This is a genomic window from Actinomadura chokoriensis (genome assembly GCF_041463665.1).
Taxonomy (GTDB): Bacteria; Actinomycetota; Actinomycetes; order Streptosporangiales; family Streptosporangiaceae; genus Spirillospora; species Spirillospora chokoriensis_A.
The window spans coordinates 113,424-338,584 of sequence record NZ_JAXCEJ010000001.1; the positions used below are offsets into that span (position 1 = coordinate 113,424).

The following is a 225,161-nucleotide window of genomic DNA, read 5'->3' on the forward strand; positions in this document are numbered from 1 at the left end:
CGTTCCGGACGGCCCGTGCTCCCCTCGCGGAGCACGGGCCGCGACGCGCCGGACGCGCAGCGCCGACACGCGCGGCAGGGGCCAGTAGCGGGCGACGACCCGGCCGAGGACGAGCGCGTCCGGCACGGCGCCGAAGTCCCAGCTGTCGCTGCGCCCGGGAGCCCGCTGGTTGTCGCTCTCCAGCCACCAGCCGTCCTGCGCTCGGTGGCCGACCCGTTTGACGACGAGGAGCCCCGGCCGGTCCGGATGCTCGGCGACGACGAGCGCGCCGGGCCTCGGCCGCGCCCCGCGCAGCACGACCAGCCAGTCGCCGGGCCGCAGCGCGGGCAGCATCGAGTCTCCGGTGACCTCCACCGTCCGCGGCCGTCCCGCCCCGGCCAGCGCGAGCGCCGCCGCGCCGGCGAGCCCCCACAGCGCCGGGTGGCGGGGCCTCCGGATCCGCATGCTCCTCCTCGCAGGTCCGCATACATCGGCGGACCGTGGTCACAACACTGCTTGGAAGGGTTTCCGGGCCGTGCTCGGCCCGGGTCTTAGGCCGAAATACCGAGCGCCCTGGCCGGACGCGCCCAGGGCCACAAGGGTAATGTCGGTGACCTGAGCATGATCCGCAACGAGGGAAGGGATTTGCAGGTGTTGCTCAAGCTTCTGCGCCCGAAGACCATGGTGTCCGCGCACTGCGACCTGCCGTGCGGCGTCTACGACCCGGCGCAGGCCCGGATCGAAGCCGAGTCGGTCAAGGCGATCTGCGACAAGTACGCCGCCAACGAGGACCCGGAGTTCCGCGCCCGGGCGATCCTGATCAAGGAGCAGCGCTCCGAGCTGGTCAAGCACCACCTGTGGGTGCTGTGGACCGACTACTTCAAGCCGCCGCACTTCGAGAAGTACCCGCAGCTCCACCAGCTGTTCAACGAGGCGACCAAGCTCGCCGGTGCGGCCGGCACGAAGGGCAGCATGGACCCCAAGGTCGCCGACGACCTGCTCGGCAAGATCGCCGAGATCGACAAGATCTTCTGGGAGACCAAGCAGGCCTGACCGCACACCGGTCATCGCGGGGGCCGTCCGGTTCCGGACGGCCCCCGCGGCGTGTCAGGAGCGGGCGGCCTTGGTGAGGGCGTCGCCGGTGAGGCGGTAGACCATCCATTCGTCCTGCGGGCGGGCGCCCAGGGACTCGTAGAAGCCGATGGCGGGCTTGTTCCAGGTCAGGACGGCCCATTCGACGCGCTCGTAGCCCCGGTCGTCGGCGATGCGGGTCAGTTCGGTGAGGAGCGCCTTGCCGTAGCCGTGGCCCCGGACGTCCGGCTCGACGAACAGGTCCTCCAGGTAGATGCCGTGCGTGCCGTTCCACGTCGAGAACGTGAGGAACCACATAGCGAACCCGACGACCCGGCCATCGTGCTCGACGACATGGGCGAAGACCTTGGGGTCGTCGCCGAACAGCCGCTCGCGCAGCTGCTCCTCGGTGGCCTTCACCTCGTGGAGGGCGCGCTCGTAGCTCGCCAGCTCGCGAATCAGCCGCAGTATGGACGGGACGTCGTCGGGGGTCGCGTAACGAATCACAGGTGGCAGGTTAATCGAGCGGCGCCGGCGGGAGGCCGCGAGCGCCCGCACAGCCCGGTGAACCGCGCCCGGCGGCGTCCTCCCGCCGCCCGCGCGCCGGGCCGGTCCGACGTTTCGTAGGAAAGCCACGCGCGCCGGATTCTCCGAGTGGGGCTCGCAGGCGGTAGTTTCGAAGCAGCGGGACCATCCTGCGAGGGAGTGACGTGACCGAGGAAACCGCTGCAATGCCGGCCAGTACGAAGTTGTCCGTCCGCGATGTGGTGACGGTGAAGCTGCCGGCCGCGAGCGCCTACCTGTCCGTGCTGCGGACGGCGACCGCCGGACTCGCGGCCAGGCTTGACTTCACCCTGGACGAAATAGAGGACCTGCGCATCGCCGTGGACGAGGCGTGCGCGATGCTGCTCGCCCAGGCCCTGCCCGGGACCGACCTGACGTGCGAGTTCGAGCTGACCGGGGACGCCATGCGCATCTCCGTGTCGGTGCTCACCGTGGACGGCGAGGAGCCCAGCCGCGACACCTTCGCCTGGACGGTCCTGTCGTCCCTGGCGGGCGAGGTGGACGCCGAGGTGGGCTCCGACGACCGGGTCACCGTGACGCTGCAGAAGCGGCGCGGTGCGGCGGGGGCCCCGTGACGGAGAAGACGACGACGGAGGAGACGACGAAGGTCGCCACGACCAGCGAGCGGTCGGAGTCCGGCGTGCCCGACCGGGCGCGGGCGCGCGCGCTGTTCGAGCGCCTCGCCGACCTTCCGGAGGGCGATCCGGAGCGCCAGCGCATCCGCGACCAGCTCGTGGAGCTGCACCTGCCGCTGGTGGAGTACCTCGCCCGCCGTTTCCGCAACCGCGGCGAGTGGCTGGACGACCTGATCCAGGTCGCCACCATCGGCCTGATCAAGTCGATCGACCGGTTCGATCTGGAGCGCGGCGTGGAGTTCTCCACCTACGCGACGCCCACGATCGTCGGCGAGATCAAGCGCCACTTCCGGGACAAGGGCTGGGCCGTGCGCGTCCCGCGCCGGCTGCAGGAGCTGAAGCTCTCGCTGACCAAGGCGATCAGCGACCTCGCGCAGCGCGAGGGCCGCGCGCCCACGGTGAGCGAGCTCGCCGCGCACCTGCAGATGAGCGAGGAGGAGGTGCTGGAGGGCCTGGAGTCGGCGAACGCCTACTCCACCGTGTCCCTGGACGCCCCCGACTCCGGCGACGAGGACGCCCCCGCGGTGGCCGACTCGCTCGGCATGGTCGACGAGTCGCTGGAGGGCGTGGAGTACCGCGAGTCCCTCAAGCCGCTGCTGGAGAAGCTGCCCGCGCGCGAGAAGAAGATCCTGCTGCTGCGGTTCTTCGGCAACATGACGCAGTCGCAGATCGCCGCCGAGCTCGGCATCTCCCAGATGCACGTGTCCCGGCTGCTCGCCCGCACCCTGGCCCAGCTCCGCGAGGGCCTCACCGCCGACGAATAGCGCCGGCGACGGAGAGCGCGCACCGGAGACCGCACGCCGGAGATCGTTCAAATGCCGAGGGGCCCCGGGTTCGTTCCCGGGGCCCCTCGGCTTTCGGTCGCTTCTTCGCCTTCGGTCAGTTCTTCGTGGGCTGTTCCTTGAGGCGGTCCATGAGGCGCTGCCCCAGGGAGCGCGGCTCCGCCGACGCCGCCCGCACGGGCTCGGCGGCCTCGCGCGGCTCCTCGTCGTCCTCGTCGTGGTCCTCGACCAGCCAGGCGGTGCTCGGCGGGCTGAGGACGCTGACCAGCGCGAGTGCGGCGACCAGGCCCAGCGGGATCGCGAGGGCGGGCTGGTCGCTCTGCCACAGCGACCAGGCGATCGGCAGCGCGAACAGCTGGGTGAGCACCGTGGGGGCGCGGCTCCACTGGTCGGCGCGCAGCAGGCCCCGGGCGCAGGCGAGCATGCCGAGGCCGCCGGCGAGGGCGAGGACGGTGACCCCGATCGCGCTGGCGGGGTCGACGGCGGCGCCGATGGCGGTCTCCACACCGGTGTAGCCGCCGAACCCGACGGCGGCGAGTCCCTCCGCGGCCTCCAGGGCGGCGGCGACCTGCACGGTGAAGGGGCGCTTGCTCACACGTGAACCCTACTCGTCCGTTCACCCTGCGCGTCCCATACCCTGGCGCACGTGCGCGCCATGCTCATCGCCAACCCCAAGGCGACCTCGACCTCCCGGCGGGCCCGCGACATCCTCGTGCGGGCCTTCACCGGCGACCTCGACCTCGTGCTCGCCGAGACGGGCCACCGCGGCCACGCGACCGAGCTGGCCCGGCAGGCCGCCGTGGAGGGCTACGACGCCGTGATCGCGCTCGGCGGGGACGGCACGGTGAACGAGGCCGTCAACGGCCTGCTCGCGGACGGCCCGTCCGCCGAGCTCCCGGCGCTGGCGGTGCTGCCGTGCGGGAGCGCGAACGTCTTCGCCCGCGCGCTCGGCCTCCCGGACGACCCGATCGGCGCGACGACGGCGGTGCTGGAGGCGCTGCGGGCGGGCCGGCAGCGGTCCGTCGGCCTCGGGACGGCCTCCCTGCCGGACGGAACGGAGCGGTACTTCACGTTCTGCGCGGGCGTCGGGCTGGACGCCGAGGTGATCCGCGAGGTGGAGCGGCGGCGCGCGGCGGGAATCCGCGCGGACCCGTCGCTGTACGTGCGGACCGCCGTCCGGCATTTCTTCTCCGGCACGGATCGGCGCCGTCCCGCGCTCACTTTGGAACAGCCGGGCCGCCCGCCGAAATCGGGGTTGTTCCTGGCGTTCGTCTCGAATACATCGCCGTGGACTTTCATGGGCCGGGTGCCGGTGAATCCGAGTCCGAAGGCGCACTTCGGGCGCGGCCTGGACGTGTTCGGGATGCGTTCGCTGGAGCTCGGCCCGACGGTGGGGGTGCTCGCCCAGATGCTGACCACCCGCACCCGTCCGCTGCAGGGACGCCACGTGGTGAACGTCCACGATGCGGCGGAGGTCACCTTGCGCGCGGACCATCCGGTGGCCTTTCAGCTGGACGGCGACTACCTCGGCGAGCAGCGGAGCGTCACCTTCCGGTCGGTTCCGAAGGCGATACGCATCGTCATTTGACGGCGCGGAGTCATTCCGTGCGCATGGAGCGCCAGGTGAGAGCCAAGTAACATGCCCGACCCACGGGTGTGACACATGCGACACCCATACTTTGAGAATCCTTTCTCAAAGGTCTTGCGTCTCCCCGCGCAGCCCTGACACGCTCAAAGTGCGCCCGCAGGACGGGGACCCCAACGCCGCCGGTCCCCAGCTCACGGCGCCGTCGAACATTCACCCCTGGACCTGGCCCCAGCCTCCTGGGCGTTCGCGACATGTGAAACCGTTCACAAAAGTGGAGCATCTCCACCACCTGACGAAGGAGTGGACCGCATGGACTGGCGCCACCGCGCAGCCTGCCGTGACGTGGACCCCGAGCTGTTCTTCCCGATCGGCAACACCGGGCCCGCGATCCTGCAGATCGAAGAGGCCAAGCAGGTATGCCGGCGTTGCGACGTGACCGAGGCCTGCCTGCGCTGGGCGCTGGAGTCCGGCCAGGAGTCGGGCGTCTGGGGCGGCATGGGCGAGGATGAGCGCCGCGCCCTCAAGCGCCGCGCCTCCCGCGCCCGCACCCGCGCGAACGCCGCCCTCTGACCCTCCCCTCCGCAAGCCCTCGCGGCGCCACCGCCTCCGAGCCCCTGGCAGGAGAGCAGGTGGCGCCGCGGTCAGAACCTCGGGTGATGGTGCTCCAGCGGGACGTCGACCACGACCTCGGTGCCCCCGCCCGGACGGGCACGGAAGTCCAGCCGGCCGCCCAGCTCGCCCACGATCAGCGTGCGGACGATCTGCAGCCCGAGGCTGGTCGTGCTCTCCACGTCGAAGTCCGCGGGAAGGCCGACGCCGTCGTCCGCGACGATCGTCACGAGCCGGGGCCCTGACGGGCTCTCCCCCGCCCCCTCCTCATCCGGGCCGCCGGGCTCGTCCGGGGTTCGGGGCTCGCTCGGGACGCGGGGCTCGTTCGGGACGCGGCGCTCGTTCGGGACGCGGGGCTCGTGCGCTCCCGGCGCCGGCCATTCGCCCCAGACCGGCACGCCGTCCGGCTCGCGCCGCTCCTCCCCCTCGCCGTAGCGGTGCGCGATGACCTCCAGCGTCCCGAAGCGGTTGGCGAGCCCGTGCTCCAGGGCGTTCTGCAGCAGCTCGGTGAGCGCCATCGCCACCGGCGTCGCGACCTCGGCGGGCAGGACCCCGAAGCTGCCGGTCCGCTTCGGGACCACCCTGGTCTCCGGCGTCGACACCTCCCCCGCCATCGTGATCACGCGGTCGGCGATGTCGTCGAAGTCGATCAGCTCGTCCGGGGTGTGCGACAGCGTCTCGTGCACGATCGCGATGGACCCGACGCGCCGGACGGCCTCGTCCAGCGCGGCCCGCCCCTCCGGGATCCGCAGCCGCCGTGCCTGCAGCCGCAGCAGCGCCGCGACCGTCTGCAGGTTGTTCTTCACCCGGTGGTGGATCTCCCGGATGGTGGCGTCCTTGGTCATCAGCTCCCGGTCCCGCCAGCGCAGCTCGGTGACGTCCCGGCACAGCACGATCGCGCCGATCCGCGTCCCGCCGACGACCAGCGGGATCGTCCGCAGCTGCATGATCGACCCGCGGGACTCGACCTCGACCTCGCGGGGCGCCCGGCCCGACAGCACGACGCTCAGCGCCTCCTCCATCGGCTCGCCGGTGTCGCACAGGTCCGCGGTGATCTGGCCGAGCGCCTCGCCGACGAGGTCCGCCGGGAAACCGAGCCGCCGGTAGGCCGACTGCGCGTTCGGGCTGGCGTAGGTGACCTTGCCGGAGCGGTCGAGCCGCATCAGCCCGTCGCCGACGCGCGGCGACCGCACCATGTTCGGCTCCTCGCCCGGCACCGGGAACCGGCCCTCGGCGATCATCGTGGCGAGGTCGCTGGCGCTCTGCAGGTAGGTCAGCTCCAGCCGGGACGGGGTGCGCGCCGAGCTGAGGTTCGTGCTGCGCTGGATCACCCCGAGGATCTTGGCGCCGCGCCGCACCGGGATGGACTCCTCCCGGACCGGGATGCCGCTGCCCCACTCGGGGTCGCCCTCCCGGACGATCCGGCGCTCCCGCCACGCCACGTCGATCAGCCCGCGCCGTCCCGTCCGGACGACCTTGCCGACGAGGTCCTCGGGGTAGGCGGTCGGACCGGTCGTCGGCCGCATCTGCGCGATCGCCACCCAGCCGGGGACGGTGGCGCCGGTGTCCAGGGCGCCCCGCTGCGCACGGCCTCCGCGCGGGGCCGCCTCGGCGGGCAGCGTGTCCGCCGACCGCAGCGGCACCCACAGCAGCAGGTCCGCGAACGACAGGTCGGCGAGCAGTTGCCAGTCCGACACCAGCGCGTGCAGCCATTCCAGGTCGGTCTCGGTGAGATCGGTGTGATCACGGACCAGATCGGTCAAGGTAGGCACGCGACCATCATCGCCCATGGGTTCCGGTGCCCGGACGGGTCCCCCGGCCCGCCGCGGCCTGGCAGGATTCCCGGCATGACCGCAGGAAGAGACCCCCTCGCGAGGCTCCGGGACGCGGCGGCTCGCCGCGCCGAGGCCGGGCTGCGCCGGACGCTGCGTCCCCGCCCCCCGGCCCGCCCCGGGGCGCTCGCCGACCTGGCGTCCAACGACTACCTCGGGCTCGCCGGGGACCCGCGGCTGGTCGAGGGGGCCGTCGCCGCCGCCCGCGAATGGGGCACCGGATCCACCGGCTCGCGGCTGGTCACCGGGACGACCGGGCTGCACGCCGAGCTGGACCGGCGGCTCGCCGAGCTCACCGGCAGCGCCGCCGGCCTGGTGTTCTCCTCCGGTTTCCTCGCCAACCTCGGCGCCGTCACCGCCCTCGCCGGGCCGGGCACGCTGGTCGTGTCCGACCAGGTCAACCACGCCTCGATCGTGGACGCGTGCCGGCTGTCGCGGTCCCGCGTGGCGATCGCCCCGCACCGGGACGTCGCCGCCGTCGAGCAGGCCCTCGCCGGCCGCGAGGAGGAGCACGCCCTCGTGGTGACCGACGCGGTGTTCTCCGTGGACGGCGACCTCGCGCCGCTGACCGCCCTGCACGCGGCCGTCCGGGCGCACGGCGCGCTGCTCGTGATCGACGAGGCGCACGCGCTCGGCGTCGTCGGCGACCGCGGCCGGGGCGCCGCGCACGCGGCCGGGCTCGCGGGCGAACCCGACGTGGTCCTCACGCTCACCCTGTCCAAGTCGCTCGCGTCCCAGGGCGGCGCGGTCCTCGGCGCCCCCGAGGTGATCGAGACGCTGATCGACACCGGACGCTCGTTCATCTTCGACACCGGCCTGAACCCGCCCGCCGCGGGCGCCGCGCTCGCCGCCCTCGACGTGCTGGAATCCGACCCCGGGCTGCCCGCCCGCGCGCGTGACCGCGCGCGGCGGATCTCAAACCTCGCGGCCGGTTCCGGCCTGGAGACCGCCGTCCCGGCCGCCGCCGTCGTCCCCGTCTTCCTCGGTGAGCCGCACGCCGCGCTCCGGGCCGCCGAGATCTGCGCTGAGCACGGGCTCCGCGTCGGCTGCTTCCGCCCGCCGTCCGTCCCCAAGGGCCGCGCCTGCCTGCGCCTCACCGCCCGCGCCACACTGGACGAGTCGGACCTCACACGCCTCCGGGCCGCCCTGGCGGAGGTGGCGTCCTCTACCGGCCGTAGTCTGCACGCATAACATCGGGGAGAACCGATGATGAACGTGAGGAGATGCCGTGACGGAGGTCAGGGGCGGGCCCCGGCACGGGGGCGGTTACGAGCACGGCTTCGACCGTGCCGCGCTCGCCGGCCTCGGCAAGCGGCACCCGAACCACGCGCCCCGCATCCCCAAGTACTACAAGCTCAAAGAGCTGCTGGTGGAGCTGATCCAGTCGCTCCCGGCCGGCAGCCCGCTGCCCCCCGAGCGGACCCTGGCCGAGAAGTACGAGACGTCCCGCACCACCGTCCGGCAGGCCCTCGCCGAACTCGTCGTCGAAGGGCGCCTCCAGCGCATCCAGGGCAAGGGCACCTTCGTCGCCAAGCCGAAGGTCGCGCAAGAGCTCCAGCTCGTCAGCTACACCGAGGACATGCGGCACCACGGGCTGCTCCCGGAGACCCGCATCCTGGAGGCCGGCTACGTCAGCGCCGACGAGAGCCTCGCGTCCCTGCTCTGCATCCGGCCCGGCGGCCGGGTCCTGCGCGTCCACCGCCTCCGCCTGGCAGACGGCGAGCCCATGTCGATCGACACCTCGCACCTGCCGGCCCGCCGCTTCCCCGGCCTGCGCCGCGAGCTGTCGCGCCACCACTCCCTCTACGAGACGCTCGCGACCGCCTACGACGTCCACCTGACCGAGGCCGAGGAGACGATCGAAACCGTCCTCGCGACCCCCCATGACGCGCAGCTCCTCGGCGTGGACGTGGGCCTCCCGATGCTCCTCCTCTCCCGCCACGCCTTCGACACGACGGGCCAGCCGGTCGAGTGGGCCCAGTCCCTGTACCGGGGCGACCGCTACAAGTTCATCACCCGCCTGAGCCGCTAGGGCCGCGCCGCCGTCCGTCACAGGGTCCGGCTGAGGGCCTTGATGGGCATGTGCAGATCGATCAGCAGGTCCAGGTCCTTCTGCGCGGGACGGCCCAGGGTGGTCAGGTAGTTGCCGACGATGATGGCGTTGATGCCGCCGAGCATGCCGTCGCGGGTGCCGAGGTCGCCGAGGGTGAGTTCGCGTCCGCCGCCGTAGCGGAGGACGGTGCGGGGCAGGGCCAGGCGGAACGCGGCGATCGTCTTCAGCGCTTCGGCGCCCTCGACCAGCGGGAGGTCCGAGAACGGGGTGCCGGGGCGGGGGGTGAGGAAGTTCAGCGGGACCTCGTCGGGTTCGAGGTCGGCGAGCTGCGCGGCGAACTCGGCGCGCTGCTCGACGCTCTCGCCCATGCCGACGATGCCGCCGCAGCACACCTCCATGCCGGCGTGCTTCACCATGCGGAGGGTGTCCCACCGCTCCTCCCACGAGTGGGTGGTGACCACGTTCGGGAAGTGGGAGCGGGCCGTCTCCAGGTTGTGGTTGTAGCGGTGGACGCCCATCGCGGCGAGCTCGTCCACCTGCTCCTGGGTGAGCATGCCGAGCGAGCACGCGATGTTGATCTCCACGGCGTCGTTGATGGCCTTGACGCCCTCGCGGACCTGCGACATCAGCCGCTCGTCGGGACCGCGGACGGCGGCGACGATGCAGAACTCGGTGGCGCCGGTCTTCGCGGTCTCCTTCGCGGCCTCCACCAGCTCGGGAATGTTCAGCCACACCGACCGGACGGGCGACTCGAACTTGCCGGACTGGGAGCAGAAGTGGCAGTCCTCGGGGCAGCCGCCGGTCTTCAGCGACACGATCCCCTCGACCTCGACCTCCGGCCCGCACCAGCGCATCCGGACCTCGTGGGCGAGCGCGAGCAGCGCCTCCAGCCGGTCGCCCGGCAGGTTCAGCACCTCCAGCACCTGCTCTTGCGACAGGCCGCCGCCCTCGTCCAGAACCTGCCGGCGGGCGATGTCAAGGATGTCCGTCACGTGTTCTCCTTGTCGAGGCCGAAGCTGTCGCGGAAGGCGGCGGCGTCGAAGCCGCCGCCGAACGAGGGGGCCAGGCCGCGGTGCGCGGCCAGGAGGAACTCCGCCGGGTCCAGGGCGCCGGCCCCTGCGGGCAGTACACCGGACAGCGGTCGAGCCGCGATGGTCTCCAGGTCGCGGATGTTGCTGCGCATGGCGAGGTCGGGGTCGTCCGGCCACGCGCCGATCACGACGCCGGCGAGCTGGACGCCGCGGTGCGCCATCGCCTCCAGGGTGAGCGCGGTGTGGTTCAGCGTGCCGAGGTCGGCGCGGGCCACGACGACGACGGCGGCGCCGAGCCAGCGCGCCAGGTCGGCGATCGTGGTTCCCTCGTCGTCGTAGCGGACGAGGAGACCGCCCGCGCCCTCGACGAGCACCAGCCGGCGGCTGCCGGCCAGGCCCCGGACGCGTTCGGAGACGTCCGGCAGCCGGACGGGCGGCAGCCCCGCGGTGCGGGCGGCGGCGGCCGGGGACAGCGGGTCGGGGAAGCGCGCGTACTCGTGCACGTCGTCGAGGCCGGCGAGCCGGCGCACCTCGTCGAGGTCACCGGGCTCGCCGCGGCCGGCCCCGGTCTGGGCGGGCTTGACGGCGGCGACCGACGCGCCGCGGGCGGCGGCGACCGCGGCCAGCGCCGCGGTGACGACCGTCTTGCCCACGCCCGTACAGGTTCCGGTGACAACGAGCACGCTCACAAGGCGGCACACTAGCGCGGGCCCCTGACGCGGACGCCCGCCGGATCCCACAGTCTTCGGCGGGCGTTTTTGTAACGGCGGAACCCGAGGGCCGGGCGGGGCGTCGAAGCTCCATGGCCGGTCCGTACACACGCTCCCGCTGGGCGCCGGCTCTCGCCTGCGCGGCGCTGACCGCCTGCGCGGCCGCCGCCTGCGGCGACGGCTCCGTCGAGGCCGGGCCCTCCACGCGCCCCCCGCAGTCCGCACCGACGTCGCCCACCGAGGACACCCCCGCCAAGGAGAAGCTCGTTCTGCGCTGGCGGAAGACCGGAGGCATCGCCGGCATCGGCGGCCCCGGAAGCGTGCCCGAGTTCTCCCTCTACTCCACCGGACGGGCGGTGGCCGCGTCCCAGGGCCGGCTGACCGAGTACCGCCTGAAACCGGACGCGTCGCGGCGCCTCCTGGACGAGGCGCGCACGGCGGGCCTCGACCGTTCGCACACGGTCGGCGCCGGCACGATCGCCGACGCGATCACCACCGTGGTCACCATGGGCGGGGCGACGACCCGGATCGTCCAGGCGGAGTCGCAGGCCGGCCCTGAGGCCGGCTTCCTGAAGAGGCTGGAGCCCGCCGGCTGGCCCGCGTCCGACCAGTCGGCGAAGCCCGGACCGTACACGCCCGCGAAGACCGCGGTCCTCGCCGGAGAGGCGGCCGGGAGCGGCGCCGTCCGGAAGTGGCCGCTGGAGCCGCTCGGCGACGGGGAACGGGCGGCCGGAGGCATCTGCACCCTGGCGCCGTCCAGGAAGGTGCCCGACACCGAACCGGGCACCGCCTGGCGCAGCCGGGGGAAGACCTACTCCGTCCGCCTCCGGCCCCTGCTCCCCGGCGAGACGTCCTGCCGGGACCTGGGCTAGCGGGCGTCCAGTTCCTCGGCGACCTGCCGGGCGGTCGCGGCCAGCTCCGGGTCCATCTTGTCCAGGCGCGCGTCCAGGTCGTCGGCGAAGCGGAGACGTTCGACGTCCGGCGCCGGAACCGCCTCCGGCATCCACGCGGAGTGGATCAGGAACGGCACCGTCGTCCCGTTCGGCGGCGCGAGGACGGCGACGGGCCCCCGTCCGACGTCGGCGGCGTCGAAGAGTTCGACGCGGAACCGGTCGTCGTTGTGGACGGCCACGACCAGGTAGCCCTCATGCCCGCCCGGTTCGGCGCCCGCGTAGCGGCTCGTGCCGTGCCCGCGCGGGACGAAGGACGGCGAGGTCGGGTAGTCGTCCAGGGCGAACGTCCACTCCGACAGGGCCTTGAGGTCCTCGCGGTCGTGGCTCACCAGGACGGCCGGGGTCTCCTCCGCCGGGAACAGGGACGGGTCGATCCGGCCCTCGTAGTTGCGCATCGCCCGCTGGTTGATCGCCTCCGGGTGGAATCCGAGGTAGATGAGGTGGTGCCGGGTCGGGGCGGTCTGCCCTTCGAAGCTCCAGTCGATGGCGGACAGCTCGGCCTGCCACCACCGTTCGGGGTCGCGGGCACGGGCGAGTTCCAGGATCCGGCCGGTCTCCGGGTCGAACTGCATGACGGTCGTGAGCGCGGGCGTCATGCCGTGGCTGTACATGCCGCGCAGGGCCGGGTCGACCGGGCGGCCGTGCGCGTCGATGTCGTCCTCGCGCAGGTACATCCCGATGTCTACGCCTTCGCTGTGCTCCATGACGACCTGGATGCCGGCGGAGTCGTCGTAGCCCGCGTAGAAGTGGTTGACCTCGGGCGCGAGGCGGAACTCGGTGCACGTGACGGTGCCCCGCCCGGGGACCAGGTCGTCCTTGCGGATCAGCAGGACGGGACCGTCCGGGTTGTTGGGGGCGGTCCGGTCCCCGCCGAAGATCTCGTCGACCTCGATCTTGTAGGCGGTGTCGGCCAGGACCAGCCAGTCTCGGGTCTGCGTGATGGTGTGCGTGGCCTGCGGCAGCGCGGCGTTCTCGACGTCCCAGCGCTGGACGCGGGTACCGCTCCCGTCGTAGCGGACGACCGAGACGGCGCCGGACAGCACGTCGCGGCTGACGCTCCACAGGCAGCCGCGCTCGGGGTCGATCACGGGGTGCGCGGTGGTGGAGACGAGCGGCAGGACGGCGTGGTCCATGGCGGGCTTCCAGCCGTCGCGGTGCCCGACCTCGGCGACGAACTCCAGCGTGACCGGGTCGACCTCGACGGGGCGCCCGGCGTCCCAGGTGGCGAAGAGGCGGTCGCCCCACGGCAGCGGCGCGGTGTTGGCGGCGTTGACGAACCCCCAGGGCGAGTCGGTGCCGACCGCCCCGGCGTTGAACAGGTCGGGCCGCTTGCCGCGCAGCCGGACCGACGGGGTGTCGATCACGCGGGCGCGCCACGGGAAGCGCCCGTCCGGGCCGGGGCGGAGCGGCATCCGCGCGATGATCCCGTCGCCGAAGAACGCGTGCCGGGGGCGGGTCCGCTGGTCGGAGGTGCTGACGACGTAGTGGCCGCGGACGTCGTCCGGCCAGGCTCCGGCGACGACCTCCAGGTCCATGTCGGTGATGTCCTGCTTGCCGAGGATGGAGCGAGGAACCGGCATCAGCCCTCCAGGGTTATTGACTTGACGTCAATAAACAGGGCGGCGCACGGCACCGTCAAGGCCCCGCGGGCCCCGTCGGGTATCTTGGTCCGGCGCGGCCGCTGGTCGTGGCGACGACGGGCTGGAGAAGTACCCGATGCGCATGGTGGACGGACCGCCGGTGTCCGGCAGGGTGGTCGTGCGGACGGCGCGGCCCGAGGAGTACGAGCTGGTCGGAGACCTGACCGTCGAGGTGTACGTGCACGGCGGGCTGGTCTCGCCGGAGTCGTCGTACGTGGCGACGCTGCGGAACGCCGCCGACCGCGCGGCCAAGGCGGTGCTGCTCGTGGCCGAGGTCGCGGGCGAGGTCGCCGGGGCCGTCGCGTACTGCCCGCCCGGCAGCCCGTACGCGGAGCTGGCCGGGCCGGACGAGGCCGAGTTCCGGATGCTCGCCGTCCGGGAGAAGGCACGGGGAGAGGGCGTGGGCCGCGCCATGGTGCGGGCCTGCGCCGAGCGTGCGCGGGCCGCCGGGCTCCGTGGCCTGCGGCTCTCGACGCAGCGCAACATGGGCGCCGCCCACCGGCTGTACGAGCGGATGGGGTTCGTCCGCACCCCCGAGCGGGACTGGGCGCCCGTCCCGGGCGTGGACCTGCTGACCTACGCGCTCGCGTTCTGAAAGGCCACGCGCTCGCGTTCTAGGAGGCGGCCGGGCCGGAGGCGGCGTCCAGGGCGCCGTGCTCGGCGCAGCGGGCCGTCCAGCCGAGCGGGGTCACCTGGACGATCATGCGGCGGCGGCAGTGCGCGCAGTAGCGCGGCGGTTCCAGCTCGCGGGCGGCGCGGCAGGCGGCGTGGTCGCCCTGGGCGGCGGGCTCGCCGCAGCGGTCGCAGTACACGGCCCCACCCTATGACGCCCGTCAGCGGGGGGCGCGCATGCGGGCGATGATCCCGGTGTCGTAGGTTCCGTCGGCGAACTCGGGGCGGTCGAGCAGTTCGCGCAGGAAGGGCAGGTTCGTCGGCGGCCCCTCGATGTGGAACGCGTCGACGGCCGCGCGGGCTCGGGCGAGCGCGTGGGCGCGGTCGTCGCCGTGGACGCACAGCTTGGCGAGCAGCGGATCGTAGTGGAGGGTGACGGTGTTGCCCTCGGCGTAGCCGGCGTCGATGCGGATGCCGTCGCCGACGGGCTCCTCCCACACCTCGATCTCGCCGGAGCCCGGGAGGAACCGCCACGGGTCCTCGGCGTGGACGCGGAACTCGATGGCGTGGCCGCGCGGCGCCGCGGCCGTGAACCACACGGGCTCGCCGGCGGCGATGCGGAACTGCTGCTCGACGAGGTCGATGCCGGTGGCCATCTCGGTGACGGCCTGCTCGGCGGGCAGGCAGGTGCTCATCTCCAGGAAGGAGAAGTCCTGCGCGGCGGGGTCGACGAGGAACTCGACGGTGCCTGCGCCCCGGTGCCCGACCGTCTCGCCCGCCCGGACGGCGGCGGCCAGCAGGCGGTCGCGGAGGGCCCCGGTGACGCCGGGCGACGGAGTCTCCGCGACGAGCTTCTGGTGGCGGCGCTGGACGGAGCAGTCCCGCTCGCCGAGCGGGATGATCGCGCCGTCGGCGAGCCCGAGGATCTGCACCTCGACGTGCCGGGCGCCCTCCACGTACCGTTCGAGGAGGACGTCGGCCCGCCCGGTGAAGCGTTCGGCGGCGGCGCGGGCCGTCTCGTAGGCCCTGCGGACGGAAGGCTCGTCGTACGCGGGGCCAAGGCCGATGCCGCCACGGCCCCCGGCGGGCTTCACCATCACGGGATACCCGACGCGCTCGGCCTCCTCGACCGCCGTGTCCGCGTCCGGGACGGGCTCCCACACGCCGGGCGCGACCGGGACGCCCGCCTCCTTCATCAGGTTCCGGGCATTGACCTTGTCGCTCATCCGGGCCATGGCGAGCGGCGGCGGGCCGATCCAGATCAGCTCGCTTCCCGCGACCCGCCGGGCGAACGTGGCGCTCTCCGCGAGGAGGCCGCGGCCGGGGTGGACGGCCCGCGCGTTGGTGCGGTGCGCGGCCTCCAGGATCGCGGCGGCGTCGCGGTAGCTGCGGGCCGGGTCGGCGGGGCCGATGAGGACGGCCTCGTCCGCCTCGGCGACGAACGGCAGGTCGGCGTCGGCCTCGGAGTACACGGCGATGGCCTTGACGCCCATCGCGCGGGCGGTGTGCAGGATCCGGCCGGCGGTCTCCCCGCGGTCCGCCACGAGCACGGACTCGAACACTGCGGACTCCCCTTCGCGGACGGTCGGGACCGGGCGTCCCGTCCCGGCAGAGACTAGTGCCGATTGGCATCCGCTCGTTCTCAATCGCGGCAGTGGTGGTGCGCGTCCGGGTGGTTCTCGGCCCGCGGTCGAGCTGACCGGGGCCGCACGGTCGCGTGCGGCCCCGGCCCCGGCCCCGGGTTCAGCCCTCCGCGATGATCTTCTTCGCCACGGCGGCCGGCACCTCGGCGTGCTCGGCGAACCGCATCGTGAAGACGCCCCGGCCGGACGTCATGCCGCGCAGATCTCCGACGTAGCCGAACATCTCCGCCAGCGGGACGAGGGCCTGGACGACCCACGCGCCGGTGCGCTCACCCGTCCCCTCGACCCGGCCCCGGCGGCCGTTGAGGTCGCCGATGACCGCGCCCAGGTACTCCTCGGGGGTGGTGACCTCGACGGTCATCACCGGTTCGAGCAGCACCGGGGACGCGCGCCGGACCGCCTCCTTGAACGCCATCGAACCGGCGATCTTGAAGGCGAGCTCGGACGAGTCGACGGGGTGGAAGTCGCCGTCGGCGAGGACGACCCGCACGCCCGTCATCTCGAAGCCCGCGAGGACGCCGGCCTGCATCGCCTCCTGGCAGCCCGCGTCCACGGACGGGATGAACTCCTTCGGGATCCGCCCGCCGGTGACCCGGTTGACGAACTCGTACCCGGCCCCGATGGGTTCGAGGGAGATCCGCACCTTCGCGTACTGGCCCTTGCCTCCCGTCTGCTTCCGGTGCGTCAGGTCGACCCGCTCGACCGCCCGCCGGACGGTCTCTCGGTAGGCGACGCGGGGACGGCCCACGTTGGCCTCGACATGGAACCTCTCCTTCAGGCGGTCGACGAGGATCTCCAGGTGGAGCTCGCCCATGCCGCCGATGACGGTCTGCCCGTTCTCCTGACGGACGTGGAGGGACGGGTCCTCCTCCGACATGCGGTGGACGGCCGCGCCCAGCTTCTCCACGTCGCCCCTGGACCTCGGCTCGATCGCGACCTCGATGACCGGGGCCGGGAAGTCCATGGACTCGAGGACCACCGGATGCGCGGGGTCGCACAGCGTCTCGCCGGTGGTGGTCTGCTTCAGGCCCATGACGGCGACGATGTCGCCCGCGCCCGCCGACTCGATCTCCACCCGCTTGTCCGCGTGGACGCGGTAGATCTTGCCGATCCGCTCCTTCCGCTCCTTCACGCTGTTCAGCACCGCGGCGCCCGACACCAGGCGTCCGGAGTAGATCCGGACGAAGGTGAACCGGGCCAGGTGGCGGTCGGCCATGACCTTGAACGCGAGCGCCGACAGCGGCTCCTCGTCCGACACGTCCTGGACGTCCAGGGGTGACGGCAGGTACCGCACGACCGCGTCCAGGAGGGGCTGGACGCCCTTGTTCTTGAACGCGCTGCCGCACAGCACCGGGGTGGCGGCCGACGTGACCGTCAGCCGGCGGATCGCCGCGTGCAGCTCCTCCTCGGACGGCTGCCCGCCGTCCGGGTCCGCGCTGCTCAGGTCCGCGCTGCTCAGGTCCGCGCTGCTCAGGTACCGGGTCATGCTGTCCTCGTCATGCTCGGCGACCGTCTCGACGAGCGTGCGCCGCCATCGCCGGGCTTCCTCGGCGAGGCCGGGCGGGACGTCCACCACCGAGTGGCGCCCGTCCGTCCAGACGTGCGCCCGCATGGAGACGAGGTCGACGACGCCTTCGAACCCGGCCTCGGATCCGATCGGCAGCTGCACGACCAGCGGGACGGCCCCGAGCCGCTCGCGGATCATGTCCACGCACCGGTGGTAGTCGGCGCCGGCGCGATCGAGCTTGTTGACGAAGCAGACGCGCGGCACGCCGTACCGGTCGGCCTGCCGCCACACCGTCTCCGACTGCGGCTCGACGCCCGCGACGCCGTCGAACACGGCCACGGCCCCGTCGAGCACGCGCAGGCATCGCTCGACCTCGATGGTGAAGTCGACGTGGCCCGGCGTGTCGATGAGGTTGATCGTGTGGCCGGCCCAGCGGCACGTCGTCGCGGCGGACGTGATCGTGATGCCCCGCTCGCGCTCCTGTTTCAGGAAGTCGAGCGCGGTGTCGCCGTCGTGGACGTCGCCGATCCGGTGGGAGACGCCGGTGAAGAACAGGATCCGCTCGGCTGTCGTCGTCTTGCCGGCGTCGATGTGCGCCATGATCCCGATGTTGCGGACCTTGGCGAGGGCGAGGGTCGTGGCTGTCATCGGGATCCTCCTTCTCGCTCGATGACGACCGCCGCGGGACAAGATCGTCGGTTTGCGGCAACCGCGACGGTAACCCCCGGAAAGGGGCGAGCGCGAAGGGTTTTCCGGGCTGGATCTTCCGGGTCAGGGGGTGAGGCGGCGGTCGACCTCCGGGAGGGTGTCGATGACGCTGCGCAGGTGCGCCCGCGCCGCCCGCTCGGCGGCGTCCGCGTCGCCGGCGACGATCGCGTCGATGATGTCGAGGTGCTGCGGCAGGGACGTCTGCGGCCGGCCCGGGTGCATGGCCAGCCGGAACTGGTGGCGGACGTTCTGCGCGCGGAGCCGTTCGAGGACGTCCGATGCCGTCTTCTGGCCGCTGATCTCGCGGATGCGGCGGTGCAGGCGCTCGTTCAGCCGCGAGTAGCCGAGCACGTCGCCGGAGGCGACCGCGGCGCGCATGTCGGCGCCGATCTCCCGCAGTTCGGCGGTGTCGGCGCCGGTCGCGCGGGCGGCGGCCTTCGCCGCGCACAGGCCCTCGATCACCATCCGGACCTCGGAGATCTCGACCGCCTCGGTGAGGGAGACGGCGCGGACGCGGGCGCCGCGGTTCTGCACGCGCTCGATGAGCCCCTCGTTGGCCAGTTCGGCGAGGGCCGCGCGGACGCTGGCGCGGCTCGCGGCGAACTGCTCGGACAGGTCCGCCTCGATCAGCCGCTGGTTCGGGACGAACTCGCCGCTCAGGATCGCCTCGCGGATCCCGTCCACCACGTCGCTCACGGGCACTCCCGGATTGTCGCCATTTTTGTCGCTGATCTAGGGTAGCCGGAGCAGGACGTCTCGTCAGGGAGGAGAGCGGCATGCCGGCCATCGCGGTGCTGGGACTGGGTGAGGCGGGCGGTGCGATCGCGGCCGACCTCGTCGCGGCGGGCGCCGCCGTGCGCGGCTACGACCCCGCCGTGCCCGTGCCGGACGGGATGACCGCCTGCGCGAGCGAGGCCGACGCCGTGACCGGGGCCGATCTCGTGCTGAGCGTCAACAGCGCGCATGACGCCGTCGCGGCGCTCGAGGCCGGCGCCGAGGCGGTCGGCGACGGCGTCGTCTGGGCCGACCTGAACACCGGCTCCCCCGGCCTGAAGCGCGAACTCGACGCCATCGCGAGGCGGAGCGGCGTCCGGTTCGCCGATGTGGCGATCATGGCCCCGGTGCCGGGACGCGGGCTCCGCACACCGCTGCTGGTCAGCGGGGACGGCGCCCGCGACGTCGCCGCCGTCCTCGGCCCGCTCGGCGCCGGCGTCCAGGTGATGGACGGGGCGGCCGGCCTCGCCGCGGAGCGCAAGCTGCTCCGCAGCGTGTTCTTCAAGGGCCTCGCCGGGTCGGTCGTCGAGGCCCTCGAAGCCGCGCGGGCGGCCGGCTGCGAGGACTGGCTCCGCGCGAACATCGTCGAGGAGCTCGTCGCGGCCGGCGAGCACACCGTGGACCGGCTCGTCAGCGGCACCTACAAGCACGCCGTCCGGCGCGCCGCCGAGATGGAGGCCGCGGCCACCATGCTGGACGAGCTGGACGTCCCGCCCGCGATGGCGGCCGCGAGCCGCGACCTGCTGCGGCGCCTGTCCGGCTGAGCGGCCCCGGCTACCCGACCGGCGGGGTGCCATGGGTGTGGAACGACTCGATCGTCTTCAGGCCCCACGCCTGGCCCTTCGCGCGCTCCGCCTCCGTCCAGGTGATCGTCTTCCAGTCGGGCGCCAGGATGAGGCGGGCCACCGGGTTGCACAGCTCGATCCGGTTGCCGCCCGGCTCGTAGACGTAGAGGAAGAACGTCTGCTGGATGGCGTGCTTGTGCGGACCCGTCTCGATGAAGACGTCGTTGTCGAGGAAGATGTCGGCGGCGCGGAGGATGTCCTCGCGGGTGTCGGTCGCGAACGCGATGTGGTGCAGGCGGCCGTTGCTGCCCGTCCAGTCCCGCGTGTAGACGAGGTCGTAGGACTTGTTGGTGAAGGTCAGCCACCGTGCGCCGATGGCGCCGTCGTCCAGCTGGATCTGCTCGGTGGCGTGCGCGCCGAGGACGTTCCGGACGAAGTCGCTGCTCGGCTCGACGTCGGCGGCCAGGAAGTTGACGTGGTCGAGGCGGCGGACGCACACGCCGAGCGCCGGGTACGCCTGCGCCTGGTTCTTCAGCGACGGCGCCAGCTCCGGCGGCGCCTCGTACCACTCCGACTCCCAGTAGATCTCCAGCTCGTGGCCGTCGGGGTCGCGGAACACGTAGGTCGGGCCGATCCCGGGGTCGCCGTCCCGCCAGCCGACGCCGAGCCCCGCGTCCTCGATCGCCCGGACGCGCCGGTCGAGGGCCTCCTGCGAGGACGCGCGCAGCCCGGTCCGCCGGATGCCGGACGTGCCGTGCGCGGTGAGCTTGAGGGTGTGGCGCTCGTAGTCGTCCCACGTCCGCAGGTACACCGAGTCTCCCTCGGCGCCGACCTCGGTGAGGCCCATGATCCGGGTGAAGAACCACAGGCTCTTGTCCGGCTCGGGCGTCAGCAGCTCGACGTTGGCGACGTGCGCGATCTCGTGCTTGATGGTCATGGCCTGCTCCGTGGGAAGACGGTTCCGTCGAAGAGTTTGCGCGCCGTCCGGACGATGCTGGACCGCCGGACGGTCGTGCCGTCGAGCTCGACCACCACGTCCAGGCGGCCGGTCGGGTGCTCGATGCTCATGGGGGTTCCCGGCGGCGGGATCTCGGCGAGGTCGTGTCCCACGGCCCCGTCGATCAGCAGCGCGGTGGCGACGCTGACGGCGCCGAGGACGCCGATCGAGGTGTGCATGCGCAGCGGGATGAACGTGCGGGTGCAGATCATCCCGCCGTCGCGGGGCGGCGCGACGAGGGTGGTCTTCGGCACCGAGGCGGCCGAGACGTCGCCGAGCCCCATCAGCTCCCCCGCCCGCAGCCGCAGCGACTGGACGCGGTCCCGCAGCGCGGACAGGTCGGTCTCGTAGCCGGTGACGCCGAAGTCGGACGCGGCGGCGACCACGACCGGCATGCCGTTGTCGACGCAGGTGACCTCGATGCCGTCGATCACGTCGCGGAGCCGGCCGGTCGGCAGCAGCGCCCCGCAGGTCGAGCCTTCCGTGCCCGCGAAGTCCAGGTCGATCCGCGCCGCCGTGCCCGGCACGCCGGAGACGGCGGTCTCGCCGTCGTAGTCGAGGCCGCCGCCCGGCGTCGGGAACGTCGCGGTGGCGACGCTGCCGGTGTTCAGCATCCTGATGCGGACGCTCGTCCCGCCCGGGCCCGCCGGCACGAGACCCCGCTCGACGGCGAACGGCCCGACGCCGGCGAGCAGGTTCCCGCAGTTCTGCCGGTCGGAGACGGTCGGCTCCTCCACGCCGAGTTGCAGGAACAGGTAGTCGACGTCGGCCGAGTCGTCGGCGGACGGCGACACGATCGCGACCTTGCTGGTCAGCGGGTGCGCGCCGCCGATCCCGTCGATCTGCCGCGGGTCGGGGGCGCCCATGATCCGCAGCAGCAGGTCGTCGCGCTCGGCCGGATCGGACGGCAGGTCCTCGGCGAGGAAGTACGCGCCCTTGGACGTGCCGCCCCGCATCAGCATGCAGCGGACACCGGTCATGAGCCCTCGTACTCCGCGTAGTCGACGTACTCGATGCCCATCTCGGCGAGCCGGGGCCGCAGACCGTACCGGTCGAGGCCGAGCTCGCCCTGCTGGAACGCGGCGCGGGTCGCGGCCTCCTTCTCCTCGCGGGCCCGCGCGGCCTGCACCGCCGTGGCCGCCGCCTCGCGCTCGACGCGGACGACCCCGTCATCGTCGGCGAGGATCACGTCTCCCGGCCGGATGAGCTGCCCGCCGATCGTCACCGGCACGTTCACCGCGCCCGGAGTGGCCTTCACCGTGCCCTGCGCGCTGACGGCCGCCGACCAGGCCGGGAAGCCCATCGCGTGCAGTTCCGCGACGTCCCGCACGCCCGCGTCGATGACGAGCCCGCGCACGCCGCGGTACTGGAGCGCGGTCGCGAACAGCTCGCCGAACATGCCGTCGGTGGACGGGGACGTGGTGGTGACCACCAGCACGTCCCCGGGACGGCACTGCTCGACCGCGACATGGATCATCAGGTTGTCGCCCGGCCACGACAGGACGGTCACCGCCGTCCCGGCGACGGACGCGCCCAGGTGCACCGGCCGGATGGACGGGCCGAGGTACCCGGTGCGCCCCATGGCCTCGTGGACGGTGGCGACGCCGTATCCGGCGAGGGCGTCCACCGCGGCGGCGTCGGCGCGCGGCGGGTTCGTGACGACGACCGTCCTCATGACAGCTCCGCGGTGGTCTGCGGGTACAGCCGGACGAACGCCTCGGCGCGGGTGTCGTGCTGCAGGCCGAGGTTCGGGCCCGCGTTGCGCTTCAGCTGCACGCCCCGCCGCTTGGCCAGGTCGGTGTAGTAGTCCCACATGTGGACCTGCGCGGGCAGGCACTCCATCGCCGCGCGCTTCTTGTCGAACACCGAGGTGATGTCGAGCAGCACGTCCGGCTTGAACTCGCACTGTTCCGGCTGGTGCGGCTCGAAGAAGAACACCGGCGGCGCACCGAGCGGCTCGCCGGGCGCGTCGTAGCCGATGGCCTGCGCGAGGACCCGCGCCTGCAGCGCCATCCGCGCCGCCGCGGGGTGGTCGCCGTTGTAGGGGTCGGCGAGGGTGTGCGTCAGGACGACGGCCGGCTCGACGTCCCGGTAGATCCGGACGAGCCGGTCGACCAGCTCGTGCGACTCCACCAGCGGGTAGTCGCCGGCGTCCAGGAACTCGATCTCGGCGCCCAGCGCGGCCGCGGCGGCCTCGGCCTCGCCCCGCCGCAGCTTCTTGATCTCGTCCAGCTGCTTGCCCTCGCGCCAGGCGCGGGCGGACTCGCCGCGCTCTCCGTAGCTCAGGCACACCACCTTGGCGCGGTCGCCGCGCGAGGTGGCCAGGGCTATCGCGCCGGCGGCGCGCCAGACGAAGTCGCCGGCGTGGGCGCTGACGACGAGCAGGGGGTTGGGGGAGGCAGAAGTACTCATGGTCCCGTACTCTCCGCCTTGTAACCCAAATTGTCAACAATTCTGCGGACAACATCAGCCGCCCGGCGCGGCGCAGGAGGTTCCACGTCGCCGCCCGGCGGGCCCGGAGCCCACCGCGGGCCCCGCCGGACACGGGGTGCGACGCAACGCCCGGATGCGGGAAAATGCCCGTCCGGACCGGCGGGAGGAGCGAGGTGACGGGCAGGCGCGCGAGACCGACCGGCAGGTACGGGGGCAGATCCGCGGCCGAACGGCACGCCGAACGCCGCCGCAGGTTCCTGGACGCCGGGCTGGAGATGTTCGGCCGCGGCCCCGGCTACCGGGCCACCACGGTCGCCGCGCTCAGCGAGGCCGCGGGGCTGTCCACCCGCCAGTTCTACGAGGAGTTCCGCACCCTGGAGGACCTCCTCGCCGAACTGCACCTCGAAGTCAACGACGCGGCCGAGCGCGAGCTCGCCACCGCGCTCCCGTCCGCCGACGGCCTCGACCTCGCCGAGCGCACGGCCCGCCTCTTCCGCGCCTACGCCGCCGGCATCACCGCCGACCCGGCCCGCGTCCGGGTCGCGTTCGTCGAGATCGTCGGGGTCAGCGCGCGGATGGACCGGCAGCGCCTCACCCGCCGCGCCCGCTGGGTCGACTTCCTCTGCGCCGAGGCGGCCGCCGCCGCCGAGCGCGGCGAGATCGCCGACCGCGACTACCGGATCGCCGCGACCGCCTTCATCGGCGGCGTCAACGGCCTCCTGCACGACTGGAGCGCCGGCTGGGTGGAGGCCACCCTCGACGAGGTCATCGACGAACTGGTCCTGATGCTCCTCGGCCGGCTGCACGCCCCCGACCGCTGGCCCCCCGCAGGCTGACGGCGGTCCGGGCGAAACCAGCCCCGGAAGGGACCGCATTTCGTGGAAGACGCTGGCGATCCGGGCACCGGATTAAGGCGTGACATCTGGGTTGACGCGCCTGAGAAGTCCAGTTAAAAGCGGGCATGGACGCCTTTTCAAACACACGGTTCCAGGACGGAGGACGGCCTTGACCAGAGTCGTGTCCGCACCGGACGGCCGAGAAATCGCGGTGGAGGAATGGGGCGTACCGCACGGGTTTCCGGTCTTTCTCCTTCATGGCACTCCCGGCAGCAGACTCGGGCCCGTTCCGCGGCCGATGGTGCTGTATCAGCACGGAATCCGGCTCATCACCTTCGACCGGCCGGGTTACGGACGTTCCGACCGGATGACCGGCCGCGTCGTCGCCGACGTCGCCGCCGATGTGCGGCTGCTGGCCGACCTCCTGAACCTGGAAGACTTCTCCGTCCTCGGCCGCTCCGGCGGCGGCCCGCACGCGCTCGCCTGCGCGGCGCTGCTGCCGGGCCGCGCCACCCGCGTCGCCGCCCTGGTCGGGCTCGCGCCCGCGGAGGCCGAGGGCCTGGACTGGTTCGAGGGGATGGCGCCGTCCAACACCCGGGAGTACCTGGCCGTCCGCGGGCAGGGGCGGCTCGCGTCGGCGCGGCTGCACTCGATCGCCGACCGGATCCGCGCGAACCCGGCCCAGTACGTCGCGAGCCTCTACACAGAACTGACGCAGTCGGACCGCTGCGTCGTCCTCCAGGCGGGCATGCGCAGGATGCTGCTGGAAACGTTCCGCGAGGCGTTCCGGACGTCCGCCGACGGCTGGATCGACGATCTGCTCGCATTATGCGCACCCTGGGGTTTCGAGCTGGGCGACATCGTCGCCCCGACCATGCTGTGGCACGGCGCGAACGACACGTTCTCCCCCGCCGGGCACTCCCGCTGGCTGGCCGGCCGCATTCCGAACTCGACCATCGTCGTCCAGTCCGGGTCGGCGCACTTCGGCGCCTACACCGTGCTCCCGGACGTGCTGGCATGGCTCAGCCGGCCCGCCGCGCGGCCCTCAGAGCGGCTGTAGCTCCAGGTCGCGGTCGATGCGCAGGCCGTCCCGCACCTCCTGGACGAGCGGATGCGGATGCTGCTCGGCGAGGACGAGCAGCCCGGTCGCGGCCCGGTCGCGCAGCTCCTGGGCCTCCGACACCCGTCCCATGGCGGCCAGTGTGACCGCCAGCCCGGCCCGGGCGACGAGCGTGTCCGCGTGCTCTTCCCCCAGGATCCGCGCCAGCCGCTTCAGCGCGTCCCGTCCGAGTTCCTCGGCCTCCGTGAAGGACTCGGCGTCGCCGAGGGCGTTGGCGTGGTTGACTGCGGCGAGCAGCGCGAACGGGTGGGCACGGCCGAGCATCGGGGCGAGGCGGGAGGCTGCCTCCGCGGTGAGCGCGCACGCCTCGTCCAGCTCCCCGGTGCGGCGCAGCTGACAACCCAGATTGTTCGCGATCATCACGGTGTAGGGATGGTCGTCGCCCATCTCCCCGCGGTGCTTGGCGAGCGCCGCGCGGGTGCGGTCGCGGGCCCCGACCAGATCGCCCATCTCCCCCATGCAGGCTGCGACCTCCAGGTCGGCGGGCAGTGTGTCCGGCGATTCGGGGAAGTGCCGCTGATACCGCGCGTGGACGTCCTCGGCGAGCGCGAGCGCTTCCTCCCGGAGCCCGGCACGGCGCAGCGAGACCGCGAGACTCTTGCCGGTCCGCAGCGTGTCGAGGATCTGGTCGCCGAGGACCTCCAGGTACCGCCGGTAGACGTCGCGGAGGACGGCGACGGACTCGTCGAAACGCCCCGCCTCGCGCAGATCGCGGGCCAGGTTCGCCTCTGAGAACAGCGTGTAGGGGTGGTCGTCCCCGAGCTGGACGCGGCGCTGGTCCAGCGTCTCCTTGTCGTAGCGGTACGCGCTCTCCCAGTCGCCCGTAAGCCGGTAGTCGATCGCCAGGTTGTGCGCGATCATCAACGTCCGCGGATGGTCCTCCCCCCACGGGATGGCCGACTGCTCGTAGGTGTGCAGGTCCAGCGCCAGGGCCTCCCGGTACTCCCCCATCGCTCGCATGTCCGCCGCCAGGTTGCCCGCCGTGATGAGCGTGTGCGGGTGCGTCGGCCCGATCGACGGCGAACCACGTTGCAGCCCCAGCACCTCCCGGTCCAGGTCGTAGGCCTCCTGATAGTCGCCCATCGACCGCAGCACATTGGCGATCTGCGACTGCAGGAACAGCCACTGCCAGTGGTCGCGGCCGAGCTTGCCGCTCCACTCGGCGGTCAGCTCCCGCCCCGCCGCCATCGCGCTGTCGAACACGCCGCGCTTCCACTGGTACCGGACGAGGTCGGTGAGCATCTGCCGGACGTTCTCGTCGTCGCACTGCGCCGCGGCGGACGGCCGCACATGCGGAAGGATCTCCTCCAGGCTCGGCCAGTTCTCCGGGTCGTCGGTGTCGCCGTGCTTCGGCCGCGCGCCGAGAAGGATCTTGTGGACGTCGTGCCGCGTCCGCTCCACCAGCTCCGGGTCCAGCCAGTGCCGGATGACGGCCTGGACCAGCGGATGCACCTGGATGGAGTTGTTGCCCTGGTCGACCTTCGCCAGCGCGAACCGGCTGATCTCCCGGACGTGCTGCCCGATCACCAGCTTGTCGCGCAGCGTCTCGTCGTAGGCGGCGAGGAGCCCGGCCATCTCGTCGCTGTAGACCAGGTCGAGCGAGATCGGCTCGGAGGAGAAGAAGGCGAGCAGTTCCAGCAGCCGTGCCGCGGCCGGGGACGCCTCGCGCAACTGCCGGAAGGTGACGCTCCACGTCATGGCCACCGACTGCGGAAAGCTCTCCGCGCTCCGCTCGAGCGTGGAGGCGGTCTCGCTCTCCAGCGCCTCCAGGTACTCGCCCGCCGGCATGAACGTGGAGGCGAGCCAGGCCGCGGCCTGCTCGATCGCGAGCGGCAGGTAACCGAGCGCCGTCCCGATCTTGCGCGCGTTCTCCTCGGAGATCTCCGGCACCCGGCGGACCAGGTGCGCGGCGGCCTCCTCCTCGGTGAACACGTCCACGGCGAGCGGGTTGGCCAGCTGCGTCCATGCCGGATCCCGGGACGTGATGATCACGTGTCCGTCGCCTCCCGGCAGGTAGGGCGCGAGCTGGCTCGGATTGTCGGCGTTGTCGTAGACCAGCAGCCAGCGGGACATCGGCTCACCGCGGCGCAGCGCCTCCAGCGCCGCGTTGGCGGCGTCCGCGGTGTTGTCGCCGACCCGCAGCCCGATCTGCTCGGCCAGGTTGGCCAGCGCCACCCGGATCGAGTCGGCGGACTGGGCGCTGATCCACCACACGAGGTCGTAGTCGGCCTTGAAGCGGTGCACGTACTCCAGCGCGACCTGCGTCTTGCCGACGCCACCGAGACCGTGCAGCGCCTGCGGGGTGACGATCCCCTGGCTGGTGCCGAGCAGTTCGTCGCGTAGTTCCTCCAGGAGCCCGCCCCTGCCGGTGAACACGGCGTTGCGCCGATCGGCGTTCCAGATCTCCGGAGCCGTCCGCGCGGAGCCGGGATAGCGCGGCCCGAGCCGCGAATGCTCGGTCGGATGGTCGAAGGTGTAGCCGGGGCGCCCGAGGGCCCGGACGAGCGCCTCGGCGCCGGCGCGCTCCCCGAGCCCCGTGAGATCGAGCGGCAGCGGCCCGTTGAAGGCCGTCCGCAGCGAGGCGTCCTGCACCCGGACGGTGGTGAGCCGGCGGTGCGGGGACGCGGTGCGGCTGGCGAGCGACTCCCACGCCCGCAGCGCCTGCGCCGAGTTCACCGAGTCGGGCGAGAGCAGCACGATCGCGTGCCCGCCGGGCTCACCGGTGTCCTCGCCGGCCAACTCGGACGGGCCCGAGTCGACGCTGCGGGCGACGACGCGGAATCCCGCGCGGCCCAGCACGAGCGCCATCCAGTCGACCCATGGCCGGTCCGCGGAAACGTAGCCGATGAAGACGTCGGAGATCTCCGTGGGGCCGCGCCGGGTGAACCGTTCGAGGGTGGCGAGGCGCAGTTCCTCGTCGATGGGGACGTACTCGGCGACCCGGCCGCCGGTGATCACTTTCGTGAGCCGTTCGAAGGCCGCGAGCATCGAGTTGGGGGAGCCCGGCGCATCCCCGAACGTGGCGAGGGTCTCCTCGAAGGCGTAGTAGGGCCGGTACGGGATCTCGATGGACAGCCAGTAACTGTTCGCCTCCTGCCGGGACATGCCGCGAGGGAAGCGGTCGAAGCGCGCCCTGGCGTAGGCCCTGCCCGCCTCGACCTTCGCGTTCTCGCCGAAGTCGATGCGCATCGGGACCGGGAGGATCCGGATGGGCCGCACATGTTCGCGCTCGTCGATGTTCATCGCGATGTCGGCGGCGCCGTCGATGCTCTGGTCGCTGAGCGTGAAACAGTCGACCAGGACGTCCGGAAAGTGCAGGGTGCAGATGTCGGCGATGTCGCTGTAACCGGTGCGGCTGTCGATGAGGACGTAGTCGTAGTGCCGCCGCATGTCGTCGCGGAGCGCGTCGAAGAACTGCCCGCCGCCGAGCCTGCCGTAGAAGTTGTCCCAATCCAGGGTGCGGGTGAGCGAGGAGTAGTTCCGGTTCTGCCGTCCCGCCGAAATGAAGTCGAGCGTCCCCTCGCCAGGAAACTCCCACTCCAGTGTCACCGCGTGCCGCAGGACCCTCGCGTACTCGCGGTGCCATTCCCGTTCGTCGCCGTCGTGCTTGCTCGTCGTCGCCCACGAGTACTCGTCGAGCATGTCGATCACGCCGGGCGTGGAGGCCACGATGTTCTGGTCCAGAAACGGATGGAAGAACTTGTGCAGCCCCGGCGACTCCAGGTCCCAGTCGATGACCAGCACCTTCTGCCCGGCCATGGCCATGATCCAGGCGACGTTGGCGAGCGCTGTCGTCCGCCCGGTGCCGCCCTTGTAGGAGTAGAAGGTGACGATCGTTCCGGTGTTCGTCATGGGAGTTCTCCTCGCCTCAGGACTCCGGATCGCGGAGTGTAGGTCGGGGCATCGACGGCGGAGTCTGCGGCGGATGCACGTCGGTGGTCTTCAGGTACCGCGTGAGCGCCTCGGCCACGACTTTCGGGAGCGCCTCGCGGAAGGCGCCGGGCGAGGAGACGTAAGCGGCCGAACCCTTCAGCGCGGTCCCGTTGGGCAGCACCTCCGCGAGGTCGTCGCTCAGCCTCTCGACGGCAGCGGCCGTCTGCGGGTCGCCGGAGTTGAACGGGGCCAGGACGTGCATGGGCTCCCGGTCGATCTGGCGGAGCCGTTTGCCGATGACTCGGTCCTTGACCGTCCACGGGTCGACGACCAGGACACCGGGCGCGTCCACCGGTTCCTGCGGCGGCTCGTCCGCGATCTCGACGATGGACTGGTGGCCGAGTTCGCTGAGCATGTGCTCGGCGAACGCACCGATCGGGAGCGTGTGGTCCTCGCTGCGGAAGGGCGTCCACTCGCGGGGCGTCCGGCCGTAATAGTAGGTGTCCCGTCCGGGCGGCAGCTGGTCGATGGACTGCGCGGCCAGGGTGAGCCGGATTGCGGGCCGCTTGGATCCGGGCGTCCGGCCGACGAACGGGCTCCGCAGGGTCTGCAGGGTCGGCACGGGGCTGGAGCCGAGGGCGCACTCGGCCGCCCGGTCCTTGACGACCGTGGCCAGCCGCAGCACCGTCTCCTTGTACTGCTCGCGGTAGCGGCCGAGCTTCATGATCCCGTACAGGCCCTCGGTGGCGTAGGCGGGCGGGAACTCCGGCGGGACGTTCTGCAGCGTGTGCAGCGACTCGGGGATCTCTTTGATGTCCAGCGGGGTCCACAGCGCCGGAATGATCGCGGACGGGCGGTTCAGTCCGGCGGTCTGCGCGTGGTAGCGCTTCAGGAACGCCGCCCATTCCCGTCCGCAGTAGTCACTGGCGAAGTAGCCCGGGGAGAACAGCGCGACGAAGACCCGGCAGTTGGCGAGCGCGTCGGCCAGCTGATCGGGCCACTCGCTGCCGACCGGAATCTGCCTGTCCATAAAACCCGGATTCAGCGTGCCCGTAGCCTGGCCTATGTCGTGGCAGAGATCGTTGAAGAACTTGGCGACCCAGCGGTCGGAGTCCTCCGGCCGGTAGCGTGACCTGGCATAACTCAGGAAGAAGTGCGGGCGCCTCTCCTCCGCTTGAATTCTTCCCGGCATGCGGCTCCCCTCGGATCCCATCATGTATAGCGGGGCGACCGGCGGGCGAACAGCCCTGTCAAATGTGTAGTTTTACCGACTCGGCGCCCCGCCGAGGGGCGCTGACCGCACCTTCCGGCGATCATCGCGGTACGCTGATCAGCGGCCTGAATGATCAGCCTCCAGCGCATGCGCCGGACGCTGGTCATCCTCGATGCTTGCCGCGGAAGGCCACCTCGAGATCATTCGCTCGTGCATTACTATGTCCGATATAGCGGTCGAGCGGAGTCTGGAGGTCATGTGAAAGGGCTCCGTCGGACGGCCCGCACGGTCTCCGCCGCCGCCGGAACGGTGGCCGCTGGGGTGGCGGTGAATCAAATCCTCAACGGCGGTGTCTGGAGCATCTCATGGCTGATCGCCTCATTGGCGATCGTGGTCGGCGCCGAAAGCGCGAACCTTTGGCTCCATCGGCTGGACAGCCTTACGGATCAACCCGCCGACGAGATTCCCCCGGTTCGCCGCAACACCCGAGGCGCATCCCCTCTTCCCGAGACTGCGCGCAATTCTCGAGAAATCTCGGTACCGCGCCAATTGCCGCGCCCGGTCAAGCACTTCACCGACCGAACGACGGAACTCTCCGTTCTGGACCGCCTGCACCGGGAAGGTGCCGACCTTGTCACCGTCTCCGGACTCGGCGGGGTGGGAAAGACGGCCTTCGCCGTGCACTGGGCACACCTGAACTCAGCCTTCTTTCCAGATGGGCAACTCTATGTCAATCTGCACGGGTATGGTCCGACCACTTGCATCACTGCCGAGGATGTGCTCGGAAATTTTCTGCGTGCGCTGAACGTCGCCACCGACCGGATACCCAATGGTCTCGACGCCATGGCCGCAGTGTTCCGTTCAGAGGTCAGCACACGGCGAACGCTGATCATCCTGGACAATGTCGAGTCCGTGCCCCAGGTCCGGCCACTTCTGCCGTCGAACGCGCAGTGCATGGTCCTGGTCACTGGCCGCAGCGGGCTCAAGTCCCTGAGCGCCCAGGACGGCGCGGAAGCGATCGTGTTGCGTCCACTGGCGGAGTCCGATGCGCTTGATCTTCTACGATCCGTCTCGGCCGTCGAGAGCCAACGTACTTCCACGTCGATGACCAGCCTGGTGCGGCATTGCGGTTTTCTGCCGTTGACGATCAGGATTGCCGCGGAGTACATCAGAGGGCATGACGCGGACTTCACCGACGATCTGATCGGCCGACTGGGAGATCAGAGACGTCGGCTGACCTTCTTTACCGATCACCGAGAAGGCGGTATGGCAGAGAACGTGTTTTCCTGGTCATACGAGTCGCTGCCCCCAGAAGCCGCTCGGATGTTCCGGCTGTCCGGACTGCATGCGGGAATTGACTTCTCCCTCCTCGCCGCAGCGGCGGCGTCCGGCACGAGCTTGTTCGAGGCACGTCGGGTTCTCTCGCTCCTCACCGAGGCTAGTCTGCTGGAGAAGAGCGGCGAGGATCGGTACGAGTTCCATGACCTTGTCAAGGCCTATGCCAGGGAACGGCTCGACGTCGACGAGACCGCGGATGACCGCCACAGCGCGGCGCACCGGCTCATCGGATTTTATTTGCGCACCGCCGACAATGCCGACAGGATCATCGCGCCCCGGCGCCGGCATGTCGAGGCCGACCCTTCTCCCTGGGCCCTGACTTTCGAAAACCCTCACGATGCCCTGGGATGGTGTGCGGCAGAAAGGCTCAACCTCATCGCGGTGATCGATCAGGCCGTGCTGCTGGGCTTCGACGAATACGCATGGAAGTTGCCAATTGCACTGATTTACTTCTTTATCTTGCACTCCCACCCGACCAACCGGTACAACGTGGCTCTCATCGCAGTCGCGGCGGCGCGCCGCGTTGTTGATCGTTATGCGATGGCATGGGCCGAGACGTGTGTGGGCGGCGCGGCACTCACGCTGGGGCGACCGTCCCAGGCGCTCGAACGGTTTCAGACCGCACTGGGGCTCTGCGAGGAGATCGACGACGTCCCGGGAAGTGCGAACAACCTGGGAAATATCGCGGCGGCGCTCGTTCACCTCGAAAGGTATGACGAGGCTCTCGAACACGCCATGTGCTCCCTGCAGCTGTGCGGCGACCTCGACGACGCACGCGGCGCCGCCATCCAGTTGAGGTCGATCGCATCGATCCATCGCCGGCTGGGCGATGTCGAGGAGGCGTATCGGCACTATGAGGCCGCGATCAGCACCGCAGACGGTGTCGACCTCCAAGCCAAAGGCGACGCGCTTCAGGAACTGGGCGAGCTCAGTGACGAGCAGGAGAATCATGCGGCCGCGGTCGCTTGGTTCCGGAGATCACTCGAAATCAGGCGGGACATTGACGACAGGACCGGCATCGCGGCGACTCTGCTGAGCCTCGCTTCGCCCCTCGTCGCGGTGGGGGAGATCGGCTCGGCACTGGCCGGTCTCCGGGAGTCGCTCGCGATCTACGAGGCGGTGGGACATTCCCGGGCGGACGAGGTCCGCGCACTGATCGAAACCCTCAGCCGCCGGTGACCATCGCGGCCAGGGTGCGGCGCATCGTCGCGACGAACTGTTCGCCGAGGCCCGTCAGGGAACCGCACTCCTCCAGCGTCCGGGTCGCTTCGACGGTCTTCGGATACCACTCGCGGAACTGCCGTCCGGCCTCGCGGGCGACGCCGGGCGCGTCCGCCCGCATCCGCCGGAACCAGAAGTCGACGACGGCGACGTGAGCATACGTGCCCTGCAGCAAGCCTTCAAGGGGACGGGGGTCTGCGCGCCAGGGCGCGTGGTACAGGCGGTCGTCGCCCGGGTCGTACAGGTCGACGAAGTCGAGTAGGGCGCCGAGCTTCACATGTTGGAACTCGTGCATGATCAGCAGGCACAGCAGCGCCGGGCTCTCCGGCAGTGCGATCCCGACCGACCCGTAGGCGTCCCGCGCCGCCGAGCTGACGCTGGCGCCCGAGTCCGGCGGCTCCAGAGGGACGATGGTCGTGAGCGCCTCGGCGACCGCGGGGGCGTACTCCGCGTAGTCTTTCTCCAGCAGCGTCCACGCCTCCTGGAAGGAGACCTGCCACTCCTGGAACCGCAGTTCCGGAAGCCGCCCGGCGGCCGGGTGGTCGTGGCAGTCGCGATGCGGGTCGAGGTCGTCGAGCGCGACGGTGAGCGTACCGGCCTGTAGATGCCGGACGGCCTGGAACGCGTCGGCCCCCTCCACGGTCAGCTCCCCCGCGCTGACGCGGACCGTGGCCGTCGGCCGGCCCGGCACGTCATAGCGCCCGATGCCCGGGAAGTAGATCGCCCCGTCCCGTACCGGCACGGTCAGGGCGACATCCAGCCAGGCCCGCGCGGCGGCCGTGCAGGCAACGGTGGCGAGCAGCCCGTCGTCCTCGACCGGGCCCGGGCCGAACTTCAGCGCGTGGAAGCGTTCGTCAGCCCACGCCCGCACGTACGGATGGGACAGCGCCCAGTCGAAGGCGACGGGGTCCACGGACAGGGCATGCTTGAGGAGGTCCCACGCCGGAGTCGGGGCGGTCGCCTTGCCGACCACGGCGAGCAGCGCCCGGCGACCGCTCGCCTGGGCGGTTCCGAGCCGCGCGATCGCGGCGGGGTCGCCGTGCCCTGTGGCCAGGGACCGCACCACCTCCGACGGCAGCACGTGGGAACGCCGGGAAGTCCGTCCTTCCACGTGCTCGATAAGCGCGGAGAGGTCGGCGCAGTAGACGCTGGGGTTCGCGAAACCGGAGCCGTCCGCGCGGTACCGGTGGGCGTAGAGCCCTCCGCCGCAGGAGGCGACGACCGGGCAGGCCCGGCACGTGGTGCACAGTGCCGCGAGCCCGCCCCGCCGCGCGCGGATCCCGGGATGCGCCGCGACCTCGTCGATCGCGTGCCGGAAGACGTCCATACCGGTCTCGGGCGCGCCGTCGAAGGCGGTCTTCAGCGAGTCCGCCTGCTCGTAGCCGCCGCCGGTCTCCACCACGAGGAGATCGGTGTCCTCCAGCCCCAGTGCCTCGGTGAGGCCCGGCCCGCCGCGCAACGTGCTGAGGATCGAGTCGAACACGCGCACCGGCATCGGCCGGCCGTCGGCCAGCCAGCGATCCGCGATCGCTCCCAGCCAGTCGGCGTGGGGGGTGGCGCCGGAGGACGCCCCCGGCGGGGGGTCGTCCCAGGTGCGGTGCGGCCACAGCAGGTCGATCGCGGGCGGCTCGTGCGCCCGGAGCGCACTGTAGACGGCGATCGGATCGTTGGCGACGTCGATGGTGCACAGCAGCCCGGCGTACAGGTCCGGGTAGTCCCCGCGCAGCAGGTCGATGGCCCGGACGACCTTGCCGTAGCTGCTCTGGCCGTTGCGGTAGCGGCGGTGCCTGTCGTTGGCCGCCCGGTCGCCGTCCAACGAGATGCCGATCTTGACTCCATGCTCGCGGAACAGCTCGCAGAAGCGCCGGTCGAGAAGGACGCCGTTGGTGTGCATCCGGAGGTCGATGTCGCATGCCCCGGCCAGTGGGGCGCGCAGCGCGCCGATGAGGCCGGCGAGACGGTCCGGCCCGGCGAGCAGGGGTTCGCCGCCGTGCAGGACGAGAGAGACTTCCCGTACACCATGGGTTCTCACATGATCGGCGATGCGCTCCGCGGTGCGTCGCATGACGCCCGTGCTCATCACCGTCGGCTGCCCGCGCCAGCTCTGGTCGGCGTGCTCGTACATATAGCAGTGGTCACATGCGAGGTCGCACCTGCTGTGCACCTTGAGGACGAACTGTCGGAAAGGAGTTGACTGGGGCATCAGGGTGTAATGTGATGTCAAATGTAAGCGTTGAATGCCGCGACGCGAACCGCTTGCGGTCCGGCTTCGCCCAGGTCGCCCACCCGGGTCAGTCGAGCCACGAGTCGGACGGCCTCGTCCTCGACGGCCAGCTCGTCAAGAGTCAACTGACACAGATCGGTCATTTCTGGCGCGCCTGCTTCGTCGAGAACGGTCATGTTCGGCCCATCCTGGCTGTCGTTACGGCAAGTTATAAAGCTATTACCCTGCGTCGAGAAGTACTATCCTGCAGGCTCGCATTAGAGCTGCTCTCGCCCGCGAAATGATCGATTCTTGACGCGAGCGAGAGGACGCCCATCCGAGCAGTGAAGCACTTCACACCTGCCACGGGTCGCGGGTTCCGGCATCCGTTATGAATTCGATTCCGGTCTCGCATGCGGTGACCGACGGTTCGACGGCACTTCGGCGAGGCGGGTTTCGCGCCCCCGCTGACCGAAACCGGACAAGGATAAGAAGTGTGCATTCCTGCACACATGCTTGACGTACACTTCGCGCCGAGATTCCACTCTAGGTGTGGAGGCTCTTGCCGAGTCGCACTATCCGGCCCTGTTCCAGGCCGCCGACACGAGTGCGATCAGCGGACAGCGGCGGCTGCTGGTGGCGACCGCGTTGCGGCTGGTCGCGCTGCTCACCGCGGCGGTGTTCGGCACCGTCACCCTGAAGGCGGGCCAAGTCGACGCGGCCGCGCTGGTCGCGGCCACCGGGCTCGGGATCGGGCTGGTCGTCGAGGTGTGGCTGCTGACCGAGCGCCCCGACCGGCAGTGGTACGAGTCGCGGGCGGCGGCGGAGTCGGCGAAGACGCTGGCATGGCGGTTCGCGGTGGCCGGGCAGCCGTTCGGCGCGGACGACGTGGACGAGCGCGCGGCCGAGGCGCTGCTGCTGCACCGGTTCTCGGTCATCCGCGGCAACCTGCACTCGCTCGTCGTCGCCGGAGACAGCGGCGACCTGCAGGTGACCGACCAGATGCGGGAGCTTCGGGCGAGCGCCTTGGAGGCGCGCCGGGACGCCTACCGGATCGGCCGGATCGAGGACCAGCGCCGGTGGTACGCCCGGCGTTCGGCGCAGCGCGGGCGCAGCGTCACGCGGTGGTCGGTGCTGCTGGCCTCGCTGGAGGCGCTCGGGCTGGTCGCGGCCGTGCTGAACGCGGTGGGGCTGATCGGCCTCGACCTGCCGGGGATCGCGGGGGCCGTCGCGGCGGGCGGGCTCGCCTGGGTGCAGACCCGGCAGCACCAGCAGCTCGCGACCGCGTACGCCATCGCGGCGCAGGAGCTCGCGGAGATCGCCTGCCGGGTCGACTGGCCGGAGACGGAGGCCGACTGGGCGCACTTCGTCGACGAGGTCGAGGAGGCCATCTCGCGGGAACACACACTGTGGTGGGCGTCGCATGCGTGACGGCCGCGGATGAAGCGGAGGAAGCCGATGCGGGTCGCCGTCACGGGGCACCAGGACCTGGACGAGGCGACGGCCGCGCGGGTCGACGCCGAGATCCGCGCGATCCTCGCCCGCGGCGGGCGGGACGTCGTCGGCGTGTCGTGCCTGGCCGCCGGCACCGACCAGATCTTCGCGCGGGCCGTCCTCGCGCGCGGCGGCCGACTGGAGGTCATCGTCCCCGCGGAGGGGTACGCCGCCGCGCTCGGCTCCCGGGCGCGGCGCGGCTTCGAGGAGCTGAGGGCCCGCGCCTCCCGGGTGCGCTCGCTGGCCCATCCCGTTCCCGGGCCGGGCGCCTACCTGGACGCGGGGCTGGAGATGCTGGCCCGCGCCGACCACCTCATCGCCGTGTGGGACGGCAGACCGGCGCGGGGCCGCGGCGGCACCGCGGAGATCGTCGAGCACGCCCGCAGGCTCGGCCGGATCGTGCACGTCGTCTGGCCGGACGGCGCACGGCGCACCGGCGGGTAGCCGGCCTCAGAGGGGGGCCCGGGTGGCGGCGCCGCCGGTCGCCGCCGCGGAGAAGACCCCCAGCCGGGCACCGGTCGGGTCGGTGACGATGGCGAAGCGGCCCCGCTTGATGTCCTTCGGAGAGACGGTGACCCGACCGCCGAGGTCCACGGCCTTCGCGGCCGCGGCGTCGCAGTCGACCACCCCGAAGTAGGGGACCCAGTGGGCCGGGTAGCCGGGCGGCCAGTGCTCGTCCATGGACACCATGCTCGCCACGGAGGTGTCGCCGACCTTCCAGTTGGTGTAGGTGGAGGAGGTGTAGTACTCGCGCTCCTCGGCCTTCCAGCCGAAGACCCGTCCGTAGAAGGCGCGGGCGGCCTGGGCCTCCTGGCAGGCCAGCTCCATCCAGTACAGGGCGCCCGGCTCGTTCCGGGCGCCGGCGCCCTGCAGGTCGTAGGGGTACCAGAAGGCGAACTCGGCGCTCTCCAGGTCGGAGCACAGCGCCATCCGCCCCAGGTTGGCGACCTCGATGTCCTCCACCAGGACATGGCCGCCCGCGGCGCGCACGGCCTCCACCGAGGCCGCGACGTCGGCGGTGCGGAAGTAGCACATCCAGTACGAGGGCAGGGAGTCGTCCACGAGGGTCTGCATCCCGGCGACCTCCGGCGCCTGGACGCCACCCAGGGTGAAGATCTCGTACTCGTCCATCTCGGTGGTCAGGGTGTAGGAGGACCAGCCCAGCAGCTCGCCGTAGAAGCGCCTGGACAGCGCCGGATCCGGGCTCGCCAGCTCGGCCCAGGTGGGGAAGCCCGGTGCGTAGGAGGTCACCTCGGGCATCGCCGGTCCCTGACTGCTCGCATGCCCCCACGCTAGGGAGACGCGCGCAATCTGCGCTGTCCGGAATCTTCAAGATCGCTCAAAGCGGTCTCATCGGCTCTCATCGGTGTCCGGAGGAGCGCCCACATGAAAACGCTCGAAGCGGTCAGGTGCTCACCACCGTCTGGAGGAGCCCCCACACGAAGTGGGCGACGTACGTGCCGCCGTCCGCCGTGGTGATGGTCGCGTGCCAGCGGCTCGGCGCGTCGCCGTCCTGGTGGGCCACCGTGCCGAACCGGGCGTCGACGTCGCCCACCACGCACGACCACGGAACGAGGTCGTCGACGCCCGCCAGGTCCGGCACGGGGACGCCGCCGTCCCGGACGAGCCACTCCTGCACGACCGAGCCGTCCGGCGCCATCATGATCTCGAAGCGGAGGCCGGGCCACAGCGGCAGCGGCGGCCACCACGCGGTCTCGCAGGCGACGTCGCCGATCCGCCGTTCCGCGGCGCCGGCGGGCGGGCCGAGGACGGCCTCGTAGCGGCGGCGCCCGCGCGGGAACGTCCGAGACCGCAGGACGCGCTGCCAGCGGGCGTTGACCTCCCGCATCTCGGTGCGGGACGCGCCGAGCGCGCGCATCGCGTCCTCGACGAGGCCCGGCTGGTAGTCGGCCATGCGGCGCAGGAGCACGAGCTGGAACTCCCGCCGCGCGAATCCCTTCATACGGGTTCGTCGAGGTCCTGCTCGGAGGGGCGGGGCGGCTCGGGGCCGTCGGGGCCGCGGCGCACGACGTAGTCGACGCGGGTCACCCGGAACCGGCGGCCGAGGAGGCTCATCTCGGCGCGGCGGCTGCCGTCGCGCAGCAGGTCGGCGCCGGCCCGGCAGGCGGCGAGGACGCGGGGGGAGGCTCCCTGCAGCAGCGGCACGACCAGGTCGAAGTAGGCGGCCATGTGTTCGCGGACGGCAGCGGGGCTGTGCAGGAACGGGCCGTGCGCCGGCCACCGCCCGCCGTCCTCCTCGGCGACGGCGAACCGGGTCGGCAGCCGGGCGATCCCGGGATGGGTGGCGAGGGCCCGGCGGGCGTCGCGGGTCGCCTCCGGCGGGACCGCCGGCCCCGCGGGGACGTGCTCCCAGCGTTCGCCGAGGAGGGCCGCGGACCCCGGGACCTCGGCGTCCGGGAGCAGGCCGTGGTCGAACCGGTGGGCGTCCCGCCGGGTGCGGGGCTCGGGAAGCGCGTCGGGGTCTGCGGGACGGGGCGGCTCCGGGCCGTCCGGGCCGAACCGGCGGAACCGGTCGGCGCGCACCACGCGGAACACCCGTCCCGCGACGGTCAGCTCGTCCGGCCGGTCGCGGTCCAGCAGGGCCGCGCCGCGCCGGTACTCCGCGCGGGCCGTTTCGGGAACGTCGCCGTCGCGGGCCATGCCCCGGAACCACCAGCCGAGCGAGTCGCGGGCGTCCTGCGGGGTGGTCCGCTCCATCCCGGACATCATCCAACCGCCGGCGACGCGTTCCATCACCCCGTAGGTCGCGCCGCACCAGCGCACCGCGGGATGCGTCAGCAGGGCGCGCGCCTCACCGAGCCGCGCCGGTCCGCGCCCCGGCGGCCAGAGCGGGAGATCGCCGTCGAGGGCCGCGCCATCACTGCCCCTCATGCCTCCATCGTCACAGGGGAGCCGCATGCAGCGCTCGCGTTTCGGCGATTCCGCTGGTCAGGACTTGCGGGCGCCGATGGCGGCCGCGATCGCCGGCCAGCTCTTGGCCAGCTCGCGCCTCCAGTACTTCCAGTTGTGCATCCCGGGCCCGTAGAGGTTGGACGTGACCGAGACGCCCGACTTCTTCGCCGCTGCGACGAAGTTCTCGTTCATCGTCCCGGCGAGCTGCTCGCCGATGCGTCCGGCGTGCATCGGCGCGGTGTCCGGGTTGTCGTAAGGGCCGGGCCTGCCGTCCCCGGACGAGACGTAGACGCCGATGCCCTTCAGCTTGGCGGCGTTGACGGTGGCGTCGTGCGCCTGCCAGTTCGCCCGCGCGGTGATCGGGTCGCCCCAGATGGCGGTGCCCGCGTCCCGGTTCATGGACGTGAGGATGACCGGCATGCCCGGCGCGGTGATGTTGAGGGCGCCGCTGTAGGACGCGGCGTACTTGAACAGCCCGCGGTGGCGCTCGGCATAGGTGATGGCGCCCTGCCCGCCGGACGACAGGCCGATCGCGGCGCGCACCCCGCCCGCGTGGAAGTTGCGCTCCATCAGCGGGATGACCTCGTTGATGTGGAACGTCTCCCACTCGGGGATGCCGCCCTTGCCGCCGTTCCACCAGTTGGTGTACGAGCCGTTCCAGCCGCCCTCGGGCATCACGACCATCGCGTTGTACGGGCCGACGATCTGCTCGATGTTGGAGTCCTTGGTCCAGGACGTGTAGTTGTTGTTGCCGCCGTGGTAGGCGTACACGACCGGCCACGTCTTGGTGGTGGCGGACTTCCAGCCCGCGGGGACCATCACGCGGGCCTTCACCGCGGCGCCGAGCGCCGGCGAGGCGATCGTGACGTCGAACTGCCGCGAGTTGACCTTCTTCACCCCGGTGATCGCGGCGCCGTCCGGGGCCTTGGCGTACTTGCCGGACGCGGCGCCGGGCGGCATGTGCGGCTTCTGGCCGTGGGCGCCGCGGTTGGTGTCGGGGTCGGTGGTGCTCGGCGAGCCGCCGCCCGTCTTGAACGGGTTGCTGTTCAGCGGGACGCTCGGCAGCTTCGACGTCTTCGCCGACCCGGACGGGGACGGTGAGGCCGCGGGCGCCGACGGCTGCGTCGCGGGCTCGAACGAGGGGATCGGCCGGGAGTCGCCCGACGCCTTCGACTTGCCGGTCGGGACGCCGATGCCGGCCTGCGCGAGGCCGACCATGACGGTGGGCAGGAGTACGGCCGCCGCCGCGGTACCCGCGATGGCGATCTTCCTGTCGGTACGCTTCTTCATGGACTCCCCAGCCGCGCGGGCCACCCCGGACCCGACGCTCTGCTCGTCCGGAGAAACTACTGTCCCGGATGTCACAGCCGCAAGTATTGGCAAAAAATGCAATAAAGGTGTGACAAGACGTGCTGCCGTACCTCGTCGCCCTCCGGCGCGGACCTCCGCGTGATCCCGGTCACTCCCCCGTTCCCGGCCGGGCGTCCCGATGCCCGATGTGGCAGCCGTCCGTGGTCTCGCCGTCCGTCGAGCAGAACCTCCGGCGACTCTCTCTTCCAGCTTCTCTTCCACGACGGCCGCGCCGCAGCCGAGCGCCGTGACCCCGGCGGTACCGCCGGGGTCACGGTTGGAAGGGTGGGGCCGGTTGACGTCAGGGCCGGGCTCCGCTCCCGCCGGGGTTTACGGCTGGGTGTACTTGTAGGTGGCGGTGACCTTGACCGTGGCGGGGCAGAGGATGCCGCCGCTCAACTTGGTGGCGGGCTGGTTGGTGAAGGTGACGGTGAGCGGGAAGTTCGCGGTCGTGGGGGTGTAGCTGCCGGTCAGGTTCCCGGTGTAGGTGCAGCCGATCGCGCTCATCTTGAAGCCGTTGATCTTGACGACGCCGCCGCTGATGCTGCCGCTCCAGGGCAGGGCAGGAGTCACGGTGGCACCGCAGCCGCCGGCGGTGGCGGAGGTGTACTTCGTGGTGGTCCCGTCCGCGGCGACGGTGCCCTTCAGCACGGAGCTGGTGCAGGTGACCGAGACTCCGGCGTTGATCACCATGTTGCCCTGGAGGGTGGCGGTGAACGTCCCGGGCGTCACGGCCAGGGCGGGGGCGGCCGTCAGGCCGACGACGGCGGTGGCCGCGGCTGCGCCGGAGGCCGCAACTGCGGCGATCTTCGTGGTGCGGGACAAGGGGGGTCCTCATTTCGAACGTCGGGCGTCGCGCCTGCACCCGAAGGGGTGGGGTGGGAGGTCCGCTGACCCATGCGCGACTCCGACCATGGCCAGTGGGAGAAGTCGCCGTGATTCAGGGACCGGGACCGGGGAACCGCCCTGTCCCCTTCGACATGGGGTTCCTACCGGAGTAGAACGCGTTCCAACTAAGAACATAGACAAGGGCCATAGAGCGGTCAATACCCGAACATGACTCTCTAATTATCTTAGGATGACACGGGCCATAAAATACCGTTTCGAACGTCCGTAAACTACTCTCTATGCAGGGGCACGGACACAATTGCCGTCGGGACGCTCATCCAGCCCCATCAGCCCCGCTTTCTTCAGCAACAGCGGCGAGTGTCTGGGAAATGCCAGTGAGAACCGGTTACACAACGCTGGAGACGTGCGAGGTCACAAAGGGTGTTCGATCGGCTGTGAAATTTCACATCCACTTTGATCGGCACTGAAAATCCGCTTCGGACCCGGACGGCCCGCTATCTCTCATCTAAAGATCCTCCGCGGGACGGATTTGCGGGGCCATCGGGCCGTCCCGCCATCGGCCATTGTCAGGCGGGCGGTCCCGGTCCATCGCAGGTCGGCGCGCTCGGTGGTGGTGAAGGGGAACATCCCCTCCGGAAGCCCGCGGCGGCCCCATCCCCCGCGTCCCTCCCGCCATGCAGGCCGGAGAGGTCAAGCGGCTGAAGGACGCCCCGGACTTCACCCTCAACATCGCCGTAGGAGACTCCCTCATCCACGGCCGAGGCGGCCCCGACCTCGACCAGGGCCGCTGGGAGTTCGACGAGAACGGCGAACTCGCCGAGCCCGAACCGGTATTCACGTATGCGACCGAGGACGTCAGCGACTTCGCCAAGACGGTGGACCTGCTGGGTGTCGGCAGCTACCACGTTCTAGTCGGCAACCCACCGTACATAAAAGTCAAAGACGAAACAGAGAATAGCAACTACCGATACTACAAGAGCTGCATGGGAACATATGCACTTTCCATTCCCTTTACCGAAAGATTTTTCCAGCTCGCCATCCGGGCACAAGAAAATCGTCAAGGAGCTGGTTATGTAGGGCAAATCACAGCCAACTCCTTCATAAAAAGAGAGTTCGGCAAGAGGTTAATTGAAGAGTTTCTTCCCACCATTCGCCTTACTTATGTGATCGATTCCTCTGGAGTCCATATACCCGATCACCCCACTCCTACGGTTATTTTGATTGGACGACGCACCTTCCCTCACAATGAACCAATTCGCGCCATCCTAAGCATTCAAGCCGAACCAACAATACCCACAGATTCAGCTCGGGGTTACGTCTGGCAAAGCATCATTGAAAACATCCATAAGCCTGACACTATTACAAACTGGATAAATGTTACCGATATTCCCAGGGAGCACCTTTCAAGCCATCCTTGGACACTTGCAGGCGGCGGAGTCGGAAAGATCATCAGCATCATAGAGGCTAATTTAACATGCCGACTCAGGGATGTGATATCACCTCCCGTGGGAAGAAGTATTCGCGTAGGCGCAGACGAAGCTTTTATGCGTCCCTCCAAATACAAAGAACGAAAAAATCTTGATTCGCAAACGCTAAAAACTCTCGCAATCGGCGAGACGATCCGCGACTGGTCTGCCAATCACGTGGGCAACATACTTTATCCATATGCCTCTAACGTGAGCGCCAAAGAGATCGAGCGAGAACTGTGGCCATGGCGTGAACTGCTTGCACAGCGTCGAACCTTCCAAAGCAACATGGCCGATGCAAATCTCCAGTGGTATGACTACATGCAGCATACTGCATCTGCCTACAAGACTCCCCTCTCAATCGGATTTGCGTTCATGGCAACCCATAATCATCTGGCACTAGATCGCGGGGGAAGTGCTTTCAATAGATCGGCCCCAGTAATTAAGCTCCCTAGAGGCGCATCCGAAGACGACCATCTAGAAATTATGGCCACGTTGAATAGTTCAACAGCCTGCTTCTGGCTCAAGCAGGTCAGCCAGCCCAGGGGGCAGCGGGATCGGGCGAGGAGTCCAAGACGAGCCATGGGAAGACCGCTATGAATTCACCGGAAAGAAACTTGAGGATTTTCCCTTCACCAAAGGCTTCCTGGCAAATAGTGCCCGTACTTTGGGTGAACATTCCGAAGAAATAAAGCGGCGCACCATCATTCGACAATAAAGCCATTCTCACTAAAATAGGGCTTGCGAAGCAGCAATGGGTCGCGAGCCGGCAGATGATGATCGCGATTCAAGAAGAGTTGGATTGGGAAGTCTACCGACTTTATGGGCTTCTGGCTGACGACGAGGTAATCGAGCTTGTCACAAAGATGGGGTCGGCGCCCGAGGTCAAGCTAGGCGAGCGAGCTTTTGAGATCGTGCTGGCTCGGAAAATGGCGGCAGGCGAGATCGAGACGAGTGGTTCGCGCGGCATGGGTCTACGCCGATCTCGGAAGTTCCGGAGCACTGGCCGGAGGAGTATCGGGAGGTCGTGGAGAAGCGGATCGAGATGATCGAGAAGCGACCGCAGACCATCGGGCTCATCGAACGGCCAGAATACAAGCGGCGCTGGGCCTCCGAGCCTTGGGCGAAGAAGGAGAAGGACGCTCTTCGGAACTGGCTGCTCGATCGGTGCGAGTCGCGGGAGTTGTGGTTCGCGGCTGATGAGGTCGGCCAGGAGCGGCCGAGGATGATGACCGTCGGACGGCTGTCCGATCGGCTCCAGGACGATGCTGATTTCGTGTCGGTGGCTCGGCTGTACGCGGGCGAGGATGTCGAGTTGTTCGACGTGCTCAAGGACATCCTGGACGCTGAGCATGTGCCGTTCATTCCGGCATGGCGCTACAACGACTCCGGCCTGCGCAAGAGGGCGCAGTGGGAGGAGACCTGGCGGTTGCAGCGTCAGGAGGACGAGACCGGCGAGCGGCTCAACATCAAGGTGCCGCCGAAGTACACGAGCGCGGACTTTCTCAAGAACTCCTACTGGCGGAACCGCGGGAAGCTGGACGTTCCCAAGGAGAGGTTCATCTCGTATCCCGATGCGAGTCCAGATGGGGATGACACTCTCCTCATTGGGTGGGCTGGATGGGATCACGCCGAGCAGGCTCACGCGCTTGTCAATCTCATCGAGGAGCGGACGACTCGCGACGGGTGGGAGCTGGAGCGGCTCATGCCCCTGCTGGCCGGGCTGGATGAAGTGCTGCCCTGGGTTAAGCAGTGGTATAGCGAGGTGGACCCGGAGACCGGGTTGAGCCCGGCCGTCGCCTACGAGGGCTACCTCCAGCAGCAGGTGGAGAAGTACCCAGGGCTGTCTCGGGAGGAACTGGCCAGGTGGCGGCCTCAGAAGAAGGCCCGGGGACGCGGTCCTCGCAAGAAGGCGGCCGAGTAGGCGGCCGGGCCGGTTCAACGGTTCACTATCTCCCGGAGCCTCTGACGGAGGATGTGGCCGTCAGTAGCTCGGATGAAGAGATCGTTGCCGCGAACTGCCATCCAGATGGGGCGCTCTGGGTCTGCGATGATCCCGAACGTCGGAAATTCGCGCCTCAACGCCGCAAGGTAGGCGGCAGTGTCGTCCCGCCGGGACCTGTCGTCGGCGGCCCTCATCCCGGCACTCCCAGGTAACCCTTGATCATCACCAGGGCGTCGGTGATGCGCTCGGCCTCGGCGATGGACTGCTGCCAGGACGTGTAGTACCAATAGCGGCCCCCGTCCTCCTCACGCGGCCGGCAGGTGATCGTGTCGCTGGGCACTTCTCCGGCCCCGTAGCGGCTTCGCGCGGTGGGCGTCATGTTGCGGACGACGAGCCCGCCCGCCACGTGGTGGATCGTGAACCTGTGCGCCCTGAGGTGCATCCCCAGGACTTGCAGCCGCACATACGACTCGACTGCCGGGGACTCGTGCTCTGGGAAGCTCACTGCCGCCCCCTCACAAACTCCGCGAGCGTGATTCGCTCCAACAGGCGCGTTTGGGCGTTGCAGAGCAACCACAGTTCGTCCCAGTCCCTCGCTTGGACCTCCCCCAGGCATCCGTTGAGGAGCTGATAGGGGCTCAGCTTGGCAAGTCGCCTCGCGACGAACCCGTCCTGCGAAAATTCGCCGAACCAATCAGACATTAGGGGTATTTGCCCTGCCGCAAAGCCTTTTGATTCTGGCGATGTGGACATCTCGAAACCTCCCCGCTCGATTGCCTGTCGAAAACACTTGCGACCAGACTCACAGGGCAGGTAAAAGTGCGGTAGTGACCTCACCGCACCGGCGGTCAAGTCCAACCGAGATCAACTCAACCACGCCCCCAGTGGTTAACCCCCCGGGAGGTTTCTCATGAGCGAAAATCGCGCACGCATCTTCTTCGGCAATGAACTCCGCCGCATGCGCGGCCAAGCCGGTATCACGGGCAAGGAACTCGCGGATGCGCTTGGATGCACACCGCAATGGGTCAGCACTATGGAAAGCGGCCGGAAGATCTCCGAGCAGAGCGCCTGCGACCTTGACACCTACTTCAAAACGGACGGCCACTACTGTCGCCTATGGAAGCTCGCTAAGGACATCGAGGTACAATTTATTCTCCCGCCCGGATTCGCTGAGTACCTGGAATACGAGAAGCAGGCGACATCCTACCGAATCTACAGCGCACTGCTCATCAATGGCCTGTTCCAGACCGAAGATTACTCACGCACCATACTCACAACCGCAACCGAAGAAAACGTCTCGGAACTGACAGCCAGACGTATGGAACGGCAAGCAGCGATCACTCGTAAAAGTTTGCCTCACGTTTGGCTGGTGCTGGACGAAACTGTGCTTCACCGCATGGTCGGAGGTCCTGATGTCATGCGAGAACAACTCAATTTTCTTCTCGAAGCTTCCGAGCGGATCAACACGATGCTCCAGGTCGTTCCGCAAACAACTGGCTACCATGTCGGACTCGGAGGCGACTTCACTGTCCTGACCTTCGACGATTGGCCGGACCTGGCCTACACTGAGTCAGCAGGCGAAGGGCTCTTGATCGAACGGCCTGCCAGAGTTAGACACAAAGTCGTACGCTGGGACTTGCTCCGTGGCCCCGCGCTCCCCATTACGGAGTCACGGGCCTTGATAAGGAAGGTGATGGAGGGTCTATGAATGACATGCGCCGCATTCAGTGGCGTAAGAGCAGCCACAGTGATCATGATGGCGGCAACTGCGTTGAGGTGGCGGATCTCTCGCCCGTGGTCGGGGTGCGGGACTCCAAGGACCCGGAGGGGCCGAAGCTGACCTTCAGTGTGGCCGCCTGGTCCGCCTTCACCCGCTCGGTCAAGAGCAGCGCGCACGACCTTGCCTGACTCCCCCGCTCAACCCCCGCGAGCCCTCGCCTTCCCCCAGGCCGAGGGCTCGTCTCGTACCCGGCCAACCCGAGCACCGCCGGTGAAATCCGGGCCCGCGACCCGAGGGCCAGGACACACGTCCGCAATCGGCCAGGATTGTCATGGATCGGCCGGCCACCGCCGGTATCGATCACGTGCCCTCGGGCGGCGGCGGAGATCGGTCTGTGTGCTGAACGGCGCGGAGGGCCATCTGCCGCGGTCACGACTCCGCTGGGACATCGCCGTGTTCCTTTCGTGCGGCGAGCGCTGCGGCGAACAGTTCGTCATCGATCCGCGGCACCGCACCGTAGCGGCCCGCGAGGTAACGCCGTTCGCGGTTCTCCTCGCCACGCGGCTTGAAATCTGAAATGGCGAAGAGTTCGGTGGCTCCGCACTCGTTCTTCTCCGTGAACCAGATGTTGTCACCGAGCAGGACCTGCTCACCCTGTATGCGACCCAGCAATGACACGTCGTGGCCGGTGAAAATCAACTGCGCTCCGCGCGTGTTGATATCCGGATCTCTGAAAAGGTTTATCAGCTTGGCCGCCAGGTAGGGGTGCAGGCTTGAATCCAGCTCGTCCACCACGAGCAGGGAACCCAGATCAAGCGATCTGAAGGCCAGGCGACCCAGCCGATACAGATGTTGGGTGCCCATCGACTGATCCGACAGGGCGAGAGTCGCGCTCCCGTCCACGCCTTGGTGCCGAAAATGAAGACGCTTCTGACGTGTCGGCGGCTTTCCCTTTCCGCTCCACATCCTGCTGATGCGGGCAGCGTATTCGGCGTCGCTTTCGTCGACCATCTCCGTCCCGACGATTCCGGTGTCTGCCGCGCGGAGCAGGTCCGCGAGACGGGCACAATCATCGAGAACGGCGGGCAAGGACAGTGCTCCGTAATCCCCATTCGAAGTCCGCCAGGCAATACGCCGGAACCAGTCGTAAACCCGCTGGAAGTCCTCCTGCCGCGAGCGAGCCGCCAAGGAGAGGAAGAGCACGTTCGGTTCCGCGAGCTTCGCGACCTGCCGCAGCCCCCTGGGCGGAACTTCTACACCGGACGCCTGCTGCCCTACCTGCTGGACAAGCACGGGCTGACGCCGGAGCAGGCGGCCGACCTGCCGTCCCGGCACGCGTTCCGGGCGGACGACCTCGTGGTCAAGACGCTGCTGCTCGCGGCGCTGGTGCCGAACGTGCCCGCGCTGCGCGCCCTGACGGCGGGACGGCTCGCCGCGCTCAACCACGGTTCGATCGTCACGATGCTGCCCGGCCAGGACCGGGTCATGGTCGCCAAGACGCTGCGCGACCTCGCCGGGGAGTTCGGCGAGTTCCAGGTCTCCGGCGGCGACGACCCGATGGTCGAGGTGTCGCTGATCCGGGTGGACACCGCCGGCATCCTGCGGAGCGTCTCCAACGTCGACGACGCCGCCGCGAAGCGGCGGCTGGTCAAGGCGATGCTCTGGAAGGAGTTCGAGGCACAGGACAAGGGCGAGTTCGTCACCACCCGGCCGATCATCTGGAAGGGCACCGAGCGGATCGTCGAACTCGTCTTCGGGAACGTCCGGGACCGGGAGCGCCTCCCCGACGCGTCCTGCGCGCCCGCGGCGTGACGACCTTCCTTTCGCACGCGTCCCTGTCCAAGGACGAGCGGCGGCGCGCCGAGCAGGCCTTCGCCGAGTCCCGCGACTGCGTCATCGTGTCGACGAGCACCCTGGAGCTCGGCATCGACGTCGGCGACCTCGACCGGGTCGTCCAGATCAACGCGCCCCGCTCCGTCGCCTCGTTCCTCCAGCGGTTCGGCCGGGCGGGACGGCGCGCCGGGACGGCACGGAACTGCCTCTTCCTCGCCCTCGACGAACCCGGGTTCCTCCAGGCCGCCGCCCTGCTCCTGCTGTGGAGCCACGGTTGGGTGGAACCGGTCGTTCCGCCGCCCGAACCCCGGCACATCCTCGCCCAGCAGATCCTCGCACTCTGCCTGCAGGAGCACCAGGTCGGCTCCCACCTGTGGGCCGAGTGGCTGGGCCCGTTCGGAGCGGGCGCCGACCGGGTCGTGCGCCACCTGGTGGAGCGAGGTTTCCTCGACTCCGACGGCGGCATGCACTTCATCGGCCCGGAGGCCGAGAAGGCGTTCGGGTACCGCCACTTCATGGCACTGACCAGCGCGTTCACAGCCATGCCGGAGTTCACCGTCCTCAGCGGCCGGGACGAGATCGGCCGCACGGACCCGGCGCTGCTCACCGAGCAGACCGACGGCCCCCGGATCCTTCTGCTGGCGGGCCGCAGCTGGCGCGTCACGTGGATCGACTGGAAGCGCCGCCGCTGCTTCGTCGAACCCGCGGACGGCGGCGGCAAGGCGCGCTGGACCGCGCCCTCTCTGGACCGCGTCTCATTCGCGTTGGCGCGCGCCGTCCGGGACGTGCTCCTCGGCGCCACTCCGCCGGTCCGGCTCACCCGGCGCGCCGAAACCCTCCTCGCCGCCGTTCGGGAGTCGGCGGTCGACACGGTCCATCCGGGGGGCACCGTCATCACGCGGTCGGGCGACGACATGCGGTGGTGGACCTGGGCGGGACACCGGACGAACGCGACGCTGAAAGCGACGCTGAGCGAGGTCACCGACCCGGGGCAGCGTGTCGAGGACTTCTACGTCCGCCTGCGCGCGGATCTCACCCCGGCCCTGTGGCAGACCGCACGAGACGAGAGCCGCGCGTACCCGTGTCTCCCGTCCCCGGACCCCAAGGCCCTGCGCGGCCTGAAGTTCAACGAGGCGCTCCCCCGCAGCCTCGCCGAGGCCACGCTCTCGGCCCGGCTGGCCGACCTGCGGGGCGCCGAGATCGTCCTGAGAGAGCCCTGCCGCTTCCATCTCTGACTCCGGGACGAGCTGGACCCTGTCAGCGGCCCAGATCCGCGCTGAGAGCCTTCGCGGGCGATCGCCGTGACCTCGGCGGTATCGCCGGGGTCACGGTTGGAGGGGTGGGGGCGGTTGACGTCAGGGCCGGGCTCCGCCCCGCCGGGGGTTACGGCTGGGTGTACTTGTACGTGGCGGTGACCGTGGCCGAGGAGGAGCAGAGGCTGCCGCCCGACTTGGGCACGACCTGGTTGGAGAAGGTGACGGTGAGCGGGAAGTTCACGGTCGTGGGGGGGTAGGTTCCGGTCAGGGTCCCGCCGTAGAGGCAGTCCAGCACCCTCATCTTGAAGCCGTTGATCTTGACGAGGCCGCCGCTGATGCTGCCGCTCCAGGGCAGGCCGCCGGGGGTCACGGTGACACCGCAGCCGCCGATGGTGGCGGAGGTGTAGGTCGTGGTGGCCCCGTTCGCGGCGACGGCGCCCTTCAGCACGGAGCTGGTGCAGGTGATGACCGAGACTCCGGCGTTGATCACCATGTTGCCCTGGAGGGTGGCGGTGAACGTCCCGGGCGTCACGGCCAGGGCGGGGGCGGCCGTCAGGCCGACGACGGCGGTGGCAGCGGCTGCGGCCGAAGCCGCGACCGCGGCGAACTTCGTGGTGCGAGACAAGGAGGGTTCCTCATTTCGAACGTCGGGCGTCGCGCCTGCACCCGAAGGGGTGGGTGGGAGGTCCGCTGACCCATGCGCGGAATCGTCCTGAGAGCCCTGCCGCTTCCATCTCTGACTTCCAGGGACGATCTGATCCCTGTCAGCGGCCCAGATCCGCGCTGAGCCTGTGCGGGCGAGCGCCGTGACCCCGGCGGTACCGCCGGGGTCACGGTTGGAGGGGTGGGGCCCGGTTGACGTCAGGGCCGGGCTCCGCGCCCGCCAGGGTTTACGGCTGGGTGTACTTGTACGTGGCGGTGACCGTGGCCGAGGAGGGGCAGAGGAGGCCGCTCGTCTTGGTGACGGTCTGGTTGGTGAAGGTGACGGTGAGCGGGAAGTTCGCGGTCGTGGGGGTGTAGCTGCCGGTCAGGTTCCCGCCGTAGGTGCAGCCGATCGCGCTCATCTTGAAGCCGTTGATCTTGACGACGCCGGCGTTGATGCTGCCGCTCCAGGGCAGGCCGCTGGGAGTCACGGTGACACCGCAGCCGCCGGCGGTGGCAGAGGTGTACTTCGTGGTGGTCCCGTCCGCGGCGACGCTGCCCTTCAGCACGGAGCTGGTGCAGTTGGCGGTGACTCCCGCGTTGATCACCATGTTGCCCTGGAGGGTGGCGGTGAACGCCCCGGGCGTCACGCCCGCCAGGGCGGGGGCGGCCGACAGGCCGACGACGGCGGTGGCCGCGGCTGCGGCGGAGGCCGCGGCTGCGGCGAACTTCGTGGTGCGAGACAAGGGGGGTTCCTCATTTCGAACGGTGGGCGTCGCGCCTGCACCCGAAGGGGTGGGGTGGGAGGTCCGCTGACCCATGCGCGACTCCGACCATGGCCAGTGGGAGAAGTCGCCGTGATTCAGGGACCGGGACCGGGGAACCGCCCTGTCTCCCTCGACATGGGTTCCAACCGGAGTAGAACGCGTTCTAACTCAGACCATAGACAAAGGTGATAGAGCGGTCAATACCCGAACACGACTCTACCGTTATCTGGGAATGACACCGATCATAAAATGTCGTTTCGAGCGTCCGTAAGTAGCTCTCCATGCAGGGTACAGACATAACCGCCGTCGGGACACTCATCCAGCCACATCAGCCCCGCCCTGTTCAGCAACAGCGGCGAGCGCCCAGGCAATGCTAGTGAGAACCGGTTACACAACGCTGGAGACGTGCGAGGTTACGAGGAGTGTTCGATCGGTTGTGAAATTTCACATCCACTCTGATCGGCACTGAAAATCCGCTTCGGACTGGAGCGGGCCGGTATCTCTGATCTGGAGATTCTCCGCGAGTCCGCATTTCCGGGGCCATCGGGCCGTCTTGCCATCGACCATTGTCAGGCGGACGGTTCCGGTTCATCGTGACGGGACCGCGAGCGTCCGGACGCGTCCGCAGGAGACCCCGCCGCGCGACCGTCGGGCGCGTAGAGCCGAACGGCAGGTACCCCCTCATGAGAAGCCCCCGCCGATTGCGTTCCCTGCTCGCCGTCCCGTCGGCGCTGGCACTGGCACTGGCCGGGCTCGTGGCGCCGTCCGCCGCGGCGGCGCCCGGTCCCGAGACCGCCGGGCAGTACGTCGTGACCGGTCCCCGGACCGGCCAGCAGCGCAGCCAGGTGGCCCGGACCGGGGCGGCGATCGACGCCGTCCGTGCCGGCGGCCTGGAGGTCAGCGCCATCCCGTCGGAGGTCCGGGCGATCCGGCGGCTCGGCTTCGCCGTGCGGCCCGCTCCCGCTCAGCCCGCGAACCCGAGCGCGGCCCCGAGCATCGCGGCGACGTCGTACCACACCTTCGCCGAGATGCGGCAGGAGGTCGACTCCGTCGTCGCCGCCCACCCGCAGATCGCCCGCCAGTTCGTCGTCGGCAAGTCCTACCAGGGCCGCGACATCGTCGGCGTGAAGATCAGCGACAACGTGGCGACCGACGAGAACGAGCCCGAAGTAATGATCATCGCTAACATCCACGCGCGGGAGCGGCTCACCGCCGAGCAGGCGCTCGACTACATCGGGCAGCTCACCAGCGGGTACGGGTCCGACAGCCGGATCACCGCCCTGGTGAACGCGCGCGAGATCTACGTCATGCCGATGGTCAACCCGGACGGCCAGGTCTACGACATGACCAGCGACACCCAGCCGGGCCGGATGTGGCGCAAGAACCGCCAGCCCAACGCCACGTCCACGGGCACGGACCTGAACCGCAACTTCGCCTACAAGTGGGGCTGCTGCGGCGGCTCGTCCGGAAACGGCGCCAGTGAGACCTACCGGGGCACCGCCCCCGAGTCCGCCACGGAGACGAAGGTCCTCGCCGACTTCGTGCGGAGCCGGGTCGTGGGCGGCAAGCAACAACTCGGCATGTTCCTGGACATCCACTCCGACGCGGAACTGGTCCTGTGGCCGTTCGGCTACACCTACAGCAACACCGTCGCGGGCTCGATGTCCGCCGACGAGGAGGCCGCCCACCGCACCATCGGCCGGGAACTGGCCTCGACGAACGGCTTCACGCCCGAGCAGTCCAGCGACCTCTACATCACCGACGGCACCACGGACGACTACACGTGGGGCCAGCAGCGCATCTTCTCGTTCACGTTCGAGCTGGCCGGGGGCAGCTTCTACCCGGCGCCGTCCGCGATCGCCGGTGAGGTCCAGCGCAGCCGCGAGGCCCTGCTGCGGCTGACCGACTACGCCGACTGCCCCTACCGGGCCATCGGCAAGCAGAGCCAGTACTGCGCCTAGTGACGGGCCGCGCGCCGGTCCGGTGCGGCCCGCAACGGACCGGACCGGCGCGTCAGCCGAAGCGTTCCCGCAGGACGGGCAGGAGGTCGGCCTCCGCCCAGGTCCGGAAGTCCTTCTGGTGCTCGGCCCCGGACTGGCAGAACGAGACGTGGGTGAAGCCCGCGTCGGCCCACTGCTGGACGGCCTGGACGTAGTCGTCGATTGAGTCGCCGCAGGGGACGGACTCCACGACGTCCTCCGGCCGGACGGTCTTCGTCGCGGCCTCGAAGTTCACCGGCCCCGGCAGTTCGGACATGACCTTCCAGGACGGGGCCGAGAACCTCCAGATGCGGTGGGCGCGCCGCTTGCACTCCTCGTAGTCGTCGCCGAAGGCGACGGGGATCTGCCCGTAGGCGGGCTTGCCCGCGCCGCCCTCGGCGCGGAAGAGGTCGAGGACGGCCCCGATGGGCCGGTCGGAGATCATCAGATCGGCGTGCCGGGCCGCCAGCCGCCCGGCCCGGGGGCCGAACGCCGCCATCCCGATCGGGACGGGCCGGTCCGGCAGGTCGTAGAGCTTGGCCGAGTCCACCCGGTAGTGCCTGCCCCGGTAGTTGACGTAGTCGCCGCCGAACAGCGCCCGGATGATCTCCACGGCCTCGGCGAACATCTCGTGCCGGACGTCCACCGGGGGCCAGTCCCGCCCCACGACGTGTTCGTTCAGGTTCTCGCCCGCGCCGAGGCCGAGGACGAACCGCCCCTCCGACAGCACGCCCATCGTCGCGGCCTTCTGCGCCACCACGGCCGGGTGGTAGCGCATGGTCGGGCAGGTCACGAGCGTGATCAGCGGGATGCGGCGGGTCGCCTGGGCGAGCGCGCCCAGCACGGACCACGCGTAGGCAGAGTGGCCCTGCTCCTCAAGCCACGGGAAGTAGTGGTCGGAGATGGTGGCGTAGTCGAAGCCGGCCTCCTCCGCCTCCACGCAGTCGGTGACGAGTTGCCTGGGCGGTGTCTGCTCGCAGAGCAGCGAGTAACCGAATTCCATGCGGCTCGCATACCCGTGCCACGGCGCCGAATCGTCAAGGCACGGTCAGTTCCCCAGCAGGTCCAAGAGATCGTCGGCGTGCTCCTCCTCCGCGGCGAGGATGTGCTCCATGATCCGGCGCGTGGTGACGTCGCCGTCGCCGAGCCAGCGGATGATCTCCTGGTAGGACTCGATGACGATCCGCTCGGCGACGAGGTTCTCCTGGAGCATCGCCTTCAGGTCGTTGTCGTCGAACGTCACGTAGGTGGTGTGGGAGCGCTCGGCGATCGTCTTCGGGTCGAAGTCGGGGTCGCCGCCGAGCTGGCTGATGCGCTCGGCGGCGCGCATCGCGTGGTCGCGCTCCTCCTCGGCGTGCTCGCTGAACTCCGCGGCGACCTGCGCCCGGTCGATCCCCGTCGCGCTGATCGCGTGCTGCGCGTAGCGCATCCAGCAGACGATCTCGGTGGCGACGACGTCGTTGAGGACGCTGATGACCTCCTCGGGGCTCCTGCCGTAGCCGGCGGTCACCGGCCCGTCGTTCATCTTCTGCCTGGCGCGCTCGCGGATCGCCGCCACGTCGATGCTGAAGCTGTTGTCGGCCATGCCTCTCCTCCTGATCATGCCTGGACGTAGGCGTCCTACCCGGTACGGGGAGCCAATGCGCCGGTACGCGAAACGGCGCGAGGCCACGGCTCGCCACTCCATGCTTGGCCACGGTCAGTCACACGTGCTATACGTAGAGCTACCCGCCTCGACCCGGGGCGGGGGCACAGGGACATCCGGTATCCACCTTGAGATCCGGGCGTGACAAGGAAGAAAAGGAACCACATGAAGTCCTTCAGCTACACCGAGCTCGACCAGCTCACCGGCGAGGTCCTGCCGGAGCGCGCCGTCCTGTCCACCCTGCTCGTCGGCGGTGGCAGCGACAACGACAACACGAACGTCAACCACGGCGGCAACGGCAACGGCACCACCGCGGTCGTCAGCACCTGCCAGAGCAACATCAGCCGGCCCGACAGCGGCCTGCTGCAGCTGGTCGGCCTGCACGCCCAGAACGACGCCAGCTCGCTCGTCTGCACGCCGAGCACCGCGATCTCCGGTCACTGAGCCGAGAACGTGTAACGCGGGCGCATGCCCGCACCGGAAGGGCTGGCGGTCCCTCGCCAGCCCTTCCCCCTTCTTCCCGCACACGCCGAACCCGCCGAACGCGAAAGCCGCCACATGACGCTCAACGATGCTCGTGAAATCAGCTACGCCGCCCTCGACCGGCTCGACGCGGAGATCCTGCCGCCGCGCCTGGCGATGTCCGCTCCGCGCGGCGGCGAGGACTCCACCGCGGTCGCGTACGCCTGCCAGACCACCTACTCGCCCGGGACGACCGGGCTGCTCGGGACCGGCCTGCTGGCCGAGGCTCCGTACTCGACGTTGTCCTGCGTCCCGGCCGTCACCGCGGTCGACCATCCCTGATGGGCTCTCCAGCGACGCCGGCCGTGGACGGGGGCGAGCCCAGGGCCCTCACCCTGCCCGCGCTCACCGAGGGCGCGGAGCTCGTCGGCGAGTTCAAGAACTCCGGCTACCGGGAGCCGCCCCAGCTCGTCAGCCTGCCCAACCGGCAGCTCGTCCGGTTGCCGCCGCTGCTGTTCCTCGTGGCCAAGGCACTGCACGAGCACCGGGACCTCGCGGGCTCCGACATCGAGGAGGCGCTCGACCGGGTGGCCGCCGCGGTCAGCGCCGAGGCCGGCGCCAGGCTGACCGCCGAGCAGGTCGTCTACCTGGTCGACCGCAAGCTGGCCCCGCTCGGTGTCACCACCTACAGCGACGGCACCGCACCGCCCGCAGTGAAGGCCGATCCCTTCCTGGCGCTGAAGTTCAAGGTCGCGGTGTTCCCGGAGTCGTTCACCTCGCTCATCGGCGACCTGTTCTCGGTGCTGTTCCGCCCCGTGGTCGTGGCGCTCGCGCTCATCGCGTTCACGGCCTGCGAGGCGTTCATGCTGACCTCGCGGTCGATCGCGGACGCGCTCTCGCTCGCCATCCTCAATCCCGTCAGCATCCTGCTCGTCATGGCGCTCGGCGTCGCGTCGTGCGCGTTCCACGAGGTCGGGCACGCCGCGGCCTGCCGGTACGGCGGCGTCCGCCCGGGCGTCATGGGCTGCGGCATCTACCTGGTGTGGCCCGCCTTCTACACCGACATCACCGAGTCGTACCGGCTGGGGCGCGCCGGGCGGCTCCGCACCGATCTCGCGGGCGTCTACTTCAACGGCATCTTCGTCGTCGGGCTGACGCTGCTGTACCTGTGGACGGGGTTCGAGCCGCTGCTCGTCGCCGTCCTCTACGTGAACCTGGAGATGATGCAGCAGTTGCTGCCGACCCTGCGGTTCGACGGGTACTACATCATGTCCGACCTGGTCGGCATCCCCGACCTGTTCAAGTACATCGGGCCGATCCTGAAGCGGGCGCTGCTGCGGCGCCCGGCCGACGCGCGGCTGAACGACCTCAAGCGCTGGCCGCAGATCTTCGTCACGTTCTGGGTCCTGACCGTCATACCGCTGCTGGTGTTCCAGGTGGGCCTCATCCTCACCCAGGTCCCCTCCCTGGTCGCGCAGGACTGGGGCATGATGCGCAAGCTGGCGGCGGCCGCCGCGAACGGGGCGGGCCCGCTCCAGCTGATCACCTCCGGTCTGCAGATCGTGCTGCTCGTCCTGCCGCTGGCCGGTGTGGCGCTGATCCTGTGCAGCATGGGGCGGCGGACGGCCCGGTGGGCCCTGCGGTACGTGCAGGGGCGGCCGCCCCAGCCGGTACCGGACGCCTGAGCACGCCCGGACGAGCGCCGGACGCCCTCGCGGGGGCGTCCGGCGTTCGCGTTCACCGGCTCCGGAAATGCATTTTATACGTTCTTTCATTGGAGCTTCGAGCGCGCTGCGGACGGGAATCCACTGCGCATAGGGAGAGAAATCGACCGCACCACGGCGCTCTCCTTTCTCCACGGCCGGCACCATCCCGCCGGTGTTTCCGGAAGGCCCGCCTTGCTTTGCCGTACCACCCCCGCCGCCCTGCTGGGGGCCTTCGCCCTGCTCCTCCCGCTCCTCCCCGCGCACCGTTCCACGGCGATCGCCGGCACCGGGGCGCGGGTCGTCGCCGAGACGGCCGTCGCGTCCCGCACCATCGACCTGACCATCGACTCGCCGGCCCTGGACGGCAGCCGGAAGGTCCGCCTCCTGCTTCCCAGCGGCTGGTCGAAGGACGCGACCCGCACGTGGCCCACCCTGTGGCTGCTGCACGGCGGCGTCGACGACTACACCGCCTGGACGCGTGACACCGACGTCGCGCAACTCACCGCCCGCAGCGGCGTCATCGTCGTCATGCCGGACGGCGGCTACTGCGGCAATTACTCCGACTGGTGGAACTACGGGCGCGGCGGCTCCCCGCAATGGGAGACGTTCCATATGACCGAACTCCGGCGCATTCTCGAACGCGACTACCATGCTGGAGCGGACCGTGCCGTCGCCGGCAATTCCATGGGCGGTCTCGGCGCCATGCTGTACGCGGCCCGCTTCCCCGGCATGTTCAAGGCCGCGGCGGCGTTCAGCGGTTACCTCGACACCCTCTACGGTCACGAGCCGGGCGACGATTCGATCGGCTGGGGGCCCTCCCTCGCCTGCCCCGGCACCGACTGGCGGCGCGTCTGGGGCGACCCCGACGACCAGGCCGCGATCTGGCACGCGCACAACCCGACCGATCTCGCGGACCGGCTGCGCGGCGTCCGGCTGTGGGTGGCGAGCGGCAACGGCAAGGCCGGGGCGCTCGGCGGGCTGCCGTTCACCGACCCGGTGGAGGCCGCCGCCGGCGACGCCGCGCACGCGTTCGTGGACCGGCTGCGCGAGCTGGGCGTCCCGGTGACCGCGCGCTTCTTCGACGGCCAGCACGACTGGCCGTACTGGCAGCGCGACCTGCACGAGGCGTACCCGATGCTGATGGACGCCCTCGGGGCCGGTTAGGTCGGCCCGGCAGGTCGGCCCGGCAGGTCAGTCCGGCAGGTCAGTCCGGCCGCATCGCCTCCATGCCGCCCAGACTCCTGGACGATCCGTGCCATTCGAGGAGGAGGACGGTGGCGTCGTCGTCCAGGCGTCCCGCATGGTGCTCCAGGATGTTGTGGATGAGGCGCCGCAGCGTCTCGGGCGCGGACAGCCCGTCGGCGTTGCGTTTGATCAGGAAGTCGATGAAGCGGGGCAGACCGAACTCCTGCTTGTCCGGGTCGCGGGCCTCCACGATTCCGTCGGTGTAGAGCAGGATGCGATCGCCCGGTTCGAGCTGCTCCGCGCACAGATCGGGGGCGATGCCGAGGCCGGTTCCCAGCGGGGTGCCCGGCCGGCATTCGAGCGTGGTCACCCAGCGTCCCTTGCGGATGATGACCGGCACGGGATGGCCGTAGGAGGCCCACGACAGGACACCGGAGCGCAGGTTGAGCTCCGCGAGGACGGCCGTCACGAAACGTCCGCTCGTGTTCTCCTCGGCGAGCACGTCCTCGATCGCCTGCCCGGTCTCGATGAGGCCGCCCGCCTTGAGCCGGCCGTTACGGAACGCGGCGACGGCGAGGCTGGCCGTCAGCCCGGCGGCGGTGTCGTGTCCCATGGCGTCGAAGATCCCGACGTGCACGGTGTCGCCGGCCAGCGCGTAGTCGAAGGTGTCCCCGCCCAGCTTGTAGGCCGGCTCGAGCGCCGCACTGACGACCACTTCGTCGTTGGCGAAGGTCAGCGGCGGCAGCAGCCGCCACTGCATCTCGGCCGACACCGTCATCCCCCCGGTCCGCACCAGCCGCGAGAACGAGTCGCTGTACGGCCCCTTGCTGACGATGATCAGTGCGACCAGCCCGGCCAGGTACTCGGCGTCGCTCCTGAGCCGCTCGTCGTCGCGCCGGATGGTGGTCCGCAGGACGCCGATCCGCTCGGCGCCGTCGAGGATCGGGAACCAGAACTGGCAGGTGCCGTCGTCGAACACCTGGCCGATCACCGGCTCCATCGTCTGGAACGCCCGGCCCGCGATCGTTCCCTCGATCTTGAGTTCCGGGCTCTCCGCCCCGGGGTCCGCGCCGGCGTCGGGGCCCTTGCCGGTGAGCAGCCGCAGCACCGTCTGCTGGAGGTCCACGACGTAGATCAGCACGTCGTCGAGGCCCACGTCCGCCGCGGTCCGGGCGGCCGCGCCCGGAAGCTGCTCCATGGACATCAGGTGACTGGCCGCCACCAGTTCTCTCAACATCCGCTCGCCCGTCCCCTGTCGCCCGTCCCCCGTCCCTGTCCCTGTCGCCCGTCCCCGCGACCTCGTCTCCCCACCGCCCTACCCGCCATCGCCGCCGAGTACCGCCGGGCCGTGCCGTGGCAGGGTACCGCGAACTACTCGCCAGTAGGTGAGATGGGACACACCTGCGGGAACACCCGCCCGCACCTCGGAACGTTTGATGCACAGGTCACGGGCCGTGCTTATCGATTTCCGGCAAACCGCGCCGGAAAGCACGCCCAGGAATTCCCGGAAGGACTGTGCTAAAACCCGTCTGGGGTTCGGCGACGCGGAAGGAACGTCATGGGCGCGGCGGAGGCTCTCGCACAGGTGGCCGACACGGAACGCTATCCGCTGGCCGAGCCGGGCGGCGCGGGATGGAGCACCGTCGTTTCCCGGACGCGGGACGAGCTGGCGAAATCCGGGTGCTGCGTGCTGCCCGACTTCATTCGCCCCGCATTGCAGGACGCGCTGCGCACGGAATGCGCCGCGATCGCGCCGTCCGCCCATTATGACGTCGAAACGGTGAACGCCTACAACATCGACGTCGATACGCCTTTGCCGGACGACCATCCGGGGCGCATCACCGTCGAGCGGGGCAACGCGTTCGTCGCCCGCGACCGCATCCCCGCGGACCTCATCGTCCACCGGCTCTATACGAGTGCGCTGTTCCAGCGGTTCGTGGCGAGCTGCTTCGGGTTGCCGCGCGTGCACGAACTGGCCGATCCGCTGTCGGGGCTGTGCCTCAACGTCGTCAACCCGGGGATGGAGCATCCCTGGCATTTCGACACCAACGAGTTCACCGTCAGCCTGCTCACGCAGGAGCCGGAGGACGGGGGCGTCTTCGAGTACTGCCCGAACATCAGGACGGCGGAGCGGGAGAACCTCGGCGACGTCCGGGACGTGCTGACCGGGCGCGGCGAGCACCTCGTCCAGCGGCTCGCGCTGCGCCCCGGCGACCTGCAGCTTTTCAAGGGGCGGTACTCGCTGCACCGGGTGAGCGCCGTCCGGGGGGACACGGCGCGGCACACGGCGATCTTCGCCTACAGCGAGCGTCCAGGCGTCATCGGTAGCGTCGCGCGCACGAGGCAGCTCTTCGGCCGCGTCCTGCCCGAGCACCTGGCGGCGGAGGGACGCGCCGTCCGGGTGGACCAGCTGCTCGACTAGGAGGCCGTTGTCACGCGTGGACACGACAGGCAGGATCTCGGAAACGACAGGCAAGATCTCGCTCGACCACATCTACACGCGGCCCGATCCCCGCGCCTACTTCAGCACCCTCCGCGACCTCGACTACAACATCCCGGAACTGGCGAAACCATACTTCCAGCGGCTCATCGCCGAATATCGGGAGGCGCACCAGGTCGCGGTTCCGACCGTTCTGGACATCGGCTGCTCTTACGGCATCAACGCGGCCCTGGTGAAACACGGCGCGACGATGGCCGAGCTGTACGATCGATACAGCGGCCGCGACGCCCACCGGCACACGCGCGCCGCGCTGCTGAACCGCGACCGGGAGCTGGTCGATTCCGGTGAACCTGCGAATCGGGTCCGTTTCCTCGGGCTGGACGCCTCGGGCAGCGCCCTTTCCTACGCGCTCGAAGCGGGATTCCTCGACGGCGCCGTCCACGCGGACCTGGAGAACGGCGAGCCGACCGACGAGCAGCGAGCGCAGCTCGCGACGACGGACCTGGTCATCTCCACGGGCTGCCTCGGCTACGTCACCGAACGCACCATTTCCCGGATCGTCGACGCCCACGACGGCCGCCTGCCGTGGATGGCGCATTTCATCCTGCGCATGTTCCCGTTCGACCCCATCGCCGACACTCTCGCCGCCGCCGGATACGAGACCGTCCGCTCGGACGGCCCGTTCAAGCAGCGGCGGTTCGCGACGCGGCAGGAGCAGCAGTCCGTCCTGGACCGCCTCTCGGACGTCGGCGCCGACCCGGCCGGCCTGGAGAGCGACGGCTGGTTCTACGCACAGCTCTACATTTCCCGCCCGCGCGGCTGAACGGCGGGCGGCGCGGACCCCACGCGGCTGAAACGACAAGCGCTGAAACGAGACACGAGGAACGAAGTGAACGCCAGCGAAGAGATCTCGTCCCGCACCTTCGGCAACGAGGCGGGCCTGCCGCGCGTGCCGCTGCCCACGCTCGACGCGACCTGCGAGCGTTTCATGGAATGGTGCGGGCCGCTGCTGACCACCGACGAGCGGGCCCGGACGGAGTCGGCGCTGGCCGCGTTCGTCCGGCCGGACGGCCCCGGCCGCAGGCTGCACGCGGCGCTCGAACGCTACGACGCGGCGGAGGGCGTGCACAGCTGGCTCGACACGTTCTGGCCCTACCGCTACCTCGGCCGCCGCGACCGGATCGCGCTGAACGCCAACTTCTTCTTCCTGTTCAAGGAGTCGCCCGAGGGGCAGGTGGAGCGCGCGGCCGGGCTCATCGCCGGGGCACTGGACTACAAGCTGCGGCTGGACGAGGAGCGGATCCCGCCGGCCCAGCAGCGCGGCCGTCCCCTGTCGATGGCGCAGAACCGGTTCCTGTTCTCCACGACGCGCATCCCCGGCGCCGAGCAGGACACCGTCCGCGCGCCCTACACCGACGCGTGGCCCGGCCCGTCCCGCGCCCGCCACATCGTGGTCTTCTTCCGCGGCAACATGATCCGGATGGACGTGCTGGGCCCGGACGGGCGCCCGCACACCCTCGACGAGCTGCGCGCGGGCCTCGGCACGATCATGAAGGCGGAGGCGGCGACCGAGCCGTCCACCGGGCACCTCACCACCAAGGCCCGCGCCGAGTGGGCGGCGAGCCGCGACGCGCTGCTGGCCCTCGGCAACGGCAAGGCGCTCGACGACGTCGAGACGGCGCTGTTCTGCGTCTGCCTGGAGGACTTCACCCCCGCCGACACCCTCGAAGCCTGCGACCACCTGCTGCACGGCGACAGCGGCAACCGCTGGTTCGACAAGGCCGTGTCCTTCGTCGTCTTCGGCGACGGCACCGCGGGCATCAACGTCGAGCACTGCGGCCTGGACGGCACCACGATCCTCAGCTTCGTCGACGCGCTGCTCGGCACGCGCCCGGAGGAGCTGTCCCGGCGTTCGGGCGCGGCGCCGCAGGGCCTGCCCGCCATCGAGTCGATCGAGTTCGTCCTGGACGACGCCCTGCGCGAGGACATCCGGGACGCTGCGGCCTCCTTCGCCGGCTACGCCGCCGCGACCGCCACGACCACCGTCTCCTTCGACGACTTCGGCGCCGACGAGGCCAAACGCCTGAAGACGTCGCCGGACGCGTTCGTCCAGATGGCCTACCAGCTCGCCCACAAGCGGGCGAAGGGCCTCACCGGCACCACCTACGAGTCGATCGCCACCCGCCAGTACCGGCACGGGCGCACCGAGGCGATGCGCGTGGTCACCCCCGAGGTGCTCCGGTTCGTCGAGGCCATGGACGACCCCGCGGCCGGGCCCGAGGCCCGCCGCAACGCCTTCCGCGCCGCCGCCGAGGCCCATGTCCGACGCGCGAAGGAATGCCAGGCCGGGCAGGCGCCCGAACAGCACCTGTGGGAACTCCAGCTGATCCAGAAGCGGCGCGGCGCCGAACTCGGCGTCACCGAGCCGCTCACCCTGTTCGACACGCCGGGCTGGCTGAAGATGCGCGACGACTACCTCAGCACCAGTTCGGCGCCGTCCGTCAACATCCGGTACTTCGGGTTCGGGTCCACCAGCGAGCAGTGCATCGGCGTCGCCTACGTCCTCCTCCCGGACCGCTTCAACGCCTACCTGAGCACCCCGCGGCCCGTCGCCGAGGCCATGCACGCGTTCGCGGACCGGCTCCGCGAGGCGGTCCGGGAACTGCGCGACCTCCTCGCCTGAGCGGGCGTCCGCGGCGGATCACCGGCCCGGCCGGGCGGGCCGGTGGGTCCGCCCGACCGGGTACAGCCAGCGCCGGAGCAGCCGGCTGAGCCCGGGCATGATGAGCACGGTGAGCAGCGGGATCACGATCACCGGGAAGACCAGCGCCTGGAACGGCACCGGCCACGACTTCGTCAGCGGTGTGGCGAAGGCGTTCAGCAGCAGGCTCAGCGGATAGACCGCGCAGAAGGTGACGACGACCATCTTCGCCTTGGACGGCGCCGGAACCGACTCCCCGGGCAGGCTGAACCACGTCTCCAGCCCGGTGGTGTCCTGGTGGTGCTCCTCGGCGATGCCGTGGAGCCGGTCGATCCACCGGGCCCGGTCGGACGATTGCATCCACCGGTCGAGCCCCTCCTGGTCGGCGAAGTTCACGACCGTGTAGTACCGGTGCCGTGCCCCCTCGGCCCGCAGCCACGTGGCCCCCCGATGCCCCGAGTAGCCGGTCGCGACCTCGTGGAGCCCCTGCGCCCACTCCTCGAAGTCGTGCTCCCTGCCGGGCTTCACATCCCACGTGACCACGAGCGTGACGGTTCCGGGGTCCGTTTCTTCCATGTACCGGTTTTCACCAGATCACCCCGTTGCATGCGAGACCCTGGCCGCCTGTCAGGTCGCGGCGAGGGCCTCGGTCGGGCTGAGGCGGGACGCCCGGATCGCCGGATACAGGCCCGCCACCGCGCCGATGACCAGCGTCGCCGCGAGGCCGCCCAGCACCGCCCAGGCCGGGACCACCACCGGCCAGCCCTGGGAGAGGGCGTAGCCGGCGGTCACGAGCGTCCCGATGAGCGCGCCGCCGATCCCGCCGAGCGCCGACAACAGCAGCGACTCGGCGAGGAACTGCGTGCGGATCTGCCCGCTGCGTGGACGCCGCCCGGATAGCTCTTCGTCACGTCCCGCAGCGTGATCATTTCGGCACCCCCACGACCGTGCCCTCGGCGATCCCCGCACCGGAAACCTCGACCTTGCCGTCCGCGAACAGCCCGGTCTCGACCGGGACGTACGCGGACGCCGCGCCCTTGACGACCTCCACCCCGAAACCGCCCTCGCTCAGCGCGACCAGCGCCGTGACGGGGACGGTCAGCACGTCCTTCCGCTCGCCCGCGGTGAATGTGACGTCGACCGAGGCGAGCGCGTACCGGGCGGCGGCCTTCCGCGCCTTGGCGGAGTCCAGCCAGATCGTCACCTCGACCTTCGTCTCCGGGTCCTCGCCCTGTCCGCCCTGGTCGATCACGGTCGTGACCTCGTCGATCTCGGCCGTGACGGTCTCGTTCTCGGGCAGCGTCACGGTGACCTTCGCGCCCTTCCGCGCCATGCGCTGGTCCGCGGTGTCCAGCTCGACGGTGACGGCCTGGCCGGTGCCGGTGTAGTCGAGGACCTTCTTGCCGGGCGCGGCGGGCTCGCCCGGGTTGGCCTGGACGCTGTCGACCCGGACGGGCCCGGCCGCGTACACGACGCGCCCGAGGTCGACGACGCCGGTCTCCGCCACGCCGATGTCGTCCTGCCATTCCCGGACGGCGTCGGCGGTGTCGGACGTGTACTCGCCGTCCACGGTGAAGCCGTCGTAGCCGAGGGCGCTGAGGTTCTTCTCGAACCGCTTCACGTCCGACCCCTCGGTGCCGACCGTCAGCGCCCGGTAGGACGGCTTCGACCAGGGGCCGCGACCTCATCACTTCCCGCCCTGGAGGATCTTCTGGCACTCCTGCTGCGCGGCCTCGAAGTCGGGGTCCTCGCCGACCTTCTCGTCGATCCGGATGCCGCGCTGCCCCGGCTCCGGGTCGGGGAACGCCTCGACGCCGTTCTTTCGCATGCACTCGGCGTGCTCGCGGGCCCGCTGCTGCATCTTCGGGTCCGGGGCGTCGATCGCGTGGGACTGCGGGTCGTACTGCCGGCACGCCTCCATGGCCTTGTCGATGACGTCCTTCTTGCCCTTGACCTTGATCTGGACGCCCTTGCCGGGCTCGGGGTCCTCCATGTCGACGCCGTGCTCGCGCATGCACTGGGCGAACTTCACGCCCATCTCGTCCGGCTTCGGCTTCGCGCCGCCGCCCGCCGCGGCGGTCTGCTTCGCCCCGCCCGCCGACGCCACCCCGGTGTCGCCCTTGTCATCCGAGCCGCAGCCGGTCAGGGTCAGCGTCAGCGCGAGCGGCAGCACCGCCAGGATCCGCAGTCGCATGTCTCCTCCTCGCGTCGCGGCCGGAGCCGTTCCGGCCGGACGGCAGCGATGCAACCCGGCGGGATGTTTCCCCACCGTTTCCGCCGCCCGCCGGTCCGTTCCCTAACGCGGAGGAAACACGGCGTCGGGCAGCATCGGCCGGTGGAGGAGGCCCTCATGAGAGTGCTGGTGGTGGAGGACGAGCGGCTGCTCGCCGACGCGATCGCCGAATGGCTGCGCAACGACGCGCACGCCGTCGACCTCGCCTACGACGGGGCGGCGGCCCTGGACCGGGTCGGGGTCAACGACTACGACGTGGTCGTCCTGGACCGGGACCTGCCGCTCGTCCACGGCGACGACGTGTGCCGCGAGATCGTCCGGGACGGGACGGCGGCGCGGGTGCTGATGCTGACCGCGGCCGCCGAGGTCACCGACCGGGTCGACGGCCTCGGGCTCGGCGCGGACGACTACCTGACGAAGCCGTTCGCGTTCCCCGAGCTGGCCGCCCGCGTGCACGCCCTCGGCCGGCGCTGCCGCCCCGCCGCGCCGCCGACGCTCCACCGCGCCGGCATCACCCTGGACCCGGCGCGGCGCGAGGTGTTCCGGGACGGACGCTACGTCCCGCTCGCGCGGAAGGAGTTCGCCGTCCTCGCCGAGCTGCTGCGCGCCGACGGCGCCGTGGTCTCCGCCGAGCAGCTCCTGGAGAAGGCGTGGGACGAGCACGCCGACCCGTTCACCGGCGCCGTCCGCCTCACCATCCTCGAGCTGCGCCGCAAGCTGGCCGAGCCGCCCGTCGTCGAGACCGTCAAGGGAGCGGGGTACCGGATCCCGTGAGACTGTCGCTGCGGGCCCGCCTGACCCTCACCTTCGGCGGCCTCTTCCTCGTCGCCGGGGTCGTCCTCCTCGGCGCCACCTACGCCCTGTTCGACCAGCAGCTCTCCCGGTCGGATCCGAAGGTCTTCACCACCCGGCTGGGCCCCGGCCCGGAGTCCACGGGCGAACCGCGGCCCGACACCGACGACCTCGTGGACCAGACCAGGCGCTGGCAGGAGCGGCAGCGCGACGAACTCCACGACGCCGCCGTCACCTCGCTGGTCACACAGGGGTCGATCGCGCTGCTCGTCGTCGGCGGCGCCGCGGCGGGGTTCGGCTGGCTCATCGCCGGCCGCGTCCTCGCGCCGCTGCACCGCGTCACCGAGACGGCCCGCCGCATCGCCGGCTCCCCCGCCGCCGACCGGAGCCTGCACGAGCGCATCGCGCTGCGCGGCCCGGACGACGAGGTGAAGGAGCTCGCCGACACCTTCGACACGATGGTGGAGCGCCTCGACCGGTCCTTCGACGGGCAGCGCCGCTTCGTCGCCAACGCCTCCCATGAGCTGCGCACCCCGCTCACCCTCGGCCGCGCCCTGGTCGAGGTCGCGATGCAACGCGAGTCGGCGTCCCCGGACGTCCGGCAGCTCGGCGAGACGCTCCTGCAGATCAACGCGCGACACGAGCGCCTCATCACCGGCCTGCTGCTGCTCGCCCGCTCCGACAACGAGATCACCACCCGGGCCCCGGTCGACCTGGCGGACGTCGTCACCCACGTCACGTCCCAGACCGCCCGCGAGGCCAAGGAGGCCGGGATCGCCGTCGAGACCGAGACCGCCGAGGCGATGACGGCGGGCGACGCCCTCCTCCTGGAACGGGTCGTGCAGAACCTCCTGGAGAACGGCCTGCGCCACAACTTCGAAGGCGGCTGGGTCAGCGCCACCTGCCGCACCGAGGGCGACCGCGCCGTCCTGGAGGTCGCCAACTCGGGCCCGGCCGTCCCGCCCTACGAGATCCCGGCGCTCTTCGAACCGTTCCACCGCCTCGACGGCGACCGCATCGTCACCGCGAAGGGCGCGGGCCTCGGGCTCTCCATCGTCCAGTCGATCGTCCGCGCGCATGGCGGCGCCCTGACCGGCGTCCCGCGCTCCGAAGGCGGCCTGACCGTCACCGTCACTTTGTTCTCCGGCTAGGGGAAGAGAGCGCCCACGACGGAATCGCCGACGTCCTGTCACCGGACACGGAGCCGCCCCCGTCAGCGGTGTGCGGCGTGGCGGCGCAGGTCGCGGGGGCTGACGCCGAAGCGGCGGCGGAAGGCGTGGCTGAGGGCGCTCGCCGAGGAGAAGCCCGTCGCGTGGGCGAGGTCGGTGATGGTGGCGTGCCGGTAGAGGGGGTCGCGCAGCCGGTCCCGGACGAGCCGGAGCCGCTCCTCGCGGATCAGCTCGCGCGGGGTGGTCCCGGCCCGCTGCAGCGCGAGCTGGATCTGCCGCAGCGACCAGCCGAGGTCCTGCGCCATCACGCTGCCGGTGAGGCCGGGATCGGTGGCGTGCGCGCGGACGTGCCGGCGCACGACGGCCTCCACCTCGGCGAGATGGCCGGGGGCGGGCCGGCGGTCGTGCCCCGCGACGATGAGGCACAGCAGCTCGGTGATCCGCTCGCAGGCGGCGTCGAACTGGGGCGCGGAGAGCGTGTCGCGCTCCTCACCGACGGCCCGCACCATGTCGGCGACGACGCGGCCGAGGCCGGCGGTCAGGTCGAGGCCGGTCACCGGCGGGGACGGGACGTTCAGCCGCCCGTCCACCTCGCGGGCCGGGATCGTCAGGACGAGCGCGCGGGCGGGGCGCCGCTGGACGACCCGCAGCGGCGCGGCCGGCGCGACGAGGCCGCCCGTCCCGGGGCACAGCCGCGACTCCCGGCCGTCCTGGAGCATGAGCAGCTCGCCGTGCAGCGGCAGCAGGAACCGGTAGCCCGCCGCCGCGGTGGCGTGGTCGCGGTCCGCGCCGTGCAGGACGAGCCGGTAGGCGGCGCCGTGCCGCCGGGGCGGCCCGCCGAGGAGGTCGTCCACCCGCAGGCCCTTTCCGCCGGTCCGTGCCGCGCCGGTCCCGCTCCGGCCCGGTGATCATTGCGATTCCGAGCGTAGTACGATCACCGCCGCCGAATCACCCGAACTCAGCGGAAAGTAATCCGATTCAGACTGTGGGTGATCTTGCGGTGCGCCCGGCGGCACGTTCCTTGCGCGCGAGCACAAGCGCGCCCCCGCGAACCCCCCTACGGTGCCGAACCTGTGGCGTGTTCGCGCCACTCCCCCGGCCGTGCGGCCGGTCCACCCCGCCCGAAAACCCCTCTGCACCGAGGATCTGATGGAGCAATTCCTCTTGGCCGCGGCGTTCGTCATCGTGGCGGGCGCCGGCATCGCCGCCGGCGTCCTGCTGGCGCGCCAGCGGCACGCGACGGCCGGGCTCCGCGAGCAGAACGCCGCGCTGGCCCGCAGCCTCGACCTGCGCGAGAAGGAGCTGCGGCACCTCGCGGACGTCCGGCTGCCCGAGCTGATGGAGTCACTGACCAATCCGGGCGTGCGCGTCACCGGCCCGCTGCACGACCTGGACCGCGAGGCCCCCGCCTACGGCCAGGCGATGCAGACCGTCGTGGACCTGTTCGCCGGGTCCGCCGCCCGCGTCCGCGAACGCGCCGACCGGTCGGCGAAGTCGACGCTGCGGGCGATGATGCGCGCCGTGCAGAGCCTCGCGAACGAGCAGCAGCTCGCCATCTCGCACATGCAGGACCGCCACGACGACCCGGCCGTGCTGGAGGGCCTGCTCCGCGTCGACCACATGAACGCCCAGCTCGGTCGGCGCGCCCAGGCCACCGCCGTGCTGTGCGGGTCGTGGCCGGGGCAGCAGCGCTCGGCGTCCTCGCTGACCGACGTGGTGCGCGGCGCGACCTCCCGCATCCGCGACTACCTGCGCGTCAACCTGGAGGGGACGGTGAGCAGCGCGGTGACGAGCCGCGCCGTCGAGCCGGTCGTGCTGACGCTCGCCGAACTGCTGGACAACGCCGCGCGGCACTCCCGCCCGGACACCGCCGTCGAGGTCAACTTCCGCTCCGCGCACAACGGCGTCGCCGTCACGATCGACGACGCGGGCGTCGGGATGGACGCCGACGAGCTGCAGCGCGCGGCCGAGCTGCTGTCCGGCGACGCGTCGGTGGACATCCACCGGCTCGGCGACCCGCCCCGCGTCGGGTTCGCGGTGGCGGGCGTGCTCGCCGCCAGGTACGGGTTCCGGGTGTCGGTCGACAGCCACTCCCCCTACGGCGGCGTGCGCGCCGTGGTGTTCCTGCCGGCGGCGCTGCTCACCACCGTCCCGGACGAGCGGCGGCCCGAACCGGCGGCCGTGCCCCGTCCGGCCGGAGAGAGCGCCGCGGCGGCGGACGGCGCGTCGACGCCCGGCGGCCTGCCCAAGCGGAGCCGCGTCGCCGTCGCCGAACGTCCCGCCGGCGACGCCGCGGCGGCCGAAACCGCCGGCGGCGAGACCGCCGCGCAGGACGCCGGGGAGCGGCCCCCGGCCCGGCCCGCGCGGGAGACCGCCGCCGGACTCGGCGCCTGGCAGCGCGGGACGCGGTCCGGCCGCGCCTCCGCCCCGCCGTCGCAGACCGGGGAACCGAGCATCGAAGGCAAGGACCTGCGGCCATGAACGAGGGGTGGAACGGCGCGATGGACGACGGTACGAACCGGCTCGGCTGGATGCTGGACGACGCGCTGCGGATGCCGGAGACCCGCTACGCGATCCTGCTGTCGGCGGACGGGCTGCTCATGGCGCACTCCGAGCGGATCGGCCGGGACGAGGCGGAGCGGCAGGCGGCCGGGATGGCGGGCCTGCAGTCGCTCGCCCGCAGCACCGCCGAGTTCTGCGGCGACGCGACCAGCATGTGGCGGCAGACGGTGAACGAGTTCGACGACGGCTACGTGTTCCTCGTCGCCGCCGGGCCCGGCGCCTACCTCGCGGTGTCGGCGACGCAGCACGTGGACATGGAGAGCGTGTCGTTCCGGCTCCAGGAACTGGTGCAGCGGCTGGGCAAGGAGCTGACCAGCCCGCCGCGTCCGGGCGCGGGCGGTTCCGCATGACCAGGCGCGGGAACGAGCGCGCGCTCGTGCGCCCGCACGTCGTCACCGGCGGGCGGGCGCACCCGACCCGCAACGTGTTCGACCTCGTCACCCTCGTCATCGCGACCGGCGACCTGCCGCTCCGCTCCGGGGAGAGGAGCCCCGAGGGCCCCCGGCGGCCGCTCGGGACCACCGGGCTGTCCCCCGAGAAGCTCCGCATCGTCGCGCTGTGCCGCGGCGGCGCGCTGTCGGTCGTGGAGATCGCCGGGCATCTCGCCCTGCCCGTCGGGGTCGTCAAGGTGCTGCTCTCCGACCTCGTCGACAGCGGGCACCTCACCACCCGGGCCGCCGCGCCCGCCGCCCGGCAGTCGAAGACCCGCCTTCTCCAGGAGGTGCTCGATGGACTCCGCGCCAGCCTCTGACCCGTCCTACGTCCGGGCCAGCGTCCGGACGGCCGTCAAGGTCCTCATCGTGGGGCACTTCGCCGTCGGCAAGACCACCTACGTCGGGACGCTCTCGGAGATCCGCCCGCTGCGCACCGAGGAGCGGATGACGCAGGCGGGCGCGACCGTGGACGATCTCGCCGGCATCCGCGACAAGACGACGACCACCGTCGCGATGGACTTCGGCCGCCTCACCCTCAGCGACGACCTCGTCCTCTACCTGTTCGGCGCGCCGGGCCAGCAGCGCTTCACCCGGCTCTGGGACGACCTGGCGCGCGGCGCGCTCGGCGCGCTGGTCCTCGTGGACACGGCCCGCCTCAAGGAGTCCTTCGCCGTCATGGACGTCGTGGAGAAGCAGGGCCTGCCGTACGCGGTCGCCGTGAACCACTTCGACGGCTCGCCCGTCTTCCCGGACGACGAGGTGCGCGAGGCCCTCGACCTCGCACCGGGGACGCCGCTGGTCACCTGCGACGCGCGCGACCGCAGGTCGTCCACCGAGGCGCTGATCTCGCTCGTCGACCACCTCCTCACCCTGGATCGGGAACCCGCATGACCGAACCGCAGCGCATCGCCCTGTACGGCCCCGAGTTCGCCCGGAACCCGGGCGCCGCCTACGCACGGATGCGCGCGCACGGCGACCTCGCGCCCGTCGAGCTGTCCCCCGGCGTCCCGGCGACGCTGGTCATCGGGTACGAGGCCGCGCTGGAGATCCTCCGCGACCCGGACACGTTCCCGCGCAGCAGCGAGGTGTGGGAGGAGGAGGTCGGCCCGGAGTGCCCGGTGCTGCCGATGATGATGGCGCGGCCGAACGCGCTGTTCACCAACGGTTCCGAGCACGCGCGCCTCCGGTCGGTGATCGTCGACAGCCTGGGGCGGGTCGACCCGGCGTCGCTGCGCGAGCACGTCCAGGCCAGCGCGGACGTCCTCATCGACCGGTTCGCGGGCGACGGCAAGGCCGACCTCATCGGCCAGTACGCGCGGACGCTGCCGCTGCTGGTGTTCAACGAGATGTTCGGCTGCCCCCGCGACATCGGCGACAAGCTCGTGCGCGGGATGAGCGCCATCTTCGACGCCGTGTCCGCCGCGGAGGGCAACGCGCTGCTCGCGGAGGCCACCGGCGAACTGATCGCGCACAAGCGGCAGGAGCCGGGCGCGGACGTGACGTCGTGGATGATGCGGCACCCCGCGCGACTCGACGACCTCGAGATGGCCCACCAGCTCACGCTGCTGGTCGGCGCGGGCACCGAGCCGGAGCAGAACCTCATCGCCAACGGCATCCTGCTGCTGCTGTCGGACGACCGGTTCGGCGGCGACCTGGCCGGCGGCAGCATGCCCGTCGAGGACGCCCTGGACGAGATCCTGTGGACCGACCCGCCGATGGCCAACTACGGGGTGACGTTCCCGCGCCGGGACGTCGACTTCCACGGGCACAGGCTGCCCGCCCACCAGCCCGTCCTGATCGGCTACGCCGCCGCGAACACCGACCCGTCCCGGGCGACCGCCGACCGGAAGGGCAACCGCGCGCACCTGTCGTTCGCCGGCGGTCCGCACACCTGCCCGGCCAAGAGCCAGTCGCGGCTGATCGCGTCCGCCGCCATCGAGGTGCTCCTCGACCGGCTGCCCGACCTCGACCTCGCCGTCCCGAGGGACGTGCTGGAGTGGCGGCCGGGCCCGTTCCACCGCGCCCTGGTCGCGCTGCCCGTCACGTTCCCGCCCGCCGGAGCACGGGGGCCGCGAAGCACGGGGACCGCGAAGCACGGGGACCGCGCGGCGCGGTGAACCCTGGCCGGGGGTGCGCGCGTACCTCCGGCCGTGACGGCGCACGAGGCGAACCCGGACCGGACCGACCGGGCGATGCTCGTCATCGGGGCGGCCGCGCTCGCGCTGGTCGTCCTCGCGCTCGCCCTGCGGCTCGGCGGCGCGTTCAGCGAGACCGCGACCCCGGGGCTGTCGCAGGCGGGCGCGCTGACCAAGATCGGCCTGTCGGTCGCGAAGCTCGGCGGCCAGGTCGCCGCGGTCCTCACCGTCGGCTGGCTGCTGGTCGCGGCCGTGTTCGTGCCGGGGACGTCCGCCACCGGCCGCCGCTGCCTGCGCGCCGCCTCGCTGACCGCGCTGGCGTGGGCGCTGTGCACGCTGGCGCTGATCGTCTTCACCGTCCTCGACCTGTTCGGGGTCGGGCTCGGCGGCGTCACGGGGAACATGGTGCGGACGCTCGTCATCGAGCTGCCGCAGGGACGGGCGCTGCTCCTCGTCCTCGCCGCGGCGGTCGGCCTCGCGGTCGCGGCGGGCCTGCCCCGCGCGGCGGGCGGCGCCGGGTACCTGCTCGCGGGCGCGCTGGCCGCGCTGCTGCCGCCGCTGTTCACCGGGCACGCCGCGAGCGCCGCCGACCACGCACTCGCCGTCTGCAGCCTCGCCGCCCACGTGCTCGGCGTCGCGCTGTGGATCGGCGGGCTCGTCGCGCTGGTCACCGTGGCGCCGGACGTCCAGGACGGTGTCTCCCGCGTCGTCGGACGGTACAGCACGCTCGCGGCCGTGGCGTTCGCCGTCGTCGGGGTCAGCGGCGCGGTGAACGCCTGGGTGCGGCTCGGCGGCGTCCACCTCGGATCGCGCTACGGGATGCTGGTCGTGGCGAAGGGCACGGCGCTCGCCGTCCTCGGCGCGATCGGCTGGTGGCACCGGCGCGCCACGATCCCCGCGCTGCGGGACGGGACGGGCCGGCGTCCCTTCCTGCGCTTGGGCACCGTCGAGATCCTCGTCATGACCGCGACGATGGCGCTCGCGACGGGGCTGTCCCGCACGCCCCCGCCCGAGAACGCCCCGGACACCCTGGACGTCGTCGCGCTCCGGCTCGGCTTCCCGCTGCCCGGTCCCGCCGGGATCGGCCCGTACCTGCTGAACTGGTGGCCGGATCCGCTGTTCTTCGCGCTGATCGTCACCGGGGCCGTCCTGTACGGGGTGGGCGTCGCGCGCGTGCCGGGCTGGCCGTGGCGGCGGAGCGCGGCGTGGGCCGGCGGGCTGCTCGTCCTGCTGCTCGCCACCGCGAGCGGAATCGCGCGCTACAGCATGGTCTTGTTCAGCGCCCACGCCGTCCAGCACGTCCTCGTCGGGCTGGTCGCGCCGTTGCTCCTGCTGTACGGGGCTCCGGTGAAACTGGCGCTCAAGGCGATGCGCGGCGAGGGCCGGGCACTGCTCGCCGCAGCGGCGGGCAGCCGCGGCCTGCGCATGCTGAGCCATCCGGCCGTCTCGTCCGCGCTGCTCCTGCTCGGCCTCTACGCCTGGTACGTGTCTCCGCTGTTCCCGCCGTCGCTCAGCAACCACGCGCTCCACTCGCTCGCGATGGTCGCCTTCCTCGTCATCGGGGTCGCGTACTTCCACGGGACGGCCGGGACGCTCGTCCCGGCGGCGATGCTGCCGCTGCACGTGATCGCCGGGGTCGCGCTCATGCGGGACGGGACCGTCCTCGGCGGCTGGTACGAGGACCTCGGCCGCCGGTGGGGCCCGTCACCGCTGGACGACCAGCGCCTCGGCGCGCTGCTGCTGTGGACGGCCGCGGCCGTCGTCACGGCCGCGCACGGGATCTACTGCCGGAGCCGCCGGTCCACGACGCGGCTGAGCGCCTCCACGACCGTCGGGTCGTACTCGGCGGCCGAGTCGAGCCGGAGCCGCTCCAGCACGGCGGCGCCCCGGTCGCGGTCGGCCGAGTCGCCCACGAGGTCGTCGTAGGCGTTGGCGACCTTGATGATGCGGCCGGCGAGCGGCGGCGGGATCGGCCGCTCCGCCGGGTCGCCGACGGGTTCGCGGCCCGTCCGGTACGGGTGCGAGGACAGCTGCACGATGTGCGCCACCCGGTCCAGCACCCCGGTCTGCTTGATCACCTCGGCGCCCAGCTCGGCGATGCGGCGCTGCTCGGCCGGGGACGCCAGGACGGTCGCGCCGCCCGGTATCGGGTCGCCGAGCGACAGCTGCCCGATGTCGTGCATCAGCGCCGCGTACTCCAGTTCGAGCAGCTCCTCCTCGGCCATGCCGAGCTCGCGCCCCATCGCCACCGCGAGCCAGGCCACCCGCCGCGAGTGGCCGGCCTCCACGTAGCCGCCGACCTCGGTGACCCGCGACAGCGCGCGGACGGTCTCCAGGTAGGTGGCGCGGATGCCGGCGTACCGGCGGAACGCGAACTGCGTCACCAGGATCGGCACCGTGAAGATCAGCAGCGCGGCCTGGCCCATCGCGGTCGTCGCGACCGCGATCAGCATGGCGGTGGCGCTGGTCGCCGCGCACAGCGCCATGTTCGCCTCGACCTCGTCGCGCAGCGCGATGCCGAACCGGGACCGGACGGTCTCCGCCCGGATCATCGCGGCGATCAGCAGGTCGGTGAAGCAGGACGCGATCACGACGACGCCCATCACCGCCAGCAGCAGGTACCAGGCGAGGTCGAGGGAGAGCAACGGCCGGAAGCACAGGGCGATGAGCGCGACGGTGAACAGCCGGCGCGCCATCGCGTCCGGCCGCGGCGTCCGGCCGACCGCGATGTGCGGCAGCGAGCCGACCAGCATGCCGACCGCGGTGACCGCGACGACCTGCAGCGCGGAGTGCTCGGCCGGGACGACGCCGAGCGGCTCGCCCGGCGCGGCGCCCTCGGGGCCGACGCCGACCAGCAGCGCGTACCCCATCGCGCCCGCGCTCGCGATCGGCGCGACCTCCCGGTTGCCGGGCATCACCATGCGGAACAGCTCGCCGAGCGCGATCAGCACACCGAAGATGATCGCGATGTCGGGCTGGTGGAGGCCGACCGCCGCGACCTGCGTGATCGCGACGACGGCGAACAGCCCGGCGGTCGCGATCAGCAGCAGCTGGCCGGAGTCGATGGTCTGCCACGCGGCCCGCTCCCGGGCGGGGATCCGGTCGGCGGTCACTGGTGCCGCACCCCGTCGCCGGTGACGCGCAGCGGCGCGCTCGGGTCGTCGTGGTCCTGCTGGGTGGTCTCGACGACGTCGTCGTCCGGCAGGACGACGGGCTCGGGCGGCTCCCAGCCGTCGCGGTCGAGCGCCCGCAGGAACGCCTCGACCATCTCCGGGTCGAAGTGGTCGCCCATGCCGCGGCGCAGCTCCGCCACGGCCGCCTCGATGCTGCGGGCCGCCCGGTAGGAGCGCGTCGAGGTCATCGAGTCGAACGCGTCGGCGACCGAGATGACCCGGGCGAACTCGGGGATCTCGTCCCCGGCGAGGCCCATCGGGTAGCCGCGGCCGTTCATCTTCTCGTGGTGGTGCATGATGCCGGCGAGCGCCTCGTCCAGGAACCCGATCTCCCGGACGATCTCCAGCCCGCGCATCGGGTGCAGCTGGATCGCGGCGAACTCCTCCTCGGTCATCGGACCGTTCTTCTGCAGCACCTTGGTGGGGACGCCGAGCTTGCCGACGTCGTGCAGCATCCCGGCGTAGCGGATCGCCTCCACCCGGTCGGCGCGCATCCCGATCTCCTGCGCGATCATCACCGATCCCCGGGAGACGCGCTCGGAGTGGCCGCGGGTGTAGAAGTCCTTGGTCTCGACCGCCTGGCAGAGCGCGGCGAGGGTCGCGGCGTGCGCCTGCTGCTGCGCGTACGCCTGGTCCATCGCCCACCGGGCGATGAACAGCGGGAGCAGGACGAGGACGGCGGCGAACGGGCCGACCCGCGGCCAGAGCCCGGCGATCAGCAGGCCGACCATGCCGTAGCCGAGGCAGCCGACGGCGAGCTGGCCCTCGCGCAGCAGCTCGCGCGGCGCGGCCTGCCGGCTGAGCAGCAGGACCCCGGCCGTCAGCGCCAGGTTGACCAGGACGAAGGTGACCAGCGCGCCGAGGAACGGGCCGATGACGCTCTCCACCCAGCGGGTCTGCCCGGGGTGGAAGCGGGCGCCGCCGAGCAGGTCGAACACCGTCCCGGCGATGAACCCGCTGAGCGCGAACTGCGCGCCGTTGAAGATCCGCTTGACCGGGGCGAAGATGCGCTGCCCGGTGACGACGGCGACCAGGCCGAGCAGCGCGGCGCCGACCGGGCCGAGCAGCACCACCGAGGCCAGGCTCGCGGCGAAGCTCAGCGACACCCTGGCGCGCTCGACGTTCAGCCGCGCGGGCGCCGAGTCGCAGACGAGGAAGAGCAGGGCCAGCACGGCCAGCTTGCCCCAGTCCAGCTCCGCGAAGGACGACGTCGCGATGAGGCCGGCCGCGAGGGCCACCACACCGCAGACGTACGCCCAGGCAGCGAGAGGAAGTCCACGCATTGCCGCCCCTCGGGGAGTGACGAGATGGCGGGCCGCCGCCGGGGTGCTGTGCGCCTGCCGGCGCCTAGACCCAGGACACGCCCTTGGTCAGCATCAACGACGACGCCGAGGCGCTCGGGCGCCGGCCGAGTCCTGCCGGCGACACACTCTTGAGCATGGCTCCTTGCCTCCCCCCGCCGAACCGGGCCGTCCCGGCCTCGCGGCCGGCCATCGGGCCGGGCGCGGACCCGGCCTTCCCGGGCGAGCACATACCCCGAATTGCATCGGTGGGCACGCGCTCCCGTCGCTGATTTCGGCACAAGCCTAACGCGAACTGCCCAGGTCACACACGCGTGAGGGAAAATCTGAGCAAAGTGTGAAGCGACCGTCACCATAGGTGATCAATTCGCGGGGTTAAAGCACTCAACGTAAGCGCACAATACTGGTGCACACCTGAATGCACGTGCACCAGCGAAGGCGTCCAGCAATCCCGCCCTTTATCCCGCCCGCCGACCGCGATGGTACGTCGTACCGTACCTCTTGGATGAAAAAGACTCACCCTAAGGAAATGGCCACAATGCGACACCCCCGTGTTTTGGAGTGCGCATCCGAATTCAGCCGCACGCCGGGCGATGGGCGTTCCGATCATCCGCGCGATGGGCGTTCCGACCAGCCGCGCGCGGCGTTCCGCTCGCGCGCCCAGGCGACGGTCTCGGCGAGGCCCTCGGCGAGGGACACCCCCGGCTCCCAGCCGAGCGCCTCCCGCGTCGCCCGCGGATCGACGGACATCGCGGGCAGATCACCCAGCCGGGACGGGGCGAACTCCGGCTCGTCGGGCGCGCCCGCCGCCCTCGCGACGAGCGTGTGCAGGTCGCGGTCGGTGGTCTGCAGGCCGGTGCCGACGTTGAGGCGGCGCCCCCCGCCGGCGTCCCCGGCCGCGCGGGCGAACGCGTCCACCACGTCCAGGACGTAGACGTAGTCGCGGGTCTGCGTGCCGTCGCCGTAGACCTTCGTCGGACGGCCGGACAGCAGCGCGTCCGTGAAGATGGAGACGACGCCGGCCTCGCCCTCGGGCGTCTGCCGCGGCCCGTAGACGTTCGCCAGCGTCAGCGTCGTGAAGTCGATGCCGTGCAGCCGCCGGTACATCGCCGCGTAGACCTCGCCGGAGACCTTCGAGGCCGCGTACGGGGAGGCGGGGCGCAGTTCGGCGTCCGCCGGGACGGGCAGCGCGTCCGGCACCCCGTACACCGCGCAGCTGGAGGTGAACACCACCTTGCGGCCGCCGGCCGCGCGCGCGGCCTCCAGCACGTTGGCGGTGCCGATCACGTTCGTGCGGGCGTCGGCCAGCGGGTCGGACACGCTGACGCGGACGCTGACCTGCGCGGCCAAATGGCAGATCACCTCGGGGCGCCGCGCCGCGGCCCGCTTCACCAGCGCCGGATCGGCGACGTCCATCTCCCACAGCTCCGCACCCGGACGGACGTTCGCGCCGGACGACATGTCGTCCACGCCGATGACCTGGTGGCCGTCCGCCAGGAGCCGGTCGACGAGATGGGATCCGATGAATCCGGCCGCGCCGGTGACGAGTGCTAGCACCCCCGGCACGATACCGAAGCGCTCAGGCGCTCCCGGACCGGTCCGCGCCGCCGGTCGACTTGATCTCGCCGCAGATCTCCTCGATGCGGCCGAGCACCTTGGCGCGCAGGTCCGTCGGGGCCTGCTCGCACCCGCAGGACTTGTTCACCAGTTTCTTGACGGCCTCTTCGAGGCCGTACTCGCGCAGGCAGGGGCCGCACTCGTCGAGGTGCTCGCGGACCTCGCCGCAGCCGCCCTGGTCGAGCTCACCGTCGAGATAGGTGTAGACCCGCGCCAGTACCTCGTCGCAAGGCGTCTCGTGGTGGTTGCCGCAGCTCATGTTGACCCCCTGCCGGCCCGGGTGAGGCCGCGCTCCTCAGCGTAGTCCTCCAGCATGCCGCGGAGCTGGCGCCGGCCGCGGTGCAGTCGGGACATCACCGTGCCGATGGGCGTGCCCATGATCTCGGCGATCTCCTTGTAGGCGAAGCCCTCGACGTCGGCGAGGTAGACGGCGATGCGGAACTCCTCCGGCAGGTCCTGCAGCGCCCGCTTGACGTCGGAGTCGGGCAGGTGCTCCAGCGCCTCGGACTCCGCGGACTTCAGCCCGCTGGAGGTGTGCGACTCGGCGCGCGCGATCTGCCAGTCCTCGATGTCCTCGGTGGCGGCCTGCTGCGGCTGGCGCTGCTTCTTGCGGTAGGAGTTGATGAACGTGTTGGTCAGGATGCGGTAGAGCCACGCCTTGAGGTTCGTGCCCTCCTTGAACTGGTGGAAGGACGCGAACGCCTTGGCGAAGGTCTCCTGGACGAGGTCCTCGGCGTCGGCCGGGTTGCGCGTCATGCGCAGCGCGGCCGAGTACAGCTGGTCCAAGAACGGGAGCACGTCGCGCTGGAACCGCTCCTGGCGCTGCTCCACGGTCTCCGTGGTGCCGGGTACCTGACCCACCCCCTCGGCTGTGGCGCCCGTGGCCCTGGCTCGGCCGGCGGCGCCGTGTTCCACAGACGATATCGGTCCGCGCGGCCTGCCGACGCGGACGGGTGCCCGCGCGTCGCCGCGGGAGGCCGCCGTACCGGCTCTCCGCTGCTGATCCGCGACGGCTGTGGTCATCGGCTTGCACCTCCGTGGTCGCTCACTGTGAGACGGTGCAACACCGGAACGGCCCCGCCGATTCCCGGTCCGATTCCCTGCGCCGGATCACTCAGGGTGATGACCGGCCCCGGACGGGGAAGGAATCTCATATACGGCAAGAACAGGAGCATTAGGTGCACTCCGTGCCTTCGGCGCGACCTTCCGAGCTCACCATCGCCAGCCTGCGCGACACCTCCGCGGGCGCGGCCGGAGACTCCCTGGCGCGCTACTGGTCGTTCTATCGGGCGGTGGCGGACGCCCAGCTCTTGCGCTGGCTGCCGCGCAGGCCATCGCGCGTCCTGGACGTCTCGGGCGGTCAGGGCCGCACCGCGGGCCGCGCCGCGGGCGCCGGCCACACGGTGCTGGAAGTGCGCGACCCGGGCCGTCCGGGCCGCGCGCCAAAGGACGAACCGGGCCCTCCCGCGCGCGGCACGATCCCGCTGATCGGCGACTCCGGCACGCTCCCCTACCTCGCCGACGCCTCCGTGGACGCCGTGGTCGCCGAGAACCGCGTGCTGTCCCGGCACCTCGCCACCGAGGCCACCGTCGCCGAGATCGTCCGCGTGCTGCGGCCCGGCGGGCGGGTCCTGCTCTGCGTCGACTCCCTCACCCTCGGGCTGGCGCTGCTCGCCGAGCGGAACTACTGGGCGCACCTGTCGGACGTCCCGAGCGCCGAGGTCGTCCTCGTCCCCTGGCCGGACGGGACGATCACCCGCTCCTTCTCGTCCCACCAGCTCCGCGAGCTGCTCGCCGACGCCGGCCTGGACGTCGAGTGGATCAGGCCCCGCACCGTGCTCTCGCCGTCCACGGTCGAGCACGTCCTGGCCGAGTCCCCGCGCGCGCTCTCCCGCCTGGTGCGGACGGAGCTGAACGCCCCCCGGACCGACGAGTCCCTGGGGATCCACCTGCTGGCGAGCGCGCGCAGGGTTCGCTAGCGCCTGCGGTCGTGCGCGGCCTGGCAGGTGATGCAGCGGGCGGCGTCCGGGCGGGCCTCCAGGCGGCCGTCCGGGACGGCCTCGCCGCAGTCGACGCACCGGCCGTAGGTGCCGGCGCCGATCCGCTCCAGGGCGGCGGCCACCGCGCCGCGATGGCGCTGGAGGGAGGCCAGCGCGGCCTCGACGCGGTCGTGTGCGGTGAGCCCGGCGCCGGCATCGGCGGCCGAGCCGTCGCGTTCGGGGGTCTCGCCGCGGAGAATGAGGATGGAACGGTCCAGATCGGCGAGCATGGCCTCGAGGCGGGAACGGGCGGCGGCGGTGTTCACGATCGTGCGAACTCCTCCCGCTGGGGCGGCCCCTCCCCGCCAGGCCGCTGCGGTCAGAACAAACTGTCGGAATGGTCGCCGAAATCATCCCCGGAATTCGCCGGTTCTATGAGTTCCGGCCCGTTGTTTCGCACGCTGTTGACCGCCTTGGACACCGGGTAGGCGTCCATTGTCCCGGCCATCGCGGGCACGAGCAGGCCGCGGACCCGCTCGGTGTCGGTCAACTCGGGGTCGAGCCAGGCGTCCCAGCGGTCCGGCTCGACGATCATCGGCATCCGGTCATGGATGCGGCCGAGATCGTCGGGCGCGTCGGTGGTGATCACCGTGCACGTCCACACCCACTCGTCCTCGGGCGACTTCCACAGTTCGTAAAGCCCGGCCATCGCCATGATCGCGCCATCGTTCGGATGGATGAAATAGGGCTGCTTCAGCGGCTTCTTCTTGGCCTTCTTCTCGCCCTGCGCGGGGTCCGGCGAGTCGCCCTGGCCCTGGACCGTGTACCACTCGAAGTAGCCGTCGGCGGGCAGCAGGCAGCGGCGGCGGGCGAAAGCGCGGCGGTACGACGGCTTCTCGTGCACCGTCTCGAACCGCGCGTTGATCATGCGGGAGCCGATGGAGAGGTCCTTGGCCCAGGACGGGACGAGCCCCCAGCGCACGGTCCGCAACTGGCGGACCGCGGGCTCCTCCTCGGGCGCGTCCTTAGGGCGCCGGTTCAGGACGACCGGGACCTGCTTCGTCGGGGCGACGTTGTAGTCGGGCTGGATTTCCCCGTCGACGGCGTCGAACTGCACCTGGAACTCGTCCAGCAGTTCCTGACGCGCCCGGGTGGTGGCATAGCGTCCGCACATGGTCCCATCAGACCACGAGCCGCCGACGGCGGGGCGGCGCGCTTGAGCCGCCACGCGTTGGGCATGTAGCCGTTCATGCGACCCTTCACGACCTTGGCCCGCCCCCTCGTGGCGGCGCCGTACATCATGACCGGCCTGGACGCCATACGCGACCCGCGCGAACGCGCCGAGCAGGTCGGCCCGGCCGTCAAGCCCGTCGCCGAGCGGATCGAATGGATGCCGAAGGACCCCGAGACCCTCGTCCGCATCGAGGGCGCGCTCAGCCTCGGCACGGGCGCGCTGCTGCTGACCGGCAGGTTCCGCCGGCTGACGACGCTGCTGCTCGCCGCGCAGCTGATCCCCGCGCTGGCGACCGAGCACCGCTACTGGACCGAGGACGACCCCGAGCGCCGCGCGAACGAGCGCTCCCACCTGCTGAAGAACGCCGCGCTGTTCGGCGCGCTGCTCATGTCGGCGACCGAGCCGCGCCGCCCGCCCCGCACGGCGGAGCTGCGCCGCGCCGTCCGCGAGACGCAGATCAGGAGCGGCGCCGAGGCCAAGGCCATGCGCCGCGAGGCCGCCGCCACGCTGCGCGACGCCCGCCGCGAGGCCGCCCGCCAGGTGCGGATCGCCCGCGCGGAGGGCGGCCGGAAGGCCGCCAAGCAGGCCGGCAAGGCGAGGAGGGCGGGCCCGAAGACCGGCGGCATGTTCAAGATCGGCAAGGTCGCGGGCAAGACCACCGGCAGGAGCGCCGCCAAGACCGTGAAGGCGAGCACCGCCGCTCAGGCCGCACGAGCCGCGAAGGCCGGAAAGATCGCGAAGGCGTCCACCGCCGCCCAGGCCGCGAAAGCCGCGAAGGCCGGCAAGTCCGTGAAGGCCGGCACCGCCACTCAGGCCGCGAAAGCCATGAAGGCCGGCAAGACGGTGAAGGCGGGCACGGCCGTCCAGGCGGGCAAGGTCCTGGAGGCCGTCAAGCGCTGACTTCCCGAAGAGAACCTTAAAAGACCCTCAAAGCCGTTGAACCGGGAGGCGGGGCGGTCCCGTACTGCCAGGTGACCGCCCGCATTCACCCCCACGGAGACGCCCCGGCCATGGCAGTTCCCGGATCGACCGGTCGCCAGCCCGGCGGGTTGCGCAGCCTGCTCCGCCGCCCCGGCACGGCACGGCCGCCTTCGGCCGCCGGCGACGAAGAGATCGTCGCCGAGCTGTACCGCGAGTACCATCGGCCCCTCCTCGCGTTCGTCCTCCGGCTGACCGGCGGTGACCGCCAGTGGGCCGAGGACGTGGTGCAGGAGACCATGATCAGGGCGTGGCGCAGCGCGGACCGGCTGGACGACCGGACGTCCTCGCTGATGCCGTGGCTGGCCACGGTCTCCCGGCGTATCGTGATCGACAACCGGCGGCAGCGCGAGGTCAGGCCGCCGGAGGTCGGCGACGGCCCCCTGGAGAACCTCCCGATGGCGGACGAGATGGACGGCCTGCTGCGCAAGGTCGTCGTGACGGAGGCGCTGGAGTCCCTCTCCCCCGCGCATCGGCAGGCGCTGACGGAGACGGTGCTGCGCGACCGTACGGTGAACCAGGCCGCCGAGTACCTCGGCATCCCGGTGGGGACGGTCAAGTCCCGCGTGTACTACGCGCTGCGCGCGTTGCGCGTCGCCTTGGAGGAGAGGGGGGTGACCTCATGAGTTCCCAGATCGAGCACACCGACGTCGGCGCTTACGCGCTGGGCCTTCTCGAAGGCGGCGATCGTCGGGCGTTCGAGGCGCACCTGCACGGGTGCGGCCGCTGCCGGGCCGAGCTGGGCGAGCTGTCCGGGACGGCGCGGGCCCTCTTCGAGCTCGGGCCCGGGGCCGTCGAGCCCGGCTCCGAAGCGGCCGCGGAGGAGGACGAGCCCTCCCCATCCCCGGCCCCCGTGATCGACATGATGCGGCGCAGCCGGCGGGCCGACCGCCGGTTCCGCCGCGGCGCGTACGTGGTCGGCACCGCCGCCGCGGCGGCGGCGCTGGGCGCGGGCGTCGCGGTCGGCGCGGCGCTGAACGGCGACGACGGCGGCGCCCCGAAGCCGCCGCCGCCCGTGGCGCAGTCCGTCACGGTCCAGAAGTTCCAGGCGACGGACGCGAGCACCGGCGCGTCCGGGACGGTCGGCCTCGTCGACAAGGGCTGGGGCACGCAGGTCGACCTGGAGCTGCGCGGCATCAAGGGGCCGCTGCGGTGCCACCTGGAGGCCGTGTCGCGGGACGGCGAGCGCAGCGTCGTCGCGGGCTGGCGCGTCCCCGACAAGGGCTACGGCGTGCCGGGCCAGCCCAAGCCGCTGACCATGCAGGGCGGGACGGGCCTCGACCGGCGGCAGATCGACCACTTCGCCGTCATGCTGGACGACGGCGGGACGCTGCTCACCATCCCCCTGTGAGCCGCCCCCCTGTGAGCCGCCCCCTGTGACCCGCCCCCTGCCAGCCGCCCCCCTGTGAGGTGTCCTGGCGACACGCCCCGGTGACCCGTCCCGGGCCGATAACCTTGGGACATGCCCTCTCCGCATTGGTCCGCCCCGGTGGCGCACGTCCCGGTGGACGCCACCGTGCCGCTGCCCGGCTCGAAGTCGATGACCAACCGGGCACTGATCCTGGCCGCGCTCGCCGCCGCGCCCGGCCGGCTCGTCCGGCCGCTGCGCAGCCGCGACACCGACCTGATGGCCGCCGCCCTCGGCGCGCTCGGCGTCGGGATCACCGAGGAGGCCCCCGCGGCCGTCGCCGGGGCGCCCGGGGGGCCGTCTCCCGAGGCCGGCGCCGACTGGCGCGTCGTCCCGGGTGAGCTGCGGGGTCCGGCGACCGTCGACACGGGCCTGGCCGGGACGGTGATGCGGTTCCTGCCGCCGGTCGCGGCGCTCGCGTCCGGCGAGGTGTTCGTGGACGGCGACCCGCGCGCCCGGGAGCGGCCGATGGGCCCGATCATCGCCGCGCTGCGGGCGCTCGGCGCCGGCATCGACGACGGCGGGCGGGGCGCGCTCCCGTTCACCGTGCACGGGACGGGGTCGGTGAACGGCGGCGAGGTCGTGATCGACGCGTCCGGGTCGTCCCAGCTCGTGTCGGGGCTGCTGCTGGCCGCGCCGCGCTTCGACAAGGGCGTCGAGGTCCGGCACGAGGGCCCGCCGGTGCCGTCGGGGGCGCATCTGACGATGACCGTCGAGATGCTCCGCGAGGCGGGAGCGGCGGTCGAGACGGACGAGAACGCCTGGCGGGTCGCGCCCGGGCCGCTGGAGGGCCGCGACTGGGTGATCGAGCCGGACCTGTCGAACGCGGCGCAGTTCCTCGGCGCCGCGCTCGTCACCGGCGGGCGGGTGACCGTGCCGGACTGGCCGGCCGAGACGGCGCAGCCGGGCGACGCGCTGCGCGGCCTGCTCACCGAGATGGGCGCCGAGGTCACCCACGGCCCGGACGGCCTGACGGTCCGCGGCCGGGGCGGGTTCCGCGGCCTGCGGGCCGACCTGCGCGGGGTCGGCGAACTGACCCCGGTGCTCGCGGCGCTCTGCGCGCTGGCCGACTCCCCGTCCAGGCTGACGGGCATCGCGCACCTGCGCGGCCACGAGACCGACCGGCTCGCCGCGCTGGTCGCCGAGATCAACGGCCTGGGCGGCGACGCCGCCGAGCTGCCGGACGGCCTGGAGATCCGTCCCCGCCCGCTGCGCGGCGGCGTCTTCCACACCTACGACGACCACCGGATGGTGATGGCGGCGGCGGTGCTCGGCCTGGCCGTTCCCGGCATCGAAGTGGAGAATCCAGGCACCGTGGGCAAGACTCTTCCGAACTTCACTCGGCAGTGGGCGTCGATGCTGGCGCCCGCCTGACGGCAGGGGCGGACACTGGCTCGACGAGCGCACGACTACGACGAGGACGACGTCCGGGTGCGGCCCGGCCGCCGCGGGACGCGGCCGCGCACCCGCCGCCGCCCGGCGCACGAGGACGCCTCGCCCGGGTTCGTGACCGCGGTGGACCGGGGCCGCTACCGCTGCCTGGTCGACCCCGGCACCGGCGACGAGCGCGCCGTCACCGCGATGCGCGCCCGCGAGCTCGGCCGCAAGGGCGTCGTCGTGGGCGACCGGGTGGCGCTGGTCGGGGACGTGTCCGGCGCGACCGACACCCTGGCCCGCATCGTCCGGGTGGAGCCGCGCACCTCCGCGCTGCGCCGCACCGCCGACGACACCGACCCGTTCGAGCGGATCATCGTCGCGAACGCCGGCCAGCTCGTCATCGTGACCGCGCTGGCCGACCCCGAGCCGCGCCCCCGCATGATCGACCGGCAGCTCGTCGCCGCCTACGACGCCGGCATGGACCCGCTGCTCTGCCTCACCAAGGCCGACCTCGCCGACCCCGGCGCGCTGATCGCCGAGTACGCGCCCCTCGGCGTCCCCTACGCGGTGACCCGGCGCGGCGGCGGCCTGGACGAGCTGCGCGGCCACCTGACCGGCCGCACCAGCGTGCTCGTCGGCCACTCGGGCGTCGGCAAGTCGACCCTGGTGAACGCCCTCGTCCCGGACGCCGAGCGCGCCGTCAGCCACGTCAACGCGGTCACCGGGCGCGGCCGGCACACCTCCTCGTCCGCGATCGCGCTGGAGCTGCCCGGCGCGGACGGCTGGATCATCGACACCCCGGGGGTGCGCAGCTTCGGCCTGGCGCACGTCGACCCCGGGCACGTGATCAACGCGTTCGACGACCTGGCCGAGGGTGCCGCCGAGCGCTGCCCGCCGCACTGCGACCACTTCCAGGACGACTGCGGCCTGGACGGCTGGGTCGCCGAGGGCCACGCCTCCCGGGCCCGCCTCGACTCGCTGCGCCGCCTTCTCACGAGCCGCGAGACGGACGCCGAGTAGCGGGCGCGGCGCGGGTCAGCCGCGCGACTCCTCGAAGAGGGCCCTGGCCTTGCCTCCGCCTCGTTGAGGGCCTTGACGTGCCGGGGCGCGAGTTCCTCCACGCACCGGGTCATCTCCTCGGTGACGTGGCTGAACGCGCTCTCCTCCGCGCCGCGCAGCGCCGCCCGCACGGTCGCGGACCGTGCGCCGAGCGCGGACCATTCCAGCTCCAGCCGCGCCACGGCCTCGTCGAACGCCCGGGTCGTCTCGGCGCCCGCGGCCTTCAGCTCGTCCGGGATCGGCCCCCGGCCCGCCTTGCGCGCCTGACCGGACAGGGCCGAGATGCGGCCGGCCAGCGCCAGGCCCTCGCGGGCGAGCGGCAGCACGTCGTGGATCAGGTCGGTGACCGCCTGCGCCAGTTCCTCCACCCGGGTGAGGAGCGTCCGCGTCGCGTCCTCAAGCGCGCTGGACGTGCGGTCGGCGACGGCGCCGGCCACGTCCTGCTGCTGCCTGGACAGCACCGGGACGACGTCGCGGTCCAGCAGGCCGCGCAGCTCGCGCTCCCGGGCGCCGCGGTCGCCGGGCGCGGCCCGCCCGGCCCAGTCCGCCCAGACCCGTTCGATGCGCTCCTCCCCGGACGCGGCGATCTCCGCCGTGATCTCGTCCAGGGCCTCGCCCGCCCGGGCCTTCAGCCGCTCCACGCGCTCGTGGAGCGCCTCGCGTTTGAACGGGTCGTTGAGCTCGTTGAGCTGCGCCTGCAGCCGACGGGACACGTCGATGGCGTGCTCTGCCAGGGGGACGAGGCGGTCGGCGAGCTCGTCGAGCGTCGCCGCCCGGCGCGGGTCGGTCAGCTCGGTCACCCACGGGGGAAGGTCGTGCGGCATGGCCACCATGCTGCCACCACCCGTCCCCCGAAACCGGCGGGCGCGCCACGTCCGGCCGACCGAAAAGCCGGAACGGCACGGGTAAGTGTGTCTGGCCAGGGGGCGATCAGGGTACCGTTGCTCGCCGTGGCGGGCTATTCCGATGACCTTCGTCTCGCGCATGTACTGGCGGACGGGGCGGACGACATCACGACCAGGCGTTTCCGCGCCCTCGATCTCAGCGTCGAGACCAAGCCGGACTTGACGCCGGTCAGCGACGCCGACCGCAGCGTGGAGGAGCAGATCCGCGGCACGCTCAAGCGGGCGCGCCCGCGGGACGCGGTGCTCGGCGAGGAGTACGGCAAGACGGGGTACGGGAACCGCTGCTGGATCATCGACCCGATCGACGCGACGAAGAACTTCGTGCGCGGCGTCCCGGTGTGGGCGACGCTGATCGCGCTGATGGAGAACGACGAGATCGTCGTCGGGGTGGTGTCGGCGCCCGCCCTCAACCGGCGCTGGTGGGCGGCGAGGGGCGGCGGCGCCTGGACGGGACGCAGCCTCACCCGCGCCACCCGGATGAACGTGTCGGCGGTCGGCGAGCTGTCGGACGCGTCCCTGTCGTTCTCCAGCCTCAGCGGCTGGGAGGAGCAGGGCCGCCTCATGCAGTTCCTCGAACTGACCCGGTCGGTGTGGCGGACGCGGGCGTTCGGCGACTTCTGGTCGCACATGATGGTCGCCGAGGGCTCGGTCGACATCTCCGCCGAACCCGAGGTGTCGCTGTGGGACCTCGCCGCGCTCCAGGTCATCGTGGAGGAGGCCGGCGGCATGTTCACCGACCTCTCCGGGGTGCCGGGCCCGGACGGCGGCAGCGTGGTGTGCACGAACGGCAAGCTGCACGCCGAGGTCCTGCGGAACCTGGGCGGCGGCCAGCTCTCCCTGCGCATCTGACCCTGCGCATCTGACCCTGCGCATCTGACCCTGCGCATCTGACCCTGCGCATCTGACCCTGCACATCTGACCCTGCACATCTGAGCCTGCGCATCTCCCAGCCGCGCGTCTGACCACGCGCATCACGCGCATCTGGACCACGCGCATCTGACCACGCGCTTCCGACCGCCGGGGGCTGGGCATACTTCCGCCGGGGCCAGATCATCATGGCCATCCGCCCGACTCGCGACATATCGTGGAACAGCGGGCGCGGGACGGCCGTTGTTCCAGTTGGGCGGCGGTTCGAGACGTTCCAGTCGGGCGGCCCGTAAACGGAGGTACCAGATGTCGACCCAGACCAAGGTAGTGATCGGCGGCGTCGTCGTCGGCTTCCTGACCCTGTTCGTCTTCCCGTGGTGGCTGAGCGCGCTGATCATCCTCGGCGTCCTCGGCGCACCGCTCGTCGGGTACATGATGCTCGACCCGTCCCAGCGCAAGCGGGTCCGCGCGCAGGGGCGCAAGCGCCTCGGGAGCTGACCCCTCGGCCGCCGGGTTCCGGGGGTCGTCCCCCGGGACCGGCTCGCACCCCCGGTTAGGGTGCGGGGATGGCGGAGACACGGGTCGGCGTCGTCGGCGCGGGGATTCTCGGGCTGGCGATCGCGCGCCGGCTGACCGAGACGCGTCCGGGCGTGCGGGTGACGGTCCTCGACAAGGAGGACCGTGTCGCGGCCCATCAGACGGGCCACAACAGCGGCGTCGCCCACGCGGGCCTGTACTACGCGCCGGGGTCGTTGAAGGCGACCCTCTGCAGGCGCGGGATCGGCCTGCTCAAGGAATACTGCACTGATCGCAACCTGCCCTACGAGGAGTGCGGCAAGCTCGTCGTGGCGCGGGACGCGTCCGAACTGGCCGCCCTGGACGAGATCGAGCGGCGCGCGACGGCCAACGGGGTTCCGGGGCTGCGGCGCCTGGCGGGCGGCGGGCTGCGGGAGATCGAGCCGCACGCCGCCGGGGTGGCCGCGCTGCACTCCCCCACCACCGCGATCGTCGACTTCCCGGCGGTCGCCCGCGCGTTCGCGGGCGACGTCGCCGAGGGCGGCGGCGAGGTCAGGCTCGGCTTCGAGGTCGTCCGGCTCGGGCGGGCCGGCGACCGCGTCACGGTCGCGTCCCCGCACGAGGAGCTCGTCTTCGACAGGCTCGTGGTCTGCGCCGGGCTCCAGTCCGACCGGGTGGCGCGGCTGGCCGGCGACGCACCGGCCCCGGCGATCATCCCGTTCCGCGGCGAGTACTACCGGCTCGTCCCGTCCCGGACGGATCTGGTCCGCGGCCTCATCTACCCGGTGCCCGACCCCCGCTATCCGTTCCTCGGCGTGCACTTCACGCGCCGCGTCGACGGCGGGGTGGACATCGGCCCGAACGCCGTCCTGGCCCTGGCCAGGGAGGGGTACCGGCGGCGCGACGTCCGCCCGGCCGACCTCTGGGAGACGGTCCGCTGGCCCGGCTTCCGGCGCCTGGCGCGGCGGCACTGGCGGACGGGCGCGAAGGAGCTGTACGGGTCGGCGGTCAAGCGCGCGTTCGTCGCCGAGGCGCGCGGCTTCGTGCCGGAACTGGCGGCGGACGACGTCGTCGCGGCCCCCGCCGGGGTCCGCGCGCAGGCGGTGGACCCCGACGGCTCGCTCGTGGACGACTTCCGGATCGGGCGGGTCGGCCCGGTCGTGACGATCCGCAACGCCCCGTCCCCGGCGGCGACGTCCTCCCTGGCCATCGCCGAGCACGTCGCCGGGCGGCTCTAGTCCCAGAGCTCGCGGACGTCGCCGCGCGGGGGTCAGGGTCGGAGCATGCGGGTGAGGTAGTCGCGGGCGAAGGCGCGGATGGCGTCCTCGTCGTCGAGCTCCAGGCCGCCGCCGGGGACGAGCAGCAGCGACACGGCGAGCCGCAGCAGCACCTCGGCGACGGTGTTGTGGTCCTCCGCGCCGCCGGGACGGGCACGGCGCAGCCGGTCGGCGAGGATGTCGCGGGCGGCGAGCATCACCGCGCCGCCGTTCATGCTGAGCTGGGGGAGGAACGCCTCGGGCTCGCTCTCCAGGACGCGCGTCATCAGCGGATGCGTGCGGGCGCTGCGCAGCCCGACCACGAACCCCTCGACCACGGCGTCCTCGGCGGAGGCGAGGTCCTCGGTGGCCTCGGCGATCGCGGTGAGGAACCGGTGGCACTCGCGGAGGATCACCGCCTGGAGCAGCTGCTCCTTGTTGGAGAACCGCCGGTAGATGGTGGTGCGCGCGGCCCCGGCCCGCTTGGCGACGTCCTCGACGCTGACCCTGCGCAGCCCGTAGGTCTCGAACTCCGCGAGCGCGGCGTCCAAAATGCGGGTGTCGAGGTCGTCGGCGGTCTCCGGCGTCGCCAGCCGCGCCGCCAGCCCCTCCGCGCTCCGCACGTCCATCGTCATAGCCGCACCCTAGCCGGATCGGGCGCCCGGTCCGTGACACCGGACGCGACAGAGCTACAATAATCGTCAAATTGTACTTCTGTCTCACACTGCGGCGGTGCACATGACGGACCAGGCCGAGACGCAGCCCCCCGCCCCGCTCGGGCCGGGCTCGCTGACCTGGCGCTACTTCGGCGACACCCGGACGCTCCTCGTCGGCCCCCGGGCGGCGATCCTGCAGAACATGCTCCCCGCGCTCGGCCAGGGCGTCCTCGACCACTCGGTGTTCTTCTCCGAGACGTTCGCGCGGCTGAAGCGGTCCGCCGGCCCGATCCTGGACACCGTGTACGGCGCGGAGCGGTCCGCCGAGACGGGCCGGAAGGTCCGCGACTACCACCGCGAGATCAAGGGGACGATGCCGGACGGCACCCGCTACCACGCGCTCGACCCCGAGACGTACTACTGGGCGCACGCGACCTTCCTCGACAACATGCTGTACGCGATCGAGACGTTCATCAGGCCCCTCGGCGAGGCGGAGAAGCGCCGCATCTACGAGGAGTCCAAGACGTGGTTTCGGATGTACGGGGTCAGCGACCGGGCCGTGCCGGAGGACTGGGAGGCGTTCCAGGCGTACTGGAAGCGGATGCTGGACGAGGAGATCGTCGCGCACAAGACCGCCCGGTACGGCGTCGGCTACGCCACCAAGGGCCTGCCGAGGCCGAAGCAGGTGCCGGCGCCGGTGTGGCGGGCGGTGTCGCCGCCGCTGAACGCGGTCGCCCGGTTCATCACGGTCGGCGGGCTGCACCCGCGCATGCGCGAGCTGCTCGAGCTGCCGTGGAGCGCCGCCGACGAGCGCCGCTACCGGCGGTTCGCGGCGGCCGTCCGGGCGGGCGGGCGGGCGTGGCCGCTGCTGCCCGAGGCCGTCCGCTACCTGCCGCAGGCCCGCCGCGCCCGTGCCCTGGCCAGGGCACGCCGGAAGGCCCGGCGGGCCTGAGCGTCAGGAGCCGGAGCGGATCCGGGCGTCGTACTCCTTGCGGGCGTCCGGATCGTACTCCAGGAAGATCTTGTCGAGGCCGAGCCGGCGGGACGCCGCCTGCCGGAGCCGCTCGGGGAGCAGCGCCCCCACCTTGACCTGCGTGCCGAGCTTCTTCGGCACGGCCACCTGCGGGCGCGGCCTGCGGATCACCTCGACGACGGCGGCGGCGATGTCCTCCGGCTCGCAGTTCTTCTGCCCCTTGGGGCTCGCCGTCCCGGCGACCAGCTCGGTGTTGGTGAACGTCGGCAAAACGGCGCTGACGTGCACGCCCCGGTCCCGCACCTCCTGCCGGGTCGCCTCGGTGAACCCGACGACGGCGGCCTTGCTGGCGTTGTAGAGGGCGAGGCCGGGGGTGAACAGGACGCCGGCGAGCGAGGCGATGTTGACGACGTGGCCGGAACCGCGGGGCAGCATCCGGCCGAGGGCGAGCTTGGTGCCGAGCATCACGCCGTGCACGTTGATGTCGAGGCACCGGCGGGCGTCGGCGTCGCTCTCGTCGGTGACCGGCCCGATCGGCATGATCCCGGCATTGTTGATCAGCACGTCGAGCGGCCCGGCGGCCTCCTCGGCCCGGTCGAGGAACGCGGTGAACGACTCGCGGGACGTGACGTCCACGGCGAGGCCCGTGACGCCGAGCGACTCGGCGGCCTCCTTGACGGCGGTCTCGTCGATGTCGCCGATGACGACCGTGACGTCATGCCCGTCGAACGAGGCGGCCTTGAGCGCGCGGGCCGTTGCGAGGCCGATCCCCCGCGCGGCTCCGGTGATGGCGATGACCTTGCTCATTGCTGCTCCAGGCGGTCGAGCCGGACGGGGAGCCCGTCCTTCGGCGAGGGGAGGGACGTGGTGTCCAGCGGCCATTCGTAGCGGGCGGGGACGCTCCAGCGGTAGCGCTGCAGAACCTGGTGCAGGATCGTCTTCACCTGCATACCCGCGAAGTACAGCCCGATGCACTTGTGCGCGCCGCCGCCGAAGGGGGCCCACGCGTACTTGTGGATCTTGTCCTCGCGGCGTTCCGGGGAGAACCGCTCGGGGTCGAACGTGTCCGGGTCCGGCCACCACTGCGGCATGTGGTGGTTGCTGAGCATCGGCACCACGACGAGGGAGCCGGCCGGAATGTGGAAGCCGAGGACGGAGGTGTCCTTGACGACCCTGCGCGGCAGCGCCGGGACGGGCGCGACCATCCGCAGCGATTCCTTCATCACCATGTCGATGCCGGTGAAGTGGTCGAGGTCGTCGTAGCCGGGCCGCGGCCTGCCGAGGTTCAGCGACTCCTCGCGCAGCCGCTCCTGCCATTCGGGGTACTTGGCCAGGTAGTAGAACATCGTGGTCAGCGTGATGGTGGTGGTGTCGTGCGCCGCCATCAGCGCGAAGATCATGTGGTTGACGACGTCCTCGTCGGTGAACCGTTCGCCGTCGTCGGTCTGGGCTTGGCAGAGAGCGGCGAACAGGTCGTCGCCGCCGTCGCGGCGCTTGGCGGGCAGGTGGCGGTAGAAGAACTCCTCCAGCACCTTGCGCGCCTGGAGGCCCTTGTGCCAGCGCAGGCCGGGGACGGGGAAGCGGACGTAGGCCGTCCCCGCCCGGACGGCGTCGATGAACGCGCCGTTGACCCGCGCGCGTTCGGCGTCGTCCAGTTCGATGCCCATGAAGACGTCGACGGCGAGGTCGAGCGTGAGCTTCTTGATCTGGTCGTACACCTTGAAGCCCGGACCGGGCTCCCACGACTCGAGGCCCGCGACGATGCCGGGCGCCATCGCCTCCATGTACGCCTGGAGCCGGGGGCGGGTGAACGCCTCCTGCATGATGCGGCGGTGGTGCAGGTGCTCCTCGAAGTCCAGGAGCATGATGCCGCGCGTGAAGAACGGCCCGATGAAGGTACTCCACGCGGGCCCGTTCGCGAACGCCTTGTCCCGGTTGACCAGGACGGCCTGGGCGGCCTCGGGCCCCTGGACCGTGACGGTGCGCTGCCCGAGCAGCCACCCCCAGGCGACGGGCCCGTACTGGTCGTACCGTTTCCGCGCCATCCCGATCGGGTCGCGCATCACGGCGAGGGTGCTGCCGATGTAGGGGACGCCGGGCACGCCGGGGACCGGTTTCAGGCCGCTGCCCTGCGGCGGCGGCGCGAGGACGCTCGTCATGACCCCTCCGGGAGGCGTGCAACAAAAGACCGAATTCTGTTGCTTTGTTCTAACCTAACGGACGGCCGTAAGTCCAGACTTATCCACCCGCGACTTGACCGTCAGCGCGCCTCGCGGGCCACCGCCGGCGACCGGAGCAGCCGCCGCCGGGCCGCGTCCGTCAGCGTCCGGTACGCGCCCGCCTTGTCCCGGTAGTAGGTGAGCCCGTCGCCCGCGGCGGGGACGCCCTCGTCCCGCAGCGAGGTCGTCGCCAGCCGCCGTCCCGCCGTGACGGGCACCTCGTCCACGACCCGGACGAGCGCCGGCCGCAGCCCCGGCTCGACCCGCAGCAGCGCCTCCGACAGGTCGATCGCCTTGACCGTCTCTTCGGAACGGGGACGGCCTCCCCCCGCGCCCCGGCGGGAGCTGCGGGCGTCCCGCAGGCTCACCGCGGCGGCGGCCAGTTCGCTCTCCCCCACGGGGATCCCGTAGACCGCGACGGTGTCGACATAGGGCAGGTCGCCGAGCGCGTCCCGGATCGGGCCGGGCGGGACGACGCCCTCCGCCGTGCGGATCAGCTCGTCCTCCCGCCCGACGAGCCAGTAGTCGCCGGACGCGTCCCGCCGGAAGAGGTCACCGGTGATCGTCCAGGCGTCGTCCGGCCGGAACAGGCCCCGCACCGGACGGGCCGCCGAGCCGGTCTCCGCGGGCCGCACCCGCGCGAGCAGCATGCCGATCTCCCCCGGCTCGCACCGGACCGCGAACCCGCCGGGCCCTTCGGCGAGCCGGCCGTTCTCCAGGTCGTACCGGGCGAGCCGCACCCGCGCGCTGCCCGGCAGCGGCCGCCCGAGCGAGCCGGGCTTCCTGCCGCTCAGGTTGACCAGGACCGCCTCGGCCTCCGTCGAGGCGTAGAACTCCAGGACCCTGGCCGGCGCAAAACGCTGCTCGACCCGACGCCACAGGCCGCGCGGCATGCCGGACCCGATGAACAGCCGGACGGCGTGGTGCCGCTCGGCCGGGTCCGGCGGCGCGTTCACGAGGTCGCGCAGCAGCGACCACGTGTACGACGCGACGGTCGCTCCGTAGCGGCGCGCCTCGTCCCAGAACGTCTCCGGGTCGAGCTCCCCATGGGAGGACGGCCCCTCGGGACCGGGAGCGCAGGCCAGCGCGAGCCGCGCACCGCCCGCGACGGCGCCGCCGAGGCTCATCAGCAGTGCGGACGGGTGCTGGAGCGGCGTGATGCTGTACACCGTGTCGGACGAGGACAGGGCGGCCGACGACGCCGTCCCGAACGCCGACAGGGCCCACCGCCGGTTCGTGATGCGGCTGGCCCGCAGATGCTCCCCTTCCCCTCGGAACAGCACGAAAGCGAGATCGCCGGCCCGTCCCGGATTGGGCCGGTGCCAGCCAGGCAGCTCCACCCGCTCGGGGTCGATGCTCTCCATGTCCACCAGCCTGTCCAGCAGCATGTCCACCAGCGACCCGCGGTCACCGCGCCCGACGCCGCCGAGCAGGTACCCTTGGACGCCCTCCAGGTCCGCGGCCCGCGCCGCGTGCTCGGGATCGGCGATCACCCGGGTCACCTGGCCGAGCCGCGCCTCCGCCGCCGGATCGCCGTCGGGACGGAGCAGGACGGCGACGGCGCCGAGCCGGCTCAACGCGGCGACCAGCGCCAGCGCGGTCGGCCGGGTGCCCATCAGCACGCCGACGGCGTCACCGCGCCGCACGCCGATGTGGATCAGCCCGCGCACGACGGCGTCGATACGACGCCTGGCCGCGTCGTGCGTATGCCCGCGCCCCCGGTACAGGAAGAAGACCTCGCCAGGCCGCCGCCGGGCCTGCTCGTCCAGCAGCAGCCCCATCGACATGCGGGTGTCGGACTGGATGCGTTCCAGCCGCGCCAGCCTCGGCAGGTTCTGCGCGGCCTCCCCGCCGAGCTGCCGGGTGCCGTGGACGACCTGCGAGGCGGTCCGGAACGCCGACCGCGCGGCGCTCGTCCCGACGCCCATCGCCAGCTGGAGCCCGTACCCGGCGTGGCCGCCGGGAAGGTCGGCGGGCTCGGCCTCCTCGTCCCCGGCCACGGGCGCGACGACCTCCGGGAGGTCGCCCTCGCCCTCCCGCCACAGGGCCCAGGAGGCGACGGCCGGCCAGGTCTGCGCGATCGCGAGGCCGCCGACGACGAGCCCGAAGTGCCCGGCGCGCAGCGACGCCTCGTACACCTGGGCGCGCGGCGCGGCCCGCCGGATGCCGCGCACCATCGGCGGCGTCGCGATCTCGTCGACCTCGCCGACGAACGTGAGGACGGGGCAGGTGATGTCGGCGAGCGTGACGAGCCGGTCCCCGATGAGGAACCCGCCCGTCAGCATCCGGTTGTGCTGGATGAACTGGCGGAGGAACTCGGCGAGAGCGGGGCCCGGCCACGACACCCAGCCCTCCCGCTCCAGGAACCGCCGCTGCCGCTCGCGCGGCGCGAGCCGCTCCCGGTCGTGCAACTGGAGGATGAAGTCGATCCTCGACCGCACCGACTTCACCGGGCTCAGCGCCTGGAACCCCAGCCGCGTCACCCACCCGGGCACCGCGAACCCGCCGAGGACCCGGTCGGGTATCCGTTCCACCCCCTCCGACGCGAGCCAGCTCGGCAGCCCGAACGGGAGCCCCTGGCTGGTGTCGGACGGGCTGCCGAACGTCACGACCGACTCGATGCCCTCGCTGCGCCGGTACGCGGCGGCCTGGTAGACGAACATGCCGCCCTGCGAGTACCCGGCGAGGTGGACGTCCCGTCCCGTGGCCTTCCGGATCCGGTCCACCGCGTCGCTGATCGCCAGCACATGGTCGCTGACGGTCCGCTCCAGCCCGCCGGGCTCGCGCTCGGGCGCGCCGAAGTCCACGACCCAGGGATCGACGCCGAGGTCGCGCAGGACGCGCACCGCGCTGACCCGCGAGGAGATGTCGTACACCTCCGCGGTGATCATCAGCGGCGGGACGAGCAGCATCACCGGCCCGCCCGCCGCCTCCGGGAAGTAGTGCCGCAGCCGGTACACGCGCTGCTCGGTCACGACCTCGCTGGGGGACGCGTCCTCATCCGTGTCGAATCCCCCGAACCGGGCGACCTCCAGGGCGTTCTGGGCAGTGGAGCCCAGGCGGGCGCCCAGGCGGAACAGCGTCTTCGCAACAGCCGGCATCGTCGACCTCTCACAGCGTCATCGCCATGGTGTCGTGTCCCCACCGGCTTTAGCAATCAGCGGACGACACGCGCCCCGTCCATCTGCCCGGCCTGCAGGCGCTCCCACATGTACCGGCGGCGGGGCTTGCCGCTGGACGTCCGCTGGATCAGCCCGGCGCCGATGACGACCGTCACCTCGACGTCCTCACCGACGCGCCGCCGGAGCATCTCGCGCACCCCCGGCACCCACTCCTCGCCCTGCGTCTCGGCGAACAGCGCGAGCCCCTTCTGCCCTGCGCCCGGCACGCCGACCACGACGATGCGGCCCTTCCCGAGACCGCTCACCTCGGCGATCTTGGATTCGAGATCCTCCACGTACACCGAACGCCCGCGGACCTTGATGCTGTCGCCCATCCTCCCGAGGACGAACAGCTGCCCCTCGTGGAAGAACCCGGCGTCCCCGGTGTAGACCTTGCCGTCCATGAACCGCGTCGACTTGGCCTCGGCCCCCGCGTAGTAGCCGGGACACGCCGACGCGCCCCCGACGACGATCTCACCGAGCAGCCCGTCCGCCAGCCGGTTCCCCTCGTCATCGACGATCTCGACGGGGACGTCCTCTTCGGGCTTGCCGCACCCCACGATCCATCCGGCCTTGGCGCCGAGCGACTGCGTCCCGAGCCGGTGCTGCTCCAGGATCCGCACGGGCTGCCCGAACGCCAGCGCCTCGGGGTCGGGCCGGACGGCGAGCGGATCGCGCTGCTCGCTGTCCATGGTGACCAGCAGCGTCGTCTCGGCCATCCCGTAGGCGGGCTTGAACATCGTCCGCGAGAATCCGTACGGCTCGACCAGCTGGGCGAACACCTCCAGCGCGTGCGGATCGATGGGCTCGGCGCCGATCAGCGCCATCTTCCATCCCGACAGGTCGAGCCCTTCCAACTGCTCCGGCTTGATCCGGCGCGCGCAGTAGGCGTAGGCGAACGGCGGCGCCGCCGTGTGGGCCGCCTCGCCGAAGCACCGGATCCACCGTGCGGGGTCACGGATGAAGTGATCCGGCCGCATCAGCTTCAGCATCCCCTGGCGCGCGATCGGGGTGATGAACGTGCCGATCAGCCCCATGTCGTGGTAGAGCGGCAGCCACGTGGCGACCACGTCGCCGTCCTCGTATCCGGCCATGCGGGCGATCAGGTCGCTGTTGGCCTCCAGGTTGTCCCAGGTGACCATGACGCCGCGCGGCGCGCCGCTCGACCCGGAGGTGAACTGCAGCAGCGCCAGCTCCCCGGCGGGCCGCACGCGGGCCTCCTCGGCGGCCTGGCGCGGCTGCCAGGGCTCGCCGCTCATCCCGGCCTCGTCCATGGCCCGTCCGGCGTACTCGTTCAGGTCCTTGGACGCGATCACGAGCGCCGGCGAGGCCTGCCGCAGGATGGCCGCGACATGGGCGACGTAGTCGTCGCCGTCCTGGAACAGCGGCGGCGTGATCAGGCATACGGTGGCCCCCGCCGCCCACACCCCGAAATACGTCTCGATGCAGGTGAAGTCCGTGGGCAGGATGAGGCACACCACGTCGCCCGGCCGGACGCCCTCCTCGATCAGCGCCCCGGCGGTGCGTCGCGCGGCGGACGCCAGCTCACCGTAGTCGCGGTACTCCCAGCCGCCGTCGTCGGCGGCCAGGTGCACGCCGCGTCCGGCGTTCGGCGCCTCCAGCCAGTCGCGCAGCGCAGATGCCATCGTGTCCCCTTCACCTGATCATGGTCACCCACGTGACTCGCGGGTAACTTCACCAGGACGACGCCGCTCCGTCAACCGGTTCGATCAGTCAGAGAGACCGGGCGGTCAGTTCGGGAAGGCTCCTGTCACCCCGCGGGGGTCGCCTTCCGCGCCCCGGCGAGCCGGGCCACCAGCCGCCACCCGAGCAGCGTCGCCCCGACGAAGACGGACGCCACGATCACGAACGCCGGAGCCGTCCCCTGCCCGGAGACGGCCCGGAGGACCATCCCCACCGCCACGGTGGACACCCAGAGACCGACCCCGACGGGCACCAGGACGTCCGGCCGCCGCCAGGCCCGCAGCAGCTCCCAGCCGACACCGAGCCCGGCGAGGAACGGCCAGGCGGTACCCGCGAACCCGGCCAGACTGGCGGCCTCCTCATGCGAGGCCCGCCCGATCGCCACGAAGGCGAGCACGCAGCAAACGTCCAGCAGCCCCGCCGCAATGTTCCGCATACCCCCAGGCTAAGCGCCGGGAACGATGCCGTGGACGCAGTGGAACGCGCGCCATCCGGGGTATCACGACCCAGATCATCGCCGGTGAGCGGCTGGAGCGTACGCACATGGAGGTGTGGTGGCCGATCAAGCGCAGCGATCCTGGCCCCGGTTGCGGCTCGCGGACTGGACCAAGACCCGCGACACCCTGCACATGTGGGCGCAGATCGTGGGGAAGGTCCGCCTGGCGCACGCGCCGCTGCTGAACCACTGGTGGCAGGTCACCCTGTACGTCAGCCCCCGGGGCCTGACCACCTCGGCGATCCCGTACGGCGACGGCGCCTTCGACATCGAGTTCGACTTCGTCGAGCACGTGCTGCGCATCAGGAGCAGCGACGGCGGATCCCGCACGGTCACCTTGGAGCCCAAGCCGGTGGCCGCCTTCTATGCCCAGGTCATGGACGCTCTCGCCGAGCTGCGGATCGAGGCGCCGATCCATGCCACCCCGAACGAGGTGGACCCGGCGATCCCGTTCGCCGAAGACCGCCGCAACGACTCCTACGATCCGCACGCCGCGCACCTGTTCTGGCGCCAGTTGCTGCAGGCCGACCGGGTCCTCGGCGAGTTCCGCTCCCACTTCTCCGGCAAGGTCAGCCCGGTGCACTTCTTCTGGGGCGCGATGGACCTGGCCTGCACGCGGTTCTCCGGCCGCCCTGCCCCGGCGCACCCCGGCGGGGCCCCGAACTGCCCGGACTACGTGATGAGCGAGGGCTACTCCGGCGAGCTGTCCAGCGCCGGCTTCTGGCCGGGCGGGGGCGAGGAGGGCGCCTTCTACTCCTACGCCTACCCGGAACCACCGGGCTTCCCCGACCACCCCGTGGGCCCACACGCCTTCTACAGCCGCGAGGCGGGCGAGTTCCTGCTCCCCTACGAGGCGGTGGCCGCCGCGGACGACCCGGACGCGACCGTGGCCGGGTTCTTCCGCAACACCTACGAGGCGGCAGCGGAGCTGGCCAACTGGGACCGCGCGACCCTGGAAGAGGACCCGCACCGCCTGACCCCGCTACAGCAGTGACCCCACCCGCCACCGAGACGAAAAGGAGGGGGCCAGGGGCGAAGCCCCGGGGGGCGGGCGGGCGGGGGATGGTGGCGGCCCAGGGGGCTCCGGGGGATCGTCCCCCGGGCGAATGCGAAGGGCCCCCTCGGGAAGCAGGCCAAAACCTGCGACCAAGGGGACCCTAGGACCCGTAGCGGGGGCAGGATTTGAACCTGCGACCTCTGGGTTATGAGCCCAGCGAGCTACCGAACTGCTCCACCCCGCGGTGATGAGTCAACTGTATGGGGCTGGGGGTTCTTAGGCAAACCGGTTGTTGTGGGGGCTTGGAGGGCGGCGGTGAGCATGGCGGTGAGGTCGGCGGTGTAGGCGGCGTGGTCGTGGGTGGTTTCGTCGCTGGTTCGGGTGGCGCGGTCTGCGAGGGCGGCGGTGAGGAAGGCGATGAAGTGGTGGATGCGTTCGAGGGCGAGGGGTTCGGGGTGGGTGGTGCGGCAGGCGGTTTCGAGGAGCTGGAGTTGTCGTTGGAGGGCGGTGTCGTGGAGGAGGGGCGGGTGGTGGTGGTCGCGGATTCCGGCGCGTCCGGCGAGTTGGGCGGTGATGCGGAGGAAGTCGCGGCCGGGTTGGGTGCGGAGTTCGTCGGCGGTGGGCTGGACGATGGCGGCGGTGATGGCGGGGAGGTCGCCTGGGTGGAGGGTGGGGAGGGCTGCGGCGCGGGCGGGTTCCATGCGTGCGATGCCGGCGCGGAGGACGGCGTCGAGGAGTCCGGCGCGGGAGCCGAAGTGGTAGGTGATGGCGGAGTCGTTGCCCTGCCCGGCGAGGGTGATGATGTCGCGGGTGCGGGCGGCGTCGATGCCGTGGGCGGCGAAGAGGCGGGCGCCGGCGCGGACGAGTGCTTCGCGGGTGGCTCTTGCGTCTCTCGGCACGCCGGTGATACTAACAGGGGGCGTTAATAACGACGGCTGTTACCACCGGAGGCCGCGCCATGGCGGACGTCTACGATCCGTTCGATCCCGGATTCCAGGCCGACCCCTATCCCGCCTACCGGCGGCTTCGCGATGAGGAGCCCGTCCATCGCCACGACGATCCGCCGTTCTGGGCGCTGTCCCGGTTCGACGACATCTGGGCGGCGACGCGGGACGCGGCGACGTTCTCGTCCGCGCAGGGCCTGACGTTCTATCCCGACGAGATCGGGACGCTGGGCCTGGCTCCGACGATCGTGATGCTCGACCCACCGCGGCACGCCGTTCTGCGCCGGCTGATCAGCCACGGCTTCACCCCGCGCCGCGTCGCCGCGCTGGAGGGCCTGCTGCGCGAGTTCGTCCGCTCCCGGATCGCGCTCATGGAGCGGAAGGCGGCGGACGGCGAGGCCCCGGACCTGCACCGGGACTTCTCCTCTCCGCTGCCGACGTTCGCGCTGGCGCATCTGCTGGGCGTCCCGGAGGCGGACCGCTCCCGCTTCGACCCGTGGGTGTCGGCGCTGACGACCCTGCAGGACGACGGCTCCGACCTGAAGGCGCTGAAGGGCGACGCGGTCGGCGCCGTGGCGGAGATGTTCGGTTACTTCACCGACGTGATCGCCGCGCGCCGGGCCGACCCGTCCGACGATCTGATCAGCGCGTTGACGGCCGCCGAGGTGGACGGGGAGCGCCTCACCGACTGGGACGTCCTCGGGTTCTGCTTCGTCATGGTCGCGGGCGGCAACGACACGACCGGCAACCTGATCTCGCACGGCGTCGCGTTGCTGGACGGCGACCACGCGCAGCGGGAGCGCCTCGCCGCGGACCCGTCCCTGATCCCTAACGCGCTGGTGGAGTTCCTGCGCCTGGAGGGTTCGGTGCAGGCGCTGGGCCGGACGACCACGCGTCCGGTGACCCTGCACGGGACGCGGATCCCCGAGGGCGAGAAGGTGATGATGCTGTTCGGGTCGGCGAACCGGGACGAGCGCGAGTTCGGCCCGTCGGCCCACGAACTGGACGTCACCCGGAAGATCCCGCGCCATCTGGGCTTCTCCAGCGGCGTCCACTTCTGCATCGGCTCGCATCTGGCGAAGCTCCAGGCCCGCGTCGCCCTCGAAGAGCTTCTCCAGGCCCACCCGGACATCGGCGTGGACCTGGAGAACTCGGAACGGATAGCGTCCCCCTTCAACCGCGGCTGGGCCTCACTTCCGGCCACGGGGATCGACGCTCAGCCCATGTGCGGGTACCGGTAGTCGGTCGGCGGGTCGAACGTCTCCTTGATGGAGCGCGGCGACGTCCAGCGCAGCAGGTTGAACACCGAGCCGGCCTTGTCGTTGGTGCCGGACGCCCGCGCGCCGCCGAACGGCTGCTGCCCGACGACGGCGCCGGTGGGCTTGTCGTTGATGTAGAAGTTGCCGGCCGCGTACCGGAGGACCTCGGCGGTGCGCGCGGCCGCGGCCCGGTCGCGGGCGATCACTGCGCCGGTCAGCGCGTACTCGGCGACCGACTCCATCTGGGCGAGCATCTCGTCGTACCGGTCGTCCTCGTAGACGTGGACGCCGAGGATCGGCCCGAAGTACTCGGCCCGGAAGATCTCGTTCCCGGGGTCGTCCGAGGCGAGCACGGTCGGCCGGACGAAGTACCCGACCGAGTCGTCGTAGGTCCCGCCCGCCACGATCTCGACGGAGGAGTCCGCGCGGGCCCGGTCGATCGCCGCCTTGCTCTTGGCGAACGCGCGCTCGTCGATCAGCGCGCCCATGAAGTTGGACAGGTCCGTGACGTCGCCCATGGTGAGCCCGTCGACCTCGGCGGCCAGCTCCTCCTTGAGCCCGCCGTCCCAGATGGAGCGCGGGATGTAGGCGCGGGACGCCGCGGAGCACTTCTGCCCCTGGTACTCGAACGCGCCCCGCACGAGCGCGGTCTTGAGCACGGCCGGGTCGGCCGACGGGTGGGCGACGACGAAGTCCTTGCCGCCCGTCTCCCCCACGATCCGCGGGTAGCTCCGGAACTTCTCGATGTTGTCCCCGACCGTTTTCCACAGGTGCCGGAACGTGGCGGTCGACCCGGTGAAGTGGATCCCGGCCAGGTCGGGATGCCGGAGCGCCACGTCCGACACCGCGAGCCCGTCCCCGGTCACCAGGTTGATGACGCCGGGCGGGAGCCCCGCCTCCTCCAGCAGCCGCATCAGCAGGACGGCCGAGTACGTCTGCGTGGGCGAGGGCTTCCACACGACCACGTTGCCCATGAGCGCGGGCGCGGTCGGCAGGTTCGCGGCGATCGCGGTGAAGTTGAACGGGGTGATCGCGTAGACGAACCCCTCCAGCGGACGGTGGTCGGACCGGTTCCACACACCGGCGCCGCTGATCGGCTGCTCGGCGAGGATCCGCCGCGCGAAGTGCACGTTGAACCGCCAGAAGTCGACCAGCTCGCAGGGGCTGTCGATCTCCGCCTGCTGGACGGTCTTGGACTGCCCGAGCATCGTCGCGGCCAGCAGCGTCTCCCGCCACGGCCCGGCGAGCAGGTCGGCGGCGCGCAGGAAGATCGCGGCCCGGTCGTCGAACGACAGCGCCCGCCACGCCGGCGCGGCCTCCAGCGCCGCGGCGACGGCGTCCCGCGCGTCGGCCTCGGTCGCGGTCCCGAACGTCCCGAGGACGGACGCGTGCCGGTGCGGCTGCACGACGGCGACCTTCGCGCCGCCGCCGAGCCGCCGCTCTCCGCCGATCGTCATGGGCAGGTCGATCGGCGTCTCGGCGGTCAGCTCGGCGAGCCTCGCCTCCAGCCGGGCCCGCTCGGCGCTGCCCGGCGCATACCCGCGCACCGGCTCGTTCACCGGTGTCGGAACGTTGGTCACGGCGTCCATGAAAGGAACCCCTCCTTAGCGGGAGACGAACGAACGGAGAAAGAAGACGAGGTTGGCGGGCCGCTCGGCCAGGCGCCGCATGAAGTAGCCGTACCAGTCGGCCCCGTACGGGACGTAGACGCGCATGCGGTGGTCCTCGGCGAGCCGCCGCTGCTCGGCGGCCCGGATCCCGTACAGCATCTGGAACTCGTAGGACGAGGGCGACCGCCCGGCGGCCAGTGCCAGCGCGATCTCGATGATCCGGGGGTCGTGGCTGGCGATCATCGGGTAGCCGTCGCCCTCCATCAGCAGCCGCAGCCCCCGCACGTATGCGCGGTCGACCTCGTGGCGGCTCTGGAAGGCGACGGAAGCTGGCTCGGCGTAGGCCCCCTTCACCAGCCGCACCCGCGAGCCGTCCCCCACCAGGTCCCGCAGGTCGCCGTCGCTGCGCCGCAGCATCGCCTGAACGGCGACCCCGACCCAGGGGAAGTCCGTCCGCAGCTTGCCGAGGGTCTCCAGCGTGGAGTCGACGGTCGTGTGGTCCTCCATGTCGAGCGTGACGGTCATGCCGACCCGCCCGGCGGCGGCGCAGATCTCGCGCGCGTGATCGAGCGCGAGCTGCCCCGGAAGGGCCTGCCCCAGCGCGGAGAGCTTCACCGAGGCGTCCGCGCCGGCCGCGAGCCCGCACTCGTCGAAGGCGGCGAACATCCGCAGGTAGGCGTCCCGGGTCGTCTCCGCCTGCGCGGCCTCCCGGGTGTCCTCCCCCAGATGGTCGAGCGTGACCCGCAGCCCTCCGTCCCGCAGCCCCCGGACCGCCCCGAGCGCCGCTTCAAGATCGTCCCCGGCCACGAACCGGTCGACGACTCCCCTGGTGAGGGGGACGGAGGTGACGAGACCGCGCATCCGTTCGCTGCGCGCGGCGGCGAGGAGAAGAGGGCTGAGCATGGGAGCCTCCAGCTTTCGAGGTACACCTCGAACATTAGAAGCGCCGCCCGCCAGCACATATAGTCAATTGCCACTTTGGACGTGGCGGTTCTTCATACAAACGTACGAAGGCAGGGCAGATGACTCCCGACCTCCAGGAGATCGTGGAACAGGCGGCCGACCTCCTGCGGGCTCCCGCCACGCTGGAGGACCGGGACTTCCACCTCGTCGCCTACGCCGCCCACGGCGACACGATCGACCCCGTCCGGATGGACTCGATCCTGCACCGCCGCGCGTCCGAGGCCGTCCGCGCCCGATTCGAACGCCACGGCATCGCCCGCGCCAGGGGCCCGGTGCGCATCCCGGCCGACACGTCCCTCGGCCAGCTCGGCCGCCTCTGCCTGCCCGTCCGCTGGAACAACGTGACCTACGGCTACCTCTGGCTCCTGGACGACCAGGAGCGGATAACGCGTCCCCGGGCGGCCAAGGCCATGCCGTTGTGCGAACGCGCCGGCCTCCTCATGGCCCGCCAAGCCAGGGAGCGCGACGACCTGGGCTGGAAGGTGGCCGACCTCCTGTCCACCCATCCGGACGTCCGCGCCCAGGCGGCGAACGACCTGACGGAAGCCGCGGCCCCGGACGCTCCCCTCACCGTGGCCGTCCTGCGAACACCGTCCCCGGAACCGCTCAACCCCTGGCAACTCCCCCACTCCGTCCTGACAACGGTCTGGCAACGCGACCACGTCCTCGTGATCCCGGCGTCGACCCCCACCACGACCACCCTCGACAGAGCCCGCCGCCTTCTGGAGGAACGCAACGTCCCCGTCCGGACCGGCGTGTACTCCCCGTGCCCGACTCTGGAGGACGTCCACGAAGGCTGGCTCCGCGCCCGCGTGGCGGCCCGCACCGCCGCCCCCGGCGAGTCCCGCGATTGGACGTCCCTGGGCGTCCTGCGCCTGCTCCGGACCGCCGGCGACGAGGCCCTCGCCCAGACGACCCGAACCCCGGGCATCGACCGCCTGCTGAGCCACCAGGACCTGACCGAGACGGCCCGCACCTACCTGGACCTGGCGGGCAACGTCCAACAGACGGCGAAGGCCCTGAACATCCACCGGCAGACCCTCTACCACCGCCTGCGCCGCATAGAGGAACTGACGGCCCTGACCCTCACCGACGGCCAAGACCGCCTGACCCTCCACCTGGCCCTGACGATAACCCCCCACCTGAAACCGGAAGCCCCTTAAACAACCCCGGCAAGAAAAAGGGGGCCAGGGACGAAGCCCCGGGGGCGGGCGGGCGGGGGATGGTGGCGGCCCAGGGGGTTCCGGGGGATCGTCCCCCGGGCGAAATGCGAAGGGCCCCCTCGGGAAGCAGGCAGAGCCTGCGACCAAGGGGACCCTAGGACCCGTAGCGGGGGCAGGATTTGAACCTGCGACCTCTGGGTTATGAGCCCAGCGAGCTACCGAACTGCTCCACCCCGCGGTGATGTTTCAAGTGTATGGCATGGCGGGGGGTGGTCGGGACGGTGGTGTTATTTGGTGCAGGCGGGGACGGCGCCTTTGCCGGTGTTGATGGCGTTGATGGCTTGGATGCTGCTGTTGAGGGTGTCGGCGCGGACGAGGCGGAGGCCGTCGGGGCGGGCGGCGACGGCATCCGAGCAGTTGTCCTTGGGGGTGAGGAAGACGGTGGCGCCGGCGTTGCGGGCGGCGATCATCTTCTGCTGGATGCCGCCGATGGGGCCGACTTGGCCTTCGGGGGTGATGGTGCCGGTGCCGGCGATGAATTTGCCCTGGGTGAGGGGGCCGGGGGTGAGCTTGTCGTAGATGGCGAGGGAGAACATGAGGCCGGCGGAGGGGCCGCCGATGTCGCCGATGCTGATGTCGATCTTGAAGGGGAACTTGTACTGGTCGGAGAGGACGACGCCGACGACGGCGCGCTTGCCGGTGGGGTCGGCGACGGTCTTGAGGGGGGCTTCGTGTTCTTTGCCGTCGCGCTTGTAGGTCAGGGTGACGGTGTCGCCGATCTTGCGCTTGGCCATGGGGCCGGTGACCTGGGAGACGCTGGTGACTTTGGCGCCGTCGAGTTCGGTGATCTCGTCGCCGGGTTTGAGGACGCCGTCGGCGGGGCGTCCTTTCTGGACGCCGTCGACGACGACGCGGGTGGTGACGGGGACGCCGAGCTGGTGGAGGGCGGCGGCTTCGGCGTTCTGCTGGGAGTCCTGCATCGCCCGGGTGTTCTCTTTGTCGACCTCTTTGGGCGTCTCGTTCTTGGGGAAGATCGTCTCTTCGGGGACGATGGCGGTGTCGCCGTCGAGCCAGCCGCGCAGGGCGGTGAAGAGGTCGATGCGGCCGCCGGGCCCGCCGCGGTAGGTGACGGTGGTGAAGTTGAGGTGCCCCTGGTCGGGGTAGGTCTGGCGGCCGTCGATCCGGATGAGGGGCTGGCCTTTGTCGTTCGTGCCGAGGGTGTTGCTCGTGGGTCCGGGCATCAGCGCGACGTAGGGGACGCGCATGACGGAGCCGATGACGGCGAGCACGAGGATGAGCACGCTCGCGACGGTGAGCGTGGTGGCACGACGAGACATGCCGAAACTCTATGCGCTCGGGGCGCTCAGCAGACCCCGACCCACACTCAGCAGGCCCCGACCCATTCGTCGTCCCCGTCGGTGAAGGTCTGGTGCTTCCAGATGGGGACGCGGGCCTTGAGGTCGTCGATGAGGCGGCGGCAGGCGTCGAACGCTTCGGCGCGGTGGGGGCAGGACGCGGCGACGACGACGGCGATGTCGCCGATCTCCAGGTCGCCTACGCGGTGGACGGCGGCGAGGCCGAGGACGGGGAAGTCGGCGGCGACCTTCCCCATCACGGCGCGGAGTTCCTGTTCGACGGTGGGGTGGGCGCTGTAGGACAGCCGGCTGACGGCGCGGGCGTGGTCGTTGTCGCGGACGGTGCCGGCGAAGACGGCGATGCCGCCGGCGCCGGGGGCGCCGACGGCGCCGTACACCTCGTCGACGGACAGGGGCGTCTCGCGGACGCCGATCAGCCGGATGACGTCCCCGCCCGCAACGGTTTGGCTCACGTCCCGCAGGCTACCTCCCCCGCGCGCGGCCTACTCCTCCCGGGACGTCCCGGGTTCGTCGGGGTCGAAGGTGGCGGCGAGGGCTTCGGCGAGGGCGGGGACGAGGTCGGGGCCCACGAGGACCTCGTCGTCGTTGTCGTGGCGCCGCAGCCGGAGGGCGGAGTGGCGGGCGCCGTCGCGCAGGACGCCGACGACCATGCGCACGTCCTCGCGCTGGGGGTGGGAGGCGGCGTAGGCGGCGGCTTCGGCCTCGTCCTCGGGGATGTCCTCCTCGGCCTCGGGGGGCAGGACGACGCGTTCCATGACGAGGGCGCAGCCTTCGACGGCGTCGGGCCAGGCGATGGCGGCGAGGGCGTCCTCGACGGCGTCCTTGTCGGGCAGGGCGGGCTGCTCGAGGGCGGCGAGGGTGTCGGCGCCGGGGGCGAGGCCGAGCTGGTCGGCGAGCTCGGGTTCGGCGCTGCGGAGCTCGGCGCTGCGGACGAGGGCGTAGAGGCGTGGCGCGCTGTCCCAGCCCTCCTGGGCCGAATGACGTTCGAGGTCCAGCACGACTTCTTCCAGAAGACTCACGGGCCCATCTTTCCCCCAATCGGGACCCGGAAATGCTGGAACCCCCGCTCCAGTCGGTAAGTTGCATCTACAGCACCGGCGGGCGGCCGGTGGTCGAGATCTCGATCGGAGGGGCCTCTTGACCTTCCGGACTCCCGGTTTCGGGCGCCGGCTCGGCACCGGACGGACGCGGCTGCTGCTACCGGTCCTGGTGACGCTGGCCGTGCTGCTGATCGTCTTCATGGTCTTCACGGCGACCTACACGGACCTGCTGTGGTACCGCTCCATCGGCTTCTCGTCGGTGTACACGACGCAGCTGCAGGCGAAGATCGTGCTGTTCTTCGGGGCGGGCCTGCTGATGGCGCTGGTGGTGGGCGCGAACGTGCTGGTCGCCTACCGGCTGCGCCCGGCGTACCGGCCGCTGTCGGTGGAGCAGCAGGGCCTGGAGCGGTACCGCTCGGTGATCGACCCGCGCCGCCGCTTGATCTCCGGTGCGCTGCTGGGCCTGCTGGGGGTGCTGACGGGCTCGTCCATGGCGGGCCAGTGGCCGGTGTGGCTGGCGTTCCTGAACCGGACGCCGTTCGACGTCAAGGACCCGCAGTTCCACAAGGACGTGTCGTTCTACGTCTTCACGTATCCGTTCCTGCGGCTCGTCCTCGGTGTGATCTTCGCGACGGTGATCCTGTCGATCCTGGCCGCGGTGATGGTGCACTACCTGTACGGGGGGCTGCGGCTGCAGGGGCCGGGCGACAAGGCGAGCCCGCCCGCGCGGGCCCACTTGTCGGTGCTGTTCGGGGTGTTCATCCTGCTGAAGGCGTTCGCGTACTGGTTCGACCGGTACGGCCTGGTGCATTCCGAACGCGGGGTGACGACCGGCGCGTCCTATACCGACGTCAACGCGCTGCTGCCCGCCAAGACGATCCTGGCCGTCATCGCGCTGCTGTGCGCCGCGATGTTCTTCAGCAACCTGCTGCGGCGCGGCATGATGCTGCCCGGCGTCGGGTTCACGCTGCTGGTGCTGTCGGCGATCCTGCTGGGCGGGGTGTACCCGCTGCTCATCCAGCAGGTCCAGGTGCGGCCGGACGAGCTGGCCAAGGAGCGCCAGTACATCCAGCGCAACATCAAGTTCACCCGCGAGGCCTACGGGGTCGACGGCGCGAAGGTCGTCCCGTACGGGACAGCGCCGGAGACGGACAAGAAGAAGCTCCAGGAGGACGCCGACAAGCTGACCGCGGGCGGCGTGCGCGTCCTCGACCCGAACGTGGTGGGCGAGTCGTTCCAGCAGCTTCAGCGCATCCGGCCGTTCTACCAGTTCCCCGACACGCTCGACGTGGACCGCTACCAGGTGGACGGCAAGCTCGTCGACACGGTGGTCGCGCTGCGCGAGCTGTCCGGGGCGCCGGCGGGGCAGCGCAGCTGGATCAAGGACCACATGGTCTACACGCACGGCTACGGGTTCGTGTCGGCCTACGGCGACCGATTCGACTCGCGGGAGCCCGACTTCATCAACCAGGACATGCCGGCGTCCCCGGACCAGCAGATCAAGGTGGCGCGGCCGGAGATCTACTTCGGGGAGCGCTCGCCGAGGTACTCGGTGGCCGGCGGGCGAGGCCAGCAGGAGCTGAACTACCCCGACAACAGCGAGTCGGGGCAGCAGAGCAGCACCTATGACGGGCAGGGCGGCGTCCGCATCGACTCCTTCCTCCACAAGCTGCTGTACGCGGCCAAGTTCCAGGACAAGAACCTGCTGTTGTCGGGCGCCATCAACAAGGACGCCAAGATCCTCTACGACCGGTCTCCGCGGGAGATGGTGCAGAAGGCCGCGCCGTGGCTGACGCTGGACGGCGACCCGTACCCGACCGTGGTGAACGGCCGCATCCTGTGGGTCGTGGACGGCTACACGACGTCCAGCAGCTACCCGTACTCGGAGGAGATGAGCCTCGGGGAGGCGACCCGCGACACCATCACCGACACGCGGTCGGCGGTGGCACGGCAGGCGAACGACCACATCAACTACATGCGGAACTCCGTGAAGGCCACGGTGGACGCCTATGACGGCAGCGTGCACCTGTACCAGTGGGACGAGAGCGACCCGGTGACCAAGACGTGGATGAAGGTGTTCAAGGACACCGTCCAGCCGCGTTCGTCGATCCCGCCGGAGTTGGAGTCGCACTTCCGCTACCCGCAGGACCTGTTCAAAGCGCAGCGGAAGATCCTCACCAAGTACCACGTGACGGACCCGTCGGCGTTCTACAACGGAGAGGGCTTCTGGGAGGTCCCGCAGGACCCGACCGTCGAGGGCAAGCGCCAGCCGCCCTACTACCAGTCCCTGCGGATGCCCGGCCAGGAGACCCCGTCGTTCTCGCTGACGACGGTGTTCAACCCGCTCGGCAACGGGCAGCTCTCCGCTTTCATGGCGATCGGGTCGACACCGGGACGCGACTACGGACAGATCCAGATCCTGCAGATGCCCCGGAACGCGCAGCCCGCCGGTCCCGGGCTGGTGCAGAACTCGTTCGAGACCGATCCCCAGGTGAAGAACGACGTGTTCGCGCTGCGCAGCAACGGCACGAAGACGGTACCGGGCAACCTGCTGACGATCCCGTTCGCCGGGAGCCTGCTGTACGTCGAGCCGATGTACACGAAGGCGGCGGGGGGCAAGGAGATCCAGCGGTACCCGACGCTGGGCAAGATCCTCGTGCGGTACGGCGAGAGCATCGCCGCCGCCGACACCTTCGACGAGGCGTTGAAACAGGTCGTCGGCGGGACGGGCGCGCCCGTGGGGACCGGGGCGCCCGCGGGGACGCCCGGCGGGGAGCAGCAGCTGAGCGCGGCGGCGCAGAAGGCGATCGGCGACCTCAACAAGGCCGTGACGGACTACGAGAACGCGCAGAAGAAGGGCGACTACCCGGGCATGGGCAACGCCTGGAAGCGGATCAAGGACGCGCAGGCGGCGCTCGCCGCGGCGGGCCAGGCCGCGCCGAAGGCGTCGCCGAGCCCGTCCGGGTCGCCGTCGCCGAGCGCGACGCCCAGCACCACGCCGCAGTCGAGCTGACGGGCGGCCCGGCCTGGCCTTGCCCGGACCCGGCCGCCCTGCCCCGGCTCCGTCTACCTGCGGCGCTTGCGGGCGCGGCGGATCGCGGCGGCGGCGCCGATCGCGGCGACGGTCGCGCCGGCGGCGGTGGCCATGGTGGCCTCCTTGCCGCCGACGCGGCGGCCGACGACGGCGTGCCGTCCCGCGCTCTCCTCCATCACGATGCGGAGCGCGGCGGCGTTGTCGTACAGCGGCTTCCAGCCGGCGGCCCGCAGCCGGGCGCAGTCGACGACCCACGGGTAGGCGACGTAGTGCAGGTCGGTGGCGGGCGCCGGGGTCATGCCGAGCCGGTGCAGCCGCTGCGCCATCCCGAAGGTGAGGGCGGCGGGCAGCTCGAAGCTGCGCTTGCCGGTGATCTCGGTGACCTCGTCGGGGGCGAGCCAGCCCTCGCAGCCGACCGCGACGGGCCCGCGCACGTCCTCGGCGACGACGATCTCCAGCGCGGACGCGAGGTCCTCGACGTGGCAGAACTGCCAGCCGGGCGTGCTGCCCTTGACCGTCAGCAGGCGGGGCGCCTCGAAGTGGCGGGTGACGACGGTGTCGACGCCGGGGCCGACGACCGCGGCGGGACGCACGACGGTGACCTCAAGCCCGGGGTGCGTGACGGGCGCGTTCGCGGCCAGCTCCTCCATCTCCAGGTAGTCGCCGGCGATGCTGGTGCTGGCCTCGGCGAGCAGCGGGGCGTCCTCGCTCAGCGGGACCTCGTTCTCCGGCTCGGCCCCGTACACCATCGCGGACGTGACCAGGACCACCCGGCGGACGCGGGCGGCCGCGGCGGCGGTGACCACCGTCTGGGCGCCGCGGACGTTGTGGGTGCGGCGCTCGCGGGGGTCGGCGTCCGGGGACCGCTCGATGTCCAGGTTGACGAGCACGTCCACGTCCGACAGCCGTCCCGACAGCAGCGGGTCCCGGATGTCGGTGACGCGCCAGGTGACGCCCGGCACGTCGCCGCGCTGCCCGTCGATCGCGACGACCTTGCGGATGTCTTCCCGTTCGGCGAGCCGGGCGGCCAGCAGCCGTCCAGCCCCGGTCGCGGCGCCGGTGACGGCGACGACCGGGCCCTTGCTACGCCGAGGGCGAACCTTGCCCGTTGCCACGGGGCTGCCCCCTTCCTTGTGTACGCGACCTTGCCGGGACCGGCTAACGTTGCGGATATGAGCCCATCATGCATCCCAGGGGCAAACCGATGAGTGACACTCCTTTCGGCTTCAACCGTCCCGGCAACGGCGACGACGACGACCGGCCCCAGGATCCATTCAAGGGCATGGGCGGCGACATGGCGCAGTTCGCCGACATGCTGCACCGGTTCGCGGACATGATCGGCGCGCAGGGTGCGGGCGGCGGGGCCGGCGGGCCCTTGAACTGGGATCTGGCCAAGAACATCGCGCGGCACACCGTGGTGGAGCAGGGCGACCCCTCGGTCGTCGACGCCGAGCGGCGCCAGGTCGAGGAGGCGCTGCGCCTGGCCGACCTGTGGCTGGACGAGAAGACCACGCTGCCCGCCGGCGTCCGGACGCCGCAGGCGTGGAGCCGGTCCGAATGGATCGAGCAGACGCTTCCGGTGTGGGCGAAGGTGTGCGACCCGATCGCGACCCGCATGGTCGACTCCATGGGCGGGGCGCTCGGCGCCGGCGAGATCTCCCCCGACATGCAGGCGATGGCCGGCCCGCTGATCGGCATGGTCAAGCAGATGGCCGGGGCGATGGTCGGCGGCCAGGCCGGGCAGGCGCTCGGCGCGCTGGCCCGCGAGGTCACCGGCTCGGCCGATGTGGGCCTGCCGCTCGCCCCGGACGGCGTCGGCGCGCTGCTGCCCGCGGGCGTGGACGCGTTCGGCGAGGGCCTGGAGGTCTCGGCCGACGAGGTCCGGCTCTACCTGGCGCTGCGCGAGGCCGCCCACCAGCGGCTCTTCGCGCACGTCCCGTGGCTGCGCTCGCATCTGCTGGGCGCGGTCGAGGAGTACGCGCGCGGCATCACGGTCGACCTGTCGGGCATCGAGCAGGCCGTGCAGGGGCTCGACCTGAGCAATCCGGAGGCGCTCCAGGAGGCGCTCGGCGGCGAGATCCAGCTCCAGCCCGAGGAGACGCCGCGGCAGAAGGCGGCGCTGAGCCGGCTGGAGACGGCGCTCGCGCTGGTCGAGGGCTGGGTCGACACGGTCGTGAACGAGACCGCGGAGGGGCGGCTGCCCGGTTCGGTGAAGCTGGCCGAGGCGGTGCGGCGGCGCCGCGCCACCGGCGGTCCGGCCGAGCGCACGTTCGCGACGCTGGTCGGCCTGGAGCTGCGGCCCCGCCGCCTCCGGGAGGCCGCCGCGCTGTGGCGGTCGCTCACCGAGGCGCGCGGCACGCAGGGCCGGGACGCGGTGTGGGGCCACCCCGACCTGCTCCCGACGGCCGACGACCTCGACGACCCGGACGGCTTCGTGCATCCCCGCGACGAGATCGAGGGCCTGACCGACCTGGACTGGTCCGATCTGACCCGGCCGGAGGGCGAGAAGCCCAACGAGAAGGACGGCCTGACCGAACCGGAGGACGGCAAGCCCGACGAGAAGGACGGCCTGACCGAACCGGAGGACGGCAAGCCCGACGAGAAGGGCGATCTGACCGAACCGGAGGACGGCGGGCCGGGCGGCGAGCCCCGCGAGAAGGGGCCGGGAGATGAGCCCGGCCCGGACGACGGCGGGCCGCGCGCATGAGCCGGTCGCGCCCGTCCCGGGTGCACGGCTGCCGCTACGAGCCGGGGTCGTCCGCGAACGCGATCCGGCGCCGCGTCGCGCGGGCGAGCCTTTGCTGGCAGCGCCCGCTCGACCAGGAACGACGGCGCCGCCGCCCGGACAACTCCCGCTACCCCCGCGTGGGCCGCACGTGAGGGACCCCGCGCGCGGGCGGGCGTCCGTCCGGCCGGGCGCGTCGGAGTCGTTGTACGGCGACGCGGTGCGGGTGCTGACGTCCTGGCGGGCACCCGACATCGGTCAGGAGCGGGTGCGCCTGGAGTTCCTGCGGCATCTGGAGGAGCATCCGGCGGACGGGATGTGGCGGGAGTGCGCGGCCGGGCACCTCACGGCGAGCACCGCCGTGCTCGACGCGTCCCGCTCCCGGGTGCTGCTGACACTGCACGCGAAGGTGAAGGCGTGGCTCCAGCTCGGCGGCCACTGCGAGCCCGGCGACGCCACGCTCGCGGACGCGGCGCTGCGGGAGGCGACGGAGGAGTCGGGCATCCCCGGCCTGCGGCTGCTGCCCGATCCCGTCCGGCTGGACCGGCACGCCGTCGGCTGCCACCCGGGGGGAAGCTGGCACCTGGACGTCCAGTATGTCGCGATCGCCCCGGAGGGGGCCCGGCACGCGGCGTCGGACGAGTCCGACGATCTCGGCTGGTTCCCGGTGGACGATCTCCCCGAACCCACCGACGACGCCGTCCGGCGGCTCGTGGCGCTGGCCGGTGACGCGGTCAGGAGCTGAGCGGGTGGCCCTGCAGCAGGGCGCGGGTGTTCTCCCAGCCTTCCAGGCCCGGGTCGAGGAGGCGCAGGTCGCCGGTGGTGCGCTGGCGGTGCCAGCCGGGGCCCTGGGGCATGAGACCGGGGCGGGGCGCGGCGGCGCGCAGGCGGGCGAGGGCGCCCGGGGTGTCGAGGTCGACGTCGCGCAGCGCCGCGGCGAGCCAGTCCGGCAGGGGGAGGGCGGCGGCGAGGGCGACGAGCGTGCCGTCCTCGGCCTGGCAGGCGGCGGACGGGGCGCCGCCGAGGGCGCGGAACAGCTTGCCGAGCAGCAGCGGCGGCAGGTCGGGGGCGTCCGGCGCGACCAGCGCGGCGGACTCGGCGCCGAGCGCGTGCAGGGCCGCGAACGCGCCGGTGAGCGTCGCCTCCCGGACGATCGGGGTGCCGGGCCAGGTGACCGCCTCGGCGTCCGGCTGGTCGGGCGGGTCGAGGACGAGCGCGGACGTCACCAGTTCGAGCCCGGCGACGACCTCGTAGGTGTCCTCGAGCAGCGCGAGCCGGAACTCGTCGGGGTCGATGCCCGGCGGGACGTCCCTGGGGCGGGCGTACGAGAGCACCGCGGCGAAACGGGCGGAGGCTCCGGGCGCCCGGTCGGGAGCGTCGGTCACCCGGCGGCCTCGCGCGGGAACTCGCCGCCGGGGTGCAGGCCGTCGCCCTGGTGGACGCCGGTGACGTCGTCCTCGGGGGCGTCGTCCTCCAGCGGCAGGTGCGCGGCGGCGGCGACGCCCTCCAGGTAGCCGCGGGCGCGGTCGGCCTTCGGGTAGTTGCCCACCAGTTCCCAGAAGTCGGTGCCGTGCCCGGGGATGAGCAGGTGCGCCAGCTCGTGGACGAGGACGTAGTCGACCACCCAGCCGGGCATGCCCCGCAGCCGGGTGGAGAGCCGGATCGTGCCGTCGTCCGGGGTGCAGGAACCCCAGCGGGCGCGCTGGTTGGCGACCCAGCGGACGCTGACCGGGTCGGCGCGGCCGTCGAGGTAGCGGCGGGAAAGCTCGCGGGCCCGCGACTGGAGGTAGGCGTCGGTGGGCCGCCGGCGGCGCTCCCGCTCTTCGAGCCGCTCCAGAATGGTCGCGATCCACTGTTCCTCTTCGGCCTTGCTGAGCCTGGACGGAACCATGACCACCACCTTGTCGCCGTCACGGTAGGCGGACACGGTTCGCCTGCGTCTGGCGCTGCGGCGGACCTCAACGTTTGGGGGCACGCCTGAACCGTACTCGAAAATTTGCCTGCGCCAAAAGGGGTGTTTGACGTTACCGCAGGTCAGCCCCTTTGTTTTGAGACTCTCTGGGGGCGTGAGAGTAAAAAATCCGCCGGGCGGTGCACCCGGTTTTACTCGCCGGTGAATTGCGGGCTGCGCTTCTCCCTCTGGGCGGCGAGTCCTTCGAGCATGTCGCGGGTCGACATCGTGACCGGCTGCGCGAGCGACTCCCAGCGCAGCGCCGATTCCATGTCGGCGTGGCCGCCGCCGGCCAGCGCGACCTTGGTGAGCCGGGTCGCGACCGGCGCCTGCGCGGCGATCTTCGCGGCGACGCCGAGGGCCTCCTCCAGCACGTCCTCGCGCGGGACGGCCCGGTTGACGAGCCCGTTCGCCGCCGCCTCGGCGCCGCTGAGGACGCGTCCGGCCAGCAGCATCTCGCGGGCCAGCGGCAGCCCGGCGACCTCGGGGAACAGCCACGTCGCGGCCATCCCCGGGTGCAGCCCGAGGGCGGTGAACGGGGCGAGCAGCTTGGCGTCGTCCGCCGCGTAGCGCAGGTCGCAGGCGAGGGCCAGGCACAGCCCGGCGCCGACGGCGTGCCCGTTGACGGCGGCGATCGTCGGCACCTCCAGGTCGCGGATCGCCAGCCACGTCCGGTAGAACTCCAGCATCCGGTCGCGCAGCGGCGGGACGGCGACCGCGTTGGTGTCGGCCAGCCAGGACAGGACGCCGCCGGAGCTGAACGCGCTGCCGGCGCCGGCGACCACGACGCAGCGCAGCCCCGCGTCGGCGCGCAGTCCGGCCATCGCCGCCTTCCACGCGGCGGTCATCTCGTCCGACATCGCGTTGCGGCGGCCGGGGTCGTTCAGCGTGACGACGGCGACCCCGTCGGGGCGGCGTTCGACCAGCAGCACATCGGCGGAGTCTCCGGACATAGCCCCGCACGCTACCGAACCCTGCTCGCCCGGCGGTCGCCGGCACCCCCCGCGACTCCGTGAGAAAGCGCACACTTACAGTGTTGGGGCAGGTCACGCCGGTGGGTCGGTTAACGCACCGGCGATACTTGCGAATGGTTGTGGCGTGAACAACAGTCGATCACCGACAATGTACGGCGTGAGCGATCTTCCCCGCCGCGCGGTGACGCGGTCAGCAAAGCTGGCGTCCCTCCCCATCGGCTTCGCGGGACGCACCGCACTCGGCGTCGGGAAGCGGACCTTCGGCAAACCGGCCGAGGCCGTCGCGATGGAGATCCAGACGCGGACCGCCGAGCAGCTGTTCAAGGTGCTCGGCGAGCTCAAGGGCGGGGCGATGAAGCTCGGCCAGATGCTGTCGATCTTCGAGGCCGCGCTGCCGCCGGAGATCGCCGGCCCGTACCGCGCGACGCTGACCAAGCTGCAGGAGGCCGCTCCCCCGCTGCCTGCGTCGACCGTCCACAAGGTGCTGGAGGAGTTCCTCGGCGAGGACTGGCGCGACTACTTCGAGTCGTTCGACGACCGGCCGGCCGCCGCCGCGTCCATCGGCCAGGTGCACCGCGCCGTGTGGCACGACGGCCGGACCGTCGCGGTGAAGGTGCAGTATCCGGGCGCCGGCAAGGCGCTGATCAGCGACTTCAACCAGCTCGCCCGCCTCGGCCGGCTGTTCGGCGTGCTGATGCCGGGGCTGGACGTCAAGTCGATGCTCGCCGAACTCAAGGAGCGGGTGGTCGAGGAGCTCGACTACACGATCGAGGCGGAGTCGCAGTCCCAGTTCCGCGCGGCCTACCTGGACGACCCGGACTTCTACATCCCCGAGGTCATCGCGCAGTCCGGCAACATCCTGATCACCGAGTGGATGGACGGCACCCTCCTTTCGAAGATCATCAGCGAGGGGGACCAGGACACCCGGAACCACGCGGCCCTGCTGTACTGCCGGTTCCTGCTGTCCGGGCCGAAGCGGTCCGGGATGCTGCACGGCGACCCGCATCCCGGCAACTTCCGGCTGCTGGAGGACGGCCGGCTCGGCGTCCTCGACTTCGGCGCGGTCGACCGCATCCCCGGCGGCTTCCAGAAGCGGCTCGGCCTGCTGCTGCGCATCGGCACGATCGCCGACATCGACGAGATCGAGGAGACGCTGCGCCGGGAGGACTTCATCCGCGAGGGCGTGGAGATCGACACCGAGTCGCTGCAGGCGTTCCTCGCGCCGGTCACCGAGCCGTTCGTCACCGAGACGTTCAAGTTCAACCGGGAGTGGCTGCGCGACATGACCGTCCGCGTCACCGACCTGCGGCCGTCGAACGTCGTCCGGCAGCTGAACCTGCCGCCCGAGTACGTGATCATCCACCGGGTGCTGTCGGCGGGCACCGGCGTGCTGTGCCAGCTCGAATGCGAGATCCCGGCCCGCGCCGAATCGCTGAAGTGGGTGCCCGGCTTCGCCGGCGACGAGGACGGCGAACTCGTCAACGGCTGACTCTGGCCAGCGGCTGACTCTGGTCACCGGCCTATCAGGCTCAGTCAACGCGCAGCGGGGCCCCGCGCACTGATGAGGTGCGCGGGGCCCCGCTCCGTTCGCGCGCCCGGCGAAGTGGGCCACCGGACGCGCTCCACGCGCCCGCCGGGAGGCGCACCGTCCGCCAAACCATCCAAGAAGGGCGGAGCGCGCCTGCGACCAGGCGGGCATTCAGTTGTTCGACCCGAGGACAGGGGCGGAGCGAGCCTGCGCCCGGCGGGGCGTTAGTCCCGGTACGGTGCGGGCGCCGTCGGCGCCAGCAGGACGCGACGGACGCGGGACGCCCTCGTCCGCGCGTCACGCCGTGCACGCCGCAGCGCGCGCACACGGGCGGCGATCTCGTCGGGCACGGTCGCCGGTATTCGTTCTCTGGACAGGTCCTGGCTGAGCAACGTCATCTCGTTCTCCCCGGCGGCCCGGAGGCGCGGTCCCCGCGTGGGGGCCACGCCTCCGGGGTCGATTGGGCTGAGCGTCATGGGCATCGCTGCCTCACACGGCCACTTCGTCCGGCCGCGGGTGCTTGCGCGGGCGGCCACGCGGCCGCTTGCGCGGGACGATCACGCCGCGGACGAAGAGCTCACCGCCCCACACGCCCCAGGGCTCCCTGCGCTCGAGCGCACCGGCGAGGCACTCCTTGCGGAGCGGGCACTCCAGGCACAGGGCCTTGGCGAGTTCGACATCGGCGGGAGCCTCGGCGAAGAACAGCTCCGGGTCGGTCCGGCACGGAAGCGTGAGGTCCTCCTCGCTGATCGCGAGGGCCCCCTGCATCACAGTCACCCTTGTTCCTCTCGTTGGATCTCAACGGGTGTTCGGTGGGTTGTCCTGGGCAAAGAAGAAGGCCGCGGATCCGGTGTCGGATCCGCGGCCTGGGGGCTTGCCGGTTGTCTTGCTAGACCGGTCGCCTCCAGGGGTACGGACCCGACACGCCACCCTTGGCGGTGGCGCCCTTGAGGGCCGTGGCCGGAGCCGGGACGCTCATGTCCTCGATGGGGTGTTCGAAGACACTTCGCCCCTGGTCGTCCTGGATCAGCTGCTCATGGCGCAGAGCGCGGAGATCACGGAGATCGCGCAGGTTCGCGCACTGCCACCGCTGTCGCCCGCCCAGCGCCGGGACATAGGCGTCGGGCACGGAGACGCGGGACATCGAGGCGCCAGAGCAGGCGTCGGTCCAGGAGGACGCGGATTTCATCAACGTGTTGCTCACCGGACGGCACACCACCTCTCTGGCTCCTCGGGCCGACACCGGTGGATCCAAGATCCACAGCGGTCGGCCGGTTGATTGCTCGCGTCGAGCGTACGGCGATCTCGCCGAATCAAGCAAGATATTTTTGACCTGCGGTTTTGTGGGTGACTTCACTTCTTTCCCAGTGAACCCGCGCCGTCTCGCCGGCGTCGGAACTCACGGGAGCGCCCTAAGAAACGATCATCCCACGGCAGCCGTCTCGCTGGCGGCCGTCAGCGGCCGGGCTCGTCGGAGACGCGGATGAGGCCCTCCTGCATGACGGAGACGACCAGTTCGCCCGACCTGGTGAACACCTGGCCGCGGGCGAGGCCGCGGGCCCCGCCGGCGAACGGGGTGTCCTGGTAGTACAGGAGCCAGTCGTCGGCGCGGAACGGGCGGTGGAACCACATCGCGTGGTCGAGGCTGGCGCCCATCGTCCGCTTGTCGCCCCAGGCCAGGCCGTGGTTGAGCAGGACGGTGTCGAGCAGCGTCATGTCCGAGGCGTAGGTCATGAGGCAGACGTGCAGCAGCGGGTCGTCCGGCAGCTCGCCGTCCACTTTCAGCCACACCTTCGACTCGGGGGTGGCGAGCGAGGGGTCCTGGGCGGCCTCCCACGACAGCGGCGTCGCGTGCCGGATGTCGAAGGGGCGCCGGGTGACGAACTCGCGGGCGCCGACCTCGCCGAACACCGGGGTCAGGCGGGTCAGACCGTCCGGCAGCGTCTCCGGCGCGGGAGCTTCCGGCATCCCGGCCTGGTGGACCGGGCCGTCCTCGACGATCTGGAACGACGCCGACAGCGTGAAGATCGCCTTGCCGTGCTGGACCGCGGTGACCCGGCGCGTCGTGAACGACCGCCCGTCCCGTACCCGGTCGACGGTGTAGACGATCGGGACGAGGGGGTCGCCGGGCCGGATGAAGTAGGCGTGCAGGGAGTGCACGGGCCGGTTCGCGGGGACGGTGCGCCCGGCCGCGACGAGCGCCTGCCCGGCCACCTGGCCTCCGAAGACGCGCTGCCGCCGCTCCTCGGGGCTGCGGCCGCGGAAGATGTCGTTCTCGATCTGTTCGAGGTCGAGCAGGTCCAGCAGCGCCTTCAGCGATTCCTTCACGGCGGCCAGTCTTCCGTATCGGGTCCAGTGACCGGGATCTCACCCCCGCGTGCACCAGCCCGTTCGCACAGGGCCGCGTGAGCGGGATCTCACACCGGATCTCACGCCGGGGCTCAGTGCCCGCACAGGGTCAGGACGGCGTCGCCGTAGCGGTCGAGCTTGACCTTCCCGACGCCCGGGATGCGGGCCAGCTCCTCCAGCGACTCGGGGCCGTGCTCGGCGATCGCCTGCAGCGTCGCGTCCGTGAACACCACGTACGCGGGGACCTTCTGCTCGGCGGACACCTGGGCGCGCCAGTCCTTCAGCGCGATGAGCAGTTCCTCGTTCAGCTCGGAGGGGCAGTCCTCGCAGCGGCCGAGCTTGCGCTCGACGGCGGCCGACAGCGGGCGCCCGCAGACGCGGCACGGCTGCGGCCCCCTGGCGGCGCGCCGCTTCGTCCGGTCGGCGCGGGGCGGGGTGTGCGTGGTGGTCTTGCCGGTCAGGCCGTCCAGGAAGCGGGACGGGCGGCGCGTCTGCGCCCCGCCGGGCGAGCGCGACAGCGCCCACGAGAGCGCCAGATGGACGCGCGCCCGCGTCACCCCGACGTACAGGAGCCGGCGTTCCTCCTCGATCTGCGCGGGCGTTTTGGCGTAGATGATCGGGAGCGTGCCCTCGGCCAGCCCGACGAGGAACACCGCGTCCCACTCCAGGCCCTTCGCCGCGTGCAGCGACGCGAGCGTGACGCCCTCCAGCGGCGGCGCGTGCTGCGCGGCGGCGCGCTCCTCCAGCTCGGCGACGAAATCGGGTAGCCCGGCCCGCGGGTTGTCGGCGGCCATGTCCTCGGAGAGCTGGGCGAGCGCGGCGAGCGACTCCCAGCGCGCGCGGGCCGCCCCGGCGCCCTCCGGCGGCTGGTCGGAGAACCCGGCCCCGGACAGGACGTGCCGGACGGTCTGGATCAGCCCCATCCCCTCGGTCTCGGCGTCGGCGCCCGCCCGCGCCGCCCCCCGCAGCCGGACCACCGCCTCGCGCACCTCGGGCCGCTCGAAGAACCGCTCCGCGCCGCGCAGCACGTAGGGGACGCCCGCCGCCGCCAGCGCCGACTCGTAGGTCTCGGACTGCGCGTTGATCCGGAACAGGATCGCGATCTCCCGCGCGGGGACGCCCTCGTCGATCAGCTTGCGGGCCTGCCGCGCCGCGTCATCGGCCTCGGCCACCTCGTCGTCGTACTCGTTGAACACGGGCTCGGGCCCGTTCTCCCGCTGGGCCAGCAACTCCAGCTTGTGCCGGGCCCCCCTCGCCTGCCCGATCACCCCGTTGGCCAGCCGGACGACCTGCGGCGTCGACCGGTAGTCGCGGACGAGCTTGACGACCTTCGCGCCCGGGTGCTCGCGGGTGAAGTCGAGCAGGTGGGACGGGGACGCGCCGGTGAACGAGTAGATGGTCTGGTTGGGGTCGCCGACGACGCACAGGTCGTCGCGGTCGCCGAGCCAGGTGTCGAGCAGCATCTTCTGCAGCGGGTTGACGTCCTGGAACTCGTCCACCACGAAGTACCGGTACTGCTCGCGGACCTGGTTCGCGACCTCCCGGTGCTCGGTGAGGACGGCGGCGGTGAGCTCCAGCATCCCCTCGAAGTCGAGCAGGTTCCGTTCGCGTCTGAGCTGCTCGTACATCGCGTAGACGCGGGCGATGTCGACGACCTCGGCGGGCGGCTTGCGGTCGGCCCTGGCGACCGCGGCGGGGTAGTCCTCCGGGCGGTTCTGGGTGACCTTCGCCCATTCGATCTCGCTCGCGACGTCGCGCAGCTCCGTCCGCGCGAACGACAGCCGGCAGGCCCGCGCCGCGTCCGCGACGAGCCCGATCTTCGAGTCGACGATCTTGGGTGGTTCGCCGCCGACGACGCGCGGCCAGAAGTAGCTGAGCTGCCGCAGCGCGGCCGCGTGGAACGTCCGGGCCTGGACGCCGGGCGCGCCGAGCTGCCGCAGCCGGCTGCGCAGCTCCCCCGCCGCCCGCGTGGTGAACGTCACGGCGAGCACCCGCTGCGGCGTCACCACACCGGTCAGCGTGGCGTAGGCGATCCGATGCGTGATGGCCCTGGTCTTGCCCGTCCCGGCGCCCGCGAGCACGCACACCGGCCCTTTCACCGCCTCGGCGACCGCCCGCTGTTCGGGGTCGAGTCCCTCCAGCACCGACTCAGCCAACATGCCCCCATACTCGCAGCCCGTCCCACCTGTATCAGCCGGTGCGCCAACCTGTGGACGACGAAGGGAATGCCGGGGACGGGTCCGCGGTTCTTCGGTAGGCACTCGGCCGGACGAACGAGGGAGACGACGAAGCGATGGCGACGCCTACGACCGCCCAGGGCACGGGCCTGAGCGGCCAGCTCACCATGTACACGACGACATGGTGCGGGTTCTGCCGCAGGCTGAAGAGCCAGCTCGCCCGGGACGGCATCGAGATGATCGAGGTCGACATCGAGCGGAACCCGGAGGCCGCCGACTTCGTCATGAGCGTCAACGGCGGGAACCAGACGGTTCCGACGGTCACCATCGGCGACAAGATCGTCCTCACCAACCCCAGCGCGAAGGAAGTGAAGCGCCACCTCGCGGAACTCGCGAAGGAGAACTGAGCGCTCGCCCAGAGCAGGCCCGCCGACCCAGGTCGGCGGGCCTTTCTCGTCCCCGCGTCGGCGAGGAGCATGCCGTTCTCCGCCGTCGGCGTGTCAGAAATCGGGCATGTTGGGGAGCTCGCCGCCGTACCAGCGCATGATGATCTGCGCGGCGATGGACAGCGGGCCCGGCGCGACGATCTCGCCCGCGTCGAGGGCGGCGCGCAGCTCGTCGCGGCTGTACCAGGCGGCGTCCAGGATCTCCTCCGGGTCCGGGTTCAGCGGGACGCCGCCGTCCGCCCGCGCGGTGAAGCCCAGCATGAGGCTCTGCGGCAGCGGCCACGGCTGGCTGCCGAGGTAGCGCACGTCCCGGACGGGCAGCCCGACCTCCTCCTTCACCTCCCGCGCGACGGCCTGTTCGAGGGACTCGCCCGGCTCGACGAACCCGGCGAGGATCGAGCGGCGGTCGGCGGGCCACTGCGGGCCGCGGGCGAGCAGGACGCGGTCGGCCTCGTCCGTCACCAGCATGATCACGGCCGGGTCGACGCGCGGGAAGTGCTGCGAGCCGTCCTTCGGGCAGACGCGCACGTGACCGGCGGACGCCACCCGGGTCTCGGTGCCGCAGCGCGGGCAGTACCGGTTGGTGTCGTGCCAGTGCTCCAGCGCGACGGCGTGGGTGAGCAGGCCGGAGTCGCGGTCGCCGAGGAGGGCGCCGACGCGGCGGAGCCCGGCCGGTTCCGTCCCCTCGATGGCGGGCGGCGGGCCTGCCACGCCGAAGTAGACGGTGCCGTCGCCGTCCGCGCCGAGGAGCCAGCGCTCGCCGTGCGGCGCCTGGTCCGGCGGGACGAGGACGAGCGCGGGGCTCGGCTCGTAGGTCACGAGCGAACGTCCGTCCTGGATGACGAGGACCCGCGTCTTCGGATCGTTCCACGCGGCGTCGAGCCAGGCGTCGTCCGTGCGGTTCAGCGCGACCCGGTCGAGCGTTCCGCGCGCCAGAGCCAGCCACTCAAGGGGGCCGTCGGTCACAGGGGCTCCTCTCCCGAAGATGTCAGCGCAGCGCGGTGGCGAGTTCTTCCCACAGGTAGGCGGCGGTCTCGGCGCCCTTCAGCAGCAGCGGGATCTCGACCTTCTCGTTGGGCGCGTGGATGCGGTCGCCGTTCAGCCCGACCGCGACGAAGATCAGCGGCACGTCCAGGATGTCGGCGAGGTCGGCCTCGGGACCGCTGCCGCCCTCGCGGGTGAACAGGACCTCGGTGCCGAACGCCCGCTCCATCGCGCGCCGCGCGGCGGCGACGCCGGGCGAGTCGATCGGCGAGAAGCACGGCCGGACGCCGCCGCCCGGAACGCGGACCTCGGCGTCCACCCCGGACGGGACGTGCTCGGCGACCCACGCCTTGAACGACTCCTGGACCTTGACGGGGTCCTGGCCGGCGACGAGCCGGAAGGAGATCTTGGCGTGCGCGTCGCGCGGCACGATCGTCTTGCCGCCCGGCCCGGTGTGCCCGCCCCACATGCCGTTGATCTCGGCGGTCGGGCGCGCCCAGACGCGTTCGAGGGTCGTGCGGCCCTTCTCGCCGTGGGCGGCGCGGCTGTCGCCGGCGGTGCGCAGCCACTCCTCCTCGTCGAATGGGAGGCGGGCGAACGCCTCGCGCTCCTCGTCCGCCAGCGGGACGACGTCGTCGTAGAAGCCGGGGAGGGTGACGCGCCCGTCGGCGTCGTGCAGTGCGGCGAGCAGCGTCGCCATCGCGTGCAGCGGGTTCGGGACGGCGCCGCCGAACGAGCCGGAGTGCAGGTCGGTGGACGGGCCGCGCAGCGTGACCTCGGCCTCGGCGAGCCCGCGCATCCCGGTGCACATGGACGGGACGTCCGCCGCCCACATCGTGGTGTCGCTGATGACGACCGCGTCGCAGGCGAGCCGGTCGCGGTGGGCGCGGAGCAGGTCGGCGAAGTGCACCGACCCCGACTCCTCCTCGCCCTCCACCAGCAGCTTGACGGTCACGGGCGGGGCCTGCCGCCCGGACGCGGCCAGCAGCGCACGGAGGCCGAGCGTGTGGAAGAAGACCTGCCCCTTGTCGTCGGACGCGCCGCGCCCGATGAGCCGGTCGCCCTGCTCGACCGGCTCGAACGGGGCGGTGTCCCATTCCTCCAGCGGCTCGACCGGCTGGACGTCGTGGTGGCCGTAGACGACGACGGCGGGCGCGTCCGGGTCCTCGGCGGGCCATTCGGCGAAGACGGCGGGCAGGCCGCCCGTCTCCCAGATCTCCACGGTCGGGAAGCCGTGCTCGCGCAGGCGGCCGGCGAGCCACCCTGCCGACTCGCGCACATCGGCGGCGTGTCGCGGGTCTCCGGAGATGGACGGGATCGCCAGCCACTCCTTGAGGTCGGCGATGAACCGGTCCCGTTCGGCCTGGATGTACCCGACCACGTCACTCACCCGCATGCCCCCTCGCATGTGCTCTGTCGTAGCGTTTGCGTTCTGTCGTAGCGTTTCACCGGCTCAACGGGCCGTCGCCGCCGTGAGCTTACATCGACGTCAACGCAGTGTTAGGGGAAGCAGCTTGATCCTTATCGATCCGCCGCTGTGGCCCGCGCGTGGCCGTGTCTGGTCGCACATGGTGAGCGACGTCTCGTACGAGGAGCTGCACGCGTTCGCCGCGGACCTGGGGATGCCGCCGAGGGCTTTCGAGCGCGACCACTATGACGTCCCGTCCGAGCTGTACGAGGCGGCCGTGCTCCAGGGGGCTCAGGCGGTCGGTTGCCAGGAGCTGCTCTTGCGGCTCACCAGGGCGGGCCTGCGTCGCCGCAAGGAGTACCGCCCCCGCGCTGAGCTCGGGCGCTGAGCACTGCGGGGTTGAGCACTGTGCGGGGTTGAGCACTACGCGCTGAGCAGCATCAGTTCCGTCCGGATGTTGTTGCGCGCGTGTTCTTCGAAGCGTGCGCGTGCGTCCGGCGTGTGGAAGAGCTTGGGGAGGGCCAGGAGGCCGTTGAGCACTTCGGCTCGTCCGGCGCGGAAGAACTCGTCGGGGACGAACGCGTACTCCTCTCGGACGGCGGCGGCGTAGGCGGCGTACGTGTCGGGGTCCGCGCCGAGGACGGCGAGGTCCGCGTCGCACAGGACCTGGCCGTTGCGGTCGTCCTCGTCCGGTGCGTGCGTGGTGGTCAGCTCCACCAGCCGGGTCACCTCCTGGACGCCGGCGGGCGAGAGGTCGGTGTCGGCGAGCATGCGGGCGGCGAGGCAAGCGCTGCGCTCCTCGTTGTCGGCGCGCTCGGGGTCGTAGACGGCGTCGTGGAACCAGGCCGCGAGCCGGACGGCGTCGGGGTCGGCGGCGTGCCCGGCCAGCTCGTCCACGAGGTCGAGGACGGCGGTCAGGTGCGCCCGGGTGTGGTAGCGGCGATGCGGCTCGCCGTAGCGCTCGTCCAGCTCCACCCCGATATGCCGGGTGTGAGGCCCCGCCAGCGCGACCCACCGGTCGACAAGATCCATGGCCCCATCCTGGCGCATCGTCCCACCAGTAGAGGCTTGTCCCGGGACACGCGGTGCCGCCGTTCTTGCGTGCGCGGTACTACCCCGCCACTATGGTGATCACTAAGAGTTAGGCAAGGCTTACCTCACTCACCAGCCGACCTGGAAAGGCCGCTCGTGGCCGCCTCTGTCCACCTGGTCGCCGGGAAGGCGACCGACTCGGTGACGCACGGATTCCTGCCCGCCGCCGCGCGCCTCGGACTCGACGTGACGCTGCTCACCGACCGCCCCGCCGCCTACCGGGCCGGCGCGCACGCGTTCGGCGGGCCGGTCGTCGAGTGCGACGTCTCCGACTTCCGGGACATCATCGCCCGCGTCGGCGACGAGGAGCCCGCCGCCATCTTCTCCAACAGCGACTTCCTGCAGGCGCCCGCCGCGCTGGCGGCCGCGTATTTCGGCCTTCCTGCCAAGGACTGGAGGGCGGCGACCCGCGCGAAGAACAAGGCCCTCATGCGCCGCCACCTCGCGGCCGTCGACCCGGTCTTCTCGGCTGACGCCCGGCTGGTGCCGGCGGACGCGCCGTATCCGCTCGTCCTGAAGCCGCGTGAGGGCGTCGCCAGTGAGGACGTGTTCCTCGTCCAGAACGCGCCGGATCTGGCCGCCCGGGTCGACGAGATCGCCTCCCGACGCGACGATCCGCTAGTGGCCGAGGAGTACCTGCCGGGTCGCCTCCACACGTTGGAGACGCTCGGCGATGGGCGGCAGTTGCGCGTGCTGGGTTCGTTCCGGACGACCCTCTCGCCGCCACCCTTCTTCGTGGAAGAGCGTCTTGAGTGGACGGAGCCGCCCCCCGAGACGCCACAGGTTCTGCGCCAGTTGGAGGCGTTGGGGATCGGGTTCGGTGCGTGCCACACCGAGTTCGTCGTCCACGAGGGCCGCGCCCGCATCATCGAGGTCAACTACCGGTTGATCGGTGACCACTGTGACTTCCTCTTGGCCGACCTGCTGGGCATTCCGCTCTTCGAGCAGATTTGGAAGGTTCACCTGGGCGAGCCGTTGCCGGGCCTGTCGGTCCCACGTCCGCGGCATGCCGTCGCCGAGCCGGTCATCGCCGACCGCTCGGGGACGCTCACCGAGGCGCCCGGTCCACTACGGATGGACGACGGCCCAGTGCAGCTCTCCTACCGCCCTCAGCGCGCGGTAGGGGACTCGGTCGCGGTCACCCGCACCAACCGCGACTACCTGGGCACGGTGCGCGCCATAGGTCCCGGACCGGACGAGGTCAACGCCGCTCTGGCGCGCTTCCGAGCCGCGCACGACTGGACGATCACGTGACCGGTAACGCCGAAGGCCAACTGGCCGCCCGGGTTCTGGACGCGCTGCTACGCGAGGACTACAGCGGCATCCGGCGCTTCGTCCGGGACGGGGCGTTAGAACTACCTGGCCGTTCTGTGCGTCTCCTGCAAGCGCGTCCGATGTTCCTCTCCGAACTCGTCGTGGACCCCGGGCAGGACCTCAGGCTGAGTGACGTCTTCCGAGCCGTCCACGCGGTGGCCGATCCCCGCGACGGCACGGCGGACTTCGAACGCGAATGCCTGGACGCGCTGGCGACCGTCAAACTCCACGACGACGCGCGCCCGGCCGTCCACCGGCGGCTGGCGCGCATCCCGGACGAGCTGCGGACCGGCCCGGGGACGTTCTACGAGACGCTGGCGGCCTACAACGACCATCCGGTGCATCCGGCAGGGCGGAGCCGCGCGGGGCTGTCCATGGCCGATCTGAGCCGCTACGCGCCCGAGTTCGCGCCGGCGTTCCCGCTGCGGTGGGCTTCGGTCCGGAACCCGGTCCTCGCCGGACGGCTGCCGGAGTGGTGGCCCGCCCCGTCCGACGCGGGCGCGGAATCGGGTTCGGACGCGGGTCCCGCCGGGGCGCTGTTCCCGGTCCATCCGCTGGCGGTGCGGCAGGTGCGCGAGCAGCCCGGCGCGACGCTGGCCCCGGCCCCCTTCCTGCGGGCCGCGCCGACGCTTTCCATGCGCACGGTGGCGGTGCTGGGCGGCAACGCGCCCCTCGTCCACCTGAAGATGCCCCTGCCCACCAGCACGCTCGGCCTCCGGAACCGGCGCACCATCATGCCCGGCACCCTCCCGGACGGCGCGCTGGTCGAACGCATATTGCGGCAGGTGCTTCTGCGGGAACCGGCGCTTCCCGTCCTTCTCGCCGATGAGCAGACCTACGGCCACGCCAACGACCCGCTCCTGGCGTACCTGGTACGGCGTTTCCCGCCGGAAACGGCGCGCGCGCACATCGTCCCGGTGGCGGCACTGCTCGCCGAAGCCCCAGATCAGGGCTACGTCATCGAACGCTGGGACGTCGAAGACCTCTTCGGCACCTACCTGTCGGCGCTGTTCGCGTGGAACGTCACGCTGTTCCGTTACGGCATCGCGCTAGAGGCGCATCAGCAGAACGTCGCCCTCGTCCTGGACGACACGTCACCGCCCCGTCTCCTCATCAAGGACAACGACGGCGCCCTGATCGCCCCGTCCCGGCTCAGGGAACGTCTCGCCCCGTCCCCAGGCATGGACCCGCGCGACCTCGTCGACCACCGGATGACGACCGAGGACCCGGACGCGCTCGCCCGGGTGTTCGTCACCATCACGCTGCACCTGTGCGCCGCAGCGGTCGCCGTCGGTCTGGCCGAACGCGGCCTCCTCCCCTGGCGCACCGGGCTCACGATGATCCGCGAGCGGCTCGACGGCGCTCTCGGCCCGGACGACGGGTTCCTGCGCTCCCGCACGCTCGACGCCGGCTCGCTGCCGGGCAAGGCCATGGTCACCGCCGGAACCCTCGTCGACAAGGCCAGGACCGGCGCGGCCGACATCAACAAGCACTACGGCCCGGCAGGGCCCAACTACCTACGGGACGCGACGTGCCGCTGACCGAACTCACCGAACTCACCGGACCGGCCGTCACGGCGGGCGACGCCACCGCGACCGCGCTGCTCAACTGCCTGATCCGGGAGGTCTGCGCACCCGAGCAGCAGGTATGGCCGGACGGCGCCCACCTCGTCGCCCGGCTGCCCCGCGCGGGCGTCGTGCTGCGCACGGGCCTCAGCCGTCCCCCGGTCGGCCCCACCTACCGCCTGGCGCCGCCCTACGAGGAGCGGCGCGAGGACGGGTGGATCCCCGCCTCCTGGGACAGGCTGGCGAACCTGGTCGCGGGCGAGCTCGAACTGGCGACCGGCCGCCCCAATCCCGAGTTCCTCACCCAGGTGGACGACAGCCACACGGCCCTGTCCGCCATCATCACCGCCAGAACCGACCCTTCGGACGACGACCGGTACATCGCCTCTGAACAGGCTCTTGTCGCGGGACACCGTTTCCACCCGTCCCCGAAGTCTCGCCAAGGGGCGACTGGCGACTGGCTTCCGTACGCGCCCGAGACGAGGGCTCGTTTCCGCCCGCACTGGCTGGCCGTGCCAGACGATGTCATCGCCGAAGAAGGGGAATCGGACGCGTTCGCAGCCTTGTCATCCTATGGGCCTCCCGTTCCGCCTGGCCGGAAACTGCTCCCCGTCCACCCGTGGCAGTTCGCCCTACTGGCGGACAACCCCGTCCTACAGAAGGCCCTGGCGCAGGGCCTCTTGCGCGATCTCGGCCCGTCCGAGATCGAGGCGGTACCCACATCCTCCGTCCGGACGGCGTACCTGCCAGACGTGGACGTGTTCTGCAAGTTCAGCCTGGACGTGCGCATCACCAACTGCGTGCGGAAGAACGCCTGGTACGAACTGACCGGGGCGATAGCCCTCAACGAGCTACTGCCACCCATCTTCGAGAAGCTGAACTCGACCCTCCTCGCGGAGCCCGCCTACCGCAGCATCACACTCCCCGACCGCCGCCTCCATGAGGGTCTCGGGGTGATCCTGCGCCAGGGCGTCAAATCCCTCCCCGGCACACCGCTCCTAGCGGGCGCTCTGACCGACCCTTACAACACGTTCCTCGCCGACCTACCCGCCCTATCGACTCCGGAGAGCGCCCGAGCATGGTGGGACGCCTACGCGACTCAGGTGGTGCCACCCGTCCTAGGCGCCTACCTTGACCACGGCATCGTCCTGGAACCTCACCTGCAGAACGTCCTCATCTGCGCCGACTCGACGGGCATGCCCATTCACGCCGCGTTCCGTGACCTGGAGGGCACCAAACTGACCGCCGGCCGCTGGGACCTGACGCACCTCCCATCCCGCGTTGCCGACAGCCTCACCTACGCGCCCGACCGAGGCTGGAACCGGGTCGTCTATTGCCTCCTGGTCAACCACCTCACCGAGATCGCCGCCGCAGTGGCCGACCTGCATCCGCATCTGGAACGAACGCTGTGGCAGGACGCCAGAAAACACTTCGCCGTCCACGACCATCACCCTCAAGTCCGGGCTCTTCTGGCCGGAGTCCCATTGCCCGCCAAGGCGAACCTCCGCACCCGCTGGTCCCGCATGGCCGACAGAGGCGCCACCTACGTCCCGGCGCCGAACCCGCTCGCCGAACCCCGACCGCTATGAACGAACTCGCCCTGAACCTCGACACCTACCCGGCCTACATCTACGACCTGCCGGGCTTGGCCGACCACGTCAAGTCCATCCGCACGGCGCTGGGCACCACGGAACTCTTCTACGCCGCCAAGGCCAACCCGGACGCCGAGATACTCCGCACCCTGGCACCCCACGTGGACGGCATCGAGGTGTCCTCGGGCGGCGAGTTGGCTCACGTCCGAGGGACCCTGCCCGGAAAACGCCTGGCCTTCGGCGGCCCAGGCAAGACCCCCGAAGAAAAACGCCTGGCCCTGACCGTGGACCGAATCCACGTAGAAAGCCCTCACGAACTAAAAAGCCTGGCCGCTCTAGGCCCCGCCGACATCCTCCTCCGGGCGAACCTCCCCCTGGACACCCCGAACGCCGCCCTGGCCATGAGCGGGCCCTTCGGCATGGACGAGGACGCCCTCAACGAATGCGTCCGCCTCCTAGCCGGCAACACCCACCTCACACTTCGCGGCATCCACGCCCATCTCGCCTCCGGCCTGGACGCCCGCACCATGCTCGACCTGGCCCACCAGATAGCCGACTGGGCGCTCCCTTGGCTGAAAACCCACGGGGTGCACGACCCGGAACTGAACGTGGGCGGCGGCATGGCCGTCGACTACACGTCCCCGGAAGCCCTCTTCGACTGGCACACCTACGGCACGGGCCTGGCCTCGATCCCCGCCAGGCTCCGCATCGAGCCCGGCCGCGCCATAAGCGCCTACCACGGCTGGTACGTCACCGACGTCCTCGACGTGAAGACCACCCGAGGCGAGACCTACGTCATCCTGCGGGGCGGCACCCACCACCTCAGAACCCCAGTGACAAAAGGCCACAACCAGCCCTTCAAGGCCCTCACCGCGACCGGCCCGGAAAGCCCGGCCACCCTGGTGGGCCAACTCTGCACCCCGAAGGACGTCTTCGCCCGCAACGTCCCCGTCCCACCTCTGGCCCCCGGCGACATAATCGCCTTCACCATGGCCGGCGCCTACGCCTGGAACATCTCCCACCACGACTTCCTCATGCACCCCAAACCGACCTTCCACTACCTACGCTGACCCGCCGCTCCCCGACGCCACACGATCGAACCGATGAGTCCGCGCGCTCCCCAAGGTCCAAAGAGGACGGACCCATGTCGTAGAGAGCCGACCAGGAGGACCCATGCGTGAACTGAGAGTCGACGTGTTCAGCACGGTCGACGGATTCGGCGGCGGCGGACCGCGTCCGGCCGCCTACTGGGGCCACGACGGGCCGGGACTGTTCGAATGGATCGACGCGCAACTCGCCGAGGAGCACGTCACGCTCATGGGCGCGACGACGTACCGGCAGATGGCGGAGGTCGTCGCGAGCGGCGACGACCCGTCCTTCCCCCGCATGGCCGAGCTTCCCAAGATCGTCTTCTCCAAGACCCTCAAGCCACCGCTGACGTGGGCGAACACCACGATCATCGATGAGCCGATCGAGACGGCCGTCCCCGCGCTGAAGGCCATGGCGGACGGCCTGCCCATGCGCACCATCGGCAGCGCCTCGCTGGTGCGCAGCCTGTTCCAGCACGGTCTCGTCGACCGGGTCCGGGTGATGGTCTTCCCGATGATCCACGGCGCGGAGGGAGAGGGCCCGGTCTTCGCCGGGTTCCCCGTCACCGACCTGACCCTGACCAGCACCACCGTGCTCGACGACCGCCTCGTACTCCTGGACTACCAGGTCAGCGACTGACCCCGGTCAGTTCGGCGCCTGTGGGGCGGCGTGCCAGCGCCAGGAGGTTTTGCGGGGATGGCCGGGGAGGTCCTTGCGACCGGTCGCCCATAGGAGTGTTGGCCAGGGAGCGGTGTCGTGCGGCGCGTCGGGGAACAGGCGTCGGAGTGCTCGGGCGCACAGGTCGGCGGGTGGGTCCCACGAGAGGCCCAATCCATCCGCCAGGTCATGGGTGTGGACGAGTGTCTCCACGATGCCCATGGCGGCGTAGCCCTCGGCGTCTGCCGTGCCGAAGACGTGGTGGGCGCGGACGTCCGGCGGAACGGTGCGCACCATGGCGAGCAGTAGCCCGCCGCACGCGTCGAGCACTTGCAGGAGCCCTTCTGGGCCGGCCTCACGGTTCGCATGGATGACGTTCGCCGGGCCGGACGGCCGTCGGCTTTGCCACACGAACGGTATGTCGCCGTCCGCCGGTGGGGTCTTCGGGCTGAGCTGGGCTGCGTAAGCGAAGAGGTCGTCACTCAGGTGCTCGACGGTTTCCCAGCAGGTCCATTCAAGGGATCCGGCTTTGGCGTCCCAGGCATCTGGCGGTGCCGTCCTGAGGACGGAAATGGCGAGCTGAACCGCCAGCTCCAGATCGTCTGCGGTCACGGCACCAGTGGAGGTCGACATGCCTCGACGCTAGCCCAGGCGAGTGCCCTGAAGACCGTGCGGGCGAAGGTGGTCGATACTCGAAGGAAAGGCGGGTATGGGCGTGCTCGTCGGATCAGGGGTCAACGAAGGAGAGACGGTGCTGAAGCGGGTGCGTCGTGCTGCACGGCTGGGGGTACGGGCGACCCAGGCCGTCCGGGATGTGGGGGTCATCCAGCCGATACGCCCGGATCGAGCGGTTCGGTTGCTGTTCCCGTATGTCCGGTTCGGGCCCGTCCCGGCGACGGTCGGGGCCATGTCGGCGCTGCGGTTCCCCGGACGCACCGCGCTGATCGACGAGCGCGGGACGCTCTCGTATGCGGAACTGGAGCAGCGCGCGGCGGCCCTGGCAACCGCCCTCAGGGGTCGGATCGCGGACGGACGGGTCGGCGTGCTGTGCCGTAACCATCGAGGATTCGTCGAGGCGGTTCTCGCGGCGTCCCGCCTGGGGAATGACGTCGTCCTGCTCAATACCGACTTCTCGGCCACGCAGCTCGGCCAGGTCGCGGAGCGCGAGGGAATCGAGTTGCTCGTCCATGACGAGGAGTTCACAGAGACCGTCGACGAGTCCGGTTTCGCCGGGGAACGTGTGCTCGCCTGGGCCGAGGGAGGCTCGAACACGATCGACGCGCTCGTCAGCGCCACCGACCCCGAACCCATCAGGCCCGCCCGGTCCAGCAATGTGATCGTGATGACGTCCGGCACCACCGGCACGCCGAAGGGCGCTCGGCACGACATGTCGCTCTCGGCGCTGTTGCCGGCCGCGCTCACCCATGTGATGCGCGTTCCCGTCCGGTCCGGGGCGCCGATCGTGATCGCGCCACCGCTGTTCCACATACTCGGCTTCGCCTACACGGCGGTCGGTCTCGGCATGGGCATGCCCCTTGTCCTCTCCCGCCGGTTCGACGCGCGGGAGACCCTGCGACGCATCGCGGAATGCGAGGCGGAGGCGCTGGTCGCGGTGCCGATGATGCTCCAGCGCGTCCTGGGCGTGGAGGATGCGCCGAAGACGCCGACCTTGCGCGTGGTCGTGTCCGGTGGCTCGGTGCTCCACCCTCACCTGTCGGACGCGTTCATGGACGTGTTCGGCGACGTCCTCGTCAACGTGTACGGGGCGACGGAGACGGGGTGGGCCACGATCGCAACACCGGACGACCTGCGCGAGGCGCCCGGCACTGCCGGCAGGCCGTCGCTCCGGCTGACCGTCGAGATCCTCGACGCGGACGGGCGGGAGGTTCCGCACGGTGCGACCGGGGAGATCTACACCGGTGGCGGCCTGCGGTTCGCCGGCTACACCGGCGGCGAGGGCAAGCGGGTCCTGGACGGCCTGACGAGCACCGGCGACCTCGGCCATCTCGACGAGGCGGGGCGGCTGTTCATCGACGGCCGCGCCGACGACATGATCGTGTCCGGTGGGGAGAACGTGTTCCCGGGCGAGGTCGAGAACCTGCTCGGCGGTCATCCGGACGTCGCCGAGGTCTCGGTGACCGGCGTGGACGACGAGAAGTTCGGCCAGCGGCTCGCCGCGTACGTCGTGCGGACGCCGGGTTCGGCGGTCACCGAGGACGATCTGCGGGCCTACGTGAAGAAGCACCTGGCCAGGTACAAGGTGCCGCGCGACGTCCAGTTCGTCGAGGAACTTCCCCGCACCAGCACCGGCAAGGTCAAGGCGAGGGCGCTGTCAGGCTGAGGGCGGCGTCCGGGCCCAAGGCCGCACGGTCCCGGACGCGCCCGGTCATCACGTCACCGGGACGCGCCCCGTCAGCACGTCCCCGGCCAACACATCTCCGGCCCACACATCTCCGGCCCACGCACCGTCGGGACGTCCCTGGTCAACACATCCCCACGCAACACACCTCGGGCCAACACGTCCCCTGTCGGCCGCGCCGCGCGCCCCTGGCCGCGAACCCCGTCAGGCCGCGCCCCGGTTCTTGGCCGCCATGCAGATGCGGGCCAGGTCGTTGAGGGCGTCGGCGCGCCGCTCGTCCAGGGAGCGGCGGTCGCCCGGCGCGGCCTCGGCGAGGGTGTCGATGACGAGGGAGAACACCGGCCATTCGGCGGGGCCGATGGCGCCCTGGAAGTCGACGCCGTCCTCAAGGTCGTCAAGGTCGAGGTGGCGGGCGAAGGCGGCGAGGGCGGCCTCGGCCGCGACGACGCCGATGCGCATCGCCAGCGCCGCGGGCTCGCGATCGAGGGACCGCACGGTGTTGGAACCCATGTTCGACAACCTAGAACATATGAGCGACCGGCGTCGAACGTTTGGTCGAAAACGTTACCCGGCGATCGCCTGCTGGAACAGGTACGAGTGCGTGAAGTGCAGGACGCCGTCGACCTCGCTCGGACGCATGCCGGTCGCGGGCCCGCCCGCCAGCTCGTCCTCCAGTTCCCGCCTTATCTGCGCGGCGGCGTCGTCCGGGGTCTGCGAGAACTCCAGCCACGGGTCGAGCGGGCGGACGTAGTCGAAGCGGTCGGCGCGCTTGCACTCCGCGCCCGCCGCCGTGAGGAGCTCGGCGATCCGCGACTCGGTGAGCGCGGTGCCGTGGGACGGGTCGCGCAGGCGCTCGATGCGGTCCGGGTCGCCTTCCAGGCCGTCCGGACGGATCAGGTCGGCGATGATCAGCGCCGCGCCGGGCCGGCTGACCCGGACCATCTCCTTCAGCACGGCCTCCGGGTCGGCGACCTGGTGCAGCGAGAAACGGGTGGCGACCAGGGTGAACGAACGGTCGACGTACGGCAGCGCGGTGGCGTCGCCGCGCGTGAAGGTGATGTTCATGAGGCCGGCGTGGTCGGCGTCGCGCTTGCCTTCGGCGAGCATCGCGGGCGTGAGGTCCAGGGCGGTCACATGCCGGACGCGGTGCGCGATCGCGCGGGACACCAAGCCGGTTCCGGCCGCGACCTCCAGAACGACGTCCTCAAGGTCGAGTTCCGGGTCCATGAAGTGGACGAGCCGGTCCAGATGGCGGGTGAACGCGACGTTCAGTTTCGGGTCGGCGAAGCCCGCCGCCTGCTTGGAGAACTCCCGTACGACCTTCTCGTCGTGGGTAACCGTCACGTCGCCTCCCTCGGATGGTTGCCCGGATCATCCCCGAAAGCACGCACGGTGACCAGAGGTGAGTGAGACTCATCACGCTGTTTTGGGACAAATCACACCACAGGGCGCATCGAGGATCACGCGGCGGGGACGCCGTCGAGCAGCGCCGCGAGCCCGACCGCGTCCAGGAGGTCCGCGGGCCGGACGGTGACGTTGGCGCTGACGTAGTGGAACGCCGCGCTGACCTCCGCGACGTCCACCCCGGCCAGTTCCGCCCAGGCCAGCCGGTACGCGGCGAGCTGCACCGACACGAACCGGGCCTCGTCTCCGGAGGGAGGTGACCCCGTCTTCCAGTCGACGACCTCGTAGCCGCCGCCCGGCGACCGGAAGACGGCGTCCATCCGGCCCCGGACCAGCCGGTCGCCGATGATGGTCTCGAACGGCACCTCGATGTCGAGCGGTTCGCGCGCCGCCCACTCCGACTCCTCGAACCGCGACCGGAGCCGCTCGAGATGCGAGTCGTCGACGGCGCCCTCGTCCGCGGCGCCGGGCAGTTCGTCCGGGTCGAGGAGGCGCTGCTGCCCCCAGCGGCTCTCCAGCCAGGCGTGGAACGCGGTGCCGCGCCGCGCGTAGGGGGCGGGCGGGCGCGGCATGGGACGGCGGATCTGCCGGGCCAGCGCCGCCGGGTCGCGCGCCAGCGACACCAGCGACGACACCGACAGGTGCGCGGGCAGTTCGACGAGCAGCCCGTCGCCGCCGCGCCCCCGGTCGCGTTCGGCGAGCAGGAGTTCGACGTCGCGCGCCCACGCGGTCATGCGGCCGCGGTCGGCGTCGGACAACCCGGTGTCGCCGGCCCAGTGCCGCGTCCGCCCGGCCATCTCGCCCTCGACCATGCGGGCCGCCTCGACGACCGCCTCGTACCGTTCACGGCCGGTGATGTCGGACTGGCCGCGTTCGCCGGGCGCGGCGGGCCACTGCGCCTCCTCGGGGTCGGCGAGCAGCGGGTTGGCGGCGCCCTCCTCCGGGGGGTCGGTCCAGGCGGCGACCGATCCGGCCCCCGCCACGCAGACCGCGCGCACCTCCTCCAGGAACGGCGACGGCCCGAGCGGGCGTCCCGACGCCCCCCACCAGTAGCCGGTGGTGATGAGCAGGCTGGACGCGCGGGTGACCGCGACGTACGCGAGCCGCCGCTCCTCGCGCAGGTCGCGTTCGGAGCACGCCTGGTCGAAGGCGGCGAGGTCGTCCTTCTCCAGGCCGGTCAGCGAGGGCAGGTCGGCGCGGTCGCCGCGCAGCATGAACGGCAGGACGCGCGGGTTGGCCGTCCAGCGGGTGGCGTTCTGCGGGGGGGACGGGAAGATCGACCCCTTGGCGGGGCCGCCGTTCTTCTGCGGGACGTACGACAGGCCCGGCACGACGACCACGGGCCACTCCAGGCCCTTGGACGCGTGGACGGTGAGGAGCTTGACGCTGTCGGTCTCCCCGACGCGTCCGGCCTCCAGCCCGAACTCCTCGGTCTCGGCGGCCTTGAGGTAGGCGAGGAAGGCGCCGAGCGTCGGGTCTTCGGCGTCGCCCGCGAACGTGGCGGCGGCGTCGATGAAGGCGTCGAGGTCGGCGCGGGCGGTGACGGGGTCGAGCCCGGACCGCGCGGCGACCTCGATGTCGAGGCCGAGCGCCCGCTCGACCTCGTTGACGAGGTCGGGCAGCGGCAGCCCGACCTGGCCGCGCAGGCCGCGCAGTTCGTCGCGGAGGCGCCGCAGCCGCCGGTACCCCTCCGGCGAGTACCCCTCCGGCGAGCCGAGGTCGTCGAGCGCGTCGACCAGGCTCCCGGTCTCCCGGTTCAGCTCGCCGACCAGCTGCCGGAGCGGGTCGTCGGCGGCGTCCGGCTGATGCCCGTCCGGCGCGGGCTCCGCCCCCACCGGTTCGGCCCCCACCGGTTCGGCCCCCACCGGTTCGGGCGTCGCCGGTCCGGGCGCCGGCTCCGGTGGGGTGACGTCCCGCGCGGACTCCTGCGCCAGGGTGCGGGCCCGCCGCCCGAGCACGACGAGGTCGCGGGGGCCGAGGCGCCAGCGCGGGCCGGTGAGCAGCCGGGCGAGGGACGCTCCGGCGGTCGGATCGTGCATGACCCGCAGCGTCGCGACGACGTCCTGCACCTCGGGGACGGTGAGGAGCCCGCCGAGCCCGACCACCTCGACCGGGATGCCGCGCGCCTCCAGCGCACGCCTGATCAGCGGGAACTGCGACCGTTTCCGGGCGAGGACGGCGACGTCGGAGTACCGGAGCGGCTCGGTCTGCGGGCCGCCGTCGGGCGACGTCAGCGGGTCGGCCGCCATGAGGCCGGCGATGCGCCCGGCGATGCGGTCGGCTTCGTCCTCGACGGTGTGGAACAGGGCGCACTCGACACGTCCGCGCCCTTCACGGCCCGCGCCCGGGATGAGGCGCGGCACGGCCTTCGTCTCGGCGCGCAGCTCCTCCTGCACCCGGGCCGCCGCCTCAAGGATCTTCTCCCCGTTACGGAACGACCGGCTCAGCTGGACGACGGGCGCCGGCACGGGCCGCCCGCCGGAGGCCGCGGGCCGCAGCGGGAAGTCGTGGGCGAAGCGCAGCAGGTTCCCGGCGCTCGCGCCCCGCCACCCGTAGATCGACTGGCAGGGGTCGCCCACCGCCGTCACCGGGTGCCCGCCCGCGAACAGCGAGCGCAGCAGGACGAGCTGCGCCTGGCTGGTGTCCTGGTACTCGTCCAGCAGGACGACGGAGAACCGGGACCGCTCGATCATCCCGACCTCGGGGTGCTTGTAGGCGATCCGTGCGGCGAGCGCCATCTGGTCGCCGTGGTCGATGACCTCCCGGTCGGCCTTGGCCCGCCCGTAGGCGTCGATCAGCGGCATGAGCTGCTCGCGGACGGCGTGCTTGGCGAGGATGTCGCGCTGCGCCTTGAGCGGCTTCCTGACGACGGCCAGCCGCTCGTCCAGCCAGGCGCCGACCTTGCGGACGTCCTCGGCAGTGCGCAGATGCTCCGCCAGGTCGCCGGACAGTTCCATGACGGCCTTGGTGACGGTGTCGGGCTGCCAGTCGATGCGGTCCATGGGCCCGTTGTAGGCGTCGACCACCCGCGAGCAGATCTGCCAGGCGACGGCGGGCGAGATCAGCCGCATGGTGGGTTCGAGTGCCTCGCGCAGGGCGTGGTCGCCGAAGAGCCGCGCCGCGTACGAGTGGTACGTCGACACCATCGGCTCGCCGTCGAACAGGGCTTCGCCGCCCAGCCGGTCGAGCTCGTCCCCCGGCAGGACCTCGCGGAGCTTGTCGAGCCGTTTGCGCACGCGCACGCCAAGCTCGGCGGCGGCCTTGCGGGTGAACGTCAGCCCGAGGACGCGTTCCGGCCGGACGAAGCCGTTCGCGACCAGCCACACCACCCGCGCGGCCATCGTCTCGCTCTTCCCGGACCCGGCGCCCGCGATCACCGCCATCGGCGCCATGGGCGCCTCGATCACCCGGGCCTGCTCCTCCGTCGGCTCCGGGATCTCCAGCAGCCGGGCCAGCTCTCCCGGCGTGATCACCCCACTCCCCCCGAGCTAGTCGATCAGCTTCTCATTCTCCGACCTGGCCGCCCTCGTCATGGACGGGGCAGCAGGAGCGTACGGGACAGGTGCGACACTTGTCGTTCGCCCGCGCCTGGAAGACGTCGCTCGCCATGCCGGTCGCGACGATCTCGACGAGCTTCTTCGGCCACTCGGGGTCGGCGTCCTCGGCGGGCGGCGGCTGCTCCTGCTCGCGCGCCTTCGCGGCGAACGCGGCCTTGCCGACCTGGATGAGCTTGGCGCCGCCGGGCTCGATCAGCCCGTGCCGCTCGAACGCGCCGAGCATCACCGCGTACTGGTAGACGCCGAGCTGCGGGTGCCGCGCCAGCTCGTCCTTCGGGACGGCGGTGGAGGACGTCTTGATGTCGATGATGACGGCGCGGCCCTGCTCGTCGCGTTCGGCGCGGTCGATGCGGCCCTTGATGACGACGCGGCCGAGGTCGACCTTGAACGACTCCTCCAGCGCGACGACCTCGTTGGGGTTGTCGCGGTGCCAGCCGAGGAACTTGTCGACCATCCTGGCGGCCTGGTCGCGCTGCTTCTCCGAGTACCAGGAGCTGCGGAACTCCAGGTCGTTCCAGATCTCGTCGAGCCGTTCGGCGACGTGGACCTCGTCGATCCCGTCGTCGTCGCCCGCCATCTCGGCGACCGCGTGGATGACCTTGCCCATCGTGCTGTACTCGTTGGGGCCGCCCTCCTGCGCGCCGACGGCCGAGGCGAGCAGCCAGCGCAGCCCGCAGGTGGTGAACGCCTCGACCTGGGACGGGGAGATGGTGATCTGCTCGTCGTCGGCGAACGCGGGCCCGGGGTCGGACAGCGCGGTGATGGCGTACCAGTTCTCCGGTTTCGCGCCCCGCACGCCCGCGCGCGCGAGGCGTGCCAGGTGCCCGGCGGCGGCGCGCCTCAGCGGTTCGGGACGGGACGGGTCCGCGACCACCGAACGCAGGTCCGCGACCAGGGCGGACAGCGACAGCCATCGTGTCTTCTCGTCCAGTTGCGATTGCTCGATGGCGCCCGGAAGGAGCTCGTTCAGGAACCGTGACGGCCGTTCTTCGGTGTCGTCGCCTCCGACGGCAGTCACGACAAGACGCTTGCGCGCGCGCGTCACCGCCACATAGAAGAGCCGTCGTTCTTCGTCGAGCATCTTGGCGGCCATGGAGGCGCCGGCCGCGGCGTCGCCTTCTGGCTCGGCCCCGGCGGCGTGTTCGACGAGTTCCTCGACGCCCAGGAGCGAACCGCGCAGGCGGACATCGGGCCAGACGCCCTCCTGGACGCCGGCGACCACCACCACGTCCCATTCCAGCCCCTTGGAGCGGTGTGCGGTGAGGATGCGGACCGCCTCGCCCTCCGGCGCCTGCTCGGCCAGCGTGTCACCGGCGATCTCCTGCGAGGCGATGTTGTCGACGAACAGCTCCGGCCCCGCCTGGGGAAGCCGGTCGACGAACCGTGCCGCATGGTCGAACAGGGCCACGACGGCGTCGAGGTCGCGGTCGGCCGCCGCGCCCCGCGTCCCGCCCTTGACGCTCTGCTCCAGCAGGACGTCGGCCTGCCCGCTCTCCTGCCACACGGCCCACAGCACGTCCTCCGCGGTACCGCCGTCGTGGACGGACCGCCGCGCCACCTCGATCAGATGCGCGATCCGTTCGGCAGGCGCCCGCACCCGCTCATGGACGAGTATCAGCTCACGAGGGTCGTTGACCGCCGCGATCAGAAGCTCCCCTAGCGGACGGTCCCCGCCCGACAACTCCTCCAGGTCGCGCAGCGCCCGCTTGAGCCGCCGCATGGCCAGTGCATCGGCGCCGCCCAGCGGCCCCGTCAGAAGGTCTTCCGCAACGACCTCGTCAAGGAAACCCTTCTTCAACGCGGCCCTGAGCAGAACCAGGAAGGGCCGGACGGCAGGCTCCGCGACCAGCGGAACCTCATCACCCGCGACGACCACCGGCACACCGGCTTGGGCGAGCGCACGCCGAAGCACCGGAACCTGGCGTATGGCGCTGCGCACCAGGACGGCCATACGCGACCAGGGCACGCCGTCCAGCAGATGGGCACGACGCAACTCGTCGGCCACCAACGCCGACTCCTGGCTCTCGGAGTCGGCGATGACGGCTCGCACTTCGCCGTCGTCCAGTTCCTCTACCGGGTGCAGTGCGCGATGCTCGGCGGCACCGGCCGACCCTGCGGGCAACCGGCGGGCGATACGACGGGAGGCTGCCAGGATCTCCGGCCCCATACGGCGGCACGTCCGCAGCGCCACCACGGGCGCGGGTTCGCCGTCCAGCGTGAGGAAGCGGTTGGGGAACTCCTGGATCCCCCTTACATCAGCGCCACGGAACCCATAGATCGACTGATCCGGATCACCCACCACGACGAGGTCGCGTCCTTCCCCGGCGAGGTGGTGCAGGAGAGCCTCTTGCGCGGGGTCGGTGTCCTGGTACTCGTCCACGAACACCCCGTCGTAGGCGTCCCGCTCCCTGATCCGCACTTCCTCCTCCGCGAGCATGCCCGCGGCCATGTGGATGAGCTCGCCGTAGTCGTAGGTGGGGACCGGATCGAGCAGGAAGCGGTCGACGTACCTGTCCATGAACCCGCCGATGGCTGACCAGTCGTCGCGCCCGCGCATGCGTCCCAACGCGACCAGGTCTTCCGCGGCGTACTGACGCTCAACGGCCCGCAAGGTGAAGTCACGCAGTTCTTCGGCGAACCCACGCGTCGCCAAGGCGGCCCTCAAGCGCTCCGGCCAGTCCCGTGCCCCGTCCGCCAGCTCCCCTTCCAGCAACCGGCGCACTTCCAGAAGCTGCTCTGGCCCGGACAACAGCCGCGGCGCGGGCTCTTCGTTCAGCACGGCGTCGCGCCTGAGCAGCGCATAGGCGTAGCTGTGGAAGGTGAGGGCGAGCGGCGTGCGCGTCGTCCGGTGCAGGCGGCCGGTGATCCGCTCCCGCAGCTCCCCCGCCGCCTTCCGGCTGAACGTCAGGACGAGGACGCGCTCGGGATCCACGCCCCGGTTCTCGATGCGGTCGACGACCGCCTCGACGATCGTCGTCGTCTTCCCGGTGCCCGGCCCCGCCAGCACCAGCATCGGCCCGCCGGCGTGCTCGACGACCCGCCGCTGCTGCTCGTCGAGCACGGGCGGGACGGTCCGCGCGGGACCGGCGCGGCGCACGAGACGGTAGGAACCAGAGGGCACAACAGTTCATTGGAACAGATCACCGGGACGGATCTGACCACAACGCACGCATGTCGCCAAGGAGAAAGACCACAGCCCGCCGGCTCAGGACGGTCCCGGCCAGCGGGCCCGTCCCATGTCGACGCGGCGGCCGTCCGGGCGCAGCGGGGTGCCCTCGGCGCGGTAGTGCTCGTGGGCGCGTCCCTCGTGGCAGCGCGGCGGGCTGCCGTCCGCGCGGATCACCCGCCACCACGGGACGGCGCCCCCGTACAGGGACATGACCCGCCCGACCTGCCGCGGCCCGCCCCGTCCGACCAGCTCCGCCACGTCGCCGTAGGACAGGACGCGGCCCGGCGGGATGCGCTCCACCGCGTCCAGCACCGCCTCGGCGTACTCGTCAGGCTCAGACCACATCCGACGATTCTCCCGGATCGCGCGGGGCGCCGCGCAGGCACACGGCCGCGCCCGTCAGGCCGGCCAGTGCCAGCGCGCAGACCAGCACGTAGGCGAAGACCAGCCCGCCCGAACGGTGCACCACCGGGACCGGGCGGACGGGCCCGTCCGCGAACCGGCGGTCGGCCGGCAGGCCCGCGCCGCTCATCCGGGCGCCCGCGAGGCCGTCGGACGCGGTCAGCGCGGCGGCGGCGTCGACCAGCCCGAAGCCGACCGCGCGGTCGTAGCCGCTCGCCGGACGGTTCCGGGTGCTGGCCACGATCGCCTGCGTGACCAGCGCCGGCGCGAGGCCCGGGTGCCGCGACCTGATGAGCGCGGCGATGCCGGAGACGAACGCGGTCGCGGGGCTCGTCCCGTCGCCGATCCAGTAGCCGCCGTCCGGGCCGGCGCCGATGACCTGCACGCCGGGCGCGGACACGACGACGCCGGAGTTGCGGTTGGAGAACCCGGCGTGCCCGCCCTGCGCGTCCACGGCGGCGACGGAGATCACACCGGGGAAGGACGCCGGATAGGAGTACCTGGTGTGGCCGCCGCGCTTGGCCGTCCGGTCGGCTCCCCCGTTGCCCGCCGCGGCGACCACGACCACGTTGCGGCGGATCGCGTACGCGACGGCCTCCCGCTCGCGCGGCGTCGGGTACGAGCGGCCCAGCGACAGGTTGATCACGTCGGCGCCGTGGTCGACCGCGTACCGGATGCCCTCCGCGATCGTCCCCGCGAAGCGCTCGGCGCCGGTGAACTCGGCGAATCCCGGTTCGTCACGTTCCAGGATCACGCGCAGGGACAGCAGCCGCGCCTCGGGCGCGACGCCGATCATCCCCAGCGCGTTGCCGGGGCCGTGCCCGTGCCCGGCGATGATGGACGCCATGTTGGTGCCGTGCAGTCGCTTCGGCCGCGCCCCCGGCGGCCCGGCGCCGTTCGTCAGGTCGGGACCCGCGGTGACCGATCCGGCGAGGTCGGCCTGGCCGGCGTCCACCCCCGAGTCGAGGACGGCGACGGTCACGCCGCCGCCCTTCGCCATCGTCCAGGCGCGCGGGACGTTCAGCGACTCCAGGACGGGCGTGACCGCGTCGCGCACCTGATCGGCCTCGGCGGGGGCGGGGGCCATGACGAGTGCCACGGCGGCGAGCACGGCGGCGGGCCGTTCCAGCACCGCCCGCTTCAGCACCGCCCGTTCCAGCACCGCCCGCTTCAGCACCGCCCGTTCCAGCACCGCCCGTCTCAGCACTGCCACTCCTGGTCGCCGCACCGGACCTTCGCGGGCTCGGCCAGCGGCCGGAGCACGCCGCTCACGAGTTGCGGCGCGAGTTCGGCCAGGTCGGCCTGCGCGCCGCGCAGCGCGGGACGCCCGTCGGCGTACCCGGCCGTCGCGGCGACCACGTACGGGCCGCGCTGGGCGGCGGCGGACGTCTGCCGGGCCGCGTCGTCGAACCGGGCGGCCACCGAGCCCGCCAACGGCAGCGCCCGCAGGCCGGGACGGGGAGCGCCGGCCGGGAACCACTCGACGGCCCCGCGCGCGGACCGCTCGTCCGGGAACACCGCCACGCCGACCGTCACCACGAGCCCCTGTGCCTGGTCGAGGTAGGTGGCGCGCAGGACGGCGCGGCAGCCGCGGGACGTGAGGGACCGGGCGAGCGGGTCGTCGGCGGCGGTCTCGCAGCGGACGTCGGTGCCGATCCCGACGCGTCCGGCCGACTCCGGGGACGACTGGCCGAGCGTGTACGGGATCTCGGTGGGGAAGATCCGCCCGGCGGGCCAGGTGCGGTAGCGGCCCGCCGTCTCCGCCGCCGCGGCGGCGGAGACCTCGGTGGGCGTCGGGCCGCGGGTCAGCTCCGCCGACAGCCGCACGCCGGCGACGACGAGCACCGTCGCGCACGCGGAGCCCGCGACCAGCGCGGCCGTCCGGCGCGACACCCGCCATCCGTCGCGCGGCTCGCCGGAGGCGGGTTCCGGCTCGGTGCCCGGGGCGGAGATCTCGGCGCGCGACACGCAGCGGAGCGTAGCCGAAGCCGGGTCAGGACGGGGGCGCGAAGGACGGTCCGCCCGGGGCTCCCTGCCGCCCCGGCGGCGTCGGCCGTCCTTGCGGTCCCGGTGGTCCCTGCTGCCCCTGCGGTGGCCCTTGCGGCCCCTGCGGGCCTGTTCGTCCAGGCGCGACGTAGGGCGGGCGCGGCGGCGGGTGCGGCGGTTCGCCCGGCGGGCCGGGGGGCGGGCCGTCCGCCGGCTTGGGGTAGCGCCGCCGGAGCGTGAGGAAGATCGCACCGGCGCCGGCCGTCCCGCCGAGGCCGAGCACCAGGATCGCGACGACCATCCAGGTGACCCAGGCGGGGCGGTCGATGACCTTCACCGGCCCCGGATCGTCCGCGCCGAACCGCTGCCCGGCGGGCTTGCCCTTCGCGGGCCCCGAACGCGCCGGCGCGATCGAGTCCGCAGCCGACAAGGCGCGGGCCGCGTGCACCACGCCGAACCCGATCTCCGGGTCGTAGTCGCCCTTCGGCCCGCTCCGGGCGCTCTGGACCAGTGCCTGCGACACCAGCGCGGGCGCCATGTCGGGGTGCTTCGCGCGGATCAGCGCGGCGATCCCGGAGACGACCGCGCTGGCGTCGCTGGTGCCGTCGCTGATGAAGTACCGGCCGCCGGGGCCCGCGACGGGCAGGCCGACGCCCGGCGCGGACAGCACCACCGAGTAGTTGCGGTTGGAGAACGGCGCGCGGGTGTGGTCGGGCATGGTGGCCGCGACCGCGATGACGCCGGGGTAGGACGCCGGGTAGGAGTACGGGGCGAACCCGTCCCCGTCCAGCAGGCGGTCCTTGTCGCCGTCGTTGCCGACCGCCGACACCACCACGACGCCTTTGCCGATGGCGTAGCCGACGGCCTCGCGCTCGTCCGGCGCCTCCTCTTCGCGGCCGAGCGAGAGGTTGATGACGTCGGCGCCGTGGTCGGCGGCCCAGCGGATGCCGCGCGCCACCGAGCTCTTGGCCGCCTCCGACCGCTGGTAGCGGATGTAGCCGGCGTCCTCCGGCTCGCTGATCGCCCGGACGGCGAGGATGCGCGCCTGCGGGGCCACCCCGACGATCCCGGAGCGGCCGCCCGCGCCGTGGCCGTGCCCGGCGATCAGCGACGCCATCCCGGTGCCGTGCAGCCGCGCGGGCCTCGCCCCCCGGTCAGTCGAGGCGATCATGTTGGGCCCGGTGACGACCTTGCCGCGCAGGTCCGCCTGGTTCGGGTCGACGCCCGAGTCGACGACGGCGACGTTCACCCCGGCGCCCTTGGTGACCTTCCAGGCGGCCTCCATGCCGAGAAGTTTCAGGATGGGCCGCTGCCGGTCGCGGACAAGGTCGGCGTGCGCCGGGACGGGCACGAGCCAGCTCCCGGCCAGCGCTCCCGCCAGCAGGACGGCGCCCGTCCGCGCCCGCGCCGCCGCCCCGCCGGCGGACGACGTCCGGGTCAGCACTGCCACTCCGGGTCCTCGCAGTCGGGCAGTGCCTTGGCGGAGAGCGACCGCGCGATCGCGTGGCCGATCTGCGGCGCCACCGTGAACAGGTCGCCCGGCCGCTCCTTCTTGATCGCGGACGCGGGACGGCCATCGGACTGGCCCGCCGTCGTCAGCACGACGTACGGCCCGCCGCGGTCGATCGTCCGCGCCTGCCGGGCCTCGTCGGTGAACTTGGCGGACGCCGTCCCCGGGAAACCTGCGGCGTGCAGTGCGGGCCGCGCCGTGCCCTCCCCGTCGTTCGGGCCGAGGGAGCCCGGCAGTTCCTTGTAGGCGCGGTCGGCCTTCCACGGGTCGGGGAACGCGACGACACCGATGGTGACGACGACGCCCTGCAACTGGTCGACGTAGGTGGCGCGCAGGACGGCCCGGCACCCGTACTTGGCGAGCGTCGCCACGAGCTCCTCGTCGACGGCCTGGGCGCAGCCGCTGTCGGGGACGATGCCCGTCCGGGACGCGTACTCGCTGTGGTCGCCGACCGGCTGGTACGTGACCCGCTCGGGGAAGATGCGGCTCGCGGGCCACGCCTGCCAGCGGCGCGCGACCTCGTTGTTCGCCGCGACCTGGAGCTCGGCGCTCGTGGGCTCGCGGTGGAACGTGGCCCAGCCGCCGACCATGGCGATGCCGGTGGTGACGAGGTAGCAGCAGCCGACGACGAGGGCCACCGTCATCCACTGGCGCCCGGTCAGCCCCAGCACCGTCAGCGGGTTGCGCGGCGGCCGGCCCATCGGCGGGGGCTGCGGGGGCCCGGCGTAGGGCGGCCGCGAGGGGCTCGTGTAAGGCGGGGGGCCTGCGTAAGGGGGCTGCTGCGGGCTCGCATGAGAAGGGCCCGGCGGGTTCGCGTGCGGTGGCCGCGGCGGCGGGCTCGCATGGGGAGGCCGCGGCGGGGGCGGCTGCTGGGAGGGGGGCAGGAATGCCACAACAGTCAAGATTAACTGTGCTTCACGACATTCCGCCCTGCCAACCGGGTAAGGCGCCCCTCCTCCCAGCCGCGACGGTCAGGACCTGAAGGTCCGGCGGGCCTCCCTGGCGGCGTCCTTGGCCTGCTCGCCGACCTGCTTGGCGCCGCCGGAGGCGCGGTCCTTGCGACCCTCGGCCTCCAGGTAGGGGTCGCCGGACTGCCGCCCGGCCTCCTCCTTGCCCCGCCCCTTCGCCTTCTGCACCTTGTTCTTCAGCTTGTCGAGGAAGCTCATGGCTCCTCCTTCTGTATGCGAGTCCTTTTTGCAACTCGTTGGGGTCCGCTCCATGCCCGCTGAGTCACGGGCTATGCGGTGCTCCGGATGTCACGGCGGATGCGGTCCGCCTCCTCGTGGATGCGGGCCTCGGTCTCCAGGAGCCTGGCTTCGGCCTCTCGGGTCTCCCTGCGCGCCCGCCGCTCCCGGAGGCTCGGCCTCCGCCGCGACTCGGCGGCACCGCCGCCCGCACGGTTCTGCGAGAAACGCTTGAAGAACGCCATCACCCGTCACCTCTCATCACCCGCGAGTCGGTTCCGTCGACCGGCTCCGCGTCCGACCAGTGCCCGTTTCGCCATGATTCATTCCGCAACGCCCGCCGACGTGGGCGTCTCGTGGCCGGGCGGGCGGCTACGGGGAATGCCGCGGGACATGGCAAGGTTGTGTCGGGGTGAGGACAGCGACGTCCTGCCCTCACTCACAGCCGAGCGTCAGCACAGGAGCACCCACCGTGTCGTTGCCACCTCTGGTCGAGCCCGCAGCGGAGCTCACCCGCGACGAGGTCAACCGCTACTCGCGGCACCTGATCATCCCCGACGTGGGCATGTCCGGGCAGAAGCGCCTCAAGAACGCCAAGGTCCTGGTCGTGGGCGCCGGCGGGCTCGGCTCCCCCGCCCTGCTCTACCTCGCCGCCGCCGGAGTGGGCACCCTCGGCGTCATCGACTTCGACGTCGTGGACGAGTCCAACCTGCAGCGGCAGATCATCCACCGGCAGTCGTCCCTCGGCATGCCGAAGGTCGAGTCGGCGGCCGAGACGGTCCGCGAGATCAACCCGCTGATCGACGTGGTCGTGCACAACACCGCGCTCGACCGCGACAACATCATGGAGATCTTCTCCGGGTACGACCTGATCCTGGACGGCACCGACAACTTCGCCACCCGCTACATGGTGAACGACGCGGCCGTCCTGCTGGGCAAGCCGTACGTGTGGGGTTCGATCTACCGGTTCGACGGCCAGGCGTCGGTGTTCTGGGCCGAGCACGGCCCCTGCTACCGCTGCCTCTACCCCGAGCCGCCGCCGCCCGGCATGGTCCCCTCCTGCGCCGAGGGGGGCGTCCTCGGCGTCCTGTGCGCTTCCATCGGGTCCATCCAGGTCAACGAGGCGATCAAGCTCCTGACCGGCATCGGCGAGCCGCTCGTCGGCCGGCTGATGATCTACGACGCCCTCGAGATGACCTACCGCTCGGTCAAGGTCCGCAAGGACCCCGAGTGCCCGCTGTGCGGCAAGAACCCGACGCAGACCGAGCTGCTGGAGGACTACGAGGCGTTCTGCGGCGCGGTGTCCGAGGAGGCCACCGAGGCCGCCAAGGACTCCACGATCACCGTCCTCGACCTCAAGGGCATGCAGGACCGGAACGAGGACATCTTCCTCGTGGACGTCCGCGAGCCCAACGAGTACGAGATCGTCTCGATCCCGGGCGCGACGCTGATCCCGAAGGGCGAGTTCCTGAACGGGTCCGCGCTGGAGCGCCTCCCGCAGGACAAGAAGATCGTCCTGCACTGCAAGTCGGGCGTGCGCTCCGCCGAGGCCCTCGCCGTCGTGAAGAACGCCGGCTTCGCCGACGCCGTCCACGTCGGCGGCGGCGTCCTGGCCTGGGTCAACCAGATCGACCCCAGCCAGCCGTCCTACTGACGCGCCTCCCCGAAGGCCCCCGGACCCGCCACGGGTCCGGGGGCTTCGCACGCCCGGCCTCACTTAGACGACGACAGCCAGACCAGCTCCGAGAACGTCCGCCTCGACGCGCTCCCCGGAGTGAGCCACCACCCGAACCCGCGCCCCCGCAGCGGCACGGTCACAGCCGACCCGTCCGGCAAGGCGATCCCGTACGCGACGAGCTCCTCCTCGCCCCTCTCGTCCTCTCCGAAGTCATTCCGCACCAGCGCGAACAGCCTGGGCGCCACACCCCCGCCGAGCTTCACGGCCCACTCCGCCACCTCGGCGTGGTAGACAGGCACCTGTTCGGACCCGTGGACGTCATCCATCCGGATACTCCCTTTCCGAGCGCCCTGGCCGGGACGGACGTTGCCGCCAAGCGAGATCCGTCCCGGCCTTTCCTTGATCACCAAGCACAGACCGTGACACATGGTCTACAGTTTGCATACTCGCACCCGGTCCGTAGTTGAACAAGTTGTTCACCAAGATTCTTGCGAGAGCGTGTCGCAGGGCGAGGAACGGAGTCTGACGTGGCCGAACGGCAACGCGCGACATTGCGCTCCCAGTGGCTCGGACAGCAACTGCGCGAACTGCGCGATGAGAGCGGCTTGATGATCAAAGAGGTCGCCGAGTATCTCCAGCGAGACCCGGGGACGGTGAGCCGGTTCGAGTCGGGCTTCTACCCGATCCGTCGCCCGGACCTTCTGGCCTTGCTGGACCTGTACGGCATCTCCGACCGGCAGCAACGCGAATCGCTGATGACGCTCAGCCAGGACGTCTGGCAAAAGGGCTGGTGGGACGGCTACGCCACCGACGTCGCGGGGGCGCTGATCGACTACGCCTGGCTGGAATCCCGAGCCGCCCACATACGCTCGTTCGCCGCCATCGTGATCCCTGGCCTACTCCAAACACCCCAGTACGCCGAGACGGTGATCCGGATCAACGACACCGATGCCACGCCTGAGCAGATCAAGCGCTGGCACGAAATGCGCATGAACCGTCAGCAAGTGCTGAAGGGCGACGGCCCACCTCATCTGACGGCTGTGCTGGACGAGGCGGTGCTGCGCCACCAGATCGGTGACGCGCAGGTCATGGCGGAGCAACTCAGCCACCTCGCTCGCTGTTGCGCCATGCCCGCAGTGGACATCCGAGTGCTCCCGTTCAACGCGGGCACGCCAGCGGGCACCTACGGAACATTCGAGATCTTCGAGTTGCCCGAGCCGTTCCCGACTGTGGCGTACACCGAAACGATGGCAGGTGCCATCTACGTTGAATCGCCCAAGACCGAACGGTTTACACGAACGTACGCTGGACACGAGTCCTTGGCCCTTGGACCGGCCGAGTCACTCAACCTGATCTCGGCACTAGCAGAGGAATGGCGATGAGCGGGTCACAAACGCCGGCAGAACTCTCCCCTCAAGAACGCGCCGAACTCGCATGGCACATCAGCACCTTCAGTCCCAACAACGGCGGCAACTGTGTCGAGGCCGGGCCGCTGAGGGACGGGACGGACCGAGTCGCCGTCCGCCACAGCCGGCGTCCCGACGCCGAAGTGATCGTCTACACCCGGGCCGAATGGGAGGCCTTCCTCGCCGGCGTCCGCAATGGGGAATTCAACTTCTTCGCTGAGTAGGGCACCAGGCGTCCTCCGCCATCCTCTCCCTCTGCCGAGCGGCCCGCCTGAGAACGCGCACGAACCCGCTGTCGGTGGCCACCGATACGCTGAGCCGGGCGCGGTTGCTGGCGGGGCTACGCCGCTACGCGGAGACGGCCTTCGAGGCAGGGGTGGCCGTTGATTCCAACACGTCGCTGTTGGAGGCCCACAAGGTGGCGTACCTTCTTCAGGGCACAGGGCTCGACTTGGGGTATCGCTTTGAAGCCGGTCATTATGGTCCCTTCTCATCCGACCTGAACCGCGATGTCTCGGTCATGGAAGGGCACTATCTGATCGGTTTCGGCGACGGCACCGGAGGCGCGCGGGCGGACCTACGCCTGCTGCCCGCGGCCGACGAGGCGGAGCGGATTCTCGCCGAGGATCACTTGTTCCGGCGCTCTTGGCTCAAGGTGGCGAGAGCAGTGTTCGGCTATGAGTACCCGGATGGCCTGGAGTTGCTGAGCACCGTCCATTACCTCACCGCACGTCGGAACGGCCGGTTCGGCTACGAGGACATCGCCGTGGAGGTGGCTCAGTGGAGCCCCCGCAAACGTCGCCTCTTCGACAGCAATGACGTACGAGGGGCAATGGCCAGCCTGTGCGAGGCGGGCCTTCTCGACGCGCCTGACTGAGGACGGACACCAGACTGAGCCGGCGGAGCCGCTCAGCCCGCCCCCATCGTGTCGGTACGGCGGTCCCAGCGCTTGGGGGCCGGGAGCGTCAGTCTTACCTCTTCGGGGTCCCTTCTGCCGGGTCGTGCGGGTGCGGGCCTTCCGCGCGGCCGGACGGGGTCAGGGCGCGGGCGGCGTCGGCGTCGTAGTGGCGGCGGCCGCCGAAGGTGACCAGGGTCCCGGCCAGCAGCGGGAGCAGCAGCACCGTGAAGGCGCCGCGCAGCGAGCCGGTCAGGTCGGAGGCGGCGCCCACCAGCAGCGGCCCGGCCGCGCCGCCCAGCGTGATCAGGAATTGCAGCACCGCGAACCCCAGGCCGCGGCGGTCCGCGCTGACGATGTCCGCGCTGGCCGCCGTGAGGGTGGGGATGGCGATCGAGAACCCGACGTTGGCGAGGCAGTAGAACGCGATCTGCGCGGGCAGCACCGGGATCATGACCGCGCCCCCGAGTCCCGTCGTGCCGACCGCCAGGCCGATCGCGCCGAAGTGGACGCGCCAGCCGGGGGACCGTCCGTGCCGCCGGTCCCCGTAGCGGCTCCCGAGCAGGGTGCCGATGACCATCCCGGCCAGCCCCACGCCTCCCGCGATGGCCGCCGCGGGGCCCTCGGCGAGGTCGTACGCGCGCTGGTAGTAGCTGGGCATCCAGAAGAAGAGGCCGCCGAGGCCGAAGAAGAGGATCGTCAGCCCCAGGACCACCGACCGCAGCGTCCGGATCGCCAGCAGGGAGCGCAGTTGCGCGGCCAGTGGCTCGGGCGCCGTCTGGGCCGGGCCGCCGGGCGCAACGGCGCCGGACGGTTCGGCGCCGGGCAGGCCGGAGCGCATGGCCTCGATGCGGTCGCCCAGCCCCCGTACGGGTTCCCGGACGGTGAGGCAGAGCAGCGCGATGACGACGCCGGGGACGGCGACGAGGAAGAACATCGTCCGCCAGCCGAACGCCTGGGCCAGCGCGCCGCCCACCATGATCCCGAGCGGGAGCCCGGAATAGTAGGCGAAGCGTTCCAGCCCGAACGCGCGGGCGCGTCCGGAGCCGGGGAAGTAGTCGGCGATCAGGCTGGAGCCGGACGGGTTGTAGAGCAGCCCCGCGCCGCCGAGGAAGACCCGGACGGCGAACAGGGTCGCGTACGACTGCGCCAGCCCGCTGCCGACCGTCAGCAGCGACCAGACGGCGACCACGGCGGCGATCGTCCAGGTCCGCCGGGTGCGGTCGGCGAGCCGTCCGGCGGGGAGCAGCAGCACGACCCCGGCCACGGCCGCGGCGGTGGCGATGGCGCCTCCGGCGGTGTCGGAGAAGCCGAACTCCTCCTGGATCCGGGGCAGCGCCCCCGCCATCAGGTTGGCCTCGACCCGGTCGATCAGCGCCACCAGGGCGATGCAGATCGCCGGCCACCAGCCGAACGGGGCGGCCCGCGCGGGGTCGAAGGGAACCGGCGGACGCCCGGGGAACGCGGCGATCCGGGTGGCCGGGGTCGGACGGGCTGCGCTCATGGCGGTCCGTTCTCTCGTTCGGCGGTGCGGACGGGAGGACCGGACGCCGCGCCCAACACTGTTTCTTTGAGAGAAACAGCGTTTCCAAAGGAGAGCCCTAATCAATCATGTTCGCGGACGCGATGGCAATGGTCAGCGCGCCCGCATCCGTTTCCGGAGTCGCGCAATCCGGAGACGAGGCCGCGCGGACGGCCATCCGGGGCGGCGTTCACCGCCCGGCCCGCCGCCCGTCAGCCCTTCGAGGGCGGGGTGTAGGTCAGGCCGAGGACCGCGGAGATCTCGGTGAGCATCAGCTCGAACATGGGGGCGGCGTCCTCCAGCGCGAACTCCAGGTGGCCGAAGACCTCCAGGCTGACGCCGCCCTGGAGTCTGATCCAGCACTGGAGGAACTTCTGGATGACGCCGAGCGGCAGGTCGACGCCGAGGACGTCGTCGCGGTAGCGGCGGAGCTGCTCGCGCAGGGCGGGATCGATCTCGTCGTCGGCCGGGACGGGGAACGGCTGCTTCTCCCAGAGCTCCAGGAACAGCTCCATGAACGTCAAGCCGAGCTGCTGGGCGCATTCCTCGGCGAAGTCGACCTCCTCGTGACGGGCGCCGCGCACGGGCGTGCCGAACAGCAGGGCGTACTCGCGGGGGTGCGCGAGGGCCCAGGCGCGGAACTGGCGGGACACCACCAGGCACTTGGCGCCCATGTCGTCGTGCGGCACCCGTTTCAGCGCCGACCGCAGCTCGCCGGTCAGCTCGGTGAACAGGTCGCCGACCAGATGCCGCAGCAGCTCGCCGTGGCTGCCGAAGTAGCGGTAGAGCGCCGGGGCGGTCATGCCCATCTCGCGGGCGATCGCCCGCAGCGTCACCGCCTCGGGGCCCTCCTCGACGAGGATCCGCCGGGCGGTCTCGGAGATCTCCCTGACCGTCGCCGCGCGCAGCCGATCACGCCGTGTCTCCACGTTCGCCGCCCCCTTCCCGATGCCCGCCGGTGTCTCGCGGCCGCTCTCGCATGATTCCCCAAGAACACCCTTGACGTCAGCTAACGCTGTATGCGAAGTTAACGCCATTCACAGTTTACGGTGTTCACTGGCCTTTACAGGCTATGCGAGACAGGGGAACGGGTCATGTTCGATCGATGGGGACGGTGGGTGCACCGGCGCAGGCGGTGGGTCCTCGCGGCGGCGGGCGCGGCGCTGGTGTTCGCCGGCGTGTGGGGGACGGGCGTCTTCGGCGCGCTGACCTCGGCCGGCGGTTTCGACACGCCGGGCAGCGAGAGCGCGAAGGCGGCGCGGATCGCCGAGCGCGATCTCGGCCGGGACGAGGCGGACGTCGTGGTGCTCTACCAGGGGCGGACCACGGTGGACGACCCGTCCTTCCGTGCGTCGGTCGAGCGGGCGCTGGCCGCGCTGCCGCGGGAAGAGATCGCATCCACCGCCACCTACTGGACGACCGGGTCGCCGCAGTTCGTCAGCCAGGACCGGACGGCCACCTACGCCGTGCTGGAACTCGCCGGCGCCGATGAGGCGGCCCGGCAGGACTCCTACGAGGCGCTCAAGGACGGCCTGACCGAGGTCGGCGGCGGGCTCACCGCCAAGGTCGGCGGGTCGGTCGGCACCGAGACCGCGATCAACGAGCGGGTCGTGTCCGACATCGGACGGGCCGAGGGCCTGGCGATGCCGATCCTGCTCGTGCTGCTGGTGCTGATCTTCGGCGGCCTCGTGTCGGCGAGCCTGCCGCTGTTGGTCGGCGGAATCGCGATCCTCGGGTCGTTCACCGCGCTCCACGCGCTGACGTACGTGACCGACGTGTCGATCTTCGCGGTGAACATCACCACGTTCCTCGGGCTCGGGCTGGCGATCGACTACGGGCTGTTCGTGGTCGGCCGGTTCCGCGAGGAGACGGGGCGGGGCCGGTCCGTCGAGGACGCGCTGGCCGCGACGATGGCCACGGCCGGGCGGACGGTCGCGGTCTCCGGCGTCACGGTGGCGGTGTCGCTGTCCGGGCTGCTGCTGTTCGAGCAGAACTTCCTGATCTCCATGGGGTACGGGGGCATCGCGACCGTGTTCGTGTGCATGGTGGCCGCGCTGACCGTGCTGCCCGCGCTGCTCGCCGTCCTCGGCCCGAAGGTCGACGCGCTGCCGGTGCGGCGCCGCCGCCCGTCGGGGGATCGGGCCGACGGCTGGTGGGGACGGCTCGCGCGCAGCGTCATGCGCCGTCCCGTGGTCTACATGGTCGCCACGGTCGCGCTGCTCCTGGCGCTCGGCGCGCCGTTCCTGCGCATCAACTGGGGCGGGGTCGACGCAAGGGTCCTGCCGGACGGCGCCGACGCGCGGGCCGTGGCGGAGACGCTGGAGACCCGGTTCCCGCGCAACGCCACGAGCCCGATCGAGGCCGTGGTGACCGGGACGTCCGACCGGACCGCGATCCAGGCGTACGGGGACCGCCTGGCGGCGGTGCCCGGGGTGACGGACGCGGCGGTCACCGGCGCCGCGGGCACGACCACGCGGATCTCGCTGCGCTACGACGCCGACCCCGACTCCGGCGCCGCGCGCGACCTCGTGGGGGCGGTCCGGGAGGTCCCGGCGCCGCCCGGCGCGCACGTCCACGTCGGAGGCATGACCGCCGACGTCGTCGACCAGCTCGGCAGCCTCGGCGCGACGCTGCCCTGGCTGGCGCTGCTGGTGGGCGGGGCGACGTTCGTCCTGCTGTTCCTCGCGTTCGGGTCGGTGGTCCTGCCGCTGAAGGCCATCGTGATGAACACGCTGTCGCTGTCGGCCACGTTCGGCGCGGTCGTTCTGATCTTCCAGAACGGCCACCTGTCGGGCCCGCTGGCCTTCACCGCGACGGGCTCGATCTCCCCGGCGATGCCGATCCTGATGCTGGCGATGCTTTTCGGGATCTCGATGGACTACGAGGTGTTCCTGCTGTCGCGGGTCCGCGAGCAGTACGACCTGACCGGCTCCAACACCGCGGCCGTCGCCGCCGGGGTGCAGCGCACCGGCTCCATCATCACCAGCGCGGCGCTGCTGTTCATCATCGTGATCGGCGCGTTCGCCACGTCCGGGATCACGTTCATCAAGATGGTGGGCGTCGGCATGGCCATCGCGATCCTGATGGACGCGACCATCGTCCGCGCGCTGCTCGTGCCGGCCACGATGCGGCTGATGGGCCGCGCGAACTGGTGGGCCCCGGGCCCGCTCGCGCGGATCTACCGCAGGTTCGGCATCCATGAGGGCGACTCCCCCACGCCGGCGCGCTCCGAGCTGGAGCCGGTGGCCTGAGCCGGGGGTCCGGCGGGCGGCGGTGCGGCGCCGCCGCCCGCCGTTCACCGTCCGCCAAATCATGCCAATCACGCCCAAAGCAGCACAAAACGTCTTTTACGCTGCTTAGCGGTGGTAGAGAAGGTCACTGCGGGCGGGGGACGAGCGGTGTTCGAACGATGGGGCCGGTGGGTCCACCGGCGGCGCCGGTGGGTCCTCGCCGCCGCGGGCGCGCTGCTCGTCTTCGCCGGCGTGTGGGGGACGGGCGTCTTCGGCGCGCTGAACTCCTCCGGCGGTTTCGAGATGCCCCACAGCGAGAGCACCAAGGCGACGCGGATCGCCGAGCAGGCACTCGGGCGGGACGCCGCCGACGTCGTGATCCTCTACAAGGGCGAGACCACCGTCGACGATCCGTCCTACCGGACGTCGGTCGAGCGGGCCCTCGCCGAGCTGCCCTCCGGTGAGGTCGCCGGCACCGCCACCTACTGGACGACCAACGCGCCGCAGTTCGTCAGCGAGGACCGTACGTCCACCTATGCCGTCCTCGAACTCGCCGGCTCCGACGACGCCGCGCGAGCGGACGCCTACCGTGCGATCAAGGGCGAGCTGGCGGACGTGGGCGGCGGGCTCACCGCGAAGGCCGGCGGCAACGTCGCCACCTCGATCACCATCGACGACCGTGCCGCCTCGGACATCGTGCGCGCCGAGGCCATCGCCATGCCGCTGCTGCTGGTGCTGCTGGTGCTGATCTTCGGCGGGCTGGTCGCTGCGAGCCTGCCGCTGCTGGTCGGCGGAATCGCGATCCTGGGCTCGTTCACCGCGCTGCACGCGCTGACGTACGTGACCGACGTGTCGATCTTCGCGGTGAACATCACGACCTTCCTCGGGCTCGGCCTGGCGATCGACTACGGCCTGTTCATGGTCAGCCGCTTCCGCGAGGAACTCCGCAGGGACGGGACCTCGGTCGAGGACGCCCTCGCCACCACGATGAACACGGCCGGGCGGACGGTCGCCGTCTCCGGCGTCACGGTCGCGGTCGCCCTCTCCGGGCTCCTCCTCTTCGACCAGAACTTCCTCGTCTCCATGGGGTACGGCGGCATCGCGACCGTGTTCGTGTGCATGCTGGGCGCGCTGACCGTGCTGCCCGCGCTGCTCGCCGTCCTCGGCCCCAAGGTCAACGCGCTGTCGGTGCGGCGGAAGCGCAGGCCGTCCCGCGGGTGGTGGGGACGGGTGGCCTACAGCGTCATGCGCCGTCCGGTGATCTACGTGGTGGCGACGATGGCGCTGCTCATCGCGCTCGGCGGCCCGTTCCTGCGCATCAACTGGGGCGGGGTCGACGCCGCCGCGCTGCCGGACGGCACCGACGCCAGGGCCGTCGCCGAAGCGCTGGAGACGGAGTTCCCGCGCAACGCCACGAGCCCGATCAACGCGGTGGTCACCGGAACGTCCGACCCGGCCGCGATCGACGCGTACGGCGACCGCCTGGCCGCGCTCCCCGGCGCCACCGACGCCGCCGTGACGGGCGCGAGCGGCACGACGACGCAGATCGCGCTCCGCTACGACGCCGACCCGTACTCCGGCGCGGCGCGCGACCTCGTCCAGCAGGTCCGGGACGTCCCGGCGCCCGCCGGGGCGCAGGTGCACGTCGGCGGCGCCACGGCCGACGTCGTGGACGAACTGGCCGGTCTCGGCGGCACGCTGCCGTGGGTCGCGCTGCTCGTCGGGGGCGCGACGTTCCTGCTGCTGTTCCTGGCGTTCGGGTCGGTGCTCCTGCCGCTGAAGGCCATCGTGATGAACATGCTGTCGCTGTCGGCCACGTTCGGCGCGGTCGTTCTGATCTTCCAGGACGGCCACCTGTCCGGCCTGCTGAACTTCACCCCGATCGACGCGATCGCGCCCGCGATGCCGATCCTGATGCTGGTCATGCTGTTCGGCATCTCGATGGACTACGAGGTGTTCCTGCTGTCGCGGGTCCGCGAGGAGTACGACCGGACCGGCTCCAACACCGCGGCGGTGGCGGCGGGCGTGCAGCGCACCGGCTCCATCATCACCAGCGCGGCGCTGCTGTTCATCATCGTGATCGGCGCGTTCGCCACGTCCGGGATCACGTTCATCAAGATGGTGGGCGTCGGGATGGCCGTCGCGATCCTGATGGACGCGACCATCGTCCGGGCGCTGCTGGTGCCCGCGATGATGCGGCTGATGGGCCGCGCGAACTGGTGGGCGCCCGGCCCGCTCGCCCGCCTCTACGGCAGGTTCGGAATCGGTGAAGTCTCGCCCGCCAATCCCCCGAAACCGCTTGTGGTCTCGGTCACCCGGCACGAGACTGATCGTCGTTCCACCGGCACCACCTCGCGTGACGCGTACCGCGACGGACCATGCCCGGCGGACCCCCTTACACCATCACGGGATGTCCCTTTGGAGGCACCATGGCCACGCGGCTGATCACCGACGCCGAGACCGCGCTCGGGCACCTGGAGCACCTGACCGACGCGCTGCGCTCCGCCGGCTGGACGGTCGAGGTCGCCGCGCCCGACGACCGCAGGCCCTCCGCGCTCGTCGCCGACCCGCACATGCGCCGGATCAACGAGAACGTCATCGCCGCTCCGGAACGGTCCGGCGACGGCTGGTCCTACTGCTACGGCTGGGGCGAGCGGATCGCGCCGTGCACCGACCCGTCCGGCGCCGCCGCGCTGATCGGCCGCGTCCTCACCGCCCGCCGCGACAACTGAGCAGGGGCCCGCCTCCGCGTTCCTAGTTCAGGCCGACTTGCGGGCGCGGCTCTTCGCGGGCTCCTTCTTCGTGCCGGACTTGGACGACGACGTCTTGCGGGCGGCGGGCTTCTTCGCGGGCACGCCCTTCCCGGAGGCCGCCTTGCCGTCCTTCTCGCCGCGGCTCTTCTTGGCTGCCTCGACGCTCGCGCGCAGCGCGCTGAGCAGGTCGGCGGCGGGCTCCTCCTCGGCCTCCTCGGGCCGGGTGACCTCCCGGCCCTCGACCTTCGCGTCGATCACCGCCTGGAGCGCCTCCCGGTAGGCGTCCTTGAACTCCGCCGGGTCGAACTCGCCCTCCATCGACTCGATCAGGGACGTCGCCATCGACAGTTCCTGCTTGCGGACCTCGATGTCCTCGTCCAGGAACGGGAAGTCGGGGGTGCGGACCTCGTCCGGCCAGAGCATCGTCTCCAGGACGAAGACGCCGTTGCGGACGCGCAGCGTGGCGAGCGACTCGCGCTGCCGCAGCGCGACCTTGACGACCGCGACCTGCCCGGAGTTCTCCAGCGCGTCGCGGAGCAGGACGTACGGCTTGGCGCCCTGCGCGTCCGGTTCCAGGTAGTAGGACTTCGCGAAGTAGATCGGGTCGACCTCCTCCTGCTCCACGAACTGCAGGACGTCGATCCGGCGGCTCGACGACAGGGGCAGGTCGGCGAAGTCCTCGTCGGTGAGGATGACCATCTCGCCGCTCGGGAGCTCGTAGCCCTTGGCGATGTCGGAGTAGGGGACCTCCTCGCCGTCGACCGTGCAGACCCGCTTGTACTTGATGCGGCCCCCGTCCTCCCGGTGCACCTGGTGGAAGCTGACGTCCCTCTGCTCGGTCGCCGAATAGAGCTTCACCGGTATGGTCACCAGCCCGAACGAGATCGCGCCCTTCCAGATACTCCGCATGATCCGTCCTTACCCAGCACGTTCCTCCTCTTAGCGTCGCAACCGTGCGTGATTTGCGCCAGAACGAGGCCTTGATCCTTTTCTGCGGGGCGGGTGCCGGGTAAGACGCGGGTATGACCATGCCGTGGCCCGTTGAGCCGATGATGGCCGCCACCGGTGACCTCCCCTCCGACGGCGAGCACTGGGGCCTGGAGCTGAAATGGGACGGCGTCCGCGTGCTGGCGCACGTCTCCGCGGACGGTGTCCGGGCCTGCGGGCGGCGCGGCGGAGACGTGACCGGCCGGTACCCGGAACTGTCCGCGCTGGCCGACCTGCTGCCGGACCACGACGCCGTCGTGGACGGCGAGGTCGTCGCCTTCGACCAGGGGCGGCCGAGCTTCGAGCGCCTCCAGCGGCGGATGCACGTCGAGCATCCCGACCCCAGGCTGATCCGTCTCGTGCCCGTCCGGTACGTGGTCTTCGACATCCTGTTCCTCGACGGGCACCTCCTGTACGACATGCCGTACGCCGACCGCCGGTCGCTGCTGACCGAGTTGGATCTGGCCGGTACCGGCCCGGTGGAGGTGCCCCCATACCTGCACGGCGGCGATGCCGTGCAGGTGCAGGAACTGCTCGCCTTCACCCGCGAGCAGCATCTGGAGGGCCTCCTCGCCAAGCGGCTCGACTCTCCGTACCGTCCCGGCCGCCGCGTCGACTTCTGGCGCAAGGTGAAGAACTTCATGACGCGCGAGGTCGTCATCTGTGGCTGGAAGCCCGGCAAGGGACGCCGTGAGGGCGGGGTGGGGTCACTTCTCCTAGGCGAGTACGACGTGAAGGGCATGCTGGGGTTCGTCGGCCACGTCGGCACGGGCTTCACCGATCGCGCCTTGGACGAGTTGTACGGAACGCTGTGGACGCTGCGCCGTCCGACCAGCCCCTACGACGAGGCCGTCCCGCGCGAGTTCGCCAAGGACGCCCAATGGGTTGAGCCCCAACTCGTCGGGGAGGTCGCCTACAGCGCCCGCACCAGGGAGGGCCGCCTGCGCTTCCCATCCTGGCGGGGCCTGCGTGACGACAAGGACCCCCTGGAGGTCACGAGTGAGCAATAGCAGGACCACCGTTGAGGTGGACGGGCAGCAGTTGTCGCTGTCCAACCTCGACAAGAACCTCTATCCGGAGTTCACCAAGGGCGAGGTCATCGACTACTACGCGCGGGTCGCCCCGGTGATGCTGCCGCACCTGAAGGACCGTGCCGCCACCCGGATCCGCTGGCCGGACGGCGTCGACGGCGGCAAGTTCTTCGAGAAGAACGCCCCGTCCCACACCCCCGGCTGGATCCGCACCGCGACGGTGCCGAGCCCCGGCAGCACGCGCGGACGCGAGACGCTCGACTACGTGGTGGTCGACGACCTGCCCACGCTCGTCTGGTGCGCGAACCTCGCGGCGCTGGAACTGCACGTCCCGCAGTGGAAGGTCGGCCCGCGCGGCAAGGTGCACACCCCCGACCTGGTGGTCTTCGACCTCGATCCGGGTCCGCCCGCGACGATCGTGGAGGCGTGCGAGGTGGCGCGGCTGCTCCGCGACCTGCTCGCCGAGGACGGCCTGGAGTCCTACCCGAAGACGAGCGGCAAGAAGGGGCTGCACCTGTACGTCCCGGTGCAGGAGCCCAAGGACGCCGAGGAGACGTCGGAGTACGCCAAGGCGGCCGCGCGGCGACTCGCGGAGGAGCATCCCCGGCTGGTCGTGGCGAAGATGGAGAAGCGGCTGCGCAAGGGCAAGATCTTCGTCGACTGGAGCCAGAACAATCCGGCGAAGACGACCGTCGCCCCCTACTCGCTGCGCGCGGCGAGCCGTCCGTCCGTGTCGACCCCGATCACGTGGGAGGAACTGGAGGACTGCGCGGACGCGTCCGACCTGGTGTTCGGCCCCGACGAGGTGCTGACCCGGATGGACAAGCACGGCGATCTTCTCAAGCCGCTCCTGGAGGACCGCCAGCCACTTCCCTGACAATCCTCCAAAATTCGGGTGCCCTATGTGTTCGAAGCGACACTCTCCGGGACCGGATTCCGCCACCATGGACGCGGGGACACCGAGCGGGGCGGAAGGAAGAGCACGTGTCGCAGAACCACCACTACGACGCCGTGGTGCTGGGCGGGGGCACCGCGGGTGAGCTGGTCGCGGCCGGTCTCGCCCGCGCCGGACGGGACGTCGCGCTCGTCGAGAGCCGGCTGGTCGGCGGGGAGTCGCCGTACTTCTCGTGCGTCCCGTCCAAGTCGCTGCTGCTGTCGGCGCGGCGCGGCGAGACCTGGGAGATGGCGCTCGCGCGGCGCGACGAGCTGGCCGGGCACCGGGACGACGAGCCGGCCGTCGCGCGGATGGCCGAGGACGGCGTGACCGTCCTGCGCGGCCGGGGCCGGGTCCTCGAACCCGGGCGCGTCGAGGTGGACGGGGCCGTGCACGGCTTCGGCGACCTCGTCGTCTGCACCGGCAGCGAGCCGGTGATCCCGCCCGTCGAGGGGCTCGCCGACGTCCCGCTGTGGACGAGCGCGGAGGCGCTGTCGGTCCCCGACCTGCCGCGCCGCCTGGTCATCCTCGGCGGCGGCCCGGTCGGTTGCGAGCTGGCGCAGGTGTACGCGGCGTTCGGGTCGCAGGTCGCGGTCGTCGAGTCGTCCGGCCGGCTGCTGACCGCCGAGGCGCCGTTCGCCGGGGAGGTGCTCGCGGACGCGCTGCGCCGGATGGGCGTCGACCTGCGGCTCGGCGCCGCCGTCGGCGACGTCGAGCGCAAGGACGTCGGCGTGCGGCTGTGGCTGACGGACGGCGGGACGCTCGACGCCGACCGCGTCCTCGTCGCCGCCGGGCGCCGCCCCCGCGTGGAGGATCTCGGGCTGGAGCACCTGGGCGTCACCGTCACGCCGGGCGAAGGGATCCCCGTGGACGAGACATGCCAGGTGCCGTCCAGCACGGGGGGTGTGTGGGCGGCCGGTGACGTGACGGGCATCGCGCGCACCACGCACGCGGCGCGCTACCAGGCGCAGGTGGCGCTGTCGAACATCCTCGGCCGGCGCCGCGAGGCCGACTACCGTGCGATTCCCCGCGTCGTCTACACGTCCCCCACCGTCTACTCGGTGGGGATCTCGCCCAGGCAGGCGGGCGAACTCCGCATAGACCTCCTCACCGCCGGGTACGACCTCGCCGCGACGGCGCGGGCGGCGGTGGAGGCCGACGAGCGCGGGCGGGTGGAACTGTACGCCGACCGCTCCCGCGGGCTGCTGGTCGGCGCCGCCGCGGCCGGACTCTACGCCGAGGAGTGGATGAGCGAGATCGCACTGGCCATCCGCGCGGAAACGCCGCTGAGCCTGCTCGCCGACGTCGTCCACGCGTTCCCGACCTACGGCGAGGCCGTCGAGGCGCCGCTGCGGGAGCTGGCGGGCGGGCTGCGCGACGGCACTTGCGAGGAGGACCCGAGATGAGCGAGACCGACGATCTGGACCGGCCGCCCGCGGGCGGCGGCGACACGGGCGAGGCCAACGACGCCGACACCGCCGAGCAGCGGGCCGCGCTCGACGAGGAGGAGGAGCGCGCCGAGCGCGCCGAGCGCGCCCCCATGCCGGACGACGCGAACGACGCCGACGTGGCCGAACAGCGCCGCGAGATCCGGCTCGACGAGGACGAGTACCGATGACGGGCGTTGTCTCCCGGCACAGGTAACAACGTTTCCGGAAATGATCGACGCCGGGGCGGCGGCGGCCCGGCGGGAATACACTGACCTGCGCGAAGTGGCGACACCCGGCTTTGTGTGTGACCGACGGAGTTACCCGCGCGTAGGATGAGTTGATTGTTCACACGCGGCGGACATCCCCACCCGCCGCGACGATTCGGTGATCGGAGAGTGTGGTGACCGCGACCCCGGACGCCCGGCCGCGAGGCACGAGGCTGCCGCGGCTGGCGCGCCGCAGGCAGCTGCTCGGCGCGGCCCAGGAGGTGTTCGTCGCGCAGGGGTACCACGCTGCGGCGATGGACGAGATCGCCGAGCGCGCAGGCGTCAGCAAACCCGTGCTCTACCAGCACTTCCCGGGCAAGCTGGAGCTGTACCTGGCGCTGCTGGACGAGCACGCCGAGGCCCTGGTGAAGATCGTCCGCGAGGCGCTGGAGTCCACCACGGACAACAAGCTCCGCGTCCAGGCGAGCATGCAGGCCTTCTACGACTTCGTGGCCGGCGACGGCGAGGCCTACCGCCTCGTCTTCGAGTCCGACCTGCGCAACGTGGCGCCCGTCCGGGCCCGCGTCGACCGCGCCAACCAGCAGTGCGCGGAGATGATCGCCCAGGTCATCGCCGAGGACACCAACGCCCCCGCAGAGGAGGCGCACCTGCTCGGCATGGGCCTGGTCGGCATGGCGGAGGTCAGCGCCCGGTTCTGGCTCTCCCAGCATCGCGCGATCCCCAAGGACACCGCCGAGAAGATCATCGCCCGGCTCGCCTGGCGCGGCATCTCGGGCTTTCCCCGCACGTCCGACCAGAGCTGACCCCGCGCCGTCCCCTCACGCCGGCCCTTCCGCCGCTCACCCCCCGCCGTTCACCCTCGGCACAACCGGGTGGCGGCGGATCGGGTGATCTCCGTGCGACCATCGAGGGACGGGCCCGCCGGCGGGCGGCGGGACGCGATGGACGACGGGAGCAGCGCGTTGCAGGTTCGCATCGGGGTGCAGAACGTTCCCAAGGAACTCGTGGTGGACACCGCGGAGTCGGCCGACGAGGTGACGGACGCGCTGTCCGCCGCGCTCGGCGACCCGAACGGGGTGCTCGTCCTCAAGGACAGGCGCTCCGGGCGGATCGTGATCCCGGCGGCCCGTGTCGGCTACCTGGAGATCTCCGAGGACGAGCAGCGCAACGTGGGGTTCGGCACGCAGTACGCATGACGGCCCGGTCCGGTCCGGGCGGGCTTTGACCTGCGTTTTGTTTTAACCCGGCACAACGGGCATATCGATCAGCGTTCAAGGGTCACCCCCGGCCCACGGAAAAGGAATGGATGATCGACATGCTCACGACGATCCTCTGGTTCATCGTCGTCGGTGCCGTCATCGGAGCCCTTGCGCGGCTGCTCGTCCCGGGCCGCAACCCGATCGGCATCCTGCTGACGCTCCTCATCGGGATCGCCGGCGCCATACTCGGCGGTGTCGTGGCGGACGCGCTCGGCGCCGGCACCGCCATCGCCTTCGTGTTCGCGATCGTGATCGCAGCCCTCGGCGTGGCCGCGCTCACCGGGCTGAACACGCGCGGACGCGGCGGCGGCCGCAAGGGCGGCTGGCGCACGCGCCGCGGCACCTACTGACCGCGGCGCCCGACCCCCTGACCGAGGCCCCCGCCCGCTGGGCGGGGGCCTCGGCCGTCCCCAGGCCGCCGTCCCGGGGCCGCCGAGCGGCCCGCAAGGGCGCGCGGGGTCTCACGGGGACGGGACGGGCACTCCGGCCGCTCGGAGGATCTCCGGCCGGATGAACTCTCCGAGCCGCCGGTAGGGGACGTGGAACACCCTCCAGTCCCGGGCGCACGTCATGGGGTAGCCCATGGCGAACAGCGGAAGGTAGAAGTCGGCCCCGGTAGGCGTCGGCAGCACCTGGAGCCTGGAGGCCATCGCGGGCGTGAGGTCCGTGGCCTCGTCGGGGACGTCGAGGTACCGGCGTTCCTGGAGGCTCCAGAACGGGCCCTCGCACAGCGCGCCGTGGCCGGGCCCGTACTCGCCCAGCAGCCGGGTGAGAGCGCTCATGCCCGGCCGTGTGAGCGCGTCGGCCCGGAAGAAGTCGCGGCTCGCCAGCGCCCGGCCGGTGGTGAGGTCGACGGTGACCACCCGCACCACCGCCGAGTTCTTCGTCATGACCGTCCCGCTGAACCTGTAGCGGACGGAGAAGAGCTTGGGCCCGCTGAGCCCCACCTCGTAGTCGACCTTGCCGGTATAGGGGGTCGCCGGGTCGTCCGTCCCGACGAAGGCGGACATCTCTGACCCGGCATCCTGCGCCCATCGCACCGCGGGCTCCCGGACGAGCGCGTTGACCTTGTCCAGCCTGCCCGCGGGGAGCCCGGTCAGCCGGGGATGGCGCACCGTGACCCGGGTGGCGGGGCCCTTCGTCGTCTGAGTGAACGACACCGGCCGCACCTGGAGGACCGGCGGCGCGCTCGAAGCCTCGCCCTCGCCCCCGGAACTCGCCGCGTACACCCCCGCGCCTCCGGCGGCGACCGCGGTGGCCGCGATCACCGCCCCCGCCGCCTTCGCGGCGACCACCGCGGACAGCCCCCCTCCGGCCGCGCCCGCCGCACCGCCCGCAGCCGCACCGCCCGCGGCCGTACCGCCCGCCACCCCGGCCGTGACGGCGCCGGCCGGGGCCAGGCCGGCGGCCACCAGGGGGAAGACGGCGGCGAGGGTCACCGCCGCGCCCGCCATCGCCCGCACGCCGCGCCCCTCCCACTCCGGCCCGTAGACCGAGGAGGCGACGGCGTCGAGCTCGGCGACGAAGTCGGCGGCGCCGGCCGGGCGGTCGCCGGCGGACTTGGCCATGCCCCGCGCGATCAGCTCGCGCAGCGCCCGCGGCACCTCCTCCAGCGGGACGGGCGCGCGGAGGTGGGCGCCCGCGAGAGCCGCAAGGTCCCCGCCGTAGGGCCGCTTCCCCGTGACGCACTCGAAGAACACGCAGGTCGCGGCGTACACGTCGGTGGCCGGGGAGGCGGGCCGCTTCTCCCACTGCTCCGGCGACATGTAGGCCGGGGTGCCCGCGGCGCCGCCGTCCCCGGCACGGCCGGCGACCCCGAAGTCGATCAGCTTGCTCAGCCCGTCGGCCCGGACGACGACGTTCGCGGGCTTGTAGTCGCGGTGCACCACGCCGGCCTCGTGCGCGGCGGCGAGCCCGAGCAGGGACCCCTTCAGGACGGTGAGCGCCGCCTCCGGCTCCAGCGCGCCGTGCTCGGCCAGGATCCGCTTGAGCGCGACCCCGTTCACCGCCTCCATCACGAGGGCGACCCCGCGCTCGGCGCTGACGAGGCGGTAGAGCCGGACGACGTGCGGGGAGTCCACCCGCCCGAGCATCACCGCCTCCTCGCGGAGTCCCTCGATCGCGCGCTCGTCCCCGTCCCGCCGGACCAGGTACTTGATCGCCACCGGGGTGCCCGAGGTGGCGTGCCGGGCCAGCACCACCCTGCCCTGCGCGCCCGCGCCCAGCTCGCGGACCTCGGTGAAGCCCTCGACACGCCAGGGCGCCGGCTCGGCGGGGGACGGGTCGCTCATGTCCTCCACCTTGCTGCACTCGCGATCATGAACATGCGACGGTCGGCCATCCGGCCCGCGGGCTGACCGGATGTGGCCGCGCACGCCCGGCCGGACCGGCCGTCCGGCGGCCCCGCCGGGCGCCCGGGCCCGCGCGGGATAATGCCTGGCGGACGGGGCATGGAATAGACGAAACCATGGAAATGTTAGGTGTGGTGATCGGCTATTGGTGTATGCAAGCGCCGGTCGGTACACTGCGTCGCGGAGTGTGACCGCACGCAGCCACAGTGAGTGACTGCTTTCAACCCCTGACTGCGGTCGCCGAGAGAGTTGAGCAACGGCTGGTCCCTCCCGCGCGAGCGCGCGGCCACCGGAGCGACGGACGCGTCCGCGAGGACGACGTCGCGCCGGCGGACCGCGCCGCACCCGGGAGCGGAGACCCCGCATATTGGAGGCTGAAAGCCCTGACTACCTTTCGTGAACTCGGGGTCGTCCCCGAGATAGCAGATGCCCTGGAAGCAGAGGGCATCGTCAATGCGTTCCCCATCCAGGAACTCGCCCTGCCGATCGCGCTGGGCGGGCACGACATCATCGGCCAGGCCCGCACGGGCACCGGCAAGACCCTCGCGTTCGGCGCCGCGCTGCTGCAGCGCATCGAGCACGGCGGCAAGGAGCCGCGTGCGCTCGTCGTCGCACCGACTCGCGAACTGGCCCTCCAGGTCACCGACGACCTCCTGGTCGCCGGCGGCAAGCTCGGCTCCCGCGTCCTGTCCGTCTACGGCGGGCGGGCGTACGAGCCGCAGATCAACGCGCTCCGCGAGGGCGTCGACGTCGTCGTCGGCACCCCCGGCAGGCTCCTCGACCTCGTGAAGCAGAAGCACCTCGACCTGTCCAAGGTCGAGATCCTGGTGCTGGACGAGGCCGACCGCATGCTCGACCTCGGCTTCCTGCCCGACATCGAGCGGATCGTCGAGCGGATCCCGAAGCAGCGGCAGACGATGCTGTTCTCGGCCACCATGCCGGGCGAGATCGTCGCGCTGTCGCGCAAGTACCTGACCCGCCCGACCAACGTCCGGGCCGAGTCGCACACCGAGTCCGACGCGACGCCGCAGGTCGTCCAGCACGTCTTCCAGGCCCACCAGATGGACAAGCCGGAGATGCTGGCGCGCATCCTGCAGGCCGACGGCCGCGGGCTGACCATGGTGTTCTGCCAGACGAAGCGGGCCTGCGACCGGGTGGCCGCCGACCTCGCGCAGCGCGGCTTCGACGCCGCCGCCGTGCACGGCGACCTCGGGCAGAGCCAGCGCGAGCGGGCGCTCCGCGCCTTCCGCAACGGCAAGATCGGTGTGCTGGTGGCCACCGACGTGGCGGCCCGCGGGCTCGACGTCGACGACGTCACGCACGTCGTCAACTACGAGTGCCCCGACAGCGCCGACACCTACGTGCACCGCATCGGCCGCACGGGCCGCGCGGGCAAGGAGGGCGTCGCGGTCACGCTCGTCGACTGGTCCGACCTCGTCCGGTGGAAGCTGATCAACGGCACGCTCGGCCTGCCGTTCGCCGACCCGCAGGAGACCTACTCGACGTCCCCGCACTTCTTCGAGACGCTCGGCATTCCCGCGGGCACGAAGGGCAAGCTGCCGAAGGACCAGCGGAACGGGCGCGCCGGGCTGGACGCCGAGGAACTGGAGGACATCGGCGAGACCGGCAAGGTCCGCAGCCACACCCGCGGCGACCGCGACCGGGACCGCGACCGGGACCGGGAACGTCCCCGGCCGCGCAGCCGCAAGCGCAACCGGACGCGCACCCGCGCCGGCAAGCCGGTCGAGGCGACCGCGACGGAGACCGAGACCGCCGCGGACTCCGTGGACGCCGTGGACGCCGTGGACGCCGTGGACGCCGTGGACGGCAACGTCGTCGACGCGGTCGCGACCGAGCGCAAGCGAAGCCGTTCCCGCCGCCGCACCCGCGCCGGCAAGCCGGCGGCCTCCGCGCCCCCGGCCGAGGCGGCCGAGACGGCCTGATCACCTGGCGACGACCGCGAGACCCCGATCGGTCTCGCGGTTGTGCTAGGTACGGGCTCGGCCGTTCCGCGAGTCCCGCGGGCCGCGCGCGTCGCGCAGCTTGAGCGCGGTGCCGGGATGGTCTGTCACGAGGACGGCGACCCGCGGGTCGCCGAGGAACCGCCGCATGACGGGCTCGGCGTTGACCGTCCAGATCATGGCGGGGATCCCGGCCCGGCCGCACTGGCGCAGCACGCCGACGCGGGCCAGCCGGTGGTTGAGCGCGACCATGTCGGCGCCCGCCCGGCGGACGAGGCGCAGCGGCGCGAAGTCGTGCGCGGCGCCGCGTTCCCACAGGTTGCGTCCCACCGACAGGGCCGTCCGAACGCCCGGGAAGCTCTTCTTGATCTCGAAGAGCGAGCTGACCTCGCGGGTGGTGACGACGAAGCCGTCCCGCCCGAACGCCTCCACGGCGAGGGCGACGGTCTCGTGCTCGCAGCCGCGTTCCTTGAGGTCGAGATGGCCCTTGGCGCGGCCCGCGATGATGTTCATGGCGTCGCCGACGAGCGGGACGGGCCGGGTCGCGAGGTCCTGGATCCGCGCGTAGCTCAGCCGGTTGATGCGGAGCCCGCCGATCTCGGGGTCGTGGTGGACGACGAGACGCCCGTCCCCCGTCCGCCTGATGTCGATCTCGACGTACTCGGCGCCGGAGTCGGCCGCCACGCCGAGCCCCGTCAGCCCCGCCTCGTCACGGCGGTGCGCGGAGATGGCCGGCTTGTTGCGCACGCAGGCGACGCTACCACCGGAACTTTTTCACCGGCGCCGATTGACTAGGCTGGTGCCCTGTGAGTACGCCCCGGTTCCTGACCCTGCCCCCCGGCGTGAGCCGTGTGACCGTCGAGACCTCCCGCGGCCCGTTCGCCGCGCTGGAGGCCCTCCCCGGCTCGGGTGTGCCCGACCGCTGCCCCGCCCTGCTCGTCCCGGGCCTGACCGGCAGCAAGGAGGACTTCCTCGCCGTCCTGCAGACCCTCGCCGCGTCCGGCCGCCGCGTCATCGCGATCGACATGCGCGGCCAGTACGAGTCGATCGGCCCCGACGACGCCTCCGCCTACACCCGGGCCGCCCTCGGCGAGGACGTCGCGGCCCTCCTGGACGTCCTGGGGCCCGACCCCGTCCACCTCGTGGGGCACTCGTTCGGCGGGCTCGTCTGCCGCGAGACCGTCCTGTCCGGGGCGCTGCCCGCCTCGCTGACGCTGATGAGCTCGGGACCGTCCGCCGCCACCGGCCAGGCCGCCGCGAAGGCCCGCGCCCTGCGCGACGCCATCCCCGAACTCGGCATGGCGCAGATCTGGGAGCTCGCCCTCGAACCCGAGTACCTCGGACGCGGCGTCCAGTCCGAGGTCCTCGCGTTCCTCAGGGCCCGCACCGTCGGCAACTCCGAGAAGGGCCTCGCCTGCATGGCCGGCGAGCTGCTCACCGCCCCCGACCGCGTCGAGGAGCTGACCAAGCACTGCGCCGACTCCGGCCTGCGCACCCTCGTCCTCTACGGGGAGGACGACGACGTCTGGGCCCCCGCCACCCAGGCCGTCATGGCCGAGCGCCTGAACGCCGCCAGGGTCGTCATCCCGGGCGCCGCCCACTCCCCCGCCTGGGAGGCCCCCGAGACCACCGCCGCCGCCCTCCGCGCCTTCTGGACCGAAGCCGAGAGCACTTTGAGTTAGCCGCGTCCTCTGCGTCCCGCCGCCGGGCCCGAGGGCGGTGGGCGGGACTGCGATGATGGCCGGGTGAACGAGCGCTCCGGAGCACGGCCGCCGATCGTCCTCGGCATCGACGACCTGCGCTCCTTGCCGATGGCCACGCGGATCGCCCGCACCAGCCACGAGGGCGTCCTGCTTCTCGAAGAGCATCGCGACCTAGAGATCGACGAGCTCTGGCTCGACCACGATCTGGGCGGTGACGACAGCATCATGCCCGTCGTGGCCCTGCTGGAGGAGGCGGCTTTCGACGGCCGTCCCTTCAGGATCGGCATGATCTACGTCCATAGCGCCAATCCGAGCGGCGCGGAGACGATGGTCCGGGTGCTGACGCGTTGGGACTACCGGGTCCGGCGCGCAACCGCCTAGATTCCCCTGCGTCGGCCCTGCCGGAAGACGGTCTGGGCGACGATCCACGCGGCGAACATGATGCCGAGAGCCGTTACGAGGGCCAGAGCACGGCCATCGGAGCCGACGTGGCTGCTCAGGTCCGGGTCGATTTCCACGCCCAGGGCCCAGAAGACCAATGGGAGCCACATCACCGCCACGGCGCCTTCGATGATGACGGCCGTCCTGATCAGAACGTCGCGCCGTCCGACGAACGTCATCCTCGCGATGAGCGTCTTGTTCACTCCCGCGAAGGCGAACATGAGCGCGACCGCGCCCGCCAGCCAGGCCGACGTCAACCCGACGCCGATGTCGGGCGTATCGCCGATCTCATTGATCACGATGTCGTCGTAGGAACTTGGAGCGGCCAGGGAGATCAAAAGGTCGAGTGCGGCGACGGCCGCGAGGGTGAGTCCCGGCCGGTGAGTGAGGTTCCACAGCCCGCATGAGAGGACGACCACCAGCGCCAGGACTCCCACCAGCCAGCGCGGACCCTCATCCAGGAGGACCCGCAGCCCGATCGGATCGGTGAAATCACGCGGCAGCAGCACGATGGCGGCGACCGCGATCCAGGCGCAGATGAGGGCGCCCCGAACGGCGATCGGACGGCCACGGCCACCGTGGGTTCCGCCGTCCGTTGGGCCGGGCGTCGGATCGATGCGGGTCCCCGCTCTAGCGGGCGCGACGTCCTGGGCGGGATGTCGTTCGTCGCGATCGAGGACGGCCTTGAGCAGATCGCGGACCTGCGCGGGGGACAGCCGGGCGGCGGGATCCTTGCGGAGCAGGCCGTTCAGCAGTTGCGCGAGCGATCCGCCGCACTGGGGCGGGGCCGGTTCCTTGGTGGCGATGGCGATGAACAGGGCCCCTTGCGTGGAGGCGGTGAACGGCGGACGGCCCTCCGCCGCCGCGTAAAGGGTGGCGCCGAGCGCCCACAGGTCCGAGGCCAGGGTGGCGGGCTCGCCGTGCACCTGTTCGGGGGACATGTAGGCGGGCGTGCCCAGTACCGCGCCCGAGCGGGTGAGGGTCGCGTCGCCTTCCACCGCGGCGATGCCGAAGTCGGTGAGGACGACCCGGTCGCCTTCCAGCAGCACGTTGGCCGGTTTGACGTCGCGGTGGACGACGCCCTGCGCGTGGGCGGCCGACAGCGCGTCCAGCATCGCCAGCCCGATCGCGGCGACCTGGCGCGCGGGCAGCGTCCCCCGCTCGGCCAGCACCTGCTCCAGCGAACGACCCTGGACCAGTTCCATCACGATCCACGGGCGGCCGTCCTCACCCGTCACCCGGTCGTAGACGGTGACGATGTTCGGATGCCTCAGCCGGGCGGCGGCCCGCGCCTCGCGCTCCATCCGCGCGTACCACACGGACCTTTCCTGCTCGGAGATCTGCTCGGGGACCCGCAGTTCCTTGACGGCGACCTCTCGGCCCAACTCGGGGTCATGGGCCCGCCACACCGACCCCATTCCGCCCTGCCCGATCCTCCCCAGATTCCGGTACCGGCCCGCCAGCACGCCCTCGCCATCCCAGCCCATGATCGGGACCCTACAGGCCCCTTTTCGTCCCGGTGCGCGGCGCGACAGGCGTCCTCACCGGTCAGCTCGTCCCGGCGGTCCGGCGGCGGCTCGGCGACGGCAGCGAGCACCGCGTCGTCAATACCTTCCATGATCCCCGGCAGCTCGTCCGCGATCTGGCCGACCTGGGGTGGTCGGCCCGCGTCCGGTCCGTCGGCACGAACTTCATCGCCGGAACCGCGGCCCGCTCCGCTAGTCGCTGGCCGGCTTCCTGCCGGGGTCGATCAGGACGCCGGGGTTGAGGATCGCGGCGGGGTCCAGGGTGGACTTGACGGCTCGTAGGGCGGCGGCGAAGGGGGCCGGACGCTGGCGGTCGTACCAGGGGCGGTGGTCGCGGAGCAGAGGGCGGCCAGTGGCGCGGGCGCCGCCACCCGCGGCGGTCGCACGCCCAGCTCGCCGATCGCCGGAGGTTCGTGGTCGACCAGTTCGGCCCCGGGCAGCAGCGCGGCCACCCGGCCGATCAGCGCCGCCCGCTCCGCGCCCGTGACCGCGCCTTCGACGTCTCCCCAGCCCCACCAAGATCACATCCCCCATGATGCGCCCTCGGCTTCACTCTGACGTGGGCATATGTAACGATTGAAGTGGTTTGTCGTGAACCTGGCGGTGCGACGGGAGCAGAGCCCGGCGCGGCGAACGACGAGTTCGTCCCTCATCGCCTCGCGCGCCGGGCGCGCGAGAGGGGGAATCATGCGCAAGGTAGCCGACTGCAGGGACATGCCGAGCGAGTCGGGCTGCACGCTCACCATCAGCGGCGAGCCGGACGAGGTCGTCCGCGCCGCCGCCGAGCACGCGGTCTCGGTGCACGGGCACGACGACACTCCGGAGCTGCGGGACGAGATCCGCACCCACTTGAAGGACGAGCGCGCAACGGTAGGGGGTTGAGCCACTTGAGCTTCGTACAGATCATCGACTACCGCACCGACCGCCAGGACGAGCTGGAAAGCCTGTTCGACGAGTGGGCGGAGGCCAGCGAGGGCAAGCGCACCGCGACGCACGAACTGCACACCCACGACCGCGAGGACCCGTCCCACTACGTCGACATCGTCGAGTTCCCGTCCTACGAGGAGGCGATGCGCAACAGCGACCTGCCCGAGACCCGGCGCATCGCCGGGCAGATGGAGGCACTGTGCAACGACGGCCCGCGTTTCCTGAACCTGGACGTCACGCGGGACGAGTCGCTGTGAACAGGTAGTTCATCGGGAAGCCGAGCGTGCCGCGGGGCAGGGGCGGCCAGGGCCAGCGGTAGTAGGAGGCGCCGTCCTCGCCCGGCAGCCGGACCTCGGAGGCCGGCCAGCCGCAGGAGTCCAGGAACTCCGCCGGCCGGTCGGTGCCCCACAGCCACGGGCAGCCGTCCGCGCGCAGGCGCGCCAGGCCCTCCCTGGTGAACTCGCTGATCATCGACTGGTGGGCGATCAGGTCGCCGGCCAGCACGCTGCCGGGAGCCGACAGGGACGCCAGGCGCTCCAGGAGCGTCCGGGCGTCCCGTTCGGCCAGATAGAACAGCAGGCCCTCGACGATCCACAGGGTGGGGACGGACGGGTCCCAGCCCGCGGCGCGGAGCGATTCGTCCCAGGGGCCGGTCAGGTCGGCGCCGACGGCGTGCCGCTCGCAGCGGTGCCGGGCGCCGAGTTCGGCGAGCCGCTTCTCCTTCCATTCGACGAGGTCGGAGTGGTCCAGCTCGTACAGGACGGTCCCGTCCGGCCACCGCAGCCGGACCGAGCGCGTGTCCAGGCCCGCCGCGACCAGGACGACCTGGGGCCGCGCGGACCGGGCGACCACCTCGTCCAGCCAGCGGGTGCGGATGGCGAGGAACTCGGTCGTGCCGGGGTTGTCGTAGCGCTCCCAGCGGGCGAAGCCCTCGGGCCCGGCGAGCGCCTCGGCGAGCTCGTCGGTGAACAGGGCGTCGGCACGGCGGGTCTCCACCGCGCGGGCGGCGGCCGTCCAGCGGGCCGTAGCGGACACGCCTTGCATGGTCGTTCTCCTCTCAGCGGCGGCCGGCGGTCACGGCGTCGACCAGGCGGCGCATCGACTCGGGGAGGCGGGCGGGCACCATGTCGCCGCCGGGGCCGGGGCGGACGCAGGCGACACGCTGCTCGCCCGTGGCGACCAGTTCCTCGCCGTCGGAGCGCTGCCGCCAGTACTCGAACTTCATGGTCATCTGGGTCTGGCCGACCTCGCCGGGCGTCATCCGCACGGCCACCTCGTCGAAGATCGTCAGCTCCCGGAGGTACTCGCACTGGCAGCTCACGGTGAGCAGCCGCACGCCGTCCCCGAACCCGGCGACCACGTCGGGGGTGTACTCGCGCAGGCACAGCTCGCGGGCGCGGCCCTGCCAGGAGATGTAGTTGACGTAGTTGACGTTCCCGAGCAGGTCGGTGTCCTCGATGGTGACGACGTGCCGGTACTCGAAGCCCTTCACGCGGGCGCCTCCTCGGTCAGCACGGCAAGGACGACGGGTTCGGCGACGCCGCGGACGCCGGTCGCCATGGTCGCCACGCGGGCGTCCCCGGCGGCCAGCACGACCCAGCCGTCCTCATGGGTGGAGTGGACGGTGAACGGCGTCCCGGCGGGGAGCCCCGCCTTGGCCGCCGACTCCGCCGCCGCCTGCACGCGGGTCGCGGCCGTGTCGAACTCCTCGTCCAGGGCGTCGGCGAGCGCGAGGCCGTCCGCGCCGAGCAGCCCGGCCCACGTCTCACGGTCGCGGGCGGCGACCAGGCGGAGGTCGCAGCCGGGGGTGCTGGACGCCAGCGTCACTCCGGCATTGTGCGCGATCGACACATTGGCGCCGGTGCTGGTCCCCGGCCTGCCGTCCGGGCCGGGGACCAGGGTGACGTCACCGCCGAGCAGCCGCCGGACGGCCAGTTCGGCGGCCTCCTCCGGGGACGCCCCTTCCGGGTCGGTGTCGACCACTGCCCGCCCGGCGAGGCCGAACGCGATGAGGGCGTGCTCGACGTAGGGGCCGAGGAGGGCGGGCACCCAGCCGGCGGGCAGCGGGAACTTCTCCACCATCCGGGTCGTGAAGCCCTCCCACGTCTCGATCAGTTCGCCGTCCTCGTCGGTGACCTCCATGTCCCAGCAGTCCTCGTCCAGCCGGTAGCGGGCGTGGACGAACGCGGCGGTCGCGCCGGCGCGCGGCCCGGGGACGAGCCGCCGCACCCCCGCCGGGATCGCGAGGACGGTCGGGGCGCACAGGGCGAGCGGCTGCATGTAGGCGTCGCGGGCGGCCGGGTCGCCGAGCAGCAGCCGGTCCGGCAGGTAACGGCCGAACCAGTCCACGCGGGTGTCGGGCAGCAGCCGGGCGGTGACGTGCTTGGCGTCGGCGCGCCGGATGTCGCCCATCAGCCGGAACCGGGGCCCGTGGAACAGCATCGGCCCGTACAGCTCGGTCTGCGGGTCGATCGCCATGGGCGGCAGCGCGGCGTTCTCCGGCCGGACGAGGCCGGTGCCCTTCGGCGCGGCGGCGGGCGTCTCGCAGACGGCGCGGAAATGGTCCACCTTGAAGTCGGTGGTGCTGCACCGCACGACCGTGGCGACGCTGCCGGGGCCGGTGCGCAGCGCCGCGACCCGGACGGTGACGGTGGCGTCCTCGGCCACCGAGATCGCCCGCAGGAACTCCACGCCGGTGAGGACCGGCGCCGCGCCGGACGCGACGTCCAGGCCCAGCAGCGCGGCGGCGGCCTGCGCCATGATCTCCATGCCGACGGTGCCGGGCAGGACGGCCTCGGTCCCGCCGCCGAACACGTGCTCGGCGAGGTAGGGGTCGCTGCCCCAGCCGACGTCGGAGTCGGCGACCAGCTCGATCCCGGGGTAGCTCACCCGCGGCCGCTCCAGGAAGCGCAGCAGCGGCGGCTCGTCCGCGCCGAACGACACGGTCGGCATCTCGCCGAACCGTCCGGTGACGACGGCGACGACCGGGGCGTCCGGGTCGGCGACCAGGTCGCGCAGCATCGCCACGCCCTGCTCGGGGGTGATCGTGGTGACGCCGGCGCGGGACAGGTTCTCCACCGAACCGAGCCGCTCCCCCATGCCGACGCCCGACCACAGCGACCATTCGACGGCGCGGAACCGGCAGTGCGGCAGCTCGGCGGCGAGCCGCTCGACCAGGTCGCTCTGCCATTCGTTGGCGACGGCGTAGTGGGCCTCGCCGCGCAGCCCGGCGCGCCCGGTCATGCTGCCGAAGGTGATGACGAGCCGGAGGCGCGCGGCGTCGACGGCGGCGAGGACGGCCTCCAGACCCGCGACCTTGGGGCCGATGGTCCGGGCGTAGTCGTCGTCGGTCAGCTCCTCCAGCAGCTTCGGGACGTTTCCGCCCGCGCCGTGCAGGACGGCGGTGACCGGGCCGAGCGCGGCCTGCGCCTCGGCGACGGCCTCGGCGACCCGGTCGGCGTCGGTGACGTCGGCGCGCAGGTACCGGGCGGTGACCCCGGCGGCCTCCATGCGTTCGAGGTTGGCGGCCAGCTCCGCGTCGCCCGCCGGGTCGGACCGCCCGACCAGGGCGAGCCGGGCGCCGCTCTCGCGGGCGAGGGCGAGGGCGCACTCGGCGGAGATGCCCTTGCCGCCGCCGGTGACGAGCAGCACGTCGTCCGGGCCGAGGGGCAGGTCGGTGCCGCGCGGCTCGACCGGCGCGAGGACGGGTTCGCGGCGGGCGCCATCGTGGAGCACCTCGCGGAACCGGCCGGTCGCGGCGGCGTCCGCCGCGACCAGCGCCGGGGTCGCGGGGTCGCCGAGGTCGGCGGTCACGACGGTGGTCGCCACCCAGGGCGCCTCCAGGTGCAGCGTCTTGGCGAACCCGGCGGCGCCCGGCCCGTCCTGGACGAACACGCAGCGCGTCACGTCCTTGCCGGCGAGGACGGCGTCGGCGCCCGCCCGCAGCACGGCGAGACGGTCCCCGCCGGAGGGGACGACGACCAGGACGCCCTCGCCCAGTTCCGCCGCGATCAGCGCCTCGCGCAGCGGCCCGGCGGCGGGGTGCCCCCCGACGACCTCCCAGGAGCCCGCGGCGCGCGGGGCGACCCGTCCGGGGGCCGCCGTCTCCCGCCGGTCCACCGCGAAGGCCCGCACCCACGGACCCACCCCCGGCGGGACGATCTTGGCGGCGGCGGCCTCGGCGTCGTCCTCCCCGGCGCCGCCGGTGGCGACCAGCTCCCGGAGCGTCTCGGCGACCTGGCCGAGGGTGGCGGTCGCGTAGCCGGTGGGGGCGGCGGTCTCGGCCAGGTCCAGGGTGCGCATGGCCTCGCCGACCAGCTCCGACACGACGATGGAGCTGAGGTGGAGGTCGTCCAGGAACTTGCTGTCGGCCTGGACGGCGTCGAGCGGGAACTCGGCGCGGCGCGCGACGAGCGTGCGCATCAGCAGCAGCGGGTCGTCCGTCCCGACCTCGTCCGGGACACCGCTCTCGGAGGCGGCGCCGGGCGCGGCGGCGCGGGCGGTCGCATCGGCGAGCAGCGCGGCGTCCACCTCGGGGACGATCTCGCAGAAGTTGGAGATGAACACCGGCTCGGCGCCCGGGTCGAACGGCCGGACCAGCCGGTCGGCGAACAGCTCCCCGACCCGCACGCCCGCGCCGACGGCGAACGCGGCGCCGAGCGCGCCGAGCAGCCCGGTCAGGGAGTCCTCGTCGGTGCGGGTCGCGACGGCGGGCACCCCGGTGATCTCACGGGCGAGGTGGGTCAGGACCTGGCCGGGCCCGACCTCGATGAGCAGATCTGAATCTCGCGCGGCTTCGCTGAGGGCCTCCGCGAAGAGGACGGGCGCGGTGATCTGTTCGCGCAGCAGGCCGCGCAGCTCCTCCGGCGTCATGCCCGGAGGCAGTGCCGCGCCGGTCACCGTGGAGAACACCGGGCGGCGCACCGGCGCGAGCGGCTCGCCGCGCAGCCGGCCCTCGAACGCCTCCGCGGCCGGCCCGACCAGCGGCGAGTGGAACGCGTGCGACACCGGGAGCCGGACGGCCTGCAGCCCGGCCCGGGTGGCGCGGCCGATGACCCGCAGCAGCCCGCCCGCCGGGCCGGACACCACGGTCTGCCGGGGGCCGTTGCGGCCCGCGATGACGACGCCGTCGTCCGCGCCGTCGAGCAGGGCGGCGACGGTGGCGGCGTCGGCGGTGATGCCCGCCATCGCACCGTCGTCCTCGGCCAGCTCGCTCATCGTCGCGCCGCGCGCCGCCGCGATTCGCAGCAGCGCGTCCTCGTCGAGGGCGTCGGCCCAGTGCAGCGCCGTGATCTCGCCGAGGCTGTGCCCCACGGCGGCGCTGCCCTCCACACCCAGCGCGGCGAGCACCCGCAGCCCGGCGGCCGAGGCGGTCGCGATGCGCGGCTGTGCCACGGCGGTCTCGACCTGGTCGGCGCTGACGGGCAGCGCGGCCGCCTCGTACAGCTCCTCCACCGACTCGAAGCGGCGGCGCAGCGCCCCGCCGTCCGAGCGGGTCCCCGAGCCCTGGCCGGGGAACAGCAGAACGATGCGCGGCTGCTCGCCCGGGCCGCCGACGAACACGCCGGACGCCGGGTCGATGTGCCGCACGGCCCCATCGCCGGCCTGCCCGGTCGCCTCCCCGGCCAGCTCCGCGACGCGGCGCAGGGCGCCCGCGAGCGCCGCCGGGGCGCCCGCGACGACGGCGGCGCGCCACGGCCGCCGTGCCAGCCGCCCCGCCAGATGCGCGGCGAGGTCGGGCAGTTCGGACCGGGCCGCGGCCGCCGCCACCGGCGCCAGCGCGGTCGCCCGCTCGGCCAGCGCCGCGGGCGAGTCGGCGTCCAGGACGAACAACTCGGCGTCCTGCGGGGAGTTGAGGACCGTGCGGGTGCGGTTGCCGACGCGGGCGCGGCGCGACGGCCGCGGCGCCTCGACCACCATGTGCGTGTTGATGCCGCCGAAGCCCATCGCGCTCACGCCCGCGCGCAGCGGCGCGCCCTCCGGCCACGCCTCGCCCTTGCGCAGGACGCGCAGCGCGTCGCGGCCGTCGTCCAGCAGCGGGTGCGGGCGCTCGCAGCCGGTGGTGGGCGGCAGCACGCCCGCGCCGACCGCCTGCACGCTCTTGATCAGCCCGGCGACGCCCGCGGCGGCCTTGGTGTGCCCGATGTTGGCCTTGATCGAGCCGACCGCGGCGGGCGGCGCGGACCCGCCGGCCGCGCGGCGCGCCTCGATCAGGGTCTCCAGCTCGGCGGCGTCGCCGACGGCCGTGCCGGTGCCGTGCCCCTCGAAGTAGGCGACATCGTCCGGGCCGAACCCGGCACGCCGGTAGGCGCGGTCGAGCGCCAGCCGCTGCCCGTCGGTCTCCGGGCGGGTGATGCCGCCCGCCCCGTCCGACGACACGCCCCACCCGTCGATGAAGCCGCGCACGCGGTGGCCCCGCGCGACCGCGTCCTCCTCGCGCATCAGCACGACCATGCCGCAGCCCTCGCCGGGCCAGAACCCGGCGGAGCGCTGGTCGTAGACGCGCATCTCCTCGACGGCGAGCGCGCCCGCGCGGGAGAACCCGATCAGCTCGGTGGCGTCGACGCTGATGTCCACGCCGCCCGCGACCGCCAGGTCCAGGTCGCCGGTCAGCAGCGAGTTGCACGCGGTGATGACCGACAGCAGCGATGACGCGCACGCGCCGTCCACGACGTAGCCGCCGCCGTTGAAGTCGAAGTGGTTGCAGATGCGCCCGGCGATCGTGTTGGACAGGCCGCCCGCCAGGGAGTCACCGTCCGGGACGGGGAAGGGCGCCTTGTAGGAGTGCTCCAGGTCGGCGAGCAGCGCCGCGAGGCGGTCGGTCCCGACGTCGCCCTTCAGCGCGTCCGCCACCACGCGCCGCACGTACGGCCAGCGCAGCCGCATCTGCGCGGCGCGGATGCCCTCGCCGGTCAGGGAGTTGCCGACGAGCACGCCGGTGCTCTCGCCCGGCGCGCCGCGCCCCTCGGGGAACCCGGCGTCGGCCAGCGCCTCGGCCGCCGTCTCCAGCGCGAGCCAGTGGGTCAGGTCGGCGTTGCGGTAGGTGGAGCCGGCGACCTTGAAGCGGACCCGGTCGAACTCCCAGTCGCGCAGCAGCGCGGCCTCGGTGATGTAGATCTGGTCGGCCGCGGAGCGGTCGGCGCTGTAGTAGTCCTCCAGCCTGATCCGCTGGGACGGGATGCGGCGGAACGACCGGCGCCCGGCCAGGACGTTGTCCCACAGCTCCTCGGGAGTGGAGGCGTCCGGGAAGCGGCACGCCATGCCGACGATCGCTATTCGAGAACTCACAGTGCACCCCAATACGGCGGCAAAGGGCCCGCGCATTCCCGGGCAGCCCGTTTTCGAGCACGCCGAATCGAGCGCCGTGCCCGGGGAGGAGGAAATGCGGCCAAGCCGTGACTGACCATTCTTGGAGCGTGCGGGCGCCGCCCGCGGCCCCCGCCCGCTCCAAGATCAATCTGTAAGTTACTGAACTGTAGGCAGCCTGGTTCGCGACGTCAAGGGCCCGGAGCAGGCATCAAAGAACCATTTCCGAGCCTGCCGCAGCCATTATCGGCCCACTCATGCTCGACATCATGCGTTTGTGGCGTACCGCGCCCAGCATCCCCTTGGATGCCCGCTTGACCACTTTCAGGGCGAGGGCCGCACGCTGTGCGACGAGCGAAAAGCCGTCCGTCACGGGACGCAATTCGCCGGACACCGGAGCATGCCCGATTCCAGCCCCGAAAATGGTCGATCCTTCAACCGTCACGGCCGCGGTGAGAAGGTCTTCCCGTCCGGAAGCCGGGTGTTGCCTCCCGTGGAACCTGATGCGGGTGAACTGGGGTGCGTCCGCACTCATCGAGTCCGTCGCCGGACTGGACATCACCGCTGGGCCACGGCCTGACGCTTTTCGCGACGGTGCGGCGTCCTGCCGAGCCTGGGGTGATCCCCGCAGGCGGGGGGCGGTGTCGCCGGGCGCGGCGGGTAATGACACACTTACATGAGTTTGTCTCATGGAGGTGTGAATGCCCGCGACCGTCCAGCCACCCGAGAGCGTCACCTGGCGCGTGCACCTAGACCGGTCCATGTGGGTCGGCGGGGTGCGCAGCCTGATGCTGCAAGCGCTGCACCCCATGGCGATGTGGGGCGTGTGGCAGAACTCCAACTTCCGTGAGGACCCGTTCGGGCGGCTCCAGCGGACGTCCGACTTCGTCGGGCTCGGCACGTTCGGGAGTCCGGAAGAGGTTGAGGAGGCGGCGTACCGGGTCCGGGAGATCCACCGGAGCCTGCGCATCCTCAACCACGACACCGGCAAGAAGGAGCGGCTCGACCAGCCGGAACTGCTCCTGTGGGTGCACTGCGCCGAGGTCTACTCCTACCTGGAGGTGGCGCGGAGGGCAGGGCTGCTGCTGACCGATGCCATGGCCGACCGGTACCTGGACGAGCAGCGCAAGTCGGCGACGCTCGTCGGGCTGCACCCCGAGGACGTGCCCGGCAGCGTCGCCGAGATGGAGGCGTTCTTCGCAGAGATGCGGCCGAAGCTGCGGGTGACGGAGGAGGCCGCGGAGACCGTCCGGTTCCTCATGTGGCCGACGATGCCGGAGAACCTGAAGTTCCTCGCGCCCGGCAAGCCGGGCTACTTCCCGTTCGGCGCGCTCTGCTACTACTCGCTGCCGGACTGGGCGCGCCAGATGTACGGGGCGCTTCCCGAGGTGCCGCGCCCGGCGGTGACGGCGGCGCTCCGGTCGTTCCGGCTCGCGATGAACTCGGTGCCGGAGCGGGTGCACGACTACGCGTTCGCGAAGGACACCCGCGACATGCTCGAACGGACCCGGCAGCGGCTCGCCGCCGAGGGCTACGACGTCAGCAAGGGCCTGTTCGGGCTCCGCGACCCGCGCCGCTGGCCCGGTCAGCGGGTTCTCGAGCCGGCCTAGGCGACGTCCACCGGGAGGGCCGCCCACGGCTCCTTGCGCGGGGCAGCCTCCTGCCCTTCCGGGCAGTGGCGGGCGAAGTCGCACCACGAGCACAGGGTGCTCGGGCGCGGCGGGAACCGCTCGTCGTAGGGGGCGTGGTCCGCGGCGCGGGGCTTCGGGACGCGGGCGCCGCCCTGCGCGGCGGGACCGCCCCCCGGAAGCGCCCGGTACGCCTCGTCGGCGGCGGCGGCCTCGGCGGCGATCTGCTCGGCGCGGCGCATGTGCCGGGCGAGGGACTCGTCCGTGTGCTCCCACACCGCGACCTCCCCGGACGGCAGGTGGTGCAGCTCGACGCGGCGGCACGGGCGGCGCAGGACGCGCGACGCCGCCACCGCGTAGATCGCCAGCGCGAGGGAGCCGCGGGCGTCGTCGGAGGTCAGCACGTGCCGGCCCGTCTTGTAGTCGACGACGACCAGCTCGGAGCCGCGGGCGTCGAGCCGGTCGATGCGGCCCGAGACGGCGATCCGGTCGGTTCGGGTGGCGACCGTGCGCTCGACGCCGAGCGGCTCGTCGGACGGGTCGAGCCCGGCCGTGTACCGCTCGGTCATCTCCCGGGCCCGGTCACGCCACTGCGCGGACTGCGCCTCGTCCCGGAAGCCGTCCGTCAGCCAGCCGCGGACGAGGAGCCTCCCCGCGGCCTCGGGCGTGCGTTCGCCGACGGGCAGCCGCCACCAGCCGGCGAGCGCGTTGTGCACGCTCACGCCGACGCTGTTGTGCGCCCACCGCGGGCCCTTCTGCGGCATCGGACGATCGAGGTAGGTCATCCGGTAGCGGCGCGGGCAGTCCAGCCAGGTGTTCAGCCGCGACGGCGTGCACGCGTACAGCCGCTGGGGCATCCCCTCGAAGCCCAGCTGCTCCACCGTCAGTCGTCTTCGTTCGCCAGGCTGCCCCAGGTCTCCCAGCGGGCGTCCTCGTCGCCGACCGTGGTCTCCTCGCCCTGGGCGGGCAGGACCTTCAGGTCCTTCGGCAGCGGGGTCAGCAGCGCGCCGATCGAGTTGAGCTGCTTGCGCAGGTCCTCGTAGACGCCGCCGATCGAGCCGGGACGGCCGCGGTGCAACGTGTCGCCGGAGAACAGCACGCCGAGCTGCTCGCTGATCACGCAGACGCTGCCGGGCGTGTTGCCGGGGGTGTGCACGACCTCCAGCTGCGCCTCGCCGATCTCGAAGACGCCGCCGTCCTCCAGCCAGATGTCGGGTTCGAGGGACCGCAGCGCCTTGGCGTCGTCCTCGTCCTCCTCCTCTTTGGCGAGGCGGCCGAAGTAATCGCGCCACAGCAGCCGGTCGGCGCGGTGCATGGCGATCGGGGCCCAGTCGTCCTCGTCCTCCTCGCCGGCGGCGGCGACCTCCAGCACCACATTGAGGTGGTGCTCGTTGCCGTCGGTCAGGATGACGGCCATGACCTCGCGGTCGCCGACCTCCTTGAGGATGGCCTCGGCGTCGTAGGCCGGGTCGATCACGATGACCTCGTCGTCGTCGCCGACGATGTAGGTGTTGTTCTCGACGTCGTACTCGGTGTCGTCCAGGGTCAGCGTCCCCGACGTCACCACCTGTTCGATGCGCGCGTCCACGCAACGCACCCTACCGTGCTTCGCGGTTCCGATCCGGCACACGGAGATCACCGCCGGACGCGGCGGCGGCGAGCCGCTCGAACGCGTCCGGCGCGGTCGTCTCGGCGCCGAGCCGGTCGCCGGTGAGGACCCCGTGGTCGTCGCTGGAGCCGGTCACGGCGAGGCCGAGCGCGGCGGCCAGATCGCGCAGGTGTGCGCGGTCCTCGGGGACGTGGTCGGGGTGGTCGGCCTCGACCCCGGCGAGCCCGGCGGCGGCCAGGCGCTCGATCACCTCGTCCTCGAACACGTACCCCCGGCGGCGGGCGCGCGGATGCGCCAGCACGCACACTCCCCCGGCCGCGCGGACGAGCGCGACCGCCCGCTCCGGGTCCAGCGCGTACCGCTCGACGTAGGCGCGGCCGCCCTGCGCGATCCACTCGGACGTGAACGCGTCCTCCGCCCTCCTGATCACGCCCGCCTCCACCATGGCCCCCGCGATGTGCGGGCGCCCGACCGCCTCGCCTCTGGCCCGGGCGCGGACCATGCCCCACGTGACGTCCACGCCGAGGTCGCGGAGCCGGTCCACCATGCCCTGCGCGCGGACGACGCGGTCGTCGCGGATCCGGGCCAGCTCGGCGGCGAGCGCCGGATGCGCCGGGTCGAACAGGTAGCCGAGCAGGTGCAGGCTGCGGCCGTCATGCGCGCAGGACAGCTCGATGCCGGGGACGAGGGTCATGCCGTCCGGCAGGGCGCTCGCGGCGTCGTCCCACCCGGCGACGGTGTCGTGGTCGGTCAGCGCGACGACGTCCAGCCCCCGCTCCCGTGCCCGCCGGACGACCTCGGCGGGCGGCCTCGTGCCGTCGGAGGCGTCGCTGTGGCAGTGCAGATCTATGCGCATCAGTCGTCGAGCCGCGGGCTGTGGGCCCCGTAGGGAAGATCGAGGTCCATGCCCGGTTCGCGCAGGTCGAGGAGGTTCTGGCTCTCCAGCATGAGGACGCCGGCCTCGGCGGGCCACAGCACCGCCCACAGCCAGTTGCCCATCGCCTCGCCGACGTAGACGGCCCGGTCGGGCCTGGCGCCGACCGCCCACATGGGGACCGACCGTCCGCAGGTGGCGGCCGGGCCGCTGACGTCGAGCTTCACGTGCGGCGGGCTCCCGTTGAACGCCTCGCCCGGATCGGGGCCCGCGAGCCCGGCGAAGTGGGCGCCGAGCCCGATCCCGGGCTCCTCGGCGATCAGCACCATGTCGGCGGGGCCGTGCAGCAGCCCCGGACCGGACACGGCCACGGCGCTCGCCCGCACGCCCGACCGCTCGTCCCCGACCGCGGCGAACCCCGTGACGAGCCAGGCCGGCGGAAGGGGCCAGGGCGTCCAGACGGGGACCCTCGCGTCGCGCAGGACGGCGGCCAGCCCGTCGGGGCCGGGACGCTTGGACGGCTGCCTCGGCAGGACGGCGCCGTGCACGCCGCAGGTCCAGTCGCTGGACCAGAGGCCCGGCTCGCGAAGGGGACCCGCGCAGCGCGGGCACTTGGGCTCCGCCCTCATGACTACCCACCCTGCGCGGCGATGTCCCCGATCGTCAAGTTCGGGCCGGTCGCCAGGTGGGAAAGAGGGACCAAAATGGGGTCCATGAGAACGCGTTGCGTCGGCGGGATCGTGCGCGACGGCGCCGGGCGGCTGCTCCTCGTGCGGCGCGGGCGCCCGCCCGGTGAGGGCCTGTGGTCCATCCCCGGCGGGCGGGTCGAGTCCGGCGAGGACGACCCGGCCGCGGTCGCCCGCGAACTGAAGGAGGAGACCGGCCTGGACGTCCGCGTCGGCGGCCATGTCGGGACGGTCGACCGTCCCGGGCCGGACGGCGTCGTCTACGAGATCCACGACTACACGGCCACCGTGACCGGCGGGACCCTCCGCGCGGGCGACGACGCGTCCGACGTGCGCTGGGTGCGCCCGGACGACCTCGGCGGCCTCCCCGTCACGCCGGGGCTGATCGATGCGCTCGCGCAGTGGCGCGTCCTGTGAGACCGGCCTGCGGGGCAGGCTCGCGAGGCCGGGCTGCGAGACCGGCGCCGCTATGACACAGGCAGCGGCTGGGACTCGGCCGAGGTCGGCACGCCGTCCTCGGCCGTCACCCTCTGCATCCGGCTGCGCCGCGCCAGCCACACGACCACCACCGCGTAGAGCACCATCGGGACGACGTCCGCCGCCACGGCCTGCCACGGGACGCTGCCCTGCTCCATGTCGAGCTCGCCGACCGCCGCCGGGAGCAGGAACGCCATCAGGTTGTTGAACACGTGCAGGGCGATGGCGGACTCCAGCCCGCCCGTCCGCACCGTCAGCCACGCCGCGATCGCGCCGAACAGGAAGATGTCGAGGATGCCCCAGCTCGTATAGCCGTGCCCGGCCGTGAACAGCGCCGACCCGACCACGATCCCCGGCCACGGGGTGCGGAACACCACGCTGAAGGCCCGGCCGATGCGGCTCCCGGCGTTCTCCAGCGTGCAGGCGCCCACGGCCTGGAGCAGCCAGCCGCGGAAGACGTACTCCTCCGCCGCCGACTGGAACGGCACCAGCAGGACGATCACGATCGCCGGGGCCAGGAACGCGTCCCAGCCGACCCAGTGCTCGTCGCCGCCGGACTGGTCGTCCATCGCGACGGACGCCGCGATGGACGTCCCGTACGACACGACGCAGAACAGGACGGCGAGGCCGCAGCACACCAGCATCCAGCGCCACCGCAGCCGTCCCACGACCGACGAGAGCGTGCCGGGCCGCCGCCGCTGGACCACCCACGCGGCCGCCAGCGCCACCGGCAGGAACAGGGCGAGCGATCCCAGCTCGAACGCGAGATCCGCGGTGTCGTTGCCGAAGACCGAGTCGGTGTCGTCCAGATCCGGCGACCCCCCGGTGACCAGCGTCTGCACGAGAAATCCGACGAGCATCAGCGCGATCGCGAGACCCATCCCGACGACGAGGACCGCGAGGCTCCCCACCAGCGGCCGCCACCACCGGTGCGCCTCGTTCCGCGCCGCCTGGTGGAACGGCCTGCCCTCCGGCGGGGCCACCGTCCAGGACCGCTGGGCGGGCGGCGCGCCGTACCCCGGCCCGTAAGGCGCGGGCCCGTACGCCTGCCCCCAGCCGTTCGGCCGGCCCCACGCGTGCGGCTGCGCAGGCGCCCCGTCCCAGGAGGGCGACCCGGGCGCATACCCCGGAGCACCCCCGTACGGCTGCGGCTGAGGCTGTGCCGGCTGATACGGCTGTGCGGGCTGATACGGCTGTGCGGGCTGATGCCGCTCGTACGGCTGTGCGGGCGGCTGCTGGGGGGAGAGCTCCTGCTGGGCCTGGGGCTGCTGGTCGCTCGGCACCGGGGGGTCCGGGGGCGCCCAGCCGTTCGTATCCCCTGGTTCTGACACGCTCGACCCCTCCCCGTGAACCTTCGCGTACGTGGGACGAATCGTACGGGCCGTCAGTTCCCCTCCGGGTCGAAGCGCTTCGTGCGGGTCAGCCCGGCGGCGCGGCCTTTGGCGGCGATGACGAGCGCCATCTTGCGGGACGCCTCGTCGATCATCTCGTCGCCGAGGGTGGCGGCGCCGCGCCCCTCGCGCAGGGAGTGCTCGTAGGCGTCCAGGATCAGCTCGGCGTGGTCGTAGTCGTCCTGGGTCGGGGAGAACACCGCGTTCCCGGCCTCGATCTGGGACGGGTGCAGCACCCATTTGCCGTCGAAGCCGAGGGCGGCGGAGCGCCGCGCGACGCGGGTGAAGGCGTCCACGTCGCGGACGTTGAAGTAGGGCCCGTCGATGGCCTGCAGGCCGTGGGCGCGGGCGGCGATCAGGATTCGCATGAGGATGTGGTGGTAGGCGTCGCCCTCGGTGTAGCCGGGGGGCTGCTCGCCGACCACGAGGGTCTTCATGTTGAGGGACGCCATGAGGTCGCCCGGCCCGAGGACGAGCGTCTCCAGCCGGGGCGAGGACGCGGCGATCGCGTCGGCGTTGACCAGGCCGCGGGCGTCCTCGATCTGGGCCTCGATGCCGATGCGGCCCACCGGCAGGCCCGCGGCCCGCTCGATCTGCGTGAGCAGCCGGTCCAGCCACTGGACGTGGGTGGCGTCCGACACCTTGGGCAGCATGATCGCGTCCAGGTTCGCGCCGGCGCCCTCGACGACCTCGATCACGTCCCGGTACGCCCAGGCGGTGTCGAGGTCGTTCACCCGGACCACCCGGGTCTTCCCGGACCAGTCGCCCTCGTTGAGCGCGGCGGCGACGGTCTTGCGGGCGTCCTCCTTGGCGGACGGCGCGACGGCGTCCTCCAGGTCGAGGAAGATCTCGTCGGCCGGGAGCCCCTGCGCCTTCTCGATGAAGCGCGGGTTGCTGCCCGGGACGGCGAGGGTGGTACGTCGAGAGCGCATGGCCCGGATGCTATCCAGCGGGTGTGAGACCCTTCGGACATGGGGCTGAACACGGCGCTGGTGGAGGAAGCGGCCAAGAAGTCCGGGCTGCTGTGGCTGGACCTGCCCGGCCTGCCGCAGCCGAGGGCCGCCTGGCACGTGTGGCATGACGGCTCCGCCTACGTGCTGACCGGCGGCGAGGGCGAGCAACCGCTCCCCGGCCTGCCGGAGTCGGCGCAGGTCACCGTGATCCTGCGCAGCAAGGACAAGGGCGGCCGGCTCGTCTCCTTCGTCGCCGACGCCGAGATCGTCGAACCCGGCTCCGAACTGTGGGACGAGGTGACCCCGGTCCTCGCCAAGGAGCGGCTCAACGCCCGCACCCACGAGGGCCAGGTGGAGACGTGGGCGGCCGAGTCGTGGATCGTCCGGCTGACCCCGGCGGGCGAGGCCGCCCAGGCGCCGGACGAGTACGCGACCGTCCGGCCGGTGCCGACCCCGGCGACGACCGCCGGCGCGCCGCCGCGCATGTTCGGCGGCAAGCGCCGCCGGGCCGACCGGTAGGTCACGTCGGCCCGGCGTCACATCGGCAGGCGGGCAAGCCGGCCAGGCGGGTCACATCGGCAGGCGGCGGCCCTCCGCGAGGGAGCGGAGCTTGTCCGGGTTGGCGACCAGGTGGATCGACCGGACCTTGCCGCCGGGGTCGATGTCGACGGTGAAGGCGCTGATCGGGCCGTCCGGGCCGGCCACGATGACGGCCGGTTCGCCGTTGATCTCGACGCGCCGGAACCGCATGTCGGCGGGCGCCACGCCCGCGTAGGGACGGCCGCCGATCCCGCCGAAGAAGCGGCCCACCTTGTCTGCGCCGAAGATCACCCGGCGCGGGGCGCGGACCTTGCCGCCGCCGTCCGACCACAGCGCGACGTCGGGGGCGAGGACCTCCATGAGCCGGTTGATGTCGCCGCCGATCACCGCGTCCATGAACCGCTCGGTCGCGGCGCGCCGCTCGGCTCCGCCGGCCTCGAAGCGGGGGCGCCGCGCCTCGACGTGCTTGCGGGCGCGGGTCCCGAGCTGCCGCACGGACGCCTCCGACCGCTCCAGCGCCTTCGCGATCTCCGTGTACGGGTAGCCGAAGACCTCCTTGAGGACGAACACGGCGCGTTCCAGCGGGCTCAGCGTCTCCAGGACGACCAGCATCGCCATCGACACCGACTCCGACAGCTCGGCGTCCTCGGCGACGTCCGGGGAGGTCAGCATCGGCTCCGGCAGCCACGGCCCCACGTACGTCTCGCGCCGCGCCTGCGCCGAGCGCAGCCGGTCGAGCGCGACATTGGTGGTGATCCGGACGAGATACGCCTTCGGATCGGCCACCCCGGACCGGTCCCCGGCCGACCAGCGCAGCCAGGCGTCCTGCACCGCGTCCTCGGCGTCGGTCGCCGTGCCCAGCATCCGGTAGGCGACGGCGAACAGCAGGTTCCGGTGCTCCTCGAAGGACTCGAAGGGTTCGTCCATGATCCGTAGCCTCGCATCTCGGGAAGTCCCATCACACCCTCGCCTGAACGACGAGGCGCCCGCCCGGGATGTGACATGCCCCAAAAGCGACACGCCCCGGAAGTGACACGGGCGATCATGGGTAGTGTCCTCGCCATGAGCGGAGCTCCGACGCGGGTGTTCATCGCCCGGCTCGCGGGCATCGCGGTGTTCGATCCGGCAGGGGACCAGGTCGGCAGGGTCCGCGATGTCGTGGTCGCGCTGCGGCTCGCGCCGCGGCCGCCGCGGGTGCTCGGGCTGGTGGTGGAGGTCGCGACGCGGCGGGCGGTCTTCCTGCCGATCACGCGGGTGACGGTGATCGAGGCGGACGCGATCATCTTCGACGGCCGGCTGAACGTGCGGCGGTTCAGCAAGCGCGAGTCCGAGACGCTCGTCATCGCCGAGATGCTGGACCGGACGGTCCGGTTCTCCGGCGGCGGCGAGGCCGTCTCCGTGGTGGACGTGGCGATGGAGCCGACCCGCACCCGCGACTGGCTGATCACGAAGATCGCCGTCAGCCGCCGGACCGGGCGCGGGCTGCGCAAGCGCGGGGAGAGCCTGGTCGTCGACTGGGACGCCGTGGAGGGCTTCTCCGCCGTCGAGCACGGGCAGGGCGCCGCCGGGCTGATCGCCGCGTTCGGCCAGCTGAAGGCCGCCGACCTCGCCAACGTCGTGCACGAGCTGTCGGAGAAGCGGCGCGCCGAGGTCGCGGCGGCGCTGGACGACGAGCGGCTCGCCGACGTCCTGGAGGAGCTGCCCGAGGACGACCAGGTCGAGATCCTCGGCAAGCTGGGCGTGGACCGGGCCGCCGACGTCCTGGAGGCGATGGGCCCCGACGACGCCGCCGACCTGCTCGGGGAGCTGCCGACGGAGCAGCGGGAGCAGCTGCTCACGCTGATGGAGCCGCACGAGGCGGCGCCGCTGCGGCGGCTGCTCACCTACCACGACCACTCGGCGGGCGGGCTGATGACCACCGAGCCGGTGGTCGTCCCGCCGGACGCGACGGTCGCCGAGGCGCTCGCGCTGATCCGCCGCCCCGACCTGAACCCGGCCCTCGCCGCGCAGGTGTACGTGTGCCGGGCGCCGAGCGCGACGCCGACCGGCCAGTACCTCGGCACGGTGCACTTCCAGAGGCTGCTGCGCGAGCCGCCGCCGACGCTGGTCAGCGGGATCGTGGACACCGAACTGGACCCACTGCGTCCGACGATGTCGCTGGAGGCGGTCGCGATGTTCCTGGCCACCTACAACCTCGTCGCGGCGGCCGTGGTGGACGAGAACGGGCACCTGCTGGGCTCGGTGACGATCGACGACGTGCTCGACCACCTGCTGCCCGAGGACTGGCGAGAGGCCGCGATGGACGCCACCGCCGAGGCGTCCGCGGATCCCGAGGAAGAGGCTCTCCGGGGGACGACATGATGACCACACGCCCGATGCCCGCCCGCCTGGACCAGCCGAGGGAGATCCGCCGGACGCTGCTGCCGCGCCCCCGCTACGATCCCGAGTTCTTCGGGCGGCTGGCCGAGCGGATCGCGCGGTTCCTCGGGACGGCCCGGTTCATCGTCTACATGACCGTGTTCATCGCGGTGTGGCTCAGCTGGAACGTGTTCGCCCCGCCGTTCCTGCGGTTCGACCCGTACCCGTTCATCTTCCTGACGCTGATGCTGTCGCTCCAGGCGTCCTACGCGGCGCCGCTGATCCTGCTCGCGCAGAACCGGCAGGACGACCGGGACCGCGTCCAGTACGAGCAGGACCGGGCCCGCAACGACCGCAGCATCGCCGACACCGAGTACCTGACGCGGGAGATCGCCGGGCTCCGGGTGGCGCTGAGCGAGGTCGCCACCCGCGACTTCCTGCGCTCGGAACTCCAGCAGATCATCAGGGAGCTGGACGCCAAGGAACACGTCCGCTAGGCGGAACGGGCGAGGGCCCGGGGCAGGACGGCCCAGGCGTTCACGCGGTCAGGCGGTCAGGCGGTCAGGCGGTACGGTCTCGTCGGCGAGCTTGTCGAGGATGGTGCCGAGGGTGCGCAGGTCGGGCTCGTCCAGCCGGCTGAGCACGTGCTCCTGGACGCCCTGCCGGTAGGTGGGGGTGGCGTCGGCGAGCCGGTCCCGGCCGGCGGCGGTGAGGACGGCGTACAGGCCGCGGGCATCGTCCGTACAGGACTGCCGGATCACCAGCCCGTCGCGCTGCAACCGGTCGACGAGCCTGGTCAGGCCGCTGCGCGACAGCAGGACGCGGTCGGCGAGGTCGTTCATCCGCAGCCGGCCGCCCGCCGCCTCGCCGAGGTGCATCAGCACCTCGTAGGAGCCGAGGGCGAGGCCGTGCCGGGCCAGCAGGTCGGCCGCCAGGCGGCGGGAGATCTGTGCCTGCGCCCGCAGCATGGTCCGCCAGACGACCAGCTCGGCGGCCGAGAGGGAACCGTTTTCCACCGGACCGATGTTACGGGCGGCGGGCCGCTCGCGCGAAGGAGACCCACCTGACATGTGACGACGGACACCCTGATTAACGGGTAGCGGCCTCGGGTTCATACCATGGGCGCATGGCCTCCCAACTGACTGCCGAGCGGGTGACCGAGGCTCTCGCCACGGTGAACGATCCTGAGATCCACAAGCCCATCACCGAGCTCGACATGGTCAAGAGCGTCGACATCGACGCGGACGGCACCGTCCGCGTCGGCGTCTACCTGACCGTGGCCGGGTGCCCGATGAAGGACACCATCACCAAACGGGTCACGGAGGCCGTGTCCAGGCTCGACGGCGTCGCCTCGGTGCAGGTCGAGCTGGACGTGATGAGCGAGGAGCAGCGCAAGGCGCTGCAGACCAAGCTGCGCGGCGGACAGCCCGCCAAGGAGATCCCGTTCGCCAAGCCGAACTCGCTGACCAAGGTGTACGCGGTGGCGAGCGGCAAGGGCGGCGTCGGCAAGTCGTCGGTGACCGTGAACCTCGCCGCCGCGCTGGCCGCGCAGGGCCGCAAGGTCGGCGTCGTCGACGCCGACATCTACGGCCACTCGGTGCCGCGGATGCTGGGCGTGCAGAACCCGCCCACCAAGGTCGAGGACATGATCCTGCCGCCGACGGCGCACGAGGTGAAGGTGATCTCGGTCGGCATGTTCACCGCCGGGAACCAGCCGGTCGTGTGGCGCGGGCCGATGCTGCACCGGGCGCTCCAGCAGTTCCTCTCGGACGTGTACTGGGGCGACCTCGACATCCTGCTGATGGACCTGCCGCCCGGCACCGGCGACATCGCGATCTCCGTCGCGCAGCTGCTGCCGTCCGCGGAGATCCTGGTGGTCACCACCCCGCAGCAGGCCGCCGCCGAGGTGGCCGAGCGGGCGGGCGCGATCGCCGCGCAGACGCACCAGCAGGTCGTCGGCGTGATCGAGAACATGTCCTACCTGTCGTGCCCGCACTGCGGCGAGCAGCAGTTCATCTTCGGCGAGGGCGGCGGCCAGACGGTCGCGGACGCGCTCACGAAGACCCTCGGGACCCGCGTCCCCATGCTCGGCCAGGTGCAGATCGACCCGCGGCTCCGCGAGGGCGGCGACAACGGCGTCCCGCTCGTCCTGTCCGACCCGGACGCGGGCGCCGCCAAGGAGCTGCGCACCATCGCCGACAAGCTCGCCGGCCGCAGCCGCGGCCTCGCGGGGATGTCCCTGGGCATCTCCCCCAAGGGCCGCTGACGCGCGACGCCCCTCACGCCCCTGCGAGTGAACCGACCCTGCGAGTGAAGGAGGCCCCGCCGGACGCCCGGCGGGGCCTCTTTCACGCGTGTCTCGTGCCGATCAGGTGGCCTCGTTGTCGAACGGCGGCTTCTTGCCGTCCAGGTCGTTGGCCGACGTCGCGTACGAGGGCTCGTCGTCGAACAGGCTGGAACCGTTCGTGCTCGTGAGGCCGGGCTCGTCCTCGAACAGGTGCTTGCGGACGAACGTCTTGGGGTTGAGGTCGTTGAGGTCGAAGTCCTTGAACTCCGGCCCGAGCCCTTCCTGAAGGTCCGCCTTGGCGCTGTCGGCCATCTGCCGGAACTGCCGCAGCATCCGCCCCGCCTGCCCGGCCACCTGCGGCAGCTTGTCCCCGAAGATGACCAGGGCGAGGACGACGAGCACCGCCATCTCACCGAGTCCGACGTCGAACAACCCGTCCTCCACAAGCCGCCAGGGGCCGGTCCGCGCGGACCGACCCCCTCAGCGTATCCCGAGCCCGGATGAACCGGACGTGAACACCCCTGCCGTTCTAGTCGGCGCTCAGCGTCAACTGGACGTTGCTCTCCTTGCCGTCGCGCTCGTAGGTGACCGTGATCCGGTCGCCGGGCGCGCGGCTGCGGATCTGCGCGATCAGGTCGGTGGCGTCCTCGATCGGCTTGTCGTCCACCTTGGTGATCACGTCGCCGGGCTTCAGCCCCGCCTTGTCGGCCGGGCCGCCCTTGGTCACCGGGTCCTGCCCCTGGACCGGCTGCGGCATGATCCGGGCGCCGCCGTCCTGGTAGCGGGGGTCGGGCAGCACGCCGAGCTTCGCCATCCGGACGCGGCCGCTGCGGATGATCTCCTCGGCGACCCGCTTGCCCTGGTTGATCGGGATCGCGAAGCCGAGGCCGATGCTGCCGCTCTGCTGCTCGCCGCCGAGCGACTGGCCGCCGAGCGTCGCGATCGCGGTGTTGATGCCGACGACGCGGCCCTTCGCGTCCACCAGCGGGCCGCCCGAGTTGCCGGGGTTGATCGCCGCGTCGGTCTGGATCGCGTTGAGGTAGGAGGCGTCCCCGCCGCCCTCGCCCTGCGTCGGCACGGCCCGGTTCAGCGAGCTGACAATGCCGGTGGTGACCGAGCCCTGCAGGCCGAGCGGCGAGCCGATCGCGATCACCGGGTCGCCGACGGCGATCTTGCTGGAGTCGCCGACCGGCAGCGGCGGCAGCGAGTGCTGGCCCTCCGGCTTGAGCACCGCCACGTCCGAACTGGGGTCGGCGCCCTTGACGGTCGCGGGCAGCGTCTTCTTGTCGTTGAAGACGATCTGGATCTGCCCGCTCCCCCCGGAGCCGGCGACGACGTGGTTGTTCGTGACGACGTAGCCGCCGTTCACGATGAAGCCGGTCCCGCCGACCTCGCCCTGCGCGGACTGCACGCGGATCATGACGACGCTCGGCAGCACCCGCTGCGCGACGCCGGCGACGGAGTCCGGCGGGCGGGCCTGCACCTTGGTGTCGCTGCTGTCGCTGCCGCCGAGGCTCACCGAGCCGCCGTCGCCGTCGCCGTCCGTGGCGATGACGCCGATCCCGGCGCCGACGGCGCCGGCCACCAGCGCGACGATCAGCGCGACGATGGCGAGCAGCCCGAGGCCCGGACCGCCGCGCGAGGACGACGGCATCGCCGGCACGGGCGCCCAGTTGGGGCCGGTGCCCGCGGGCGGCATCCCGTAGCCGGACATCGGCCGCGGCCCGGGACCGCCGGGCGGCGGGCCCATCGGCGCGGGCGGCGGGCCCATCGGCGGGCGGGCGCCCGCGGGCGGCGGCGGGCCCTGGTGGGACTGGTGCGGCCAGCCGCCGTACGGGCCGCCCTGCGCGGCGCGCGGGTCGGCGTTGTGGGGGACGAACCCGGGCCGCGGGCGGTCGTCGTCCGCGGCGGGCTTGTCGAGCGCGACGGGCGGCGGGGGCTGCGGCATGTCGCGGGGCGGGACGTCCTGCAGCGGCACCTCCTGCGGCCCCATGTCTCCCGCGGCGCCGCCGGAGAGCACGTCCTCGCTGGTGTCGGGCGGGTTCCCGAGCGAGTCCGGCGGCGCGAACCCTCCGGCCACCAGGCGGTCGCCCGCATTGCCGGTTTCGCCGCCGGTTTCGCCGCCGGGTCCGGTGCCGTGCTCCCGGCCCGGCTCCGGGTCGTCGGCCTCGGCCCGGGGCCCCGGTCCGGGGTCGTCCACCGGCTGGTCCGCCAGGATCTCCTGGTCGGTCACCGTCTCGGGAGGAGTCGCCGCCTCCTGCCGTTCAGGCTCCCGGCCGGAGACGACCCCGTCGTCGTCCGACGGCGCCCCACCCGGCCCGCGGTTGTCTTCCGTCATCCCCATCTCTCCTACCGAGCATGGTTCTCATCATCCGTGCTCATGCTGCCCGGAAAGGCATGTGGCGAGCATAAGACGTGCCGGCCCTGACCAATGACCTCCGACCCCACCACGGTCCCCAATTTGGCCGCCAATAAGGACGTACCGGGTCAGTCGCCCGGATTCACCGCCGACGCGAGGCGGCGGGCGCCCCGGGAAAGCCGTGCCCAGAGGGTGTCCGTGCCGCGCGGCATGCTCACGGCGACCGACTCGGCCGTGCTCAGCGGCGCGTCGGTCAGCACGGTGTAGACGTAGCCCTTCCCGGCCGACACGGCCCAGCGCCGCAGCGACTCGCGGCGGTACACGGTCCGGCCTCGCCGGACGGTCTTCTGCCAGCCGGGCAGCCCGCCGTCGCCGAGGCTGCCGCGCTGCACGAACACGGAGACGGCGGCGAGGCCGTCGGAATAGCTGAGGTGGACGGCGCCGCCGTCCTTCTCGCGGCGCACGTCGTAGAGGGTGAGCCGGCCGGGCAGGTCGTCCGGGACGGGCCACCCGCGGTCGCGGAGCCGGGCGATCCCGGCCCGGTCCAGCCGCTCCCCCCACGCGCTCGCGGCGGACGCGGAACCGGCGCTCTCGGCCGGGTCGCCCCCGCTGGACCCGGGGAAGCGCAGCAGCCCGCCCCGGTGCGGGCCGGGCACCATCTGCTCCTCCGGCGGCACGGTGAAGCTGATCTCGCTGAAGCCGGTGACGATCACGGGATGGCCCTCGGCGTCGATCAGCTCACGGTGCAGCATCAGCCCGGTCTCGCGGTCGATCCAGAAACGTCCGGCCGAACTGCCGTCCGCCCGGCGGGCCTCGACGACGCGGGCCGGCCGGCCGCAGATCGCCGCGTCCGCCGCGCGCACCACCGCGTAGTTGCGGGTCAGCAGGGCGAGGGTCCGCGGGGTGAAGCCGGTGGTGTCCCCGGCGGCGGACTCGGGCCGGTAGCCGGTCCCGCTCGTCGCCGACCGGTAGCGGATGCCCTCGCCGGGCCGGTGCGTGACGGCGACGCGGGACGTGGCGGACTTGCTGCGGTCCCACGTGGTGAGGAACCGCCGGCCCTCGTAGGGGACGTCGCGGGCGGCGTCGGCGGCGGCGCGCAGCAGCCCCACGGCGCCGGGATCGCTGCGGGCGGCGCGGCGGCCGGCGTCCGGGCCGCCGGGCAGCAGACCGGCGAGGGCGATCGCCCCCGCGAGCCCGCCGGCCAGGACGGCGTACCGCAGTCCGCGCCCCGCCATGCCCCTCATGGCGGCCGGCGCGGTCACGGCCCGGGAGAGACCTGGACCTGGTAGACCGGGTCGGTGAGCGGATCGGTCATCGGCGCGTCCCCGGAGGTCAGCGCATGCTCGACGGCGAAGCGGTCGAAGGCGGGCGTGACGGTCGGCGCGTCCTGCCGGCCGCCCGCGACGTAGGAGGCGGTGCCGATGCCGAGGAAGAGCGTGGCGGCGCCGACGACCAGGTAGCGGCGCCGGGGGTGGAGCTGGACGGTGGTGGCGTGCCCGGCCGGGCGGTTGTCGCGCGGGCGCCCGGCGGGGGACGTCCTCGCCGGCCGGGTGGATGATCGCAGCGGCCGGGCGGGACGCCGCGGGGGCGCGCCGGCGGGCGGCGCGGGCGGCGGGCCCGGCGGCACGTCGGCGGGCACGGACGGCTCGGCGGCCACGGGCAGCGAGCGCAGCCGGGTCAGGAAGTCGGGGGTCGGCAGGTCGTCGGTGCCGTCCGTCGCGGGGAGCTCGGACAGGCCCCGGAGCCGTCCCTTGAGGCTGCGCAGGACCGCCGCCTCGGCCCGGCAGTGGGCGCATCCCGCGAGATGGGCGAGCACGCGTTCGCGCTCGTCGTGTCCCAGCTCATCGTCGACCAGAGCGGTCAGACGCTCCCCCAGACAACTCACGCCGCCTCCGTCGGTTCCATTCGATCGGGCGCGCGGTCCCGCCCCGCGCGCGTCGGGTACGGCTACGCGCCGCCGGGCTGCGGCAGCGCGCCGCCGGCCGCGTGCAGGCCCCCCGCCGGCGCCGCGGCCTCGCCGTCGTCGGCGGTGGCCCGTGCCTCCACCACCTGGTAGTCGTTCCTGGTGCCCGGCCTGCGCCGGGTGGGCGCGCGGTGCTCCAGCGCGGCGCGCAGCTGCGCCCGCCCCCGGTGGATGCGGCTGCGGACGGTGCCGAGCTTGACGCCGAGCGTCGCGGAGATCTCCTCGTAGGACAGCCCCTCGATGTCGCACAGCACGACGGCCGCGCGGTACTCGGGGGCCAGCGCGTCGAGGGCGTCCTGGACGTCGGCGTCGAAGTTGGTGTCGTCGAACGCCTGCGCCGGGGTCGGCTCGCGGCCCTGGAGGCGCTCGGCGGCGTCGTCGGCGAGCCCCTCGAAGCGGATGCGCTGGCGGCGCCGCGCCATGTCGAGGAACAGGTTCGTGGTGATGCGGTGCAGCCAGCCTTCGAATGTTCCGGGCGTGTAGTTCGACAGCGAGCGGAACACGCGGACGAAGACCTCCTGGGTGAGGTCCTCGGCGTCGTGCTGGTTGCCGGTCAGCCGGTAGGCCAGCCGGTAGACGCGCGCGGAGTGCTCGCGGACGACCTCGTCCCAGGACGGCGGCGCCCACTCGGCCTCGGGGGCGTTCTCGCGGGTGCGAGCGGCGTTCCCCTGCCTGGCGCCGACCCCCACAGCGCTTCTGAAACTGAGTGCTGCGACTCCCATGGTGCCGGGCTGTTCCTCTCTCGTGAGCCAAGGTTCTCGCCTTGGAACGGCACGGTCTCGCCTGGGCTGGGGCGGTTCTGGACCGACTTCGACACTGGCTGCGCGGATGCGCCTCCCGGTGGCTACAACGCGCTGTAACTCCAGTTCGTTCCCTGTCAACGATATGGTCTTTCCACATGAGGATGCGGGGGTCCCGCGAGGAGGCAGCCATCGACGCCATTCAGGCCACCCGGGCCTACGTGGAGGATTTCCTCCCCGAAGACGAGCCGCTCCTTGCCGCCAGGCGGCGCGGCGAGGAGGTCGGCGCGTCCCCGATCGGCCCCGCGGGCGGTGCGGCGCTGCGCTTCCTCACCACGCTGATCGGCGCGCGGACGGTCGTGGAGGTCGGCTCCGGCTGCGGCGTGTCCGGCGTCTGGCTGATGCGCGGCATGCCCAAGGACGCGGTGCTGACGAGCGTGGACATCGAGCCCGAGAACCAGCGGCTGGCGAAGCTCGCCTACCGGGAGGCGGGCCTGTCCGGCTTCCGCACCCGGATGATCAGCGGGCCGGCGCTGGAGGTGCTGCCCCGGCTGACCGACGGCGCCTACGACATGGTCTTCTGCGACGCCGACAAGCGGGAGTACCCCGAGTACCTGACGGACGCGCTGCGGCTGCTGCGGCCCGGGGGCGTGGTCGCGTTCGACAACGCGCTGTGGCACGACCGGGTCGCCGACTCCGGTCACCGCGACCCCGACACCGAGGCGATCCGCGAGGTGCACCGGATGATCCGCGACGACGAGCGCCTCGTCCCCCTGCTCGTCCCGGTGGGCGACGGGCTCCTGTGCGCGGTCAAGCGCGGCTGAGCGACGGCCATGGACACGGTCGAGACGCGCGAGTCGTTCGCGGTGCGGATCCGGGTGACGTGGCGCGGGGCGTCCCAGGTGGTGGCGCTCGCGATCCTGTTCGCCGCTTCGGTGGCGTTCGTGACGGGCGGGGTGCTGCGCGGCGCCGGGCTGGGCAGCGTCATGTCCATGGTGCTCGGGGCCGCGGGCCTCGTGCTGTTCGGGGCGGGCCTGCTGATCTCGGCCGGCGGGATGCTGGCGCGCCGTCCCGTCCTCGAACTGGACGGGGCCGCGGTGCGGCGCCCGGCGCGCTGGCCGCTGCCGCGTTCGGCCGGGCGGTCGCTGCCCTGGGACGAGGTGTCCGCGATCGCGGCGCTGCGGCGCGGCGTGGCCGGCAGCCGCCGGGGCGAGCAGGACTACCTGGTCTTCCTGCCGACCGCGGAGCTGGCGGAGCTGGCGCGCACGTCGGACCGGCCCGGCCTCGTGGCGTTCACCATCCGGGACGTGCCGGCCACGGCGGCGGCCGTGCCGTGGTGCTTCGCGGTGGAGCCGGGCTGGGACGCGACGCTCCCGGAGATCGTGAAGGAGGCCCGGCTGCGCCGCCGCGTCCCGGTGATCGACCGCCGGACGAAGTGACGCTCAGGCCGCCAGCCAGTCCAGCAGGAGGCGGACGCCGAAGCCGGTCGCGCCGCGGGTGAGCTCGGCGTCGTCGGACGCGGCGCGCCCCGGGCCGGCGATGTCGAGGTGCGCCCAGGGGCGGTCGCCGGCGAACTCGCGCAGGAACAGCGCCGCCGTGATGGCGCCGCCGCCGTAGCCGCCGCGCCCGATGTTGGCGACGTCGGCGACGTCGGAGTCGATCGCGGGGCGGTAGTCGGCCGTCAGCGGGAGCCGCCATACCGGCTCGCCCGCCGCCGTCCCGGCGCGGGTGAGCGCGTCGGCGAGGGCGTCGTCGGTGGCGAACAGCGCCGCGTGCCGCAGGCCGAGCGCGACCTTCGCGGCGCCGGTGAGCGTCGCGACGTCGACGACCGCGTCGGGGGCGAGTTCCGCGTTCGCGTAGGCGAGCGCGTCGGCGAGGACGAGCCGCCCCTCGGCGTCGGTGTTCAGCACCTCCGAGGTCGTCCCGCCGAAGTGGGCGATCACGTCGCCGGGGCGCATCGACGACCCGGACGGCATGTTCTCCGCCGCCGCGATCAGGCCGGTGACGCGGGCGCGGACGCCGAGCTCGCGCAGCGCGCCCATCACCGCGATGACCGCGCCGCCGCCCGCCATGTCGGTCTTCATCGTCTTCATGTTGTCGTTCGGCTTCAGCGACAGGCCGCCGCTGTCGAACGTGATGCCCTTGCCGACCAGCACGATGTGCTCGTCGGCCGGGCCTTCGGGCCGGTAGGAGAGTTCGATCAGCCGGGGCGGCCGGGCCGACCCGCCGCCGACGGCGAGCAGGCCGCCGAACCCCTGCTCGGCCAGTTCCTTCTCGCCGCGCACGCGTACGGCGAGGCCCGCGTCCGCGGCGACCTGCTCGGCCTGGGCGGCGAGCCAGGACGGGTCCTTCTCCCCGGCCGGGGTGTTGGCGAGGTCGCGGGCCAGCGCGGTGGCCCGCGCCCGCGCGGTGCCCCGTTCGATCGCCGGGGCGTCGGCCTCCGGCCCGGCCTCGGTCAGCACGGCGAGGGTGCCGAGCGCCTTCCGGGCGGCCGGGGCGCCGATCTTGAACTCGTAGCAGGCGAGCAGCGCGCCCTCGACGAAGGCGGCGAGATCGCCGTCCGGCACGCCGGCGACGAGGACGTCGCGGCCCTTGCCGCGGCGGGCCAGCGCGGCGCCGGCCCTGCGCAGGTCGGCCGGGGCCGCGTCGCCCACCCCGTACAGCAGCAGTTCCCGGACCCGGTCGCCGACGCGGACCTGGGCCGCGGTGATCTCTCCCGGCTCGCCCTTGGCCCTGTGCAGCTCCAGCAGCTCGTCCAGCGTGAAGGGCAGCGCCTTCGCGACCTCCGCCGCGGGCGCCACCGGGCCCTTGCGGACGGGGACCGCCACCGCCTCGGCCCCGAGGTCGACCGCCGTCTGCGACACGGTGCCGCCGGCGCCGTGGACACGGGTCTCGATGGGCATGGTGCAGGTCCCCCTGGTCTTGCTCTGAGTGCGTCTTGCTGTGAGTGCGTCTTGCTCTGAGTGCGTCTTGCTGTGAGTGCGTCTTGCGCTGGGTACGGAAATGGCAAGGGCCCCGGCGGCGTCGCCGGGACCGTCACCAACAGGTCGGGAGCGGTGGAGCCGTCAGCCCACGACGCCCTTCAGCGCCTCGCCTAGCTCCTTGGCCTCGTCGGCGGAAAGCTCGACCACGAGGCGGCCGCCGCCTTCGAGGGGGACCCGCATGACGATCCCGCGTCCCTCCTTGGTCACTTCGAGCGGACCGTCTCCCGTCCGCGGCTTCATCGCCGCCATGCGTGCATCCCCTTCCTGCCTAGGGCCGCGGCCTCGCACACCGTTGGCCGCGTGGCCGCGTGTCGCATCCGCGTCATCAGTAGTGGTCCATTATCTCGTCTTCCGGGCGCGAAGTGGTAACGATCAGCCTCCAGATCGGAAGATGGGAAGATCTGCGACGGAACTGGGAGGACATGACATGGCTGAGACCGTGCTGTACGACGTGACCGACGGTGTGGGGACGATCACACTCAACCGTCCGGACGGAATGAATTCGCTGACGACCGAGATGAAGGAGCTGCTGCGCGCGACGGTGGTGCGCGCCGCCGCGGATCCGGCCGCCCGCGCGGTGATCCTCACCGGTGCCGGCCGGGCCTTCTGCGCCGGGCAGGACCTGCGCGAACACGCCGACAACCTTGCCGCCGGGAAGGGGCTCGACGACACCGTCCGCAAGCATTACAACCCGATCGTGCTGGCCCTCGCCGGGATGCGCAAGCCGGTGGTGGCGGCGGTGAACGGCGTCGCGGCGGGCGCGGGCGCGGCGCTGGCGTTCGCCTGCGACCTGATCGTGGCGTCCGACAAGGCCAGGTTCGCGACCGCGTTCACCGGGATCGGCCTGGCCCCCGACAGCGGCATGTCGTGGACGCTGCAGCGCCTCGTCGGCCGTGCGAAGGCGGCCGAGCTGCTGCTGCTCGGCGAGCCGGTGCAGGCGGACCAGGCGCTGGAGCTGGGCCTGGTGAACCGGGTCCTCCCGGCGGACGAGCTGGCCCCGGCGTCGGTCGAGCTGGCGCGGCGCCTCGCGTCCGGCCCGACGGTCTCCTACGGCGCGGTGAAGGCGGCGCTCGACCACGCGGCGACGCGCGAGCTGGCGTCCGCGCTGGAGCGGGAGGCCGAGCTTCAGGACGAGTGCGCGGAGACCGAGGACCACCGGAACGCGACCGAGGCGTTCCTGAAGAAGGAGCGGCCGACGTTCGAAGGCCGCTAGAGGCGGGCCAGCGGGCCGGCGGGCAGCGGGGCCGGCGGGCAGCGGGGCCGGTCGAGGGTAGGGCTTTCCCCCGCATCCACCGGGGAGGCTCCGCCAATGCCGCCGAGGGGGCGCCGGCGGTTGGCTTGAGGCATGATCCAGACAACCGTCGCCCCCTCTGCGGGGCATGTCCATGACCACGTCGCCGTCGCCCGCGACGTCGTCAAGTCGTACGGGACGGGCGAGCACGCGGTGACCGCGCTGCGCGGCGTCTCAGCGGCGTTCCCGCGCGGCCGGTTCACCGCGATCATGGGGCCGTCCGGCTCCGGGAAGTCGACGTTCCTGCACTGCATGGCCGGGCTGGACACCGTCTCGTCCGGCTCGGTCCTCATCGGGGACGTGGACATCACCGAGCTGTCACGGACGCGGCTGACGAAGCTGCGCCGCGACCGGCTCGGCTTCGTGTTCCAGTCGTTCAACCTGCTGCCGATGCTGACGGCGGAGGAGAACATCCGGCTGACCGGGCGCCTGGGGAACCGCCGCGCCGACCGCGCGTGGTTCGCCGAGATCGTGGACGCGCTGGGCCTGCGGGAGCGGCTGTCGCACCGTCCGGCCGAGCTGTCGGGCGGGCAGCAGCAGCGGGTCGCAGTGGCGCGGGCTCTGCTGACGCGGCCGGAGGTGCTGTTCGCCGACGAGCCGACCGGGAACCTCGACTCGCGGTCGGGCGCCGAGGTGCTGGGGTTCCTGCGCCGCGCGGTGGACGCCTACCGGCAGACGGTGATCATGGTCACTCACGACCCGGGCGCCGCCGCGCGCGCCGACCGGGTGCTGTTCCTCGCCGACGGGATGATCGTCCGCGAGCTGCACTCCCCCACCGTCGACCAGGTGCACGACGTGATGCGCCGGATGGAGGGCTGATCGCCGTGTGGCTCATCGCGCGCCGCTCCTTCGCCGAAGGCTGGACGCGGCTGGCCGCCACGCTGCTGGCGGCCCTCTTCTCGATCGGGCTGATCGCGGGCTCGCTCCAGTTCGCGCTGCGGGCCCAGGAGGCGGTGTCGGGCACCGACGCCAGCGAGTACTCCCGCGCGGACGTGCTCGTCCAGGGCGGAACCACCGACGCCGACGACCCCTTCTCGGCGCCGGACGGCCGGGTCGCCCTGAGCTCGGTGGCGGGACGGCCGGGGGTCGCGGCGGTGGCCGGGGACGCGATGGTCCCGGTGACCGCGAACGGGTCCGACGGCAAGATGATCCTCTCCCCCGCCGGCGGCGGGACGACGCTGCGGCCGTGGACGTCCGAGGCGGGCCTGAACCCGTACCGCCTGGAGTCGGGACGCGCACCGGCCGCGGACGGCGAGGTCGCGGTCACCCGGCATGTGGCGCGGGCCGGGAAGCTGGACGTCGGCGACCCGCTGAAGGTGCTGCTCCCGAAGCGGAGCGGCACCATGAAGATCGTCGGGATCGTCACCGTGCAGGGGCACGGCGCGGTCCAGAGCGGTGACCTGCTGCTGGCGGCGCCCTCGTCCGTCCAGCGGGCGGCGGGCCTCCCGGCCGGGACGTGGCAGAGCGTCTGGGTGCGGGCGGCGCCGGGCGTCCCGGCGGCGAGGCTCCGCGGCGGCCTGGCCCGCGCCCTCGGCGAGGACGTCACCGTCCGCACCGCCGCGAGCGTGCGGAACGCCCAGGCGGCCGAGCTGCGGGGGGCGGGCGCGTCGATCGGCGGCGCGATCGGCATGCTCTCGTCCGTCGCGGTGTTCGTCGGGCTGTTCGTCGTGGCGAACACGTTCGGCACGCTCGTCCGGCAGCGGACCCGGCGGCTGGCGCTGCTCAGCGCGATCGGCGCGACGCCCCGGCAGATCAAGCGGCTGATCAGGTTCGAGGCGCTCGCGCTCGGCGCGGTCGCCTCGGCCGGCGGGGTGCTGCTCGGCTACCCGGTGTCGGCGCTGCTCACCCGCCTGTTCGCCGAGGACGGCTTCGACATCTCCGCCGCCGACGCGCAGTTCGGCTGGATCGCGCTCGCGGCACCGGCCGCCGCCGGGATCGTCGTCACCCAGTTCGCGGCCTGGCGGGCCGCGCGCCGCGCCGCCCGGATCTCGCCGATGCAGGCGCTGCGGGCCGCGAGCGCCGACGCCCCCGGCCGCCGCTGGCCCCGGCTTCTGGGCGCCCTCGCCGTGTTCGCCTGCGCCTGGCTGTTCTTCGGCGGCGTCTTCGGGATCAGGTACGAGGAGCCGCCCGGCCCGGAACGCACCGCCGGCGTCTGCGTCATGGTCCTGATGGGCTGCATGACGACGGTGGCGGCGCTCGCCGTCCTCGCCCCCTTCTTCGTCGGCCCCCTCGGCGGGCTGGTCGGGCGTGTCGGGACGGCCGTCAGCGGCGAGGCCGGGCGGCTCGCCCGCGCCACGATCACCCGCAGCCCGCGCCGGGTGTCGTCGGCCGCGTCGTCGCTCATGCTCGGCGTGGCGCTGGTCGGCTCGACCGCGCTGATCGTCCTGTCGGTGAACGCCCGGTTCGGCGCGGCCGGCGACCAGGTGATGCGGGCCGAGCACGCGATCGCCGCGACCGGCGTGACGTCGAGCGGCCCGGCGCCGCTGCCGCGCGACGCGGCGGCCAGGGCCGCCGCCGTGCCCGGCGTGTCCGCCGCGACCGCGCTGACGGTGTCGGACGTCAAACTCGTCGATCCCCCGCCGAGGCGGCCCTCGCCGGAGGAGGCCCCGGAGCCGGTGTACCTGACGGTGACGGGCGCTGACCAGGCGACGCTGCCGTCCGTCCTGAGGCTCGGCGGGCGCCTGCCCCGGCTCGGGCCCGGCGAGGTCGGCCTCACCTCCACCGTGATGGAGGCGCAGAAGATCAGGAAGGGCCAGAAGATCGTCGTGCGCGGCGCCCAGGGCAGGATGCCGCTGACGGTCGCGGGCGCCTACCACGACCCGTCCCACCTGTTCGCCGACCAGGCCGTGGTGTCGCCCGCGACCATGGACCGCCTGGACCCCGACGCCTCCACCCGGGTCGTCCTCGTCCGGGGCGGCTCCGAGCGGGCCCTCTCCGGCGCGTTCGCGAACGCCCAGGGCGTGCAGGTGCTCGACAAGTCCGCCTATGTCAAGACGGCGGCCGGCGCGATGACGAAGGGGATGCGGGTCATCTACGGGTTCATCGGCATGGCGCTCGTCCTCGCCCTCTTCGGAATGGCGACGACCGTCTCGCTGAGCGTCGGCGAGCGGACCCGCGAGTTCGGGCTGCTCGGCGCCGTCGGCGCGACGATGACGCAGATCAAGTCGATCGTCCGCTGGGAGGCCGCCACCGTCGTCCTGCTGGGCGGCCTCCTCGGCATCGGGACCGCGCTCGGCACGGCCTACCTGATGCACGTCGCGACGGGCAGCTCGTTCCTGGCGCCGAACCCGCCCTGGTGGCTCTTCCCCGCCGTCATCGTCGGCGCGGCGGCCGTCACCCTCGCGACGTCGGCCCTGCCGGCCCGCCGGGCCGCCGCCGTGCCCGTCCTCGAAGCCGCCAAGGCGGAGTGACTAGCGGAAGGCGCAGCCGGTCAGATGGTCGTTCACCAGGCCGCACGCCTGCATCAGGGCGTAGGCCGTGGTGGGGCCGACGAAGCGGAAGCCGTGCTTCTTCAGCTCCTTCGACAGGGCCTTCGAGCCGCTCGTGTAGGCGGGGACGTCGGCCATGTCGGCGGGCGCGGGGGCGCCCGGGTCGGCGTAGCGCCAGGCCGTCGCGGCGAGGCCGCCCGGCAGGTCGAGGGCGGCGCGGGCGTTGCCGATGGCCGCGTCGATCTTCGCCCGGTTCCGGACGATGGAGGCGTCGGCCATCAGCCGCTCGACGTCGTCCGGGCCGAAGGCGGCGACCTTCTCCGGGTCGAAGCCGTGGAAGGCGGCACGGAAGTTCTCCCGCTTGCGCAGGATCGTCAGCCACGACAGCCCCGACTGGAACGCCTCCAGGCAGAGCTTCTCGTAAAGCCCCACGTCGTCGCGGACGGGACGGCCCCACTCGTCGTCGTGGTAGGCGATGTAGTCGGGCGCCGACAGCCCCCACGGGCAGCGCGCCAGCCCGTCCTCCCCAAGAATCGCAGTGCTCACCCCGCCGTTCTACCTCACGCCTCCGACAGGGCGGCGAGGCGGCGGAGGCCGAGGGTCAGGAACGCCTTCGCGACGGGGCCGGCGACCAGCCATCCCGCGCGGCCCAGGGGACCGAGGGGCAGGTCTACGCGTTCGGCCCAGACGATGCGGCTTCCCCGCCCTTCCGGCACGACCTTGAACCACGCTTCGCCGCGCACCACGCGGCCGGTGTGCCGGACGGCGACGCGGCGGCCGTCCTCCCAGCCAGTGATGATCATGGTGTCGAGGAAGCCGACGGGGCCGATGCCCGTCCACGCCCGGAGCTCGTCGCCGACCTTGTCGCCGCCCTCGGCGCGGGTGAACGGCATCCACTCCGCGTGCCGCGGCCAGTCGGTCAGGACCTCGAAGACGCGCTCGGCGGGGGCGGCGGACACGGCCTCCGCGTGGACGGCGACCGGGCTCACTGGTGGCTCTCCTCGGTACCGGGCTCGTCCTCGACCGGCACGGTCTCCTTGCGGAGCAGGACACCGTCATCGGGCTCTTCCAGGCCGTGCAGGGCGCCGATGGCCGGTTCCCCTGCGCGCTTGCGGAGGTCGCGCAGTTGCCGTTCCAGGTCGGCCACGCGGGCGTCGCGCTCGTGCAGGGCGTCGGTCAGGCGGTGGACGGCCTCGTCCGTCACCTGCATCTGGTAGCCCCAGATCGTCGTGGGGAACCGGAGCCGGGAACCGTCCCGCGCCAGGATGGGGCGGCCGTCGGCGTCCACCTGGAGCGGCGGATAGTCCGGATGGGCCTCGGCCAGCTCGCCGCCCCTGCCCATGGCGAGGACGACGACGGCGCCCAGCACGACGAGGCCGGCCAGGACGAGCACCACGGTCACCATCACGCTCCGATCTGCCTGCGTCCCTCTGTAGGACGATCCCCGGACTCCGATCGTGCCACGCTTGGCGGCATGGGGATGCATGAGCGGATGGTCCTTCCACCGGACGCGCCGGTTCCGGACGGCGCGGTGGACGCGGGCACGGCGCCCGCCGCGAGCCGGGTGGAGCGGCTCGCGGCCTCCGGGGACGCCGTGCTGGTCACGCTGGAGACGGACGCGCGGGAGCCCGATCCCGGGCTGCTCGCCGCCGCGTCCGTCTACGCGTGGCTCGGCGTGGCCTACTTCCGGGTGCCGGAGTCGCAGGCGGACGGGATGCGCCAGGTGCTCGACATGGTGGCCTCCATCCGGGGCACCCGGCCCCCCACGCTCGCCCGCCGCGGCCTCGCCTAGCCCCGGAGCCGGCGCCAGGGGCCCGTGATGGCGAACGTAGCGCCCGGGTCCGACTGGCGGTTGGCGAACAGGATGCGGCCGTCCGGGGAGAACGTGACGCCGGTGAACTCGCTGCCGTTCAGGGCGTTGCGCGCGAACGCGAACGGCTCGTTCTTGCGGGTGGTGCCGACGAGGTACTGCTCGCCGTCGCCGTCCTCGGCCAGGATCACGCCGCCGCCGTACGGGGAGACGGTGATGTTGTCGGGACCGTCGAACCGCCCGCCCGGCTTGAAGATCAGCTGGAGCTCGATCTCGTTGCGGCGCGGGTCGTAGGTCCAGACCTGCCCGGCGTGGTCACGGGCGGCGCCGGAGCCGGTGTGGGCGAAGCTGGCGACGAAGTACGCCTTGCCGTGGCCCCACCAGGCGCCTTCGAGCTTCTGGCTCCGGGTGATCGTGTCGAACTGCCTGCGGACGGACGTCTGCTTCGCGGACGGGTCCGGGACCGCCACCCACTGCACGCCCAGCCGGGTGCCGGGCTCGGTGACGAGCGACAGGTCCGGGACGTCCCGGACGTTCATCGCCTCCAGCTCCCCGCCCCGCAGGTAGGCGTGGTAGCCGCCCTGGTGGGCGCGGGGGCGGAACCGGTAGAACAGCCCGAACGGCCCGGCGGCGTCCTCGGTCAGGTAGGCGGTGAGCGTGTGCGGGTCGACGGCGACGGCCTCGTGCGCGAAGCGGCCGAGGCCGGTCAGCGGGACGGGCTCGGTGCGCCGGCCGGTCGGGTCGACCTCGAACACCCAGCCGTGGCTCTTCGTCTCGCCCGTGACGCCCTCGGTCTCCTCGCAGGTCAGCCAGGTGCCCCAGGGGGTACGGCCGCCGGCGCAGTTCACCGCCGTCCCGGCGAGGCTGACGTACTGCGACAGCAGTTCGCCGCGGCTGTCGACCTCGAGGGTGGTGGTGCCGCCGTTCATGGCCGGGTCGTAGGTCAGCCGGGCGGGCGCGACGGCGCGGGTGCCGTTGGTGCCCTGCTCGTGGTTGCGCACCAGCCGGGTCCGGCCGTGCCTGCCGCCGGGGAAGGTGGCCGTCCCGTCGTGGTGGCCGGGGACGACCACGCCTTCGGAGATGGGGTCGCCTTCGACCGACAGCGTCTTGTAGGAGAAACCCTCGGGCAGGTCGAGAACGCCCTCGGGATCGGGGAGCAGCGGGCCGTAGCCGAACACCTCTCCGGTGTCGGCGCCCGCGGAGGTCTGGAAGATTCCCTCCAGGCTTCCGGCGAGGGCGATGGACAGCGCGCCGGCCGCGCCGCCCTTGACGACTCCGCGACGGGTCACGGACATGGGCACTCCTTCACGTAAGGGGATCACGCGGGAGCCTGGTCGCCGCCCCTGAACCGCCGGTGAACGAGCACGGACCGGATGGGAAACCCCCAGGACAATCTTGGGTCAGCGCGCCGTCGGGAACGCCACCCCCGGCGCCTCGGCGGCGCCGACGGCCGCGTCCGCCTCGGCCCGGCGGCCGAGGACGACCTCGGCGGTCTGCTGCCCGGTCGCGGGGTCGTGGACGGGCGCCGCGGTGCTCCCGCCGACTGGGACACCTCCGATCAGATGCCGAATCGAGCGCATGGCGGTCCTCTCACAGGTAGCGGCGCTGGGTCTTCTTGCCGTCGTCGTAGCGGGCGCGGGCCCGCGCGGTCGGCGCCAGCGCCGACACCTCCGCGACCGGCACGTCCCACCACGCCTCGCTGTCCGGAGCGGGGGCGAGCGGGTCGGTCTCCACGTGGACGACGGTGGTGCGCGGGGAGGCGACGGCCTCGCGCAGCGCGTCGCGGAGCCCGTCGGCGCCGTCGGCGCGGAGCACGTCGGCGCCGAGGCTGGCGGCGTTGGCGGCGAGGTCGACGGGGAGGGTCCCGCCGTCCAGGCCGGTGGCGGTCCGGGCGCGGTAGCGGGTGCCGAACCGCTCCGCGCCGACGCTCTCGGACAGGTTGCCGATGGACGCGTAGCCGTGGTTCTGGACGATGACGACGATCAGCTTGACGCCCTCGGCGACGGCCGTGGCGAGCTCCTGCGCCATCATCAGGTACGAGCCGTCGCCGACGAGGACGAGCACCTCGCGGTCGGGCGCGGCCATCTTCACGCCGAGGCCGCCGGCGATCTCGTAGCCCATGCAGGAGTAGCCGTACTCGACGTGGTAGCCCTTGGGGTCGCGGGTCCGCCACAGCTTGTGCAGGTCGCCGGGCATGGACCCGGCCGCGCACACCACCACGTCCCGGGGCCCGGACACCTCGTTGACGGCCCCGATGACCTCGGCCTGCGCGGGCAGCCCCGCCCGCCGCTCCGCGAACGCCCCGTCGACGACGGCGTTCCACCGTTCGGCGAGCGCCCGGGTCTTCTCCCGGTAGGCGGGGCGGACGGAGTGGCCGCCGAGGGACGCGTCGAGGGCTCGGAGCGCCTCCCTCGCGTCGGCGACGACCGCCGTCCCGGCGAGCTTGAGGGCGTCGGGACGAGCGACGTTGACGTTGACGAACCGGACGGCGGGGTCGGCGAACAGGCTGTGGGACGCGGTGGTGAAGTCGCTGAACCGAGTGCCGATGCCGAGCACGACATCGGCCTCGCGGGCGAGCGCGTTCGCGGCCGTCGTCCCGGTCGCGCCGATCGCGCCCACCGAGCACGCGTGGTCCCACGGCAGCGCGCCCTTGCCCGCCTGCGTCTCGGCGACCGGGATGCCGGTGTGCTCGGCGAAGGCGCGCAGGTCGTCGGTGGCCCGCGCGTAGATCACGCCGCCGCCCGCCACGATCAGGGGGCGTTCGGCGGACCGCAGCAGGCGGACCGCGTCGTCGAGGGCGGCGGGTTCGGGGACCGGGCGCGGGATGCGCCAGACGCGGCGCGCGAACAGCTCGTCCGGCCAGTCGAAGGCCTCGGCCTGCACGTCCTGCGGCAGGGCGAGGGTGACGGCGCCGGTCTCCGCCGGGTCGGTCAGGACACGCATCGCCGCCAGCAGCGCGCTGGGCAGCTGCTCGGGACGGTTGACGCGGTCCCAGTACTTCGACACCGGCTTGAAGCAGTCGTTGACCGACACGTCGTGGGAGCGGGCGTCCTCCAGTTCCTGCAACACGGGGTTGGCGGGACGCGTGGAGAAGATGTCGCCCGGCAGCAGCAGCACCGGCAGCCGGTTGATCGTCGCCAGCGCCGCGCCGGTCACCATGTTGGTCGCGCCCGGCCCGATTGACGTCGTGCAGGCGAGCGTGGACAGCCGGTCGTTCATCCGGGCGTAGCCGGACGCGGCGTGCACCATCGCCTGCTCGTTGCGCGCCATGTGGTAGGGCAGGTCGGCGGCGCGCTCCAGCAGCGCCTGGCCGAGTCCGGCGACGTTGCCGTGCCCGAAGATCCCGAAGCAGCCGGCGAAGAACCGCCGCTCCTCGCCGTCCCGCTCGCTGTACTGCGCGCCCAGGAACCGGACGACCGCCTGGCCGACCGTCAGTCTCGTGCTCATATGACCTCCACTGCTGCGTCCACGGCTCCGGCCACATCGCCGTCGGCAGGGTAGAGAAGGGAGCGGCCGACGACCAGGCCCCGCACGGTCGGGAGCCGCATCGCGCGGCGCCAGCCGTCGCGGGCGGCGCGCGGGTCGGTGGAGACCTCGCCGCCGAGCAGGAGCGCGGGCAGGGTCGAGGCGGCCATCACGCGCTCCATGCCGGGGACGACGGGGACCTTCAGCCAGGTCCGCGCCGAGGTGGTGCCGAGGCCGGCGGCGATCGAGATCGCGCGGATCATCGCCTCCGGGGTGAGGTCGTTGCGGACGCGTCCGTCGACCCGGCGGGCGATGAACGGCTCGACCATCGCCATCAGCCCGTGCCCGGCGAGCGCCGACACCGCGCGGGCGCAGCCCTCCAGGGTGCGGGGCGTCGCCGGGTCGGCGTCGTCGACCCGCAGCAGGACCTTGCCGCCGTCGAGGCGGGACGCGGCGATCGCGTCGGCGCTGTAGGCGGTGAAGCGGTCGTCGATCTCGAAGGACGCGCCGGCGAGCCCGCCCCGGTTCATCGAGCCGATCACGATCTTGCCGTCGAGGGCGCCGAGGAGCAGCAGGTCCTCGGCGACGTCCGGGGTGGCGAGGACGCCGTCCACCCCGGGGCGTTCCAGGGCCGTGCACAGCCGGTCGAGCAGCTCGCCGCGGTCGGCCATGGCGAGCGGGTCGCCGCCGGCGGCGAGGGCGCCGCGGGCGGGGTGGTCGGCGGCGATCAGCATGAGCCGCCCGGTCGGGCCGAGCAGCGACGCGCGCCGGGTGCGGCGGGCGGCGGCCGCGGCGATGGACTCGGGGCGGGCGGCGCGCGTCTCGGCGAGCGCCGCGATCCGCCCGGCCCGCGACCCGGGCGGGGTCCGCGTGTCGAGGGTCACGGGGCCACCGCCGACTCGATCTCGGCCAGGGTGGGCATCGCGTCCGAGCAGGCGAGCCGGGACGCGACGACCGCGCCGGCCCGGTTGGCGAAGCCGATCGCGCGCGGGAGGTCCCAGCCGGCGAGCAGCCCGTGGCAGAGGGCGCCGCCGAACGCGTCCCCGGCGCCGAGGCCGTTGACGACCTCGACCGGTACCGGCGGGGCCTCCACCACGTGCCCCCGGTCGTCGACCGCGAGGACGCCGTCCGGGCCGCGCTTGACGACGGCGAGGCGGACGCCCCGGTCGAGCAGCGCGCGGGCGGCCCGCATCGGGTCGGACTCGCCCACGGCGACCTCGCACTCGGTGAGGTTGCCGACCGCGACGGTCGCCTGTTCGAGGGCCTCGCCCGTCCGGCGCCCCGCCTCGGCCGGGGAGTCCCAGAACATGGGCCGGTAGTCCAGGTCGAGGACGGTGAGGCCGGCGCGGCGGCGGGCGCCGAGCGCGGCGAGCGTCGCCGTCCGGGACGGTTCGGCGCACAGCCCGGTCACGGTCGTCCAGAGCAGCCCGGCCGCCTCGATGGCGGGGACGTCCAGCTCGTCCGCGCGGATCTCCAGGTCGGGGGCCTTCGGGAAGCGGTAGAAGTACAGCGGGAAGTCGTCGGGCGGGAACAGCTCGCAGAAGGTGACGGGCGTCGGCAGGCCGGGGACGTCGGCGACGAACCGGGCGTCCACCCCGTAGTCGGCGAGGGCGCGGCGGACGAAGCGGCCGAACGGGTCGGCGCCGGTGCGGGTGACCACGGCGGCGCGGCGGCCGAGCCGGGCGGCGGCGACCGCGACGTTGGTGGCGCTGCCGCCGAGGAACCGGGCGAAGGTCTCGACCTCGTCCAGCCTGGCGCCGGACTGCAGCGGATAGAGGTCGACGCCGACGCGGCCCATGGTGATGACGTCGAACCGGGTCATGCGGGGATCCCGGCGAGGAAGTCGACGCAGGCGCGCACGTCGGCGACGGGACCGGCGCCGGGCGCGGGCTCGGCATCGATGATCATGTCCTGTTCGAGGACGTACCAGCCGTCGTAGCCGGCGCCTTCGAGGGAGCCGATGACCCCGGCGATGTCGACGTCGCCCGCGCCGAGCGGGCGGTAGACGCCGTCCCGGACGGCGTCGGTGTAGGAGGTCCGGCCGGCCTGGACGGCTCCGGCGAGGCCGGCGTCGACGTCCTTGAGGTGGACGTGCGCGATCCGCCCGGGGGCGCGTGCGGCGAGCTCGCCGGGGTCCGTGCCGCCGATCAGCAGGTGCCCGGTGTCCAGGCAGAGCGGGACGCCGGACCCGTCGAGCACGCGCCGCACCTCGTCGGACCGCTCGACCATCGTCCCGACATGCGGGTGCAGCACCGCGCGGACCCCGGCCTCGGCCGCGACCGCGTCGACCCGGTCGAGGTTGCCGAGCAGCGCCGCCCAGCCCGCCGCGTCGAGCGCCGGCCGCTCGTCGTAGCCGTCCAGGCCGGTGACGGCCGCCAGCACCAGCGTGAGGCGCTCATTGGACCGTTCCATATCAGCCTCAGACAGACCGACCCCGGACACCCCGAACCCGGACAGCACGCGCCGGACGTCGGGCAGCGGGTCGCGGCCCGGCTCGTGCAGCACGACCGGCGCGAACCCGCCCACCGGGCGGAGCCCGTACCCGGCCAGCAGCGCGGCCCGCTCGGCGGCCCCGGCCGGCAGGAAGCCGTCCGGCCCGAACTCGGTGGCGGCCAGCCCGAGGTCGCGCATCTCCGCCAGCACCCGCGCGGGCGCGAGCTGGTGCCCCCAGCCCGGAACCTCGCACACCCCCCACGAGATCGGGGCCCCCGCGAAACGATCTTTGATCATCGGCTCACCATCTCTCCAGCGGACGTGCCCGCACCGGCCGGGACGCGATGACCTTGTCAGGACATCATGGAGCAATGGTCGACCGCGGGCTCCCCGCGCGCAAGCGTGGCGTCGGCGCGCAGGTGGGTGCGGTCAGAGATCCGCCGACCGCTCCTCGTTCGCGCACACCCTCGTCGCGCGGCGGCCGCCGGGCGCCTCGCCCGCACGCCACCTCGCGCGGCGTCCGGCCCGAAGGGCGGTCGCCCCGAGCATGGCTAGAGCTCGGCTTCGGCGTAGTCCTCGGGGGAGAACTCGATGCGGGGCTGCGCCCGCTCCAGCAGGTCGAACGCGTCGGGGACGGAGGCTGTCCAGCCGATGGCGTCCCAGATCCGGGGGCGGGCGAAGCCCTGGTCGGTGAGGCCCTTCATCAGTTCGCGGAGCGGCTCGTAGACGCCGGTCGGGTCGAGGATGACGACGGGCTTCTCGTGCATGGCGAGGACGCGGGCCGTCCACACCTCGAACAGCTCCTCCAGCGTGCCGATCCCGCCGGGCAGGATGAGGAACGCGTCGCTGCGCCGGTCCATCTCGCCCTTGCGCGCCCGCATGTCCGAGGTGATGATCAGCTCGTCGTTGTCCTCGTCGGAGATCTCGACGCTGACCAGGCCCTCGGGGATCACCCCGACGGTGCGGGCGCCGCCGGCCCGCGCGGCGCGGGCGACGGCGCCCATGCACGACACCTGGGCGCCGCCGCTGACCAGGCTGTGGCCGCGCCGGGCCAGCTCCGCGCCGACCTCGGCGGCGAGGTCGGTGTACCGGCGGTCGATCTTGCCGCTGGACGAGCAGAACACGCAGACGGCGAGGGGCTTCGACGTTCTCATCGGGCCAATCTAACCGCTAGCGGGACGCGAGATCGCGGCGGCGGAAACCGACCAGTCCGGCGGCGGACAGCGCGGCCGTGATCGCCACGAGCCACAGCACGGGCGTGAGCGTGAACGGCTGCCCCGGAAGCTTCGGGATGTGGCTGAACGGCGAGATGTCCAGCGCCCACTGGTCCAGCCCGAGCGCGGCCCCGAAGAGGGTGATCAGCGCGCACACGCCGACCGCGGCCCAGGACCCGCCGGCCGTCAGCCCGGGAACCAGCCCGAACAGCGCGAGCGCGAGCGCGGCGACCAGCCAGACGGCGGGCAGCTGCGCCAGCGCGGCGCCGAGGACGCGCGGCACCTCGCGGCCGAGGTCGCCGGCGTCCAGGCCGTGCGCCACCCCCGCAGCGAGCCCGGCGACGGTGAGCACGGCGACCGGGCCGAGGAGGGCGAACAGCAGGTGGCCGGACGCCCAGCGCAGCCGTCCCGTCGCGGTGGCGAGCAGCGGTTCGGCGCGCTGCCCGGCCTCCTCGGTGCGCAGCCGCAGCGTGGCCGACACCGCGTAGGCCGACGCGATCAGGCCGAGCATGCCCATCACCGAGGCGAAGTAGGCGTCGGTGATGGCGGTCCGCCCGCCGAGCCGGGTGAAGATCTCCGCCAGGTCGGGGTCGTCCTTCACCATGTCGAGGACCCCGCCCGCGACGGCGCCGTACACGACGCCGAGCGCGGCGAACCCGGCGAGCCACCCGTACAGGGGACGGCTCTGCAACCGCCAGGCCAGCCCGAACGCCCCCGACAGCCGTGCCGGGGCGTCCGCCGGGCCGAGCCGCGGCGGCAGCACGCCGGAGCCGACGTCCCGGCGCGCCGACAGCACTCCGGCGGCGGCCACCAGCACCGCGACCAGGGCGGCGACCAGCGCGAGCGTCCACCAGTGTTCGCCGCCGTAGGCGCGCAGCCGGTTGCCCCAGCCGAACGGGGACAGCCAGCCGAGCCAGGAGAGGCCGTTGCCCGCGCCGCCGACGTCGGCGGCCATCCGGATCGCGAACGCGGCGCCGAGCGCGGCGATCGCCGTTCCCCTGGCGGTGCCGGCGCCCTCGCTGAGCTGCGCGGTGACGCCCGCGACGGCGGCGAAGACGCAGCCGCCGGCGGCCATCTGCAGGCCGAAGGCCAGCGATCCGGCGACCGGAAGGCCCTGCCCGGCCAGCCCCGCGGTGAGCAGCGCGGCGAGGACGAGGTTCGCCCCCATCGTCACGACGAGCGCGGCGGCGAGCCCCGCGCCGCGGCCGGTCACCGTCGCGCCGAGCAGCTCGCGGCGGCCCGCCTCCTCCTCGGTGCGGGTGTGCCGGACGACGGTGAGCACGCTGATCAGCCCGACCACCACCGGGATGAAACCGGAGCGCTGGGCGATGATGCTGCCGAGACCGGTGCCGTGCATCGGCCCGTAGAGGGCCAGGAACGTCGGGTTGGTCCCGGTGGTCCGCGCGTAGTGGAGCTGGTCGGCGGCCTCCGGGTAGAGGCTCTCGGTGGCCCCGACGAACCCGAGCGGGACCACCCCGACCCAGCTCACCCAGGCGGGCAGCAGGACCCGGTCGCGGCGCAGGATCAGCCGGATCAGCCCGCCGGTGCCGGTCAGCGCGCTCACAGGCCCGCCCCCTGGAGTTCGTCCTTGTAGTGGCGCAGGAACAGCTCCTCCAGCGTCGGCGGGCGGCTGACCAGGCTGCGGACGCCGACCTCGGTGAGGACGCGGAGCACGGTGTCCAGCTGCGGGGTGTCCACCTCGAACTTGATGGTGGTGCCGTCGATGTGGACGTCGTGGGCGCCGGGCAGCGGGATGCCGTCCGGCGGGGCCGCGAGTTCCGCGTGGATCGAGGTGCGGGTCAGATGCCGCAGCTCGTCGAGGGTGCCGGACTCCACCGCGACGCCGCCGCGGATGATCGTCACGCGGTCGCAGAGCGCCTCGACCTCGGACAGGATGTGGCTGGACAGCAGGACGGTACGGCCCGCGCGCCGCTCCTCGCGGACGCACTCCTGGAAGACCTCCTCCATCAACGGGTCGAGGCCGGAGGTCGGCTCGTCCAGCAGCAGCAGTTCGGCGTCGGACGCGAGCGCGGCGACCAGTCCGACCTTCTGCCGGTTGCCCTTGGAGTAGGCCCGGCCCTTCTTGCGCGGGTCGAGCTCGAAGCGGTCGAGCAGGTCGGCCTTGCGGTGCGGGTCCAGGCCGCCGCGCATCCGGCCGAGCAGGTCGATGACCTCGCCGCCGGACAGGTTCGGCCACAGCGTGACGTCGCCGGGGACGTAGGCGAGCCGGCGGTGCAGCTCGGTCGCGTCCCGCCAGGGGTCGCCCCCGAGCAGCCGGACGGTGCCGGCGTCGGCCCGCAGCAGGCCCAGCAGGACGCGGATGGCGGTCGACTTTCCGGCGCCGTTCGGGCCGAGGAAGCCGTGCACCTCACCGGCTCGGACGGTCAGGTCGAGCCCGTCCAGCGCGCGCGTCCGGCCGAACGTCTTGACCAGGCCGGATACGGATATCGGGGGCGTGTTCGCGGTCACCGGTTCTCCTTGTCGGGGGGCTGCCCGCCGGCGGCGAGCATGCTCTTCAGCGCGACGCGCGCCTGGTCGACCAGTTCCGGCGACATGAGGTCGTCGTCGAGGATCTCCAGTGCCGCGAGCGCCATCCTGGGGTAGCCCTCGGCCGTGAAGGTGTCGACACCGAGGGCTCTGGACAGGTGGTCGTGCAGGACGACCATGCCGACGCTCATCGCCGTCATGACGGTGGCGTAGGCGTGCAGGTCGTCGGTGGTGGGCCTGCGCATGCCGGGGGTGCCGCGCTCGAAGATCTCCTCGGTGAACGCCACCGCGTCGTCGAAGAGTGTGTTCGCGGCCTCCGAGCCGTCGGTCAGGGCGCGGGCCAGGTAGCGCTGGACGGGCAGGGCCGTCCGCACGGCGATCGCCAGGAAGCCGGGGTCGCCCATCGCGCCGTCGAGCGCCTCCGCCTTGGTCTCGCGGATGACCTCGATGACGTACTCGTCGCACGCCTGGCGCAGCGCGCCCTTCGTCCCGAAGTGGTGCTGGACGAGCGCGGGCGAGACCCCTGCGGCCTTCGCGATGCCGCGGATCGTCGCGCCCTTCTCACCGTGCTCGGCGAACTCCAGCAGCGCCGCGTCCCGGATCCGGGCCCGTCCGGTCAGATCGTCGGCTCGCTCGGCCGGCATCCGCACCCCCTGTACCGATGTTCAGTAGCCTGTACAGTTGTACACTGTACTCCCGTACAGGCCACCGGTCCACCGGCCGGGATCAGCCGCCGGGCAGCTGCCCGAGGGTCACCTCGACAGTCTTCTTCGTACCGTCCTCCTTCTGGATCTCGACCTTGGCCTTGTCGCCGGGCTTGAGGCTCGCGAGCACCGACGACAGCGCCGTCTGGTCGGGCGTCGCGGTGCCGTTCACCGACAGGATCAGGTCGCCCGGCACGATGCCCGCCTTGGCGGCGCCGCCGCCCCGCTGGACGTCCACGACCGCGACCGCCGTCCGCTGCCCGCTCTGCGGATCGACGAGCGTGCGGACCGTCACGCCGAGCGCCGCCCGGCCGGAGTTCGACACCTTCCCGGTCTGGATGAGCTGCGGGACGATCGACTTCACCGTGTTGCTCGGCGTCGCGAACCCGATCCCGGCCGCCTGCCCGCCGACCGACGGGTCCGACGCGGCGGCGGTGGGAATGCCGATCACCTGCCCGGTCAGCGTGACGAGCGCGCCGCCGCTGTTGCCCGGGTTGATCGCCGCGCTCGTCTGGATGGCGTCGGCGATCGTGGACCCCTGGAACGCTCCCTCGCCCTTGGTCGAGACCGTCCGGTGCAGCGCGGAGACGATCCCGTTCGTCACGCTCCCGGCCAGTCCCAGCGGGTTCCCCATCGCGAGGACGATCTGCCCGACCGCCGCCTTGCCCGAGTCGCCCCACGACGCCGGCTTGAAGCTCCCGCCGTTCACCTTGATGACGGCGAGGTCATCGGCCGCGAACGCGCCGACCGGCTGGGCGGTCAGCGTGGCGCCGCCGCCCGAGGACGTCACCTCGATCTTCTTGGCCCCGGCGACCACGTGCGCGTTCGTGACGATGTGGCCCTGCTCGTCGAAGACGACGCCCGAGCCCTCCGACCGGTCGCTCTGGATCTTCACCACCGACGGCAGCACCGCCGCGACGACCCGCTCGTAGTCCTGCTCCAGCGCCGACGCCGACCCGCTGACCGGCGGCGAGGTCTGCGCCGCCGGCGCGGCCGACTTCTCGGCGTCGCCGCCGCTGCACCCCGCGAGCGCCAGCGTTCCCGCCACCGCCACCGCCACCGCCACCGCGCAGGCCCTGGCCTTCCCGTTCCTGTCCACGCCCCCACCTCCAGGAGGGACAGTTCCCCCCTCCCGGAGATCAGCCGCCGCAAGGGTCACATTTTGCGACACCGTGCCCCGGACCGGGGCGTCACCGGTCCTTCTCCGGAGGCTGCGCGCAGGCCGCCGCCGTGAGGACCGCCAGGATGCCGAGCGGGACGAGCGCGGCCGTGCCGCCCCAGTAGCGGAAGGCGTAGGCGCCCGCCACCACGCCGGCCAGGAAGAAGACCAGGACCGAGACTTGCAGCGGGTGGCTCGGCGGACGCGGGAGGGGGCGGCCGCGGAGCCTGCCCGTGAGGTCGGCGGTGAGCGAGGTGATGGTGCCGGTGATGAAGACGGTCGTCACCCCGCGGACGCCCAGCCGGGTCACCGCGCCGCTCTGCAGGCCCATCGCGATCCCGGCGAGCAGGATGTAGCCGTAGCGCGGCGGCCCGTGCGCGGGTTCGTCCATGGCATGCCACCAGCCGAACCAGGCGGCGAGCGGGACCAGTTCGGCCGCGAGGCAGGACGCGAGCAGCCGGCGGCGGCCGACGAGCAGCTGGCTCACGACGACGCCGAGGACGAAGCCCGCGAGGGCGCAGGCCGGGCGCAGGGCCGCGCCCGCCTTCCCGGCCGCGATGCCGATGCCGAGCAGCGCGGTGTTGCCCGTCATGTTCGCGGTGAACACGTGGCCGAGCCCCAGGTAGCTGATCGCGTCCGTGGAGGCGGAGACCAGCGCGAGGCCGGGCAGGATCACCGTGCGCCCGGCGGGGGTCACGGCGCGCCGCCGGACCCGCGGCACGGTTCCGCGTCGGCGCCCGCTCGCATCGCCCCCTCCCTTCCACGTGCGTCTACTACCGCGGAGAGGGGTACCGAAACGACCGCCGGGACGGGGTCAGCCCCAGGTCGCCGCCCACGTCCACGCGTCGATCTCGCCGTCGTCGGTGAGGCCCGTGCGCCGCTGGAGCGACTTGGCGACCTTGCTCGACCGCGGCCCGTACCATCCGTCGACGTTCAGCGTGTAGCCCTTCTTGCACATCTGCCGCTGCCACCGCTCGACGTCGCTGCCGTACATGATCGGCATTCCCGGGCCGCGGTACTTCAGCGTCCGGCGCGGGAACGGCGGCATGCCCTTGATCATCTGGACGACGGTGCGGCGCGGCCGGCGGTGCCTGCCGCCGAGTCCCCGCTGCAGCCACGGCGCCCACTGGACCGGCGCGGCGTACCCGGGCGCCGCGCCCGCCGTCCCCATCACGTCCTGTTTCATTGAAGCCACTGTTCATTCCTCTTCGCGGATTGCGGATCTCAGCGCGGGGCCAGGCAGGGGCCCGGGGACGCGGCCAGCCGGGACATCTCGACACCGATCACGATCGCGCCGAGCAGGGCCAGCGCTATGACGCACACGATCAGCGCAAGGTCCGTCCACACCCGGTAGCTCGCCGGGAGGCGCGCCGGCAGGGCGGCGTCCGCCCCGCGGGAGGCGTCCGGCGGCTCCAGGCGGAGCAGGGAGGCGATCTCGGGTTCGTGCAAGGTCATTGCTCACTACCGTCCATGGGAATTCGTTGGAAAGGCCGGCGGCCACGCCCGGTGCCCGGCGTGGCCGCCGGCGACGGCGGATCTCCTCCCCCATACGAGACCCGCCCCCCGAAGGTCGTCCCCCTCCCCCCACTCGGGAGACGACATGGTCATCAGCGGTTCGTCACCGCCATCCGCGTTTCGTCACCGCCGTCAGCGGACCGCCGTCAGCGGTTCGTCACCGCGCGTCCCAGCTGTGCAGCCGGACGACCCGGCGGAGCTGCTCGGCATGGGCGCCGGTGTCGGCGCGGGGCAGCGCCTCCCACCGCTTGGCGAGGTCGTAGCAGGCCTCGGTCAGCGAGCGGTGTTCGCGGAGCGCCTCCGTCCCCACCGCTTCGGCCCGGTTCCGCGCCGCCACCGCCTCGTCGCGCTGGGAGGCGATGAGCCGGACGGCCTTCTCCGCCCTGCCGAGCGCCGCCAGCGTCTCCGACGTCCTCCAGTGCAGGTGCCGCCGGCGCCGGACGGCGAACAGGCCGCCCAGCGTGATCGCCGCGACCAGGGCGGCGGCCCAGGCTTGTCCCCCGATCACCGTGCCACCTCACGTCCGGGAGGCGCTCTCGGCCCCACCGCCGTGCCGCACCAGGGACACCACGCCGCCGGCGCGCTGCTGGCCCGGCTCCGCTCCGGAGTCGCGCTGCCCGGACGGCGCCGGGACGACCGCGTCCCGCGCTCCCGTGTCCGGCGCGTCCTCGTCCCGCGCGCCCTCATCCCACGCGTCCTCATCCCACGCGTCCGCGTCCTCGGCGGGCGGCCAGGCCCGGACGGCGAGGACCTCGTCCAGCAGCGGCCACGCGACGGGCACGCCGTCCTCGTCCAGGAGGGTGAGCTGCCCGCCTTCGACGGAGCCGAGCAGGCCGATGTCCCGGGTCCCGTCGGAGTTGTCCACGCGGACCTGGCGGCCCATGAGCGCGGCGAAGGCGCGGGGCACGCCGATCTGGATCTCCGGTTCCGGCGGGAACGGCGGCGGGGCGCCGGTGCGCGCCCGCTCGTCCGCGTGCAGGGCGACGACGTGCGCGGCCGCGTAGAGCGCGCGCATCGAGGCGGCCAGCTGCCCGAACTGCCCGGCGGTGGCGTCCGGCGGCAGCGCCATGCGGATGCCGCCGATCGCGAGGCCGAGCCCCTCGTCCTCCCCATCGACCTCGCGGATCTCGCCGGGGGACGGGATGGGCGCCGCTCCGTGCGCGATCGCCAGCAGGAACTTCGCCTCGCCGGCCAGCCCCTGGTGGCGGTGCAGGACCTCCATGACCTCGAAGGCGCCCTTGCGGTGGTTCTCGAGTTCCTCGTGGGCCCTTTCGACGGCGACCTCGTGCTCGGCGACCGACGCGGCCAGGTCGTTGATGGTGCCCTGACTGAGCCAGTTCATCGGACGCCTCCGGCGGGGCCTGCGCCGCGAACGGCATGACGGGAGGGTGGTGCGGTGCTCATGTGACTTTCCTTCTGCGGAGTCGCGTACGGGTCTCGGGACCCGTGGAGATCAGTTGGGCCGGTCCCACCGTTCGGCCGGCTCGACGGGGCAGGCGCCCATGTCCTTGATGGCCTCAAGGTCCTCATGGGCGAAACGGAACAGGCGCTTGCCGTAACGGCGATGCGGTATCTCTCCCCGGCTCGCTGCCCGGACGAGCCAGTCACGGGTGAACGACGTGATCTCTGCGGCTTCCTGCGGCGTGTACAGAAGCCGTTCCACGGGGACCTCGGTGCCTGGAGAGCTTGACATGACGGGAAGCGTAACGCATCTCAGTGCGTCGTGCAGCTTCAAGACGCGTTTTAACCATCTCCTGTGTTGTTCGATGCACTCTTTTGTGTAGGGACCCGATGCCGAACCGCTGAAACGCGTTACGACTCGTCAAAGTCCGTTTTGCTCCGCTACACTTACGCGCCGTGTCAGGTCCGTCACCCCGTCCCCAGAAGGAGCCTGATCACGTTGGATGACCTCGACGAGCGCGACGAACACGGCCACCCGCCGGCGGCGTGGCGGCGACTGGGACAGATGGTCCGGCAGCGCCGCATCGAACTGGGCTTCGGCTCCCAGGCGAGCCTCGCCGCGGAGGGCGGCCCCTCCCTGTCGGTCGTGAACAAGATCGAAACCGGACGCGGGCGGGACTACACCGACCGCGTCATCATCCCCCTGGAGGATCGGCTCGGCTGGCAACGAGGCAGCTTCCGCGCCATCCTCGACGGCGGCGAGC

220 protein-coding genes, 2 tRNA genes and 2 pseudogenes (2 of these 224 cut by a window edge) are annotated in these 225,161 nt (G+C 72.0%); 95 read left to right on the plus strand and 129 right to left on the minus strand.

What is annotated here, in order from left to right:
• A protein-coding gene (gene sodX / locus SM418_RS00540; RefSeq protein ID WP_371938893.1) for a nickel-type superoxide dismutase maturation protease crosses the window boundary here: on the minus strand, positions 1-444 show its 5' portion. It extends 27 nt beyond the left edge of the window; 444 of the gene's 471 nt are visible here — the first part of the coding sequence; the start codon lies at positions 442-444; its stop codon lies off the left edge, out of view.
• Positions 445-630: 186 nt separating this feature from the next.
• On the opposite strand from sodX, the gene sodN reads away from it, so the two are divergent.
• Positions 631-1,032, plus strand: a complete 402-nt coding sequence (sodN, locus tag SM418_RS00545; RefSeq protein ID WP_371938892.1) for a superoxide dismutase, Ni — start codon at positions 631-633, stop codon at positions 1,030-1,032.
• 54 nt (positions 1,033-1,086) lie between these two features.
• On the opposite strand, the gene SM418_RS00550 is transcribed toward sodN, so the two are convergent.
• Positions 1,087-1,557 carry a GNAT family N-acetyltransferase gene (locus SM418_RS00550; protein ID WP_371938891.1) on the minus strand — a complete coding sequence of 157 codons (471 nt, stop codon included), beginning with the start codon at positions 1,555-1,557 and terminating at the stop codon, positions 1,087-1,089.
• 203 nt (positions 1,558-1,760) lie between these two features.
• On the opposite strand from SM418_RS00550, the gene SM418_RS00555 reads away from it, so the two are divergent.
• The gene (locus SM418_RS00555) at positions 1,761-2,189 is read left to right on the plus strand and encodes an ATP-binding protein (RefSeq protein WP_371938890.1); all 429 of its coding nucleotides are present in this window, start codon (positions 1,761-1,763) and stop codon (positions 2,187-2,189) included.
• A gap of 65 nt (positions 2,190-2,254) precedes the next feature.
• Entirely contained in the window at positions 2,255-3,013 is a 759-nt protein-coding gene (locus tag SM418_RS00560) for an RNA polymerase sigma factor SigF (RefSeq protein WP_371939017.1), read from the plus strand.
• A gap of 115 nt (positions 3,014-3,128) precedes the next feature.
• Here the strand turns inward: SM418_RS00560 and SM418_RS00565 are convergent, their stop codons facing one another.
• The gene (locus tag SM418_RS00565; RefSeq protein WP_371938889.1) at positions 3,129-3,626 is read right to left on the minus strand and encodes a hypothetical protein; all 498 of its coding nucleotides are present in this window, start codon (positions 3,624-3,626) and stop codon (positions 3,129-3,131) included.
• A 51-nt stretch (positions 3,627-3,677) separates the two neighbouring features.
• On the opposite strand from SM418_RS00565, the gene SM418_RS00570 reads away from it, so the two are divergent.
• Entirely contained in the window at positions 3,678-4,619 is a 942-nt protein-coding gene (locus SM418_RS00570; protein ID WP_371938888.1) for a diacylglycerol/lipid kinase family protein, read from the plus strand.
• A 309-nt stretch (positions 4,620-4,928) separates the two neighbouring features.
• Positions 4,929-5,189, plus strand: a complete 261-nt coding sequence (locus SM418_RS00575) for a WhiB family transcriptional regulator (protein ID WP_371938887.1) — start codon at positions 4,929-4,931, stop codon at positions 5,187-5,189.
• A gap of 71 nt (positions 5,190-5,260) precedes the next feature.
• On the opposite strand, the gene SM418_RS00580 is transcribed toward SM418_RS00575, so the two are convergent.
• The gene (locus SM418_RS00580; RefSeq protein ID WP_371938886.1) at positions 5,261-7,000 is read right to left on the minus strand and encodes a GAF domain-containing sensor histidine kinase; all 1,740 of its coding nucleotides are present in this window, start codon (positions 6,998-7,000) and stop codon (positions 5,261-5,263) included.
• Positions 7,001-7,075: 75 nt separating this feature from the next.
• On the opposite strand from SM418_RS00580, the gene SM418_RS00585 reads away from it, so the two are divergent.
• On the plus strand, positions 7,076-8,251 hold the full coding sequence (locus SM418_RS00585; protein WP_371938885.1) for an 8-amino-7-oxononanoate synthase: 1,176 nt from the start codon (positions 7,076-7,078) through the stop codon (positions 8,249-8,251).
• 37 nt (positions 8,252-8,288) lie between these two features.
• Positions 8,289-9,092: a GntR family transcriptional regulator gene (locus tag SM418_RS00590; protein ID WP_371938884.1), complete on the plus strand. Its 804-nt coding sequence runs from the start codon at positions 8,289-8,291 to the stop codon at positions 9,090-9,092.
• 17 nt (positions 9,093-9,109) lie between these two features.
• On the opposite strand, the gene bioB is transcribed toward SM418_RS00590, so the two are convergent.
• A complete protein-coding gene (gene bioB, locus SM418_RS00595; RefSeq protein WP_371938883.1) occupies positions 9,110-10,105 on the minus strand; it encodes a biotin synthase BioB in 996 nt (331 codons plus the stop codon).
• On the minus strand, positions 10,102-10,833 hold the full coding sequence (gene bioD / locus SM418_RS00600; protein WP_371938882.1) for a dethiobiotin synthase: 732 nt from the start codon (positions 10,831-10,833) through the stop codon (positions 10,102-10,104). The genes bioB and bioD overlap by 4 nt, the downstream gene beginning before the upstream one ends.
• 113 nt (positions 10,834-10,946) lie before the next feature.
• On the opposite strand from bioD, the gene SM418_RS00605 reads away from it, so the two are divergent.
• On the plus strand, positions 10,947-11,726 hold the full coding sequence (locus tag SM418_RS00605) for a hypothetical protein (protein ID WP_371938881.1): 780 nt from the start codon (positions 10,947-10,949) through the stop codon (positions 11,724-11,726).
• On the opposite strand, the gene SM418_RS00610 is transcribed toward SM418_RS00605, so the two are convergent.
• On the minus strand, positions 11,723-13,387 hold the full coding sequence (locus SM418_RS00610; RefSeq protein WP_371938880.1) for a carotenoid oxygenase family protein: 1,665 nt from the start codon (positions 13,385-13,387) through the stop codon (positions 11,723-11,725). The two genes, SM418_RS00605 and SM418_RS00610, sit on opposite strands and share 4 nt — an antisense overlap.
• Positions 13,388-13,523: 136 nt before the next feature.
• On the opposite strand from SM418_RS00610, the gene SM418_RS00615 reads away from it, so the two are divergent.
• Positions 13,524-14,042 (plus strand): GNAT family N-acetyltransferase, encoded by a 519-nt coding sequence (locus SM418_RS00615; RefSeq protein WP_371938879.1) that lies wholly within the window; start codon positions 13,524-13,526, stop codon positions 14,040-14,042.
• Positions 14,043-14,061: 19 nt separating this feature from the next.
• Here SM418_RS00615 and bsaP read toward each other — a convergent pair whose 3' ends face one another.
• The 4 genes from bsaP to SM418_RS00635 all read right to left on the minus strand — a co-directional run bounded on the left by bsaP (position 14,062) and on the right by SM418_RS00635 (position 18,613).
• A complete protein-coding gene (gene bsaP, locus SM418_RS00620; RefSeq protein ID WP_371938878.1) occupies positions 14,062-14,259 on the minus strand; it encodes a biotin synthase auxiliary protein BsaP in 198 nt (65 codons plus the stop codon).
• Positions 14,260-14,280: 21 nt separating this feature from the next.
• Entirely contained in the window at positions 14,281-15,621 is a 1,341-nt protein-coding gene (locus SM418_RS00625) for an acetyl-CoA carboxylase biotin carboxylase subunit (RefSeq protein ID WP_371938877.1), read from the minus strand.
• A gap of 181 nt (positions 15,622-15,802) precedes the next feature.
• Positions 15,803-17,857, minus strand: coding sequence for an elongation factor G (fusA, locus tag SM418_RS00630; RefSeq protein WP_371938876.1), 2,055 nt, complete (start codon positions 17,855-17,857; stop codon positions 15,803-15,805).
• 123 nt (positions 17,858-17,980) lie between these two features.
• A complete protein-coding gene (locus SM418_RS00635) occupies positions 17,981-18,613 on the minus strand; it encodes a GntR family transcriptional regulator (RefSeq protein WP_371938875.1) in 633 nt (210 codons plus the stop codon).
• Positions 18,614-18,693: 80 nt separating this feature from the next.
• Between SM418_RS00635 and SM418_RS00640 the strand changes: the two genes are divergently transcribed.
• The gene (locus SM418_RS00640; protein WP_371938874.1) at positions 18,694-19,455 is read left to right on the plus strand and encodes an NAD(P)-dependent oxidoreductase; all 762 of its coding nucleotides are present in this window, start codon (positions 18,694-18,696) and stop codon (positions 19,453-19,455) included.
• A gap of 10 nt (positions 19,456-19,465) precedes the next feature.
• Here the strand turns inward: SM418_RS00640 and SM418_RS00645 are convergent, their stop codons facing one another.
• Genes SM418_RS00645 through SM418_RS00660 form a run of 4 tightly spaced genes read right to left on the minus strand, consistent with a single transcriptional unit; the run spans position 19,466 to position 22,885 of the window.
• On the minus strand, positions 19,466-20,413 hold the full coding sequence (locus SM418_RS00645; RefSeq protein WP_371938873.1) for a catechol 2,3-dioxygenase: 948 nt from the start codon (positions 20,411-20,413) through the stop codon (positions 19,466-19,468).
• Entirely contained in the window at positions 20,410-21,453 is a 1,044-nt protein-coding gene (locus SM418_RS00650) for a 4-oxalomesaconate tautomerase (RefSeq protein WP_371938872.1), read from the minus strand. The genes SM418_RS00645 and SM418_RS00650 overlap by 4 nt, the downstream gene beginning before the upstream one ends.
• Positions 21,450-22,148 (minus strand): 4-carboxy-4-hydroxy-2-oxoadipate aldolase/oxaloacetate decarboxylase, encoded by a 699-nt coding sequence (locus SM418_RS00655; RefSeq protein ID WP_371938871.1) that lies wholly within the window; start codon positions 22,146-22,148, stop codon positions 21,450-21,452. The genes SM418_RS00650 and SM418_RS00655 overlap by 4 nt, the downstream gene beginning before the upstream one ends.
• Positions 22,145-22,885 (minus strand): PIG-L deacetylase family protein, encoded by a 741-nt coding sequence (locus tag SM418_RS00660; RefSeq protein ID WP_371938870.1) that lies wholly within the window; start codon positions 22,883-22,885, stop codon positions 22,145-22,147. The genes SM418_RS00655 and SM418_RS00660 overlap by 4 nt, the downstream gene beginning before the upstream one ends.
• Positions 22,886-23,079: 194 nt before the next feature.
• Between SM418_RS00660 and SM418_RS00665 the strand changes: the two genes are divergently transcribed.
• Both SM418_RS00665 and SM418_RS00670 read left to right on the plus strand, forming a co-directional pair.
• Entirely contained in the window at positions 23,080-23,742 is a 663-nt protein-coding gene (locus tag SM418_RS00665) for a TetR/AcrR family transcriptional regulator (RefSeq protein WP_371938869.1), read from the plus strand.
• A 211-nt stretch (positions 23,743-23,953) separates the two neighbouring features.
• Positions 23,954-24,802: an alpha/beta fold hydrolase gene (locus tag SM418_RS00670; protein WP_371966042.1), complete on the plus strand. Its 849-nt coding sequence runs from the start codon at positions 23,954-23,956 to the stop codon at positions 24,800-24,802.
• On the opposite strand, the gene fxsT is transcribed toward SM418_RS00670, so the two are convergent.
• Both fxsT and SM418_RS00680 read right to left on the minus strand, forming a co-directional pair.
• Positions 24,788-28,714: an FxSxx-COOH system tetratricopeptide repeat protein gene (gene fxsT / locus SM418_RS00675; protein ID WP_371938867.1), complete on the minus strand. Its 3,927-nt coding sequence runs from the start codon at positions 28,712-28,714 to the stop codon at positions 24,788-24,790. The two genes, SM418_RS00670 and fxsT, sit on opposite strands and share 15 nt — an antisense overlap.
• Before the next feature lie 16 nt (positions 28,715-28,730).
• Positions 28,731-29,927: a TIR-like protein FxsC gene (locus tag SM418_RS00680; RefSeq protein WP_371938866.1), complete on the minus strand. Its 1,197-nt coding sequence runs from the start codon at positions 29,925-29,927 to the stop codon at positions 28,731-28,733.
• Positions 29,928-30,275: 348 nt separating this feature from the next.
• Here SM418_RS00680 and SM418_RS00685 point away from each other — a divergent pair, with 348 nt between their 5' ends.
• Positions 30,276-32,465 (plus strand): ATP-binding protein, encoded by a 2,190-nt coding sequence (locus SM418_RS00685; RefSeq protein ID WP_371938865.1) that lies wholly within the window; start codon positions 30,276-30,278, stop codon positions 32,463-32,465.
• On the opposite strand, the gene SM418_RS00690 is transcribed toward SM418_RS00685, so the two are convergent.
• Both SM418_RS00690 and SM418_RS00695 read right to left on the minus strand, forming a co-directional pair.
• Complete coding sequence (locus SM418_RS00690; RefSeq protein WP_371938864.1) at positions 32,452-34,710, minus strand: FxsB family cyclophane-forming radical SAM/SPASM peptide maturase; 2,259 nt, start codon at positions 34,708-34,710, stop codon at positions 32,452-32,454. The two genes, SM418_RS00685 and SM418_RS00690, sit on opposite strands and share 14 nt — an antisense overlap.
• A gap of 17 nt (positions 34,711-34,727) precedes the next feature.
• Positions 34,728-34,907: a hypothetical protein gene (locus SM418_RS00695; protein ID WP_371938863.1), complete on the minus strand. Its 180-nt coding sequence runs from the start codon at positions 34,905-34,907 to the stop codon at positions 34,728-34,730.
• Positions 34,908-35,262: 355 nt separating this feature from the next.
• On the opposite strand from SM418_RS00695, the gene SM418_RS00700 reads away from it, so the two are divergent.
• Positions 35,263-36,141: a DUF4231 domain-containing protein gene (locus SM418_RS00700; RefSeq protein ID WP_371938862.1), complete on the plus strand. Its 879-nt coding sequence runs from the start codon at positions 35,263-35,265 to the stop codon at positions 36,139-36,141.
• Between the two features lie 27 nt (positions 36,142-36,168).
• Entirely contained in the window at positions 36,169-36,648 is a 480-nt protein-coding gene (locus SM418_RS00705) for a hypothetical protein (RefSeq protein WP_371938861.1), read from the plus strand.
• Between the two features lie 6 nt (positions 36,649-36,654).
• On the opposite strand, the gene SM418_RS00710 is transcribed toward SM418_RS00705, so the two are convergent.
• The 5 genes from SM418_RS00710 to SM418_RS00730 form a co-directional block, all read right to left on the minus strand.
• Positions 36,655-37,464, minus strand: coding sequence for a VOC family protein (locus SM418_RS00710; RefSeq protein WP_371938860.1), 810 nt, complete (start codon positions 37,462-37,464; stop codon positions 36,655-36,657).
• Between the two features lie 145 nt (positions 37,465-37,609).
• Positions 37,610-38,167, minus strand: coding sequence for a hypothetical protein (locus SM418_RS00715; protein WP_371938859.1), 558 nt, complete (start codon positions 38,165-38,167; stop codon positions 37,610-37,612).
• Positions 38,164-39,096: a DUF5954 family protein gene (locus SM418_RS00720; protein ID WP_371938858.1), complete on the minus strand. Its 933-nt coding sequence runs from the start codon at positions 39,094-39,096 to the stop codon at positions 38,164-38,166. The genes SM418_RS00715 and SM418_RS00720 overlap by 4 nt, the downstream gene beginning before the upstream one ends.
• 57 nt (positions 39,097-39,153) lie before the next feature.
• Positions 39,154-40,407, minus strand: a complete 1,254-nt coding sequence (locus tag SM418_RS00725) for an alpha/beta hydrolase (protein ID WP_371938857.1) — start codon at positions 40,405-40,407, stop codon at positions 39,154-39,156.
• A 390-nt stretch (positions 40,408-40,797) separates the two neighbouring features.
• A complete protein-coding gene (locus SM418_RS00730; RefSeq protein ID WP_371938856.1) occupies positions 40,798-41,292 on the minus strand; it encodes a PraA/PraB family alkane oxidation protein activator in 495 nt (164 codons plus the stop codon).
• A gap of 698 nt (positions 41,293-41,990) precedes the next feature.
• Here SM418_RS00730 and pglX (SM418_RS00735) point away from each other — a divergent pair.
• Both pglX (SM418_RS00735) and pglX (SM418_RS00740) read left to right on the plus strand, forming a co-directional pair.
• Positions 41,991-43,382, plus strand: a complete 1,392-nt coding sequence (pglX, locus tag SM418_RS00735) for a BREX-2 system adenine-specific DNA-methyltransferase PglX (RefSeq protein ID WP_371938855.1) — start codon at positions 41,991-41,993, stop codon at positions 43,380-43,382.
• A gap of 176 nt (positions 43,383-43,558) precedes the next feature.
• Positions 43,559-44,706: pseudogene (gene pglX, locus SM418_RS00740) on the plus strand (BREX-2 system adenine-specific DNA-methyltransferase PglX).
• A 14-nt stretch (positions 44,707-44,720) separates the two neighbouring features.
• On the opposite strand, the gene SM418_RS00745 reads toward pglX (SM418_RS00740), so the two are convergent.
• Positions 44,721-44,921: a hypothetical protein gene (locus SM418_RS00745; RefSeq protein WP_371938854.1), complete on the minus strand. Its 201-nt coding sequence runs from the start codon at positions 44,919-44,921 to the stop codon at positions 44,721-44,723.
• A complete protein-coding gene (locus SM418_RS00750; protein ID WP_371938853.1) occupies positions 44,918-45,232 on the minus strand; it encodes a hypothetical protein in 315 nt (104 codons plus the stop codon). Before SM418_RS00750 ends, SM418_RS00745 begins: the two co-directional genes overlap by 4 nt.
• Positions 45,233-45,637: 405 nt before the next feature.
• On the opposite strand from SM418_RS00750, the gene SM418_RS00755 reads away from it, so the two are divergent.
• Together SM418_RS00755 and SM418_RS00760 are read left to right on the plus strand one after the other, a co-directional pair.
• Positions 45,638-46,435, plus strand: coding sequence for a helix-turn-helix domain-containing protein (locus SM418_RS00755; RefSeq protein ID WP_371938852.1), 798 nt, complete (start codon positions 45,638-45,640; stop codon positions 46,433-46,435).
• Positions 46,432-46,635, plus strand: a complete 204-nt coding sequence (locus SM418_RS00760) for a DUF397 domain-containing protein (RefSeq protein ID WP_371938851.1) — start codon at positions 46,432-46,434, stop codon at positions 46,633-46,635. Before SM418_RS00755 ends, SM418_RS00760 begins: the two co-directional genes overlap by 4 nt.
• A 241-nt stretch (positions 46,636-46,876) precedes the next feature.
• Here the strand turns inward: SM418_RS00760 and SM418_RS00765 are convergent, their stop codons facing one another.
• On the minus strand, positions 46,877-47,740 hold the full coding sequence (locus SM418_RS00765; RefSeq protein ID WP_371938850.1) for an AAA family ATPase: 864 nt from the start codon (positions 47,738-47,740) through the stop codon (positions 46,877-46,879).
• Positions 47,741-47,743: 3 nt separating this feature from the next.
• Here SM418_RS00765 and SM418_RS00770 point away from each other — a divergent pair, with 3 nt between their 5' ends.
• Both SM418_RS00770 and SM418_RS00775 read left to right on the plus strand, forming a co-directional pair.
• Complete coding sequence (locus SM418_RS00770; RefSeq protein WP_504230340.1) at positions 47,744-48,259, plus strand: hypothetical protein; 516 nt, start codon at positions 47,744-47,746, stop codon at positions 48,257-48,259.
• Positions 48,256-49,515: a helicase-related protein gene (locus tag SM418_RS00775; RefSeq protein ID WP_371938848.1), complete on the plus strand. Its 1,260-nt coding sequence runs from the start codon at positions 48,256-48,258 to the stop codon at positions 49,513-49,515. The genes SM418_RS00770 and SM418_RS00775 overlap by 4 nt, the downstream gene beginning before the upstream one ends.
• A 148-nt stretch (positions 49,516-49,663) precedes the next feature.
• Here the strand turns inward: SM418_RS00775 and SM418_RS00780 are convergent, their stop codons facing one another.
• Together SM418_RS00780 and SM418_RS00785 are read right to left on the minus strand one after the other, a co-directional pair.
• Positions 49,664-50,161 (minus strand): PraA/PraB family alkane oxidation protein activator, encoded by a 498-nt coding sequence (locus tag SM418_RS00780; protein WP_371938847.1) that lies wholly within the window; start codon positions 50,159-50,161, stop codon positions 49,664-49,666.
• 265 nt (positions 50,162-50,426) lie between these two features.
• On the minus strand, positions 50,427-50,924 hold the full coding sequence (locus tag SM418_RS00785; protein WP_371938846.1) for a PraA/PraB family alkane oxidation protein activator: 498 nt from the start codon (positions 50,922-50,924) through the stop codon (positions 50,427-50,429).
• Between the two features lie 704 nt (positions 50,925-51,628).
• On the opposite strand from SM418_RS00785, the gene SM418_RS00790 reads away from it, so the two are divergent.
• The gene (locus SM418_RS00790) at positions 51,629-52,906 is read left to right on the plus strand and encodes a M14 family metallopeptidase (RefSeq protein WP_371938845.1); all 1,278 of its coding nucleotides are present in this window, start codon (positions 51,629-51,631) and stop codon (positions 52,904-52,906) included.
• 52 nt (positions 52,907-52,958) lie between these two features.
• Here SM418_RS00790 and SM418_RS00795 read toward each other — a convergent pair whose 3' ends face one another.
• Both SM418_RS00795 and SM418_RS00800 read right to left on the minus strand, forming a co-directional pair.
• Positions 52,959-53,927 (minus strand): TIGR03557 family F420-dependent LLM class oxidoreductase, encoded by a 969-nt coding sequence (locus SM418_RS00795; RefSeq protein ID WP_371938844.1) that lies wholly within the window; start codon positions 53,925-53,927, stop codon positions 52,959-52,961.
• A gap of 45 nt (positions 53,928-53,972) precedes the next feature.
• Positions 53,973-54,509: a ferritin-like domain-containing protein gene (locus SM418_RS00800; protein ID WP_371938843.1), complete on the minus strand. Its 537-nt coding sequence runs from the start codon at positions 54,507-54,509 to the stop codon at positions 53,973-53,975.
• A 225-nt stretch (positions 54,510-54,734) separates the two neighbouring features.
• Here SM418_RS00800 and SM418_RS00805 point away from each other — a divergent pair, with 225 nt between their 5' ends.
• The 4 genes from SM418_RS00805 to SM418_RS00820 all read left to right on the plus strand — a co-directional run bounded on the left by SM418_RS00805 (position 54,735) and on the right by SM418_RS00820 (position 57,901).
• Positions 54,735-55,013 (plus strand): hypothetical protein, encoded by a 279-nt coding sequence (locus tag SM418_RS00805; protein WP_371938842.1) that lies wholly within the window; start codon positions 54,735-54,737, stop codon positions 55,011-55,013.
• Positions 55,014-55,037: 24 nt separating this feature from the next.
• Positions 55,038-55,373, plus strand: a complete 336-nt coding sequence (locus SM418_RS00810) for a hypothetical protein (protein WP_371938841.1) — start codon at positions 55,038-55,040, stop codon at positions 55,371-55,373.
• Positions 55,373-56,716 carry a zinc metalloprotease gene (locus SM418_RS00815; protein WP_371938840.1) on the plus strand — a complete coding sequence of 448 codons (1,344 nt, stop codon included), beginning with the start codon at positions 55,373-55,375 and terminating at the stop codon, positions 56,714-56,716. Before SM418_RS00810 ends, SM418_RS00815 begins: the two co-directional genes overlap by 1 nt.
• 213 nt (positions 56,717-56,929) lie before the next feature.
• Positions 56,930-57,901 carry an alpha/beta hydrolase gene (locus SM418_RS00820; RefSeq protein WP_371938839.1) on the plus strand — a complete coding sequence of 324 codons (972 nt, stop codon included), beginning with the start codon at positions 56,930-56,932 and terminating at the stop codon, positions 57,899-57,901.
• A 40-nt stretch (positions 57,902-57,941) separates the two neighbouring features.
• Here SM418_RS00820 and SM418_RS00825 read toward each other — a convergent pair whose 3' ends face one another.
• Positions 57,942-59,159 carry a PP2C family protein-serine/threonine phosphatase gene (locus SM418_RS00825; RefSeq protein ID WP_371966034.1) on the minus strand — a complete coding sequence of 406 codons (1,218 nt, stop codon included), beginning with the start codon at positions 59,157-59,159 and terminating at the stop codon, positions 57,942-57,944.
• 321 nt (positions 59,160-59,480) lie between these two features.
• On the opposite strand from SM418_RS00825, the gene SM418_RS00830 reads away from it, so the two are divergent.
• From SM418_RS00830 to SM418_RS00840, 3 genes are all read left to right on the plus strand, one after another.
• On the plus strand, positions 59,481-60,344 hold the full coding sequence (locus SM418_RS00830) for a HalD/BesD family halogenase (RefSeq protein ID WP_371938837.1): 864 nt from the start codon (positions 59,481-59,483) through the stop codon (positions 60,342-60,344).
• Positions 60,345-60,360: 16 nt separating this feature from the next.
• A complete protein-coding gene (locus tag SM418_RS00835) occupies positions 60,361-61,185 on the plus strand; it encodes a class I SAM-dependent methyltransferase (protein ID WP_371938836.1) in 825 nt (274 codons plus the stop codon).
• A gap of 66 nt (positions 61,186-61,251) precedes the next feature.
• Positions 61,252-63,045 carry a choline/carnitine O-acyltransferase gene (locus SM418_RS00840; RefSeq protein WP_371938835.1) on the plus strand — a complete coding sequence of 598 codons (1,794 nt, stop codon included), beginning with the start codon at positions 61,252-61,254 and terminating at the stop codon, positions 63,043-63,045.
• Between the two features lie 18 nt (positions 63,046-63,063).
• Here the strand turns inward: SM418_RS00840 and SM418_RS00845 are convergent, their stop codons facing one another.
• The 4 genes from SM418_RS00845 to SM418_RS00860 all read right to left on the minus strand — a co-directional run bounded on the left by SM418_RS00845 (position 63,064) and on the right by SM418_RS00860 (position 65,257).
• Positions 63,064-63,639, minus strand: coding sequence for an antibiotic biosynthesis monooxygenase (locus SM418_RS00845; protein WP_371938834.1), 576 nt, complete (start codon positions 63,637-63,639; stop codon positions 63,064-63,066).
• 51 nt (positions 63,640-63,690) lie between these two features.
• On the minus strand, positions 63,691-64,032 hold the full coding sequence (locus tag SM418_RS00850) for an ABC transporter permease (RefSeq protein ID WP_371938833.1): 342 nt from the start codon (positions 64,030-64,032) through the stop codon (positions 63,691-63,693).
• A complete protein-coding gene (locus SM418_RS00855; RefSeq protein ID WP_371938832.1) occupies positions 63,989-64,684 on the minus strand; it encodes a peptidoglycan-binding protein in 696 nt (231 codons plus the stop codon). The genes SM418_RS00850 and SM418_RS00855 overlap by 44 nt, the downstream gene beginning before the upstream one ends.
• A gap of 66 nt (positions 64,685-64,750) precedes the next feature.
• Positions 64,751-65,257 (minus strand): hypothetical protein, encoded by a 507-nt coding sequence (locus SM418_RS00860; RefSeq protein WP_371938831.1) that lies wholly within the window; start codon positions 65,255-65,257, stop codon positions 64,751-64,753.
• Positions 65,258-65,413: 156 nt separating this feature from the next.
• Between SM418_RS00860 and SM418_RS00865 the strand changes: the two genes are divergently transcribed.
• Positions 65,414-66,070, plus strand: a complete 657-nt coding sequence (locus SM418_RS00865; RefSeq protein WP_371938830.1) for a response regulator transcription factor — start codon at positions 65,414-65,416, stop codon at positions 66,068-66,070.
• Positions 66,067-67,239, plus strand: coding sequence for a sensor histidine kinase (locus SM418_RS00870; RefSeq protein ID WP_371938829.1), 1,173 nt, complete (start codon positions 66,067-66,069; stop codon positions 67,237-67,239). Before SM418_RS00865 ends, SM418_RS00870 begins: the two co-directional genes overlap by 4 nt.
• A 62-nt stretch (positions 67,240-67,301) precedes the next feature.
• Here SM418_RS00870 and SM418_RS00875 read toward each other — a convergent pair whose 3' ends face one another.
• Positions 67,302-68,111, minus strand: coding sequence for a helix-turn-helix domain-containing protein (locus tag SM418_RS00875; protein WP_371938828.1), 810 nt, complete (start codon positions 68,109-68,111; stop codon positions 67,302-67,304).
• A gap of 295 nt (positions 68,112-68,406) precedes the next feature.
• Between SM418_RS00875 and SM418_RS00880 the strand changes: the two genes are divergently transcribed.
• The 6 genes and pseudogenes from SM418_RS00880 to SM418_RS00905 all read left to right on the plus strand — a co-directional run.
• Positions 68,407-69,738: an ATP-binding protein gene (locus tag SM418_RS00880; RefSeq protein ID WP_371938827.1), complete on the plus strand. Its 1,332-nt coding sequence runs from the start codon at positions 68,407-68,409 to the stop codon at positions 69,736-69,738.
• Positions 69,735-70,169 carry a roadblock/LC7 domain-containing protein gene (locus SM418_RS00885; protein ID WP_371938826.1) on the plus strand — a complete coding sequence of 145 codons (435 nt, stop codon included), beginning with the start codon at positions 69,735-69,737 and terminating at the stop codon, positions 70,167-70,169. Before SM418_RS00880 ends, SM418_RS00885 begins: the two co-directional genes overlap by 4 nt.
• Positions 70,166-70,570 carry a DUF742 domain-containing protein gene (locus SM418_RS00890; protein ID WP_371938825.1) on the plus strand — a complete coding sequence of 135 codons (405 nt, stop codon included), beginning with the start codon at positions 70,166-70,168 and terminating at the stop codon, positions 70,568-70,570. The genes SM418_RS00885 and SM418_RS00890 overlap by 4 nt, the downstream gene beginning before the upstream one ends.
• Entirely contained in the window at positions 70,548-71,144 is a 597-nt protein-coding gene (locus tag SM418_RS00895) for a GTP-binding protein (RefSeq protein WP_371938824.1), read from the plus strand. Before SM418_RS00890 ends, SM418_RS00895 begins: the two co-directional genes overlap by 23 nt.
• Complete coding sequence (locus SM418_RS00900; RefSeq protein ID WP_371938823.1) at positions 71,141-72,370, plus strand: cytochrome P450 family protein; 1,230 nt, start codon at positions 71,141-71,143, stop codon at positions 72,368-72,370. The genes SM418_RS00895 and SM418_RS00900 overlap by 4 nt, the downstream gene beginning before the upstream one ends.
• Before the next feature lie 420 nt (positions 72,371-72,790).
• Positions 72,791-74,152, plus strand: a pseudogene (locus SM418_RS00905) (bifunctional copper resistance protein CopD/cytochrome c oxidase assembly protein); the annotation flags it as partial.
• 17 nt (positions 74,153-74,169) lie between these two features.
• On the opposite strand, the gene SM418_RS00910 reads toward SM418_RS00905, so the two are convergent.
• The 5 genes from SM418_RS00910 to SM418_RS00930 form a co-directional block, all read right to left on the minus strand.
• A complete protein-coding gene (locus SM418_RS00910; RefSeq protein ID WP_371938822.1) occupies positions 74,170-75,501 on the minus strand; it encodes an HD-GYP domain-containing protein in 1,332 nt (443 codons plus the stop codon).
• A complete protein-coding gene (locus tag SM418_RS00915) occupies positions 75,498-76,844 on the minus strand; it encodes an HD-GYP domain-containing protein (protein ID WP_371938821.1) in 1,347 nt (448 codons plus the stop codon). Before SM418_RS00915 ends, SM418_RS00910 begins: the two co-directional genes overlap by 4 nt.
• A gap of 624 nt (positions 76,845-77,468) precedes the next feature.
• Positions 77,469-78,419: an NAD-dependent epimerase/dehydratase family protein gene (locus SM418_RS00920; protein WP_371938820.1), complete on the minus strand. Its 951-nt coding sequence runs from the start codon at positions 78,417-78,419 to the stop codon at positions 77,469-77,471.
• A 22-nt stretch (positions 78,420-78,441) separates the two neighbouring features.
• Positions 78,442-78,738 carry a mycothiol system anti-sigma-R factor gene (gene rsrA, locus SM418_RS00925; RefSeq protein WP_371938819.1) on the minus strand — a complete coding sequence of 99 codons (297 nt, stop codon included), beginning with the start codon at positions 78,736-78,738 and terminating at the stop codon, positions 78,442-78,444.
• Positions 78,735-79,340, minus strand: a complete 606-nt coding sequence (locus SM418_RS00930) for a sigma-70 family RNA polymerase sigma factor (RefSeq protein ID WP_443098354.1) — start codon at positions 79,338-79,340, stop codon at positions 78,735-78,737. The genes rsrA and SM418_RS00930 overlap by 4 nt, the downstream gene beginning before the upstream one ends.
• A 317-nt stretch (positions 79,341-79,657) precedes the next feature.
• On the opposite strand from SM418_RS00930, the gene SM418_RS00935 reads away from it, so the two are divergent.
• Positions 79,658-80,458, plus strand: coding sequence for a class I SAM-dependent methyltransferase (locus SM418_RS00935; RefSeq protein WP_371938817.1), 801 nt, complete (start codon positions 79,658-79,660; stop codon positions 80,456-80,458).
• Here SM418_RS00935 and SM418_RS00940 read toward each other — a convergent pair.
• Both SM418_RS00940 and SM418_RS00945 read right to left on the minus strand, forming a co-directional pair.
• On the minus strand, positions 80,455-80,784 hold the full coding sequence (locus SM418_RS00940) for a TraR/DksA family transcriptional regulator (protein ID WP_371938816.1): 330 nt from the start codon (positions 80,782-80,784) through the stop codon (positions 80,455-80,457). The two genes, SM418_RS00935 and SM418_RS00940, sit on opposite strands and share 4 nt — an antisense overlap.
• Positions 80,785-80,837: 53 nt before the next feature.
• Positions 80,838-81,632, minus strand: coding sequence for an SOS response-associated peptidase (locus SM418_RS00945; RefSeq protein WP_371938815.1), 795 nt, complete (start codon positions 81,630-81,632; stop codon positions 80,838-80,840).
• Between the two features lie 75 nt (positions 81,633-81,707).
• Between SM418_RS00945 and SM418_RS00950 the strand changes: the two genes are divergently transcribed.
• The 8 genes from SM418_RS00950 to lhgD all read left to right on the plus strand — a co-directional run bounded on the left by SM418_RS00950 (position 81,708) and on the right by lhgD (position 90,040).
• Positions 81,708-82,592 carry a DoxX family membrane protein gene (locus SM418_RS00950; protein WP_371938814.1) on the plus strand — a complete coding sequence of 295 codons (885 nt, stop codon included), beginning with the start codon at positions 81,708-81,710 and terminating at the stop codon, positions 82,590-82,592.
• Between the two features lie 110 nt (positions 82,593-82,702).
• A complete protein-coding gene (locus tag SM418_RS00955) occupies positions 82,703-83,296 on the plus strand; it encodes a sigma-70 family RNA polymerase sigma factor (RefSeq protein ID WP_371938813.1) in 594 nt (197 codons plus the stop codon).
• Positions 83,293-84,021 carry an anti-sigma factor family protein gene (locus SM418_RS00960; protein WP_371938812.1) on the plus strand — a complete coding sequence of 243 codons (729 nt, stop codon included), beginning with the start codon at positions 83,293-83,295 and terminating at the stop codon, positions 84,019-84,021. The genes SM418_RS00955 and SM418_RS00960 overlap by 4 nt, the downstream gene beginning before the upstream one ends.
• Before the next feature lie 111 nt (positions 84,022-84,132).
• Positions 84,133-85,452: a 3-phosphoshikimate 1-carboxyvinyltransferase gene (gene aroA / locus SM418_RS00965; protein WP_371938811.1), complete on the plus strand. Its 1,320-nt coding sequence runs from the start codon at positions 84,133-84,135 to the stop codon at positions 85,450-85,452.
• A 57-nt stretch (positions 85,453-85,509) separates the two neighbouring features.
• Positions 85,510-86,475, plus strand: coding sequence for a ribosome small subunit-dependent GTPase A (rsgA, locus tag SM418_RS00970; RefSeq protein WP_371938810.1), 966 nt, complete (start codon positions 85,510-85,512; stop codon positions 86,473-86,475).
• A gap of 989 nt (positions 86,476-87,464) precedes the next feature.
• Entirely contained in the window at positions 87,465-88,268 is an 804-nt protein-coding gene (gene hisN / locus SM418_RS00975) for a histidinol-phosphatase (RefSeq protein ID WP_371939016.1), read from the plus strand.
• A gap of 324 nt (positions 88,269-88,592) precedes the next feature.
• Entirely contained in the window at positions 88,593-88,784 is a 192-nt protein-coding gene (locus SM418_RS00980) for a tail-anchor membrane protein (RefSeq protein WP_132192914.1), read from the plus strand.
• A 68-nt stretch (positions 88,785-88,852) separates the two neighbouring features.
• Complete coding sequence (lhgD, locus tag SM418_RS00985) at positions 88,853-90,040, plus strand: L-2-hydroxyglutarate dehydrogenase (protein WP_371938809.1); 1,188 nt, start codon at positions 88,853-88,855, stop codon at positions 90,038-90,040.
• A 32-nt stretch (positions 90,041-90,072) separates the two neighbouring features.
• Here lhgD and SM418_RS00990 read toward each other — a convergent pair whose 3' ends face one another.
• Complete coding sequence (locus SM418_RS00990; protein WP_371938808.1) at positions 90,073-90,693, minus strand: TetR/AcrR family transcriptional regulator; 621 nt, start codon at positions 90,691-90,693, stop codon at positions 90,073-90,075.
• A 103-nt stretch (positions 90,694-90,796) separates the two neighbouring features.
• Between SM418_RS00990 and SM418_RS00995 the strand changes: the two genes are divergently transcribed.
• Positions 90,797-91,666: an oxygenase MpaB family protein gene (locus tag SM418_RS00995; protein ID WP_371939015.1), complete on the plus strand. Its 870-nt coding sequence runs from the start codon at positions 90,797-90,799 to the stop codon at positions 91,664-91,666.
• A gap of 3 nt (positions 91,667-91,669) precedes the next feature.
• Here SM418_RS00995 and SM418_RS01000 read toward each other — a convergent pair whose 3' ends face one another.
• The 5 genes from SM418_RS01000 to SM418_RS01020 all read right to left on the minus strand — a co-directional run bounded on the left by SM418_RS01000 (position 91,670) and on the right by SM418_RS01020 (position 99,207).
• The gene (locus SM418_RS01000) at positions 91,670-92,494 is read right to left on the minus strand and encodes an SDR family oxidoreductase (protein WP_371938807.1); all 825 of its coding nucleotides are present in this window, start codon (positions 92,492-92,494) and stop codon (positions 91,670-91,672) included.
• A complete protein-coding gene (locus tag SM418_RS01005; RefSeq protein WP_371938806.1) occupies positions 92,491-93,846 on the minus strand; it encodes a cytochrome P450 in 1,356 nt (451 codons plus the stop codon). The genes SM418_RS01000 and SM418_RS01005 overlap by 4 nt, the downstream gene beginning before the upstream one ends.
• A 101-nt stretch (positions 93,847-93,947) precedes the next feature.
• Entirely contained in the window at positions 93,948-97,007 is a 3,060-nt protein-coding gene (locus SM418_RS01010) for an AMP-binding protein (RefSeq protein WP_371938805.1), read from the minus strand.
• 56 nt (positions 97,008-97,063) lie between these two features.
• On the minus strand, positions 97,064-98,713 hold the full coding sequence (locus SM418_RS01015; protein ID WP_371938804.1) for an AMP-binding protein: 1,650 nt from the start codon (positions 98,711-98,713) through the stop codon (positions 97,064-97,066).
• A gap of 125 nt (positions 98,714-98,838) precedes the next feature.
• On the minus strand, positions 98,839-99,207 hold the full coding sequence (locus SM418_RS01020) for a DUF3054 domain-containing protein (RefSeq protein ID WP_371938803.1): 369 nt from the start codon (positions 99,205-99,207) through the stop codon (positions 98,839-98,841).
• A 118-nt stretch (positions 99,208-99,325) separates the two neighbouring features.
• On the opposite strand from SM418_RS01020, the gene SM418_RS01025 reads away from it, so the two are divergent.
• Positions 99,326-100,261, plus strand: a complete 936-nt coding sequence (locus SM418_RS01025; RefSeq protein ID WP_371938802.1) for a DUF5996 family protein — start codon at positions 99,326-99,328, stop codon at positions 100,259-100,261.
• A gap of 173 nt (positions 100,262-100,434) precedes the next feature.
• Here SM418_RS01025 and SM418_RS01030 read toward each other — a convergent pair.
• Together SM418_RS01030 and SM418_RS01035 are read right to left on the minus strand one after the other, a co-directional pair.
• Positions 100,435-100,508: transfer RNA gene (locus SM418_RS01030), tRNA-Met, on the minus strand.
• A complete protein-coding gene (locus SM418_RS01035; RefSeq protein WP_371938801.1) occupies positions 100,486-101,163 on the minus strand; it encodes a TetR family transcriptional regulator in 678 nt (225 codons plus the stop codon). The genes SM418_RS01030 and SM418_RS01035 overlap by 23 nt, the downstream gene beginning before the upstream one ends.
• A gap of 59 nt (positions 101,164-101,222) precedes the next feature.
• Between SM418_RS01035 and SM418_RS01040 the strand changes: the two genes are divergently transcribed.
• Complete coding sequence (locus SM418_RS01040) at positions 101,223-102,449, plus strand: cytochrome P450 (RefSeq protein WP_371938800.1); 1,227 nt, start codon at positions 101,223-101,225, stop codon at positions 102,447-102,449.
• Here the strand turns inward: SM418_RS01040 and pruA are convergent.
• The gene (pruA, locus tag SM418_RS01045) at positions 102,425-104,056 is read right to left on the minus strand and encodes an L-glutamate gamma-semialdehyde dehydrogenase (protein WP_371938799.1); all 1,632 of its coding nucleotides are present in this window, start codon (positions 104,054-104,056) and stop codon (positions 102,425-102,427) included. The two genes, SM418_RS01040 and pruA, sit on opposite strands and share 25 nt — an antisense overlap.
• A 15-nt stretch (positions 104,057-104,071) precedes the next feature.
• Complete coding sequence (locus SM418_RS01050; RefSeq protein ID WP_371938798.1) at positions 104,072-104,980, minus strand: proline dehydrogenase family protein; 909 nt, start codon at positions 104,978-104,980, stop codon at positions 104,072-104,074.
• A 119-nt stretch (positions 104,981-105,099) separates the two neighbouring features.
• Between SM418_RS01050 and SM418_RS01055 the strand changes: the two genes are divergently transcribed.
• A complete protein-coding gene (locus SM418_RS01055; protein ID WP_371938797.1) occupies positions 105,100-106,203 on the plus strand; it encodes a PucR family transcriptional regulator in 1,104 nt (367 codons plus the stop codon).
• Between the two features lie 164 nt (positions 106,204-106,367).
• On the opposite strand, the gene SM418_RS01060 is transcribed toward SM418_RS01055, so the two are convergent.
• The 4 genes from SM418_RS01060 to SM418_RS01075 all read right to left on the minus strand — a co-directional run bounded on the left by SM418_RS01060 (position 106,368) and on the right by SM418_RS01075 (position 108,598).
• A tRNA-Met gene (locus SM418_RS01060) sits at positions 106,368-106,441 on the minus strand.
• A gap of 49 nt (positions 106,442-106,490) precedes the next feature.
• A complete protein-coding gene (locus SM418_RS01065; RefSeq protein WP_371938796.1) occupies positions 106,491-107,540 on the minus strand; it encodes a YlbL family protein in 1,050 nt (349 codons plus the stop codon).
• 47 nt (positions 107,541-107,587) lie between these two features.
• Positions 107,588-108,031: a molybdenum cofactor biosynthesis protein MoaE gene (locus SM418_RS01070; RefSeq protein ID WP_371938795.1), complete on the minus strand. Its 444-nt coding sequence runs from the start codon at positions 108,029-108,031 to the stop codon at positions 107,588-107,590.
• Between the two features lie 30 nt (positions 108,032-108,061).
• A complete protein-coding gene (locus SM418_RS01075; RefSeq protein WP_371938794.1) occupies positions 108,062-108,598 on the minus strand; it encodes a PPA1309 family protein in 537 nt (178 codons plus the stop codon).
• A gap of 118 nt (positions 108,599-108,716) precedes the next feature.
• Between SM418_RS01075 and SM418_RS01080 the strand changes: the two genes are divergently transcribed.
• On the plus strand, positions 108,717-111,632 hold the full coding sequence (locus SM418_RS01080; RefSeq protein WP_371938793.1) for a UPF0182 family membrane protein: 2,916 nt from the start codon (positions 108,717-108,719) through the stop codon (positions 111,630-111,632).
• Positions 111,633-111,685: 53 nt separating this feature from the next.
• Here the strand turns inward: SM418_RS01080 and SM418_RS01085 are convergent, their stop codons facing one another.
• Entirely contained in the window at positions 111,686-112,768 is a 1,083-nt protein-coding gene (locus SM418_RS01085) for an NAD-dependent epimerase/dehydratase family protein (RefSeq protein WP_371938792.1), read from the minus strand.
• Between the two features lie 89 nt (positions 112,769-112,857).
• On the opposite strand from SM418_RS01085, the gene SM418_RS01090 reads away from it, so the two are divergent.
• Genes SM418_RS01090 through SM418_RS01100 form a run of 3 tightly spaced genes read left to right on the plus strand, consistent with a single transcriptional unit; the run spans position 112,858 to position 115,123 of the window.
• Positions 112,858-114,360 carry a zinc-dependent metalloprotease gene (locus tag SM418_RS01090; protein WP_371938791.1) on the plus strand — a complete coding sequence of 501 codons (1,503 nt, stop codon included), beginning with the start codon at positions 112,858-112,860 and terminating at the stop codon, positions 114,358-114,360.
• Positions 114,357-114,533 (plus strand): hypothetical protein, encoded by a 177-nt coding sequence (locus SM418_RS01095; RefSeq protein ID WP_371938790.1) that lies wholly within the window; start codon positions 114,357-114,359, stop codon positions 114,531-114,533. The genes SM418_RS01090 and SM418_RS01095 overlap by 4 nt, the downstream gene beginning before the upstream one ends.
• On the plus strand, positions 114,530-115,123 hold the full coding sequence (locus SM418_RS01100) for an NUDIX hydrolase (RefSeq protein ID WP_371938789.1): 594 nt from the start codon (positions 114,530-114,532) through the stop codon (positions 115,121-115,123). The genes SM418_RS01095 and SM418_RS01100 overlap by 4 nt, the downstream gene beginning before the upstream one ends.
• Here the strand turns inward: SM418_RS01100 and SM418_RS01105 are convergent.
• From SM418_RS01105 to SM418_RS01115, 3 genes are all read right to left on the minus strand, one after another.
• Positions 115,113-115,763: a hypothetical protein gene (locus SM418_RS01105; protein ID WP_371938788.1), complete on the minus strand. Its 651-nt coding sequence runs from the start codon at positions 115,761-115,763 to the stop codon at positions 115,113-115,115. The two genes, SM418_RS01100 and SM418_RS01105, sit on opposite strands and share 11 nt — an antisense overlap.
• Positions 115,760-116,305 carry a M48 metallopeptidase family protein gene (locus tag SM418_RS01110; RefSeq protein WP_371938787.1) on the minus strand — a complete coding sequence of 182 codons (546 nt, stop codon included), beginning with the start codon at positions 116,303-116,305 and terminating at the stop codon, positions 115,760-115,762. The genes SM418_RS01105 and SM418_RS01110 overlap by 4 nt, the downstream gene beginning before the upstream one ends.
• Positions 116,306-116,481: 176 nt before the next feature.
• Positions 116,482-117,282, minus strand: coding sequence for an enoyl-CoA hydratase/isomerase family protein (locus tag SM418_RS01115; RefSeq protein WP_371938786.1), 801 nt, complete (start codon positions 117,280-117,282; stop codon positions 116,482-116,484).
• 178 nt (positions 117,283-117,460) lie between these two features.
• Here SM418_RS01115 and SM418_RS01120 point away from each other — a divergent pair, with 178 nt between their 5' ends.
• Positions 117,461-118,792, plus strand: coding sequence for an ABC1 kinase family protein (locus tag SM418_RS01120; RefSeq protein WP_371938785.1), 1,332 nt, complete (start codon positions 117,461-117,463; stop codon positions 118,790-118,792).
• Positions 118,793-119,055: 263 nt separating this feature from the next.
• Here SM418_RS01120 and SM418_RS01125 read toward each other — a convergent pair whose 3' ends face one another.
• From SM418_RS01125 to SM418_RS01145, 5 genes are all read right to left on the minus strand, one after another.
• Positions 119,056-119,229, minus strand: coding sequence for a hypothetical protein (locus tag SM418_RS01125; protein WP_371938784.1), 174 nt, complete (start codon positions 119,227-119,229; stop codon positions 119,056-119,058).
• Between the two features lie 91 nt (positions 119,230-119,320).
• On the minus strand, positions 119,321-119,599 hold the full coding sequence (locus SM418_RS01130) for a WhiB family transcriptional regulator (protein ID WP_176201277.1): 279 nt from the start codon (positions 119,597-119,599) through the stop codon (positions 119,321-119,323).
• A gap of 121 nt (positions 119,600-119,720) precedes the next feature.
• Positions 119,721-120,035, minus strand: a complete 315-nt coding sequence (locus tag SM418_RS01135) for a hypothetical protein (protein WP_371938783.1) — start codon at positions 120,033-120,035, stop codon at positions 119,721-119,723.
• 251 nt (positions 120,036-120,286) lie between these two features.
• A complete protein-coding gene (gene tesB / locus SM418_RS01140) occupies positions 120,287-121,159 on the minus strand; it encodes an acyl-CoA thioesterase II (RefSeq protein WP_371938782.1) in 873 nt (290 codons plus the stop codon).
• 113 nt (positions 121,160-121,272) lie between these two features.
• Positions 121,273-123,339: an ATP-dependent DNA helicase UvrD2 gene (locus SM418_RS01145; RefSeq protein ID WP_371938781.1), complete on the minus strand. Its 2,067-nt coding sequence runs from the start codon at positions 123,337-123,339 to the stop codon at positions 121,273-121,275.
• A gap of 134 nt (positions 123,340-123,473) precedes the next feature.
• Between SM418_RS01145 and SM418_RS01150 the strand changes: the two genes are divergently transcribed.
• Entirely contained in the window at positions 123,474-123,764 is a 291-nt protein-coding gene (locus SM418_RS01150; RefSeq protein WP_371938780.1) for a mycoredoxin, read from the plus strand.
• A gap of 93 nt (positions 123,765-123,857) precedes the next feature.
• Here SM418_RS01150 and nudC read toward each other — a convergent pair whose 3' ends face one another.
• Together nudC and SM418_RS01160 are read right to left on the minus strand one after the other, a co-directional pair.
• Positions 123,858-124,769 (minus strand): NAD(+) diphosphatase, encoded by a 912-nt coding sequence (gene nudC, locus SM418_RS01155; protein WP_371938779.1) that lies wholly within the window; start codon positions 124,767-124,769, stop codon positions 123,858-123,860.
• A 22-nt stretch (positions 124,770-124,791) separates the two neighbouring features.
• Positions 124,792-126,177: a dipeptidase gene (locus SM418_RS01160; RefSeq protein WP_371966035.1), complete on the minus strand. Its 1,386-nt coding sequence runs from the start codon at positions 126,175-126,177 to the stop codon at positions 124,792-124,794.
• A gap of 124 nt (positions 126,178-126,301) precedes the next feature.
• Here SM418_RS01160 and SM418_RS01165 point away from each other — a divergent pair, with 124 nt between their 5' ends.
• Positions 126,302-126,583, plus strand: a complete 282-nt coding sequence (locus tag SM418_RS01165; RefSeq protein WP_371938777.1) for a DUF4031 domain-containing protein — start codon at positions 126,302-126,304, stop codon at positions 126,581-126,583.
• 35 nt (positions 126,584-126,618) lie between these two features.
• Here SM418_RS01165 and SM418_RS01170 read toward each other — a convergent pair whose 3' ends face one another.
• Positions 126,619-127,227 carry an HD domain-containing protein gene (locus SM418_RS01170; RefSeq protein ID WP_371938776.1) on the minus strand — a complete coding sequence of 203 codons (609 nt, stop codon included), beginning with the start codon at positions 127,225-127,227 and terminating at the stop codon, positions 126,619-126,621.
• 156 nt (positions 127,228-127,383) lie between these two features.
• On the opposite strand from SM418_RS01170, the gene SM418_RS01175 reads away from it, so the two are divergent.
• The 5 genes from SM418_RS01175 to SM418_RS01195 all read left to right on the plus strand — a co-directional run bounded on the left by SM418_RS01175 (position 127,384) and on the right by SM418_RS01195 (position 133,486).
• The gene (locus SM418_RS01175) at positions 127,384-128,541 is read left to right on the plus strand and encodes an ATP-grasp domain-containing protein (RefSeq protein WP_371938775.1); all 1,158 of its coding nucleotides are present in this window, start codon (positions 127,384-127,386) and stop codon (positions 128,539-128,541) included.
• The gene (locus SM418_RS01180) at positions 128,538-130,142 is read left to right on the plus strand and encodes an IucA/IucC family protein (protein ID WP_371938774.1); all 1,605 of its coding nucleotides are present in this window, start codon (positions 128,538-128,540) and stop codon (positions 130,140-130,142) included. The genes SM418_RS01175 and SM418_RS01180 overlap by 4 nt, the downstream gene beginning before the upstream one ends.
• The gene (locus tag SM418_RS01185) at positions 130,133-131,755 is read left to right on the plus strand and encodes an IucA/IucC family protein (protein WP_371938773.1); all 1,623 of its coding nucleotides are present in this window, start codon (positions 130,133-130,135) and stop codon (positions 131,753-131,755) included. The genes SM418_RS01180 and SM418_RS01185 overlap by 10 nt, the downstream gene beginning before the upstream one ends.
• The gene (locus tag SM418_RS01190; protein WP_371938772.1) at positions 131,752-132,828 is read left to right on the plus strand and encodes an alanine racemase; all 1,077 of its coding nucleotides are present in this window, start codon (positions 131,752-131,754) and stop codon (positions 132,826-132,828) included. Before SM418_RS01185 ends, SM418_RS01190 begins: the two co-directional genes overlap by 4 nt.
• A 103-nt stretch (positions 132,829-132,931) precedes the next feature.
• Positions 132,932-133,486 carry a dihydrofolate reductase family protein gene (locus tag SM418_RS01195; protein WP_371938771.1) on the plus strand — a complete coding sequence of 185 codons (555 nt, stop codon included), beginning with the start codon at positions 132,932-132,934 and terminating at the stop codon, positions 133,484-133,486.
• A 6-nt stretch (positions 133,487-133,492) separates the two neighbouring features.
• Here the strand turns inward: SM418_RS01195 and SM418_RS01200 are convergent, their stop codons facing one another.
• Complete coding sequence (locus SM418_RS01200) at positions 133,493-134,137, minus strand: maleylpyruvate isomerase N-terminal domain-containing protein (RefSeq protein ID WP_371938770.1); 645 nt, start codon at positions 134,135-134,137, stop codon at positions 133,493-133,495.
• Positions 134,138-134,360: 223 nt separating this feature from the next.
• Between SM418_RS01200 and SM418_RS01205 the strand changes: the two genes are divergently transcribed.
• Entirely contained in the window at positions 134,361-135,845 is a 1,485-nt protein-coding gene (locus SM418_RS01205) for an AMP-binding protein (RefSeq protein ID WP_371938769.1), read from the plus strand.
• A 222-nt stretch (positions 135,846-136,067) separates the two neighbouring features.
• On the opposite strand, the gene SM418_RS01210 is transcribed toward SM418_RS01205, so the two are convergent.
• The 11 genes from SM418_RS01210 to SM418_RS01260 form a co-directional block, all read right to left on the minus strand.
• Entirely contained in the window at positions 136,068-136,373 is a 306-nt protein-coding gene (locus SM418_RS01210; RefSeq protein ID WP_371938768.1) for a hypothetical protein, read from the minus strand.
• Between the two features lie 54 nt (positions 136,374-136,427).
• Positions 136,428-137,207, minus strand: a complete 780-nt coding sequence (locus SM418_RS01215; RefSeq protein ID WP_371938767.1) for a class I SAM-dependent methyltransferase — start codon at positions 137,205-137,207, stop codon at positions 136,428-136,430.
• A 116-nt stretch (positions 137,208-137,323) separates the two neighbouring features.
• Entirely contained in the window at positions 137,324-140,740 is a 3,417-nt protein-coding gene (locus SM418_RS01220; protein WP_371938766.1) for an ATP-dependent helicase, read from the minus strand.
• 31 nt (positions 140,741-140,771) lie between these two features.
• The gene (locus tag SM418_RS01225) at positions 140,772-143,945 is read right to left on the minus strand and encodes an ATP-dependent helicase (protein WP_371938765.1); all 3,174 of its coding nucleotides are present in this window, start codon (positions 143,943-143,945) and stop codon (positions 140,772-140,774) included.
• An 84-nt stretch (positions 143,946-144,029) separates the two neighbouring features.
• Positions 144,030-144,338: an MGMT family protein gene (locus tag SM418_RS01230; protein WP_371938764.1), complete on the minus strand. Its 309-nt coding sequence runs from the start codon at positions 144,336-144,338 to the stop codon at positions 144,030-144,032.
• Positions 144,328-145,602: a S8 family serine peptidase gene (locus tag SM418_RS01235; protein ID WP_371938763.1), complete on the minus strand. Its 1,275-nt coding sequence runs from the start codon at positions 145,600-145,602 to the stop codon at positions 144,328-144,330. The genes SM418_RS01230 and SM418_RS01235 overlap by 11 nt, the downstream gene beginning before the upstream one ends.
• Positions 145,596-146,363, minus strand: coding sequence for a hypothetical protein (locus SM418_RS01240; RefSeq protein WP_371938762.1), 768 nt, complete (start codon positions 146,361-146,363; stop codon positions 145,596-145,598). The genes SM418_RS01235 and SM418_RS01240 overlap by 7 nt, the downstream gene beginning before the upstream one ends.
• 25 nt (positions 146,364-146,388) lie before the next feature.
• A complete protein-coding gene (locus SM418_RS01245) occupies positions 146,389-147,831 on the minus strand; it encodes a S8 family serine peptidase (RefSeq protein ID WP_371938761.1) in 1,443 nt (480 codons plus the stop codon).
• On the minus strand, positions 147,819-148,592 hold the full coding sequence (locus tag SM418_RS01250; protein WP_371938760.1) for a hypothetical protein: 774 nt from the start codon (positions 148,590-148,592) through the stop codon (positions 147,819-147,821). The genes SM418_RS01245 and SM418_RS01250 overlap by 13 nt, the downstream gene beginning before the upstream one ends.
• Positions 148,593-148,862: 270 nt before the next feature.
• Entirely contained in the window at positions 148,863-149,057 is a 195-nt protein-coding gene (locus tag SM418_RS01255; protein WP_371938759.1) for a CsbD family protein, read from the minus strand.
• 71 nt (positions 149,058-149,128) lie between these two features.
• Positions 149,129-149,320, minus strand: coding sequence for a hypothetical protein (locus tag SM418_RS01260; protein ID WP_371938758.1), 192 nt, complete (start codon positions 149,318-149,320; stop codon positions 149,129-149,131).
• A 227-nt stretch (positions 149,321-149,547) separates the two neighbouring features.
• On the opposite strand from SM418_RS01260, the gene moeZ reads away from it, so the two are divergent.
• Entirely contained in the window at positions 149,548-150,729 is a 1,182-nt protein-coding gene (gene moeZ / locus SM418_RS01265) for an adenylyltransferase/sulfurtransferase MoeZ (protein WP_371938757.1), read from the plus strand.
• Between the two features lie 59 nt (positions 150,730-150,788).
• Here the strand turns inward: moeZ and SM418_RS01270 are convergent, their stop codons facing one another.
• The gene (locus SM418_RS01270; RefSeq protein ID WP_371938756.1) at positions 150,789-151,163 is read right to left on the minus strand and encodes a hypothetical protein; all 375 of its coding nucleotides are present in this window, start codon (positions 151,161-151,163) and stop codon (positions 150,789-150,791) included.
• Between the two features lie 117 nt (positions 151,164-151,280).
• Here SM418_RS01270 and SM418_RS01275 point away from each other — a divergent pair, with 117 nt between their 5' ends.
• The 3 genes from SM418_RS01275 to SM418_RS01285 all read left to right on the plus strand — a co-directional run bounded on the left by SM418_RS01275 (position 151,281) and on the right by SM418_RS01285 (position 153,036).
• Positions 151,281-152,135 carry a helix-turn-helix domain-containing protein gene (locus SM418_RS01275; protein ID WP_371938755.1) on the plus strand — a complete coding sequence of 285 codons (855 nt, stop codon included), beginning with the start codon at positions 151,281-151,283 and terminating at the stop codon, positions 152,133-152,135.
• A complete protein-coding gene (locus SM418_RS01280; protein WP_371938754.1) occupies positions 152,132-152,383 on the plus strand; it encodes a DUF397 domain-containing protein in 252 nt (83 codons plus the stop codon). Before SM418_RS01275 ends, SM418_RS01280 begins: the two co-directional genes overlap by 4 nt.
• A gap of 74 nt (positions 152,384-152,457) precedes the next feature.
• Positions 152,458-153,036 carry a hypothetical protein gene (locus SM418_RS01285; protein WP_371938753.1) on the plus strand — a complete coding sequence of 193 codons (579 nt, stop codon included), beginning with the start codon at positions 152,458-152,460 and terminating at the stop codon, positions 153,034-153,036.
• Between the two features lie 94 nt (positions 153,037-153,130).
• On the opposite strand, the gene SM418_RS01290 is transcribed toward SM418_RS01285, so the two are convergent.
• Both SM418_RS01290 and SM418_RS01295 read right to left on the minus strand, forming a co-directional pair.
• Complete coding sequence (locus tag SM418_RS01290; protein ID WP_371938752.1) at positions 153,131-154,558, minus strand: MFS transporter; 1,428 nt, start codon at positions 154,556-154,558, stop codon at positions 153,131-153,133.
• A gap of 230 nt (positions 154,559-154,788) precedes the next feature.
• The gene (locus tag SM418_RS01295; RefSeq protein WP_371938751.1) at positions 154,789-155,505 is read right to left on the minus strand and encodes a TetR/AcrR family transcriptional regulator; all 717 of its coding nucleotides are present in this window, start codon (positions 155,503-155,505) and stop codon (positions 154,789-154,791) included.
• Positions 155,506-155,670: 165 nt separating this feature from the next.
• Between SM418_RS01295 and SM418_RS01300 the strand changes: the two genes are divergently transcribed.
• The 3 genes from SM418_RS01300 (at position 155,671) to SM418_RS01310 (ending at position 160,538) form a co-directional block, all read left to right on the plus strand.
• Complete coding sequence (locus tag SM418_RS01300; protein ID WP_371938750.1) at positions 155,671-157,827, plus strand: MMPL family transporter; 2,157 nt, start codon at positions 155,671-155,673, stop codon at positions 157,825-157,827.
• Between the two features lie 147 nt (positions 157,828-157,974).
• Positions 157,975-160,251: an MMPL family transporter gene (locus SM418_RS01305; RefSeq protein WP_371938749.1), complete on the plus strand. Its 2,277-nt coding sequence runs from the start codon at positions 157,975-157,977 to the stop codon at positions 160,249-160,251.
• The gene (locus SM418_RS01310) at positions 160,236-160,538 is read left to right on the plus strand and encodes a hypothetical protein (protein ID WP_371938748.1); all 303 of its coding nucleotides are present in this window, start codon (positions 160,236-160,238) and stop codon (positions 160,536-160,538) included. The genes SM418_RS01305 and SM418_RS01310 overlap by 16 nt, the downstream gene beginning before the upstream one ends.
• A 27-nt stretch (positions 160,539-160,565) precedes the next feature.
• On the opposite strand, the gene ku is transcribed toward SM418_RS01310, so the two are convergent.
• Positions 160,566-161,468, minus strand: coding sequence for a non-homologous end joining protein Ku (ku, locus tag SM418_RS01315; protein WP_371938747.1), 903 nt, complete (start codon positions 161,466-161,468; stop codon positions 160,566-160,568).
• 113 nt (positions 161,469-161,581) lie between these two features.
• Here ku and ligD (SM418_RS01320) point away from each other — a divergent pair, with 113 nt between their 5' ends.
• From ligD (SM418_RS01320) to SM418_RS01350, 7 genes are all read left to right on the plus strand, one after another.
• On the plus strand, positions 161,582-162,556 hold the full coding sequence (gene ligD / locus SM418_RS01320; protein ID WP_371938746.1) for a non-homologous end-joining DNA ligase: 975 nt from the start codon (positions 161,582-161,584) through the stop codon (positions 162,554-162,556).
• Entirely contained in the window at positions 162,546-163,454 is a 909-nt protein-coding gene (gene ligD, locus SM418_RS01325) for a non-homologous end-joining DNA ligase (protein WP_371938745.1), read from the plus strand. Before ligD (SM418_RS01320) ends, ligD (SM418_RS01325) begins: the two co-directional genes overlap by 11 nt.
• Before the next feature lie 107 nt (positions 163,455-163,561).
• Positions 163,562-164,917, plus strand: a complete 1,356-nt coding sequence (locus tag SM418_RS01330; protein ID WP_371938744.1) for a dihydrolipoyl dehydrogenase family protein — start codon at positions 163,562-163,564, stop codon at positions 164,915-164,917.
• Positions 164,914-165,129 (plus strand): hypothetical protein, encoded by a 216-nt coding sequence (locus SM418_RS01335; protein WP_371938743.1) that lies wholly within the window; start codon positions 164,914-164,916, stop codon positions 165,127-165,129. Before SM418_RS01330 ends, SM418_RS01335 begins: the two co-directional genes overlap by 4 nt.
• Positions 165,130-165,341: 212 nt before the next feature.
• On the plus strand, positions 165,342-165,971 hold the full coding sequence (locus SM418_RS01340) for a TetR/AcrR family transcriptional regulator (RefSeq protein ID WP_371938742.1): 630 nt from the start codon (positions 165,342-165,344) through the stop codon (positions 165,969-165,971).
• A 93-nt stretch (positions 165,972-166,064) separates the two neighbouring features.
• Entirely contained in the window at positions 166,065-166,364 is a 300-nt protein-coding gene (locus tag SM418_RS01345; protein ID WP_371938741.1) for a DUF3107 domain-containing protein, read from the plus strand.
• A 110-nt stretch (positions 166,365-166,474) separates the two neighbouring features.
• Positions 166,475-166,777: a GlsB/YeaQ/YmgE family stress response membrane protein gene (locus SM418_RS01350; RefSeq protein ID WP_371938740.1), complete on the plus strand. Its 303-nt coding sequence runs from the start codon at positions 166,475-166,477 to the stop codon at positions 166,775-166,777.
• A 111-nt stretch (positions 166,778-166,888) separates the two neighbouring features.
• Here SM418_RS01350 and SM418_RS01355 read toward each other — a convergent pair whose 3' ends face one another.
• Positions 166,889-168,718 (minus strand): serine/threonine-protein kinase, encoded by a 1,830-nt coding sequence (locus SM418_RS01355; RefSeq protein WP_371938739.1) that lies wholly within the window; start codon positions 168,716-168,718, stop codon positions 166,889-166,891.
• Positions 168,719-169,197: 479 nt separating this feature from the next.
• Between SM418_RS01355 and SM418_RS01360 the strand changes: the two genes are divergently transcribed.
• Positions 169,198-170,721, plus strand: coding sequence for a DEAD/DEAH box helicase (locus tag SM418_RS01360; RefSeq protein ID WP_371939014.1), 1,524 nt, complete (start codon positions 169,198-169,200; stop codon positions 170,719-170,721).
• A gap of 45 nt (positions 170,722-170,766) precedes the next feature.
• Here the strand turns inward: SM418_RS01360 and SM418_RS01365 are convergent, their stop codons facing one another.
• Entirely contained in the window at positions 170,767-171,486 is a 720-nt protein-coding gene (locus SM418_RS01365; RefSeq protein WP_371938738.1) for a glycerophosphodiester phosphodiesterase, read from the minus strand.
• 59 nt (positions 171,487-171,545) lie between these two features.
• Here SM418_RS01365 and SM418_RS01370 point away from each other — a divergent pair, with 59 nt between their 5' ends.
• Positions 171,546-172,421, plus strand: a complete 876-nt coding sequence (locus tag SM418_RS01370; RefSeq protein WP_371938737.1) for an alpha/beta fold hydrolase — start codon at positions 171,546-171,548, stop codon at positions 172,419-172,421.
• 63 nt (positions 172,422-172,484) lie between these two features.
• On the plus strand, positions 172,485-172,823 hold the full coding sequence (locus SM418_RS01375) for a cyclic-phosphate processing receiver domain-containing protein (RefSeq protein WP_371938736.1): 339 nt from the start codon (positions 172,485-172,487) through the stop codon (positions 172,821-172,823).
• Here SM418_RS01375 and SM418_RS01380 read toward each other — a convergent pair.
• Complete coding sequence (locus SM418_RS01380) at positions 172,820-174,370, minus strand: serine/threonine-protein kinase (RefSeq protein WP_371938735.1); 1,551 nt, start codon at positions 174,368-174,370, stop codon at positions 172,820-172,822. The two genes, SM418_RS01375 and SM418_RS01380, sit on opposite strands and share 4 nt — an antisense overlap.
• Before the next feature lie 231 nt (positions 174,371-174,601).
• Entirely contained in the window at positions 174,602-174,943 is a 342-nt protein-coding gene (locus tag SM418_RS01385) for an FAD-linked oxidase C-terminal domain-containing protein (RefSeq protein ID WP_371938734.1), read from the minus strand.
• A gap of 153 nt (positions 174,944-175,096) precedes the next feature.
• Between SM418_RS01385 and SM418_RS01390 the strand changes: the two genes are divergently transcribed.
• Positions 175,097-175,291: a DUF1059 domain-containing protein gene (locus tag SM418_RS01390; RefSeq protein WP_371938733.1), complete on the plus strand. Its 195-nt coding sequence runs from the start codon at positions 175,097-175,099 to the stop codon at positions 175,289-175,291.
• A gap of 5 nt (positions 175,292-175,296) precedes the next feature.
• Positions 175,297-175,593 (plus strand): hypothetical protein, encoded by a 297-nt coding sequence (locus tag SM418_RS01395; protein WP_371938732.1) that lies wholly within the window; start codon positions 175,297-175,299, stop codon positions 175,591-175,593.
• On the opposite strand, the gene SM418_RS01400 is transcribed toward SM418_RS01395, so the two are convergent.
• The 4 genes from SM418_RS01400 to SM418_RS01415 all read right to left on the minus strand — a co-directional run bounded on the left by SM418_RS01400 (position 175,571) and on the right by SM418_RS01415 (position 183,086).
• Positions 175,571-176,371 carry a class I SAM-dependent methyltransferase gene (locus tag SM418_RS01400; RefSeq protein ID WP_371938731.1) on the minus strand — a complete coding sequence of 267 codons (801 nt, stop codon included), beginning with the start codon at positions 176,369-176,371 and terminating at the stop codon, positions 175,571-175,573. The genes SM418_RS01395 and SM418_RS01400 overlap by 23 nt on opposite strands.
• Before the next feature lie 22 nt (positions 176,372-176,393).
• Positions 176,394-176,828, minus strand: coding sequence for an acyl-CoA thioesterase (locus tag SM418_RS01405; RefSeq protein ID WP_141577982.1), 435 nt, complete (start codon positions 176,826-176,828; stop codon positions 176,394-176,396).
• On the minus strand, positions 176,825-182,623 hold the full coding sequence (locus tag SM418_RS01410) for a type I polyketide synthase (RefSeq protein ID WP_371938730.1): 5,799 nt from the start codon (positions 182,621-182,623) through the stop codon (positions 176,825-176,827). Before SM418_RS01410 ends, SM418_RS01405 begins: the two co-directional genes overlap by 4 nt.
• A gap of 229 nt (positions 182,624-182,852) precedes the next feature.
• A complete protein-coding gene (locus SM418_RS01415) occupies positions 182,853-183,086 on the minus strand; it encodes a hypothetical protein (protein WP_371938729.1) in 234 nt (77 codons plus the stop codon).
• 256 nt (positions 183,087-183,342) lie between these two features.
• Between SM418_RS01415 and SM418_RS01420 the strand changes: the two genes are divergently transcribed.
• Entirely contained in the window at positions 183,343-184,251 is a 909-nt protein-coding gene (locus tag SM418_RS01420; RefSeq protein ID WP_371938728.1) for an oxygenase MpaB family protein, read from the plus strand.
• Here SM418_RS01420 and SM418_RS01425 read toward each other — a convergent pair.
• From SM418_RS01425 to SM418_RS01440, 4 genes are read right to left on the minus strand one after another with little or no spacing between them, the layout of a single operon-like run.
• Positions 184,248-185,150 (minus strand): RecB family exonuclease, encoded by a 903-nt coding sequence (locus tag SM418_RS01425; protein WP_371938727.1) that lies wholly within the window; start codon positions 185,148-185,150, stop codon positions 184,248-184,250. The genes SM418_RS01420 and SM418_RS01425 overlap by 4 nt on opposite strands.
• Before the next feature lie 2 nt (positions 185,151-185,152).
• Positions 185,153-185,857 carry an MBL fold metallo-hydrolase gene (locus SM418_RS01430; RefSeq protein WP_371938726.1) on the minus strand — a complete coding sequence of 235 codons (705 nt, stop codon included), beginning with the start codon at positions 185,855-185,857 and terminating at the stop codon, positions 185,153-185,155.
• 10 nt (positions 185,858-185,867) lie between these two features.
• Positions 185,868-186,734 carry a PHP domain-containing protein gene (locus SM418_RS01435; protein WP_371938725.1) on the minus strand — a complete coding sequence of 289 codons (867 nt, stop codon included), beginning with the start codon at positions 186,732-186,734 and terminating at the stop codon, positions 185,868-185,870.
• Complete coding sequence (locus tag SM418_RS01440) at positions 186,734-187,381, minus strand: DUF6758 family protein (RefSeq protein WP_371938724.1); 648 nt, start codon at positions 187,379-187,381, stop codon at positions 186,734-186,736. Before SM418_RS01440 ends, SM418_RS01435 begins: the two co-directional genes overlap by 1 nt.
• Positions 187,382-187,465: 84 nt before the next feature.
• Here SM418_RS01440 and SM418_RS01445 point away from each other — a divergent pair, with 84 nt between their 5' ends.
• Positions 187,466-187,855 carry an NUDIX hydrolase gene (locus SM418_RS01445; protein WP_371938723.1) on the plus strand — a complete coding sequence of 130 codons (390 nt, stop codon included), beginning with the start codon at positions 187,466-187,468 and terminating at the stop codon, positions 187,853-187,855.
• Positions 187,856-187,905: 50 nt separating this feature from the next.
• Here SM418_RS01445 and SM418_RS01450 read toward each other — a convergent pair whose 3' ends face one another.
• On the minus strand, positions 187,906-189,246 hold the full coding sequence (locus SM418_RS01450) for a CPBP family intramembrane glutamic endopeptidase (protein WP_371938722.1): 1,341 nt from the start codon (positions 189,244-189,246) through the stop codon (positions 187,906-187,908).
• 53 nt (positions 189,247-189,299) lie between these two features.
• Entirely contained in the window at positions 189,300-190,238 is a 939-nt protein-coding gene (locus SM418_RS01455) for an HpcH/HpaI aldolase/citrate lyase family protein (protein WP_371938721.1), read from the minus strand.
• Positions 190,239-190,277: 39 nt separating this feature from the next.
• Here SM418_RS01455 and SM418_RS01460 point away from each other — a divergent pair, with 39 nt between their 5' ends.
• Positions 190,278-190,778, plus strand: a complete 501-nt coding sequence (locus tag SM418_RS01460) for a hypothetical protein (protein WP_371938720.1) — start codon at positions 190,278-190,280, stop codon at positions 190,776-190,778.
• Positions 190,779-190,829: 51 nt separating this feature from the next.
• Here SM418_RS01460 and SM418_RS01465 read toward each other — a convergent pair whose 3' ends face one another.
• Complete coding sequence (locus SM418_RS01465) at positions 190,830-191,726, minus strand: RNA polymerase sigma-70 factor (RefSeq protein WP_371938719.1); 897 nt, start codon at positions 191,724-191,726, stop codon at positions 190,830-190,832.
• A 135-nt stretch (positions 191,727-191,861) separates the two neighbouring features.
• Between SM418_RS01465 and SM418_RS01470 the strand changes: the two genes are divergently transcribed.
• Both SM418_RS01470 and SM418_RS01475 read left to right on the plus strand, forming a co-directional pair.
• Positions 191,862-193,160 carry a magnesium transporter MgtE N-terminal domain-containing protein gene (locus SM418_RS01470; RefSeq protein ID WP_371938718.1) on the plus strand — a complete coding sequence of 433 codons (1,299 nt, stop codon included), beginning with the start codon at positions 191,862-191,864 and terminating at the stop codon, positions 193,158-193,160.
• A complete protein-coding gene (locus tag SM418_RS01475) occupies positions 193,157-193,654 on the plus strand; it encodes a DUF1003 domain-containing protein (protein ID WP_371938717.1) in 498 nt (165 codons plus the stop codon). Before SM418_RS01470 ends, SM418_RS01475 begins: the two co-directional genes overlap by 4 nt.
• A gap of 48 nt (positions 193,655-193,702) precedes the next feature.
• On the opposite strand, the gene SM418_RS01480 is transcribed toward SM418_RS01475, so the two are convergent.
• On the minus strand, positions 193,703-194,173 hold the full coding sequence (locus tag SM418_RS01480) for a MarR family winged helix-turn-helix transcriptional regulator (RefSeq protein WP_371938716.1): 471 nt from the start codon (positions 194,171-194,173) through the stop codon (positions 193,703-193,705).
• 110 nt (positions 194,174-194,283) lie between these two features.
• On the opposite strand from SM418_RS01480, the gene SM418_RS01485 reads away from it, so the two are divergent.
• Positions 194,284-195,423: an Mrp/NBP35 family ATP-binding protein gene (locus tag SM418_RS01485; RefSeq protein WP_371938715.1), complete on the plus strand. Its 1,140-nt coding sequence runs from the start codon at positions 194,284-194,286 to the stop codon at positions 195,421-195,423.
• A 102-nt stretch (positions 195,424-195,525) separates the two neighbouring features.
• On the opposite strand, the gene SM418_RS01490 is transcribed toward SM418_RS01485, so the two are convergent.
• The 5 genes from SM418_RS01490 to sigE all read right to left on the minus strand — a co-directional run bounded on the left by SM418_RS01490 (position 195,526) and on the right by sigE (position 200,488).
• A complete protein-coding gene (locus SM418_RS01490; RefSeq protein ID WP_371938714.1) occupies positions 195,526-195,876 on the minus strand; it encodes a sec-independent translocase in 351 nt (116 codons plus the stop codon).
• A gap of 97 nt (positions 195,877-195,973) precedes the next feature.
• A complete protein-coding gene (locus tag SM418_RS01495) occupies positions 195,974-197,782 on the minus strand; it encodes a S1C family serine protease (RefSeq protein WP_371938713.1) in 1,809 nt (602 codons plus the stop codon).
• Positions 197,783-197,931: 149 nt separating this feature from the next.
• Positions 197,932-199,038: a sigma-E factor regulatory protein RseB domain-containing protein gene (locus tag SM418_RS01500; RefSeq protein ID WP_371938712.1), complete on the minus strand. Its 1,107-nt coding sequence runs from the start codon at positions 199,036-199,038 to the stop codon at positions 197,932-197,934.
• A 23-nt stretch (positions 199,039-199,061) separates the two neighbouring features.
• Positions 199,062-199,688, minus strand: coding sequence for an anti-sigma factor family protein (locus SM418_RS01505; RefSeq protein ID WP_371938711.1), 627 nt, complete (start codon positions 199,686-199,688; stop codon positions 199,062-199,064).
• A 62-nt stretch (positions 199,689-199,750) separates the two neighbouring features.
• Positions 199,751-200,488 (minus strand): RNA polymerase sigma factor SigE, encoded by a 738-nt coding sequence (gene sigE / locus SM418_RS01510; RefSeq protein WP_371938710.1) that lies wholly within the window; start codon positions 200,486-200,488, stop codon positions 199,751-199,753.
• A gap of 182 nt (positions 200,489-200,670) precedes the next feature.
• Here sigE and SM418_RS01515 point away from each other — a divergent pair, with 182 nt between their 5' ends.
• Positions 200,671-201,330: an O-methyltransferase gene (locus tag SM418_RS01515; RefSeq protein ID WP_371939013.1), complete on the plus strand. Its 660-nt coding sequence runs from the start codon at positions 200,671-200,673 to the stop codon at positions 201,328-201,330.
• A 9-nt stretch (positions 201,331-201,339) separates the two neighbouring features.
• Positions 201,340-201,945 (plus strand): hypothetical protein, encoded by a 606-nt coding sequence (locus tag SM418_RS01520; RefSeq protein ID WP_371938709.1) that lies wholly within the window; start codon positions 201,340-201,342, stop codon positions 201,943-201,945.
• A 3-nt stretch (positions 201,946-201,948) separates the two neighbouring features.
• On the opposite strand, the gene SM418_RS01525 is transcribed toward SM418_RS01520, so the two are convergent.
• Positions 201,949-203,409, minus strand: coding sequence for a leucyl aminopeptidase (locus SM418_RS01525; RefSeq protein ID WP_371938708.1), 1,461 nt, complete (start codon positions 203,407-203,409; stop codon positions 201,949-201,951).
• Positions 203,410-203,571: 162 nt separating this feature from the next.
• On the minus strand, positions 203,572-203,739 hold the full coding sequence (locus tag SM418_RS01530; protein WP_083946426.1) for a DUF3117 domain-containing protein: 168 nt from the start codon (positions 203,737-203,739) through the stop codon (positions 203,572-203,574).
• A 178-nt stretch (positions 203,740-203,917) separates the two neighbouring features.
• Between SM418_RS01530 and SM418_RS01535 the strand changes: the two genes are divergently transcribed.
• The 3 genes from SM418_RS01535 (at position 203,918) to SM418_RS01545 (ending at position 208,191) form a co-directional block, all read left to right on the plus strand.
• Positions 203,918-204,703 (plus strand): enoyl-CoA hydratase-related protein, encoded by a 786-nt coding sequence (locus SM418_RS01535; protein WP_371938707.1) that lies wholly within the window; start codon positions 203,918-203,920, stop codon positions 204,701-204,703.
• 132 nt (positions 204,704-204,835) lie between these two features.
• Complete coding sequence (locus SM418_RS01540; RefSeq protein ID WP_371938706.1) at positions 204,836-205,600, plus strand: ABC transporter ATP-binding protein; 765 nt, start codon at positions 204,836-204,838, stop codon at positions 205,598-205,600.
• A 5-nt stretch (positions 205,601-205,605) separates the two neighbouring features.
• The gene (locus SM418_RS01545; protein ID WP_371938705.1) at positions 205,606-208,191 is read left to right on the plus strand and encodes an FtsX-like permease family protein; all 2,586 of its coding nucleotides are present in this window, start codon (positions 205,606-205,608) and stop codon (positions 208,189-208,191) included.
• On the opposite strand, the gene SM418_RS01550 is transcribed toward SM418_RS01545, so the two are convergent.
• Genes SM418_RS01550 through SM418_RS01560 form a run of 3 tightly spaced genes read right to left on the minus strand, consistent with a single transcriptional unit; the run spans position 208,192 to position 209,614 of the window.
• Positions 208,192-208,755, minus strand: coding sequence for a DNA-3-methyladenine glycosylase I (locus SM418_RS01550; protein ID WP_371938704.1), 564 nt, complete (start codon positions 208,753-208,755; stop codon positions 208,192-208,194).
• 14 nt (positions 208,756-208,769) lie between these two features.
• On the minus strand, positions 208,770-209,198 hold the full coding sequence (locus SM418_RS01555) for an SRPBCC family protein (protein WP_371938703.1): 429 nt from the start codon (positions 209,196-209,198) through the stop codon (positions 208,770-208,772).
• The gene (locus SM418_RS01560; RefSeq protein WP_371966036.1) at positions 209,195-209,614 is read right to left on the minus strand and encodes a hypothetical protein; all 420 of its coding nucleotides are present in this window, start codon (positions 209,612-209,614) and stop codon (positions 209,195-209,197) included. The genes SM418_RS01555 and SM418_RS01560 overlap by 4 nt, the downstream gene beginning before the upstream one ends.
• A gap of 69 nt (positions 209,615-209,683) precedes the next feature.
• Here SM418_RS01560 and SM418_RS01565 point away from each other — a divergent pair, with 69 nt between their 5' ends.
• Positions 209,684-210,001: a hypothetical protein gene (locus tag SM418_RS01565; protein ID WP_371938701.1), complete on the plus strand. Its 318-nt coding sequence runs from the start codon at positions 209,684-209,686 to the stop codon at positions 209,999-210,001.
• On the opposite strand, the gene SM418_RS01570 is transcribed toward SM418_RS01565, so the two are convergent.
• The 17 genes from SM418_RS01570 to SM418_RS01650 all read right to left on the minus strand — a co-directional run bounded on the left by SM418_RS01570 (position 209,998) and on the right by SM418_RS01650 (position 224,689).
• On the minus strand, positions 209,998-211,314 hold the full coding sequence (locus tag SM418_RS01570) for an alkaline phosphatase PhoX (RefSeq protein ID WP_371938700.1): 1,317 nt from the start codon (positions 211,312-211,314) through the stop codon (positions 209,998-210,000). The two genes, SM418_RS01565 and SM418_RS01570, sit on opposite strands and share 4 nt — an antisense overlap.
• A 105-nt stretch (positions 211,315-211,419) precedes the next feature.
• Entirely contained in the window at positions 211,420-211,599 is a 180-nt protein-coding gene (locus tag SM418_RS01575; protein WP_371938699.1) for a hypothetical protein, read from the minus strand.
• 10 nt (positions 211,600-211,609) lie between these two features.
• A complete protein-coding gene (gene iolD / locus SM418_RS01580) occupies positions 211,610-213,466 on the minus strand; it encodes a 3D-(3,5/4)-trihydroxycyclohexane-1,2-dione acylhydrolase (decyclizing) (RefSeq protein WP_371938698.1) in 1,857 nt (618 codons plus the stop codon).
• Positions 213,463-214,368 carry a Cgl0159 family (beta/alpha)8-fold protein gene (locus SM418_RS01585; RefSeq protein ID WP_371938697.1) on the minus strand — a complete coding sequence of 302 codons (906 nt, stop codon included), beginning with the start codon at positions 214,366-214,368 and terminating at the stop codon, positions 213,463-213,465. The genes iolD and SM418_RS01585 overlap by 4 nt, the downstream gene beginning before the upstream one ends.
• Positions 214,365-215,306 (minus strand): 5-dehydro-2-deoxygluconokinase, encoded by a 942-nt coding sequence (gene iolC / locus SM418_RS01590; protein ID WP_371938696.1) that lies wholly within the window; start codon positions 215,304-215,306, stop codon positions 214,365-214,367. Before iolC ends, SM418_RS01585 begins: the two co-directional genes overlap by 4 nt.
• Positions 215,303-216,214: a TIM barrel protein gene (locus SM418_RS01595; protein WP_371938695.1), complete on the minus strand. Its 912-nt coding sequence runs from the start codon at positions 216,212-216,214 to the stop codon at positions 215,303-215,305. Before SM418_RS01595 ends, iolC begins: the two co-directional genes overlap by 4 nt.
• Before the next feature lie 254 nt (positions 216,215-216,468).
• Positions 216,469-217,071 carry an LOG family protein gene (locus SM418_RS01600; protein ID WP_371938694.1) on the minus strand — a complete coding sequence of 201 codons (603 nt, stop codon included), beginning with the start codon at positions 217,069-217,071 and terminating at the stop codon, positions 216,469-216,471.
• A 16-nt stretch (positions 217,072-217,087) separates the two neighbouring features.
• A complete protein-coding gene (locus SM418_RS01605; RefSeq protein ID WP_371938693.1) occupies positions 217,088-218,695 on the minus strand; it encodes an ABC transporter permease in 1,608 nt (535 codons plus the stop codon).
• The gene (locus SM418_RS01610) at positions 218,692-219,600 is read right to left on the minus strand and encodes an ABC transporter ATP-binding protein (protein ID WP_371938692.1); all 909 of its coding nucleotides are present in this window, start codon (positions 219,598-219,600) and stop codon (positions 218,692-218,694) included. Before SM418_RS01610 ends, SM418_RS01605 begins: the two co-directional genes overlap by 4 nt.
• Positions 219,597-220,262 (minus strand): TetR/AcrR family transcriptional regulator, encoded by a 666-nt coding sequence (locus tag SM418_RS01615; protein WP_371938691.1) that lies wholly within the window; start codon positions 220,260-220,262, stop codon positions 219,597-219,599. Before SM418_RS01615 ends, SM418_RS01610 begins: the two co-directional genes overlap by 4 nt.
• A gap of 82 nt (positions 220,263-220,344) precedes the next feature.
• A complete protein-coding gene (locus tag SM418_RS01620; protein WP_371938690.1) occupies positions 220,345-221,421 on the minus strand; it encodes a S1C family serine protease in 1,077 nt (358 codons plus the stop codon).
• A 91-nt stretch (positions 221,422-221,512) separates the two neighbouring features.
• Positions 221,513-222,202 carry a YoaK family protein gene (locus tag SM418_RS01625; RefSeq protein WP_371938689.1) on the minus strand — a complete coding sequence of 230 codons (690 nt, stop codon included), beginning with the start codon at positions 222,200-222,202 and terminating at the stop codon, positions 221,513-221,515.
• Between the two features lie 93 nt (positions 222,203-222,295).
• Positions 222,296-222,667, minus strand: a complete 372-nt coding sequence (locus SM418_RS01630; RefSeq protein ID WP_371938688.1) for a peptidoglycan-binding domain-containing protein — start codon at positions 222,665-222,667, stop codon at positions 222,296-222,298.
• A 38-nt stretch (positions 222,668-222,705) separates the two neighbouring features.
• Positions 222,706-222,936: a hypothetical protein gene (locus tag SM418_RS01635; RefSeq protein WP_371938687.1), complete on the minus strand. Its 231-nt coding sequence runs from the start codon at positions 222,934-222,936 to the stop codon at positions 222,706-222,708.
• A gap of 217 nt (positions 222,937-223,153) precedes the next feature.
• On the minus strand, positions 223,154-223,504 hold the full coding sequence (locus SM418_RS01640) for a hypothetical protein (RefSeq protein ID WP_371938686.1): 351 nt from the start codon (positions 223,502-223,504) through the stop codon (positions 223,154-223,156).
• A 9-nt stretch (positions 223,505-223,513) separates the two neighbouring features.
• Positions 223,514-224,338, minus strand: a complete 825-nt coding sequence (locus SM418_RS01645) for a hypothetical protein (protein WP_371938685.1) — start codon at positions 224,336-224,338, stop codon at positions 223,514-223,516.
• 111 nt (positions 224,339-224,449) lie between these two features.
• Positions 224,450-224,689: a helix-turn-helix domain-containing protein gene (locus SM418_RS01650; protein ID WP_371938684.1), complete on the minus strand. Its 240-nt coding sequence runs from the start codon at positions 224,687-224,689 to the stop codon at positions 224,450-224,452.
• A 207-nt stretch (positions 224,690-224,896) separates the two neighbouring features.
• Here SM418_RS01650 and SM418_RS01655 point away from each other — a divergent pair, with 207 nt between their 5' ends.
• Positions 224,897-225,161: the 5' portion of a helix-turn-helix domain-containing protein gene (locus SM418_RS01655; RefSeq protein WP_371938683.1), read on the plus strand. Its footprint extends 248 nt past the window's final position; 265 of the gene's 513 nt are visible here — the first part of the coding sequence; the start codon lies at positions 224,897-224,899; the stop codon falls past the right edge of the window.

Excerpts from the sequence above, each read along its gene's own strand:
- SM418_RS00575 (WP_371938887.1), top strand. The coding sequence starts at position 4,929 with ATGGACTGGCGCCACCGCGCAGCCTGCCGTGACGTGGACCCCGAGCTG.
- SM418_RS00585 (WP_371938885.1), top strand. The coding sequence starts at position 7,076 with ATGACCGCAGGAAGAGACCCCCTCGCGAGGCTCCGGGACGCGGCGGCT.
- SM418_RS00605 (WP_371938881.1), top strand. The coding sequence starts at position 10,947 with ATGGCCGGTCCGTACACACGCTCCCGCTGGGCGCCGGCTCTCGCCTGC.
- SM418_RS00610 (WP_371938880.1), bottom strand. The coding sequence starts at position 13,387 with ATGCCGGTTCCTCGCTCCATCCTCGGCAAGCAGGACATCACCGACATG.
- SM418_RS00615 (WP_371938879.1), top strand. The coding sequence starts at position 13,524 with ATGCGCATGGTGGACGGACCGCCGGTGTCCGGCAGGGTGGTCGTGCGG.
- fusA (WP_371938876.1), bottom strand. The coding sequence starts at position 17,857 with ATGACAGCCACGACCCTCGCCCTCGCCAAGGTCCGCAACATCGGGATC.
- SM418_RS00640 (WP_371938874.1), top strand. The coding sequence starts at position 18,694 with ATGCCGGCCATCGCGGTGCTGGGACTGGGTGAGGCGGGCGGTGCGATC.
- SM418_RS00645 (WP_371938873.1), bottom strand. The coding sequence starts at position 20,413 with ATGACCATCAAGCACGAGATCGCGCACGTCGCCAACGTCGAGCTGCTG.
- SM418_RS00650 (WP_371938872.1), bottom strand. The coding sequence starts at position 21,453 with ATGACCGGTGTCCGCTGCATGCTGATGCGGGGCGGCACGTCCAAGGGC.
- SM418_RS00655 (WP_371938871.1), bottom strand. The coding sequence starts at position 22,148 with ATGAGGACGGTCGTCGTCACGAACCCGCCGCGCGCCGACGCCGCCGCG.
- SM418_RS00660 (WP_371938870.1), bottom strand. The coding sequence starts at position 22,885 with ATGAGTACTTCTGCCTCCCCCAACCCCCTGCTCGTCGTCAGCGCCCAC.
- fxsT (WP_371938867.1), bottom strand. The coding sequence starts at position 28,714 with ATGACGAACACCGGAACGATCGTCACCTTCTACTCCTACAAGGGCGGC.
- SM418_RS00680 (WP_371938866.1), bottom strand. The coding sequence starts at position 29,927 with ATGCCGGGAAGAATTCAAGCGGAGGAGAGGCGCCCGCACTTCTTCCTG.
- SM418_RS00690 (WP_371938864.1), bottom strand. The coding sequence starts at position 34,710 with ATGCCCCAGTCAACTCCTTTCCGACAGTTCGTCCTCAAGGTGCACAGC.
- SM418_RS00695 (WP_371938863.1), bottom strand. The coding sequence starts at position 34,907 with ATGACCGTTCTCGACGAAGCAGGCGCGCCAGAAATGACCGATCTGTGT.
- SM418_RS00705 (WP_371938861.1), top strand. The coding sequence starts at position 36,169 with ATGCGGGTCGCCGTCACGGGGCACCAGGACCTGGACGAGGCGACGGCC.
- SM418_RS00710 (WP_371938860.1), bottom strand. The coding sequence starts at position 37,464 with ATGCCCGAGGTGACCTCCTACGCACCGGGCTTCCCCACCTGGGCCGAG.
- SM418_RS00715 (WP_371938859.1), bottom strand. The coding sequence starts at position 38,167 with ATGAAGGGATTCGCGCGGCGGGAGTTCCAGCTCGTGCTCCTGCGCCGC.
- SM418_RS00720 (WP_371938858.1), bottom strand. The coding sequence starts at position 39,096 with ATGAGGGGCAGTGATGGCGCGGCCCTCGACGGCGATCTCCCGCTCTGG.
- SM418_RS00725 (WP_371938857.1), bottom strand. The coding sequence starts at position 40,407 with ATGAAGAAGCGTACCGACAGGAAGATCGCCATCGCGGGTACCGCGGCG.
- pglX (WP_371938855.1), top strand. The coding sequence starts at position 41,991 with ATGCAGGCCGGAGAGGTCAAGCGGCTGAAGGACGCCCCGGACTTCACC.
- SM418_RS00745 (WP_371938854.1), bottom strand. The coding sequence starts at position 44,921 with ATGAGGGCCGCCGACGACAGGTCCCGGCGGGACGACACTGCCGCCTAC.
- SM418_RS00755 (WP_371938852.1), top strand. The coding sequence starts at position 45,638 with ATGAGCGAAAATCGCGCACGCATCTTCTTCGGCAATGAACTCCGCCGC.
- SM418_RS00760 (WP_371938851.1), top strand. The coding sequence starts at position 46,432 with ATGAATGACATGCGCCGCATTCAGTGGCGTAAGAGCAGCCACAGTGAT.
- SM418_RS00790 (WP_371938845.1), top strand. The coding sequence starts at position 51,629 with ATGAGAAGCCCCCGCCGATTGCGTTCCCTGCTCGCCGTCCCGTCGGCG.
- SM418_RS00795 (WP_371938844.1), bottom strand. The coding sequence starts at position 53,927 with ATGGAATTCGGTTACTCGCTGCTCTGCGAGCAGACACCGCCCAGGCAA.
- SM418_RS00800 (WP_371938843.1), bottom strand. The coding sequence starts at position 54,509 with ATGGCCGACAACAGCTTCAGCATCGACGTGGCGGCGATCCGCGAGCGC.
- SM418_RS00805 (WP_371938842.1), top strand. The coding sequence starts at position 54,735 with ATGAAGTCCTTCAGCTACACCGAGCTCGACCAGCTCACCGGCGAGGTC.
- SM418_RS00810 (WP_371938841.1), top strand. The coding sequence starts at position 55,038 with ATGCCCGCACCGGAAGGGCTGGCGGTCCCTCGCCAGCCCTTCCCCCTT.
- SM418_RS00815 (WP_371938840.1), top strand. The coding sequence starts at position 55,373 with ATGGGCTCTCCAGCGACGCCGGCCGTGGACGGGGGCGAGCCCAGGGCC.
- SM418_RS00825 (WP_371966034.1), bottom strand. The coding sequence starts at position 59,159 with ATGTTGAGAGAACTGGTGGCGGCCAGTCACCTGATGTCCATGGAGCAG.
- SM418_RS00830 (WP_371938837.1), top strand. The coding sequence starts at position 59,481 with ATGGGCGCGGCGGAGGCTCTCGCACAGGTGGCCGACACGGAACGCTAT.
- SM418_RS00845 (WP_371938834.1), bottom strand. The coding sequence starts at position 63,639 with ATGGAAGAAACGGACCCCGGAACCGTCACGCTCGTGGTCACGTGGGAT.
- SM418_RS00860 (WP_371938831.1), bottom strand. The coding sequence starts at position 65,257 with ATGCGACTGCGGATCCTGGCGGTGCTGCCGCTCGCGCTGACGCTGACC.
- SM418_RS00865 (WP_371938830.1), top strand. The coding sequence starts at position 65,414 with ATGAGAGTGCTGGTGGTGGAGGACGAGCGGCTGCTCGCCGACGCGATC.
- SM418_RS00880 (WP_371938827.1), top strand. The coding sequence starts at position 68,407 with ATGGAGCAATTCCTCTTGGCCGCGGCGTTCGTCATCGTGGCGGGCGCC.
- SM418_RS00885 (WP_371938826.1), top strand. The coding sequence starts at position 69,735 with ATGAACGAGGGGTGGAACGGCGCGATGGACGACGGTACGAACCGGCTC.
- SM418_RS00890 (WP_371938825.1), top strand. The coding sequence starts at position 70,166 with ATGACCAGGCGCGGGAACGAGCGCGCGCTCGTGCGCCCGCACGTCGTC.
- SM418_RS00895 (WP_371938824.1), top strand. The coding sequence starts at position 70,548 with ATGGACTCCGCGCCAGCCTCTGACCCGTCCTACGTCCGGGCCAGCGTC.
- SM418_RS00900 (WP_371938823.1), top strand. The coding sequence starts at position 71,141 with ATGACCGAACCGCAGCGCATCGCCCTGTACGGCCCCGAGTTCGCCCGG.
- SM418_RS00915 (WP_371938821.1), bottom strand. The coding sequence starts at position 76,844 with ATGCGTGGACTTCCTCTCGCTGCCTGGGCGTACGTCTGCGGTGTGGTG.
- rsrA (WP_371938819.1), bottom strand. The coding sequence starts at position 78,738 with ATGAGCTGCGGCAACCACCACGAGACGCCTTGCGACGAGGTACTGGCG.
- SM418_RS00945 (WP_371938815.1), bottom strand. The coding sequence starts at position 81,632 with ATGTGCGGACGCTATGCCACCACCCGGGCGCGTCAGGAACTGCTGGAC.
- SM418_RS00950 (WP_371938814.1), top strand. The coding sequence starts at position 81,708 with ATGCGACCCTTCACGACCTTGGCCCGCCCCCTCGTGGCGGCGCCGTAC.
- SM418_RS00955 (WP_371938813.1), top strand. The coding sequence starts at position 82,703 with ATGGCAGTTCCCGGATCGACCGGTCGCCAGCCCGGCGGGTTGCGCAGC.
- SM418_RS00960 (WP_371938812.1), top strand. The coding sequence starts at position 83,293 with ATGAGTTCCCAGATCGAGCACACCGACGTCGGCGCTTACGCGCTGGGC.
- aroA (WP_371938811.1), top strand. The coding sequence starts at position 84,133 with ATGCCCTCTCCGCATTGGTCCGCCCCGGTGGCGCACGTCCCGGTGGAC.
- SM418_RS00980 (WP_132192914.1), top strand. The coding sequence starts at position 88,593 with ATGTCGACCCAGACCAAGGTAGTGATCGGCGGCGTCGTCGTCGGCTTC.
- lhgD (WP_371938809.1), top strand. The coding sequence starts at position 88,853 with ATGGCGGAGACACGGGTCGGCGTCGTCGGCGCGGGGATTCTCGGGCTG.
- SM418_RS00990 (WP_371938808.1), bottom strand. The coding sequence starts at position 90,693 with ATGACGATGGACGTGCGGAGCGCGGAGGGGCTGGCGGCGCGGCTGGCG.
- SM418_RS00995 (WP_371939015.1), top strand. The coding sequence starts at position 90,797 with ATGACGGACCAGGCCGAGACGCAGCCCCCCGCCCCGCTCGGGCCGGGC.
- SM418_RS01000 (WP_371938807.1), bottom strand. The coding sequence starts at position 92,494 with ATGAGCAAGGTCATCGCCATCACCGGAGCCGCGCGGGGGATCGGCCTC.
- SM418_RS01005 (WP_371938806.1), bottom strand. The coding sequence starts at position 93,846 with ATGACGAGCGTCCTCGCGCCGCCGCCGCAGGGCAGCGGCCTGAAACCG.
- SM418_RS01010 (WP_371938805.1), bottom strand. The coding sequence starts at position 97,007 with ATGCCGGCTGTTGCGAAGACGCTGTTCCGCCTGGGCGCCCGCCTGGGC.
- SM418_RS01015 (WP_371938804.1), bottom strand. The coding sequence starts at position 98,713 with ATGGCATCTGCGCTGCGCGACTGGCTGGAGGCGCCGAACGCCGGACGC.
- SM418_RS01020 (WP_371938803.1), bottom strand. The coding sequence starts at position 99,207 with ATGCGGAACATTGCGGCGGGGCTGCTGGACGTTTGCTGCGTGCTCGCC.
- SM418_RS01040 (WP_371938800.1), top strand. The coding sequence starts at position 101,223 with ATGGCGGACGTCTACGATCCGTTCGATCCCGGATTCCAGGCCGACCCC.
- pruA (WP_371938799.1), bottom strand. The coding sequence starts at position 104,056 with ATGGACGCCGTGACCAACGTTCCGACACCGGTGAACGAGCCGGTGCGC.
- SM418_RS01050 (WP_371938798.1), bottom strand. The coding sequence starts at position 104,980 with ATGCTCAGCCCTCTTCTCCTCGCCGCCGCGCGCAGCGAACGGATGCGC.
- SM418_RS01055 (WP_371938797.1), top strand. The coding sequence starts at position 105,100 with ATGACTCCCGACCTCCAGGAGATCGTGGAACAGGCGGCCGACCTCCTG.
- SM418_RS01065 (WP_371938796.1), bottom strand. The coding sequence starts at position 107,540 with ATGTCTCGTCGTGCCACCACGCTCACCGTCGCGAGCGTGCTCATCCTC.
- SM418_RS01090 (WP_371938791.1), top strand. The coding sequence starts at position 112,858 with ATGAGTGACACTCCTTTCGGCTTCAACCGTCCCGGCAACGGCGACGAC.
- SM418_RS01095 (WP_371938790.1), top strand. The coding sequence starts at position 114,357 with ATGAGCCGGTCGCGCCCGTCCCGGGTGCACGGCTGCCGCTACGAGCCG.
- SM418_RS01115 (WP_371938786.1), bottom strand. The coding sequence starts at position 117,282 with ATGTCCGGAGACTCCGCCGATGTGCTGCTGGTCGAACGCCGCCCCGAC.
- SM418_RS01125 (WP_371938784.1), bottom strand. The coding sequence starts at position 119,229 with ATGACGTTGCTCAGCCAGGACCTGTCCAGAGAACGAATACCGGCGACC.
- SM418_RS01130 (WP_176201277.1), bottom strand. The coding sequence starts at position 119,599 with ATGCAGGGGGCCCTCGCGATCAGCGAGGAGGACCTCACGCTTCCGTGC.
- SM418_RS01145 (WP_371938781.1), bottom strand. The coding sequence starts at position 123,339 with ATGTTGGCTGAGTCGGTGCTGGAGGGACTCGACCCCGAACAGCGGGCG.
- SM418_RS01150 (WP_371938780.1), top strand. The coding sequence starts at position 123,474 with ATGGCGACGCCTACGACCGCCCAGGGCACGGGCCTGAGCGGCCAGCTC.
- SM418_RS01170 (WP_371938776.1), bottom strand. The coding sequence starts at position 127,227 with ATGGATCTTGTCGACCGGTGGGTCGCGCTGGCGGGGCCTCACACCCGG.
- SM418_RS01190 (WP_371938772.1), top strand. The coding sequence starts at position 131,752 with ATGAACGAACTCGCCCTGAACCTCGACACCTACCCGGCCTACATCTAC.
- SM418_RS01195 (WP_371938771.1), top strand. The coding sequence starts at position 132,932 with ATGCGTGAACTGAGAGTCGACGTGTTCAGCACGGTCGACGGATTCGGC.
- SM418_RS01200 (WP_371938770.1), bottom strand. The coding sequence starts at position 134,137 with ATGTCGACCTCCACTGGTGCCGTGACCGCAGACGATCTGGAGCTGGCG.
- SM418_RS01210 (WP_371938768.1), bottom strand. The coding sequence starts at position 136,373 with ATGGGTTCCAACACCGTGCGGTCCCTCGATCGCGAGCCCGCGGCGCTG.
- SM418_RS01230 (WP_371938764.1), bottom strand. The coding sequence starts at position 144,338 with ATGTGGTCTGAGCCTGACGAGTACGCCGAGGCGGTGCTGGACGCGGTG.
- SM418_RS01250 (WP_371938760.1), bottom strand. The coding sequence starts at position 148,592 with ATGGGCCGGCCGCCGCGCAACCCGCTGACGGTGCTGGGGCTGACCGGG.
- SM418_RS01255 (WP_371938759.1), bottom strand. The coding sequence starts at position 149,057 with ATGAGCTTCCTCGACAAGCTGAAGAACAAGGTGCAGAAGGCGAAGGGG.
- SM418_RS01260 (WP_371938758.1), bottom strand. The coding sequence starts at position 149,320 with ATGGCGTTCTTCAAGCGTTTCTCGCAGAACCGTGCGGGCGGCGGTGCC.
- SM418_RS01280 (WP_371938754.1), top strand. The coding sequence starts at position 152,132 with ATGAGCGGGTCACAAACGCCGGCAGAACTCTCCCCTCAAGAACGCGCC.
- SM418_RS01290 (WP_371938752.1), bottom strand. The coding sequence starts at position 154,558 with ATGAGCGCAGCCCGTCCGACCCCGGCCACCCGGATCGCCGCGTTCCCC.
- SM418_RS01300 (WP_371938750.1), top strand. The coding sequence starts at position 155,671 with ATGTTCGATCGATGGGGACGGTGGGTGCACCGGCGCAGGCGGTGGGTC.
- SM418_RS01310 (WP_371938748.1), top strand. The coding sequence starts at position 160,236 with ATGGCCACGCGGCTGATCACCGACGCCGAGACCGCGCTCGGGCACCTG.
- ku (WP_371938747.1), bottom strand. The coding sequence starts at position 161,468 with ATGCGGAGTATCTGGAAGGGCGCGATCTCGTTCGGGCTGGTGACCATA.
- ligD (WP_371938746.1), top strand. The coding sequence starts at position 161,582 with ATGACCATGCCGTGGCCCGTTGAGCCGATGATGGCCGCCACCGGTGAC.
- SM418_RS01335 (WP_371938743.1), top strand. The coding sequence starts at position 164,914 with ATGAGCGAGACCGACGATCTGGACCGGCCGCCCGCGGGCGGCGGCGAC.
- SM418_RS01350 (WP_371938740.1), top strand. The coding sequence starts at position 166,475 with ATGATCGACATGCTCACGACGATCCTCTGGTTCATCGTCGTCGGTGCC.
- SM418_RS01355 (WP_371938739.1), bottom strand. The coding sequence starts at position 168,718 with ATGAGCGACCCGTCCCCCGCCGAGCCGGCGCCCTGGCGTGTCGAGGGC.
- SM418_RS01380 (WP_371938735.1), bottom strand. The coding sequence starts at position 174,370 with ATGGGCTGGGATGGCGAGGGCGTGCTGGCGGGCCGGTACCGGAATCTG.
- SM418_RS01385 (WP_371938734.1), bottom strand. The coding sequence starts at position 174,943 with ATGGGGGATGTGATCTTGGTGGGGCTGGGGAGACGTCGAAGGCGCGGT.
- SM418_RS01390 (WP_371938733.1), top strand. The coding sequence starts at position 175,097 with ATGCGCAAGGTAGCCGACTGCAGGGACATGCCGAGCGAGTCGGGCTGC.
- SM418_RS01420 (WP_371938728.1), top strand. The coding sequence starts at position 183,343 with ATGCCCGCGACCGTCCAGCCACCCGAGAGCGTCACCTGGCGCGTGCAC.
- SM418_RS01435 (WP_371938725.1), bottom strand. The coding sequence starts at position 186,734 with ATGCGCATAGATCTGCACTGCCACAGCGACGCCTCCGACGGCACGAGG.
- SM418_RS01440 (WP_371938724.1), bottom strand. The coding sequence starts at position 187,381 with ATGAGGGCGGAGCCCAAGTGCCCGCGCTGCGCGGGTCCCCTTCGCGAG.
- SM418_RS01445 (WP_371938723.1), top strand. The coding sequence starts at position 187,466 with ATGAGAACGCGTTGCGTCGGCGGGATCGTGCGCGACGGCGCCGGGCGG.
- SM418_RS01455 (WP_371938721.1), bottom strand. The coding sequence starts at position 190,238 with ATGCGCTCTCGACGTACCACCCTCGCCGTCCCGGGCAGCAACCCGCGC.
- SM418_RS01460 (WP_371938720.1), top strand. The coding sequence starts at position 190,278 with ATGGGGCTGAACACGGCGCTGGTGGAGGAAGCGGCCAAGAAGTCCGGG.
- SM418_RS01465 (WP_371938719.1), bottom strand. The coding sequence starts at position 191,726 with ATGGACGAACCCTTCGAGTCCTTCGAGGAGCACCGGAACCTGCTGTTC.
- SM418_RS01470 (WP_371938718.1), top strand. The coding sequence starts at position 191,862 with ATGAGCGGAGCTCCGACGCGGGTGTTCATCGCCCGGCTCGCGGGCATC.
- SM418_RS01475 (WP_371938717.1), top strand. The coding sequence starts at position 193,157 with ATGATGACCACACGCCCGATGCCCGCCCGCCTGGACCAGCCGAGGGAG.
- SM418_RS01485 (WP_371938715.1), top strand. The coding sequence starts at position 194,284 with ATGGCCTCCCAACTGACTGCCGAGCGGGTGACCGAGGCTCTCGCCACG.
- SM418_RS01495 (WP_371938713.1), bottom strand. The coding sequence starts at position 197,782 with ATGACGGAAGACAACCGCGGGCCGGGTGGGGCGCCGTCGGACGACGAC.
- SM418_RS01500 (WP_371938712.1), bottom strand. The coding sequence starts at position 199,038 with ATGGCGGGGCGCGGACTGCGGTACGCCGTCCTGGCCGGCGGGCTCGCG.
- sigE (WP_371938710.1), bottom strand. The coding sequence starts at position 200,488 with ATGGGAGTCGCAGCACTCAGTTTCAGAAGCGCTGTGGGGGTCGGCGCC.
- SM418_RS01515 (WP_371939013.1), top strand. The coding sequence starts at position 200,671 with ATGCGGGGGTCCCGCGAGGAGGCAGCCATCGACGCCATTCAGGCCACC.
- SM418_RS01520 (WP_371938709.1), top strand. The coding sequence starts at position 201,340 with ATGGACACGGTCGAGACGCGCGAGTCGTTCGCGGTGCGGATCCGGGTG.
- SM418_RS01525 (WP_371938708.1), bottom strand. The coding sequence starts at position 203,409 with ATGCCCATCGAGACCCGTGTCCACGGCGCCGGCGGCACCGTGTCGCAG.
- SM418_RS01530 (WP_083946426.1), bottom strand. The coding sequence starts at position 203,739 with ATGGCGGCGATGAAGCCGCGGACGGGAGACGGTCCGCTCGAAGTGACC.
- SM418_RS01535 (WP_371938707.1), top strand. The coding sequence starts at position 203,918 with ATGGCTGAGACCGTGCTGTACGACGTGACCGACGGTGTGGGGACGATC.
- SM418_RS01540 (WP_371938706.1), top strand. The coding sequence starts at position 204,836 with ATGATCCAGACAACCGTCGCCCCCTCTGCGGGGCATGTCCATGACCAC.
- SM418_RS01560 (WP_371966036.1), bottom strand. The coding sequence starts at position 209,614 with ATGGTGACCGTGGTGCTCGTCCTGGCCGGCCTCGTCGTGCTGGGCGCC.
- SM418_RS01565 (WP_371938701.1), top strand. The coding sequence starts at position 209,684 with ATGGGGATGCATGAGCGGATGGTCCTTCCACCGGACGCGCCGGTTCCG.
- SM418_RS01570 (WP_371938700.1), bottom strand. The coding sequence starts at position 211,314 with ATGTCCGTGACCCGTCGCGGAGTCGTCAAGGGCGGCGCGGCCGGCGCG.
- SM418_RS01575 (WP_371938699.1), bottom strand. The coding sequence starts at position 211,599 with ATGCGCTCGATTCGGCATCTGATCGGAGGTGTCCCAGTCGGCGGGAGC.
- iolD (WP_371938698.1), bottom strand. The coding sequence starts at position 213,466 with ATGAGCACGAGACTGACGGTCGGCCAGGCGGTCGTCCGGTTCCTGGGC.
- iolC (WP_371938696.1), bottom strand. The coding sequence starts at position 215,306 with ATGACCCGGTTCGACGTCATCACCATGGGCCGCGTCGGCGTCGACCTC.
- SM418_RS01595 (WP_371938695.1), bottom strand. The coding sequence starts at position 216,214 with ATGATCAAAGATCGTTTCGCGGGGGCCCCGATCTCGTGGGGGGTGTGC.
- SM418_RS01600 (WP_371938694.1), bottom strand. The coding sequence starts at position 217,071 with ATGAGAACGTCGAAGCCCCTCGCCGTCTGCGTGTTCTGCTCGTCCAGC.
- SM418_RS01615 (WP_371938691.1), bottom strand. The coding sequence starts at position 220,262 with ATGCCGGCCGAGCGAGCCGACGATCTGACCGGACGGGCCCGGATCCGG.
- SM418_RS01630 (WP_371938688.1), bottom strand. The coding sequence starts at position 222,667 with ATGAAACAGGACGTGATGGGGACGGCGGGCGCGGCGCCCGGGTACGCC.
- SM418_RS01635 (WP_371938687.1), bottom strand. The coding sequence starts at position 222,936 with ATGACCTTGCACGAACCCGAGATCGCCTCCCTGCTCCGCCTGGAGCCG.
- SM418_RS01645 (WP_371938685.1), bottom strand. The coding sequence starts at position 224,338 with ATGAACTGGCTCAGTCAGGGCACCATCAACGACCTGGCCGCGTCGGTC.
- SM418_RS01650 (WP_371938684.1), bottom strand. The coding sequence starts at position 224,689 with ATGTCAAGCTCTCCAGGCACCGAGGTCCCCGTGGAACGGCTTCTGTAC.